The organism is Pseudomonas sp. NY11955, from assembly GCF_048068035.1.
GTDB lineage: Bacteria > Pseudomonadota > Gammaproteobacteria > Pseudomonadales > Pseudomonadaceae > Aquipseudomonas.
This window is the reverse complement of record NZ_JBLUPS010000002.1, coordinates 282217-512902: the sequence shown is the minus strand read 5'-3', so window position 1 is coordinate 512902 and position 230686 is coordinate 282217. Positions and strand designations below refer to the sequence as shown.

The following is a 230686-nucleotide window of genomic DNA, read 5'->3' as shown; positions in this document are numbered from 1 at the left end:
GCGCACGGTCCTGTAACGACTTTAACAATCGTGCTTTCTCTGAGTCGAAGAACTACAAAACCGTGATACTCGGAGCCTCATGGGAAGCTTATTCAAAACGAGGAGGGAAAGAGCAGTTCGCTAAGACCATCGCCGAACTAGCAAGCAACGGCAACCAAGTCATAGTTGCTCTAAATGTACCTATTTTCGAAGGTCTAGATCGGATGTGTACGGCGAAAGCAATTCGTATTCCTTATATGAATTGCCCCTCAACAGCCATCATTCAGGACAACGGCGACAGCGAAATCAATAATTACCTCAAAGAAATCGCCAGCCACTATGCAAACGTAACAACTTTCGATATTCGACCTCAAATCTGTAACAACGGCATCTGCTCTGCGTATAACAATGACGCACTGCTCTATTACGATCAAGGTCACATCAGCATGATGGGGTCAGAGCTCATAGGTAGAAATGTCGTAGACGCGGACAAAGTACCACAAGCCATCGCCGCGTTGACTCCGCAAACTAGGCAATTAGACAAAAACACTTCTAATTAGCCCTTATAACAGGAGCCTTCGATATATTGCGAGGGCTCTTCTGCGACTTGCTTCACTCGCATCGACTACTGCAACTATCATAGATACAAAATTCTTCATGCCATCCAAACATGTTGAGTCGCTAGGACAGCAGATTATCAGTCCACACCTTTTTGACAATATTTTTATTACTAAGTTAGTCTGACCATCTTTAACCTTAGTCGGTGACAAAACCATTGCTACATAAGTGATAATCCTACCCTAGAAAGAGGGATGTGTTCCCACAGGCTTTACTCCGCGGGATTTATTAAGCAGCTCCCCTACCCGAACAAACTTCTTGAGCCTCAATAGATCGTATCCCCCACCAACCGCTTCAAATACTGCCCATACCCATTCTTAGCCAACGGCTCAGCCAACCTCAGCAATTCCTCCGCCCCAATCCACCCCTGCCTGTAAGCCACCTCCTCCGGACAAGCCACCTTTAACCCCTGCCGCCGTTCAATCGTGGCGATATACCCACTAGCCTCCAACAACGAGTCATGCGTCCCGGTGTCCAGCCAGGCATACCCGCGCCCCATGATCTCCACCGACAACCGGTGCTGCTCCAGATACGCCCGGTTCACATCGGTAATCTCCAACTCGCCACGCGCAGACGGCCGAATGCCCTTGGCAATCTCGATCACGTCGTTGTCGTAGAAGTACAACCCGGTCACGGCATAGTTGGACTTGGGTTTGGCCGGCTTCTCTTCCAGGCTGATCGCATTCCCCTGCCCGTCGAACTCGACCACCCCATAACGTTCAGGGTCCTGCACGTGGTAGGCGAACACGCTGGCACTGCCCCGGCGGTCCATTGCGCTGCGCAGCAGTTGCTGGAAGTCGTGGCCGTAATAGATGTTGTCGCCCAACACCAATGCGGTGGGGTCGTTGCCGATGAAGTCTTCGCCAATCAGGAACGCCTGGGCCAAGCCGTCCGGGGATGGCTGCACGGCGTAGGTGATATTGATGCCCCAACGGTGGCCGTTGCCCAGCAGTTGCTCGAAGCGCGGAGTGTCTTGGGGGGTGGAGATGATCAGGATGTCGTGAATGCCCGCCAGCATCAATGTGGTCAGCGGGTAGTAAATCATCGGCTTGTCGTACACCGGCAGCAGTTGCTTGGAAATGGCCAGCGTCGCGGGGTGCAAGCGGGTACCCGACCCACCTGCCAGGATGATGCCTTTGCGCTTCATAGTGGTCCTTTCTCGTGGATTTCCGTCAGCATGCGAGCCACACCCAGGCGCCAGTCTGGCAGGGTCAGGGCAAAGGCCTTCTGCAGTTTATGGGTGTCTAGACGCGAGTTGGCCGGCCGCTTGGCCGGGGTCGGGTAGGCCTCAGTGGTCAAAGGCGTGACCTGTTCGGCATGGGTTTTCAGCCGCACGCCATGGGCAGCCGCTTGCGCCAGTACGTAACGGGCGTAACCGCACCAGGTGGTTTCACCACCGGCGGCCAAGTGGTACAGGCCGGCCAGGGCAGGATTGCGGCGGGTGGCGGTGATGGCGTGGGCGGTGATGTCTGCGATCAGTTCGGCGCCCGTCGGGGCGCCGTGCTGGTCGTCGATCACGCCGAGGCTGTCACGTTCCGCCGCCAGGCGCAGCATGGTTTTGGCGAAGTTGTTGCCGCGGGCGGCATATACCCAGCACGTGCGGAAAATCAGGTGCTGGCAACCAGCGGCCAGAATGGCTTGCTCGCCAGCCAGCTTGCTGGCGCCATAGGTATTCAGGGGGCCGACGGCGTCGTCTTCACGCCAAGGCTGGGTCCCCTGCCCTGGGAACACATAGTCGGTGGAGTAATGTACCAGCAGCGCGCCGCAGTTGGCGGCAGCTCGGGCCAGCACATCGACAGCTTCGGCGTTGACCTTGAAGGCCAGCTCCCGGTCGCTTTCGGCCTTGTCCACGGCAGTGTAGGCAGCGGCATTGACAATGACATCGGGTGCGAAGGCGCGTACGGTTTCGGCCAGGCCTGGCAGGTTGGCCAGGTCGCCACAATGCGCCTGGCTACGGGCGTTCAGCGCCAGCACCTGGCCCAGCGGGGCCAGGCTGCGTTGCAGTTCCCAGCCTACCTGGCCGTCCTTGCCCAGTAGCAGTACCTTCATGCAGAACGCCCTGCGTAATTTTTCTCGACCCAGTCGCGGTAGCTGCCGGACTGCACGCTTTGCACCCATTCCTGGTTGTCGAGGTACCAGGCCACGGTTTTGCGGATGCCGGTTTCGAACGTTTCGGCGGGCTTCCAGCCCAGTTCGCGCTCCAGCTTGCGGGCATCGATGGCGTAACGGCGGTCGTGGCCGGGGCGGTCGGTCACGTAGGTGATCTGTTCGGCGTAGGGCTTGCCGTCGGTGCGCGGGCGCAGTTCGTCAAGCAGCGCGCATACGCGGTTGACGATTTCCAGATTGGGCTTTTCGTTCCAGCCGCCGACGTTGTACACCTCCCCTGCTTTGCCGGCTTCCATCACCCGGCGGATGGCGCTGCAATGGTCCTTGACGAACAACCAGTCGCGAATTTGCTGGCCGTCGCCGTACACAGGCAGCGGCTTGCCTGCCAAGGCGTTGACGATCATCAGAGGGATGAGCTTTTCCGGGAAATGGTAGGGGCCGTAATTGTTGGAGCAGTTGGTGGTCAGCACCGGCAGGCCATAGGTGTGGTGATACGAACGCACCAGGTGGTCGCTGGCGGCCTTGCTGGCCGAGTACGGGCTGTTGGGCTGGTACTGGTGGGTTTCGGTGAAGGCAGGCTCGCCAGCCGCTAGCGAACCATAGACTTCGTCTGTGGACACATGCAGGAAGCGGAATGCCTGGCGCGCCGGCTCATTCAGGCCACCCCAGTAGGCACGCACGGCTTCCAGCAAGTGGAAGGTGCCTACGACGTTGGTTTCGATGAAGGCTTGCGGGCCGTGGATCGAGCGGTCTACGTGGGACTCGGCGGCAAAGTTGACGATCGCGCGTGGCTGGTGGGCTTTCAGTAATTCTGCGACGAGGCGGCTATCGCCAATGTCGCCGTGCACAAAGATATGGCGCTTGTCGCCTTGAAGGCTGCGCAGGGTCTGCAAATTGCCCGCGTAGGTGAGTTTGTCCAAGTTGACCACTGGCTCATCACTGCCGGCCAGCCAGTCCAAAACGAAGTTCGCCCCGATAAAGCCTGCACCGCCGGTTACCAGAATGGTCATGTTCGTCTGCTTCCGTTGTCAGAGTCTGCTCTTCCACTTTCCAGATTCTAGCCTGTTGGCGGTTGGTTCGAGAGCTAAGACGATGTCAACGTGACATTCAAGTTGGCGCGGCGCCGACACAGGGGCCGCATTGCGGCCCTGTGCAAGCGGGTGGATCAGGGTTCCAGACGGCGCTGCTGATAGATCCAGTCGACAATCTCGCCTTCCGGCGAATAGCCGCTCACGGTTTCGCGCAACAACTGCCGTACCCGCACAAAATCATCGGCCGCAGCTGCCGCCATCAGTTGCCGCAGGGACTCCTTGAGCGTGTCCCAGGCCAGGAAGTCTTCGTTGGCGCTCATGATCATCGGGTGGCGGGTGGCAATCACGTTGTCGCCGATCAGCAGTTCCTCATACAGCTTTTCACCTGGCCGCAGCCCGGTGAACTGGATGGCGATATCACCCATTGGGTTACGCTCGGAGCGCACACTGAAGCCAGACAGGTGAATCATCTTCTCGGCCAATTCCACAATCTTCACCGGCTCGCCCATGTCCAGCACGAACACATCGCCACCCTTGCCCATGGAGCCGGCCTGAATCACCAACTGCGCGGCCTCGGGAATGGTCATGAAGTAGCGGGTGATCTTCGGGTGGGTGACGGTCAGCGGGCCGCCCGCCTTGATCTGTTTGTGGAACAGCGGAATCACCGAGCCCGACGAGCCCAGCACGTTGCCGAAGCGCACCATGGTGAAGCGGGTCTTGTTTACCTGGGAGACATTGCCGCTGTCGCCAAACAGCACCGGCGCCACTTCGCGGCTAAGGGCTTGCAGGGTCATTTCGGCCAGGCGCTTGGTGCTGCCCATTACGTTGGTCGGGCGCACGGCCTTGTCGGTGGAAATCAGCACGAAGTTGGCAACCCCGGCCTGCAGCGCGGCCTGCGCGGTGTGCAGGGTGCCGATGACGTTGTTCATCAGGCCTTCGGTGATGTTGTGCTCCACCATCGGCACGTGCTTGTAGGCGGCGGCGTGGTAGACGGTGTCGACCCGCCAGGTGCGCATGATGTCGAGCAACTGGGGCTGGTTTCGGACCGAACCGAGGATTGGCAGCAGGCAAACCGACAGGGACTCGCGGGCAATACGCTGCTCAAGTTCGGAGAGGATGCTGTATAGGTTGAACTCGCTATGGTCGAACAGCAGCAATGTTTTGGGGGATTGGCCTAGGATTTGTCGGCACAGCTCGGAGCCGATAGAACCGCCGGCACCCGTGACCAACACTGTTTGCTCGGCAATGCAGCGCTCAAGCAAGTCGCCCTGGGCCGGCACTGGGTCACGCCCGAGCAAGTCGGCGATGTCGACCTCCTGGATGTCATCCACTTTTACCTTGCCGCTGGCCAGATCGATAAAGCTGGGCACACTGCGCACGTGCAGTGGGTAACCTTCCAGAAAGTTGAGAATTTCGCGACGTCGAGTACGCGTTTCGGAGGGCAACGCCAGCAGTATCTCCTCAGCCCCCGTTACATCAATCATTTGCTGAAGCTGATCCGGGCGGTAAACCTGCAAGCCCGCGATGACCCGGTCGGTAATACTAGGGTCGTCATCGATGAAGGCCACCGGACGCATCACTTTGTCCATACGCAGCGCAGCAACCAATTGGTTACCCGCCGCACCAGCGCCATAAACAGCCACCTTGGGCAAGCCGTCCTGTCTCTGGGCAAATGGCACATGCTGCGCCGCAGCCGCAAACCAGTCACCGAGAAAGTACTGGCGCATGGCCAAGCGCAAGCCGCCCACCATGATAAGGCTCAACCACCAGTAGTTGAAGGTAATCGAGCGCGGCACGATGTTCTGGTGGTTTGCCGACCAGTAGATGATAAATCCGAGGATCAGCGCGGAAAGGGTAACGGCCTTGATGATGGCGATGAGCGCGTCATTGCCGAAATAGCGCATCACCGCACGATACAGGCCAAAACGAATGAACAGCGGAATAGCCACAACCGGCGCACACAAGAACAGCCAAGTGTGGTCGATGATCGGGTTCGCTAAATCTTCAATACCGAGGCGGACCACAAACGCGAGCCACAGTGCCCCCCAAATCAGCACGATATCGGTAAGCACCTGCAACAGGCGCTTGTGCCGTCGAGGCAGAGCAAGCAGTTTTGTACGCACTTTTCCCATAACCCCTCTTAGAGCTTTCCACATTTCAACCGACAATCCGTTTACTCTAGTGTCATTTTTCCAAGTCGCCTGCACGGTAATGTATTGCCAGCACGATCAACGGAACATAAGCCAATATCACACCCAGTGCGCCATCAAGGCCAAGTTGAGCAACGCAGTATGCTACCGGTAGCAGCCAGCCCACATTGAGTGCAGCCACGGCAACCGTAACCGGCAGGTGCTTGCCATAAAGGCGCGAGGCGAATTGGTACGCGTGGCTTCGGTGGGCCTCGTAAACCTTGTCGCCGCGCAGCAAGCGCCTTACCAGGGTATAAGTGGCATCAACGATAAAGACGCCCAGTAGGATCAGCCAGCACCAGAACATGGCTGGCGACACCCACGCTGCCTGTAGCGAAAGCCCAGCCAACACGAAACCAATAAACCCACTTCCAGCATCGCCCATGAAAATCTTCGCGGGGGGGAAGTTCCAGTACAGGAAGCCTGCAACCGCAGCTGCCAGCAACAACGGCAACACAGCGGTACCGCCGAAGCCTCCAAGCCAGTAAAGCCACGCTGCACCCAGGCACGCGGTAATCGCTTCGATGCTGGCAATGCCGTCAATGCCATCCATGAAGTTATAGAGGTTGAGCAACCACACCACGTATACCGCAGCCAGCAGCCCTCCCAACCAGCCCATGTCCAGTGTCCAGCCGAACATGACTAGTGGCGGCAACCCACCCAACCAGCCAAGCATCCAGGCTGCAGCAACAAAGTGGCCGAGCAGACGCCAACGAGCAGCAATATGCCCGTGGTCATCCATGAAACCAATGACCGCAATCAATGCACCTGCCCCGCCAAGCGCCAACAACGTATTGATTGGCTCAGTACCTGACACCAATAGGCCGACCATAGCCAGCAGGAACGTCAGCACAATGGCGACGCCACCGCCCCTTGGCGTAGGAACCGTATGCGAGCTACGTGCATTGGGCACATCCATCACACTGCGCGCCAGCGCATAGCGCCGCAAACCTGCTGTCATTACAAGTGACAGAATCAAGATGGCCGGAAGAAACCACAAAAGCATCATGTCTTATCGTATTCCTGGTAGTGCCTTGCGGCAGCTTGAAGCGCAGTATTCACCTTTACCGGAGGGTGCCAGCCGAGCAGATCGCGCGTTTTGTTGATATCCACCTGCAACGACCCGCACAGGCGTTGAGACAAACTGCCTTTGCCCAACACTTTCGCACCTGTACTCAGCAATCCTGCCGGTACCGGCAGTAAACGCGCTGGCCTGCCCAACGCCTGCCCCATACGGCGCAATAGCTCGGTAGTGGATAGGTCCTCGCCATCACTGACCAGGAATACCTGATTGGCCGCAGCTTCATGACTCATGCAAGTGACCACCAGATCAACCAGGTTGTCCAGGGCTACCAGGCTTCGTCGATTGTGAATGGCTCCAAATGGCAGTGGTATGCCGCGATCAAGCCAGCGCATCATATTGAGGAAGTTGGCCTTTACGCCTGGCCCATATACCAGCACTGGGCGCACGATCACCACCTCAAGGCCAGATTCTCGGGCCAACGCCTGCAATGCTGTTTCAGCCTCCAGCTTTGAAATGCCATACGGATCTTGCGGCTGAGGGGTGTCGTTGGCGGTGTAAGGCTTGCCAGGCTGAGTGCCTTCTCCATTCACCTTGATCGAACTGATGAACACGAACCGTTTAACCCCGGCAGCGATGGCCTGGCGAGCAAGCGCCAGTGTCCCTTCTACGTTGACTCGCCGAAAGGCTGCCAATGGGTCGGTCTCCGTGTCGTTCATTACATGCACACGTGCCGCACTATGGATCACCACGTCACACTCGGTAAGCGCTCCGCCCCAGTCGTTTTCCTGCTCGAACGAATGAAACTGCACGCTTCGCACCAATGGCGAGGACGCAAGATTCCCCTGCCTTACAGCAGCAATCACGGTCGTCCCATCGGACACGAGTCTGCGCAAAATTGCACTCCCGACGAAGCCGCTGGCTCCGGTGAGAAAAACCTTGTGGCTCATCGTCCTGACCTTCTCATGGTGGCATTGCTCATAAGGCGTTCCAGTCGCGCCAGCAGCGAAGGCCGGGCAAACTCCCGTTCGTAGTACTGCCGCCCTGCTTCACCCATCTGCTGGCGTTGCGCGGCAGGCAGCTCAGCCAACTGCCGAGTAATACTGGCCAACTCGCCGCCATTACCCGACTCGCAGGCGAACCCTGCCCCGGACGCCTCGATCACGCGCGCGGCCTCACCGTTGATCATACCGAGGATCGGGCGGCCGGATGCCAGATATGCCTGAACCTTGCCTGGGATAGTCTTCTCAAAGACGTCATTGGTACGCAGTGACACCAGCAAGGCATCAGCCTGCGCAAACAGCGGCGGCATTTCTTCCAGTGGATGGCGCCCAAGCAGCAATACGTTGTCCAGCGCTCGGCTACGTACCTGCTCCTCGAGCCAGCCGCTCATACGGCCATCTCCGACAATTACCCAGCGCACCGAAACCTTGCCACGCAAAGCCTGAGCAGCATCGAGGATTGCCGGAAAATCCTGCGCCTCCCCCAGGTTACCGGCAAACACCACGGTGAACGTCGCGGCATCGGGCTTAACCAGCTTCGAAGGCTCCAACGTGGTCACCGAAAAGTCATCCTCGGCCCAGCTTGGGAAATACACCAGGCGTTCTGCTTCGATAGGCTTAGTGCAATAACGACGCACGTTTTCGAAGAAACCGTGAGACTGCAGCAGCAAGTAATCGGTGCGGTTGTAGATCCAAGACACCGCCAAACCCACCAAACCCAGTAGCTTGGGGCTATGGATGACATTCACAGCGCGCAGTGTCTCCGGCCACAAATCAAGCACCCAGATGAACAACGGTGCGCGCTTAAGTCGACGAAGCAGCACAGCAGGGATCGCGGCAAGAATCGGCGATACTGCATAAACGAATATCGCATCAAATTGCTTGCCTCTGAGCTTCAGCGGCCCCAGTAAAGAAGCCGTCAGTACGAAGGAGAGGTAGTTGAATACCAACTGGATACTGCGCTTGCCGCGGGGTACCAGAGGCACCCTCACGACTTCAGCCCCTTCGTAGTTACCGAACTGCTCGGGGTTATCCTTGTAGCGTTGGTAAACCTTACCTTCGGGATAATTTGGCCAAGCTGTCAACACCGTGACTTCGTGTCCCTTTTCCGTGAAGTCACGGACCATGTCATTGATCCGCATGTTCTCCGGCCAGAAATATTGACTGACCACCAAAACTTTCAGCTTCTTCCCGGATATTTCTTCCACAGATTCAGTACCGTTTCCAAACCGTACGGTTTACGTAGTCGGTGTAGCTATGCACGATGCGAACTACCTTGTCAGAAACATTCGGCATGCTGTAGTCGGCTACCAGGCGCAGGCTGCGCTGCTCGCCGCGCAGTTGGCTTTCGAGAATGCTCAACCCCTGCAGGACGCGCTCAGCATCTAGGCCAACCATCATCGCAGCCGCTTCTTCCATACCTTCCGGCCGCTCGTGGGCCTCGCGGATATTCAATGCCGGGAAGTTGAGGATCGATGCCTCCTCGTTGATGGTACCGCTGTCAGACAGGACCGCCTTGGAGGTGAGCTGTAGCTTGTTGTAGTCCTTGAAACCCAGGGGCTTCAGCAAGCGTACGTTCGTGTGGAACGTTACCCCCATGGCGTCGACGCGCTTCTGGGTACGAGGGTGGGTAGAAACAATGACTGGCAGGTCGAATTGTTCGGCAACTGTGTTCAGCGTGTCGACCAACTTCAGGAAATTTTTGTCCGAGTCGATGTTTTCTTCTCGATGCGCGCTGACCACAAAGAACTTGCCCGCTTCAAGCCCAAGCCGCTCAAGCACATCGGACGCCTCGATACCATCGCGATAATGGTTGAGCACTTCGAACATGGGGCTGCCGGTCTTGATCACGCGGTCGGCTGGCAGACCTTCGCGCAACAGGTAGTCACGAGCAATTGTACTGTAGGTAAGGTTGATATCGGCTGTATGGTCAACGATACGGCGGTTGATTTCTTCGGGCACACGCATGTCGAAGCAGCGGTTGCCGGCCTCCATGTGGAAGGTAGGTATCTTGCGGCGCTTGGCCGAGATCACAGCCATGCAGCTGTTGGTGTCGCCCAATACCAGTAAGGCCTCTGGATTCACTTCGGCCAATACACGGTCCACTGCAATGATCACATTACCGATGGTTTCGGCGCCCGAAGCGCCCGCAGCGTTGAGGAAGTGATCGGGCTTGCGGATACCCAGGTCCTGGAAAAAAATTTCGTTCAGTTCGTAGTCGTAGTTCTGCCCGGTGTGCACCAGGACGTGCTCACAGTGTTCATCAAGTGCACTCAAGACCCTGGACAAGCGAATGATTTCTGGACGTGTTCCAACAACAGTGACGATTTTCAGCTTTTTCATACAAACCTCATTCCTGGGCCAGGCGTTTTATGGGCAGACCGGCAGCGCATAAGTGTCCGGGTGTTCACGGTCGAAAATTTCATTGGCCCAGAGCATTACGATCATCTCGTCATCACCGATATTGGTGATGTCATGGGTCCAGCCTGGCACCGTCTCGACGATCGTTGGCGAGTCGCCGCTGGTCTGCAGCTCATAAAACTCGCCTGTCACGACCTGACGGAAGCGGAAGTTGGCCTTGCCTTTGATGACCAGGAACTTCTCGGTTTTCGAGTGATGGTAATGACCACCACGGGTAATACCAGGGTGCGCCGTAAAGTAGGAAAACTGACCGGCTTCGGGAGTTTTCAGCATTTCCACGAAAACGCCGCGTGGGTCGCCGTACTTAGGCACCTCATAGGTGAATGCAGCGGGTGGCAGGTAGCTCAGATACGTGGAGTACAAGGCCCTGACCAGGCCCACGCCAACGTTCTCGGTAACCAACGAAGCGCGGCTGTCACGGAAGCGGCGTATCTGTTTGGCCAGCTCACCTACGGTGGTGCTGTAAACCGGCTCGACTTCTACCAGGCCACTGCTTGGTGCCTTCCCATCCATGATGGCGAGGAACTGGCTGACCACATCGTCCACATAGACCAGGTTCAATGCCGCAGATTCGTCATGAATCTGGATGGGTAGGTCGTGGGCAATGTTATTGCAGAAGGTCGCAACGGCCGAGTTGTAATTTGGCCGCGCCCATTTTCCGAATACGTTGGGCAGGCGGAAGATGTAGACCGGGTTGGCATTCTGCTGGTTCAACGCCAACAAAGCCCGCTCAGCCGCAAGCTTGCTCAGCCCATACGGGTTGTCCCGTTGCGCCTGGATGGAAGATGAGTACACAACCGGTATCTTGCGGCCGGAAGCCTTGATTGCATCACACAGCTGCTGGGTAAGTTCGCTGTTGCCGCTGTCGAACTCCGCAGGGTCCTGGGGGCGATTCACGCCCGCCAGGTGGAAGATGCAATCCGCTTCGGCGGCTTTGAGCTTCAATGCACCAAGGTCATCGCCGCGCACAAACAGAGCCACCTCGATGTCCTTGCGCTCTTTCAGATGAACCAGCAGGTTGCGCGCTATGAAGCCATTGCCGCCGGTAACCAAAACCTTCATCACTCACTCCTCCGGTGTAGCGTGTTCGCCACGCTGGATGGCCTGGATGAATTCGAGTTTCAGCAGCAGTGCCTGCATGCCTGTAACATCCAGGCGCTCGGTGTTGTGCGAGTTGTAATCTTCGGTCCGGGAGATCTTCTCTTCACCTTGCTCGACATACTTGCTGTAGTTCAGGTCGCGCAGGTCTGGTGGTACTCGGAAGTAGTTGCCCATGTCATCGGCACAGGCCATCTCCTCACGGCTGAGCAGGGCCTCGTAGAGCTTTTCGCCGTGACGGGTACCAATCACCTGCACCGGGTGCTCTGGCTTGCCTAGCAGCGAAGTCAATGCGGTGGCCAAGGTTGCGACCGTCGCAGCAGGTGCTTTCTGTACGAATAGATCGCCGTTGTTGCCGTGCTCGAAGGCATACAGCACCAGGTCGACGGCATCTGCCAACGTCATCATGAACCGGGTCATGTTCGGGTCGGTGATCGACAAGGCCTTGCCTGCGCGAATCTGTTCGATGAACAGCGGAATCACCGAGCCGCGCGACGCCATGACGTTGCCGTAGCGCGTGCCGCAAATGACTGTCTTGGTCTGGTCCAGGTTGCGCGACTTGGCCACCATGACCTTTTCCATCATGGCTTTGGAAATGCCCATGGCGTTGATCGGGTAGACGGCTTTGTCGGTACTGAGGCAGACAACGCGCTGCACCTGACTCTGAATTGCCGCTTCCAGAACGTTCTCGGTGCCGATGACGTTGGTTTTGACGGCCTCCATTGGGTGGAACTCACAGGAGGGTACCTGCTTCAACGCGGCCGCATGGAAGATGTAGTCGACACCTCGCATGGCGTTCAGCACGCTCTGGTAGTCCCGCACATCACCGATGTAGAACTTCAGCTTGGCGCTGTCGTAGCGCTTGCGCATGTCGTCCTGTTTCTTCTCATCGCGGCTAAAAATGCGGACTTCAGCAATATCGCTATCGAGAAACCGTTTGAGCACAGCGTTGCCAAACGAACCGGTGCCGCCAGTGATGAGAAGCTTCTTACCTTTGAACATATGATCTGACCCTTGCGACGCGCGTTGGAAGTTAGCGGGCTCGTAAAGCGGAATAAATGATGTCGTCTTTCTGCTGGGCATTGGGGTAGCTGATCAGCACTGCTCGGTAGGTGCCCTTGAAAACGAAGAAACTACCTGCCGCCACACCAACCACGCCGCAAGCTTTGACCACGCTGGCCATGTCTTCGAGTGAGCCACCGCCACCCAGAATGGTGATCGGGATATGCACCGCAGCCCGTAGCTTGCTGGCCAGGTCCAGGTCATAGCCCTTCATTTTCCCGTCGTTTTCGATCGAATTGAGCACGATCTCGCCTGCACCGAGCTTTTCCAGCTCCTGTGCCACTTCCAAGACATTGCGCTTGGTATTGCGCGTGCCGTTGTGCGTCCATACTTCCTGATGCTTGCTCAGCAAGCGCGACTTGTGGTCCAGCACCACCACCACGCTCTGGCTGCCGATTTCCTCGGCAATCTGGGTCACCAACCGAGGGTTATCGAGCACGGCTGAACTAATGGCCACCTTCTCGACACCCAGCTGGATAATTTTTTTTGCTTGCTCCGCCGTGCGGATTCCGCCGCCATAGCACAGTGGCATGCGGCACTCGGCCGCCAGCTTGGCGATCTGGGTATAGTTGGGCTCGACACCATGAGCAGTGGCATCGATATCAATCACGATCAGCTCATCGGCTTCCTTTTCGTTGAAGATCTTCACCGCATTGATGGGATCTCCGACGTACTTCGGATCCTTGAATTTGACCGTCTTCACCAACCCACCGTCTTGGATGAGCAGGCATGGAATGATCCGGGGTCTAAGCATTTGTCAGTTTCCGCTCACAGTTCCGCGAAGTTTTTCAGCAGGCCGACGCCAAAGTGGTGGCTCTTCTCAGGGTGGAACTGAACGCCGTAAACGTTCCCCGCCTGAACAGCGCAGCTGAACTCAAGCCCGTAGGAAGACATCGCCGCACGGTGCTGCTCCTGTTCGCAGTCAAAGAAGAACGAGTGCAGGAAATAGAACCGCGCCTCTTCTTCGAAACCTTTGAACAAGGGGTTGTCGTTGAGGGCTGCCACGTCATTCCAGCCCATGTGAGGCAACGGTAGGTCTGTAAGGTTCGGGACGGATTTGAACGACCGAACGCATCCAGGCACCCAACCCAGGCCTGCCAGGCGCCCTTCTTCACTGCTGTTGGCAAGAATCTGCATGCCCACACAAATGCCAAGCACGGGAACCTTGTGCCGCAGGACCAGCTCTTCGAGTGCGGGGCGCATACCCGACGCATCGAGCCGTTCGATCGCATGGTCGAAAGCCCCCACGCCGGGGAGGATCAGCTTGGTTGCACCGTCCAGCTGCGCGGCGGTCTGCGCGACCGATACCGGAATGTGCAAGCGTCTATAGACGTTAACGAAGGCCTGTATGTTGCCCAAGCCGTAATCAATGATGGTAATCATCTGAACAGCCTTCTTTCCAATCCGATTGCACTGAGCACTCGCGCCCCGATGCCGATCAAGAAACGTTTGTTTTTGTAGTCACGAAAGGTCTTGTTCTGACCTTCGAAAATGCCTTGAAGCTCAGGCACAGTCAAGTCCAGCTTGTGGGCGACGTATTCGAACTCGGATTTGAGGAAGTTTTCGTCCATCTCTGGCTTGGCAATGCGCTCAAGCGCCGCCTCGCGCGTCAGCTGGCCGGTCATGATCAGGCTGGAGAAATGCGCGCGGCGCTTCTCGTAGCCAAATTTGCGCGGCATCCAGTAGTCTTCGTAAAAACGCGTAAAGCGCGACTCATGATGCTTGTGTTTGAACCGCTTCCAACCGAACAAGCGCTCTAGGGTATCCTCTGCATCGGCCTTGATATAGGGTACAAGATTGAGAGGCTTTACAATCTGCATACCCAGAATACGCTGGTAATAAACCTTGTAGGTTAGGATATCAACCAACGGGAAGGTTTTCAGCGCACGCTTACCAAATTGGCTGTGGATATCGTTGAACAGCGTTTTGTCGATACCTGGATAACCGCCCCACTCCTCGGGCTCACGGCAGCACTCGGTCGAATAGTTTCCGCCCGTCAATACATACTTGATCTTGTGCTTGCGTGCGAACTTGTAGAGCCCCGAAAAGAAGGCAGCATCTTGCGGTAGGTCCTGGTCTGAAATCTGCGCACGCAGGAAAGCCACCTGCAGATCCTTCATTTCTTCCCAGTTGATTACATCGGTGTATAGGTCCAGGCCAAGCCCGTCGACCAAGCGCTCAATGTTACCGACAGCTTGGTCAGTATTCCAGCCTGCGTCTACGTGGAACAGTAACGGCCTAAGGCCCATGACATTCTTTGCTATGTAGGCAGCGTATGAGCTATCCAGGCCGCCACTCAAACCGATAATGCAGTCGAAGTCCTTACCTTTACCGTGCTGTTTGATTTTTTCTGCCAGCGCCATTAATTCAGACTCGCCTTGCGCTCCAGTGTGCCAATTCGGCTTGATCTCACTGTCGAAGTTGGCGCAGTACTCGCAAACGCCATGCTGGTCAAAGCGAATGTTCGGATCGCTGGTATCCATGATGCAACGCGTACAAATTCTGTAGTTTTTCATATTAGCTTCCAGCAATTAGGTCAACAGACGCTTTGCCATACGGCGATAGTCCAAAAGACTCGAAGCAATTTCGTAAGACCGCCTCGAGTAAGTATCCAAAATTCCAGGGTCTGCCTCAATCTTTGCGAAGGCGCGGAGCAATTCGTTTTCATCGCGAACGGCCCATCCATTCCCCTGCACAAACGGAACATGGCTGCGCACGTCGGCAACGATAACAGGTCGACGGGCGCAGAGGCTCATCTGCATTGTCGCTGACTGGCTGCCTGGCTGGACATACACATCAGCCGCACACAGCAAGCCATATAGCTCATCGGCAGATTTCCAGCCCAGGAAAGTGATGCGCGGATCCTTGGCAATCAGCGCACGCGCCTCTTCAGCAATAGCGTCATGCAACTGCCCAACAATCAAGAAGCGGAGATCTTCAGACTTTAACTGCGAAAACGCCCGAAGACTTTGCACCAGCTTCTTTTTCGCATCAAACTTTCCAGACTGAATAAACACTGTTTGGCCGCGATCAAGCCTCAGCAGCGCGCGTGTTTCAGAGCGAATTTTTGTATAGCTTGAATCATCGGCGATCTTTCCACCCAGCGGAAAAAACTCCATTGCCGCGTCATCGATACCGTATCGTTCGCGACAAAAATCGAGCGTTTCCTGAGAAATGCAAAGCACCTTGTCTATAGCGGGTAGCGCCGCCCTGATGATTGGGCGATAGTAAAGATTGTGCAGCAGTTTTGACAACATGCTCACTGCACTATTATTTGCATCCTCATGACTGTCGACATATAACTTAACTTCCGGGTGCTTTCGCTTGTACCGTGCGGCGGTGCGCAACTCCCAGCCACACAGCCCATGAAACATGATCACATCCGGCGCAAACGTCTCAAGAATGCGCTCTAGGCCGTGATGAATTCTTAGCTTCTTTTTCAAAAAAAACGGGGCGAATCCACTGTAGGCTAGCCGTATAACCCGAGCACCATCCGTGCCCATATAATCACCTGGCGCGGTATAACCAAGGGTCAAATTATCCAAATAAGTTTCCGTCGACGCAACCACCAAGACATCGTGACCGGTATCTACGTGCTCGCGCACCAGTTCATTTTCCTGATACCGATAACCATCAATATAAAAACACGACACACACAGATGAATAACTTTCATAGCAAATTCTGACTTTTCAAAAATGCTTCTGGATCGGTAAAATGGGCAGCAGCCACACTCAATTGCTCTTCAGATAATTCCCACCAACGACTTTTCAGAAGCCCCTCGATTATGGACTCATTAAATCTGTAACGTATCAAGCGCGCCGGATTACCGCCATAGATAGCATAGGGGGGGACGTCTTTGGTGACCACGCTGCCCATGCCTATCACAGCACCTGTTCCGATCGTGACCCCGCCCTTGATCAAAACGCCCTCCCCGATCCAGACATCATGTCCTATTGTGGTAGTGGGTTCCCAACGGTAGTCATGTCGGGAAAATTTCTTCTTGATACTCTCTTTATGCGCCAGAAACACAGGGCTGGTCGAGACGTACTCGATAGGGTGTCGAGCGCCCCCAACCACAACATTATTGGCAACTGAACAAAACGACCCAATGGTTGTTTTTATGAACGTGCAATCATACCCGCAGAAGCTATGCTCGCCAAAACGTGTGGAAAACAAGGTGCTGCCAGACTCTACCTTCGAACTACGCGGGACATGCGAGTCGATCAGCGCAGATCCCCGTGACTTTTTAAGCACTCGCGAAATGACATATCCAATCAAAGTCGATGCCCCCATAGTTTTATTCTGAACTTGTCAAACCATAGCATGGCAATCCACAACCCACCGCCGAAAGAGGCCAACATGGTAAAAAAAGGACCATTGGTGGTTACAAACGCGAGCGGAAAAAGCGCCGTTAGTAGCAGCACCTTATTCCACCCTTGGGACACCCAATCCAGTGCAATCAGCCAGGCTGTGTAAACCAAAAAGATGACCAACACTCCTGGGCCGCCGGCAGCGGCGACGCCATCAGTCGCCACAAAACTGGCATTCGACTGACTCTGCACGCCAAGCACTCGTTCAGCCAGAATTTTACCAAGAAGCGGCCACTTTTCATCAGTTGCAAACGCTGCTGGGACATCAGCTAATCGCCCGATACCCGAGACGTGAGCCCAGTAAGTAAAACCTTGCGCAGAGAACAGGTCATAATACTGGGTAACAAATAACCCAGGGTAAGCGATTAAACGCGTATAAAAATAGAAGCCCAACTCTCTAAAAACACCAACCTGATCGTAGAGTGCTGCAATCAGGAACACCATCATCCCACCGCCCGCAAAGAGATAGGCTGGGTTATTAGGGTTATCACCACGCCTTTTGAAAATTAACGCCATCAAAAACATCGCAAAAGGCATCAAGAATACTGTTCGCTCGGCGGTGATCATGAACACAAAAATAAAACCGGCAAAACCGAGCAGAGCAATCAGGACACGCCTCGACACCAAACCAGCAGCAAAAAGTATCGGCGAGAAAAAGTAAGCCAAGTAAACCTGGCAGTAGCCTATGAACAAAGAGGTTGCCGCACCCTTTTCCCGTTGCGCGTAGATATCATCCACGCCCGAGAATGAAAGAATGTCACGATATGTCAGAAACAAGACCAGGAAGCACGTTAGCGAGCCCAGCACACAAGTAAGCAACAATGGCCTTGAAAACGACCTGGAAGCATCACTCAGCAGAGGAACACAGCGAACAGCCAAGCAACAACCTACAAGACCGATACAGAAACAAAAGAACACCCAGAAGTACCGTTCGATGGAGTCTTCATGGTTAAGCATTCCCGTGACGATCGCTGGAAGGTAGACGCAAAACACTAAGGCATAGATAAATAGAGAGGACGGCCTTACCAGGTACAACGGCATGACAAAAACAGGAACCACCGCCAATATGATAATAAGCAGCATATTGCTCAGGCTAAAGTGAGGCGAATTGAATCCCCAAAAAGCCTGCACTAGGGAGAGGTATTTATCATGACCATAAACAAGAGCGAACACATAAAAAACCACCGCCACCAAAAGTTTTATGCGCGCCACATTTACCAGTACCAGAGTGCTTGGCAACACTGAGGTGCCCTGCTCCGTATAGCGACCCGAAATTTCATTGTCCATTATGACCTATCTCTCTCGGTTAGCCAGCCCATCGCGATTTCACTCAATACAATTTACTTGCCAATCATGCCAAGGACCCACGCAGGGTCAATCACCCATCAAACCCCTTCCATGGCCGCAGCCCCCTTCTTGACCGCGTGCCCGATCAAGAAATGAGCGAATAAAATATCTAGAAGATAGACAGCTGACACCTGCACGACATAAAAGATCAAGAACGTATTGAAATCGAGACCGAGATGAGTGGCGAGTGCCAGTAGCACGCCTGTTGCCGCCAGCCTGAACACATGTAAAGCAGGCAAATACCAGTTGTAACGAAGCACCACTGAGACACGATCCAGGGGCGTGCTGACGAAAGCACTGAGCGCGGCCACCATCAGAACTTGCGCATACAGCCCCGCATCATGCCATTGGCCTCCCAAGACAAGCGGATAAAGCCATGGGGACAAAATTCCGGCGCACAAATAGATTGGAACTCCGAATAGCACTAGCTTTCTTATAGTCATGCTCCAGAGCCCCTTAAGGACAAACGGTTCCTCCGCGTGCGACGCCGCACGCTGGTAGAAAACCTGGCCAATGGCAGCGCCAACTAACCCAGAAGGCAAGAAGATAGTCGCCATAACCATCGAAAACTGGCCAAGTATTTCCGTACCGTACATGGCTGATATGTAGAAAATAGGTGCCGCACTGCTGACGGTGACCAGGATGTGCGACATCACCAGGGCGTTGGCACCGCTGGCATGCTTTTTAAGAGGGCTCACAGCATCAGGCGCGTGCGCGCGTGAACCAAAGATAAGATTTTTAGAGTAAGGCAAAAGGGCGCCAATCTTACCCAACGCACTAAACAACGTGGTAAAAATCAGGCCGCTGGCGGTGACCGCCGCCAACAACGCACCTGAAGCAACATAGGCTGATTTGCCAAACACCTCCGACAATGCAGAAATCTTGTAGGCGCCTGAGCGCTGGGCATTGTGCTGAAAGGCCAACGCCAGGGACACTAGAAATGCGCTAAGCGGTGCAATGACCAGCACATGAGCGCCTTGCTCAACCGACAATAAATGCGCAATCTCCGCCGAGAATGCGTACAGTGCAACGCTCAGCACAATACCCGATGCAACGCCAAGCTTTATTATTCCGGAGAACAGCCAACGTGCTTGCTGGTCGTCTTTAAGCATCTGGAAAAAATACTCATATCGCCAGGTCATGATTCCCGCAAAGAACATTACAAGCTGCAGGAAAATATTCTGCACTGCAAATTCCTGAGGCGCATACAGCCTCGACAACAGTGGAATACCCATCACCCCGACAACCTGGGCAATCGTATTTCCTGAAGCTTGCAAAAAAATGTCTCGCCAATACGACGAGACATGTTTCAAAACTTTCATTTACGCGTACCGCACGCGGTAATCAGAGCACCTGCTACCATGCTGATCTCGGCTTCACTCAAATACGGGTGCATCGGCAAGCTCAAGACTTTAGTCGCCAGCGCGTCCCCGACCGGGAGATAAGCGTCAGAAGCGACTGCGGTTTGCTTGTTAAGAGGGATTGGGTAGTGAACCACACTTGGCACACCGCTCGCTCTCAACAAAGCCTGGACTTTCTCCCGGTCCTCGACTTGGACAGTAAATTGAGCAAAAACCGAGGCATTACCTTCTGCGATGTGAGGGATTTTGATTGAATCCTGCCCACTCAACAGTTCAGAGTAACGCTTCGCCACCTGCTGCCGAAGCACAATTTCACTATCAAAAATATCGAGCTTAGCCAGAAGTACTGCGGCCTGCAGAGTATCGAGCCGGCTGTTGACGCCTACTCTTACGTGGTGATAACGCTTTTCCTGGCCGTGCCGAGCAATTTGGCGAATAGCCAGAGCAAGTGCTGGGTCATTAGTGAAGATCGCGCCACCATCACCATAACCGCCGAGTGGCTTGCTTGGGAAAAAACTGGTGCATGCTACTGTTGTCAACCCACAAGAGCGTTGCCCCTTATAAGTAGCCCCGAAGCTCTGCGCAGCATCCTCAATAACCGGTATGTTATATTTTTTTGCAACCTGGTTGATCGCATCAAAATCAGCACACTGTCCATACAGCGATACGGGCACTATCGCTTTCGTACGCGGGGTAATGGCAGCTTCCAGTTTCGCAACATCCAGGTTGCATGTGCGCTCATCAACATCTACGTACACTGGCTTGGCGCCGAGTAATGCAACAGTTTCAGCCGTCGCAATATAGGTGAAACCAGGCGTGATCACCTCATCACCAGGCCCGATACCAAGCGCCATTTGAACAATTTGCAAGGCGTCAGTACCGTTGGCACAGGTGATACAGTGAGCTACCCCAACATAAGCTGCCAGACGCTCTTCCAGCTCGGCTACTTCAGGGCCCAGGATGTACTGGCCGTGACTCAATACGCGCTGGATACCAGCATCGATAGACGCCTTGATGCGGGCTTGCTGCTGTTTCAGGTCAATGAACTCAATCATGATCAAACATCCAGTTTTTCAAGGGAATTGGCGCGCACTACATACGTTGCCCCTGTGTGTGAGCAAATGGCCCGGCCATCTGCGCCCACATCCAGCTGCTCGCCAAACTCACTCATCCAGCCGATCTGTTTGGCCGGCACGCCGACCATCAGCGCATAGGCTGGTACATCCTTGTTGACTACGGCACCTGCACCTACAAAAGCAAATTCACCGATGGTGACCCCGCAAACAATCGTGCAGTTCGCCCCCAGCGTCGCGCCCTTTTTCACAAGCGTGTCGCGATACTGGTCCTTGCGCTCAATGAGCGAACGTGGGTTGTAGACGTTGGTGAAAACCATGCTCGGCCCGCAGAAAACCCCGTCTTCCAGCGTGACGTTATCGTACACCGATACGTTATTTTGAATTTTGCACTGATCACCAATGACGACCTTGTTGCCAACGAAAACGTTCTGACCTAGGGAAACGCCCTGGCCAATCCGAGCGCCGCCGCACACATGGACAAAATGCCAGACGCGGGAATCCTTGCCGATCTGGGCACCTTCATCGACGATTGCACTGGGATGCTGATAATGACTCATTGTTTGAGACTCACGCTGGATTGAGTTGGTTCGAACAGCTGGTTTAGCTGCCCACCGGCAAAATGACCGTAGCGACGCGCCCCGATCTCGTTGAGGTGGTGGTTATCTTGATAGATAAGTTCACCACCCTCGTAGGGTGCGTCCGCGAAAAAGCTTGAATCGGAAAAATCCAAATAATGCACGCCTGCAATCCCCGCTGTGAGCTCCGCGACCTGCTTGTTAGCGACTCTCCAGTCACTGTTGAGCGACAGGGTAGCTGACGACCCGAGCTCTCTGAAGCGCCGCACCCTCTGCACATCTGATTGGAACATCGGCACCTGCCCCCGAAACCACAACCTGCTTATGAGCCGCAGCGGCATCATTCAGGAATGCCTGCAGGGCCTTGACGAATGGAGGGCTCGGCATCTGGTATTGCCACATGCCTGCAATGACCACTTTATCCACTTTCAGCATTGCCTGTTTCACTGCGACGATTTGTGAGCGGCAGGGTTGCTGGGCATAATCAGAAAGGCACTCAACGTCACATGCAGGGATGGGCGCGCAACTGCTAGCAAGTCAACTCAGCGAGCGACACCGAGCACGAATGGATGCGCCTCGTTGTCCTTGGCCTGCACCATAGGGGCGCTCCGAATAACATTGACGGTCTCAACGCAGTGGCGCGCGTCTTCGATGCCGTAACCCCGCCCTGCGAGGATTTCTTCATAACTGGTGGTGTGAAGGTCGGTAAAGCCTTCGGAAAACTCCATTTCTTCACCATCTACCGTGATTGACCGATAAGTTGGCTTTTTACCTTTGACCGACTCGGGGAGATCATCCGAATCGACGGAAAGGAACCACCGCACTCGCGCTTTTTCGTACTCAAGGTAGCCGGCAGCCTTATGTTCCGACGAGTAGTGAACGACGTTGCGCTGCAGCTTTCCGAAGATGAAGTGCAGCATGTCGTAGAAATGCACACCGATGTTGGTGGCTACACCAAAGGACTTGCGAGGGTCACCTTTCCAGCTCTTCAGGTACCACTTGCCGCGCGAAGTGATGTAGGTGAGGTCGACTTCGTACTTGTGGTCACGGTGCTCGGCCGCCACTTTGTCCTTAAGGTTGATGATTGCCTGGTGATGGCGCAACTGCAGGATGTTGTACAGCCGCTTGCCGGTTTCCTGCTCGATGAGCGAAAGCTGATCAAGCATCTCTGGGGTGGGAACCAATGGCTTTTCGCAGATGACGTCACAACCCAGGCGCAGGCCTGCTGCGATGTGCGGATAGTGCAAGTAGTTTGGAGAGCAAATGGAAACGTAATCCAGCGCAGTGGCCGCTTCGCGCTTCAGAGTATGGGCATGCTCGAGAAAAAATTCGAACTCGGTGAAAAACTCACTCTGAGGCGAGATGCTGTCGATGATCCCGACCGAGTCATTGATGTCGTAGGCGGAAACCAGGCGGTTGCCGGTGTCCTTGATGGCGCGCATGTGTCGGGGGGCAATGTAACCGGCTGCGCCGATCAGAGCGAAATTCTTCATGGTGCTTCCTTCGAAAACAGTGAATCCGCCCGGTAACTACCCGGGCGGAGCGTCAGGTCTATACAAGGGCTCAAGCCTTGATGATATGGGCCGCCGGAGTGCGGTACTTGCCACGGCTATCGACGATCAACTTCGCCTGTGCTTCGATCAATGCGTAGTCGAATCTGTCGTGATCCGTGGCGAGCACCACAGCATCAAAGCTGGCGAGGTTGTCTGCGGTCAGCGGCTCGCTACTGAGATCGAAATGGTGCTCGCGCATCCGAGGGAAGACAGGCACATGGGGGTCGCTGTAGGCCACGACACCACCCTTCGCCTGGATCAACTCCATGATCTCCACCGAAGGCGATTCACGCATATCGTCCACGTTTTTCTTGTACGCAATGCCCAGCACAAGAACCCGACTGCCTTTCAAGGCCTTACCAGCATTGTTCAACCCATCCATCAGCTTGTTCAGGACATACTCTGGCATGGCCTGATTGACTTCCCCCGACAGCTCGATGAAGCGGGTATTGACGCCATATTCACGGGCTTTCCAGGTCAGGTAGAACGGATCGATCGGAATACAATGCCCCCCAAGGCCAGGACCCGGATAATAGGCAGTGAAACCGAACGGCTTGGTCGCCGCGGCATCCACCACTTCGAAGATGTCGATCCCCATCCGATCGGCGACAATTTTCATTTCGTTGACCAGACCGATATTCACCGCGCGGTGTATGTTTTCCAGCAGTTTGGTCATCTCGGCTGCCTTGGTCGAACTGACCGGAACGACGTGGTCGATTGCCTGATCGTAGAGGGCTATACCGACATCCAGGCAGCTTGGTGTATGGCCACCAATGACTTTGGGGATTGTCCGCGTCTCAAAACTCACATTCCCCGGGTCTTCACGCTCCGGCGAATAGACCAGGAAGATATTTTCGCCAACCTTCAAGCCGCCTTCCTGTAACCGAGGCAGTAGCTCCTCTTCGGTAGTACCGGGGTAGGTAGTACTTTCCAGCGAGACGACCTGGCCGGCACGCAGGTATGGCTTGATCGCATCCGTCGTGTTGATGACGAAGCTCATGTCCGGTTCGCGGTATTTGTTAAGCGGTGTAGGTACACAAAGAATCAGAGCATCACACTCGGTCGCGCGACTGAAGTCTATAGTTGCTTCAAACCCGGTCTGGCGAGCGCTGGCAATTTTTTCGGCGGGGATATGCTCGATATAGCTTTGACCCGCATTGAGCCGATCAACTTTGGCTTGGTCAATGTCGATGCCCAAAACCCTGAAGCCAATAGCGTTGTAACGAAGCATCAGGGGTAGGCCGACATAACCGAGCCCGACAATACCGACCAATGCCGATTTGCCCCTGAACCTCTCAACCGCCTGATTCTTGATTTCCGTCATAATCGCGCAACTCACCCTTTTATATTACCCGTCTGCGCGCACGGCAGGACACGGGGTGGTAAAAATGTCCATATCACCCAATGACTGGATAAACTCCAGCCCGGTACAGTACGACTTCTGGCGCCCGACACACCTGTTCCATCGCAGGCAACAACGCCAACCGGACGCTTGCAAAACGTCCGAGAGCTCATGACCCACCACAGTACACTGTACTGGTAATCAGAGCCACTGGCCCCTGCGTACGCTCGGCAATATCGGACGCAGGGGCAAAAACCGATACCAAGCTTGCTAACTAACGCGCCGACACTCCACGCCTGCTCCACAAATCCCTGACAACTGCTGTCAAGAATCCAGCCCCAAGCCCCAAAACCAAGCTAAGCAACACTATGAGGGACTTTTTCGGTTTGACCGGCTGATCGGGCAACTCGACCGCACCGTCCTGCTCGAACACCTGAACTGCCGAGGGGTCAAGCTTGAGTTCACGATAGAAATTTACATTCTCTTGCTTTGACCGCAACCCAGGAATGAACGGCTCATCGGATGCACGGGCCTCAAGCGTAGCGATTTCAGCCTCAAGCGCTTTACTACCACGCATGTAGGTCAAAGACCCACCCATCGCTGCCGAAACCTGGACTGACAGCGACTCCGTAATTAGCGGAGGCTTCTCAAGCCCAATAGATTTGGCAACAGCCAATGCCTCTTTCAACTGAGTGATACGGTCCTCTCGCTCCTTGCGCGCGCTTCCTTTAGCCCCGTTGATCTGATTTTGCAGGTTATCTGCCTTCATCAACATGTCGCTGTGACTACTTTGCAGCACCTCTTGCTTGGCGTTTTCTGCAGCAAGCTCGTTAAAGGCCACCACCCATTTCGCTGCCTGCTGAGGATCGGATAACGCAGCAGTAACTGCATAGCGAGTGGATGCCACCTTGCCTGCAGGGGCTACCGTAAGCACTTTGTTAAAGTCACTATACAAACCATCGCGCGAACCACGGCGGCGCTCTTCGCTCACACTTGGCAAATACACATCGCGGAAGAACTTGCTACGCACAGCTTCCGACTGCAAAGCCCGCAGGTGGGTGTCATATACCTCTTTCACAGTAATAGGAGCCAGACCAGTGTCCCCCCCACGACCGAAATTCAGCTGCGCAATGTCGTTTTGTGTCGGCGGTTCGACAAATAATTTCGCCTCATAGACCGGCGCAGTCAGCAAAGCGTATGCAACACCCACCGCCACGATGGGGGCAGCTACTAGCCCAACCCATATCTTTTGGCGCCAAATACCTTGGATCAAGTCAAAAAGTTCAATTTCATCGTCACGCTGAAAGCGTTGAGGTTCACTAAGCATTTATTCTGATTATCCTGAGATCCGACCAGCATCATGAAGCCTTGACCACCACACGCGCCATACCCATTACCTGAAGCACTGCTCCACGCTGCCTATCTGTACACGATTGCTACTGCTCAGGCAAATGTGGCAGGTTCGAAAAACGCAGGCGAAATTGGATCGACAATGATGCCAGATGTTCCTCAGTTTGATCTCATACCTCATCTGAGGCGCTGAGCGGTCAATAAGGTATCAGCACTGTAGGGCCTTTTCCCTGTCGCGCAAACGCTTGCTCAAGCGCTTTTTTCAGAATTTTTTTCGTTTTTGCTTCCCCGTGGACAATCAGTACCTTAGCAGGCACGGTCGCGGTGGCAAAGGCAATGAGCCCCTCCTGATCTGCATGTGCCGAGTAACCTTCTAGACGCATTACTTTGGCTTGGACGCCATACATTTGCCCATCCAGGTCAACCTGCACAAACCCTTCCGCCCCTTCGCAAGCCTGTATCACTGCCCCCGGCGTACCCTTGGCCTGATACCCCACAAACATCACCTCATGCCGCGGATCCCCCAGCATGGCCTTGAGGTAATTGACGATGCGTCCACCCGAACACATGCCGTTGCCGGCGATCACGATCGCAGGGCGCCCTGTGCTTTTGAGGTAGTTGACCACCTGCTGGTGTCGGGCATGGGTATCCACGCAGATCAACTGACTGAAACCGAGCGGATTTCGGCCTTCGGCAAGCCGGGCCCTGGCCTCGGCATTCCAGTAATCGTGCAGCTCCCGATACACGCCAGTGATGCGCTGGGCCAGAGGTGAGTCGAGAATGATCGGCAGCTGCGACCAATCGAGCGGATCGCCCTCGGGCCTGGAACCAGCGGTACCCAGCAAAGCCTTGCGATGAAGTATGTCTTCCAGCTCGTAAAGCAACTCCTGGGTGCGCCCCAAGCTAAATGCCGGGATGAGAATAGTGCCTTTGTCAGCCAATGCGCGATCGATTGCCTCCTCCAGCCTTTGCCTGCGGTCGCCAGCATGCGAATGCAGGCGGTCGCCATAGGTACTTTCCAGTACGAGCACATCAGCACGCTCTGGTGGCTGCACCGGACGCAGCAAGGGATTGCCACACACCCCCAGGTCGCCTGAGAATACATAACGGCTGTTGGATTGCCCATGCTGCATGTCGCACTCGACATAAGCCGAGCCCAACAGATGGCCTGCGCGCTGCAAGCGAATGCGGCAGCCAAGGCCAGGGCGCTCAACCAATGTGTGCCACTGCTCGAACGGCAGGGGCACGATCAGGTCTCGGATGAATTCGAGGTACCGGGCCACCTGAGCGGGCTCGCTGCTGATGCTCAGCTTGTAGGCATCCTCCAACACCAGCGGTAGCAGCCGCGCGGATGGCTCGCTGCATAGGATGGGGCCACGATAGCCGGCGGCAAGCAGCGCCGGGATACGGCCAACATGATCGAGATGAACGTGAGTGATGACCAGGGCCTGGATACCCTGGATGTCGAAGCCAAGCGCTGCGCTTTCCGCCCCCGGCGCAGCTTCGCTGCCCTGCTCCAGGCCGCAGTCGATCAGCAGGCTGGTTGACGGATCGAGGTGCAACTGGTGGCAAGACCCGGTGACACCACGGGTACCACCGTGATGGGAAAGGCTGGGATATTCCATGCTTCGCACACTCACCTGGACCGAAAATGAAGTGTGCTATTACTCCATGACGGCCGACGCATGCATAGGTGGAATTTTCCTAAGAGGGTGCAGGAAATTTCCTTAGTTGCCGCTCAGTGCCGCCTGTCGGGCAGAAGCCCTGATCTTGCGTTTGCTGCGCTGCACACCGTAAGCCCCCAGCAACGGCCCGACTGCCAGGCCAATGACCAGGGCCGCCAGCACCAGCACAGCAACCGGCATGGCTGGAGCTGCCCAACCGAACAGGACCAACGACACGGTCTGCTGGTTCTCCAGCACGAAGAACAGCACCACAGCCGCCAACAGCAGCACGAATACCGCCGCCAGGGCGCGCTTGAGGTTACGCATCAGATTGCTCCTTGATTGATCAGGCTTCAGCCTCGTCTTCTTCATTGACCCGATCACGCAGCTCTTTACCGGGCTTGAAGTGCGGCACGAATTTACCTTCGAGGCTGACCGACTGGCCGGTCTTTGGGTTACGACCAACACGCGGGGCGCGATAGTGCAGCGAGAAGCTGCCAAAACCGCGAATCTCGATGCGATCGCCAGTGGCCAGGCATTGTGACATCTGCTCAAGCATGGTCTTGATGGCCAGCTCCACGTCCTTGGACGAGAGCAGCCCCTGATGGGTGACAATACGTTCGATCAGCTCCGACTTCGTCATATTTTTCCCTTCGTTATCAAGCAGCTAGATCATTGCTTAACCAGTTTGTAGCACGACGGGAAGGATTTGAACAGGGTGGTTCTTGACTTAATAAAAAAATTCAAGATTGAAGTTTTACAAGAATGGTCTAGGCGGCGGGGGCATGTAGGTGTCCGGCAGTTGATTTGCAGTGGCGCGGAGATCGAGCGCCGCCCGCGCGGCGCATCGCGAGCTGCGCTCGCTCCTACGTTTGTTTCGGGCCAATTTTTCCTGATGGATTTGCGCGCGGACGCCTTGGCGCGTGGCGCGATATCGCGTCGTTTAGGCAAGGCGGTCGCGCGCGCCTGTCACAATCGATACTGGCCCGAAACAAACGTAGGAGCGAGCGCAGCTCGCGATGCGCCGCGCGGGCGGCGCTCGATCTGCGCAACAACGCAAATCCCCCGTCATCCATTTACACGCTGAAACCCTTATTAGCGCCAGCCCCATCCACCGTGACTACGCTGCCTTGGCACACACATACTCAAGGATGAACGCAATGCCCCTCCACGGCCATAGACTCCGCCATGCCCGATGCTCGGTGCCAGGCAGGCTTTACATGCTGACAACTGTAACCCACCTGCGTCAGCCCCTGTTCCACAACCTTCACCATGCCCGCTTGACAATCCACAACCTACGCCACGCAGATCAGCAGCAGCACTGCCGCTCGCTCGCCTGGGTACTGATGCCAGACCATTTGCACTGGTTGATCGAACTGAAAGACGCGACGCTTAGTAAACTGATGCAACGCTTCAAGTGCCAATCCAGCAATGCATTGCGCCAAGCCGGGGTGAAGATGTTGCCGATATGGCAGGCTGGATATTACGACCGCGCATTGCGCCGAGACGAAGATATTCTCAAGGCAGCAAGGTATATCGTGGCAAACCCGATCAGGGCGGGGTTAGTTAGCAGAGTTGGTGATTACCCGCATTGGGATGCGGTGTGGCTTTGAGGATATGGCGGTAGAGTGTCTGCGCCTGGGAGATCGAGCGCCGCCCGCGCGGCGCATCGCGAGCTGCGCTCGCTCCTACGTTTGTTTCGGGCCAATTTTTCCTGGGGGATTTGCGCGCGGACGCCTTGGCGCATGGCGCGATATCGCGCCGTACAAACAAGGCGGTCGCGCGCGCCTGTCACAGGCGTTACTGGCCAAAACCAAACGTAGGAGCGAGCGCAGCTCGCGATGCGCCGCGCGGGCGGCGCTCGATCTATCGAACACCACAAACCTCACGACGAACACGACTAAACCCACCCCAAAATCCATGCAAAAAAAAGGGCGACCCGAGGGTCGCCCTTTTTACCGATCAAACAGAACTCAGTTCTGCTTGGCCATTGCTTCGCGCAGCAGCGCAGCCATGGTGGTGTCGGCAGCCGCTTCCGGAGCGTTTTTCAGGCTCTGGATGGCTTCGCGCTCTTCAGCGTCGTCTTTCGATTTGATCGACAGGCTGATAACGCGGGACTTGCGGTCAACGCTGATGATCTTGGCTTCGATCTCTTCGCCTTCCTTCAGAACGTTACGCGCGTCTTCAACGCGGTCACGGCTGATTTCGGAAGCTTTCAGAGTGGCTTCGATGTCGTCGGCCAGGGTGACGATGGCGCCTTTGGCGTCAACTTCTTTCACGATGCCCTTGACGATAGCGCCCTTGTCATTGACAGCAACGAAGTTGGAGAACGGATCGTCTTCCAGCTGCTTGATGCCCAGGGAGATGCGCTCGCGCTCTGGGTCGACCGACAGGATGACGGTTTCCAGCTCGTCGCCCTTCTTGAAACGACGTACGGCTTCTTCGCCGGTTTCGTTCCAGGAGATGTCGGACAGGTGAACCAGGCCGTCGATGCCGCCGTCCAGGCCGATGAAGATACCGAAGTCGGTGATCGACTTGATGGTACCGGTGATCTTGTCACCCTTGTTGAACTGGCCGGAGAAGTCTTCCCATGGGTTGGACTTGCACTGCTTGATGCCCAGGGAGATACGACGACGCTCTTCGTCGATGTCCAGAACCATGACTTCCACTTCGTCGCCAACCTGAACGACTTTCGACGGGTGGATGTTCTTGTTGGTCCAGTCCATTTCGGAAACGTGTACCAGACCTTCAACGCCTTCTTCCAGCTCAGCGAAGCAGCCGTAGTCGGTCAGGTTGGTAACGCGAGCTTGTACGCGAGTACCTTCTGGGTAGCGGGCAGTGATAGCTACCCACGGATCTTCGCCCATCTGCTTCAGACCCAGCGAAACGCGGTTGCGCTCACGGTCGAACTTCAGAACGCGTACGTCGACTTCGTCGCCAACGTTAACGATTTCCGATGGGTGCTTGATGCGCTTCCAAGCCATGTCGGTGATGTGCAGCAGGCCGTCGATACCGCCCAGGTCCACGAATGCGCCGTAGTCGGTGAGGTTCTTGACGATACCTTTGACTTGCTGGCCTTCCTGCAGGGTTTCCAGCAGGGCTTCGCGCTCGGCGCTGTTCTCGGCTTCCAGCACGCTGCGACGGGAAACGACAACGTTGTTGCGCTTCTGGTCCAGCTTGATGACCTTGAATTCCAGCTCTTTGCCTTCCAGGTGGGTGGTGTCGCGCACTGGGCGGACATCAACCAGGGAGCCCGGCAGGAACGCACGGATGCCGTTAACGTCGACAGTGAAGCCGCCCTTAACCTTACCGTTGATAACGCCCTTGACCACTTCTTCGGCGGCGAAAGCTGCTTCCAGAACAATCCAGCACTCGGCGCGCTTGGCTTTTTCACGGGACAGTTTGGTTTCGCCAAAGCCGTCTTCGACCGCGTCCAGCGCAACGTGCACTTCGTCACCGACCTTGATGGTCAGCTCGCCAGCTTCGTTGTAGAACTGCTCGAGCGGGATGACGCCCTCGGACTTCAGGCCAGCGTGTACGGTAACCCAGTCGCCGTCGATGTCGACAACGATACCGGTGATGATCGCACCCGGCTGAAGATTGAGGGTTTTCAGGCTTTCTTCAAAGAGTTCTGCAAAGCTTTCGCTCATTTTAATTCCTGTAGATTCGGGCGAAACAGACGCCCATAACCACATTCCAGACAATGTGGGTTCGTTTTAAGTAAAGGAAAGCCGACAGGACGTTGACTGGTGCCCCCGCCTGCTTTCCTGGTTATCAGGCAAGGTCGCGCTGGGCGATCTCACTTCTGATACGTTGCAACACCTGCTCGATGGACAACTCGGTAGAGTCCAACTGAATGGCATCGGCCGCTGGCTTCAGCGGGGCCACTGCACGTTGGGTGTCGCGCTCATCACGCGCACGAATCTCATCCAGCAGACTCGACAGACTAACATCTTCGCCCTTGCCCTTCAACTGCAGGTAGCGGCGACGCGCCCGCTCCTCCGCGCTGGCGGTGAGGAAGACCTTCAACGGCGCATCCGGGAACACCACGGTACCCATGTCCCGGCCGTCGGCGATCAGCCCTGGCACTTCGCGGAACTCACGCTGGCGCACCAGCAGCGCATCACGCACGGCCGGCAGCGAAGCCACCATCGACGCGCCGGCGCCGACGGTTTCGGTACGGATGACGTTGCTGACGTCCTCACCCTCGAGGATGATCTGTTGCAGCTTACCGGGCTCGGCGGCGATGAACTGCACATCCAGATGGGCGGCAAGTTTGGTCAGCAGCTCTTCGTTGGTCAGGTCGACGCCGTGGTTGCTGGCATTGAATGCCAGCAACCGGTACAGCGCGCCGGAGTCCAGCAGCTTCCAGCCCAGCTCGCGGGCCAGCAGGCCGGCGACTGTGCCCTTGCCCGAGCCACTCGGCCCGTCGATGGTGATGACCGGTGCCAGCGAATTCACGACTTGCCCTCTTCCGCCACGCGGATGCCCACTTCGGCGCACAGCGCCAGGAAGTTGGGGAACGAGGTGGCGACGTTGGCGCAGTCGTGGATGCGGATCGGCGCACTGGCGCGCAGCGACGCCACGCTGAAGGCCATGGCGATGCGGTGGTCACCATGCCCATGCACTTCGCCGCCGCCCAGCTGGCCGCCGTCGATGATGATGCCGTCAGGGGTCGGCTCGCACTTGATGCCCAGCGTGATCAGGCCGTCGGCCATCACCTGGATGCGGTCGGACTCCTTCACCCGCAGCTCTTCGGCGCCGCGCAGCACGGTACGCCCTTCGGCGCAAGCTGCCGCCACGAACAGTACCGGGAATTCGTCGATGGCCAGCGGCACCAGCTCTTCAGGGATGTCGATACCCTTGAGCTTGGCACCCCGCACGCGCAGGTCGGCCACTGGCTCGCCGCCGACTTCGCGCTGGTTTTCCAGGGTGATGTCGCCGCCCATCAAGCGCAGGATGTCGATCACGCCGGTACGGGTCGGGTTGATGCCTACGTGCTCCAGCACCAGCTCGGAACCCTCGGCGATCGAGGCTGCCACCAGGAAGAACGCGGCCGAGGAGATGTCGGCTGGCACTTCGATGCGGGTAGCGGTCAGCTTGCCGCCGGACTGCAGCGAAGCGACCGGGCCATTGCTTTCGACCGAGTAGCCAAAACCACGCAGCATGCGCTCGGTGTGGTCACGGGTAGGCGCAGGCTCGGTAACGGTGGTCTTGCCTTCGGCGTACAGGCCGGCCAGCAGCAGGCAGGATTTGACCTGGGCGCTGGCCATCGGCAGCGTGTAGGTCAACCCCTTGAGCTTGTGGCCACCGCGAATGGTCAGCGGTGGGCGGCCTTCCGGGCCGGTTTCGACCACCGCACCCATTTCGCGCAGCGGGTTGGCCACACGGTTCATCGGGCGCTTGGACAGCGAAGCGTCGCCGGTCATGGTCACGTCGAACGGCTGACCGGCCAACAGGCCCGACAGCAGTCGCATCGAGGTACCGGAGTTGCCCACGTACAGCGGACCTGGTGGCGGTTTGAGGCCATGCAGGCCGACGCCATGAATGGTCACACGACCATGGTTGGGGCCTTCGATGACCACACCCAAGTCACGGAATGCCTGCAGGGTCGCCAGCGCGTCTTCACCTTCGAGGAAGCCTTCGACCTCGGTAGTGCCTTCGGCCAGCGAGCCGAGCATGATCGAGCGGTGAGAAATCGACTTGTCGCCCGGTACGCGAATCCGCCCGTTCAGGCGGCCACCCGGTTGGGCCAGGAAAATCAGATCGTTGGCGTTCATAGCGTCCACATAGGCCCGGCGGGCCAGGATTTTACTGAAATGCTCGCGGGCTACCCGTGCGCGGGTGAATACACCCAGCAGCTGGTGCCCGTCCCCTTCAGCGATCGCGTCGCGCAAGGCGTCGAGATCGCTGCGATATGTATCAAGCGTGCGCAGGACAGCGTCGCGGTTGGCGAGAAAGATGTCGTGCCACATGGTCGGGTCGCTGCCGGCGATTCTTGTGAAATCGCGGAAGCCTCCCGCAGCGTACCGGAAGATCTCGAGGTTTTCATTGCGCTTGGCCAGCGAATCGACCAAGCCAAAGGCCAGCAGGTGCGGCAAGTGGCTGGTGGCGGCCAGCACTTCGTCATGGCGCTCGACCGACATGTGCTCCACATCGGCATCCAGCGCACGCCACAGGCGGTCGACCAGGGCCAGCGCGGCGGGGTCGGTTTCGGCCAATGGGGTGAGGATGACCTTGTGCCGGCGGAACAGGGTGGCGTTGGAAGCCTCTACCCCGCTTTGCTCGGAGCCGGCAATAGGGTGGCCGGGTACGAAGCGCGGCAGGCGCTGACCAAAGACGGCCCGCGCCTCACGAACGACATTGCCCTTGGCACTGCCGACGTCGGTGATGATGGCATCACCCAGGTCGAGTTGAGCCAAACGCGCCAGGACTTTCTCCATGGCCAGGATCGGTACGGCCAACTGAATGACGTCGGCGCCCACGCAGGCAGCCGCGAGGTCTTCTTCGCAGCGGTCGACCACACCCAGCGCCACTGCCTGCTTGCGCGAGGGGGCATCCAGGTCGACACCGACCACTTCGCGGCACAGGCCGCTTTCACGCAGCCCCTTGGCGAACGAGCCACCGATCAGACCGAGGCCGACCACGACCAGGCGGTTGATGATGGGTGCGGGTTTGGTTTTTGCTGCATTTACCACTGGTGCGAACCCTGTTCAGAAATCTAGACAGCCTGTGAGACCGCAGGGGCCGTTAGGCGGCCCCGGCATCCTTCACTCAAAGCACCGCCTTCGGATAGGAACCCAGCACCTTCAGCGCCACAGCCTCCTGGCTGATCTGCTCGAGCACCGCCTTGATCAGCGGGTCGCGGTGGTGGCCGACGAAGTCGATGAAGAACACGTAGGTCCACTTGCCGCTGCGCGACGGGCGGGTCTCGATGCGGGTCAGGTCGATACCGTTCTGATGGAACGGCACCAGCAGCTCGTGCAAGGCACCTGGCTTGTTGCTCATCGAAACGATGATCGAGGTCTTGTCGTCGCCGGTCGGCGGTACTTCCTGGTTACCGATCATCAGGAAGCGCGTGGAGTTGTCCGGACGGTCTTCGATCTTCTCGGCCAGGCGGGTCAGGCCGTACAGGTTGGCCGCCATGTCGCCGGCGATCGCCGCCGAGTTCCACTCGCCCTTGACCCGCTTGGCGGCCTCGGCATTGCTCGACACCGCCACGCGCTCCACGTTCGGGTAGTGCGCGTCCAGCCACTTGCGGCACTGGGCCAGCGACTGGGCGTGGGAGTAGATGCGGGTGATGCTGTCGGTCTTGGTGTTCTCGCCCACCAGCAGGTGGTGGTGAATACGCAGCTCGACTTCGCCGCAAATCACCATGTCGTGCTCGAGGAAGCTGTCCAGGGTATGGCTGACTGCGCCTTCGGTGGAGTTTTCCACCGGCACCACGCCGAAGTTGACGGCGCCCGCCGCCACTTCACGGAACACTTCGTCGATGGCCGCCATCGGCCGGCTGATCACCGCGTGGCCGAAGTGCTTCATGGCCGCAGCCTGGGTGAAGGTACCTTCTGGGCCGAGGTAGGCGATTTTCAGCGGTTCTTCCAGGGCCAGGCACGACGACATGATTTCGCGGAACAGTCGCGCCATTTCTTCGTTGCCCAGCGGGCCCTTGTTGCGTTCCATCACGCGCTTGAGCACTGCAGCCTCACGCTCGGGACGGTAGAACACCGGCTTCTCGCCTTCTTTCAACGAGGCGGTCTTGACCCGGGCCACTTCCTCGGCGCAACGGGCACGGTCGCTGATCAGCTCGAGGATTTTCTCGTCGAGGCTGTCGATGCGAACCCGCAGCGCCTTGAGCTCCTGTTCGGACATTAGCCGTGCTCCTTCTCGAATTCAGCCATGTAGCCCACCAGCGCCTCTACCGCCTCCAGGCCCAGGGCGTTGTAGATGGAGGCGCGCATGCCGCCAACCGAACGGTGGCCTTTGAGGTTGAGCAGGCCACGGGCGTCGGCACCGGCGAGGAACGCCTTGTCCAGGCGCTCATCAGCCAGACGGAACGGCACGTTCATCCACGAACGGGCATTGACGCTGATCGGGTTGGTGTAGAAATCGCTGCTGTCGATGAAGCCGTACAGGCGCTCTTTCTTGGCGCGGTTGCGCTGCTCCATGGCGTCGACGCCACCCTGCTCTTTCAGCCACTCGAAGACCAGGCCCGAGAGGTACCAGGAATAGGTGGCCGGGGTGTTGTACATCGAGCCGTTGTCGGCCGAAACCTTGTAGTCGAGCATGGTCGGGCAGCTGCTGCGGGCGCGGCCCAGCAGGTCTTCACGAACGATCACCACCACCAGGCCGCTTGGGCCGATGTTCTTCTGCGCGCCGGCGTAGATCAAGCCGAACTGCGACACATCGATCGGGCGCGAGAGGATGTCGGACGACATGTCGACGACCAGCGGCACGTCACCGATCTCCGGCACCCAGTCGAACTGCAGGCCACCGATGGTCTCGTTGGACGCATAGTGCACGTAGGCCGCGTTCTTGGTCAGGTTCCATTCGTTCTGGCCCGGAATGGCCAGGTAATCGTAGGGCTTGGCGCTGGCGGCAACATTGATGTTGCCGAAGCGGCGCGCTTCCTCAATGGCCTTTTTTGACCAGATACCGGTCTCGATATAGTCAGCAGTGCCGGTTTCCGGCAGCAGGTTCAGTGGGATTTCAGCGAACTGCTGGCTGGCGCCACCCTGCAGGAACAACACCTTGTAGTTGGAGGGGACGGACAGCAGGTCACGCAGGTCCTGCTCGGCCTTTTCGGCGATGGCCACGTAATCGTCGCTGCGATGGCTCATTTCCATCACCGACAAGCCCTTGCCACGCCAGTCCAGCATCTCGGCCTGGGCGCGCTGCAGGACAGCGTCAGGAAGCGCGGCAGGGCCTGCGCAGAAGTTAAAGGCTCGTTTGCTCACATCCACTCTCGCTCTGCCAAATAGAACAAATTCGTTGTCGCGTGCTGCGCACTGCTCTTTGCAGGCGCAGCCTTGTGCTGCGAATGGGCCGCCACGCAGCCCCAGTATTCCATGCGTTGACACTGAAACCCTGGGGCCGCTTCGCGCCCCATTCGCAGCACAAGGCTGCTCCTACAAGGGCCAGGCATTGCCCGGCCTAATCAGTCAAACGGGGCGACCTTGGTCGCCCCGCTCGGGTTTACGCTTGCTTACTCTTGCGGGGCCTCTTCGGCGCCAGCAGCTTCATCATTGTCTGGCGCTTCGGCCTCGACACCCTCCTCGTCCGCCTCGATCACTTCATCGAGTTCGTCCTCGGACGGCTCCTGGATACGCTCCAGGCCCACCAGTGTCTCGTCAGCCGCCAGCTTGATCAGCGTAACACCCTGGGTGTTGCGGCTGAGGCTGGACACCTCGCCAACCCGTGTACGCACCAGCGTGCCCTGGTCGGAAATCAGCATGATTTCCTCGCCTTCCTGCACCTGGATGGCACCGATCAGCAGGCCGTTGCGCCCTTTGGTGCCCATGGCGATCACACCCTGGCCACCACGGCCGCGACGCGGGAACTTGGACAGCGGGGTGCGCTTGCCGAAGCCACGCTCGGAGGCGGTGAGGATCTGCGAGCCGGACTCCGGGATCAGCATCGAAATGATCCGCTGACCTTTGCCCAGCTTCATGCCGCGCACACCACGGGCGTTACGGCCCATTTCACGCACGACGCTCTCGGCGAAGCGGATGACCTTGCCGGCGTCGGAGAACATCATCACTTCCTTGGCGCCGTCGGTGATGGCCGCTGCAATCAGGGTGTCGCCTTCCTTCAGCTTCAGGGCGATCAGGCCATTGGAGCGCGGACGAGCGAACTGCACCAGCGGGGTCTTCTTGACGGTACCGGAAGCGGTGGCCATGAAGATGTACGCGCCGGTCGGCTCCGCCACCCACTCCGGGGTGTCGCCATCTTCTTCGTCGACTTCCTCGGCCTCTACCAGCTCACCCTCGAGCACGGTGTCATCGGCCTCTTCCAGCTCTTCGTCGAGGTCGGCGTTCTGCTGCAGCGCTTCGAGGTCGATCTGCAGCATGGCGGTGATGCGCTCACCCTCCTCCAGCGGCAGCAGGTTGACCAGCGGGCGACCACGGGCAGCACGGGACGCTTCGGGGATTTCGTAGGTCTTCTTCCAGTACACCTTGCCCTTGCTGGAGAACAGCAACAGGGTGGCGTGGCTGTTGGCGACCAGCAGGTGCTCGATGTAGTCCTCGTCCTTCACGCCGGTCGCCGACTTGCCTTTGCCGCCGCGGCGCTGGGCCTGGTAAGCGGACAATGGCTGGGTCTTGGCATAACCACCGTGGGAGATGGTGACCACGCGCTCTTCTTCCGGGATCATGTCGCCGTAGTTGAGGTCGTGGCTGGCATTGAGGATTTCGGTACGGCGGGCATCGCCGTACTCGGCACGGATGGCTTCCAGCTCTTCGCGGATCACTTCCATCAGGCGCTCGGCGCTGCTGAGGATGCGGATCAGTTCGCCGATCTGTTCGAGGATTTCCTGGTACTCGGCCAGCAGCTTCTCGTGCTCCAGGCCGGTCAGGCGGTGCAGGCGCAGGTCGAGGATGGCCTGAGCCTGTTCCGGCGACAGGAAGTACTTGCCGTCATGCAGGCCGTACTGCTCCGGCAGGTCCTCAGGGCCGCAGGAATCGGCGCCAGCGCGCTCGACCATGACCTGCACGGCACTGGATTCCCACGGCGTGGAAACCAGGGCTTCCTTGGCTTCGGACGGAGTCGGCGAGGCCTTGATCAGGGCAATGACCGGGTCGATGTTGGACAGCGCGACCGCCTGGCCTTCGAGGATGTGGCCACGCTCACGGGCCTTGCGCAGCTCGAATACGGTACGGCGAGTCACCACTTCACGGCGGTGACGGACGAACGCTTCGAGCAGGTCCTTGAGGTTGAGCAGGCGCGGACGGCCGTCGACCAGGGCCACCACGTTGATGCCGAACACGCTCTGCAGCTGGGTTTGCTGATAGAGGTTGTTGAGCACCACCTCCGGCACCTCGCCGCGACGCAGCTCGATGACGATGCGCATGCCGTCCTTGTCGGACTCGTCGCGCAGCTCGGTGATGCCTTCGATCTTCTTCTCTTTGACCAGCTCGGCGATCTTTTCGATCAGGCGCGCCTTGTTCAGCTGGTACGGCAGCTCGGTAATGACGATCTGCTGGCGGCCGCCGACCTTGTCGATGTCTTCGATTTCGGAGCGGGCACGCATGTAGATACGGCCACGGCCGGTGCGATAGGCCTCGATGATGCCCTGGCGACCGTTGATGATGCCGGCAGTCGGGAAGTCCGGGCCAGGGATGTGCTGCATCAGCTCATCGATGGTGACTTCCGGGTTGTCGATGAGCGCCAGGCAGCCATCGATGACCTCGCCGAGGTTGTGCGGCGGAATATTGGTCGCCATGCCCACGGCGATACCGCTGGAACCGTTGACCAGCAGGTTTGGGATACGCGTCGGCATGACCGCCGGAATCTGCTCGGTGCCGTCGTAGTTGGGCACCCAGTCGACGGTTTCTTTGTGCAAGTCGGCCAGCAGCTCGTGAGCCAGCTTGGTCATGCGCACTTCGGTGTATCGCATGGCCGCGGCGTTGTCGCCGTCCACCGAACCGAAGTTACCCTGACCGTCGACCAGCAGGTAGCGCAGCGAGAACGGCTGGGCCATACGCACGATGGTGTCGTAGACCGCGATATCGCCGTGCGGGTGGTACTTACCGATCACGTCACCGACCACACGGGCGGATTTCTTGTACGGCTTGTTCCAGTCGTTGCCCAGTTCGCTCATCGCATAGAGAACGCGACGATGCACGGGCTTCAAGCCGTCACGCGCATCGGGCAGCGCTCGCCCGACAATCACGCTCATCGCGTAGTCGAGGTAAGACTGTCTCAGTTCGTCTTCGATATTGACCGGGAGGATTTCTTTGGCCAGTTCGCCCATGAGAAGCCTGATTCCTTTTTCTGGTGAAACTTCGCAGCTCCATCAAGGGCCGAACGAAGCTCGCCGCCGCAGCGCATAAGGGTGCGACGACTTACGACAAATCAATGAGTTGTGCCATGGATTTGCGCAATGAAGGCCGCCGTGATGGGCGGTCTTGGAAACTGCCGGATGTTATCACAAAGGCGGGGGCGGTGGGGAGATGTGGCGGGCAGCCTAACGCGGGCTTGAATCGAGATTTTTTACCTGTGCCGGCCTCTCGGGGGGCTTGCCCGCGAAGAGACCGGCACAGGCCACACGCAGATCAGTGCAGGCGCTTGCGGCAGATCAATTGGGCCAGCTTGGCAGTATCCGGCCGCTCGACGATGCCGCGCTCGGTCACGATCACATCGATCAGGTCAGCCGGAGTCACGTCGAATACCGGGTTGAACACCTCGACCTCCGGCACCGCCTGGGCACCGCCAAAGTCCAACCATTCGTCAGCGTCACGCTCCTCCAGCGGAATATCTTCGCCCGTGGCCAGGTTCAGGTCGATGCTGGTGCTCGGCGCCACCACCATGAAGCGCACACCATGGTGCATGGCGCTGACCGCCAACTGGTAGGTGCCGATCTTGCTGGCCACGTCGCCATTGGCGGCGATGCAGTCGGCCCCCACCACTACCCAGGTGATGCCCTTGCTCTTCATCAGGTGAGCCAGCGCCGAATCGGCGCACAAGGTCACCGGGATGCCTTCGTTGGCCAGCTCCCAGGCCGTCAGGCGCGAGCCTTGCAGCCAGGGACGGGTCTCGCCGGCATACACCCGCTCGACCATGCCCTCCAGGTAGCCGGCGCGGATAACCCCCAGCGCGGTGCCAAAGCCGCCGCTGGCCAAGGCGCCGGCGTTGCCATAAGTAAGCAAGGTCTGGGCATTGCCCTGGTGGCGACGAATCAGCTCGATACCTTGCTGGGCCATGGTCAGGTTGGCTTCACGGTCACTTTCGTGGATAGCCATGGCTTCGGCCTCCAGCGCGGCCAGCACATCCTCGTCCGGGCGTAGGCGCTGCAGGCGCTCGCGCATGCGGTTCAGCGCCCAGAACAGGTTGGCAGCGGTGGGGCGCGCTTCGGCCAGGGTGAGAAAGTCTTCTTCCAGGTCCATTTCCCAATCGCCGCCTTCGGCCAACCGCTCTTCAAGGGCCAGCACCAGGCCGTACGCCGCGGCAATGCCGATGGCCGAGGCGCCGCGCACCGCCATGTCGCGGATCGCCGCAGCCACCTGCGCAACATTGTCGCAGGCCAGCCAGCGCTCTTGCGACGGCAGCAGACGCTGGTCGAGCAGGTGCAAGGCGCCGCCCTGCCAGCGGATCGCGGTCACCTTCTCCGCCGCCAAAAGTCGCTCGCGCATCGCCTCTCCCCGTCGTTCGGATATCAAAAGCCGGCGATTATAGCGACCCTCGGGGCTAAGCGCTCGGGTATACTCCGGCGCAATTTTGCGAAGTTTCAGAGGACTGTTCAATGAGCAACGTCGACCGCGCCGAAATCGCCAAGTTCGAAGCGCTGGCCCACCGCTGGTGGGACCGCGAAAGCGAGTTCAAGCCGCTGCACGAAATCAACCCGCTGCGCGTCAACTGGATCGACGAGCGCGCCAGCCTGGCCGGCAAGAAAGTGCTGGACGTAGGCTGCGGCGGCGGCATCCTCAGCGAAGCCATGGCCCTGCGCGGCGCCACGGTGACCGGCATCGACATGGGCGAGGCACCGCTGGCAGTGGCCCAGCTGCATCAGCTGGAGTCGGGTGTGCAGGTGGAATACCGGCAGATCACCGCCGAAGCCCTGGCCGAAGAAATGCCTGAACAGTTCGACGTGGTCACCTGCCTGGAAATGCTCGAGCACGTGCCCGACCCGTCATCGGTGATCCGCGCTTGCTACCGCATGGTCAAGCCTGGCGGCCAGGTGTTCTTCTCCACCATCAACCGCAACCCCAAGGCCTACCTGCTGGCCATCGTCGGCGCCGAGTACATCCTGAAAATGCTGCCGCGCGGCACCCACGACTTCAAGAAGTTCATCCGCCCGTCCGAACTGGGCGCCTGGAGCCGCGATGCCGGCCTGCAGGTTAAGGACATCATCGGCCTCACCTACAACCCGCTGACCAAGCACTACAAGCTCAACAGCGACGTAGACGTCAACTACATGATCCAGACCCTGCGCGAGGAATAAGCATGCGTTTGCGAGCAGTACTCTTCGACATGGACGGCACCTTGCTCGACACGGCGCCGGACTTCATCGCCATTTGCCAGGCCATGCTCGCCGAGCGTGGCCTGCCGGCCGTTGACGACGAGCTGATCCGTGGCGTGATCTCGGGCGGCGCCCGCGCCATGGTTGCCACTACGTTCGCCATGGACCCGGAAGCCGAAGGCTTCGAGGCCTTGCGCCTGGAGTTCCTCGAGCGCTACCAGCGCGACTGCGCGGTGCACAGCCGGCTGTTCGACGGCATGGCCGAGCTGCTGGCCGACATCGAGAAAGGCAACCTGCTGTGGGGCGTTGTCACCAACAAACCCGTGCGTTTCGCCGAGCCGATCATGCAGCAACTGGGCCTGGCCGAGCGTTCGGCACTGCTGATCTGCCCGGACCACGTGAAAAACAGCAAACCCGACCCCGAGCCGCTGATCCTGGCCTGCAAGACCTTGAACCTGGACCCGGCCAGCGTGCTGTTCGTCGGCGACGACCTGCGCGACATCGAGTCTGGCCGCGACGCCGGTACCCGTACGGCGGCCGTGCGCTACGGCTATATTCATCCAGAGGACAACCCCAACAACTGGGGCGCCGACGTGGTGGTGGACCACCCGCTGGAACTGCGCAAAGTGATCGACAGCGCGCTGTGCGGCTGCTGAGTTACAACGGCTGACACCAGCCCCTGTGGGAGCGGGCGCGCCCGCGAACACCGGCGAAGCCGGTGCCATCCCCCGCAGTGCCTGCTTCGCAAGCATGCCCGCTCCCACAGGGGGCTGTGTCGCGCCATGAATAGGGAATACGCAATGTTCGACTACACCGCCCGCCCCGACCTGCTGCAAGGCCGGGTCATCCTGGTTACCGGTGCCGGCCGCGGCATTGGTGCCGCTGCAGCCAAGGCCTACGCCGCGCTGGGCGCCACCGTGCTGCTGCTGGGCAAGACCGAAGCCAACCTGAACGAGGTCTACGACCAGATCGAAGCCGCCGGGCACCCGCAGCCGGTGGTCATCCCGTTCAACCTGGAAACTGCCCTGCCCCACCAGTACGACGAGCTGGCGGTCATGATCGAAGACCAGTTCGGCCGCCTTGACGGCCTGCTCAACAACGCCTCGATCATCGGCCCGCGCACGCCGCTGGAGCAGTTGTCGGGTGACAACTTCATGCGTGTGATGCACATCAACGTCGATGCCACCTTCATGCTCACCAGCACCCTGCTGCCGCTGCTCAAGTTGTCGGAAGACGCCTCGGTGGTGTTCACCAGCAGCAGCGTCGGGCGCAAGGGCCGGGCTTACTGGGGCGCCTATGGCGTGTCGAAGTTCGCCACCGAAGGCTTGATGCAGACCCTGGCCGATGAGCTGGAAGGCGTGGCGCCGGTGCGTTCCAACAGCATCAACCCGGGCGCCACGCGCACGGCGATGCGGGCCCAGGCGTACCCCAGCGAAAACCCGCAGAACAACCCGCTGCCGGAAGAGATCATGCCGGTGTATCTGTACCTGATGGGGCCGGACAGCAAAGACGTGAATGGGCAGGCGCTCAACGCCCAGTAAGGCTTGAGATTGCCGGGGCTGCTTAGCAGCCCCTTCGCGGCACAAGGCCGCGCCTACAGGGGTAGCATTCCCGTCGGGCCGTGCATTGCCCTGTAGGAGCGGCCTTGTGCCGCGAAGAGGCCAGCACAGGCGATAGATCAGCCCGCGGCCAACGCCGGCCGCATGCGCCCCTGCTGGCGCCCTTCCAGCTGCATGCACCGTTCCAGGAACAGGTACATGCAGTCATAGCTCTTGCATATCGCCCTGCGCAGCTCGTTGCGCAACCCCAAGGTAGGGTTCTCGCCGGCCAGGGTACAAATGATCTCCAGCGCCTCCCACGGGTGCGCATCGTCATACTGGGCGTGCATCTTCAGCCACTTCATCGCCCGCTTGCGCTGGTCCTCCGGGAAGCCTTGTGCATAGGTATCGGTCGAGCACACCACCGCCGACCATTCGCCGGTCGCACCTTCGATGGCATAGTTGGTCGCCGCCATGGAAATGGCCAGGTTCTCGGTGGCACACACCCGCCAGCACCAGTCGTTCAGGCCGTTGAGCTCGGGCGGCACTTCCTGTGCCTGCAACTCATGCAGGTGCACACCGTGCGCCTGGCACCAGTTCACCCAGTAGTCGGCATGGTTCAGCTCGACGCGGATGTTGCGCATCAGCCAGCGCCGCGCCATGTCCTCGCCTTGGTGCCGGCCGTAGCGGGTCTTGGTCAGGTTATGCGCCATGTACAGCGAAAACTGCTCCACCACCGGCCAACCACCGATCAAGTACTGACGAATGGTCGATTGCTTCAGCTGGCCGTCGCGCAGGCGCGCATAGAACTCATGCTCCACTACCCGACGCTTGCTCTCGCGGCAGTCTTCAATCAGTTGCTGTGCCCATTGGGGGTAACTGGCGGGGTCCATCAAAGGCCCGATACGTACGAATGCATCGATCACTTTCAGCTCCTTGATCCTTGTGATTTTTAGCTAGCGAAACGTGCCAGGCGCCCGCTGCAACAGAGGCCGAGCGGCGATCCGTTGGCGCTGCAGACTGTCACAGGTGAACACCTGGGGGCGTTCGATCAGGTAGCCCTGGGCGTAATCCACGCCAATTTCCTGCAAGGCCTGCTCGATCAAGGGTGTTTCGACGAACTCGGCAATGGTGCGCTTACCCATCACATGGCCGATGTGGTTGATGACCTCGACCATGGCCCGGTTGACCGGGTCGTCGAGCATGTCCTTGACGAAACTGCCGTCGATCTTCAGGTAATCCACAGGCAAATGCTTGAGATAAGCGAACGAAGACATGCCAGCGCAGAAATCATCGAGCGAGAAGCGGCAACCCAGCCCCTTCAACTCGTTGATGAAACGGATGGCGCTGCCCAAGTTGGCAATGGCGCTGGTTTCGGTAATTTCGAAGCAGATCATCCGCGGCGGGATGGCGTATTCGACGAACAACCGCTGCAAGTATTCGAGGAACTTGTCGTCGCCAATGCTCGAACCAGACAGGTTGATGGCGCAGATCGACAAGGGCCCTGCGCGCCCTTCGTCCAGGCACTGGCGTATGACCAGGAACACGTTGCGCACCACCCAGCGGTCCAGCGCGGTCATCAGGCCGTAGCGCTCGGCCGCCGGGATGAAGCTGCTGGGCAGGATGGTGCGGCCGCTTTCGTCGTGCAAGCGCAGCAGAATCTCGATATGGCCCGGGCCTTCGAAGGTTTTCAGCGGGGCGATTTCCTGGGCGTACAGGCAGAAGCGGTTTTCTTCCAGGGCCACATGCAAGCGTTGGATCCAGGCCATTTCGCCAAAGCGCATCGACAGCTCGCTGTCGTCGGCGTGGTACACCTGCACACGGTTGCGCCCCTTCTCCTTGGCCATGTAGCAAGCCATGTCAGCGGCGCGCAGCGACGCTTCCAGGGTGCCGGGGGCCTGGGCCATGTGCACCAGCCCGACGCTGACCGTGGTGACGAACGGCCGCCCCTTCCACACAAAGTGCAGGCTCTGCACCATCTGACGCAACTGCTCGGCAATACGCTCGGCCTGATCGGGCGGGCAGTTTTCCAGCAACACGCCAAACTCGTCGCCGCCCAGCCGCGCCAAGGTATCCCCTTCGCGCAGGCCGGATTGCAGCACGGCGCAGATGTGCCGCAGCAACTCATCGCCAGCGGCGTGCCCGCAGGTGTCGTTGACCAGCTTGAACTGGTCGAGGTCGAGGAACATCAGCGAGTGCCGCCCGGCCTGACGCGCCAGGCCGTTGAGCGCCTGCTCCAGGCGGTATTCGAACTCGCGGCGGTTGGCCAGCCCGGTCAGGGCGTCGTGGGTGGCTTGCCAGGACAGGTTGGCAATGTACTGACGCTCCTGGGTCATGTCATGCAGCACCAGGACGATGCCGCTGACCTGGCCGTCGCTGACGATAGGCGAACCGACCAGGTTGATCGACACGGTGCTGCCGTCCAGGCGCTGGATCAGCCTGGCGTGCTCGGCGCCGCCCTTGAGGCTGCCGCTGAGCACCTGTTCGACCAGGCTGCGGCCATCGTCCTCGGCCTGCTCATCGACCAGGCTGAACATGGCCGACAGTGGCAGGCCCAGCGCCTGGCCGGCTTGCCAATGGGTCAGTTGCTCGGCGGCCGGGTTCATGTAGCCGATACTGCCCTCCACATCGGTGGTGATCACCGCATCGCCGATGGCCTGCAACGTGATCTGGGCCCGCTCTTTTTCCTCCTGCAGGGCGCTGGCGAAGGCCTGGCGTTGAGCCAGAAGCTTGCTGGAACGGCGCCAGGCAATGGTAATCAGAACCATCGCAGTCAGCAGGTTGGTAATCAGCAACACCCGCAACAACATGCGCGAGCCTTCGCCCAAGGCATCACTGAACGCTTTGGCCGCGGGCGTGACCCCCTCGTTGATGGTGACGATGCGGGCCTTCCAGTCACTGACCGTACCGGCATCCACCGGGCCACTGGCAAAATGCTGGCGCATCTCGCCGGCCAGGACATCCAGCTTGGCCAGATAGTCGTCGCCGATGTCCCAGTAGTCGATGGCTGTCTGCATATAGCTGACGTGACGGAAGTTGCGGTAGAACCAGATGATCCGCTCGACATCGTCAGGGTGGTTGCCCCCTTGCAGCACCGCCTGGCGCGCGGCTTCCAGGTCAGGGTTGGAGCGGTCGAGCACCTCACGCAACTGATGGTCGCCCTGAGGCACGGTAATGGCCTGACGGTAGCGGTGGTAGGTGCTGTCGTCGCGGGTTTCGGCGTACAGGTTGAGGTAGTAGATGGCGTCTTTCTGCGCCTTGGACCACAGGCTTTCGCCCGCGACATAGGCGCGCACCGCCGAGAGCGTATAAAGGCTAAGGCTGCCCAACGCCACCTGGAGGACCACAACGGCGATGAAGGGCCAGGTAATACCGAGCAACTTTGGCGCTTCTAGAGTGCGATGTCCCTTCATGGAGTCCCTGTCACAGAGCAGATAAGGCGCAAATCAACCCAGACAAGCTCAGCGTAGGCCATTTGCCATCGTTGTGAAGGGGATTTTTATGACAGGGAATCGGGGGATTTGCACGTGGGGCAACCTAAAGCGGCTGAAACTCAGCTTTGCTGCAGGTGCCCATAAAGCTTGGCGTACAACCCACCTTCAGCGATCAGCTGCTGGTGGTCGCCATCCTCGGCCACGTGCCCGCCATCGAACACCAGCACCCGGTCAGCCTGCTTCACCGCCGAAAGCCGGTGGGCGATGATCAGCGTGGTACGGCCGCTGAGGAAGCGCGCCAGGGCCTGATGCAAATTGTACTCGGTGGCAGCATCCAGGGCCGATGTGGCTTCGTCGAGGATCACCACCTTGGGCTCGGCCAGCACCATGCGGGCAATGGCCAGGCGCTGGCGCTGGCCGCCGGACAAGCGCACGCCAGAACGCCCCACCACGCTGTCCAGGCCCTGCGGCAAGGCGGCGATGGTGGCATCCAGCTGAGCAATGCGCAGCGCCTGCCAGCAGGCATCGTCGCTGCAGTCACGCCCCATGGTCAGGTTGGCGCGCACGCTGTCGTTGAACAGCGACGGGTGCTGCAACACCACCGCGACGTTTTCGCGCAGGGTTTCCAGGCCGATTTCCTGCAGGCTGGCACCGCCAAAGCGAATGGTTCCGGCCTGGGCGCTGTAAAGCCCCAACAGCAGTTGCACCAGGGTACTCTTGCCGCCGCCACTGGCACCGACAATCGCCACTTTCTCGCCGGCGGCAATCGACAGGTCGAGATGCTCCAGCACCGGCTCGTCGGCATAGGCAAAGCGCAGGTCGCGCACCTCGATGCCCACCGTCTGGCGGCCGGCGAACGGGTCGCTGGCGGCGGGGTACTGCGGCTCGTCGTCGCGCGCCAGCAGCTCGTTGAGGCGGCTCAGCGCACCGCCGGCGGCGTAGTAGGCGTATTGCAGGTTGAGCAGCTGCTCCACCGGGCCGATCATGAACCACAGGTAGCTGAACACCGCCAGCATCTGGCCGATCGACAGGTCGGAGAACAGCACGGTCAGCATCGCCGCGGCGCGGAAGATGTCGATACCGAACTGGAACAGCAGACCACTGGCACGGCCACTGGCATCGCTTTTCCATTGCGAGTCCACGGCGTAATCGCGCACTTCACGGGCACGCAGGCCCAAGCGGCCAAGGAAGTAACCCTGGCGGTTGCCGGCGCGGATTTCCTGAATGGCATCGAGGGTTTCCGCCAGCGCCTGGGTAAAGCGCGCCGTGCTGTCGTTTTCGAGCTTTTTCAGGTGCTTGACGCGCTTGCCCAGCTGCACGGTGAAGTAGATCACCAGCGGGTTGAACAGCAAGATCAGCAAGGCCAGCTGCCAGTGCATCCAGATCAGGATGGCTGCCGTACCGGTCAGGGTCAGCATGGCCACCAGGAAACGGCTGAGGGTTTCGCCAACGAACTTGTCGAGGGTGTCCAGGTCGGTGACCAGGTGGGTGGTTACCGTGCCGCTGCCCAGGCTTTCATATTCCTTCAACGAAATACGCTTGAGCCGCTCGATCAGGCGGATGCGCAGGCGATAGACGATATCCTTGGCCAACCCGGCGAACAGCTTGGCCTGGATCACGTTGAACGCCAGCGCAGCCAGGCGCAGGCACAGGGTCAGCGCCAGCATCAGGCCGATATAGCCGGCGGCCACCTGCCAACTGGACGGCAGCAGGTGGTTCATCCACTTCAGTGCGGCGTCGCCATGGCCAAGCAGCACTTCGTCCACCAGCAGCGGCAGCAGCAGCGGAATGGGCACGCTGCAGCACGCCGCCAGCACCGCAATGAGGTTGGCGGACCAGAGGTTTTTCTTGTGATGCAGGGCCAGGCGGCGGATTTCCGCCCAGCTCAGTCGATCGGCCGCAGTGTATGGCTTGCCCGGTACCGGGTCGGGTGACCCAGGCACATCAAGCACAAGCAGCCTGCTGCAGCCAGCGGCCGAGCAAGGGTTGCAGGCGCTCCAGCGGCTGGTAGCCGTTGGTCAGCAAAGCCAGTTGGCCATTGCGCTCGGCCAGCAGGGTCGGGAAACCGGCGATCCCCAGGTCCTGGGCCCAGGTGAAGTCGGCCGCAGTGGCAGCGCGGGTGTCGGCACGGGCGAAGGTTTCGGCAAATACAGCGCGGTCGAAGCCGCACTGCGAGGCCAGTTCGACCAGCTGCGGCGCGGTGGTCACATCCATACCCTGCTCGTAGAACGCGCGCTGAATCAGCGCCAGCAGCGGCCAGACGCGCTCGCCATCCAGCTCACGGGCCGTGACCAGGGCACGACAGGCCGGCTCGGTGTCGTAGACGAAGCCGTCGGGCATGGCCCCCTCGAAGCGGAACGGCTGGCCGGTCGCATCAGCCACCGCCTGCCAGTGTTCGAGGATGTACTTGCGGGTGGAGCTGTCCAGGGCGCTGCCTCCGGTACGCAAACCACCCGGCACCAGGCGGGTGGCAACGCCTGCCTCGCGCGCCTGGGTGATCAGGGCCGCGGCCACTGGCGCGAACCCCCAGCACCAGGAGCACATCGGGTCCATCACATAAATCAGGCGTGCAGACATGCATCAAGCCTCGGCTTTGTAGTTGTAACCGATCGGGTGCGGCAGGTTGCGGGCCTTGGCCAGCTCGATCTGCTTCTGCCGGTCGATGGCACTGCGCCGGGTCTTCTCGCTCAGGGTGTCCCAGCAATGCGGGCAGCTGACACCTGGCGAATAGTGCTCGGACGCGCGCTCCTGTGCATTGATCGGGTGGCGGCAAGCGTGGCACTGGTCGTACTCGCCTTCGCTCAGGTCATGGCGCACCGTGACGCGGTTGTCGAAGACGAAGCAGTCGCCGTCCCACAGGCTCTCTTCCTGAGGCACTTCCTCGAAGTATTTCAGGATGCCGCCCTTAAGATGATAGACCGCATCAAAGCCTTCACCGAGCATGTAGCTGGAGGCTTTTTCGCAGCGGATGCCGCCGGTGCAGAACATGGCCACCTTCTTGTGCTTGCTCGGGTCGAAGTTGGCCTTGATGTACTCTGGGAACTCGCGGAAGGTCTCGGTCTTCGGGTCGATGGCGCCCTTGAAGGTACCAATGGCCACTTCGTAGTCGTTGCGGGTGTCGATCAGCAGCACTTCCGGGTCGCTGATCAGGGCATTCCAGTCCTTGGGCTCGACATAGGTGCCCACTGCCTGGTTGGGGTCCACGCCCGGCACGCCGAGGGTGACGATCTCTTTCTTCAGCTTGACCTTGGTGCGGTAGAACGGCTGTTCGTCGCAGTACGACTCTTTATGGTCGACATCGACCAGACGCGGGTCGTTGCGCAGCCAGGCCAGCAGACCATCGATGCCTTCGCGGGTGGCCGACACGGTGCCGTTGATGCCCTCGTGGGCCAGCAGCAGGGTGCCTTTGACATTGTTGTCGAGCATGGTTTGCAGCAGCGGCTCGCGCAGCTCGACGTAGTCTTCCAGGGTGACGAACTTGTACAGCGCCGCGACGACGATGGCTTGGGACATGAAGCAGATTCTCCAGGTGGTTGCCCTCGTAAGGGGCGGACCGGATTGACAAATAAAAACGCGCCGACAAGCGGCGCGTTGCGAATTCTACCAGAACGACAAAAAGGTTTCAGTGCCCGCCGCCCGCGCACACCGGCGAGGCCGGCGCAACACCGACCTTGGCCCACTCTTCGGCGGTGTAGGTGTGGATAGCCAGGGCGTGGATCTCGCCCATCAGCTCACCCATGGTGGCGTACACCTTCTGGTGGCGCTTGACGCTGTTCAACCCGGCAAACTGCTCGCTGACGATCACTGCTTTGTAGTGGGTCTCCTGACCACGACTGTGCATGTGGCTTTCGTTGAGCACTTGCAGGTGTTGCGGCGCCAGCGTGGCCAGCTGCTGTTCGATACGCTGTTGCATGGTCATTGCGGCGTACTCACTTCTTCGCTGGGGCGGCGGCCTTGCCTGCGTTCGGGTCCAGTTCCTTGGTCATGTCTTCCAGCAGCTTGTTGACCACCGGTACCGCGGGTTCCAGGCTCTGCTGGGTCAGCTGCGCCGACTGCTGGGTGACCTTGGGCATTTCACGCAGCACTTTCTTGCCCAGCGGCGACTCGTAGAACTTGACCAGGTCCTTCAGCTCCTGCTCGGTGAAGGTCTGGGTGTACAGATCGACCATCTTCGGCTTCAGCTTGTTCCAGCCGATGGCGTTGTCCAGCGCGGCGTTGGCCTTGGCCTGGTAGCTTTCCAGCACGGGCTGTTTGGCGGCCGGGGCCTTGGTCTGAGCGAACCGCTGAGCAAACATCTGCTGCACTTGCATGTACACCGGGGTGCCCAGCTTGTCGGCGTTGGCCAGGGTCAGGAACTTCTCGGCAGCAGCATTGTGGCTGGCGGTGGCAGCAAGTACCTGGCCGCTGGCGCAAACCAGGGCAACGGCGGCACAAAGGACACGGAGACGGGTCATTGCATTTCCTTCAAAGAGACGGAGGCGGGTACCTCAGAGTAGAGCATTCTGCGCCGTGGTGGCGATGTGCTCAAGTGGCACGACGAGCGACGGAACCGCTCTGTCGAATCAGGGCCTAAACTGCGATTTCGAACAACACAGGAGTGCGTACAGAATGAGCCGTATCGAGACAGACAGCCTGGGCCCGGTCGAAGTTCCGGTGGACGCCTACTGGGGTGCGCAGACCCAGCGTTCGCTGATCAACTTCGCCATTGGCAAGGAACGCATGCCCCTCGCGGTGCTGCACGCCCTGGCACTGATCAAGAAGGCCGCGGCGCGCGTCAACGACCGCAATGGCGACCTGCCGGCCGACATCGCCCGGCTGATCGAACAGGCCGCCGATGAAGTGCTCGATGGCCAGCACGACGACCAGTTCCCGCTCGTCGTCTGGCAGACCGGCAGCGGCACCCAGAGCAACATGAACGTCAACGAGGTGATTGCCGGGCGCGCCAACGAACTGGCCGGCAAAGGCCGTGGTGGCAAGGCGCCAGTGCACCCCAACGACCACGTCAACCGGTCGCAGAGCTCCAACGACTGCTTCCCCACCGCCATGCACATTGCTGCCGCCCAGGCCGTGCATGAAAAACTGTTGCCGGCGATCACCGAACTGTCGTCGGGCCTGGCCGAATTGTCGGCGCGCCACCACAAGCTGGTGAAAACCGGCCGCACGCACATGATGGACGCCACGCCGATCACCTTCGGCCAGGAAGTGTCGGCCTTCGTCGCTCAACTCGATTACGCCCAGCGCGCCATCCGTGCCACCCTGCCAGCCGTGTGCGAACTGGCCCAGGGCGGCACCGCCGTGGGTACCGGCCTCAACGCCCCGCATGGCTTTGCCGAAGCCATCGCCGCCGAGCTGGCGGCAGAGTCCGGCTTGCCGTTCGTCACCGCGCCGAACAAATTTGCCGCCCTCGCCGGCCACGAACCGCTGACCAGCCTGGCGGGCGCCCTGAAGACCCTGGCCGTGGCCCTGATGAAAATCGCCAACGACCTGCGCCTGCTCGGGTCCGGCCCACGCGCGGGCATTGCCGAAGTGCGCCTGCCGGCCAACGAGCCGGGCAGCTCGATCATGCCGGGCAAGGTCAACCCGACCCAGTGCGAGGCGCTGTCGATGCTGGCCTGCCAGGTGCTGGGCAACGACGCGGCCATCGGCTTTGCCGCCAGCCAGGGGCATTTGCAACTGAACGTGTTCAAGCCGGTGATCATCCATAACCTGCTGCAGTCCATCGAGTTGCTGGCCGATGGTTGCCGCAACTTCCAACAGCACTGCGTGGCGGGTATCGAGCCGGATGCCGAGCAGATGGCCGCGCACCTGGAGCGCGGGTTGATGCTGGTAACCGCACTGAACCCACATATTGGCTATGACAAGGCGGCGGAAATTGCCAAGAAGGCTTACAGCGAGGGCAAGACCTTGAGGGAGGCTGCGCTGGAGTTGAAGTACCTGACCAATGAACAGTTCGACCAGTGGGTGAGGCCGGAGAACATGCTGGCGCCGGGTGCCAAAGGCTGAAAAATCTGTTGCCTGTACCGGCCTCTTCGCGGGGCTAGCCCGCTCCCACAGGATGGCCACAGGGCTGAATGTTGTGAAATCCCTGTGGGAGCGGGCTTGCCCCGCGAAGAAGCCGCTCCCACAGGATGACCACAGGGCTGAATGTTGTGAAATCCCTGTGGGAGCGGGCTAGCTCCGCGAAGAGGCCGCTCCCACAGGATGACCACAGGGCTGAATGTTGTGAAATCCCTGTGGGAGCGGGCTTGCCCCGCGAAGAGGCCGGCACAGGCTATTGATGAAACTGAGCCAACCGCGCCCGCCTAGCCCGCCACCCTGCCACCAGCGATGGCCCCAGCGCCACCACCGCCGAGCCGAGCACCACGGTTACCGCCCCCACATAGCCCAGGGCATTGATGTCCTCGGCATGCACGTAGTCAGGCCACAGCACCGCCGCCAGTGCCACCGCGACAAAGGTCACCAACGGGGTCAGCGCCAGCGTGGCACTCACCCGCGACGCCTCCCAGTGCGCCAGCGCTTCAGCAAATGCGCCATAGGCCACCAGGGTATTCAGGCAACAGGCCAGTAACAACCAACCTTGGACCGGGGTCAGTTGCAGTGCCTCCAGCGGGTGTACCCACGGGGTAAGCAGTGCGGCGCAGCACAGGTAGATCACCATCATCACCTGCTGCGAATGCCACACGGTCAGCAGTTGCTTCTGGCTCAGGGCGTAGAACACCCAGATGCTGGTGGCCAGCAGAATGGTCAGCACACCAGTGGTATAGGTGCCCAACGAGGTCAGCAGTTCGCCCAGCCGCTGGTTGAAAAACAGCCCGAAACCCACCAGTAAAATCAGCAGGCCCAGCCCCTGCCCCAGGCTGAAGCGCTCGCGGAACACGAACACACTGGCCACCAGCAACAGCACCGGGCCGATCTGTACCACCAGTTGCGCGGTGCCAGGGCTAAGCAGGTTAAGGCCGATCAGGTACAGCACGTAGTTGCCCATCAGGCCAAGCACGGCGACCAGCACCAGGCCCTTGCCCTTGGGCGCCAGTTTGCGCACGGACGGCAACCGCCGCTTAGCCGCCAGCCAGGCAAACAGCAGGCCGCCGGAGACCAGCAGGCGGTACCAGGTGACGGTGATCGGGTCGACCACTTGCAACACCTGTTTGAGCTTGATCGGTAAAATGCCCCAGAGCAACGCCGTCAGAAGTGCCAGGAACAGCCCATAGCCCCAGCGGCCGGAAGTGGTGTGCATAAAATCCTCGATCAAGCCCGTGGTGGGGGTGATTGGATTCTACGGGCTTGAAGGACTGCGACCCAGAAGAATGCCGAGAAAAGAATTCATCAGGTCATTCTTCTGCGGCATGGCTTGGCAAATGTGTTGTCAGTTCTGGCCTCTTCGCGGGCACGCCCGCTCCCACAGAAGTACCACAGGATTGAAGCTTGTGGAGTGCCTGTGGGAGCGGGTGCCCGCGAAGAGGCCAGAACAGGCAGCCAGGGGCTTTGGCTATTTCTTGTCCTTGGCAAACGCCGCTTCCAGTGCCTGGTTGATGGTGCGCAATACCTTCACCCGCGCCCAGCGCTTGTCATTGGCCTCCACCAGCGTCCACGGTGCAATCTCGCTGCTGGTGCGGTCGACCATGTCGCCTACCGCCTGGGTGTACTCGCCCCACTTGTCGCGGTTGCGCCAGTCATCTTCGGTGATCTTGTAGCGCTTGAACGGGATCTGCTCGCGCTCTTCGAAGCGTTCCAGCTGGGTCTGCTGGTCAATCGCCAGCCAGAACTTGACCACCACCACGCCGGCATTGACCAACTGCTCTTCAAAGTCGTTGATCTCGCTGTAGGCGCGCATCCAGTCGGCCGGGCTGCAGAAGCCCTCTACCCGCTCCACCAGCACCCGGCCATACCAGGAGCGGTCGAAGATGGTGAACTTGCCACGCGCCGGAATATGCCGCCAGAACCGCCACAGATAAGGCTGCGCACGCTCTTCTTCGGTGGGTGCGGCAATCGGCACGATGCGGTACTGGCGCGGGTCCAGCGCCGCCGCCACGCGGCGGATGGCACCGCCCTTGCCGGCGGCGTCGTTGCCTTCGAACACCGCCACCAGCGCGTGCCGGCGCATGTGCTTGTCACGCAGCAAGCCGGCCAGCCGGGCCTGTTCGGTAACCAACTGTTCCTGGTAGTCGGCTTTGTCCAGGCGCAAGGTCATGTCCAGGGCGCCTAGCAAACTGCGCTGATCGATGCTGCGGCCCAGCGGGGCCACGTTGCCCTGGTGCTTGCCCTTGGGGTTGTTGGCCAGCGCAGCTTGCAGGCTTTCCAGCAGGATGCGCCCCACCGCGAGGCCGCGGTAATTCGGGTCTACCCCTTCAATGATATGCCACGGTGCATAATCGCGGCTGGTGCGGCGCAGCACGCGCTCGCCGAAGCGCACGAAACGGTCATAGGTTTCGGACTGCTGCCAGTCCAGCGGGCTGATCTTCCAGCTGTGCAGCGGGTCGTCCTTGAGCGACTTCAGCCGCGCCTTCATCTGCTTCTTGGACAAGTGGAACCAGAACTTGATGATCAGCGCACCTTCATCGCAGAGCATCTGTTCCAGGCGCTCGGCGCCCATGATGGCTTGGTCGAGCACGGCATCCTTGAATACCCCGTGCACCCGCCCCTGCAGCATCTGGCTGTACCAGTTGCCGAAGAACACGCCCATCCGCCCCTTCGGTGGCAAGGCCCGCCAGTAACGCCAGGCGGGAGGGCGGGCCAGCTCCTCGTCGGTTTGCTGGTCGAAGGTGAGCACATCGATCATGCGCGGGTCCATCCACTCGTTGAGCAGTTTTACCGTCTCACCCTTGCCAGCGCCTTCGATGCCGTTGATCAGCACGATCACCGGGAAGCGCACCTGCTGCTTGAGTTCGTACTGGGCTTCGAGCAGGGCCTCGCGTAAAGCGGGTACCTCGGCGTCGTAAGCCTCCTTGTCGATGCTGTGGCCGATTTCGGCAGATTCGAACATGCACTGGCTCCTTCAATGGATAAGCAAGACTAGCGGATTTAGGTAGCGCCGGTACAACAGCGGAAAATCATCAGATGGCATAAAATCCCGCTATCCGCTGCAACCGAGCCAACCATGTCCACCCTCCTCCAGCACGCCCAGATCGACTGGGACGACCAGGGCCGCCCCCACTCGCGGCAATACGACGACGTCTATTTCGCGGTCAACGAAGGCATCGAAGAAACCAAGCACGTGTTCCTCGGCCAGACCCGCCTGGCCGAGCGCTTTGCCGACCTCGCGCCACATGCCTGCATGGTGATCGGCGAAACCGGTTTTGGCACCGGCATGAATTTTTTCTGCGCCTGGCAACTGTTCGACGAACAGGCTCACAGCGACGCGCGCCTGCACTTCGTCAGCGTCGAAAAGTACCCCCTTGGCCACGCCGACATGGCCCGCGCAGTAAGCCTGTGGCCCGAACTTGCCGCCTATACCGAGCCCCTGCTGGAGCAGTACGTGGCGGTGCACCCGGGTTTTCAGCAGTTCACTTTCGCCAATGGCCGAGTCACCCTCACCCTGTTGATCGGCGATGTGCTCGAACAACTGCCGCAGCTGGATGGGCAAATCGATGTGTGGTTCCTCGATGGCTTCGCCCCTGCCAAGAACCCCGACATGTGGACCCCGGCGCTGTTTGCGCAACTGGCGCGGCTATCGCACCCGGGCACGGTGCTGGGCACCTTCACCACCACAGGCTGGGTGCGCCGCAGCCTGGTCGAAGCCGGCTTCGCCATGAAGAAAGTCCCAGGCATCGGCAAGAAGTGGGAGGTCATGAGCGGCGCCTACGTCGGCCCCCTGCCCGACCCAGGCGCGCCTTGGTACGCACGCCCGGCCGTTACACAAGGGCCACGCGAAGCGCTGGTGATCGGTGCCGGGCTCGCTGGCAGCACAACCGCTGCCAGCCTGGCCCGGCGCGGCTGGCGAGTCACCGTACTGGAGCGCCATGAAGCGCCGGCCCAGGAAGCTTCGGGCAACCCGCAAGGGGTGCTGTACCTCAAGCTGTCTGCCCATGGCACCGCGCTGTCGCAGATGATCCTCGGCGGGTTCGGCTACACGCGGCGCCAGCTGCAGCGCTTGCAGCGTGGGCAGGATTGGGATGCCTGCGGGGTGCTGCAGCTGGCATTCGACAGCAAGGAGGCCGAACGCCAGGGCAAGCTGGCAGCCGCCTTCGACCATGATTTGCTGCACTCACTGGCGCGTGCCGAAGCTGAAGCCATCGCCGGGGTGGCCTTGCCGGCTGGCGGGCTGTACTACCCCGAAGGTGGCTGGGTGCACCCGCCGGCGCTGTGCCAGCAGCAGTTGCAGCACCCGGGTATTCACCTGGTGACGCACCAGGAAGTGCTTGAACTGCGCAAGCGGGATGACCAGTGGCAAGCCTGGGCTGGCGACCGACTGCTGGCCAGCGCACCGGTGATGATCCTGGCCGGGGCCGCCGAAGTGCGGCGTTTCGAGCCTTGCGCGCAGTTGCCGCTCAAGCGTATTCGTGGGCAGATCACCCGCTTGCCGGCCACTGCCGGCAGCCGGGCACTGCGCACCGTGGTGTGCGCGGAAGGCTACGTGGCACCGCCGCGCGCGGGTGAACATACCTTGGGCGCGAGTTTTGATTTTCATAATGAAGACCTCACGCCGACGGTGGCCGAGCACCAGGGCAACCTGGCATTGCTGGATGAGATATCCGTCGATTTGGCGCAGCGGCTTGGCGTGGCTGAACTGGACGCTGAGCAATTGCAGGGGCGCGCAGCGTTCCGTTGTACAAGCCCGGATTACCTGCCGATTGTCGGGCCTGTGGCGGACGAGCAGGCGTTTGCCGAGGCCTATGCAGTGCTGAGCCGGGATGCGCGGCAAGTGCCGGATGTGGCCTGCCCTTGGCTGGATGGGTTGTACGTGAACAGCGGGCACGGGTCGCGCGGGTTGATCACGGCGCCGTTGAGTGGCGAACTGGTGGCGGCCTGGGTGTGTGGGGAACCGCTGCCGTTGCCACGGGCGGTGGCGCAGGCTTGTCACCCGAACCGGTTTGCGTTGCGCCGGTTGATTCGGGGGAAGTGATGGCTTCGGGGGGCATGGCGAGGGATTTTTTGCGCCTGTGAGATCGAGCGCCGCCCGCGCGGCGCATCGCGAGCGAAGCTCGCTCCTACATCTGTTTCGGGCCAATTATGCCTGTGGGATTTGCGCGCGAACGCCTTGGCGCATGGCGTGATATCGCGTCGTACAAACAAGGCGGTCGCGCGCGCCTGTCACAGGCGTTACTGGCCAAAAACAAACGTAGGAGCGAGCTTCGCTCGCGATGCGCCGCGCGGGCGGCGCTCGATCTGCGCAACACCACAACCCCCAAGGCATGCACCTCCTCCCCAACCACATATAACAAATTGTTCTAAAACTCTTAAAAAGCACACCGGTCAGTTCCTGAAGGTGCCCTAATCCGGGGCATCACCTCCCCAACGGAAAAACCGGTAAGGACTTATGTGCGGATTAGCAGGAGAGTTGCGTTTCACCCCCATCGACCAAGCCCCTCGCCCAGCCGACCTGGCTGCGGTAGAGCGCATCACCCATCACCTGGCCCCGCGTGGCCCGGATGCCTGGGGCTTCCATAGCCAGGGCCCGATTGCCCTCGGCCACCGCCGCCTGAAGATCATGGACCTGTCCGACGGCTCGGCGCAGCCGATGGTCGACAACACCCTGGGCCTGTCGCTGGCCTTCAACGGCGCCATCTACAACTTCCCCGAACTGCGCCAGGAACTGCAAGACCTGGGCTACACCTTCTACTCCGATGGCGACACCGAGGTGCTGCTCAAGGGCTACCACGCCTGGGGCGCGGCCCTGCTGCCCAAGCTCAACGGCATGTTCGCCCTGGCCATCTGGGAGCGCGACAACCAGCGCCTGTTCCTGGCCCGCGACCGCCTTGGCGTCAAGCCCCTGTACCTGTCGCGCAACGGCGAGCGCCTGCGCTTTGCCTCGACCCTGCCAGCACTGCTCAAGGGCGGCGACATCGATCCGATGCTCGACCCTGTGGCGCTCAACCACTACCTGAACTTCCACGCCGTGGTGCCAGCACCGCGCACCCTGCTGGCCAACGTGCAAAAGCTGGAGCCCGGCACCTGGATGCGCATTGACCGGCACGGCGAAGTAGAGCGCCAGACCTGGTGGCAGTTGCACTACGGCGCCAACCTGGACGAGCGCGATCTCGACCTGGAGGGCTGGACCACCCGCGTGCTCGACGCCACCCGCGATGCCGTGGCCATTCGCCAACGTGCCGCGGTCGACGTCGGCGTGCTGCTGTCCGGCGGTGTCGACTCCAGCCTGCTGGTGGGCCTGTTGCGCGAAGTGGGTGTTGACGACTTGTCGACCTTCTCCATCGGCTTCGAGGATGCCGGCGGCGAGCGCGGCGACGAGTTCCAGTATTCCGACCTGATCGCCAAGCACTACGGCACACGCCACCATCAGTTGCGCATTGCCGAGCACGAAATCATCGACCAGTTGCCAGCGGCCTTCCGCGCCATGAGCGAACCGATGGTCAGCCACGACTGCATTGCGTTCTACCTGCTGTCGCGGGAGGTGGCCAAGCACTGCAAAGGCGTGCAGAGCGGCCAGGGTGCCGACGAGCTGTTCGCGGGCTATCACTGGTACCCGCAGGTGGACGGCGCCGACGATGCCTTTACCGCCTACCGCGACGCGTTCTTCGACCGCAGCCATGCCGAGTACCGCGATACCGTGCAGGCCCCCTGGCTGCTGGAAACCGACGCCGCCGGCGACTTCGTGCGCGAGCATTTCGCCCGCCCTGGGGCATCGGATGCGGTGGACAAGGCCCTGCGCCTGGACAGCACGGTGATGCTCGTCGACGACCCGGTCAAGCGAGTGGACAACATGACCATGGCCTGGGGCCTCGAGGCGCGTACGCCGTTCCTCGACTACCGCCTGGTGGAACTGTCGGCACGCATCCCGGCGCGCTTCAAGCTGCCCGACGGTGGCAAGCAAGTGCTCAAGCAGGCCGCACGGCGGGTGATTCCGCATGAGGTGATCGACCGCAAGAAGGGCTACTTCCCGGTGCCGGGCCTGAAGCACCTGGAAGGCGCCACCCTGGGTTGGGTGCGCGAGCTGCTGACCGACCCCAGCCAGGACCGTGGGCTGTTCAACCCAGCCATGCTCGACCGCCTGCTGAGCAACCCCCACGGCCAGCTGACGCCGCTACGCGGCTCCAAGCTGTGGCAGCTGGCGGCGCTGAACCTGTGGCTGAGCGAACAAGGAATCTGACCGATGAAAGCCCATGAAATCGCTTACGGTCAGCGCCTGCTGCGCGGCCAGGCGCCGTCCTACGAGCGCCTGCAAGCGCGCCTGGCCGGCGACGGCAGCCAGCCCCACGACCAGCCGCGTGCCGTGCACTGCGGTTGGGGTCGGCTGCTGATCGGCCACACCTACCCCGACCCGATTGCCCTGGCCGAGGACTTGCTCGACGAACGCCCCGGCGAACGTGACATTGCCCTGTACGTGGCCGCGCCGCAGCAGTTGCTGGCCCAGGCCCCGCAGCAACTGTTCCTCGACCCCTCCGACACGCTGCGCCTCTGGTTCACCGACTACCGGCCCGCGCAGCGGGTATTCCGCGGCTTTCGCGTGCGACGGGCGCAGAACCCCGCCGACTGGCAAGCGATCAACACCCTGTACCAGGCGCGCGGCATGCTGCCGGTCGACGCCGAGCTGCTGACCCCTCGGCACCTCGGTGGCCCGGTGTACTGGCTGGCCGAGGACGAAGACAGCGGCGCAGTCATCGGCAGCGTCATGGGCCTGAACCATGCCAAGGCCTTCGATGACCCTGAACATGGCAGCAGCCTGTGGTGCCTGGCGGTGGACCCGCACTGCACACGCCCCGGCGTGGGCGAAGTGCTGGTGCGCCACCTGATCGAACACTTCATGAGCCGCGGCCTGGCCTACCTCGACCTGTCGGTGCTGCACGACAACCGCCAGGCCAAGCGCTTGTACCAGAAGTTGGGCTTTCGCAACCTGCCCACCTTCGCGGTCAAGCGCAAGAATGGCATCAACGAGCAGCTGTTCCTCGGACCCGGGCCACAAGCCGACCTCAACCCCTATGCCCGTATCATCGTCGACGAAGCGTTGCGCCGAGGCATCGAAGTGCAAGTGGATGACGCCGCTGGCGGCCTGTTCACCCTGAGCCTGGGTGGGCGGCGCATTCGCTGCCGTGAATCGCTCAGCGACCTGACCAGTGCCGTGACCATGACCCTGTGCCAGGACAAGCGCCTGACCCGACACGCCCTGCACAACGCCGGGCTGAAGGTGCCGGCGCAGCAGTTGGCGGGTAATGCCGACGACAACCTGGCGTTTCTCGACGAACACGGCGCGGTGGTGGTCAAACCCGTCGATGGCGAGCAAGGCCAGGGTGTGGCGGTGAACCTGACCTGCATCGACGACATCACTTTTGCCGTGGCCCACGCCCGCCAGTTCGACAACCGCGTACTGCTGGAGAGCTTCCATGCCGGGCTGGACCTGCGCATCGTGGTCATAGGCTACGAAGTGGTGGCCGCCGCCATTCGTCACCCGGCGCAGGTGCTGGGCGATGGCAAGCACAGTGTGCGCCAGTTGATCGAAGCCCAGAGCCGTCGACGCCAGGCCGCCACCGGTGGCGAAAGCCGTATTCCACTGGACGACGAAACCGAGCGTACCTTGCGCGCGGCGGGCGTTGCCTATGACCACGTGCTGCCGGCCGGCCAGCGCCTGGCCGTACGCCGCACCGCCAACCTGCACACCGGCGGCACCCTGGAGGACGTCACCGAACGCCTGCACCCGGTATTGGCCGACGCTGCCGTGCGCGCTGCACGGGCGCTGGAAATTCCGGTGGTGGGGCTGGACTTCATGGTGCGAGATGCCGGGCAGCCAGAATACGTGATCATCGAAGCCAACGAGCGTGCCGGCTTGGCCAACCATGAGCCGCAACCCACCGCCGAACGTTTTATCGACTTGCTGTTTCCGCATAGCCGGCCTTTGGCGTAACCGCTGATGGCCTCTTCGCGGGCACGCCCGCTCCCACAGGTCCACCACCGTTGCTGAGACTTGTGGGGGCCTGTGAGAGCCTGTGGGAGCGGGCGTGCCCGCGAAGAAGTCAACACAATTTCCAAGGAGTACTCATGTCCGAACGACTCCCCGAACCCGATCTCGACTACCTCAAGCGCGTGCTCCTGGAGATGCTCGCCATCCCCAGCCCCACCGGTTTCACCGACACCATCGTGCGCTACGTGGCCGAACGCCTGGACGAATTGGGCATCCCCTTCGAGCTGACCCGTCGTGGCACCATTCGCGCCACACTCAAGGGCCGGCAAACTTCGCCCGACCGCGCCGTGTCTGCTCACCTCGATACCATCGGCGCCAGTGTGCGCCAGCTGCAGGACAACGGCCGCCTGGCCCTGGCACCAGTGGGTTGCTGGTCCAGCCGCTTCGCCGAAGGCAGTCGTGTCAGTGTGTTCACCGATACCGGCGTGTACCGCGGCAGCGTACTGCCGCTGATGGCCAGCGGGCATGCCTTCAACACCGCCATTGACCAGATGCCGATCAGCTGGGATCACGTAGAGGTGCGCCTGGACGCCTATTGCGCCACCCGTGCCGACTGCGAGGCGTTGGGCGTGAGCATTGGTGACTTCGTGGCCTTCGACCCATTGCCCGAATTCACCGAAAGCGGTCACATCAGTGCGCGCCACCTGGACGACAAGGCTGGCGTAGCCGCGCTGCTGGCGGCATTGAAGGCCGTGGTGGAAAGCGGCCGCCAACCGTTGATCGACTGCCATCCGCTGTTCACCATCACCGAGGAGACTGGCTCGGGTGCAGCCGGCGCCCTGCCCTGGGACGTCAGCGAGTTCGTCGGTATCGACATCGCGCCAGTGGCGCCCGGGCAGGCGTCCAGCGAGCATGCCGTCAGCGTGGCCATGCAGGACTCGTCAGGGCCTTACGACTACCACCTGTCCCGGCACCTGCTGAAACTGGCCGGCGACCACGACCTGTCAGTGCGGCGCGACCTGTTCCGCTATTACTTCAGCGATGCCCATTCGGCAGTGACGGCGGGGCATGATATTCGTACTGCGCTGGTGGCCTTTGGTTGCGATGCCACCCATGGTTACGAACGCACCCATATCGACAGCCTGGCGGCACTTAGCCGGTTGTTGTCGGCTTACCTGCTGAGCCCACCGGTGTTCGCCAGCGATTCGCAGCCGGCCAATGCGTCGCTCGAGCGCTTCAGCCATCAGCTGGAGCATGATGCACAGATGGAGAGCGACACGCGGGTGCCGGCGGTTGATAGCTTGGTCGGCAACAAGGGTTGAAGCCGTTGGGGGCTGCAAAGCGGCCCCCGATTAGCCCAGCTTTCGCGTAGCATGCCCCTATCTACTGCCCAGGCATCACCTACCATGCTGATCCCCTACGACCAACTGCAAGCCGAAACACTGACCCGCCTGATCGAGGACTTCGTCACTCGCGACGGTACCGATAACGGTGATGACACCCCGCTGGAAACCCGCGTGCTGCGGGTACGCCAGGCATTGGCCAAAGGCCAGGCGTTCATCCTGTTCGACCTGGAAAGCCAGCAATGCCAGTTGCTGGCCAAGCATGATGTACCCAGGGAGTTGCTCGACTAGCAGGCCTGGCCTCTTCGCGGGCTTGTGGGAGCGGGCAAGCCCGCGAAGAGGCCCGCACGGGCATCCTCAGGCCTTGCTCTGCTTGATGTCCTTGATGCGTTTGTACACCTCGGCCCGATGCACCGGCACTTTGCGTGGAGCATCCACGCCAAACCGCACCACCCCCTCCCGCGTCTCTACCACCTTGATGCGGATATCATCGCCAATCACGATGATCTCCCCCACTTCGCGTCCTATTACCAACATGTTCCGGTCCTCCACAGAAAGGGAAAACCGGAGCCTGCCTTGTGGGCATTCTCCTACTCAATAGCTCCGCAGCAAATCAGAAGGATCCTACTTTGCAGGGTAAAATCTCCTACAGATAATTCATCGCGCATGGGACTTGGCACGCATTTTCACCGCCATTTCCGCCATCTCGTCATACAGCTTTTCAGGGGCCTGGCGCTTCAGATGCCACGCCTGACGCCCAGCTTCGTGGGGCAAGATCAGAAACTCCCCTGCGGCGACCTGCTGATGGATGTATTCGGCAATGTCCGCCGCGCTGATCGGCGAGCCTTCCAGCAGTTTGCCAACCTGTGCCTTCATCGCCGGGTTGGGCCCGCGGAACGAGTCCAACAGGTTGGTCTGGAAGAACGATGGGCACACTACATGCACGGCCACCTCAAGCTGACGCAGCTCCACCAGCAGGCTCTCGGAGAGCGCCAGCACGCCGGCCTTGGCCACGTTGTAGTTGCTCATGCCTGGGCCCTGCATCAGTGCGGCCATCGAGGCGACGTTGATGATGCGCCCCTTGCTGCGCTCCAGCAGCGGCAGGAACGCCTTGCAGCCCTTGACCACGCCCATCAGGTTGACCGCGATCTGCCAGTCCCAGTCCTCCAGCGACAGCTCGGCGAAGAACCCGCCCGAGGCGACGCCGGCGTTGTTGACGATTACGTCGATGCCACCGAACTGCTCGGTGCAGGCTTGGGCCAGGGCGGTGAGCTGGCTGTAGTCGCGTACATCGCAGCGCTGAACAAACCCATCGCCGCCGGCTTGGCGGACCTGCTCCAGGGTTTCGCGCAGGCCGCTTTCGTTGACATCGGCCAGCGCCAGGCGCCAGCCCTCGCGCGCCCAGCGCAGGGCGATCTCGCGACCGAGGCCGGACCCGGCGCCAGTGATCATGATGCGGTTTTGCATGGTGGCTGGCCTTGTTTGGTGTGGTTGTGCCACGAGTCTAATCAAGGCCGAGTGGGCAGGCAGGGTTCATCAGGGTAGTGAATGGGTGGGCATGATGCAGGGGAAGCCTTGCGCTGCGAAGAAGCCGCCACTGGCAATACACCGATGGAATCTTTCACAAGCGGCAACAGTCCGAACTTACAAGAGGCCAGCAGTCCAAGGCCCTTGACCTTCAACCACGCAAGGATTCTGTCATGACCACGATTCTGATCATCATCCTGATCCTCCTGCTGATTGGTGGCTTACCGGTCTTCCCGCACTCGCGCAGCTGGGGCTACGGCCCGTCCGGCATCGTCGGCGTGGTGCTGGTGATCCTGCTGGTGCTGTTGTTGCTCGGCATGATATGACGGCGCGCCCGTGGCAGCCGTGCTGTCCAGTTGCCGCTCCAGGCTCATCATCGCTTCGACCAAGGCCTGTACGGACCGTTGCACGGCCTGCAGGTCCTGGGGCTGGGCCTGGCAGCAGCGCTCCACGTCTTCGCACAAGGCTACCAGCCCATCGGCGTGCAGGATGCGCGCCGCGCCTTTGACCCGGTGCGCAAGGCCGGCCACTGCCACAGACGATAGGCCCTCCTGCCTGAGTTTCTGCAGGTCTTCATGGTTACTGGCACGCAGGTCTGCCAGCAGCGCCTTGAATGCAACCTGATCCTTGCCAGCCAGCTGCCAGAGCTGTTGCAAGTCCAACGGTGCCGGGGGCTGGCAAGTAGCGTCGGTGCAAGCCTTGATTGCAGCCAGCGCCTGAACCAGGCTATCCAGGTTCAAAGGTTTGAACAGGCAATCATCCATGCCTGCGTCCAGGCAGGCCTGACGTTCGCTTTGTTGGGCGTTGGCGGTCAACGCGATCAGCCGGCAAGGCGGACGCCCACTGCGGCGCTCGTGCTCGCGAATGGCCCGAGCCAACTCGTGACCGTTCAGGCGCGGCATGTTGCAGTCACTGATCACTACATCGAAATGCGCTCCCAACCACAGCCGCAGGGCTTGCGAGCCATCCTCGGCGACGCTTGCCTGGTGGCCTAGAAACTTCAGCTGCTGAGCCAGCAACAGCCGGTTGGCGGGATAATCATCGACCACCAACACACGCAGGCACACCGGTTTGCCTGCGATCGGCGCAGGCGCCGCAGCCATCAACGGAGCCTCGCTCGTCAGCAGCGGCAGTTGCAGCAGAATGGCCACCGTAGTGCCCTTCCCCAAGGTGCTGCTCAGGCGTAACTGCCCACCCATCATTTCGCACAGGCTACGACTTATGCTCAGGCCCAGGCCTGCGCTGCTACGGGGTGATTGCTGCTGGTTACTGGCCTGGCGAAACGGTTGTCCCAGGCTGGCCAGCTCCTTGGCCGCAATGCCCACACCGGTATCACGCACTTGCAGCCAGACTTCCAGACGATCGCCGCGCGGCACGCCGCTCAGGCTGACCACAACCTGTCCCTGGCGGGTGAACTTAATGGCATTGCTCAGCAGGTTCGCCAACACTTGCTTGAAGCGCAACGGGTCGAGCATGACCTCGCTTGCCACGGCCCCCTGGGTCTTGAGCAGCAGTGCCAGGCCCTTGCCACGCGCTTGCTGTTCGAACAGCTGGATGACCTGCTCGACGGGCTCACGCAGGCACACTCGCCGGGGCGTCAGCTGCAGGTGGCCAGCCTCGATCCGGCTGATGTCGAGGATATCGCCGATCAGTTCGTGCAGCCCTCGCGCAGCCTTGGTCGCCACTTCGATTGCGCAGCGGTCGAGCACACCCTGGGTGGAGTTGCGCTGGACCAGTTCGAGCATGCCCATCAACGCACTCAGGGGCGTGCGAATCTCGTGGCTCATGGTGGTGAGAAAGCAGGTCTTGGCCTGGCTGGCTGCTTCCGCGTCCAACTTGGCGCGCTCCAGCGCCACCTGCAGGCGACGCAGGTAACGAATCCACAGCAGCGACAGCAGCAGCAACGCGGATGCGGCAAGGAAACCGAGCAGTACCTTGCTGCGGTAGCGTGCCCAGACGCCATCGGCCACGATCATCGGCTGGCGCCAGCGGCGCACCAATGCATCGGTCTCGCGCGGTGACAGGCTGAGCAGCGCTTGGTCAACGATGCCCAACAGTTCACTGCCACCGGCAGCGCCAGCCAGGGCAACGTGCGCCGGCGGCACGGCCAGGCTGGCCTGGACTTGCAGGCGCCCGGGGTACCACTGGGCGATCAGTGCGCGGGCTTCATCGAGCCCCAGCATGGCGCCGTCGACCTGGCCACGCGCCAGGGCATGCAAGGCATCCAGCGGGCCTTGCGTGAAGTGCTGACGTAGCTTGGGGTAACGCCGCCGCAACAGCTCGGCCATGGAACTGCCAGAAACCAGTGCAATGGTGTGCTCGGCAAGCCGCTCGAAGTCGGTTTCGACCGCAGCTCCGCTGCGGGTTACCAGCACCCACGGCGTGCTCAGGTAAGCCCGGCTGAACGATAGTTGCTGCTCCAGCGCCGAACTGTGCGCCAACCCGGCGATCAGCTGGGCCTTGCCCTGCATCAACTGCCCGATCATCTGCTGCTGGCCGTTGATCGCCTGCACCTCGAAGTTCAGCCCGGTGCGCTGCGACACCGCCTGCAGGATGTCCAGGCTCAGCCCGCGCAGTTCACCCTTGCTGTCGCGGTAGCTCTGCGGCAGCGACTGATTGTCCACCAGCACCCGCACCGTGGGGTTGTCCTGCAACCAGCGCAACTGGGCCGGGTTCAGTTGCAAGGGTTGGGGCGCATGCGTAGCGCTGGCGAGTGGGTCCCAACGCTCGCGGATACGCCCGCGCTGCGCTTCATCAATGTTGCCCAAGGCCTGCCGGACCAAGGCCGGCAAGGGCGTACCGTTATCGAACATGGCAAAGCCGATGCCCTGACGGGGCATTGCCGCATGGCCAGCCTCCACCACCCCGGCAAAAGGGTTACGCCCCAGCACGTGGCGAGCGACCATGGCACTACCCAGATAAAGATCGGCCTGGCCCAGTGGCAACGCCGCCATGGCACTGAACGGGCTTGGGTGCAACTGCACCTGCGCCATCGGGTAGTACTGGCGCACCTGCGCCAAGGGCCGATAGCCTTCTACCATCACCAGGCGAAACGGCTCGTCGCGATCCACTTGCGGGTGCTGCTCGGCAGCCATGAACAATGGCCAGTCATCGGCATAGGGCGGAGATAACAACAGGCCGGCCGCTTGCGCCTGCTGCTCGGTCACCGAGCCGAGCAGGTCGATCCCGCCCTCGCGCAAGGCAGTGCTCGCGTCCTCGAACGAGGCGAACACCTGCACGGTCATGTCCAGGTTCAGCTGTGCGGCCACCAAGCTCGCATAGTCTGCGCTGATTCCCTCGTAGGTGCGGCCAGTACCGAGCATGTCGAGGGGCGGCTGGTCGTTCGCCAGCACACCCAGGCGCAGCACCCGCTGACGCCACAGCCAGCGCAGCTCGGCGCCATCGGGCTCGATTCGCAAGCCGTCCTGTACAGCCCGGCCATGCAGCGTCGGCACTGCCGCGCCAGCTAGCGGAAACAGGCAGAACAATAACAACAAGCATAGGATTCGCACGACCAGAACAAATCAGAGCAAGTGATTGCGACGAGCGAAATCCGCCATGTCGATCAGCGATCTGAGCCGCAACTTTTGCAGCAAGCGCCCCTTGTAGGTGCTGATGGTCTTGCTGCTCAGCAGCATCATCTCAGCGATGTCCTTGTTGCTCAGGCCACGGGCCAGATGCAGCATCACGGTCAGCTCACGGTGGCTGAGGCTGGCGGTAAGTTGTGCCTCGGTGGAGGCCAGTTCGTGGCTATGCACCGAACTCAGAAGCACCTCGGGGAAATACATGAACCCCGACCGGATAGCACGAACCGCCTTGTTCAGTTCGCCCAGGTCGTTGGTCTTGGAAACGAAGCCCGCCGCACCGGCCTGTAGGCAGCGCAGCGAATAGGCCTCAGCCGTGTGCGAGGTCAACACCAGGGTCTTGACCCGCTGCTCCATGCGGTTGACCCTTTCAATCACCTCCATGCCATTGAGACCTGGCATGCTCAGGTCGAGAATGATCAGGTCCGGCAACTGATCGCGCACCAGGCGCATCGCCTCGGCGCCATTGTCGGCCTGGCCGACCACCGTGATTCGCTCCTGACGCAACAACTGGCACACCGTGGCGCGGATGAACGGATGGTCATCGACGATTAGTACTTTATACATGGCCTTCCTCACTTGCCTGACCGGCGGTATTAGCCCCGCTGGCGATTGCCGTTATCAGCGTATTTACCTGGATGATCATCCCTCCAACACCATGAGCCGCTGCTCGGCACCTTCGTGCAGCTCGAACTGATGCACCTTGGCAGCCTGGCCTTCGAACTGCCGGGTACGACCTGGCAGCAGATGGTGCTTGGTGGCCGGCTCGCACCCCTGGTCACGGGCCTGGCATTGGCGGAAATGGTCGAGCACGACGGTGGCATTGCCTTCGTTGCGCACGGTCAAGGCACCGGCCTGGCGGTGCACTGGCGTCTGGTAGCGGGGCTGGTTGGGCCGAACGAAAAGCAACGTGCCATAGCCGGCCAGCAGGTTGACACCGGCCTTGAGGTTGTCGCGGTACTCTTCGGCCTGCGCCTCACTCACGGCAAAGCCATCACCCAGCTCTGGCAGCACCGGGATGAAGCGCAGGCGGTAGTAGCGCTCGGCGTCCCGCGTGCCCCGATACAGCAGGCGCACGGCCTGCATGCCTCGCGCGGGCACGATCAGCCGCGCCGGGCTGACCACCAGGCCACGCTGCTGCAAATCCAGGCCGTCCAGGTCGACTTCTCGGTGCGTGCCATTACTGTCGTAGACCAGCTCGACCACGCTGACCTTGACGAAGGCCGTGGCGTCACCGCCGTTGCGCACGCGCTTGAGCAACGTACTCTTGCCTGCCTCCAGGTAGTCATACAGCCCGCCCACGTTCAGCTCAGGTGCCGCATGCAGCAGCCCGGGCAGCAGCAACACGGCGAGGCCGACCGATCGGTACAGGTTCATCGTTACATCCTCCATGCCATGAAATAGCGACGGCCACTGACCATCACCGCGATAATCCACAAAATGCGAAGTGAAAAATGCAGGAAACGCCCCTGCTGCAATTGGGAAATTTCCTAAAGACAAATTGCAGCTAAAGCTGGGCATCGAAGACCACTGTCACCTCGCCCTCATAACGGCTGCCGGGGTAGTTGAACATCGCCTTCACGTGTGGCTCACCCACTTCGAAATGCAGTTGGCTCGACTGGTTGAAGACCGGGGCCACCGATTCGAAGGCCAGGGCGTTGCCGCGCCCGTTCGGCAGGAGCACTTTCTGTACCGGCCCTCCGCCATGCTGTATGCCCCCCGGCAGGCTCAACGCGACGGTGACAGGCACCTGATGCCCAGCATCGTTACGCATGCCGCAACCGCTGCCGTCGTAGTAGCGGCACAGTTTGTAGACCTTGAAGGGGCCGGTGGACCACAGGCGAAACGGCAGGTCATGGTCCAGCCGTTCCGGCGCGGCCCTGCCACCCTGCCAGGCCCGCCACCCCCCCGGCGGCTCGAGCACCGCACGCTCCGAGCCAGCCGGGAAGTCGAAAACGAAGGTGTGTTGCACATCGAGCCTGAAATTCAGGTTGAAGATGGCGCCGTTCAGGTCGCTGACACCATTGCCGAAGTCGAAGTCGCCACCCGGCCCTATCGAATAGGCAACACTGCCGGTGTAGATGCCCGGCTTCATGCGAGAGGGCGCGGGCATGTCGAGCTTGTAGGCGACACCCATGTCTTTGACTTCGCTGACGATCACCTGGCCGGCATCACCGACTTCAGGGTCCGAATAACAGCCAGTGGGAGCCTGTGGCGCGTTCAAGGCCCACAGGTACCACACAGGAGGGGGTTGCGTGGGGACCCCATAGGTTCGCCTGTAATTGCAACCACCGCCAATGGACTGGGTGTAGGCCGGGTTGTTGCGGTAATGGGTTCCGCCCACCACATTCTGGCTAACCGCCGTCATCTCGAAGCGCAACGAATGATGGTCACCCGTTTCGGCATGGAACACATCCACCTGGCGCGCTGCCGGTAACTGGACGTAAAAGCGGTTACGCACATCCGGGTCTGCCGTAACCGTGGTCTTGGTGTAGCTGATCGGGATCTGTAGCGCTTTCGTGCTGGTGCACTCTGCGGGCCAGCGCTGGCAGAACGATGCCAAGGGCGTGGTGTTTTCAAAGTGCCCCGATGCCTGGCCGCGATACTGCGCGCTGACCGTGGCCTCTAGCGCACAGGCCTGTTGCCCCCATGACACCAGGCCCATGCACAGACACGCCAGTGTGGATAGCCAACCCCGTTTCGACATGCTGCTCAACTCCGCTCCCCTCCCAATCCAGACACGGCCTGAGCCAGGTCACCCGGCTTGCACGACAGGTCGCCTGCCAGCAGCACGTCCCCTTCGCGCTCCAGCGTGGCCAGGTCCAACTGCAACAGGCACAACGGCGTCCCGCCCTGATGCACCTCGAGGCTGGGTGTGGACTCACTCATTTCCACGGCGAACAAACCGCCACTCTCGGACACACTGCGGCTGGCGTGGTTGACCACTTGCGCACCACTCAGGGGCTGCCCCTGGCCATCGAGCAGGCGCCCCAGCACCGTGACCGTGCGCACCACCCGCAGCTTGCGGTAAGCCACCGCACCGCGGTTCAGGTGGTAGTCCAGGCTGGTCGGCTGGATCACCGCCGCCGCTTCGTTGTCGCCTTCGAGGTCGAACTGCACATAACCTGACTTGTAGGCCTGGACCGGGACCACATTGCGCCCAGGACGCAGGTTGGCGCCGAGGCCGTGCTGGTCGTTGGCGCGCAGCGTCAGGCCGTCGATATCGCTCTCGACATCGACGATCAGCCCGGCGTCGTGGGGCAGGTACTGGCCGGTAACTGCCACCTTGCCCTCACCCACGGCAACGATGCTCTGCAGGTTCAGGCCCGCGCTGACATCACCGTTATAAGAGGAACTCATGGCATAGGCATCGCCGTACAACGCCTGCCCCTGGAACTGCGCGTTGCCGCCTAAGCCGACGCCGTAACGGTCCGCCGTGGCGGTAGCACCCAGGCTGTGCAGCGCGCCCATGTCCACATCGCGCATGTACGACAGCGAGGCATTCTGGTCGCGCCCACCCTCGTGCGATGTGCGGCTGCCGATGCTGGCGGCAATCCGCTCGCCCGGGCCGCCCAGGCTCATGCTCAACGCCAGGTTGACACCCCGGCTGCGTTCATCACCGCTGCTTCGCGTGCCAGGCCGGTCGAACACACTTAACCGCCAGTTGGCATCCGAGCCGAGAAACTTGCCGTAATACGACCAGCCCAGGTCGATGCCCAAGCCTTCGGCAGCCCCGGTACTGTGAGCCACGCGCACCGTTGCCGTACTGCGGTTATCCAGCCGGTGAGTGAGCATCGCAGAGGTCTGGGTTTGCTCTGCGTATTGCACATCCTGGCTGTGGGTCGGCCGGCTGAGGCTCTCCAACCAGGTACGGCTGTGGCTCAGCACCAGCGAGCCGAGGTCGTGGTTATGGATCAGTTGCAGGTCGTAGCCGTCCCCTTGGCCTTCGCTACGGTAGATATTGCCGTAGAGCTTGAGCCGGTCGAACGGATCCCAATCGAGGGAAGTGCCATACTGCATCGCCTCATTCACTTGCTGCACGGACGCCCCAGGATTGCCCGGGGGTGCAGCAGGTAGTTGGCCAGCACTCCGGCGCTGAGGCTGTCGTCGCCCTCATCGTCCCAATTGCTCAGCAGACGCTCCTGCTGCCCCAGGTACAGGTTGTAGCGCCAGCGGCTGTCGGCATTGCGCCAGCTGTTGGGTTTGTAGACGAACTCCTCGGTGCGGGCGGTTTCCTGCCCGTCCTCGATCAGGCGCACCTCGACCTGGTAGATGCCGCCGGGCAGCACCCGGGTGTCCAGCGCCTGCAAGCCAGGCTGCACCGGCTGGCTGTTGATCAGCACGCCATTGCGATAGATCTCCACCACGCCTGGCCGATTGGGCGTGACATGGATCGGTGTGGAACTGGCCTGACCAGTGTCGATCAGCAAGCTGTCGCTGCTGCCCAGCATCACGCCCAGAGCGGTGTCTGACTGCCGCCCAAGCAACCGAGGTTGGCGGGTGAGCCCCTGGGTACCGGGGATGAAGTAGCCCAGGCGAAAGAAATGTCGCTCATGCAGCCGTTCGGCATAAAGCTGGCTGATACGGTGCCGGGTTTGCTCGTCAGCGACGCTGCCGCGGTCAACCTGGGCATCGGCCAGGGTACTCCAGTCATTCCAGCTGCCCTGCCCTTGCAGCGAGTAGAGCCCGCTGGTATCGCCGCCATCACTGACCAGGTTGAGCTGATTACGCAACAGCACCCCTCCGCCCTGTTCGGGCAGGGTATGGAAGCGCGGCACCTCACCCCCGCGCTCGGCGGCATCGGTGAGCAGCGACAATTGAGAGTTCACCAGGCTGTAGTGGATGGCCTTCAGGCCATCCGGGCAGTCGCCCTGGCAGTTGCCCAGCGGGCGGCCGGTGGCCAGGCGCTCCTGCCACCGCCGGCGCAAGTTATCGGGTTCACGGCTGTCGCCATGGTCGGTAAATTCCAGCAGTTGCACGCGCTCGTCGCGGCTTAGCACCACCGTGGCATCGCCCAGGTTGCGCCCATCCAGGTCTACCCGCACGGCCAATGGCACGTCAAAAAAATGCGCCTCGAACTCGTGCGGCAAACCTTGCGCCTGGCTGACCACACCCATACCGGTGCCTACCGTTTTGGCACCTGCCGGCAGCGTGGCCAGGCAAGCTGCGAACGATGCGCTTGTTAAAATTTTGGAGGAAGCCATAACCCTGCCCAAAGACAAATACCCACTCCAACCCCCGGCATGCACCAGGAGCGGAGGGGCTGAACGACAAATGGAGGGGATGCGTGGGGGTCAGGGTGCAGCGGTTTCGAACATCATGCTGACCAGGCCTTGATAGTTGCCGGGCAGGTAGCCGCCCGCAGGTGCCTGCGCGGCAACTTCGAAGTCGACAATCGCACCCGGTGCGGCCTGGGCTTCGGTAAGGATCTCGGCGGCGCTGGTAGTCAGGATGGTGTCGCCGATCTTGACGTCCAGGTTGATGGCGTCCAGGCCACTGCTGACTACCGCAGGCGACAGCAGGTGCGCAGTGATCGGGCCGATGGTGCTCTTGGCTTGCAGTTGCTTGCGAACTGGAGTCAGGCTGCCCTGAAACGAGTTCCAAGCCATGTCCTGCGGGTCGTTCATCCAGTTTCCGCCCACGGGTTCGACGTAGAACGAGGCTGTTGGCACGGTCGCGGTGATCAACACCTGTTTCTCGATCGGGTCCGCGGCCATGGCCGGGCCCGCGACGAGGGCTGCGAAGGGAAGTGCCAGAAGCAATGCTTTCACGAGTATATCTCCTTGAAACTTGTGAGTAACGCGTTCGATTAATCGTCAATCGGTCGAATACTATCGACGGGGGGCGATTATTCGGATTTGCTCACAGGAGAACTACAGGACACTTCCGAGCGACGTGTTGAAATTTCTGAAGATGGCAAAAATGCCGAAGCGCAATTGACAACGCCCCGACTGGCGGGGCGTTGTTTTCAAGCGAGGACCGTTGGCTTAGTGGGACACCGCCCCACTGGCACCCAGGCCCGTCTGCGAACGCACGAACTGCGGGTAGAACAGCGCACGTTCGTCGTCAGCCGCCTTGGACTTGTCGGTGACCGAGAAGAACCAGATGCTGACGAAGGCAATGGCCATCGAGAACAGCGCCGGGTACTCGTAGGGGTAGATCGGCTTCTCGTGGCCGAGGATCTGCACCCAAATGGTCGGGCCGAGGATCATCAGCGTCACCGCACTCACCAGGCCCAACCAACCGCCGATCATGGCGCCACGGGTGGTCAGCTTCTTCCAGTACATCGAAAGCAGCAGTACCGGGAAGTTGCAGCTGGCGGCGATGGAGAAGGCCAGGCCGACCATGAAGGCAATGTTCTGCTTCTCGAACAGGATGCCCAGGCCGATCGCCAGCACGCCCAGGGCGACGGTGGTGATCTTCGACACACGGATCTCGTCCTTGTCGTTGGCCTTGCCCTTGCGCCATACGCTGGCGTACAGGTCGTGGGACACCGCCGAGGCACCGGCCAGGGTCAGGCCAGCCACCACCGCCAGGATGGTGGCGAAGGCCACCGCCGAGATGAAGCCGAGGAACACACTGCCACCCACGGCATTGGCCAGGTGCACCGCTGCCATGTTGTTGCCACCCAGCAGGGCGCCGGCGGCGTCCTTGAAGTCCGGGTTGGTGCTGACCAGCAGGATCGCGCCAAAGCCGATGATGAAGGTGAGGATGTAGAAGTAGCCGATGAAGCCGGTTGCGTACAACACGCTCTTGCGCGCTTCCTTGGCGTCACTGACGGTGAAGAAGCGCATCAGGATGTGCGGCAGGCCAGCGGTACCGAACATCAGTGCCAGGCCCAGCGAGAATGCCGAAATCGGGTCCTTGACCAGGCCGCCAGGGCTCATGATCGCCTCGCCCTTGGCGTGCACCTTGATGGCTTCGGAGAACAGCGTGTTGAAGTCGAAGCCCACGTGCTTCATTACCATCAGCGCCATGAAGCTGGCACCGGACAGCAGCAGCACGGCCTTGATGATCTGTACCCAGGTGGTGGCCAGCATGCCGCCGAACAGCACGTACAGGCACATCAGGATACCCACCAGGATCACCGCCACGTGGTAGTCCAGGCCGAACAGCAGCTCGATCAGCTTGCCGGCACCGACCATCTGCGCGATCAGGTAGAACGCCACCACCACCAGCGAGCCGGAGGCCGACAGGGTGCGGATTTCCTTTTGCCCAAGGCGATACGAGGCCACGTCGGCGAAGGTGTACTTGCCCAGGTTGCGCAGGCGCTCGGCAATCAGGAACAGGATGATCGGCCAGCCGACCAGGAAGCCGATCGAGTAGATCAGGCCGTCGTAGCCAGAGGTGAACACCAGCGCGGAAATACCCAGGAACGAGGCGGCCGACATGTAGTCGCCAGCAATCGCCAGGCCGTTCTGGAAGCCCGTGATCTTGCCACCGGCAGCGTAGTAGTCCGACGCCGACTTGTTGCGTTTGGAAGCCCAGTAGGTAATCCCGAGGGTAAAGGCGACGAAAGCCACGAACATGGCGATGGCGGAAACGTTAAGCGGTTGTTTGTGCACCTCGCCGGTCAGGGCATCGGCGGCCCACACCGCGGGTGCGAAGGCTCCGCAGGCCAGTATGGCCAGTGCTTTGGCGTGGCGAATCATTGTTGCGCCTCCTTCAGGATGGCCTTGTTCAGCTCATCGAATTCGCCGTTGGCGCGGCGTACGTAGATGGCGGTCAGGACGAATGCCGAAACGATCAGGCCGACGCCCAGGGGAATGCCCCAGGTAATCGATGACTCAGGGCTGAGCTTGGCGCCCAACACTTGAGGACCATAGGCAATCAGGAGGATGAAAGCGCAGTACAGGCCGAGCATGATCGCCGAGAGAATCCAGGCGAACCGTTCGCGTTTGCTGACCAGCTCCTTGAAGCGGGGGCTGTTTTGTATCGAGAGGTAAATGCTGTCGTTCATTGTTTTTGTCCTAGCAGCACAGATAGGGGATGGAACCCACGCCCTTACTTTATGCGGCTGTCGAACGCCAACCAGACGACCTTAGTCTTAGATGCAACGGTGTTTTACCGATTGCGTAACAAAGTGACGGCACTTTCGCGGGCATGCCCGCTCCCACAGGGCATCACAATGCTCGAAGGCGGTGATATACCTGTGGGAGCGGGCAAGCCCGCGAAGCAGCGAAACTGGCCCGTGAAGGTGGTTACTTACCCGTCCACTCCTTCACCCGATCCGGGTGCTTGGCCACCCAGTCCTTGGCCGCTGCTTCAGGCTTGGCGCCTTCCTGGATCGCCAGCATCACCTCGCCGATCTCATCCTTGGACTGCCAGTTGAACTTCTTCAGGAACTCCGCCACTTCCGGTGCCTTGGTCGCCAGTTCCTTGCTGCCGATGCTGTTCACGGTTTCCGCCGCGCCATACACGCCTTTCGGGTCTTCGAGGAACTTCAGTTTCCACTTGGCGAACATCCAGTGCGGGACCCAACCGGTCACCGCAATCGACTGTTGCTTGGCATAGGCTCGGCCCAGCTCTGCCGTCATCGCCGCGCCCGAACTGGCCTGCAACTTGTAGCCGGTCAGGTCGTAGTCCTTGATCGCCTGGTCGGTTTTCAGCATCACCCCAGAGCCTGCGTCGATGCCGACAATTTTCTGTTTGAAGCTGCTATCTGTCTTGAGGTCGGCGATGCTTACCGCCTTGACGTACTCGGGGACGATCAGGCCGATCTTGGCGTCCTTGAAGTTCGGGCCGTAGTCGACCACGTTGTCCTTGTTCTTGGTCCAGTACTCGCCGTGGGTCACCGGCAGCCAGGCCGACAGCATGGCATCGAGCTTGCCGGTTGCCACGCCCTGCCACATGATCCCCGTGGCCACTGCCTGCAACTTCACGTCGTAGCCGAGTTTCTGCTTGATCACTTCGGCGGCCACGTTGGTGGTCGCCACGCTGTCGGCCCAACCATCCACGTAGCCAATGCTTACTTCTTTAGCCATTGCCTGTGCAGCGCTCATGGCCATTACCAGGGCGGTGCCCACACCCAGGAAACGTCGCATTTTTTTCAAAGTTGCCATCAAAGCATCCCCTCGTCAGGTCTTGGAGATTGCATCATCTTCCTGCACCACAGCTCGACCTGATCCAGCTGCGACCTGTACCCGCCCCATATGCGACAGCACTATGCCATTAGCGCCATTGGCCTACGCCGGCCTGCGCGATCCTTGCATGCCAAAGCGTTGGCGCCGGGCTACTATCTACCCTTTTGTGCCCGACGATGGACCGCCCGATGCCCAGTTCCACCCGCCTGCTGTTGCCGTTGTACCTGCTTGCCTGCCTGGTGGCCCTGCTTGGGCTTGGGGGCCTCTGGTACGGGCTGGGCAAGCCGGTTCACCTGGCCGATGCGGCCAGCCCGACGCACAAGCTGCAGTGCGCTTCGTACACCCCGTTCGACAAGGACCAGTCACCCTACGACCAACCGCTGCGCCTGCGCCCGGCGCGGATGGACGCCGACCTGGCGTTACTGGCCGAGCGATTCCAGTGCATCCGTACCTATTCCATGAGCGGTCTTGAGGCAATCCCGGCGCTGGCACGCAAACATGGCCTCAAGGTGATGCTGGGCGCCTGGGTGAACGCCCACCCGGCCGACACCGAGAAGGAAATCAACCTGCTGATCGCCGCCGCCAATGCCAACCCCGACGTGGTCAGCGCGGTGATCGTCGGCAACGAGACACTGCTGCGCAAAGAAGTAACCGGTGCGCACCTGGCCAAGCTGATCGCCCGGGTGAAAAGCCAGGTCAAGGTGCCGGTGACCTACGCCGATGTCTGGGAGTTCTGGCTGCAGCACCCGCAGATAGCCCCGGCAGTGGACTTCCTGACCATCCACCTGCTGCCCTACTGGGAAGACGACCCGCGCGGCATCGACGATGCCTTGGCCCACGTTGCCGACGTGCGCCAGGTGTTCGGCACACGCTTCGCGCCCAAGGACATCCTGATCGGCGAAACCGGCTGGCCCAGCGAAGGCCGCCAACGCGAAACCGCGGAGCCCAGCCGGGTCAATGAGGCGCGCTTCATCCGTGGCTTCGTGGCCATGGCCGAGAGCAACGGCTGGCACTACAACCTGATCGAAGCGTTCGACCAGCCGTGGAAGCGCGCCAACGAGGGTGCGGTGGGTGGCTACTGGGGGCTGTACGACGCCGACCGGCAGGACAAAGGCGTGCTCGAAGGGCCGGTCAGCAACTTGCATTACTGGCCGCAGTGGTTGCTGGCCAGTGCCCTGCTGATGGTGATCATGCTGGTGTTGGCCGGCCCCCCCGCGACACCGATGGCGGCCTTGCTGTTGCCCTTGCTGGCCGCGTTTGGCGCCGGGTGCCTGGGGCTGTGGGGCGAGCTGATGCGCACCCATGCGCGCTTTGCTGGAGAATGGCTGTGGGCGGTTGCGCTGACCGGTCTGAATCTGCTGGTGCTGGCCCATGCGCTTCTGGCCCTGACGCAGCGGGTGGGCTGGCGCGAGCGGTTGTTCGCCTGGCTGCAGGCACGGGCCGGCTGGTTGCTGCTGGCCGCAGGCTTTGCCGCGGCGGTGAGCATGCTGGCGATGGTGTTCGACCCACGCTACCGCAGCTTCCCCAGCGCGGCGCTGGCGTTGCCGGCGCTGGTGTATGTGCTGTGGCCGGTGCGGGCACGGCGGGCGGAAGTGGCCTTGCTGGCGTTCATCGTCGGCGCCGGGGTGGCGCCGCAGTTGTTCATCGAAGGCCTGGAGAATCAGCAGGCCTGGATGTGGGCGGTGGTGAGCGTACTGATGACAGCGGCCTTGTGGCGGAGCTTGCGGCTGCGCCCGGCTTAACTGCTGTGGTGGAGCGGAAACCGAGCGCCGCCCGCGCGGCGCATCGCGAGCGAAGCTCGCTCCTACATTTGTTTCGGGCCAATTATTCCTGTGAAGGTCGCGCGCGACCCCTTTGCGCTTGGCGCGATATCGCGTCGTACAAACAAGGCGGTCGCGCGCGCCTGCCACAGGCGATACTGGCCCGAAACAAATGTAGGAGCGAGCTTCGCTCGCGATGCGCCGCGCGGGCGGCGCTCGGTTTCTGCCTCACTACAAAAATCAAATCAGGCCCATGTCAACCTCGCCAACGTCATCTGACCAAGCGTAACGCTGCGAGCACCAGCGCAAACACTGCAATGCTGGCGGTATAGAGCACCAGCGCTGGCACTGCGAACATCAATGCCAGCACCGCCAGCCACCAACCGGCACGACCGGAAACCACCTGTGCCAGCAGCGCCAGGCCCAACCCACTCCAGGCCATCACCTGATGGTGAATGCCCAGCCCCAGCAGCGAGCGCACTTCGCACTGCCAATACGCCGCAGGCGCCGTGCACAGCCCTACCCACTGGCCATCCTCCATCAGCCCGTAGCGCACGCCATAACTGGCCGCGAGCCACAGCCCCAGAAACAGCACCAGCAGCGCCGTCGGCAGCGAACGAGACATCCTGTTCTCCAATAGCGGTAATCGAAAGCATCCATGATCGCTTATGCCCGGTTGTAAGGCAAAATCACACCTCTGCAGCTATGTTGCAGATAACAAGCACACCAAAGGCCACCGCAGCTGGCAACTTTGCCAGGCCGGATGTGGTCCTAGCCTGCACACTGCTCGACCTTGCGTTCTTTTGGGGGATTACATGCTTCGATCTTTGCGCCTCGCTGCCCTGCTCGGCAGCCTGCTCATGGCGATGGCCGCTTCAGCGCGGGATATCGACGCTGCCAGCTATGGCTACCCCTTGACCAACCCGTTCGAGGCGACCATCGCCACCACGCCGCCGGACCAGCGGCCTACCCTGCCCAGCGACGATGAAATCAACCAGTCGGACTACAGCCTGAACCTGCGCCCGGAGCGCGAATTCACCCTGCCCGACAACTTCTGGGCCGTGAAAAAGCTCAAGTACCGCCTGGCTCGCCAGGACCGTGAAGCACCGCTGATCTTCATCATCGCAGGCACCGGTGCGCCGTATAGCAGCAGCATCAATGAATACCTGAAAAAACTGTTCTACCAGGCCGGTTTCCATGTGGTGCAACTGTCGTCGCCCACCAGCTACGACTTCATGAGCGCCGCCTCGCGCTTTGCCACCCCCGGCGTCAGCCAGGAAGACGCCGAAGACATGTACCGGGTCATGCAGGCCGTGCGCGCCCAGCACCCGCGCCTGCCCGTCAGCGAGTTCTACCTCACCGGTTACAGCCTGGGTGCGCTCGACGCCGCCTTCGTCAGCCACCTGGACGAAACCCGCCGCAGCTTCAACTTCAAGCGCGTGCTGCTGCTGAACCCACCGGTCAACCTCTACACCTCGATCAACAACCTGGACAAGCTGGTGCAAACCCAGGTCAAGGGCATCGACCGCAGTACCACGTTCTATGAGCTGATGCTGCAAAAGCTCACCCGCTATTTCCAGGAAAAGGGCTACATCGACCTGAACGACGCCCTGCTCTACGACTTCCAGCAGTCGCGCCAGCACCTGTCCAACGAACAGATGGCCATGCTGATCGGCACGTCGTTTCGCTTCTCGGCAGCCGACATTGCCTTTACTTCCGACCTGATCAACCGGCGCGGCCTGATCATTCCACCAAAGTTCCCGATCACCGAGGGCAGCAGCCTTACGCCGTTCTTCAAGCGTGCCCTGCAATGCGACTTCGACTGCTACATGACCGAGCAAGTGATCCCGATGTGGCGTGCCCGCACCGACGGCAACAGCATCCTGCAGCTGGTCAACCAGGTGAGCTTGTATGCCCTGGAAGACTACCTGCGCAGCAGCGACAAGATCGCCGTGATGCACAACGCCGACGACGTCATCCTCGGCCCCGGCGACATCGGCTTCCTGCGCAAGGTATTCGGTGACCGGCTGACCCTTTACCCCCATGGCGGCCATTGCGGCAACCTTAATTACCGCGTCAACAGTGACGCCATGCTGGAGTTCTTCCGTGGTTAACAAACTCCTCTTCGCCACTGCCCTGCTTGCCGCCGGCCACACCCTGGCCGCCGAAACCGCCCCCCGGGCCAGCGTGGTCGAGGCCGACCCGCAAGTGACTGCCGCACCACTGGCGCCCGAAGCCGACGGCTTCATCGACCCGCTGCGCGAGCTTAAATTCAACCCCGGGCTGGACCAGCGCGAGTTCGAGCGCTCTACCCTGGAAGCATTGAACGTGTACGACCCGCTGGAGTCGGTCAACCGGCGCATCTATCACTTCAACTACCGGCTGGACCAATGGGTGCTGCTGCCGCTGGTCAGTGGCTACCAGTACGTCACCCCGCGCTTCGTGCGTACCGGGGTGAGCAACTTCTTCAACAACCTCGGCGATGTGCCGAACCTGTTCAACAGCGTGTTGCAGCTCAAGGCCAAGCGCTCGGCAGAGATCACTGCACGGCTGATGTTCAACACCATCATCGGTATGGGTGGGTTGTGGGACCCGGCAACCAGCATGGGCCTGCCGCGCCAGAGCGAAGACTTTGGCCAGACCCTGGGCTTCTACGGCGTACCCGACGGGCCTTACCTGATGCTGCCGGTGCTGGGGCCATCGAACCTGCGCGACACCACCGGGCTGGTGGTGGACTATGCCGGTGAACAGGCGATCAACTACCTGAACGTGGCCGAAGCCAGCACCGACCACCCGGAGATTTTCGCCCTGCAGGTGGTTGACAAGCGCTACACCACCAAATTCCGCTATGGCCAACTGAACTCGCCGTTCGAGTACGAGAAGGTGCGGTATGTGTATACCCAAGCGCGCAAGTTGCAGATAGCCGAGTAGCCAGGTCTGGCCTCTTCGCAGCACAAGGCTGCTCCTACAACGCCACGCAGTCCCCTGTAGGAGCAGCCTTGTGCTGCGAAGAGGCCCGAACAGACAGCATCAAATCCCCAGGAATTGACACAGCTCGCGCTTCTTCGCCAGCGCGTCCCGCCGCCCCAGTTCAATCAGCTCACTGCAATAGCTGGCCTCGAACAGCAGATAGCTCAACACCCCCGCACCGCTGGTGCGGGTCGCCCCCGGCCCGCGCAGGAACAAGCGCAGCGCCGCCGGCAACTCGCGCCGGTGCCGGGCGGCAATTTCATCCAGCGGCTGGCTGGGCGCCACCACCAGCACGTCGATCGGTGCCAGGCCCAGGCGCCGCGCATCCAGATGCGCCGGCAACAGCCGGCTCAGGTGGTTGAGGCGCTGCAACAGTTCGATATCGTCTTCCAGGCTGTCAATGAAGGTACTGTTGAGCATATGCCCGCCGATCTGCGCCAAGCTCGGCTGCTGCCCGCTGAACACCCGCTGGGTCGGCAAGGGTGGCGCTGGCCGTTGCGGGTTGCCGCTGACCCCAACCACCAGCACCCGGCTGGCGCCCAGGTGCAAGGCCGGGCTGATCGGTGCCGACTGGCGCACCGCACCGTCGCCGTAATACTCGTCGCCCAGTTGCACTGGGGCGAACAGCAGCGGGATCGCCGCGCTGGCCAGCAGGTGGTCGATGGTCAGCGGCGTGGGCACGCCGATGCGGCGGTGGCGCAGCCAGGCCTCGATGGTGCCGCGGCCTTGGTAGAAGGTTACCGCCTGGCCGGACTCGTAGCCGAAGGCGGTCACCGCCACGGCGCGCAGTTGCTCGGCGGCCAGGGAGTGGCCGATGCCATCCAGGTTCAGGTGCGCTTGCAGCAAGCTGCGCAATGGACTGCTGTCGAGCAAAGCCACCGGCGCCTGGCCGCCCAGGCCGAGCAGGCTGTGGCCGACGAAACGGCTGGCCTGACGCACCACCCCGGGCCAGTCGCTGCGGATCACCAGGTGGCTGCGAAAGTTCTGCCAGAAGGTAGTGAGCCGTTGCACCGCGTCGTTGAACTGGGTGGCACCGCTGGCCAGGGTGACGGCGTTGATGGCCCCGGCAGAGGTGCCGACGATGACCGGGAAGGGGTTGTGCGCGCCAATGGGCAACAGCTCGGCGATGCCGGCCAGCACACCGACCTGATAGGCGGCGCGAGCGCCGCCGCCAGAGAGGATAAGACCGGTTACCGGGGGTGGCGCCATTTAGTCCTTCCTGGATCAGTTGTTTTCAGGCCCGGCCTCTTCGCGGGCCTGTGGGAGCGGGCAAGCCCGCGAAGAAGCCAACACAGGTATAGAACGGCTCAGCGCTTCTTCTTGTCATACAGCCGTGGCGCCCCTTCGGGCCGCGACTTGAACCGTCGGTGCGCCCACAAATACTGCTCGGGGCACTCGCGCAACACACTCTCGACCCACTGGTTGATGCGCAGGCAGTCGGCCTCTTCGCTCTCCCCTGGGAAATCCGCCAGCGGCGGGTGGATTACCAGACGATAGCCGCTGCCATCCTCCAGGCGTTTCTGGGTGAACGGAATCACCTGCGCCTTGCCCAACCGGGCGAACTTGGTGGTGGCAGTGACCGTCGCCGCCGGGATACCGAACAGCGGCACGAACAGGCTCTGCTTGGCGCCATAGTCCTGGTCCGGTGCGTACCAGATCGCCCGCCCCGAACGCAGCAGCTTGAGCATGCCGCGCACGTCCTCGCGCTCCACCGCCAGCGAGTCGAGGTTGTGGCGCTCGCGGCCGCTGCGCTGGATGAAGTCGAACAGCGCATTGCCGTGTTCGCGGTACATGCCGTCGATGGTGTGCTGCTGGCCGAGCAACGCGGCGCCGATTTCCAGGGTGGTGAAATGCACCGCCATGAGGATCGCGCCCTGCCCCGCCTGCTGGGCGGCCTGCAGGTGCTCCAGGCCCTCTACATGGGCCAGGCGCGCCAGCCTGGCCTTGGGCCACCACCAGCTCATGGCCATTTCGAAGAAGGCGATACCGGTGGAAGCGAAGTTGGCCTTGAGCAAACGCTGCCGTTCGTCGACCGACAGCTCCGGGAAGCACAGTTCCAGGTTGCGCGCGGCGATACGCCGACGCTCGCCGGCAAAGCGGTACATCACGGCTCCCAGCGCGGCGCCGATTTTCAACAGCACCCGGTACGGCAACTGGACCACCAGCCACAGCAGGCCCAGGCCCAGCCACAGGCCCCAGAACTTGGGGTGAAGGTAATAGGGACGAAAACGCGGGCGTTCCATTGAAGCATCCGGAAAGACAAAGGCCGCGCATTCTACAACGGATCAGTGCATGTTGCGGGCAACCGGTGTTCTCGTTATAAGTCAGGGCACTTTTTTCGCAACAAGCCGTCTATGCAGACCATGAGCCCAAACCACACACCCGACACCGCCTCCGTGTTCCAGCTCAAGGGCAGCATGCTCGCCATTACAGTGCTGGAACTGGCGCGCAATGACCTTGAAGCCCTCGACCGCCAGTTGGCGGCCAAAGTCGCCCAGGCACCGAACTTTTTCAGCAACACGCCGCTGGTGCTGGCGCTGGACAAGCTGCCGGCCGACGAAGGGGCAATCGACCTGCCCGGCTTGATGCGGATCTGCCGCCACCACGGCCTGCGTACCCTGGCCATCCGCGCCAACCGGATCGAGGACATCGCCGCCGCCATCGCCATCGACCTGCCGGTGCTGCCGCCGTCAGGTGCCCGCGAACGGCCGCTGGAGCCCGAGCCCGAGGTCGTCAAAAAACCCGAGCCGGCCCCGGCGCCAGTACCGGCCGCCGAACCCGAGGTGCGCCCGACCCGCATCATCACTGCGCCTGTGCGCGGCGGCCAGCAGATCTACGCCCAGGGCGGCGATCTGATTGTCACCGCCTCAGTCAGCCCGGGTGCGGAACTTCTGGCCGATGGCAACATCCATGTGTACGGCGCCATGCGCGGCCGTGCCCTGGCCGGCATCAAAGGCAATACCAAGGCCCGTATCTTCTGCCAGCAGATGACCGCCGAAATGGTCTCCATCGCCGGCCAGTACAAGGTCTGCGAAGACCTGCGCCGCGACCCCCTGTGGGGTACCGGCGTGCAAGTCAGCCTGTCTGGTGACGTGTTGAACATCACCCGTCTTTAACGGATACTTGCCAGCATTTTTAGAGCAACTTTTTTACCGTTGCCGTTATTTAAGCTATTTCAGTTATTTGCAGGGACGCGTGTCCCGACTATTTTAGGGGTGAAACACCTTGGCCAAGATTCTCGTGGTTACTTCCGGCAAGGGGGGTGTGGGCAAGACCACCACCAGCGCCGCCATTGGTACCGGCCTCGCACTGCGCGGCCACAAGACCGTCATCGTCGACTTCGACGTGGGCCTGCGTAACCTCGACCTGATCATGGGCTGCGAACGCCGCGTGGTGTACGACTTCGTCAACGTCGTCAACGGCGAAGCCAATCTGCAACAGGCCCTGATCAAGGACAAGCGCCTCGAGAACCTGTACGTGCTGGCGGCCAGCCAGACCCGTGACAAGGATGCGCTGACCCAGGAAGGCGTGGAAAAGGTATTGATGGAGCTGAAGGAAACCTTCGACTACGTCATCTGCGACTCGCCGGCCGGCATCGAAAAAGGCGCACACCTGGCCATGTACTTCGCCGACGAAGCCATCGTGGTGACCAACCCCGAAGTTTCCTCGGTACGTGACTCCGACCGCATGCTGGGCATTCTGTCGAGCAAGTCGCGCCGCTCCGAGAACGGCGAGGAGCCGATCAAGGAACACCTGCTGATCACCCGCTACCACCCAGAGCGCGTGGAAAAGGGCGAAATGCTGAGCATCGCCGACGTCGAAGAAATCCTGGCGATCAAGCTCAAGGGTGTGATCCCCGAGTCCCAGGCAGTGCTCAAAGCCTCCAACCAAGGTATCCCGGTCATCCTCGACGACCAGAGCGATGCCGGCCAGGCCTATAGCGATACCGTCGACCGTCTGCTGGGCAAAGAAAAGCCCCTGCGGTTCATCGAAGTGCCGAAGCAAGGATTCTTCGCGCGACTGTTTGGAGGCAAGTAGACCATGAACCTTTTTGACTTCTTTCGTGGCAGACAGAAACAGACCAGCGCGTCGGTAGCGAAAGAGCGTCTACAGATCATCGTGGCGCACGAGCGCGGCCAACGCAGCGAGCCGGACTACCTGCCAGCACTGCAGAAAGAACTGCTGGAAGTGATCCGCAAGTATGTGAACATCGGCAACGATGACGTGCATATCGAGCTGGAAAACCAGGGCAGCTGCTCGATTCTGGAGCTGAACATCACCCTGCCGGATCGCTGATCTGGCTGAAAGCTGGGGCTGCCTTGCAGCCCATTCGCGGCACAAGGCCGCTCCTACAGGGGGAATGCGATCCCTTGTAGGAGCGGCCTTGTGCCGCGAATGGGCCGCAAAGCGGCCCCGCTGTTTTCCCCGATATAACCGAGACCAAGCAATGCCGTTGTCCAACATCCAGATCCTCCACGAAGACGCCGCCATCCTGGTGATCAACAAGCCGACCCTGCTGCTGTCGGTGCCTGGCCGCGCCGAGGACAACAAGGACTGCCTGATCACCCGCCTGCAGGAAAACGGCTACCCCGACGCACTGATCGTGCACCGTCTGGACTGGGAAACCTCCGGCATCATCCTGCTGGCCCGCGATGCCGACAGCCACCGCGAGCTGTCGCGCCAGTTCCACGACCGCGAAACCGAAAAAGCCTACACCGCCCTGTGCTGGGGCCAGCCCGCGCTCGACAGCGGCAGCATCGACCTGCCGCTGCGCTACGATCCGCCGACCAAGCCACGGCATGTGGTGGACCACGAGCAGGGCAAGCATGCCCTGACCTTCTGGCGCATCGTCGAGCGCTGCGGCGACTACTGCCGGGTCGAGCTGACGCCGATTACCGGGCGTTCGCATCAACTACGCGTGCATATGCTGTCGATCGGGCACCCGCTGCTGGGTGATCGGCTGTATGCCAACCCCGAAGCCCTAGCGGCCCATGAGCGGTTGTGCCTGCATGCCTCGATGCTGAGCTTTACCCACCCGGTTTCGGGGAAGCGGTTGAAGTTCGAGTGCCCTGCACCTTTCTGATTTCTGCGTGGCTGCACCGGCCTCTTCGCGGGCTCGCCCGCGAAGAGGCAGACACAATTTGTCGACTTAATAGGCTAAACTCGCGCCACTGCTGTCTGGAGTGAGCTATGCGCGACGCACTGAATTCTGGCCTTATCGACTTCCTCAAGGCCTCCCCCACGCCCTTCCACGCCACCGCCAGCCTGGCCCAGCGCCTGGAGGCTGCCGGCTATCAGCGCCTGGACGAGCGCGACAGCTGGGCCACGGTGCCTGGCGGCCGTTATTACGTCACCCGTAACGACTCTTCGATCATCGCCATCAAATTGGGCAAACAGGCCCCACTGCTAAATGGCATCCGTATGGTCGGCGCTCACACCGACAGCCCGTGCCTGCGCGTCAAACCGCAACCCGAGCTGCAGCGCCAGGGCTTCCTGCAACTGGGCGTGGAAGTGTATGGCGGTGCACTGCTGGCACCCTGGTTCGACCGCGACTTGTCGCTGGCCGGCCGCGTTACCTATCGCCGTGACGGCAAGGTCGAAAGCCAGCTGGTCGATTTCAAGCTGCCGATCGCGATCATCCCCAACCTGGCGATCCACCTGAACCGTACCGCCAATGAAGGCTGGGCGATCAACCCACAGCACGAGCTGCCGCCGATCCTGGCCCAGGTCGCCGGTGACGAACGCATCGACTTCCGCGCCCTGCTCACCGAGCAACTGGCCCGCGAGCACGAGCTGATCGCCGATGTGGTGCTGGACTACGAGCTGAGCTTCTACGACACCCAGGACGCTGCATTGATCGGCCTGCACGGCGACTTCATCGCTGGCGCCCGCCTGGACAACCTGCTGTCGTGCTACGCCGGCCTGCAGGCCCTGCTGGCCGCCGACAGCGACGAGACCTGTGTGCTGGTGTGCAATGACCACGAAGAAGTCGGCAGTTGCTCGGCCTGCGGTGCCGACGGCCCGATGCTGGAGCAGACCCTGCAGCGCTTGCTGCCCGATGGTGACGCCTACGTGCGCACCATCCAGCGCTCGCTGATGGTATCGGCCGACAATGCTCACGGCGTGCACCCCAACTACGCCGACAAGCATGACGGCAACCACGGGCCCAAGCTGAACGCCGGGCCGGTGATCAAGGTGAACAACAACCAGCGCTACGCCACCAACAGCGAGACCGCCGGCTTCTTCCGCCATCTGTGCATGGCCGAAGAAGTACCGGTGCAGAGCTTCGTGGTGCGCAGCGACATGGGGTGTGGCTCGACCATCGGCCCCATCACCGCCAGCCACCTGGGCGTACGCACGGTGGATATCGGTTTGCCGACCTTTGCCATGCACTCGATTCGCGAACTGTGCGGTAGCCACGACCTGGCGCACCTGGTGAAAGTGCTGACCGCCTTCTACCGAAGCCGCGAGTTGCCCTGATTACCTCAACGCAACCTCGCTCTTTGTAGGAGCAGCCTTGTGCTGCGAAGAGGCCAGTACCGCCCATGCAGCTCTACTGGGTGCAACGACCTCTTCGCAGCACAAGGCTGCTCCTACAGATGGCACCGCAGCCTGGCCCACTGCTCAAGGTCAATCCCGCCTCGCTTGACAAGCGCTATGCTTGTTACATGGCTCCACTGCAAAAGGATTGCTGTCCATGTCCCCATTCCTGTCCCTGTTCGTGCCGGTGTTCCTGTTCCTGTTGCTGCTGACCATCGGCTTCAGCATGCGCGAGCGCAATATCGGTGTGCTGATGATGTGGATCGGCACCTTGGGTATTTTCGGCCTCACCTGCTGGAAGATCCTCGAGAAACTGCCGACATAAACCTCTACACTCGGTCAATCGTTTGACCTGAGGTAGATTTGCCAGTGCCTGCCCTCCTGCGTTACCTGTTCCTGCTGCTGTTGCTGTTCATCACCCCGGTACAGGCGGCGGGCCTGCCCAGCCTGCTGGGCGGCAGTGCGCCCGCGCAACCGGAGGCCACCGAACCGCTGGGCAAATCGTTGGACGAGGTGATCAAGAACCTCGAAAACGACCAGCAGCGGGCGAAGCTGCTGGCCGACCTGAAAAAGCTGCGCGACGCCACCAAACAATCACAGCCCAGCGTCGAGCAGGGCGTGCTCGGCCTGATCGGCGGCGCCCTGCATGACTTTGAAAAGCAGTTCAGTGGTGATGCCAGCCCGTTCCATCGCTGGGCCGCGGAAATCGAACAAGCCCAGGCCGAGCTGAGCGAGCTGATGGTGCCGGTGCATCAGTGGCCGGCGATTCTGTTCGGTTTCGCTGCGGTGATCGCGGTGTGGAGCGTGCTGGCCTACGCCTTCAACTGGGTCGGCCACCGGGTCCGCCTGCGCTTTGGCCTGAGTGAAGAACTGCCACAGCACCCGCGCACCTGGGACCTGGTGCGTTTTGCCCTGCGCAAGCTCGGCCCATGGCTGGTGGCGCTGGTGTTCACTGTGTACCTGAGCTTCGTGCTGCCGCCATCGCTGGGCAAATCCCTGGCCATGGTGCTGGCCTACGCGCTGGTGGTCGGGACCTGCTTCTCGGCCATCTGCGTCATCGCCTTCTCGCTGCTGGACGGCCCACACCGCCACCGCGCCCTGCACATCCTGCGGCACCAGGCGTTCCGCCCGCTGTGGCTGATCGGTAGCTTCGCCGCATTTGGCGAGGCGATGAGCGACCCACGCATGCTAGTGGCCCTCGGTACCCACCTGGCCCACGCCCTGGCAACCCTGGCCAACGTGATCGCGGCGCTGTGCACCGGGCTGTTCATCCTGCGCTTTCGCCGCCCGATTGCCCACCTGATCCGCAACCAGCCCCTGTCGCGGCGCCTGACCCGACGCACCCTCAGCGACACCATCGAGATCCTTGGCAGCTTCTGGTTCATCCCGGCGCTGATCCTGGTGGCCATTTCGCTGTTCGCCACGTTCGTCTCCGCCGGCGATACCAGCACCGCCCTGCGCCAGTCGCTGATGTGCACCGTGCTGGTGGTGGTGTGCATGGTGCTCAACGGCCTGGTGCGCCGCCACGCCGCCAACCCCAAGCGGGCCAACAAGCGCCAGGCGGTGTACACCGAGCGCCTGCGCAACTTCGGCTACCTGCTGGTGCACCTGTTCATCTGGCTGGTGTTCATCGAACTGGGCCTGCGCGTGTGGGGCGTGTCGATGATCAGCTTCGCCGAAGGCGACGGCCACGATATCAGCCTGCGCCTGCTGGGCCTGGCCGGCACGCTGATCGTCGCCTGGCTGGTGTGGATCTTGGCCGACACCGCCGTACACCATGCCCTGGTGCGCTCGCGCCGGGGGCTGGCCAACGCCCGCGCGCAAACCATGATGCCGCTGATCCGCAACGTGATGTTCGTGATCATTTTCATCATTGCGGTGATCGTCGCCCTGGCCAACATGGGCATGAACGTCACCCCGCTGCTGGCCGGTGCCGGTGTGATTGGCCTGGCCATCGGCTTTGGCGCGCAGTCGCTGGTGGCCGACCTGATCACCGGGCTGTTCATCATTATCGAAGACTCGCTGGCCATCGACGACTACGTGGATGTCGGCGGGCATCTGGGTACGGTGGAAGGGTTGACCATTCGTACCGTGCGCCTGCGCGACATCGATGGCATCGTGCATACCATCCCGTTCAGCGAGATCAAGAGCATCAAGAACTACTCGCGGGAGTTCGGCTATGCGATCTTCCGCGTAGCGATCCCGCACAGCATGAACATCGACCAGGCGATCACCTTGATTCGCGAAGTGGGGCAGAAGCTGCGCAATGATCCGCTGATGCGCCGCAACATCTGGTCGCCGCTGGAGCTGCAGGGCGTTGAAAGCTTCGAGTCGGGGTCGGCGATCTTGCGGGCACGCTTCAAGACCGCGCCGATCAAGCAATGGGAAGTGTCGCGGGCATTCAACCTGGCGCTCAAGCGGCAACTGGATGAGGCGGGGTTGGACCTGGCGACGCCGCGGCTGTCGGTGCAGGTGGTGACGGCCGGTGGCGGCGGGGCAACAGAGGCGAATTCCTCCAGTTAGGGCCTCTTCGCGGGCTCGCCCGCTCCCACAGGGTCATCACAGGTGCTGTACCTGTGGGAGCGGGCGAGCCCGCGAAGAAGCCAACACCTTATCCGGCCTGGGCGCGGATGCGGATGGCATCATGCCGCCAGTACTCCAGGTCACAGTCGATCAGGTGCCCATGCTGGTCGCTGTTGACCCGAGTGATGTGCAACCCCGGGCTACCCACGGATACCTTCAACGCCCCCGCAGCCGCCACCGGTAACGCCGTCGGCAAAATTTCAAAGCACACCTGCCCATACTCGATGCCATACACCCGCCCATAAATCTCGGTCAGCGACTGCGCCAGCTCCTGTTCGAGAATACCCGGAAAATAACGGGGGTTCAGGTAGTGCTCGGCATACAGCACCGCCCGCCCGTCAATCCGTCGCAAGCGGCAGATACGTACCACGCTGGACAACGCTGGCAACTGCAAACGCGCACAGATGGCCGCCGAAGCCGGCTGCAACCGTGACGACAGCAGTTCGGTACTGGCCACCCGTCCCTGGTCGCGCACCATGGCATGGAAGTGGCTGCGCTCGATCAGGTCGTAGGTCAACCGCTCGGGCGCGACGAACCAGCCGCGGCGCTCCTCGCGGTAGATCAAGCCCTGGGCTTCCAGTTGCGCCAGTGCCTCGCGCAGGGTGATGCGCGTGGTGTCGAACACTTCGCTCAGCTTGCGCTCGGCCGGCAGCTTGCCCCCCGGCGCCAGCAGGCCGTGCTCGATCTGCTCCCGCAGGGCATGGCAGATGGCTGTTACCGCACGCGGTGGCATCGGCTGCATCAAAGGTTACCTATCTGGACTAGTCCAGCCCCAGAACAGGGCACTTGGAGAATAGTGCAAGCCTAGGCAGGGCTGATGAACATCCTGTGACAAGGCCGCGCCCGGAACACTGCCAGAATCGGGCCAGCCCAACAAAACCGGGGGTTCGTCATGGTCTACGCTGTAGTGTCAGGCGCCCTCGGCCACCTGCACGGGCCCTTCCCTACATCAAACTGTCACGCAAGCGGCCTACCTTGGCTCAAGGTTTGCTGACCTAGACCAAAGGTTCCAGGCAACGGCTTCACTCATAACAACGATCGGTAAAAGGCACCCACCCAAGGAGCTACGGATGAAAAAGTTGTTCATGGCGTCACTGCTCGGTTCGGCCATCGCGTTCTGCACCTCGGCCATGGCCGCGGACCTCAAGGCCCTTGAGGATGCCGCCCGCAAGGAAGGCACTGTCAACAGTGTGGGCATGCCCGATGCCTGGGCCAACTGGAAAGGCACCTGGGAAGACCTGGCCAGCAAGTACGGCCTCAAGCACAGCGACACCGACATGAGCTCGGCCCAGGAAATCGCCAAGTTCGAAGCCGAGAAGGACAATGCCAGCGCCGACATCGGCGACGTGGGCGCCGCCTTCGGCCCGATCGCGGTGAGCAAGGGCGTCAGCCAGCCGTACAAGCCAAGCACCTGGGACCAGGTGCCGGAGTGGGCCAAGGACAAGGATGGCCACTGGGCACTGGCCTATACCGGCACCATCGCCTTCATCATCAACAAAGACCTGGTCAAGGAAGGTGAACGCCCGACTTCCTGGCATGACCTGGAAAAAGGCAAGTACAAGGTCGCCATCGGCGACGTCGGCACCGCCGCCCAGGCCGCCAACGGCGTGCTGGCCGCGGCCATTGCCTACAAGGGCGACGAGAGCAACGTGGCGCCGGGCCTGCAGCTGTTCACCAAGCTGGCCCAACAGAAGCGCCTGTCGCTGGCCAACCCGACTATCCAGACCTTGGAAAAGGGCGAAGTGGAAGTTGGCGTGGTGTGGGACTTCAACGGCCTGAGCTACCGTGAACAGATCGACCCCAAACGTTTTGAAGTGCTGATCCCATCGGATGGTTCGGTGATTTCCGGCTACACCACGGTCATCAACAAGTACGCCAAGCACCCCAATGCGGCCAAGCTGACCCGTGAATACATTTTCAGTGACGCCGGGCAGATCAACCTGGCCAAAGGGCATGCGCGGCCGATCCGTGCCGAGCACCTGAAGCTGCCAGCGGATGTGCAGGCCAAGCTGCTGCCTAACGAGCAGTACGGTGCTGCCCAGCCGATCAAGAATGCCGAGGCCTGGGAAGCCACCTCGAAGAAACTGCCGCAGATGTGGCAGGAGCAAGTGATCATCGAGATGGAGTAAAGGGCTAGCTCTGCTAGCCCCTGATCCGGCCCTTTCGCGGGCACGCCCGCTCCCACAAAACCTGTGGGAGCGGGCGTGCCCGCGAAGAAGCCAACGCGGTTCAAGACTGGAGCAATCATGCAACACAACGTCATCCTGGTCCTGCTAGACGGCCTCAACTATCAGGTCGCCCACCACGCCATGGGCCACCTGCACGCCTATGTCGAGGCCGACCGCGCCGCCCTATACCGCATGGAATGCGAGCTGCCGTCGCTGTCGCGGCCGCTGTACGAATGCATCCTCACCGGCGTGCCGCCGATCGACAGCGGCATCGTGCACAACAACATCAACCGCCTGTCCAACCAACGCAGTGTGTTCCACTACGCCCGCGAGGCCAACCTGGGCACTGCGGCGGCGGCCTATCACTGGATGAGCGAGCTGTACAACCGCTCGCCCTTCGATCCCCAGCGCGACCGCCACACCCATGCGCCCAAACTGCCGATCCAGCATGGGCTGTTCTACTGGGACGACCGTTACCCCGATTCGCACCTGCTGGCCGATGGCGAGTACCTGCGCCGCCGTCACGCCCCCAACTTCCTGCTGGTGCACCCGATGAGCGTTGACGACATCGGCCATCGCCACGGCCTGGACAGCAGCCAATACCGCAACGCCGCGCGCAGCGTCGACATCCTGCTGGCCGACTACCTGCCAGCCTGGCTCGAAGAGGGCTACCAGGTATTGGTGACCGCCGACCATGGCATGAACAACGACCGCTCGCACAACGGCCTGCTGGCCGAGGAGCGCGAAGTCCCGCTGTTCGTGTTCGGTGACGCTTTCAGCCTGGACCCGGCGGCCAAACCGCTGCAGACCGAGCTGTGCGGCACCATCTGCGAGCTGCTGGGTGCCGCGCACGACAAAACGGTTTGCCGGGAGCTGCTCAAGTGAATGGCGGCGCCCGTGGCCGCTACCTGGCCCTGCTCTGCCTGCTGCCGTTCGCCGTGTTCTTCGTCATCTTCCAGGTCGCCCCGCTGGCCTGGGTGGCGATCAACAGCCTGCAATCGGACGCTGGCTGGGGCATCGACAACTTCAGCAAGGTATTCGCCTCGAAGTTCTACCTGCAGGCCTTGCAACGCAGCCTGGAAATCAGCTTCTGGTCGAGCCTGTTCGGCATCATCATCGCCACCCTCGGCGCGTATTCGCTACGCCAGGTGGACTCGAAACTGCGCGACTTCGTCAGCGCCTTCGCCAACATGACCAGCAACTTCGCCGGGGTGCCGCTGGCCTTCGCCTTCATCATCCTGCTCGGTTTCAACGGTGCGCTGACCCTGCTGCTGAAGCAGGTCGGCCTGCTGGAAGACTTCAGCATCTATTCCAAAAGCGGGCTGATCCTGGTGTACACCTACTTCCAGATCCCGCTGGGCGTACTGCTGCTGTACCCCGCCTTCGACGCCTTGCGTGAAGACTGGCGCGAGTCGGCTGCGCTGCTGGGCGCCAACCACTGGCAGTATTGGCGGCTCATCGGCCTGCCGGTGCTGACCCCGGCGCTGCTGGGCACCTTCGTCATCCTGCTGGCCAACGCCCTCGGTGCCTACGCCACCGTGTACGCACTCACCACCGGCAACTTCAACGTACTGCCGATCCGCATCGCTGGCCTGGTCGCCGGCGACATCAGCCTCGACCCGAACCTGGCCAGCGCCCTGGCGATGGTGCTGGTGGGGCTGATGACGCTGGTCACGGTGGTGCATCAATGGCTGCTGAAAAGGAGCTACCATGCGCGCTGACACCCGTTCTGGCGGTTGGTACCACCGCGGCGTGGTCTACCTGCTGTTCTTGATCCTGCTGCTGCCACTGGCCGGCACCCTGCTCTATTCGCTGGCCACCAGCTGGTCGGCCAGCCTGCTGCCTAGCGGCCTGACCCTGAAGTGGTATGCGGCGCTGTGGAGCGAGCCGCGCTTCCTGGCGGCCTTCGGCCAGTCGCTGCTGGTGTGCGTGGGTGCACTGCTGCTGTCGGTGGTGCTGATCTTGCCGCTGCTGTTCGTGGTGCATTACCACTTTCCGCGTCTCGACGCGCTGATGAACATCCTCATCCTGCTGCCCTTCGCGGTACCGCCAGTGGTGTCGTCGGTGGGGCTGCTGCAGCTGTATGGCAGCGGGCCGATGGCCATGGTCGGCACACCGTGGATCCTGATCGGCTGCTACTTCACCATCGCCCTGCCCTTCATGTACCGGGCCATCACCAACAACCTGCAAGCCATCAACCTGCGCGACCTGATGGACGCCGCCCAACTGCTCGGTGCCAGCACTTGGCAGGCAGCGCTGCTGGTGGTGCTGCCAAACCTGCGCAAGGGCCTGATGGTGGCGTTGCTGCTGTCGTTCTCGTTCCTGTTCGGCGAGTTCGTGTTCGCCAACCTGCTGGTGGGCACCCGCTACGAGACCCTGCAGGTGTACCTGAACAACATGCGCAACAGCAGCGGCCACTTCAACAGCGCACTGGTGATCTCCTACTTCGCCTTCGTGCTGATACTGACCTGGGTCGCCAACCGCCTGAACAAGGACAAGACCTGACATGAGCTTCGTCAGCGTACAGAAACTGCAGAAAAGCTACGCCGGCAGCCCGGTGTTCGAGAACATCGACTGCCACATCGAACGCGGCGAGTTCGTCACCCTGCTCGGCCCGTCCGGCTGCGGCAAGTCCACCCTGCTGCGCTGCATCGCCGGGCTGACCCCGGTGGACAGCGGGCAGATCCTTGTCGACGGCCACGACATCGTGCCGCTAAGCCCGCAAAAGCGTGGCATCGGCATGGTGTTCCAGAGCTACGCGCTGTTCCCCAACATGACCGTGGAGCAGAACGTTGCCTTTGGCCTGCGTATGCAGAAGGTCAAGGCCGACGAAAGCCAGCTGCGGGTTCGCGAGGCCCTGGAGCTGGTGGAACTGGGCAAGTTCGCCGGGCGCTACCCGCACCAGTTGTCTGGCGGCCAGTGCCAGCGTGTGGCCCTGGCCCGTTCGCTGGTCACTCGACCGCGCTTGCTGCTGCTAGACGAGCCGCTGTCGGCGCTGGATGCGCGAATCCGCAAGCACCTGCGCGAACAGATTCGCGCCATCCAGCGCGAGCTGGGGCTGACCACCATCTTCGTCACCCACGACCAGGAGGAGGCCCTGACCCTGTCCGACCGCATCTTCCTGATGAACCAGGGGCGCATCGTCCAGAGTGGCGATGCCGAAACCCTCTATACAGCGCCGGTGGACCTGTTTGCCGCCGGCTTCATCGGCAACTACAACCTGCTCGACGCCGACAGCGCCAGCCGCCTGCTGCAACGCCCGGTAGCCAACCGTCTGGCGATCCGCCCGGAGTCCATCACCTTGGGCGTGCACGGCGAGCTGGATGCCGAGGTGCGCAGCCACAGCTTGCTGGGCAACGTGATTCGCTACCGGGTGCGGGTGCGCGAGGTGGAGCTGGTGGTCGATGTACTCAACCGCTCGCCGGCCGACCTGCACGCAGACGGAAAACGAGTAAGCTTGTCGATCGACCCCACGGCGCTGCGGGAAGTGGCCTAAGGAGATTCAACACAATGGCATTGGCAATTTTCGATCTGGACGAAACCCTGATCCACGGCGACTGCGCGTCGCTGTGGAGCGAGCAGATGGCCCGGTTGGGCTGGGTCGACGGCAAGGATTTCCTGCGCCGCGACCATGAACTGATGGAAGCCTACGGCAAAGGCCACCTGCAGATGGAGGACTACATGGCCTTCAGCCTGGAGCCGATTGCCGGGCGCACCCTGGAGGAAGTCGAGCACCTGGTGGAGCCGTGGGTCGAAGACGTGATCGAACCGATCATCTACGGCGACGCCTGCCGCTGCATTGCCGAACACCGCAAGCGTGGCGATCGCATTCTGATCATTTCCGCTTCGGGGACGCACCTGGTAGGGCCGATTGCCGCGCGGCTGGGGGTGGACGAGTACCTGGCGATCGAGCTGGAGGCGGTGAACGGGGTGTATACCGGCAGGACCCATGGGGTGCTGACGTACCGTGAGGGCAAGATCACCCGGTTGCTGGAGTGGTTGGACCAGGAGCAAGAGAATTTGGAAGGGGCGAGTTTCTATTCCGATTCGCGCAATGACCTGCCGTTGCTGCTGAAGGTGGACCATCCGCATGTGGTGAACCCCGATGCGGTGCTGCGCGAGCATGCCCAGACCAATGGCTGGCCGATTCTGAGCTGGAGCTGAAGATTTGTGTGGGCCTCTTCGCGGGCACGCCCGCTCCCACAGGCCCCACAGCTCTTGAATGTGTGGTGATTCCTGTGGGAGCGGGCGTGCCCGCGAAAGGGCCTGGCCTGCTTACACCAGGCTAGGGTCGATCACCATCACCAGCTTGCCCGACACCTGGTTGGTCTCAAGCTCGGCATACGCCGCCTGGGCGAACGCCACGGGGTAGGTATCGACCAGCTGCGGCGACAAGCGCCCTTCGGCAAACAGCGGCCACACCTGCTGATGCAACTCGCGCAGCAGTTCCGCCTTGAAGCCGTCATCACGGTTGCGCAGGGTGGACCCGGTAATCTCCAGGCGCTTGCCCAGCACCTGGGCCAGATCCAGCTCAAACTTGCGCCCGCCCATCAGGCCGATGATCACCCAACGCCCATCACGGGCCAGCAGCTTGAGGTTGAGCTCACCATAGGTAGCACCCACCGGGTCGAGAATCACGTCGAACGGGCCGAAACCTTCCAGCTCATCCAGGTTCTCGTTACGCACCACACCACCGGCTGCCCCCAGCGCTTGGCAATAAGCCAGGCGGTCCTGCGAACCGACGCTGACCCATACCGGGCTACCAAAGGCCTTGCACAGCTGGATAGCCGCCGAACCAACGCCACTGGCGCCCGCGTGCACCAACACCTTTTCGCCCGCTTTCACAGCACCGAGCTGGAAGATGTTCAGCCAGGCGGTGGCATACACCTCCGGCAATGCGGCTGCTTCATGCAGGCTAAGGCCCTCGGGCACCGGCAGCACGTGGCGGGCATCGACCACCACTTCCTCGGCCATGGCGCCGCTGGCCAGCAACGCACAAACGCGGTCGCCCACACGCCAATCGGCACCAGCGCCCACCTCTTCAACCACCCCGGCACACTCCAGGCCCATGTATGGGCTGGCACCGGGCGGTGGCGGATACAAACCTTTCATCTGCAGCAGATCGGCGCGATTCAGCCCCGCTGCGGCCACGCGAATGCGCACTTGGCCCGCGTCACAGGCCGGGCGTTCGGCCTCGACCCACTCCACATGTCCGTCAACGCCTTGCAATGCCTTCACAGTGCCTCCATAGTTGAATCATGACTGGGCCTGGGGAACGCACACCCCAGGCTTTTTGCAGTATTTGCCCGGTTCCATGGAACCGGCAACGGAAAAGACGGCCTACTATGCGTGATCAATTGCCTCCACGTCGAATCAGCATGAAGCATTTCCTTCCAAGCACCGCCCTCGCTGTCATGATCGGCCTGGGCAGCCTCACGCTCGGCGGCAATGCGGCGGCCGCCAACAAGTGGGACAGCCTGCAACCGGACCGTGACGAGATCGTCGCCAGCCTCAACGTGGTGGAATTGCTCAAGCGCCATCACTACAGCAAGCCACCGCTGGACGATGCCCGCTCGGTCATCATCTACGACAGCTACATCAAATTGCTGGACCCGGCGCGCAGCTACTTCACCGCGGCCGACATCGCCGAGTTCGACAAGTGGAAAACGCAGTTCGACGATTTCCTCAAGAGCGGTAACCTGGACCCGGGCTTCACCATCTACAAACGCTACCTCGACCGCGTCAAGCAACGCCTGGACTTCGCCCTGGCCGAGCTGAACAAAGGCGTGGACAAGATCGACTTCACCACCCAGGAAACCTTACTGATCGACCGCAAGGACGCGCCGTGGATGAAGGACCAGGCCGAGCTCGACGACCTGTGGCGCAAACGCGTGAAGGACGAGGTGCTGCGCCAGAAGATCGCCGGCAAGGAACCCAAGCAGATCCAGGAAACCCTGACCAAGCGCTACAAAAACCAGCTGGCGCGCCTGGATCAGACCCGTGCCGAAGATATCTTCCAGGCCTACATCAACACCTTCGCCCAGTCCTACGACCCGCATACCAACTACCTGTCGCCGGACAACGCCGAAAACTTCGACATCAACATGAGCCTGTCGCTCGAAGGCATCGGCGCGGTGCTGCAAAGCGACAACGACCAGGTCAAGATCGTGCGCCTGGTACCGGCAGGCCCGGCCGCCAAGACCAAGCAGGTAGCCCCGGCCGACAAGATCATCGGCGTGGCCCAGGGCAACAAGGAAATGGTCGACGTGGTCGGCTGGCGCCTGGACGAAGTGGTCAAGCTGATCCGCGGCCCGAAAGGCTCGGTGGTGCGCCTGGAAATCATCCCGGCCAGCAACGCGCCTAGCGACCAGACCAGCAAGATCGTGTCGATCACCCGCGAAGCGGTGAAGCTTGAAGAGCAGGCAGCGAAAAAATCGGTGCTCAAGCTCAAGCAGGACGGGCGCGACTACAAACTGGGCATCATCGAGATCCCGGCCTTCTACCTCGACTTCAAGGCTTACCGTGCCGGTGACCCGGAGTACAAGAGCACCACGCGTGACGTGAAGAAGCTGCTCACCGAACTGCAGAAAGAAAAAGTCGACGGCGTGGTCATCGACCTGCGCAACAACGGCGGCGGTTCGCTACAAGAAGCCACCGAGCTGACCAGCCTGTTCATCGAGAAAGGTCCGACCGTGCTGGTGCGCAACAGCGACGGCCGCGTCGACGTGCTGGAAGACGAAAACCCGGGTGCCTTCTACAAAGGCCCGCTGGCACTGCTGGTGAACCGCCTGTCGGCCTCGGCCTCGGAGATTTTCGCGGGTGCCATGCAGGACTACCACCGCGCGCTGATCATCGGTGGCCAAACCTTCGGCAAAGGCACCGTGCAGACCATTCAGCCGCTCAACCATGGCGAGCTCAAGCTGACCCTGGCCAAGTTCTACCGGGTTTCCGGGCAGAGCACCCAGCACCAGGGCGTGCTGCCGGACATCGACTACCCATCGATCATCGATACCAAGGAAATCGGCGAGAGCGCCCTGCCCGAGGCCATGCCATGGGACACCATCCGCCCGGTGGTCAAGCCTGCGGCCGACCCGTTCAAGCCGTTCCTGGCCCAGCTCAAGGCACAGCATGAGGCGCGCAGCGACAAGGATGCCGAGTTCACCTACATCCGCGACCGCCTGGCCCTGACGCAGAAGCTGATGAACGAGAAAACCGTCAGCCTCAACGAACAACAACGCCGTGCGCGCCACGATGAGATCGAGGCCAAGCAACTGGCGCTGGAGAACATTCGCCGCAAGGCCAAGGGTGAAGAACCGCTGAAAGAGCTGAAGAAAGAGGACGAAGACGCGCTGCCGACCGAAGATGAAAACACCAAGCCGGAAGACGACGCCTACCTGTCGGAAACCGGTCGCATCCTGATCGACTACCTCAGTGCCAGCACCAAGGTAGCCAAGAAGTAAGGCACCGCAGCAATGATGGCAGATTAATACGACCTGTCATCAAACAGTCATCGCGCTGTCGTGAAATACGGGGGCCGGGCATGTAGATGCCCGGCCCTTTCATTTTCAGGATTACCTCATGACCGTTGCCGAACAGCTCAGTGCCTTGAGCGCCATCCTGGCTCAACGCAGTATTCACAGTCTGTTCCAACCGATCATGTGCCTGAGTGAGCAACGGGTGTTCGGCCATGAAGCGCTGAGCCGCGGCCCGTCCAACAGCCCGCTGCACGCGCCGCTGAACCTGTTTACCATTGCCCGCCAGGCCGGTCGCCTGACCGAGCTGGAAGCCGCCTGCAGGGAAAGCGCCTGCCGACGCTTCAGTGAACAGCAACTGCAGGGCAAACTGTTTCTCAACATCTCGCCCGAATCGCTGCTGGAGCCACACTACCCCTCTGGCCTGACCCTGAAGCTGCTCGAACAGGTCGGGCTGCCGCCCAGCCGGGTGGTGATCGAGTTAACCGAGCACACCCCCACCGACGACTTCCAGCTGCTGTCCAATGCCCTGCACCATTACCGTGCCATGGGCTTCTCGATTGCCATCGACGATTTGGGCGCGGGGTATTCCAGCCTGCGCCTGTGGTCGGAGCTGCGGCCCGAATACGTGAAGATCGACCGGCATTTCATCGACGGTATCCACCGCGACCCGCTCAAGCGCGAGTTCGTTGGTTCGATTTTGCAGATTGCGCGGGCGTCGAAGGCGCAGGTGATTGCCGAAGGTATCGAGCTGGCGCAAGAACTGGCGGTGCTGAGGGAGATGGGTGTGGACCTGGTACAGGGCTACCTGCTGGGAAGGCCACAGGAACAGGGGGTTTGCGAGGTACCGCCGCTGATGAGCATACCGCCGGCCGAGCAACCAACAGTGCGGTTGAATGTCACGATCGGGCAGTTGCTGGAGCTGTTTGGCCGGCACCAGCACCTGGAGGCATTGCAGGTGGTGGATGCCGATGGCAGGGGTTGTGGGTTGATCCACAGGGATGCACTGCCTGCCCCAGCACTGCACGGATCTTGACCCTTGCGCCGCGTCCTGTAGGAGCAGCCTTGTGCTGCGAAGAGGCCATTACAGCCACAGTTACCCATTGCTCTTGCCGGCCCTTTCGCAGCACAAGGCTGCTCCTACAAGCTGGCGCTGTGCAGTTCGATCAAGCTGTTTCGGGATAGCTGTACTCGAACACCCGAACCACCTCGGATGCATGCCAGGACGCTGCCTCCATGCCATCGACCGGCCCGGTGAACCGCCCCAACCGCTCGACACACTCGAAGAAACCCGTGCGCGGCAACCGGCTGGCGCCCTGGCTGATCACCAACGAACTGCGCAGTGGCTGCTCGGCACGGGCATCCAGCACCGCCAGGTACTCCAGCGCGGCGGTCAGTGTCTGCATGGCCGGGCTGGGCAGTTGCAAGCGCTCGATCAGCGCTCGGTACGTCAGCAAGTGACGTTGACGACGGGCCAGGTCTAGCTCGCCCAGCAGGTTATCCCAGTGCTGACGGCTGATCCTGACCTGGCTCATGATGGCTCGCTCCAGCCAGCCACCCCCAAATGCCAGGCCAGGGCACGACGGATGGCAGCATCCGGCTGGCGCTCGCCCGATTCGATCATGGCCAGGTACGCCGGGCTCACCCCGACATTGCGCGCCAACTGCTCAGGGGCAATGCCCTTGCCTTGGCGAATCCGGGCTACTTCGCTGAAGGCCGGCAATGGTGCACTGGCAGCGACGCCCTGTGCTTCATGGGCAACCACCTCGGCGGGTGCCTGCCCTGCAGCCTTGAGCAACGCCTGGTATTGCTCCCAGGGAACGACGGCATACTCGGGCTGACCGTCCCGGCTGATGACCTGAATACCCATTACAAACCCCTTTAAAAAGGATTACAGCATGTAATCCGTAGGCATAACCCTTATGCCAATTATATTACCAACTCCGGGGTCTGTGCAGTCGAGGTGCAGTGGAGGTTCAGGCCGCCCTCATGGCGTGTTGCGTTCCAGCTGCAGCGCTTGCGGGTTGGCCGGCAGGCGCTCGACCACACGCAGTCGCTCGGGCTTCTGGCTATCGCGCCAGGCCTTGAAACGCGCCAGCTCGTCGGCCACGGTTTTCAGTACCCAACCCAGCACCGCGATGTCATCGAGCAACCCCACCCCCAGCAGCCAGTCGGGGATGGCATCGATGGGGCTGACGAAGTACAGCAGGCCAGCCACGATGGTGACCAGTGCCCCTGGGCTGATGGCGCGGTACTCGCCACGCCACCAGGCCAGGCACAACGCCTGCAGCAGTTTTACATCTTCACGCAGTTGGCCGAGGCGCGGGCCTTTGCGCGCCACCGCGAACAGCAATGCCGGCAACCGACCGCGACTGAGCAGGCGCTCGGCCAAGGGCAGGAAGCGGGCGAAATTCCAGGGTGCGCTCATGGAGCCTCCGAGAAGAAAAGGTTATCCACATTTATTGTGGATAACCTTGTGAACAGGGCGAGTTTTCTGACCTCCGATGCCTGCCAGGCAAGGGTCCCGGTCAGATCGGGCGTTTTTTACACAGCCGTTTCACACCGCGTCTACTGACGTCGCAAACGATTTGCGGCAAAAACGCCCTGCTTCTTTACGCTGCACTTCCTCGGACAGTATCAGCTGTTACAGGTTCGTCCAACCGTACAAACGAAAACGCCCCGTCAATGCGGGGCGTTTTCGACAACCAGCCAATGTTACTTGGCAGGTGCTTCTGCGGGGGCTTCGGCTTCTGGCTCGCCACCTTGCAGCTGGGCCGGGTCCTTGATGGCGATCAGTTCCAGGTCGAACACCAGTACCGAGTTGGCCGGGATCAGCGGGCTTGGGCTTTGTGCGCCGTAGGCCAGTTCAGCCGGGATGAACAGCTTGTACTTCTCGCCGACATGCATCAGTTGCAGGCCTTCGACCCAGCCTGGGATCACGCCGCTGACCGGCAGGTCGATCGGGCTGCCACGCTCTACCGAGCTGTCGAATACCTTGCCGTCGATCAGCTTGCCTTCGTAGTGGACAGTGACCACGTCAGTCGGCTTGGGCTGCGGGCCGTCGGCCTTCTTCACCACTTCGTACTGCAGGCCCGAGGCCGTGGTGACCACGCCTGGCTTCTTGGCGTTTTCTTCGAGGAACTTCTTGCCGGCGGAGGCGGCTTCTTCGCTGGCCTTGGCCAGGCGCTCCTCGGCGCGCTTTTGCAATGCGGTGAAGGCTTCTACCAGCTCTTCGTCCTTGATGCGCTGTTCTTTCTTGCTGACAGCGTCCTCGATGCCGAGGGCGACTGCTTTCGAATCAAGGTCTTCCATGCCTTCCTGAGCCAGGCTCTTGCCCATGTTCAGGCCGATACCGTAGGAGGCTTTTTGCGCCGGAGTCTTCAGCTCGGGGCTGCTGGCCTGTTGATCACAGCCAGCCAGTACCAGGCCTACCAGGGCAACCGCAGCCGCCAAACGATGCTGTTTCATGCTATTTCCTTGTTCATGCGCCATGAGGGCAATCAGGGTAAAGCCGCGAGCTTAGCAGGCGGCCATGACCAATGGCTACCGGCATAGGAGCGGGTTTTAGTAAGGAAGTTCAGTAGTTAAACGCTTATTCATGCAAGTGTTTGCAGCCACTGGCCAGTATTGACCCGTTGTACCATTTTTGCCCGGTAACGCCTGGGATTTATTTCGCTGGATTCTGAAAAGCCCGTGTTCAGGGATACTTGCCCTCACGGTACTCCCCTGCCACCTCGCGCAGCACCTCGCACACCCACTGCCCCGGCAGGCTCTGCGGCAGGGCGGCATTGCGGCAGATACCCACCGAACCGCCTGGCTCGCGCACGCCCAGGTCGAGCTCGACCAGCTCGCCACGGCGCAGGTCCAGCAGCACCGCGTCGCGTGGCGCCACCCACAATCCATCACTGCCCAGCAGGTAGCGCCGGCTCAGGGCCAGCGACAAGGTTTCAAGGCGCTGCGCCGGCATCTGGATGCCGCATTGCACGAACAGGCTGTCGGCATGCTGGCGGATGGTGGTGCCCGCGGGTGGCAACACCAACGGGTAGCGCCCCACCAGGGCTCGCTCCACCGGCGTGCTGGCCAGCAGCGGGTGGCCGGGGCGTACCACCAGGCTCATCGACTCGCTGTACAGGTGCTCGAACGACAGGCCCTGGATCTGCGGGCTGTCGGTCATGCGCCCGACCACCAGCTCCAGTTCGCCCAGGTGCAATTGGCCGAGCAGCTGCGCACTGACCCCGGTGACCACACTGATCACCAGCGCCTCATGGCGCTGGTGCAGGCGGCACAGCACCTCGGGCATGAGCAGGCCCTCGACCGTGGACAGCACGCCAATACGCACCTGTGACGGCAAGCGCGCTTCGCTACGCAAGCTACTGACGCCATCGCGCAGGGCCTGCACGCTGGGCCCGGCATAACGCATGAAGCGCGTCCCGGCGGGGGTCAGCTCGACACCTTGGCGGCTGCGCGCGAACAGGCGCGTTTCCAGCAGGTCTTCGAGTTCCTTGAGGGTTTTGGAGATGGCCGGCTGGCTGATCGCAAGCACGTCGGCAGCCCTGGCCAGGCTGCCCTGCCGGGCAATCTCCAGGAAGCACAGCAGGTGGCGGTACTTGATGCGGGTGTCGAGGTTCATGCGGCAAGCTTAACGCATTGGCCGCGTTGTAACTGTCTTGGGATTTGTGCTGGGGCGCAGATCGAGCGCCGCCCGCGCGGCGCATCGCGAGCGAAGCTCGCTCCTACATCTGTTTCGGGCCAATTACGCCTGCGAGATTTGCGCGCGAACGCCTTGGCGCATGACTGGATATCGCGTCGAGCAAACAAGGCGGTCGCGCGCGCCTGTCACGGGCGATACTGGCCCGAAACAAATGTAGGAGCGAGCTTCGCTCGCGATGCGCCGCGCGGGCGGCGCTCGATCTCCCAAACGATGCAAATACGACGGCGTACGGCTTCCGGCCCCCCATAATTCTTCAGGCGACGGCCAATTCCACCACCTCACCGTTCAAGCGCACCGGCCACACCCGCAGTCGCTGCCCGGCATCCTCCAGGCATTCACCGCTCTGCAGACTGAAATGCTGCTTGTACAACGGCGCCGCGACCACCAGCTCGCCCTGCACACTGCCCACCAGCCCACGGCCGATGATGTTGGCGCCCGAGCGCGGGTCGCGGTTGCCCACTGCGTACAGCGGCTGCGCCTGCCCTGGCAGGTAGAACAGCGCCACCTGAACCCCGTCGAGCCACACCACCACCCCCGAGTCGGCCACCAGGTCTTGCGCCTGGCACACCGCCTGCCAGTTCTCTTGGGTTTTCACAGCAGCTTTCATTAGACAGCCTCCTCGGCAGTGGGGATCAGGTGCAGCGGCGCAGCAGGCCGACGTTGTTCGCGTTCGCGCACGAAGTGCACGTCCGGGTCGGCACGCCGGTCGTTGACGAAGGTGCGGAAGCGCTTGAGCTTCTCCGGGTCGTTGAGGGCGTTGGCCCATTCGCATTCGTACTGGTCGACCACATGCTGCATCTGCGCTTCCAGCTCGCAGGCCAGCCCCAGGCTGTCTTCGATGATCACCTGCTTCAGGTAATCCAGCCCACCTTCCAGGTTCTCGCGCCATACCGAGGTGCGCTGCAGCTTGTCGGCGGTGCGGATGTAGAACATCAGCACGCGGTCGATCAGGCGGACCAGGGTTTCATCATCAAGGTCGGTGGCAAACAGTTCGGCATGCCGTGGGCGCATGCCGCCGTTGCCGCACACGTACAGGTTCCAGCCCTTGTCGGTGGCGATCACGCCAATGTCCTTGCTCTGCGCCTCGGCGCATTCGCGGGTGCAGCCAGATACGGCGAACTTGAGCTTGTGAGGGCTGCGCAGGCCCTTGTAGCGGTCTTCCAGACGCAATGCCATGCCGACGCTGTCCTGCACGCCGTAACGGCACCAAGTACTGCCCACGCACGACTTCACCGTGCGGGTCGACTTGCCATAGGCGTGGCCGGTTTCGAAGCCGGCTTCGATCAGCTCGCCCCAAATCAGCGGAAGCTCATGCAGCTGGGCACCGAACAGGTCGATGCGCTGGCCGCCGGTGATCTTGGTGTACAAATCGTACTTCTTGGCCACCTGGCCGATGACGATGAGCTTGTCGGGGGTAATTTCACCACCCGGAATGCGCGGCACCACCGAGTAGGTGCCATTTTTTTGCATGTTGGCCATGAAGGTGTCGTTGGTGTCCTGCAGCGGCACCAGCGCCGGGTCCATGATCGGCTGGTTCCAGCACGAGGCCAGAATGTTGCCCACCGCCGGCTTGCAGATATCGCAACCAACGTGGCCTTTGCCGTGGCGTTCGAGCAATTCGCCGAAGGTGCGGATACCCTCAACCCGCACCAGCCCGTAAAGCTCCTGCCGGGTGTAGGCGAAGTGCTCGCACAGGCTCTTGTCCACCGCCACGCCGCGGGCGCTCAGCTCATGCTCGAACACCTGCTTGAGCAAGGCCGCGCAACCGCCGCAACCGCTGGCCGCCTTGGTGCAGCCCTTGACCGCCGCAAGGTCGCTGCAACCGCTGTCGATGGCCGCGCATACCGCGCCCTTGCTGACGTTGTGGCAGGAGCAGATGGTCGCGCTGTCGGGCAATGCGTCAGCACCCAAGGCGGGTGCGCCACCGCCTTGCGGCACTATCAGCGCCGCCGGGTCGGCCGGCAGGGCAATGCCGTTCTGGGCATACTGCAACAGGGTGTCGTAATAGCTGTTGTCGCCCACCAGCACCGCGCCGAGCACATGCTTGCCGCTGGCATCCACCACCAACCGCCGGTAGGCGCTGTTGGCCTCGTCGATGAAGCGGTAGCTGCGCGAGCCAGGGGTGGCGCCATGGGCATCGCCGATCGAGCCGACATCCACACCCAGCAACTTGAGCTTGGTCGACATGTCGGCGCCAGTGAACTCTACCGCCGCCTCCCCCATCAGCAACGCCGCCAGGTTGCGCGCCATGCTATAGCCAGGGGCGACCAGGCCGAACACGCTGCCGTTCCATGCAGCGCACTCGCCGATGGCAAAGATGCGCGAGTCGCTGCTGCGGCAGTGGTTGTCGATCACCACGCCGCCGCGTGCTGCGATCTCCAGGCCGCAGGCTCTGCCCAAGGCATCCTGTGGGCGGATACCGGCGGAGAACACGATCAGGTCGGCTTCCAGGTGCTCGCCGCCGTCGAAGTTCATGCGATAGCGGTAGCTTTCACCGTCGCTGATCGACTGAGTGGCACGTGACAGGTGCACACCCACACCCAGCGCTTCGATCTGCGCCTTGAGCGCGACGCCGCCCTCGCCGTCCAGCTGTACCGGCATCAAGCGTGGGGCGAATTCCACCACGTGGGCTTCCAGCCCCAGCGACTTGAGGGCGTTGGCCGCTTCCAGACCGAGCAGGCCACCGCCAACTACCACGCCGCGACGGGCACCGGCTGCGGCAGCGCGAATGCCATCAAGGTCGTCCAGGGTACGGTACACCAGCCGCGCATTGCCGCTGGAGCCTTCGATCGGAGGTACGAAGGGGTAGGACCCAGTGGCCAGCACCAGTTGGTCGTAGCCGTATCGGCCCTCGGCGGTGACCACCTCGCACCGTTCGCGGTCGATCTCCAGCACAGCCTCACCCAGGTGCAGGTGCACGCCGTTGGCGTTGTAGAAATCCTGTTCGCACAGGGCCAGGGTTTCGGCACAACTGCCACCGAAATATTCGGACAGGTGCACGCGGTCGTAGGCGCGTTGGCGTTCTTCGCCGAACACCCGTACCTCGAAGCGCTGCTGGGCGCCATGGCTGACCAGTTGTTCGACGCAATGGTGGCCGACCATGCCGTTGCCGACGATGACCAGTCGCTCTCGTTGCCCGCTGCTCACTGCTGCCTTCATAAGCCGATCCTCGATCAAAAAAAAAGCGCCTGGAGCCGAAGCTCCAGGCGCCTTTGCCTGTATTCATCACGGTAGGGGCCCGGGTTGATCGCCGTTGATCAGCGGGGCTTGTTGTATTGGAGATAAAGCAGGGACTGTGCCAATTGCTTTACCTTTGCCGGCCTCTTCGCAGCACAAGGCTGCTCCTACAGGTATCGCGCTCACCTGTAGGAGCAGCCTTGTGCTGCGAAGAGGCCGGCACAGGCGATCAAAACGCACAAGCGGGGTGCACAGCAGCCCATCCCGGTGCACTCAGTAGACATCGCGCCGATACCGCTTGGCCTTGTTCAGTGCGTCGACATAGGCATCCGCATCCACCTTCCCATGCACGGCAATGACTTCACGTAACGCTGCATCCACATCCTTGGCCATGCGCTGGGCATCACCGCACACATAGAAGTAAGCACCCGCCTCCAGCCACTGCCACAACTGCGCCCCCTGTTCGAGCATGCGCTGCTGCACATAAATCTTCTCTACCTGGTCGCGCGAGAATGCCGTGTCCAGCCGCAGGTGCCCCGCTGCCTGCCAGGCCTGCAGTTGTTCCCGGTAATAGAAGTCGGTTGCCGCGTACTGCTCGCCAAAGAACAGCCAGTTGCCGCCTTTCGCCCCCCGCGCCTCTCGTTCTTCGAGGAAGGCGCGAAACGGCGCAATACCCGTACCAGGGCCAACCATGATTACCGGCACGTTGTCGTCCTCGGGCAGGCGAAAGTGCTTCGACGCCTGCGGAAAAATAGCCACTTTGAGCGCCTGCGCACGGTCGGCTAGAAAGCTTGAACACACACCTTTACGTTCGCCATAACGCACCGTGGAAACAGTCAGGTGCACCTGCTGCGGGTGCGCCAGCGGACTGGAGCTGATCGAGTAGAGCCGCGGTTGCAACGGCTTGAGCAGCTCCAGCCAGCTGCCCAATGGCAACTGCTGGGGGAAGGCGTGCAGTACATCGACCAACTGCCGCCCCCACAACCAGTCCTGCAGCTCGGCCTTGCACTCGGGTTGCAGCAGGCGCCGCAGTTCGGGCGCATTGCCAGCAAATGCCTGCAGTTGCGGCCCAGTGACCTTGGCAATTTCCAAATGCGCTTGCAGGGCTTCGGCCAGCGGCATGGCGGGCTGGCCTTTCAGCTCGACCATGGCCTGGCCATCGAGCTGCATCAGCGTCAGCAGCTCTTCCACCAGGGCCGGGCAGTTGCGCGACCACACGCCCAGGGCATCACCGGCGGCGTAGGTGAAGCCGCTACCGCTCAGGTCGAAGACCAGCTGGCGGGTTTCCTTGCTGGCACCAGGGCCATTGAGCAGGCGGTTTTCCAGCAAGGTGGCAGCCCAGGGATGCTGCTTGCTGTAGGCCGCCACAGGTGCAGGCTCACTGGCCGGTAGTGGTGCCGGGTTACTGCCCAGCGTGGCAAGCAACGCGTCGAGCCAGCCAGCGAAGGCTTCATCAAAATCCGGCTCGCAGTCCACCCGTTGCAGCAGGCGCCGCGCACCTAGCTCGGCCAGACGCTGGTCGAGCTTGCGGCCAAAACCGCAGAACTGGTCGTAACTGGAATCGCCCAGGGCCAACACGGCATAGGGCAGCTCGGCGCACTGGGCGCCCTCCTCGCCCTGCAACGCCTGCCAGAACGCCGACGCGCTATCGGGTGCATCGCCATCGCCAAAGGTGCTGGCAATCAACACCACACTGGCAGCGCCCTGCAACTGGCTTGGGCTGACTGCCTCCAGGCAGCTGAGTTGCACGTTCAAACCGGCACCGCGCAAACGCTCGGCACAGCGTTCGGCCAGCAGCTCGCCGTTACCCGTCTGCGAGGCCCACAGCACCTGGTGCCGTGGCGCTGCCAGGGCCGCAATGGGCGTGGGCGCAGGCTGGGCGAACAGCCCGGCCAGCAAGCCATCGACGAATAGCCGGCGGTTGACAGCCAGCGGCGCACTGGCCGGCAGACAGGGCACGCCCTCGGTGGGAGCTTGGCCCAAGCCCAGCAAGAAACCTTGCAGGTAGTGGCGCTCTTCCTCGGCCAGCACCGGGGCCGGCAGGGTGTCCAGGCCAAGCAGTCGGGACAGGGTGGCAGTCGGCATACGGATAGGCTCCGGCGTGGCAGTGTTCAGATCGAGGGCGTCGATGCGCTCGCCGGCGACCCGCTCCAGGGCCACGGCGCAGTGTTTGAAGGCAGGCTGCAGCGACAGCGGGTCAACCGCATCGCAGGTCACGGCATTGATTGCCAACTGTTCGCCAATCAGGTCGTTCCAGTGAAACGGTGCAAAGCAGTTGCCCGGCATGACACGGTCACTGATGCGCGCCGGCAGCACGGCTTGACCACGTCGCGAGCGAATGGCCACTTGGTCCTTTTCAGCCACGCCCAGCCGGGCAGCATCTTCGGGATGGATCTCGACAAAGGGACCGGGCTCCAGCTTGTTCAGCGCCGGTACCTTGCCGGTCTTGGTCAGGGTGTGCCATTGATGCTGCACACGGCCGGTATTGAGCACCATGGGGTAGTCGTCATCCGGCAACTCCGGTGCCGGCAGCCAGGGCCGGGCAAAGAAGCGTGCCTTGCCGCTGGCGGTCGGGAAGACCAGTGCCGGCCGCCCTCCCTGGGCATCCAGCAGTAGCGCCTGGCTGCTGCCGTCGTTGAGGTAACGCAAGGGGCTGCGATCGTTGCTGCGGCCTGGGGCGCTGGGCCATTGATGCGGTTGCTGGCGCAGCGCTGGGTAACCGATGCCGCGCAAATCGTAGCCGGTTGCGGGGTTATGAAAGCGGCGGATTTCCTCGTATACCGCTTCGGCATCGGGGTATTCGAAGGCGTCGGCGTAGCCCATGGCACAGGCCACGCGGGCAATGATCTGCCAGTCGGGCAGGCTTTGCCCCGGCGGTTCGACGGCGCGCGCCATCAGCGTCAAGTTGCGCTCGCTGTTGATCATCACCCCCTCGCCTTCGGCCCATAGCGCGGCCGGCAGCAGGATGTCGGCGTAGCGGTTGGTTTCGGTGTCGAGGAAGGCGTCCTGGGTAATCACCAGTTCGGCCTGGCGCAGGCCGTCGATCACTTGCTGGCGGTTGGCGACACTGGCCACCGGGTTGCTGCAAATGACCCAGCAGGCTTTCACTTCACCGGTCTTCATCTGCTCGAACAGCGCCACAGTGCCCTCACCGCCTTCAGTGCGCAGGCTGCCCGGCGCCAGTTGCCACTGCTGCTCGACAAAGGCGCGGTCGGTTGCCACCAACGCTGAGCGCTGGCCTGGCAGGCCGGGCCCCATGTAGCCCATCTCGCGTCCGCCCATGGCATTGGGCTGGCCGGTCAGCGAGAACGGGCCGCTACCGGGGCGGCAGATGGCGCCTGTGGCAAGGTGCAGGTTGCAGATGGCGTTGCTGTGCCAGGTGCCATGGACGCTCTGGTTCAGGCCCATGGTCCAGCAGCTCATCCAGTTGCTGGCGCTGCCAATCCAGTCGGCGGCCTTGATGATATCGGCCACGGCCAGCCCGGTGATGGCGGCTACGCGCTCGGGGGTGTAGTCGTCGAGCAAGGGCGGCAGTTCGTCCCAGCCTTCGGTGTGGCGGGCGATGAAGTCGGGGTTGGTGTGGCCGTTGCGCTGCAGCAAATGCAACAGGCCGTTGAGCAAGGCCATGTCGCTGCCGGGGCGTACCTGCAGGAACAGGTCAGCTTTGTCGGCGGTGGCGCTGCGCCGTGGGTCGACCACGATCAGCCTGGCCCCGGCCTTGACCCGGTCCAGCAGGCGCAGGAACAGGATGGGGTGGCAGTCAGCCATGTTGGCGCCGATGACCAGGAATACATCGGCATGCTCGAAGTCCTGGTAGCTGCCAGGTGGGCCGTCGGCACCAAGCGACAGCTTGTAGCCACTGCCGGCACTGGCCATGCACAAGCGCGAGTTGGACTCGATGTGGCGGGTACGGATAAAGCCCTTGGCCAGCTTGTTGGCAAGGTACTGGGCTTCCAGCGACATCTGCCCGGACACGTACAGCGCGACGGCGTCCGGGCCGTGCTGGTCGATGATGCCGCGCAGGCGCATGGCGGTGTCGGTGATGGCCTGGTCCATGCTGGTACGCACCGGCGGCTGGCTGCGTTGCTGGCGCACATAGGCATCGGCCATGCGCCCGGCTGCGCTCAACGGCAGGTGTGCGGTGAGGCCTTTGGTGCACAGGCGACCGAAGTTGCTGGGGTGCTGCTTGTCGCCGCTGATCTTGCCGACCTTGCCATCGGCAACGCTCATGACGATGCCGCAGCCCACGCCACAGTAGGGGCAGACGCTGCGTACTTCGCTGTTGGCCATGGGCGGGCTCCTGTGGGAAACGCAAAAGGCGCCGGCTGCCCTGGCTTGCTGGAGCAAGCGGGGCAACACGGCGCCTTTGTCGTGAGGTTTTGTGGGCTGTCGACGTTGATAGCCCGGGATGCAGGTGAATCAGCAATTAATGGGCCAGCTGCACTGGTCCTATCGCCGGCAAGCCAGCGCCCACAGGTACAGCGCAACCCTTCCGGTCGGCGCCTTGCCTGTAGGAGCAGCCTTGTGCTGCGAAGAGGCCATTACAGCCAAAGAGGGTCTCCAGCCATACCGACCTCTTCGCAGCACAAGGCTGCTCCTACAGATTCCGCGCATGCCTTAGAGGCGACGCACCATACGGTGGCAACCCCGCCGCTACAGGCGCTATGCTGGGGCACATTCCAGCATGAGCAACTGCCCTCCCCCTATGTCTCAGGTGATCCTCAAGACCCCCGCCCAACTCGACCTGATGCGCCGCGCCGGCCAGCTGCTGGCCCAGGTGTTCGCCGACCTCGACAGCTTTATCCGCCCTGGTGTCACCACCATGCAGATCAACGACCGCGCCGAGGCGTTCATCGTAGATACGCTGAAAGCGCGGCCAGCGAGCAAAGGCCAGTACGGCTTCCCCTACTCGCTCAATACCTCGGTGGACCACGTGGTGTGCCACGGCATACCCAAGGTCGATGAAGTGCTCAAGGAAGGCTCGATCATCAACGTCGACATCACCCTGGAACAGGGTGGCTACATTGCCGATTCGTCGAAGATGTACGGCATCGGAACCATCAGCGATGAAGCTCGGCGGCTGGTCGACACCACCTACGACGCACTGTGGAAAGGCATCGAGCAGGTGCGCCCTGGGGCAACGCTGGGCGATATCGGCCATGCCGTGCAGGCCCATGCCGAGGCTGCAGGGTATAGCGTGGTGCGCGAGTACTGCGGGCACGGCATTGGCCAGCAGATGCATGAAGGGCCCGAGGTGCTGCACATCGGCCAGCGCGGCATGGGCATGAAGCTCAAGCCGGGCATGGTGTTTACCATCGAGCCGATGATCAACCAGGGTGGGCGTGGCACGCGCGAACTGAAGGATGGCTGGACGGTGATTACCCGCGACCACAGCCTGTCGGCACAGTGGGAACATACCGTAGCGGTGACCGAAGAGGGCTTTGAAGTGCTGACGTTGCGCGAAGAAGAGCGCCGACACTGAAACAGCAGGCACAAAAAAAGCGACCCTAAGGTCGCTTTCTTTGTTACTTCCGGGTGTTCAGTGGGCCCTGGAAGTGGAATATGGCGCAGCGGACGGGACTCGAACCCGCGACCCCCGGCGTGACAGGCCGGTATTCTAACCGACTGAACTACCGCTGCGCTATACATCGAGTGGTGGGTGATGACGGGATCGAACCGCCGACCCTCTGCTTGTAAGGCAGATGCTCTCCCGGCTGAGCTAATCACCCATGTCTCTCGGTGTGGCGCGCATTCTACGGGCGACTTTGCGCTCTGGCAAGCACTTATCGAAGTTTTTTCAAAATTAGATCAAACAGCAAAATGCAGGCACAAAAAAAGCGACCCTAAGGTCGCTTTCTCTGTTACTTCCGGGTGTTCAGTGGGCCCTGGAAGTGGAATATGGCGCAGCGGACGGGACTCGAACCCGCGACCCCCGGCGTGACAGGCCGGTATTCTAACCGACTGAACTACCGCTGCGCTATACATCGAGTGGTGGGTGATGACGGGATCGAACCGCCGACCCTCTGCTTGTAAGGCAGATGCTCTCCCGGCTGAGCTAATCACCCTTCGTCTCGGTGTGGCGCGCATTCTACGGACGGCCCTGCACCCTGGCAAGCACTTTTTTAACTTTTCTCAAAAAAAAACTTAGCCCTTTCAAAGACCTAGCGTTGCCGGGCATTTCTTTTGCGCATTGATCACTGCTGGCCCTGTGACAGGGCTGGCCTCAGATCTGCGCACGGAGAATAATGCCCGCCTTATGCATTAAGGAGAGATTGCCCCTCATGTGGTTCAAGAACCTGCTGACCTACCGCCTGACCCAGGAAGTTCCGTTCGAGCCTGAAGCGCTGGAAGCCGCCCTGGCCAGCAAGCCGGCCCGCCCTTGCGCCAGCCAGGAGCTGACCACCTATGGTTTCGTCGCGCCGTTCGGCAAAGGCGAAGACGCTCCCCTGGTGCATGTCAGCGGCGAGTACCTGCTGATTGCCGCACGCAAGGAAGAACGCATCCTGCCGAGCAGCGTGGTCAACGACGCGGTCAAGGAAAAGGTCGAAGAGATCGAGACCGAGCAAATGCGCAAGGTCTATAAAAAGGAACGCGACCAGATCAAGGACGAAATCATCCAGGCCTTCCTGCCGCGCGCGTTCATCCGCCGCTCGATGATCTTCGCCGCCATCGCCCCACGCCTGGGCGTTATCCTGGTCAACTCAGCCAGCGCCAAGCGTGCCGAAGACCTGTTGTCGACCCTGCGTGAAGTCATGGGCTCGCTGCCCGTACGCCCGGCCACGGTGAAGATTGCGCCAACCGCCACCATGACCGACTGGGTCAAGTCGCAGCAAGCCGCCGAAGGCTTCTACGTGCTGGACGAATGCGAGCTGCGTGACACCGCCGAAGACGGCGGTATCGTGCGCTGCAAGCGCCAGGACCTGACCGGTGAGGAAATCCAGCTGCACCTGAGCACTGGCAAGGTAGTGACCCAGCTGGCCCTGGCCTGGCAGGACAAGCTGTCGTTCATTCTCGACGACAAGATGGTCATCAAGCGCCTGAAGTTCGAAGAGCTGCTGCAGGAGCAGGCCGAGCAGGACGGTGGCGACGAGGCTGCGCAGCAATTCGACGCCAGCTTCCAGCTGATGATGATGACCTTTGCCGAGTTCCTGCCGGTGCTGTTCGAAGCGCTGGGTGGGGAAGAGATTCCGCAAGGGGTCTGATGTGTTTTGAAATGCCGGTGCTGGCCTGAAAGTGATGTTTCGCCAGTACCGGCCTCTTCGCGGGCAAGCCCGCTCCCACAGGATCTCCACAGAATCTGAAAACTGTGAAATACCTGTGGGAGCAACTGTCTTGTGCTGCTTGTGCCGGCCTCTTCGCGGGCTTGCCCGCGAAGAGGCCAGTAAAACCGACAGAGCTATAAATAGAAAAGGAATTGCCCCCATGCGTGCCCTCGCCGCCTTAAGCCGCTTCGTCGGCAATACCTTCGCCCTGTGGGTGCTGGTGTTCGCCGTGCTGGCCTTCCTGCAACCGCAATGGTTCATCGCCCTCAAGGTGGCCATCGTGCCGCTGCTGGGGCTGGTGATGTTCGGCATGGGCCTTACCCTCAAGCTCGACGACTTCGCCGCCCTCGCCCGCCAGCCCTGGCGGGTGATGCTGGGGGTGGTCGCGCACTTCGTGATCATGCCGGGCATGGCCTGGCTGCTGTGCCAGCTGTTCCACCTGCCGCCGGAAATTGCCGTGGGCGTGATCCTGGTTGGCTGCTGCCCAAGCGGCACGGCATCGAACGTGATGGTCTGGCTGTCGCGTGGCGACCTGGCGCTGGCCGTGGCAATCGCTGCGGTCACCACCCTGCTGGCGCCGCTGCTGACCCCGGCGCTGATCTGGTTCCTGGCCTCGGCCTGGTTGCCGGTGTCCTTCATGGACATGTTCTGGTCGATCCTGCAGTTGGTGATGTTGCCGATCGTGCTCGGCGTAGTGGCCCAGCGCTTGCTCGGTGCCCGCGTGCAGACGGCGGTTCAGGTACTACCACTGGTGTCGGTGGTGAGCATCGTGATGATCGTGTGCGCAGTGGTGGCGGCCAGCCAGGCGAAAATCGCCGAGTCGGGGCTGCTGATCATGGCGGTGGTGATGCTGCACAACAGCTTCGGCTATCTGCTGGGGTACCTCACCGGCAAACTGTGCAAGCTGCCGCTGGCCCAGCGCAAGTCGCTGGCGCTGGAGGTGGGCATGCAGAACTCGGGGTTGGGGGCAGCACTGGCGGCAGCGCACTTCTCGCCCTTGGCGGCGGTGCCGAGTGCCTTGTTCAGTGTTTGGCACAATATTTCCGGGGCGCTGTTGTCGACCTGGTTCCGGCGCATGGATGAGCCTGCGGTGGAGGCCGAAGCAGTGGAACCGGCCCGCACAGGCTTGCCCTGAAACCTTCAGGTGTGCACCATAGTGCTCACTGTGAGGACGACCTCACGACGCACCGCGTGACCATTCCGGGGACGGCCCCATCCTTCAAACGATGGAGACACTCTCATGTCCTGGATCATCCTGTTCTTCGCCGGCCTGTTCGAGGTCGGCTGGGCCGTCGGCCTGAAATACACCGACGGCTTCAGCAAGCCGATTCCCACCGTACTCACCGTCGGCGCCATGGTCATCAGCCTGGGCCTGCTGGGCCTGGCCATGAAAGAGCTGCCGCTGGGCACCGCCTACGCCATCTGGACTGGCGTCGGTGCCGTGGGCACGGTGATCGCCGGCATTATCCTGTTCGGTGAGTCGATGGCGCTGGTGCGCCTGGTCAGCGTGGCGCTGATCATTACCGGCCTGGTCGGCCTGAAAGTCAGCGCCAGCTAACCCCTCCTAACGCTGGTTGCCGCGCAAGCGGCTGACCTGCTCACGCAATGCCTCTGGCTGCGCTGCCTCCACCGGGATGGCGGCGCCGGCCACGATGGTCACCCGCGACCATAGGCGCTTGAACCAACCCTTGGCCGGGTCGCGGCTGAAGAAGCTGCCCCACAGCCCCTGCAAGGCCAGCGGAATCACCGGCACCGGCGTTTCTTCGAGAATGCGGTTGACGCCGCCTTTGAACACATCGATCTCACCATCACCGGTCAGCTTGCCTTCCGGGAAGATGCACACCAGCTCACCCTCGGCCAGGTACTCGGCAATCCGCGCGAAGGCGCGCTCATAGGTAGCCTGGTCTTCGTTGCGCCCGGCAATCGGAATGGCGCCAGCGGTGCGGAACACGAAGTTGAGCACCGGCAGGTTGTAGATCTTGTAGTACATGACAAAGCGAATCGGCCGGCGGATTGCCCCGCCCAGCAGCAGCGCATCGACGAACGAAACGTGGTTGCACACCAACAGTGCCGCGCCTTCATCGGGAATGCGCTCAAGGTCGCGGTGCTGCACGCGGTACATCGAATGGCTGAGCAGCCAGATCAGGAAGCGCATGGTGAACTCGGGCACGATCCTGAAGATGTAGGCGTTGACGGCGATGTTGAGCAAGGACACCACCAGGAACAACTGCGGGATGCTCAGCTCGGCCAGGCCAAGCAGGACGATGGTGAGCAGCGCCGACACCACCATGAACAGGGCATTGAGGATGTTGTTGGCCGCGATCACCCGGGCGCGTTGGTCTTCGGCCGTACGCGCCTGGATCAGCGCATACAGCGGCACGATATAGAAGCCGCCGAACACGCCCAGGCCGACGATCGACAGCAGGATCCACCAGGCCTGGCTCATGCCCAACAGCGCCAGCCAGTCGTGCGGCGCCGCCGCAGCCGGTACATCCCCGGAGTGCCACCACCACAGCAGGCCGAACAGGGTCAGGCCGAACGAGCCGAACGGCACCAGGCCGATCTCCACCTTGCGCCCGCTAAGGCGTTCGCACAGCAACGAACCCAGGGCGATGCCCACCGAGAACAGCGTCAGTACCAGGGTCACCACGGTGCCATCACCGTGCAGCCAGTCCTTGGCGTAGGCCGGGATCTGCGTAAGGTAGATGGCGCCGACGAACCAGAACCACGAGTTACCGACGATCGAGCGCGACACCGCCGGCGGCTGGCCCAGGCCCATGCGCAGAATCGCCCACGACTGCTTGAAGATGTTCCAGTCCAGTGGCATGTGCGGCGATGCGGCGGCGGCGCGGGGGATCCAGCGGCTGGCCAGGTAGCCGAGCACCGCCGTGCCGACCACGCCACCGGCCACCACCGAGGCGTAACTGTCGGCCGACATCATCACCCCGGCGCCGATGGTGCCGGCGAGGATGGCGAGGAAGGTGCCGGTTTCCACCAGGCCATTGCCGCCCACCAACTCCTCTTCACGCAGGGCTTGCGGCAAGATCGAGTACTTCACCGGGCCAAACAGCGCCGAGTGGGTGCCCATGCCAAACAGCGCCACCAGCATCAGCGCCAGGTGGTTGGTGATGAAGCCCAGCGCACCGACCGCCATGATCGCGATCTCGGCCAGTTTGATCGCACGGATCAACGCGTCCTTGGCGAACTTTTCGCCAAACTGCCCGCCCAGCGCCGAGAACAGGAAGAACGGCAAGATGAACAGCAAGGCGCACAAGTTGACCCAGATCGATCGGTCACCGTCGCCCAGGCTGAGCTTGAACAGGATCGCCAGAATCAGCGACTGCTTGAACAGGTTGTCGTTGAAGGCACCCAGCGACTGGGTGATGAAAAACGGCAGGAAGCGCCGCTTGCCGAGCAAGGTGAATTGCGAGGAGTGACTCATCGTCCATGGTCCTGAGGGCTTTTCAATTGGAGGCGCGCCGGGCGCGTCAGGCCACAAATCTGCATGGGAAATGCGTTGCCTGGCAAGCCGACTTTTCAGAACAGATGCTGCCTCACTCGAAACCGAACAATGCCCGCGCGGTATCCAGCAACAAGGCCCGGCGCAACTGCGTCGAACAGCCCAGGGCCTCGAACTGTTCGACAGCGGTACCGAAACTCACGGCCGATTCATGCTGGGTATGCGGCCAGTCACTGCCCCACATCAACCGCTCGGCGCCGTAGTGCGCCTCCAGGGCGCATAGCGCCTGACGGGCGAATGCAAGGTTTTCCTCGGGCGAGCCTTCCAGCCGGTAGATACCAGACACCTTCACCCAAACCTTGCCCCGCCCGCCCAGGGTCAGCAGTTCGGCGAACCCCGGTTGACCAAGGCCACGGCGGGCATCGGGCCGGCCAAAATGGTCGATCACCACGTCCAGCCCATAGGGTTCGAGCGCCCGCACCAACGCGGGTATGTCGGCCACTTGCCGATGCAACTCCAGGTGCCAGCCCTGCTCGCCAATGCGCTCCAACAGCGGCCGCCATTCGGCGCCGGTCAGGTCAGGCAAGCCCTGCCCCATGAGGTTCAAGCGCACACCCCTCACCCCCAACCGGGCCATTTCGTCCAGCGTCCCCCGCTCGACATCGCGCTCCAGCATCACCACCCCGCGCAGTTGCCCCGGCGCGGTCTGCAAGGCGCTGAGCAGGTATTGGTTGTCGGTACCGAGGAAGCTGGGCTGAACCAGCACGCCATGGCTGAAACCATGGGCCAGCAACTGGCCCAGGTAGTCGCCCAGCGGTGCATCGTAGCTGGGCGCATAACGCCGCACGCTGGCCAGGTTCAACCCACGGCTGAATACGTGGGCGTGGCTGTCGATGGCAGTCAGGTGTAAAGCAGGAGCGTCGGGCATGGTTCTCATACAAACAAGGTCAGGTTACTTGGCGGCAGCAACGGTCATTTCCGGCGCGGGTGCGGATTCAAGGTTACGGCCACGGGTTTCCGGCAGGCACAGGGCAGCGATCACCGCCACGCCATAGGCGATGCCAGCATCGATGCCGATGGCACTGCCCAGCGACATCGACTCACTCATGTGCCCGACCAGGAACGGGAACACCGCCGACAGCACGCGACCGAAGTTGTAGCAAAAGCCCACCCCGGCACCACGCACATCGGCCGGGTACAGTTCATTGAAGAACGCGCCCAGGCTGGCCGGGATGCCGGCAGCGAAGAAGCCCAGCGGGAAGCCGAGGAACAGCATCTGGGTATTGGTCAGCGGGAAGAACACGTAGGCTTGCACGGTCAGCACGCAGCACAGGGCGAACAGCAGGATGTTCTTGCGCCTGCCGATGCGGTCGATCAGCAGGCCACTGACCACGCAACCGCACCAGAAGGCCAGGATGATCACCGCCAGGTAACCACCGGAGTTCAGCACCGAAAGATGACGTTCGGTTTTCAGGAAGGTCGGCAACCAGGTCATCACCGCGTGATAGCCACCGTGGGCCCCCAGGCCGAGCAAACCACCGAGCAGGGTCACGCGCAGCAGTTCCGGGCGGAAGATGCCAGCCATCGACTGCAGGAAGCTGGTGGGGATGGCGTTTTCTTTCTGCAGGCGCTGGAAGCTGTCCGGCTCAGGCACATTGCGGCGTACCCAGATGATCAGCAGCGACGGCAGCAGGCCGACGAAGAACATCACCCGCCAGGCGAACTCCTGCGGCACCAGCGAGTAGATCAACGTGAACAGCGCCACCGCCAGGCCCCAACCCACGGCCCAGGCGCTCTGCACCGTGCCCATGACTTTGCCGCGATACTTCGGGTTGATGGTTTCGGCCATCAGTACCGCGCCGGCCGCCCATTCGCCACCGATGCCGAAGCCTTGCATGGCCTTGACGAACAGCAGCGGGTAGAAGCCGGTGACGAACGCCGAAAGGAAGGTAAAGAAGGAGAACCAGAGAATCATCCATTGCAGGGTCCGCACGCGGCCATAGCGGTCGGACAGCGTGCCACCCAGCCAGCCACCGATCGCCGAGGTCACCAGGGTCAGGCCACTGATCAGGCCTGCGTCGCCCTTGGTCAGGGAAAACGCGGCGATCAGCGCGGGGATGGCCAAGCCGAACATCTGCACTTCCAGTGCGTCGAGCGACCAGCCGCCGAAGCAGGCCCAGAACGTCTTGCGTTCCCGTGAGGTGATCTGGCGATACCAACTGAACATGATTGTTATCCTTCTAGTGTGTGTTACGGGCAGGCGAAGCCACTGCGCCGTGGCAAAACGGCGCAGACGGGTAACAGGGGTGAAGCGGCCGGCTTAGCGGATGTCGATGCGGTAGCGGAAGTGCTGCGCATGGCCGCGCGAGCGGCGCCATTCCAGCGGCTTGCCGGCGTAGTCACGGGCCAGGCGCTCGATCACCACCACCGGGCTGTCGGCGGGCAGTTGCAGCAGGCGGCCATGCACCGCGTCGACCGCTTCGGCGGTCAAGGTCTCTTCGGCGTAGGCGACTACCTGGCCGCACAGTTCTTCGTAGATCGGGTAAAGCAGCGGGCCCTTGCTGTTCAGTTCCACATCCAGCAGCGGCTGGAAGGTCTGGCGCGGCAACCAGATTTCCTCAGCCAGCACGGGCTGGGCGCCGAGCAGACGGGTACGAACGATGCGGATCACTTCGGTTTCGAGCGCCAGGCCCAGAGCCTCGGCCACCGCCGACGGCGCTGCCAGCGGCTCGATGGACAGGATGCGGCTTTCCGGCACCACGCGCTCGCCATTGGCGGCCTCGAAGCGGAAGAAGCGGAACAGCGAAGACTGGAACTGTGGGCGGCGGATAAAAGTGCCGCGGCCCTGCTGGCGTTCCAGCACGCCTTCGGCCACCAGCACGTCTACAGCCTTGCGCACGGTGCCGACCGACATGTCGAACTCGGTAGCCAGGGCGGCTTCGGTCGGGATCGCTTCGCCCGGGCGCCAGCGATTGTTGGCGATCTGCTCGACCATGTGGTCGCGCAGTTGTTGGTAGCGGGGCAGTCGAGCATCACCGGTCAATGGGTGCATGGGTCTCGCTCTCGTCTTGTTATATAAACATATATATGAATTTTTCGTGAGTATTCCCCGTGCCTTAAGGGTTGTCAATCCTCCGCCTGTCGCCCGTGCAGTTTGGACCTGTTCGCGGGCACGCCCGCTCCCACAGGATCACCGGCGCAGTACCTGTGAGAGCGGGCATGCCCGCGAATGGCCTGCGCAGCGGGCCACGGTTGGCATATGCTTGAGCCCGGCACCCAGAACAACAAGGACGTGGCAATGCTCGCCGCCATCAAACGCTACCCGCATACCGTTCGCCTGCTGCTCACCACCACCTTCACTCTCACCGTCGCCCGTGCCCTCACCCTGCCCTACCTGGTGGTGTACCTGGCCGACAACTTCCAGCTACCGATCAGCCAGATCGGCCTGCTGATCGGCGGCGCGCTGATCATCGCCTCGCTGCTGAGCCTGTATGGCGGCCATCTGGTCGACACCTTGCGCAACCACACGCTGGTCAGCGCCAGCACCCTGCTGTTCGCCCTGGCGTTCGTCGGCGCGGTCGCCAGCCGTTCGGCGCTGCTGTTCTTCCTGTGCCTGGTGCTGATCAACCTGGCCCTGGCGGTGGTCGACATCGCCGCCAAGGCGGGCTTCTGTGCGTTACTGCCCGTGGAGGAACGGGCCGAGGTGTTCGCCATCAAGTACACCCTCAGCAACGTCGGCTACGCCGCCGGCCCGCTGCTGGGCGTGGCCATGCTGGAGCTGAACGACCATATGCCCTTCATCGCCTCTGCCGTACTTGGCCTGGCCATGTGCCTGGCTTATTGGCGCCTTGGCGACCGCAGTCTGCAAGCCAGCGCACCGGACAAGCCAGCGGCCGGCTTTGGCCAGGTGGCGCTAGGGCTGGCGCGTGATCGTCGGCTGGTGTGTTTCACCCTGGGCGGGGTGCTGAGCGCGGTGGTGTTCGGCCAGTTCACCGCCTACCTGTCCCAGTACCTGGTGGTAACCAGCAGCCCGGTCGAAGCGGCGCGCCTGGTTGGCTACCTGGTAACCACCAACGCGGTGACGGTGATAGCCCTGCAGTACCTGATTGGTCGCCGTATCAGCCGCCAACGCCTGATGCCCTGGCTGCTGGCCGGCATGGCCCTGTTCATTGCAGGCCTGCTGGGCTTTGCGCTGGCGGGCTCGGTGCTGGCCTGGTGCCTGGCGATGCTGGTGTTCACCTTGGGCGAGATTATCGTGATTCCGGCCGAGTACATGTTCATCGACCTGATCGCACCGGAGCACTTGCGCGGGGTGTATTACGGCGCGCAGAACCTGTCCAACCTGGGGGCGGCGCTAGGGCCGGTGATGGTGGGGTTCGCCCTGGTGCACCTGTGGCCGGGGGCGATCTTCTACCTGCTGGTGTTGTCGGTGATACTGGCAGGAGTGTTCTATGGGTTGGGCACCCGAAAAAATTGATGTTTTGTTTCAGGTCAATCGCGAGCAAGCTCGCGCCTACAACCATCGTCTGCGCTGACGAAGCGGCACCTGCGTGCCAGACTGGTTGATCGGGACCGCGTTATATTTTTTGCTTCGGAGTTTTCATGTCGTTGTCCAGCGGGCTGATCGCCGTGGTCGCCCTGGCCTATATGGCCGTCATGTTCGCCATCGCCTTCTATGGCGACCGCCGCAGCACGCCGTTGCCGCCGAAGCTGCGTGCCTGGGTGTACAGCCTGTCGCTGGCCGTGTACTGCACCAGCTGGACCTTCTTCGGCGCGGTCGGCCAGGCCGCCGAACAACTCTGGGCCTTCCTGCCGATCTACCTGGGCCCGGTGCTGCTGCTGATCTTCGCGCCTTGGGTGCTGCAGAAGATGGTGCTGATCAGCAAACAGCAGAACATTACCTCGATCGCCGACTTCATCGCCGCGCGCTATGGCAAGTCGCAGACCCTGGCGGTGGTGGTGGCGCTGATCTGCCTGATCGGCGTGCTGCCGTACATCGCCTTGCAGCTCAAGGGCATCGTGCTGGGCGTGAACCTGCTGATCGGCGCCAACGCCGACGCCACCGGCACCCGCGTGCAGGACACCGCGCTGGTGGTGTCACTGGTGCTGGCGCTGTTCGCCATCGTCTTCGGTACCCGCAGCCTGGATGTGACTGAACACCACCGCGGCATGGTCCTGGCCATTGCCTTCGAGTCGCTGATCAAGCTGCTGGCGTTTCTCGCCGTGGGCATCTTCATCGTGTTCAACCTGTACGACGGTTTCGACGACCTGTTCAGCCAGGCCCGCCAGTCGATCCACTTGCAGGATTATTGGCAAGAGACCATCAATTGGCCGTCCATGGTGGTGCAAACCGCCGTGGCGATGATGGCGATCATCTGCCTGCCTCGGCAGTTCCACGTGACCGTGGTTGAGAACATCGAACCTCAGGACATGCGCCTGGCGCGCTGGGTGTTCCCGATGTACCTGGCACTGGCCGCGCTGTTCGTGGTGCCGATTGCCCTGGCCGGGCAGATGCTGCTGCCAGGCACGGTGATCTCAGACTCGTTCGTCATCAGCCTGCCGTTGGCCGAGGCGCACCCAAGCCTGGCCCTGCTGGCATTCATCGGCGGCGCCTCGGCGGCCACCGGCATGGTCATCGTCGAGGCCGTAGCGTTGTCGACCATGGTTTCCAACGACATGCTGCTGCCCTGGCTGCTACGCCGCAACAACGCCGAGCGGCCGTTCGAGGCGTTCCGCCACTGGATGCTGTCGGTACGCCGGGTGACCATCGTGGTGATCCTGCTGTTGGCCTATGTCAGCTATCGCCTGCTGGGCTCTACCGCCAGCCTGGCGACCATCGGCCAGATCGCCTTTGCCGCCGTGACCCAGCTCACCCCGGCCATGCTCGGCGCGCTGTACTGGAAGCAGGCCAACCGCCGTGGGGTATTCGCCGGCCTGGCCGCGGGCATTTTCCTGTGGTTCTACACCTTGGTGCTGCCAATTGCCGCGCACAGCCTGGGCTGGTCGCTGCAGCTATTCCCCGGGCTGGCGTGGCTGCACGGCAACCCGCTGAACCTGCCGATCAGCCCGCTGACCCAAGGCGTGGTGCTGTCACTGGCGGGTAACTTCACCCTGTTCGCCTGGGTTTCGGTGCTGTCGCGCACACGGGTTTCCGAACACTGGCAGGCCGGCCGCTTCATCGGCCAGCAAACCAGCGCGCGACCGAGCAGCAAGCCGCTGCTGGCGGTGCAGATCGATGACCTGCTGACCTTGGCCTCGCGCTTTGTCGGTGAAGAGCGCGCACGGCAAAGCTTCATCCGTTTCGCCTACCGCCAGGGCAAAGGCTTCAACCCCAACCAGAACGCCGACGGCGACTGGATCGAGCACACCGAACGGCTGCTGGCCGGGGTGCTCGGCACCTCGTCGACCCGCGCCGTAGTCAAGGCCGCCATCGAAGGCCGCGACATGCAACTGGAAGACGTGGTACGCATCGCCGACGAAGCCAGCGAGGTGCTGCAGTTCAACCGCGCCTTGCTGCAAGGTGCCATCGAGAACATCAACCAGGGCATCAGCGTGGTCGACCAGAACCTGCATCTGGTGGCGTGGAACCGTCGCTACCTGGAGCTGTTCAACTACCCTGACGGGCTGATCAGCGTGGGCCGGCCGATTGCCGACATCATCCGCTACAACGCCGAGCGCGGGCTTTGCGGCCCGGGCGAGGCCCAGGTGCATGTGGCGCGGCGCCTGCACTGGATGCGTCAGGGGCGCGCGCATTCCTCCGAGCGACTGTTCCCCAATGGCCGGGTGATCGAGCTGATCGGCAACCCAATGCCGGGTGGCGGCTTTGTCATGAGTTTCACCGACATCACCCCGTTCCGCGAGGCCGAGCAGGCCCTGCGCGATTCCAACGAGGGCCTTGAGCAACGCGTAGCTGAGCGTACCCACGAGTTGTCACAACTAAACCAGGCACTGTCCGAAGCCAAAAGCCAGGCAGAAGCGGTGAGCAAGTCCAAGACCCGCTTCCTGGCGGCGGTCAGCCATGACCTGATGCAGCCACTGAACGCCGCCAGGCTGTTCTCCGCCGCCTTGTCGCAGCAGGCCGAGGGCATGAACGAGGAAGCCCAGCAACTGGTGCAGCACATGGACAGCTCGCTGCGCTCTGCCGAAGAGCTGATCAGCGACCTGCTGGACATCTCGCGCCTGGAGAACGGCAAGATCACCCCGGACGCCAAGCCGTTCGCCCTCAATGAACTGTTCGACACCCTGGGCGCCGAGTTCAAGTTGCTGGCGGCCGAAAAGGGCCTGGAATTCCGCCTGCGCGGCAGCCGCCTGCGGGTGGACAGCGACATGAAACTGCTGCGCCGGGTGCTGCAGAACTTCCTCACCAATGCGCTGCGCTACGGCAAGAGCCCGATCCTGCTGGGTGCGCGCCGACAGGGCGAGCGCCTATGGCTGGAGGTCTGGGACCGTGGCCCGGGCATTGCCGACGACAAGCTGCAGGTGATCTTCCAGGAGTTCAAGCGCCTGGACAGCCACCAGACCCGCGCCGAGAAGGGCCTGGGCCTGGGCCTGGCGATCGCCGACGGCCTGTGCCGGGTGCTGGGGCACCCGCTGGAAGTGCGCTCATGGCCGGGCAAGGGCACGGTGTTCCGGGTCAGCGTGCCGATTGCTCGCCAGGCCGCGCCGGCACCCAGCACCCCGGTGGAACAACAGGGCGGTCAGCCACTGGCCGGGCTGCAAGTGCTGTGCGTGGACAACGAAGACAGCATCCTGATCGGTATGAACAGCCTGCTCAGCCGCTGGGGCTGCCAGGTATGGACCGCGCGCAACCAGGGCGAATGCGAAGCCCTGCTGGACAAGGGCATGCGTCCGCACCTGGCGCTGGTGGACTACCACCTGGACGACGGCGAGACCGGCACCGGGCTGATGGGCTGGCTACGGGCACGCCTGGGTGAACCGGTGCCGGGTGTGGTGATCAGCGCCGACGGCAGCAAGGAAACCATCGCCCTGGTGCATGCATCAGGCCTGGACTACCTGGCCAAGCCGGTAAAGCCGGCAGCCCTGCGCGCCATGCTCAATCGCCATCTGAGCCTGGTTCAGTAACCGCTTCGTCAGGCAGCGCCTCGTCGGACAGCGCCCGCTCCAGCAGGTCTGCCGGCAGGCTCTTGCTGGCACGGGCGCCCAACAGTTTCAGCTGTTCGCTGCGGCTGACCAGGTTGCCACGCCCTTCGCACAGTTTGTTACGAGCAGCGGCATACGCCTTGTCCACCTGTTGCAGGCGGCTGCCCAGTTCGTCCAGGTCCTGGATGAACAGCACGAACTTGTCGTACAACCAGCCGGCGCGCTCGGCGATCTCGCGAGCGTTCTGGCCCTGGCGCTCCTGCTTCCACAGGCTGTCGATCACGCGCAGGGTGGCGAGCAGCGTGGTGGGGCTGACGATCACGATCTGTCGGTCGAAGGCTTCCTGGAACAAGTTCGGTTCGGCCTGCAGGGCTGCCGAGAAGGCTGCCTCGATGGGCACGAACAGCAGCACGAAATCCAGGCTGTGCAGGCCTTCGAGGCGGTTGTAGTCCTTGCTCGACAGGCCCTTGACGTGGCTGCGCAGCGACTGCACGTGCTGCTTGAGCGCAGCCTCGTCATTGCCGGCAACGAACTGCTGGTACGCGGTGAGGCTGACCTTGGCGTCCACCACCACTTGCTTGTCGCCGGGCAGCATGATCAGCACATCGGGCTGGAAGCGCTCGCCATCGGCGCTCTTCAGGCTGACCTGGGTCTGGTATTCGCGGCCTTTTTCCAGGCCGGCATGCTCCAACACCCGCTCAAGAATCAGCTCGCCCCAGTTACCCTGGGTTTTCTGGCCCTTCAGGGCTTGAGTGAGGTTGGTGGCTTCGTCGGAGAGGCGCAAGTTGAGCTGTTGCAGTCGTTCCAGCTCCTTGCCCAGTGAGAAGCGCTCGCGGGCTTCTTGTTGGTAACTTTCCTCCACGCGTTTTTCGAAGGACTGGATACGCTCCTTGAGCGGGTCGAGCAACTGGCCGAGGTGCTGCTGGCTGGTCTGGGCGAAGCGCTGCTCGCGCTCGTCGAAAATTTTGGTGGCCATGTCGGCGAACTGGGCGCGCAGCGTGTCACGGGCCTCCTGCAGGTCTTCCAGACGCTGCTGGTGGCTTTCCTGCTGCTCACGCAGTTCAGCCTCAAGGCGGGCGGTTTGCGCTTCCAGCCGGCGCAGTTCGGCTTCACGGTTGGCACGTTCGAGGTGCCAGGCGTGTGCTGCGTCACGGGCGTTGTCGCGGTCTATCTGCAGCAGCTCAAGCTCGCGGCCCTGGGCGGCCAGCTGGGTCTGTTTGACGGTGTTGGCTTCGCTGAGGTCGCTGACTTCGTCGCGGCTGGCGTCCAGTTGCGCCTGCAAGCCGGCCTGAGCCAGCTGGGCGGCGTTGAGGCGTTCTTCGAGCAAGGCCTGCTCAGCTTGCCGCGCGCCTTGGCGGCGCTGCACCTGCATGAGCCACCCCAGGCAGGGTATAGCGCCTGCTACCAAGCCCAGCAGAATGCTGGCCAGATCCACTGTCATGCTTACCCCGATCTTTGTTGCGAATTGAGTGCAGCTTATCAGTGTGGGGGTTGTCGCCGCATTTTCTTCGCCTGGGAGATCGAGCGCCGCCCGCGCGGCGCATCGCGAGCGAAGCTCGCTCCTACATTTGTTTCGGGCCAATTATTCCTGTGAAGGTCGCGCGCGCCCCCCTTTGCGCATGGCGCGATATCGCGTCGTACAAACAAGGCGGTCGCGCGCGCCTGCCACAGGCGATACTGGCCCGAAACAAATGTAGGAGCGAGCTTCGCTCGCGATGCGCCGCGCGGGCGGCGCTCGGTCTCACAGGCGCCGAACATTACTAGCCGAACACCTCTGCCCCCTCAGCCAGAAAACCACTGCCGCAACAGCCGTCGTGCCTCCTGCGACCCCTGCCCCGCCGCGAGCTCCAACCAATAGCGCGCCTGCTCAGGCTCGCTGTGCTGGCACAGCCGCGCATACTCCAGCTGCGCCCGCCGATCCCCGGCGCGGGCCGCTTGACGCAGCAGTTCATGACCAATGCGCCGGTCGCGGGCGTTGCCACAATCGCGGCACAGCATCTGCCCCAGGCGGCTTTGCGCCACGACCACACCCTGGCGCGCCGGCTGCTTCAACAGGCGTCCGGCCAGGTGCTTGACCTGAGGCTTGTCGCCCAGGCGCGGGCTGTCGAGCAGCCACAAGGCCACTTTCAGGGAAAAGCGTTTGGCGGGAGGCGCAGGTGTCGATGCAGCGGGGCTGGCGAAGTGTTTACCGCGGAACTTCATGAGCAACAGGTTTGGCAACTCGAAAGGCGCGCCACTCTACTCTTTTTTTTTCACCCTGACCTGTCGATTTCTGGAGGATTGAAAAAAATTTTCAATGATCTTTTCTTGACGTTTTCAGGTGGATGACCAACCGGTCGTTCGGGGCCTGTCGATTGTCGGACAGTTCACGTCGTTGCTGGCACGCCCGTGCTAGAGCAAGCGCTCGGGACAATCCACAGTTCCTGTGGATAACTCGGTGGACAACCCCCTCACATACCCCGCAAACCCGCATGAATTGGGGGCTTCGGTCAAACTGACGATTTTTTCACCAGCTAAAAATAGTGTTTTTTTTCATTGACTTAACCACGCAGTCAAGGCATTGGCGAGGCCATTGGAGGGTGTTGCCAGGCTGTTACAAGCGTTGCCCCGAATGTGAACAAGTGCACCACAAACCTCCATTTGCGTGCACGAAAAGGGCACATCGGCCCGCATAGGGGCCATTTGCCCCCTCTTCCCAGCAGCGCGAATTCGCGCCATACTGCGCGGCTCACCTCAACAAATGTAGTGCTTGCCAAACGTCTGCACTTGCGGTAAGGTGCGCCCCGTTAGTACCAAGCTGAAAGTCAATTCTGGCCGCTAGCGTCCTTGCAGACCCACTCCTCCCAAGGGTGAGCCTGCTGAAACCAGGACCGGCCCATTCGATGATTCTCTCGCCAGCCCTGCGCTGTTCAAGCCCGAATCACATGACAGATTGATCAGGATCCCACCCCGACGGCCTAGAACCTTGGCCCCGGCGTGCTGCCTGCCTTCCGAAGTACCTACCAGTCAGCCCAAGCGCCCACATTTGATTGCGCCCCCTCTGGCTGCCCTGTTCCAGTCAGGTTCGTTCGTCCCTTAATAAAGGCGTCACTGGAACGTTTCTATCATGCACGGATCATAACCCCCGTGTTTAAAGCAGGAACCTCCAACAATATGCAAACTCATCATCAGATTCAGGCTGCCATTGGCACCCTTTCCCAGGCCTTCTCGCCGTTGAAGTGCCTTATCGTTGCCCCACGCAAGGGCAGCTTCAGCTTTACCCTGGTAGACGAACACGGCGTCGCCTGCCACACCGAGCGCCTGTACCCCGAACAGTACAGCCGCAATGAACCGCTGCAGGCGGTGATCGCCCGGACTCGCCAGTCGCTCACCGCGTGAGCGGCGAATACCGCGGCATTCAAGCGCTGAATCATCCAATCGCAAGCCTGCCTGAACGCTCTTGGCGTAATTGCCTTAGGGCATATAGCGCGGAGCGTCAGGCAGCAATCGATTTAAAAACAGCTCTTTACACCACGATTATCACACTACACTTCAACTCGAGCGGTGCTTGCCGCTTCCGGCGGGCCTGATCATTCACCAGCTGCCAAGCTCCAGCGCCCGTCCGGCCCTTAACTGCTCGAGGGCATCATGGGTATCGCGGCGAATGAATTGTGTCAGTATGTGATCCGACCCACCCTGGTCTACCTGAACCGTCACTGCGCCAGCGCCGAGGCCTTGCTGCTGGGCATCGCCGCCAGCCAGTCGGCACTCGGGTCAGCCTTGCACGACCGACGTGGGCACGGCCTGTACCGTATCGGCGAACACCGTCACCAGGCACTCTGGGACGACTATCTGGCCCGTGACCCCGACCTCGCCAGCCTGGTGCGCGGCCTGGCCAGCCAGCACGCCTTCCTGGGTGGTCCGCACCTGGAACTCACCGTCAACCTGCGCTACTCCACTGCCATTGCCTGGATGCTCATCGAAGAGCAGGCCACGCCACTGCCTGCCGCTGACGATTTATTGGCGCTGGCGCGGATCTGGCGACAAATTTTCAACCCCCAAGGTCGCCTGCGCGACTTCACCCATGCCTGGCATGCCTGCATTGAACAGAAATTGCCACAGGCATCTTGAGACGCGTCTTACAACCAAACCGGAAAAAATGGAATTTTGGTCGGATTGTCCTACAAAACCGCTCTAACTCCTGCGATTGAGGCTATAGCGCGGCGCGTAAATTGTTGGTAGCTTTTCGCCCCGGAGATCCCAAGGAGTTTTCTAATAATGAAAAAAGTAGTGCTCAAAACCTCCCTCGGCGTAGCCGTTGCTCTTGCTTCCAGCCAACTGCTCGCCAGCGGCTTCGCGCTCAACGAACAGAGCATCAGCAGCATGGGGACAGGTTTCGCGGGACGTTCTTCTTCTGCCGATGATGCCAGCACCGTGTTTGGCAACCCGGCCGGCATGTCCCGCCTCAAACGCGAACAGTTCACCGTGGGCGGCGCCGCCGTCATCGCCAAGTCCGATATCTCGGGCCGTGGCAGCAACCTCGGGGGGGAAACCGATGGTGACATGGTGCCTTTCGTTGGCGTACCCATGGGTTACTACGTCAAGCCGATCGATGACCACTGGAGCGTCGGTTTCGGTGTCTACGTACCGTTCGGCCTGGTAACCGACTATGGCAGCGATGATGCCGCGCGTTACTGGGGCAAAAAGAGCCACGTACAGGTTGTAACGTTCCAGCCGACTGTCAGCTATGCCTTCAACGACAAGGTCTCGATCGGTTTCGGCCCAACCATCAACCGTATCGAAGGGGAACTGGGCTCGAGCCTGATCAACCCATTCACCCCGGGCCGCAACGACGGCGAAGTGAAGATCAAGGGTGACGATACTGCCGTTGGCTACAACGTCGGCATCCTGGTACAAGCCACCGACCGTACCCGCGTCGGCCTGACCTACCACTCGATGGTCGACTACAAGCTCGAGGGCAAGACCCGCGTCAGCACCCCGCTGATCGGGCCATTCAATGGCAACAAGTTCGACGCCAGCCTGAAGATCAAGACGCCGGAATCCGTTGACCTCTCTGTTACCCATGAACTGGACGACCAGTGGACCCTGTACGCAGGCAGCACCTGGACGCGCTGGAGCCGCCTGAAAGACATCACCGTGCAGAACGATGTCCCGGCGCCACTGGCGGGTTCGGCGTTCCAAACCATCACCGAGGAACAGAACTGGCATGACACCTGGGCTCACGCCATTGGTGCATCGTACAAGGTCAACAAGGAGTGGGTGCTGCGCACCGGCTTCACCGTCGACCAGTCGCCAACCAACAACCACGACCGCTCGCCACGTATCCCGACTGGCGACCGCAAGGTGTTTAGCCTGGGTGCCGGCTGGAGCCCGAACGACGACATGACCATCGACGTCGCCTACTCCTATCTGTGGGAAGAGGACACCAAGGTCAACCTGGCCAGCGCGACCAAGGGTAGCTACCAGGCCAAGTACGAGAACAGCGCTCACGGTATCGGTGCCTCCCTCACCTACCGTTTCTGATTCGTATGCGTTACATGAAACCGCCCTCGTGGCGGTTTTTTCATGCCTGCACTTGCCAGCTGTCACCCAGGCATTCGCGCAGGTAGTCCATGAACACACGCACTTTGGTGGTCATGGCAAAGCGGTCAGCCAGGCACAGGTAGATATCCATGGGTTCGGTCTGGGCGTAGGCCTGGCCGCTTTCGCTGCATTCGAACAATGGCACCAGCGCGCCGGAGGCAAGATGAGGCCTGACAATGAATTCGGCCAGGCGGGTGATGCCACCGTCATGCAGGGCCATCTGAGTCAGGGCATCGATATCGTCGCTGATCAATACGCTGCCGAACTCCGCCTCGAAACGCAGCCCGTCGCGCATGAAACCCCAGCGGAGAAACCGCCCATCCACCGGGTAGCGAAACACCAGGCAGCGGTGGCCGCGTAAGGCCTCGGGCGTGGCGGGTACGCCGGCGCTTTGCAGGTAACCAGGTGAGGCACAGCAAATGAATGGGATGCGGGCGATGTGCCGGGCCAGCAACTGGTCTTCCAGTTGCGGTGCGATGCGCAGGCTCACGTCGACGTCTTCTCGGGCATGGTTGACCCGGCGATCAGTCGTTATCAACTCTATCGAAAGCAGGGGGTAGCGGGCACTGAAGGCGGGTATAAGCGGCGCCAGCACGTGTCGGCCGAAGGCGGAGGTCGAGGCAATGCACAGGCGCCCCTGGGGCTCGCTGTCTGGGGTGGTAATCGCCTGTTCGGCCAGGGCCAGGTCACGCTCGATGTGCTTTACACGGTCGTAATACTGGCTGCCAGCGGGCGTCAGGGCCATGCTGCGTGTGGTACGGCTGAGCAGGCGCACTTGAAGATGGCCTTCCAGGCGGGCGAGATTCTGGCTGACGGCTGCCGGGCTAATACCGAGGTTGCGGGCGCCGGCGGCGATGCTACCGGCCTCGACCACCTTGATGAAGCTACGGATGGCGTTGAGCAGGTCCATGATGGGGCTCTTGGATTCGTAAGAGTTTCTTTATAAAGAACTCAATACGATGGGTCTACAGTTGAGGGCCGCTGCGTTGCTAACCTTCGGTTCCACTCATCTTTCAGGAGTTCGCATGAGCAACCTGTCCCAGTCGCGCAGTCGACGCAAATTGCACCCGATGGCCACGCCTTATGTTTTCGCTTTCTATATGTCGGCAATCATGGCGTTGTTGATGTGCTTCGTGATCACGGCGGCCAATGCCGGGGTTACCGCGGAGTACTTGAGCAATGTGCTCAAGGCCTATCAGTTGGCGATGCCGGTGGCGTTTGTGTGTGTGTTGGTGGTCAGGCCGGTGGTGGTGCGGTTGGTGGCGATTACGGTGCATGCAAAGTGAAGTAATCCGCAGCGCAGCCAAGTCTGTAGCTCCGACTCAGGCTCTTGCTCTTGCTCTTGCTCTTGCTCTTGCTCTTGCTCTTGCTCTTGCTCTTGCTCTTGATCTTGATCTTGATCTTGATCTTGATCTTGATCTTGATCTTGATCTTGATCTTCGCGACTTCAGGAGGCCGAACGCAGGCCTTGCGGAGGGAGGTGACGGGCATGGATGCCCGTCAAGCGCTGGGCCCCAGGATGGGGCCTGCAGCGCGGTCCTCCCGGGAGCAAGGCCGGAGTGAGGGAACCCCGGAGCGCAGCGCAGGGGCCGGATGATGGGAGCGCAGCGTTTTTTGGTTACTTTTTGTCGCGTTTGACAAAAAGTGACTCGCCGTAAGGGCGAAAAGGTGAGTCAGCGTCGCCATCGCAAATGGACTGTTCGCTGAGTCAAAACAGACAATTTTGCTTCTTGCTTCTTGCTTCTTGCTTCTTGCTTCTTACTTCTTGGATGTGGGCCTTCACACCGAATAAACATTCATTCGCGCAGGTGGCGCTGAGTCACCTTTCCGCCCTTACGGCGGGTCACTTTTTGTCAAACGCGACAAAAAGTAACCAAAAAACGCTGCGCTCCTATCATCCGGCCCCTACGCTGCGCTCCGGGGTTCCCTCGCTACGGTCTTGCTCCCGGGAGTACGCGCTGCAGGCCCCATCCATGGGGCCTCAGCGCTTGACGGGCATCCATGCCCGTCACCTCCCTCCGCAAGCCCTTCGCTCGGCCTCCTGAAGTCGCAATCGGTGTCGCCTGAACTATCGCGCGCTTAGAAGCAAAAGCCGAAGCCAGAGCAAGAGCAAGAGCAAGAGCAAGAGCAAGAGCAAGAGCAAGAGCAGCCAGATTACTGCTGTGAGGCGATAGCCTTTTCGATAGCTGCACGGAATGCAGGATCATCCGGTTTGGTCAGGCTGGAGAAGTTACCGATCACCTTGCCCTTACGATCGACAACATATTTGTAGAAATTCCACTTCGGCGCACTGCTCTGGCTAGCCAACTCCGCAAACAGCGGTATCGCATCCTTGCCCCGGACCGGCTGCACCTTGGTCATGGTAAAGGTAACACCGTAGTTGGCATAGCAGACCTTGGCAGTCTTTTCGCTATCGGCGTCTTCCTGTTTGAAGTCATTGGAAGGCACGCCCAGCATTTCCAGCCCCTGATCGTGATATTCCTTGTACGTCGCCTCAAGCCCCTCGAACTGCGGGGCAAATCCGCAATAGCTGGCGGTGTTGACCACGACCAGCGGCTTGCCGGCAAACCGCTCGCACAAATCGACCTGCCCCTTGCCCCGCAACTCCGGCAGGCTACCCTGCAACAACGCCGGGCAATCGGCAGCCCAGCTCGATGCGCTGGCAAGCAGGGCCAGCACCGGCACCGTCAACCAATGTGCACGCATGACTCGTTTCTCCCGCATGGCAATCCTTGAGCTTGCAGGGTAGCGCCTAACAAACACTCATGCCCAGTTGCATCAGCGCCATCCCACCCTGATGCCAGCCCCACCACGCCAGTGCCAGCAGCAACAGCGCAGCAATTGCCAGCAGCCCCCGAGCCAAGTGGCGGTTCATGCGGCCTGGGCCTGCAGACGGGCGACCGGGCGCTCGCGAACCGGCCAGTTGAGGGCGGCAGCCAGCAGACTGAGCAGGATGGAAATCTGCCAGACCAGGTCGTAGCTGCCGGTGCGGTCGTACACTACCCCACCCAACCAACCACCCAAAAACGCACCCAGCTGGTGGAACAAGAACACGATACCGCCAAGCATGGACAGGTTACGCACCCCGAACACCGTGGCCACGGTGCCATTGGTCAGCGGCACGGTGGACAGCCACAGCAGGCCCATGGCGATGCCGAACAGGTAAGCACTGAACTCACTTACCGGCGCCCACAGGAACAGCACGATCACCACCGCACGCAGCAAATACAGCCCGGTCAGCAGGCGCGGCTTGGACATGCGCCCGCCCAGCCAGCCAGCGGTGAAGGTACCAACGATATTGAACAAGCCAACCAACGCCAGCACCGTGGTACCGGTGGTCGCCGCCAGGTGCTGGTCAACCAGGTAGGCCGGTAGGTGCACGCCAATGAATACCACCTGGAAACCACAGACGAAAAAGCCCAACGCCAACAACCAGAACCCGGAATGCGAGCACGCCTCGCGCAGCGCTTGGCCCAGCGTTTGCTCGGCACCGTGGCTCGGCAACGGGCGATCGCGCAACAGGCCGACGAAGGGCACGATGAACGCGACCATCAGCCCAAGCACCAGCAATGCCGCCGACCAACCCAGCCACTGGATCAGGCCCAGGGTACCCGGCAGCATGGCGAACTGGCCAAACGACCCCGCGGCGCTGGCGATGCCCATGGCCATGCTGCGCTTTTCGGCAGGCACAGCACGGCCAACCACACCGAGAATGACCGAGAACGAGGTGCCGGACAGGCCGATACCGATCAGCAAGCCGGCACTGAGCGATAACGACCAGGCCGAGTCGGCCATGCCCATCAGGATCAAGCCGACGGCATAGAGAATGCCGCCAATGATCACCACCCGCGCCGCGCCAAGCCGGTCGGCCAGGGCACCCGCGAACGGTTGCGCCAGGCCCCAGATCAGGTTCTGCAAGGCAATGGCGAAGGCAAACACCTCACGCCCCCAGCCGAAATCAGCACTCATCGGTGCCAGGAACAGGCCAAAGCCGTGCCGTACACCCAGGGACAGCGCAAGGATCAAAGCCGCCCCCACCAATACCCACCCGCTTGTTCGCCACACCGAAGTCATTGTCGTTATCTCCAGCACATCGCAAGGTTTTGCGGGTATATACCCGCTTATAGTCGTATCAATTCAGGCCAGTTGGCCCAGCAGCCGCACCAATTCGTCGCGCTGCCCTACCCCCAGCCGTTCTACCAGTTCGGCCTGGGCCTGTTCCCAGGCTGGATGGGCAACGTGCAGCAGTTGCTTACCCATTTCGGTCAACAGCACTACGCGGTTGCGCTGGTCGTCACCATCAGCCAGGGCCACCAGCCCTTCTGCCTCCAACACGCGCACGTTGCGGCCCAAAGTACTGCGTTCCAAACCCATGGCCTCGGCCAGCGTGGTAATGCTGGGGCGGTCGAGCCGCTGCAAGTGTCGCAGCAGAGAAAACTGGGCGACATTGACCCCGAAGCCGGCAAGCGCCTCGTCGTAATGTCGGCTCACCCCACGGGCGGCACGACGCAGATGGGTACAGATACATTCACTGGTCAGCATGGATACGTGTATATACCCGCATCGTAGGTGTTGCAAGAAATTTCATTTCTGCGGAGTGCCTGCGCAGGCTTCAGAGGCCCAAGGCCAACCCCAGCACAACCGCCAGTTCGAGTAACTCAAGCATCGCGCCGGCAGTATCCCCAGTGGCCCCACCCAGGCGTCGGCACATCAGATGCCGCAACCAGGCAAACACCGCCACCGCCAGCACCACTATCCATCCGCCCAAGAACAGGCACAAGAGCGTACAAAACAGCAACACCCACCTGGCCGCGCGCCGGGGCAGATGTTCGGCCAGCGCCTGGCCCAACCCGCCGGGCCGCACATAAGGCGTGCCGAGGAACAGCCCCAACATTGCAGCTCGCCCGATCAACGGCGCCAGCAGCAACTGCACCCCGACACCCCGCTCGACCAGCACCCACAAGGCGCAGAATTTCAACAGCAGCACCAGCACCAGGGTGACCACGGCAATCGGCCCGCTCCGCGGGTCTTTCATGATCCGCAAGGTGCGCTCACGGTCGCCGAAACCACCCAACCAGGCGTCGGCACTGTCCGCCAGGCCATCCAGGTGCAAGGCACCGCTGAGCAACACCCACAACGTCAGCAGCAAGGCCGTATGCAGCGGCGCCGGCGTACTTTGCAGCAGATGGCTGGCCAACCATAGAAGCAAGCCGAACAGCAGCCCGACCAGCGGGTAGTACAGCAGTGAACGCCCCACTTCACGCGGTGCCGGCATGCCCGGCAGGCTTACCGGCAAGCAGCTGAGAAACTGTAATGCGATCCAGAATGGCAACATCTCAACGCGCCTCGACCCACTGCCGGTCGTCACTTGGTACCAGCCGGACCAACGCGCCATGTCCAACTTCGACCTGCAGCAACTGCTCCCTCGGCAAACCACGGGCACGGGCCAGCAACAAGCGCATTACCCCGCCATGGGTGACCAGCAGCACGCGTTTGCCGGCATGCTGAAGGTGCAAGCGTTCGACCGCCGCCAGTACCCGTTCGGCAAAGGACTCGACCGGTTCGCCATTGGGCGGCGTGAAGGCGTAAGGGTCCGCCCAGAAGCGCCCAAGCGCGTCCGCCTGGTCCTGCATGATCTGCGCGGCGCTACGGCCTTCCCAATCACCGAAATGCAGCTCCTGCAGGGCGGGTTCACGCTGCACCGGCAAATTCAGTTGCGCGCCCAGTTCATCGGCAAAGCGCCCACAGCGCTGCAGTGGCGAGCTGACCAGTACCTGCCACGGGCCGGCCTTGGCCACGGCACTGCGCATCTGCGCCCAGCCCTTGTCGGTCAGGGCATCGTCAAGGCTGCCACGCAGGCCGCCCAGTTCCGTTTCACCATGGCGCAGCAAGTCGAGGATCATGCCGGGCGGTCCGCTACCGCAGCCTCGGCAAAGGTCGCCATCTGCCCATGCAGCGCACAGGCCAAGCGCAGCAGCGGCACCGCCAAGGCAGCACCACTGCCCTCGCCCAGGCGCAAGCCCAGGGCCAGCAACGGCTCGGCTTGTAGCGCAGCGAGCAAGGCCTTGTGCCCAGGCTCGGCGCCTTGGTGAGCGAACAGCAACCAGGCCCGGCACTGCGGATTCAGGCGCACCGCCACCAGCGCGGCGACACTGCAGATGAAGCCATCCACCAGCACCGCAACGCCCGCCTGCGCGCAGCCGATATAGGCACCGGCCAACGCCGCGATCTCGAAACCGCCGACACAGCCCAGTGCCTGCAACGGGTCTTCAGCACGCAGGCCGTGCAGGCGTAGCGCCCGCTCGATGACCTCGGCCTTGTGCCGCACACCGGCGCTATCCAAGCCGGTGCCCGGGCCGCTCAGCTCTGCCGCCGGGCAGCCCAGCAGGACACTGGCTAAGGCAGCGGCGGCCGTGGTGTTGCCAATGCCCATCTCACCACCGATGAACAGCTGTGCGCCCTGTTCGGCGGCGCGCAAAGCGCTGTCACGGCCGGCCTGCAAGGCAGCGTGCAGTTGGCTCTCGGTCATCGCGGCTTGGCGGGCAAAGTTGGCGGTGCCGGCGCCCAGGCGCAGATGGCGCACGCCAGGCAGCGCCAACTGCGTGTCGATGGTGCCCAGGTCGACCACTTCCAGGCTGGCCTGCAGTTGCCGCGCCAGCACACTGATCGCCGCACCACCCCCGACGAAGTTGCGCAGCATCTGCCCGGTCACCGCCTGCGGGTAGGCCGAGATGCCTTCCTCGACCACCCCGTGGTCGCCGGCAAAAATGCTGATGGCAGCCTGATCCAGCAGCGGCCGTTCACGCCCTTGCAGGCCCGCCAACTGGATGGCCAGGTTCTCCAGTTGGCCGAGTGAGCCGGCCGGTTTGGTCAACTGCTGCTGACGGGCGCGGGCCTGGTCCATGGCGGCGTTGTCGAGGGGATGGCAGGCGTCACGCCACCAGGCTTGAGTCATAGTGCAGGTCCTTTGAGCGTTAGGGGCAGGCCGGCCACGGTCAGCACGACGCGCTGACAGCGCTCGGCCACAGCCTGGTGCAACCAGCCGGCCAGGTCGACATAGCGCCGGGTCAACTCACCCATGGGTACGACGCCCAGGCCGGTTTCGTTACTGACCAGAATAAGGGTGCCAGGCAATTCTTCCAGGCAGGCCAGCAGGGCATCACGTTCCTCGGCCAGGCGCTGGTCGTCTTCCAGCATCAGCAGGTTGGTCAACCACAGGGTCAGGCAATCCACCAGCAGACAGCGCCCAGCGGCGGCTTCGGCGCGCAGTACCGCGGCCAAGGCCAGGGGCTCTTCGATCAGCCCCCAGTCATCGGGGCGACGCTGGCGATGCAGCAACACGCGTTCGTTCATTTCACCATCCAGCGGCTGGCTGGTGGCGATGTAGGTCACCGGCAAGCCGCTGGCGCTGGCCAACTGCTCGGCCAGACGGCTTTTGCCAGAGCGAGCGCCGCCGAGGATCAGGTTGCGCATGTCAGGCCACCCCGCAGAGTTGGCGCAGCAGCACCGTGTCCAGGTGCTGTTCCACCAGGTCGGCCAAGCGTTCGATGTCACGTTCGCGCAACGCTTCGTAGTCGATCGCCTGCACATCCTCCAGCCCAGCCCAGCGCAGCAGCGCGGCACATGACTGGCTGCCTTCGAACAAACCGTGCAGGTAGGTGGCGAGGATCTGGCCATCGGCACTGACAGCGCCATCACAGCGGCCATCGGCCAGGTGCACGGCGGGTTGCTCCAGGGCTGGGCCTGAGGTGACTCCGGCATGGATTTCATAACCGGCGACCGCTGCCGCTTCAAGGTTCAGCGTGCCAGCAACGTTGCGCAGTTGCTTGTCGGCTTCGAGTACCGTGGCATAGTCGAGCAGGCCGAGCCCCGGGCTTGAGCCAGCGGCCCCCTCCAGCCCCAGCGGGTCATGCACTTCGCGCCCGAGCATCTGCAACCCGCCACAGATACCGATCAGCTTGCCGCCATAACGCAGATGCCGCTCGATGGCCTTGTCCCATCCACGCTCGCGCAGCTGTGCCAGGTCGCCACGCACACTCTTGGAGCCCGGCAAAATGATCAGGTCGGCAGCCGGGATCGGCTGGCCTGGGCCGATGAACTGCAGGTCTACCTGCGGGTGCAGGCGCAGCGGGTCGAAGTCGGTGTGGTTGCTGATGCGCGGCAACACCGGCACGATCACCTTGAGTACACGCTCGTGCTTGGCGCCTTGGCGCACGTCGATACCGTCTTCGGCTTCCAGGTGCAAGTCGGTGACGTAGGGCAGTACGCCCAGTACCGGTTTGCCGGTGCGTTGCTCCAGCCAGTCCAACCCCGGTTGCAGCAGGGCGATATCGCCACGGAAGCGGTTGATCACAAAACCTTTGACCCGCGCCTGTTCACTGGGCGACAGCAATTCCAGCGTGCCCACCAGGTGGGCGAACACACCGCCACGGTTGATGTCGGCAACCAGGATCACCGGGCAGTCCACCGCTTCGGCGAAGCCCATGTTGGCGATATCGCCAGCACGCAGGTTGATCTCTGCCGGCGAGCCCGCCCCCTCGACCATGACTACCGGGTAGCTGGCACTCAGGCGCTGGTGCGATGCCAGCACCGCCTGCATGGCGATGACCTTGTAGTCGTGGTAAGCCACTGCGTTCATGCTGGTGACCGCACGGCCGTGGATGATCACCTGGGCACCGGTGTCGCTGTTGGGTTTGAGCAGCACCGGGTTCATGTCGGTGTGCGGTTGCAGGCGGCAGGCCTGGGCCTGCACTGCCTGGGCGCGGCCGATTTCACCACCATCGGCGGTCACCGCGCTGTTCAAGGCCATGTTCTGCGGCTTGAATGGCACCACGCCGACGCCCTGGCGCAGCAGCCAGCGGCACAGCGCGGTCACCAGCGTGCTCTTGCCGGCATCGGAGGTGGTGCCTTGCACCATGAGGGTGGTCATGCCGTTTCCTTTTGATAAGCCGCCAGGGCTTGGGCCAGGCGCTGTTCGTCCGCCGCGCAGCCGGGTAGCCCCAGGCGCACGGCCGCTGGCTGTTCGAACAGCCGCACCAGAATGCCGCGGCGGGCGAGAAAGTCGTGCAAATGTGCCGCATGTTCGCTGCGCACGTACTGGAACAGGTCGCAGCCACCGCTGGGCTCCAGGCCGACGCTGCGCAATGCGGCGGCAAGCCGTTGGCCGGCGGCGGCACAGCGCTCGGTTTGCTCGCGCTGGGCGGATTGGTCAGCCAGGCAAGCCTGGGCCAGCACCCGGGTCGGCCCGTTGACGGTCCACGGGCCGAGCAGTTCGGCCAGACGCAACAGCAGGCTGTGCTCAGCCATGACGAAGCCCAGACGCACGCCGGCCAGGCCGAAGAACTTGCCGAACGAGCGCAGCACGATCAGGCCTGGGCGTTCGGCGCAATCCACCACGCTGCCTGCCGGGGTGTTGTCCATGAATGCTTCGTCGACCAGCAACCAACCACCGCGTGCAGCCAGGCGAGCATGCCAAGCCAGCAAGCGCTCGCGCGATACCCGGTGGCCGGTCGGGTTGTTAGGGTTGACCAGCACCAGCACGTCAAGGCTGTCGAGCGTCGCCTCGACTTGCGCTTCATTCAATTCCAGCAGTGTGTGCCCTGCCCGCTGCCAGGCATACGGGTGCTCGGCATAGCACGGCGACAGCACCCCGACCCGGCCTGCCGCACGCAGCAGCGGCAAGGCCTGGATTGCCGCCTGCGAGCCGGCTACCGGCAGCAGCTGATGGGCGCCGTAATATGCGCGCGCGGCTTCTTCCAAGCCGTCCTCGGTCTCCGGCAGGCGGGCCCAGGCGTCGACGGGAATCGGCGGAATCGGGAATGACCAAGGCGCAATGCCACTGGACAGGTCGAGCCACTGCTCGCGGGCGATACCGTATTGCCGCATCGCGCGTAGCAGGCGGCCTCCGTGTTCAAGCATTGACATAGGCCCCCAGGCAGATCACCAGCAACCACAACCACACACCGCGCTGCACCAAGCTCCAGGCGCGCTCGATGGCATCGGCATCGGCTACAGGCCCTTCGCCCAGACGCGCTCGCTCATGCAGCTCACCGTGGTACACCGCCGGCCCCCCCAGCTCCACGCCTAGCGCACCGGCTCCGGCAGCCATCACCGGCCCGGCGTTGGGGCTGTCCCACAGCGGGCCCTGCTTGCGCCAGCAGGCCAGGGCCAGGCGGGTCTTGCCCAACAGCGCGTAGGTCAGCGCCACCAGCCTCGCGGGGATATAGTTGAGCACATCGTCGATGCGCGCCGCGCACCAGCCGAAACGCTCGAAACGCTCGTTGCGGTAGCCCCACATGGCATCCAGCGTGTTGCTCAGGCGGTACAACACCACGCCCGGCGCACCCGCCACCACGAACCAGAACAGCGCAGCGAACACCGCGTCGCTGCCGTTTTCCAGCACCGACTCGGTGGCCGCTCGGGCCACTGCTGGCTCGTCCAGTTCGCGGGTTTCGCGGCTGACCAGGTAGCCGACCCGGCGCCTGGCTTCCTCCAGGTCGCCCTGGCGCAAGGCATTGGCCACCGGTAGCACATGTTCCCCCAGGCTGCGCAGGCCCACGGCGCAGTACAGCGCCAACACGTCCACCAGCCAGCCGATATACGGCAGCCAGGACAGCACCAGGGCCACCAAGGTCAGCGGCACCACGGCCAAGAACCAGGCGCTCACGCCGTGGCTGCGCCAGCCGCGCCCGCCGGCATTCAGGCGGCGCTCGAGGTTACTGGCCATGTTGCCGAAGGCCACCAATGGGTGGCGCCGCTGCGGTTCGCCCAACAAGGCGTCCAGGGCTACCCCAGCCACGGTCAGCAAGGCCACGCTCATTGGCGCTCTCCCCATTGGTTTTCGTAAAGCATTTCACTCAAGGGCCGCTCTACGGCCCAGTTTTCCTGCACCAGCATCGGCACCGGATAGAACTCGGTGACCGGCCCCAGGCACAACACCGCGACCGGCTTGGCCCCAACCGGCATGCCCAGCAACGCCGCCAGCGCCAGCGGGTCGAACAGCGACACCCAGCCCATCCCCAGCCCTTCGCCACGCGCAGCCAGCCACAGGTTCTGGATGGCACAGGCCAGCGAGGCCAGGTCCATTTCCGGTAGGGTACGGCGGCCGAAGATATGCGGCTCGCGGTTGTCCATCAACGCCGCCACCAGCAGTTCGGCACAGTCGTTGATGCCTTCCACCTTCAGCTTCATGAAGGCATCGGATCGCTCGCCCAAGGCCTCGGCGGTGCGCACGCGCTCGGCCTCGACCAACGCCTGGATGCGGGTGCGCAGGCCTGGTTGGGTAATACGGATGAAACGCCACGGCTGCATCAGCCCGACACTAGGCGCCTGGTGCGCGGCGGCAAGCAAGCGGCCAAGCAGCTCTGGCGCCACCTGGCCACCGGCGAAATGGCGCATGTCGCGGCGCTCGCCGATGGCCCGGTAGATCGCGGCGCGTTCGGCGTCGCTGTAAGCGTGTTCGCTCATGGTCGCAACAGCGCCGCCGCCGCATCCGGGTGGGAGGGGAAGTAGAAGTGCACGTAAGAGGCTGTCAGCCGCCCCAGGCGATACACCGCTTCGTTGCCTCGCCCGCCGTTGGGGCTCAGCCCACGTGCGATCGGCGCCAGCGTGGTGCTGGTCAGCGAGTGGTGGTAGGTATGCCCTCGCAGGGTACCTTCCGGCAGCTCCACCGCCTGTAGCGCCAGGGCCGCCAGGCGCTTCTGCATGCTTGCCTCACCTGGCAGCAAGCCCAGCAGCTCGGCCCGTTCGCCAGCCACGTCAGTCAGGGCGTCGAGCAGGTACAGCATGCCGCCGCACTCGGCCAGCAACGGCTTGCCCTGCGCGTGATGGGCGCGGATCGCTTCGCACATCGGTGCGTTGGCGGCCAGCGCGTGGTGATGCAGCTCGGGATAGCCGCCAGGCAGGTACAGGCTGTCTACCACCGGCAGTTCACGGTCGTGCAGTGGCGAAAAGAACACCAGCTCCGCGCCGAGGTTGCGCAACAGGTCGAGGTTGGCGCCATAAATGAACGCGAACGCCTCGTCCCGCGCGACCCCAATACGCACACCGGCCAGCGAGGCCGCGCAGGCTTGCGGTTCGGGCTCGGCAAAGGCCACGGGTGGCGGTAACGCTGCGTCGCAACTGGCGCCCAGCGCCTCGGCGGCAGCGTCCAGGCGGGCATCCAGATCATTCAGCTCGCTGGCCTGCACCAGGCCCAGGTGGCGGCTAGGCAGCTCGATACCGCGCTCGCGGGACAAGCCGCCATACCAGCGCAGGCCTTCGGTCAGGCTGCCTTCCAGCAATTGCGCATGGCGCAGGCTGCCCACCCGGTTGGCCAGCACACCGGCGAACGGCAGGTCGGCCTGGTAACGCGCCAGGCCCAGGGCCAGGGCGCCAAACGTCTGGGCCATGGCCGTGCCGTCGATCACCGCCAGCACCGGCACGCCGAAGTGGCGGGCCAGGTCGGCGCTGGACGGGGTGCCGTCGAACAGCCCCATCACCCCTTCGATCAGAATCAGGTCGGCCTCGTCGGCGGCCTCCCACAGCAGGCGTCGGCTTTCTTCGGCACCGATCATCCACAGGTCCAGCTGGTACACCGGCGCGCCGCTGGCCCGTTCGAGAATCATCGGGTCCAGAAAGTCGGGCCCGCACTTGAACACCCGCACCTTACGCCCGAGGTTGCGGTGCAGGCGTGCCAAGGCAGCGGTGACGGTAGTCTTGCCTTGGCCAGAGGCCGGTGCCGCGATCAACACGGCGGGGCAATGGCGCGATCGACTCACAGTTCGACGCCCTTCTGTGCGCGGATACCGGCCTGGAAAGCGTGCTTGAGCATGCCCATCTCGGTCACGGTGTCGGCCAGCTCGATCATTTCATCCTTGGCCGCACGGCCGGTGACGATCACATGCTGCATCGGCGGACGGGCCTGGATGTCGGACAGCACCTGGTCCAGGTCGAGATAGCCGTGCTTGAGTGCGATGTTGAGCTCATCCAGCACCACGAACTGCACACTGGGGTCTTGCAGCAACTGGCGCGACACCGCCCAGGCGGCTTCAGCTGCGGCGATGTCACGCTGGCGGTCCTGGGTTTCCCAGGTAAAGCCCTCGCCCATCACGTGATAGCGCACCTGCTCGGGGAAGCGGCGGAAGAACAGTTCTTCGCCGGTACTGTTGCGGCCCTTGATGAACTGCACCACACCGCACTGCATGCCATGGCCCAAGGCGCGCGCGAGCATGCCGAAGGCCGAGCTGCTCTTGCCCTTGCCGTTGCCGGTCAGCACCAGCAGCAGGCCGCATTCGTTGGGGGAATTGGCGATGCGCTCGTCGATGACCGCCTTCTTGCGCTGCATGCGCGCCAGGTGGCGTTCGTCGCGTTCGGTGGATTCGCTCATAGGGTTCTCCGCTGGCTGGCACCACGGCAACGCGCGGCGGCAGGTAATAGGCAGGCAAACGGAGAACGCGCAGGGGCCACGGCAGGACGCCATGGTGCACCGCGCATCACCCTCCGTGATGCCGTTGGCAGTATCAGGCCGGTCTCCGGGCTTGTGAGTGGGCCTTGGGCCCTGGCCTGCGCGCCTTCCCGGATGCTTGCATCCAGTGGCCCTGCGCGGCCGCGACTCACTTACCGTTGCGGGGGCAGCGCCGGAATCGCGCCATGCTGGCGCCCACCGGCTTCCCAGTTTCACCCTGCTCAGTCGAGGCTGGCAGGGCACCTGAAACACGCGCGAAGGTTAGAGGGTTGTCCCCGGAGCGTCAATCGAAGCGACCATCGAGCCGTGGGGCTATCAGTCGGGGAAGAAGCGCTGCACTATCGAAGGCGTCCTGAATAACGCCCGATAGGTCTCCATGTCGAATGCAAGCCCTGTACGCAGATCGTAAACGGGGCGCCCCGTCGCAGGCTTGAAAACCTGCTTGAGCGTTACTTTCATGAAGCGATAATAATCGCCATAGACCTGTTCCAGCCCCTCTACCCGGAAGTAGTGGCCCGGCAGCATCAATGTTTCAGCCTCCTTCCAATACAGGGAAAACGCGCTGATCGGGGTAGCGTCGCGGTACTGACCGGCCGGCAACTCGAATATCACCGAACTGTCATCGAACAAGCCAGGTACAGCACCTGGCGCGCCGGCGAAGGGCAGGCTGGCGAATTCAGAAGCCATGTAGGGGTTCTCGGTAAACGAGGTCAGGTCGGTATTGACCAGCACGTCCCCAATACTCAACTGGCCATGGCGATAAGACTCCCCACCAGTCCCTCGAGAGCGGTTGCCGCCCCGGTAGAGCGTGACCTGGTTGCTCTTGGGCAACCGACCGAGGCTGTCGGCTAGGTCGGTGATGTAGGCGTCCTCATCTTCACCCTCAGCTTCATATTCGTATCGCCCGTGGCGGAACACATCGTTCACCTTCGACTCGTTGCTGGTGTACCACTCGATCAACGAGTTGAAGTACTCCCGCCGATAGCGATAGGAATAATAGAGCCTGCCATCGGCATTTACGCAGTCCAACCCCCTGGCATCGTGGCTCGGCTCCCGGCCCGCTTGAAGCTCAGCCACAGGCCAACGGTCCAGCAAGCGCTTCTGGCGCTCCAAAGCCCGTTCTGACAACGCTGTACTTTTCGCATCATCAACGGATGTGTAAACGTCCCAGAACGGCGAGCGCACGCTCGACGCGCCCTCTGCGGGCAACGGCGATCCCCCTTGCAACCGGGGCGGAACCAACAAATCCCATTCCCCCGCTTCGTTCAGGCGCACCGGCTTGAGCGGGACGAAGGCGTAAGGGTTGTCTGTGGGTACCACCAGCCACACGCCCAAGTCATGGCTGTAGCGCACCCTGTGCTCATGGCCTTTCAGATCGATCCAGCAACTGCCGTCATCGCTCATGCGAATGCCACGCATACGCCCGTCAGTACCGACCTCTCCAAGCTGTATCGCGTTGAGCTCCTGGCCTTCCACAGGAAGCTCAGCGTCGGTCGACACCTGCCAGTGCTCCAGGGCAACCCCCGTTTCATGGGGAGCAGCCTGGGCAGTCATGGTCTCTACTGTCGATTGCGCGCTTAGATCGATCAGGTAGAGGCTCGCGAACACGCTTTGCAACATGGCCGAACGCAACGCACGTTTGCGTGTATGTTCATCTGTCGCATGCCACGCTTCATCCAGGTCAAGCGCCACTTTGCCAATGCTCGCCCCCAGCAGCATCAGCGTCATCGGCCAGCCAAAAGGCACAAAGCTGCCAAAGATGCCCAGGAACGCCGAGAGATAACCACTCAGCATGACCCTGCGCAAACGGGCGTTATCGCGCATCATTTCAGCGACGTGCCGCATTTCAGCTTTGGCCTGGTCAGCCATGTAAGTGAACAGGTCAACCCGCAGCGGGCGCTCGAACAGCTTCAAGGCAATCAATGCCGCTTCGTCTGAACGGCTATTGGCGATACCACGCAAGTGCACCCTGATCAGGTTCCGCCCAGCGGTATCGTAGGGGTTGCTGTGCGCGCCGGCGATAAATGCCGTCAGTGCATCCTCAGACCTCAATTTGGCCGCCAACCAGCGTGCCATGGCCAATTCGGACTCGAATGCCGTCAACGCCTCCTCGGCCCAAGGCAGGTACGCAACCACGCGACCGTTCGGTGCCCGTAGCCCGAACATACTGCCTCTGTCCCCCGCACCAAACACATAACGGCTGACCGTCAACGGCTGGCCAGTACTGTCCTTTTGCAGTTTGCTGAGCGTGGGCCGCTCGTCATCTGCCAGATTGTCGACCGCCAAAGCGCGTAGAAGCCTGCGATCAGATACCGAAACCCGGCCGGCAAGTCGCGCCCCCGCGGTTGCGCCAAGCAGATTCACTTTGGCAAGGACACGAATTTCGCTTGCGTAAACAGACCAAAATCGCTCGACCTGCGCACGATAGAGCGTCGCAAAGTCCAACGCCCACAAGTCCTTCTGCACATCGCTGCCCAGCATGGGAATTTCATTACGCTCATCGAAGAAGGCGGCATGCGGGCCTTGCCGGTAGAACCCCCCTAACTGGTCGAGCTCATCTGTCGCATCTTGAAAATGGGCATCGAAACGTTCGACCACCAGTTCGCTCAATACCAGCGATTTCTGCGGCGGACCACTGTGCTGCCAACCGGTAAAACTGCGGCTACTGGTACTTGCGGTATTGAATTGGTGCCACCAGACAAAACGCGGGTCCATCTCTTTGCCGATGTGCTTGCGCACGATCTGCGCAGCATGTTGGCTGGCCAGCACATAGGGATCGGGGTAATCGCGCAGTATTTTATCGACCAACGCCACCAGCGGACGCGCTGCATCCGCCAATTCAAGGTCTTGGCGCATTTTTGCTTGGTTGCCGTTCATGGTCCTCTCCAAACCGGATATAGAGAGGCAACATGCTCATACAGGCTCGGCATCGACCTGAGGTAGATGTATACCGGCTTATGAGGACGCGGGCCGGCCGCCAACCGAGCGGGTAGCAGCCTTGCCTTGGCGTCTGCTTAGGGGTTCTGCGCCAGGTGCCCTTGCGGAATGACCCGCTTGGCCTGCAAATAAGCCTTGGCCCAGTAGCTGTTGGACAGGTAGTCCAGGCGCACGGTGCCACCTGTGGAAGGTGCGTGTACGAAACGCCCCTCGCCGACATAAATGCCCGCATGGCTGACTTGCGAACCACCACTGGTGGCGAAGAACACCAGGTCACCGGACTGCAACGCGTTGGCGTCCACTGTCGGTGCGCGCATGACGATCATTTCTCGCGTCGAACGCGGCAGGCTGATGCCGGCAGCATCACGGTACACATATTTGATCAGGCCACTGCAATCGAAGCCGGAGTCCGGCGTATTGCCGCCCCACCGATATGGCGTCCCGACCAGACCGATGGCGCGAATCAACACATCATCGGCTATCGGCGAAGCATCGGGCTGACTGTAGGTGACCTGCGGCACTACCACAGGGGCCGGCGCAGGCGCACGGCTGGAACAGGCAGCCAGTAATGCCGCCAGGGAGAGAAATGCGAAGCGCGCCATCTTTACCATGGCCAGAACATCCTGTCTGAGACCGAACGGCCGCAGCCGAAAAGAGTTGAGAATTTAGATTAGACGCTTTCTGTAAATGCGCACGGCGGCGAGCTTTTTTCAAAGCATCGCCGCCGCAGTAGGGTACATCATTTTGATATCAGTTGCGCGCGATGTTGGTCGGCGCCATGGCCAAGGCACGCTTGGCTTCAATGAAGGTCTTGCTCCAGTAGCGGTCACCGAGGCTGTCGATACGCACACCACCGCTGCGGCGGCTGCTGGAGTGGATGAACTGGTTGTCACCCAGGTAGATGCCAGCATGGCTTACGCGGCCACGGCCATTGGTGCTGAAGAACAGCAGGTCACCTGGCTTGAGCTTGTTGCGGGCTACTTTCGGGGCATCCACGTTGATCATTTCACGCGTGGAGCGCGGCAGGGTCATGCCCGCCTCTTCGCGGAACAGGTAACCGATGAAGCCACTGCAGTCGAAGCCGGATTTTTCCGAGGTACCACCGAAGCGGTAGCGGGTGCCGATCAGCGACATGCCGCGCTCCAGAATGCTGTCAGCCAGAACTGGCAGCTGGTAAGGCTTGCTGCTGGAGAAGGACGCCAGGTCATCTTCAGTGGCCAGCTCTTCCGGTTCGCCGAATACCGACGAGGACGAAGCCTTGGCCTTGATTGCCGATTGTGCGGCGATAGGGGTGTGATCCTGGAGCTCTGAATGAGAAGCGGGGCCTTGGGCCGCGCAGCCAAAAAGCAGGGTCACGAGTGCGAGTGGCACGAGGGGTGCGAAGCGCTTCAGCATGGGCACGACCGTGTCTGTAATCCTTTAGAAGGGTGAAACTATGCCCTCTATCATGGCCATTTGCAAATTTTATCGAAAAAGATGTGACTTTTTTGTTTTACCGCTCTGGCCCAGCGTTTTCAGGGGGTTACCAACCGAGAGTTTCCTTGAGGAACGGGATGGTGAGCTTGCGTTGTGCCTGCAGCGAGGCCTGGTCGAGGCGTTCGAGCAGGTCGAACAGCGCGCTCATGCTCCGAGCGCCACGGGTGAGGATGAAATGGCCGACTTCGTCGGTGAGGTGCAAGCCACGGCGCGAAGCACGCAGTTGCAAGGCGCGCAGCTTGTCTTCGTCGGACAGGCCACGCATCTGGAACACCAAGGCCAGGGTCAGCCGCGACTTCAGGTCCGGCAGCTTGATCGGCAGTTCGCGCGGTGATGCCGAAGCCGCCAGCAGCAAACGCCGGCCGCTGTCGCGCAGGCGGTTGAACAGGTGGAACATAGCCTCTTCCCAGTCGGCCTTGCCAGCGATGACGTGCAGGTCGTCGATGCACACCAGTTCGTACTGGGCCAGGTAGTCGAGCAGCTCTACGCCGCGATCGAGCAGTTGCGCCAGCGGCAAGTAGACAGCGGGTTCGCCACGTTGCTGGAAGCGATGGGTGGCGGCCTGCAGCAGGTGGGAACGGCCAACACCCTGCTTGCCCCACAGGTAGATAAGGCTCTCGGTCCAGCCGGCGTCGGCTTCGCATAGCCGCTCGACGTAACCCAATGCCGCAGCATTGGCGCCCGGATAGTAGTTGATGAAGGTGGCGTCATCGCGCAGGCGCACACCCAGGGGCAACTGGATCGGTGGTTTCATGCTCGCGGGCGGTCGACAGGACCGCAGGGGGCCTTTGGTGAACAATGTGCAAAGTCTATACCCGCAACGCGGGGCGCACAATCTCGACTGCGGATAGCACAAGCAAAATCAATAAGTTGCGTTGTAATCACCCGCGCACACCTTCAGTGTAGGAGCAGTCTTGCGCTGCGAAGGGGCCAGTAAAGCCCGTCAATTTGCATCGCATTCAATGGCCTCTTCGCAGCACAAGGCTGCTCCCACCAGGGTCACCACCACAAGCGGGCTACAAATCCGGGTCGATATCCCCGGCGTACATGTCCGACTCTTTGTACAGGTCATGCATATGCCGCAGCAGCACCATGATCACTGCCGCCACCGGAAGCGCCAGCAGCACCCCGGTAAAGCCGAACAACTCACCACCGGCGAGGATGGCAAAAATCACCGCTACCGGGTGCAGGCCGATGCGATCGCCCACCAGCAGCGGAGTCAGCACCATACCCTCCAGCGCCTGCCCGACCATAAACACCGCAACGATGCCCAACATCGGATACAAGTCACCGCCGAACTGGAACAGGCCAGCCACCAACGCAGCACCGATGCCAATGATGAAGCCCATGTAGGGCACGATGGCCGCAAGGCCCGCGAGCATGCCAATGAGCAGGCCCAGTTCGAGCCCCACCAGCATGAGCCCGGCCGAATAGATGATACCCAGGGCCAGCATCACCATCAGTTGCCCGCGCACGAATGCCCCCAGCACTTCATGGCATTCGCCTGCCAGGCCCATCACTTGCGGCTCACGCTGGCGCGGTAGCAGGCCACGCAGCTTACCCATCATCAGGTCCCAATCGCGCAGCAGATAGAAGCCCACCACCGGGATCAGCACCATGTTGGCCAGCCAGGCCATCAACGCCAGGCTGGAAGCGGTGGCATGGGACAGCAACATGCCGACGATATCGGTGGTTTGGCCCATGTGCGCGCCAATGGCCGCCTTGATCTTGTCGAACTTCCAGAAACCATCGGCCAGGCCCAGACGGCCCTGCACCCACGGCAGCGCTACCTGCTCAAGCCAGTCGAGCATCTGCGGCGCCAATTCGTACAAGCGCACCAGCTGCTTGGCCAGCATCGGCACGAGCACCAGCAGCAAAGCCAGCAGCACCAGCGTGAACAGGCCGAATACCACGACGACTCCCCAGGTACGCGACAACCCCAGCCGCTCGAGGCGATCGACCAGCGGGTCGGCCAGGTAGGCCAGCAGAATGCCGACCAGGAACGGGGTAAGAATATTGTGCAGGCTATAAAGCAGCACAGCGATAAGCAGGGCAGCACCCAGCCAGATCCAACGACGCATGTCGGTCACGAAGTGCTCCTCTTACCAGCGAAAACGCAGGCCGTCGAACGGCTTGGGGGCTGGCTGCACTGGCGCGGGCTGCCCAGCGGCGGCATCCACTGCCGGTGACGGCGTGGCAATTACCGCAGGCGCCTGCTCTGCCGGCACTTCCTGCAGCTTGGCCAAGCCAAGCTGGGCGCGCAGTTGCTCACGATTGCCAGTCACCCCGTAGGTCAGGGTAGTGCCTTCGGCCATTTGCAAGCGCGGGCCATAAGGTTCCAGCACACGGGCCAGCTCGGCGTAGCGCTGCAGGTTCATGCCCTGCACTTGCAGTTGCAATTGGCTGCTGGCGCCTGGCCGGGTGACGTAGCGCGGTGCCAGGCGACTGCTTACCGCCAGCATCACGGCATCGGCCAAGGCTGCCTGGTCGGCGCCCTCGGCATTGCCCTGCTCACGCTGATCGCCCAGCCACAGCTGCCATTTGCCCTGCCACTTGCCGTCGGCCTCCTGGGCATGCACCGCCAGCAAGGCATCGGCACCATAGCGCTCGGAGGCTTCACGCAGCGGCGCCGGGTCGCTGCCTTCGAGCTGCTTGGCATTGGCAACCAATTGCTCCTGCAGGTCGGCCAGCGGCAAGCGCAGCGGCAGGCCGCGGTGCTGGGCGGCGCGGCGCAGCGGTTGGGCACTGGCTTGGCCATCCCCCACCAGGTTGCTGCCCTCGACACTGTCGTTCAGCCACCACCCCAGGATCGAGGGCCGGTTGCTGCCCCACAGGGCCAGGCCAGCCTTGCGCAACGCCCGCTCGGTACTGCCAGGGTCGAACTCGACCACCACCGACTCGGGCGGGCCGGCTTCGCTGCCGACCTGGTTGATGATTTGCTGAGGATCTTTGCGCAGCTCGGCCAACGCCGGGCTTTGCGCTGCCTTGGGGTCGCCGGTCAGACGCAGCACCAGCGTGTCGAGAGCTGCGGCAGTGGCCGCGGTCCGGGCTTCGGCGCCCTGCCCGGTGACCGGTTCGCGCACCTGATAAAGGCCGGAGACATTTTCAGCCAGGGCAGTGGCCGAGATCAGGGCCAGGCAACCGGCTGCCAGAATATTGAACAAACGCATGGAGGATTCCTGTCCAGTTACCGCAATGCCTATACCTTATACACGGGGGCGCAAGGTAACCAGTCGCGTGGGGGTGAAAGATTGGTTGCGGGGTGTTGTCGGAAGGTGCGTCGGGTCTGACAGGTGTTCGCCGCAACAGGTTCAGCGCCTGTGAAATCGAGCGCCGCCCGCGCGGCGCTTCGCAGCACAAGGCTGCTCCTACATTTGTTTCGGGCCAATAACGCCTGAAGCAATGGCGCACGGCCCCTGGGTGTCCTCACTAATTACCTATTTTCATGCCCTGCCCGTCGGCCTGAGGATGGCCGCTGCCCGGCAACCCTGATAAAATCGCGCGCCTTCACAGACCACTGACGTTTCAGGCAGCCGCCGCTTACCCGCCGGCCTTGGCCGTCATGGTCGTTTTTAAGAATCCCTCCCTCCTAAAGGCCTGGATCAATGAGCAAGCAACCCTCCCTGAGCTACAAGGACGCCGGTGTAGACATCGACGCCGGCGAAGCACTGGTCGAACGCATCAAGGGCGTGGCAAAACGCACCGCACGCCCTGAAGTCATGGGTGGCCTGGGCGGCTTCGGCGCCCTCTGCGAGATCCCGGCCGGCTACAAGCAGCCGGTGCTGGTCTCCGGCACCGACGGCGTCGGCACCAAGCTGCGCCTGGCATTGAACCTGAACAAGCACGACAGCATCGGCCAGGACCTGGTCGCCATGTGCGTCAACGACCTGGTGGTGTGCGGCGCCGAGCCGCTGTTCTTCCTGGACTACTACGCCACTGGCAAGCTGAACGTAGACGTGGCCGCCACCGTGGTCACCGGCATCGGCGCCGGTTGCGAACTGGCCGGCTGCTCGCTGGTCGGTGGTGAAACCGCCGAAATGCCTGGCATGTACGAAGGCGAAGACTATGACCTGGCCGGCTTCTGCGTCGGCGTGGTGGAAAAGGCCGACATCATCGACGGTTCCAAGGTTGCCACCGGCGACGCGCTGATCGCCCTGCCGTCTTCGGGCCCGCACTCCAACGGCTACTCGCTGATCCGCAAGATTCTCGAAGTGTCGGCTACCGACATCGAGAACACCCAGTTGGACGGCAAGCCACTGACCGACCTGCTGATGGCGCCGACCCGCATCTACGTCAAGCCGCTGCTGCAGTTGATCAAGAACACTGGCGCAGTCAAGGCCATGGCCCACATCACCGGTGGCGGCCTGCTGGACAACATCCCGCGCGTGCTGCCGAAAAACGCCCAGGCCGTGGTGGACGTGGCCAGCTGGCAGCGCCCGGCGGTATTCGACTTCCTGCAGGAAAAAGGCAACGTCGACGAGCATGAAATGCACCGCGTACTGAACTGCGGCGTGGGCATGGTCATCTGCGTAGCGCAGGACCAGGTCGAAGCCGCCCTGAACGAACTGCGCGCCGCCGGTGAGCAGCCATGGGTGATCGGCCACATCGCCGAAGCCGCCGAAGGCGCCGCCCAGGTCGAGCTGCAAAACCTCAAGGCACACTGATGCCGAGCAAGACCTGCAATGTAGTGGTACTGCTGTCGGGCTCCGGCAGCAACCTGCAAGCCCTGCTCGACAGTTGCCAAGGCCAGGACAGCCCGGTGCGTATCCGCGCGGTGGTTTCCAACCGCGCCGATGCCTACGGCCTGCAACGTGCCACGGCGGCCGGTGTCGACAGCGCCGTGCTTGACCACACCCAGTTCGACGGCCGTGAAGCCTTCGATGCCGCGCTGATGGCGTGCATCGACGGCTTTGCCCCGGACCTGGTGGTGCTGGCCGGTTTCATGCGCATCCTCAGTGGCGACTTCGTGCGCCACTATCAGGGCCGCCTGCTCAATATCCACCCGTCGCTGCTGCCCAAGTACAAAGGCCTGCATACCCACCGTCGGGCGCTGGAAGCAGGCGACGCCGAGCATGGCTGCAGCGTACACTTCGTGACTGAGGAACTCGATGGCGGCCCACTGGTCGTACAGGCTGTGGTACCGGTGGCGTCTGACGACACCGTCGAAAGCCTGGCCCAACGGGTACACCGTCAGGAACACCTGATCTACCCGCTGGCGGTGCGCTGGTTCGCTGAAGGGCGCTTGCGTCTTGGCGAACAGGGTGCATTACTGGACGGCCAGCCACTGGCGGCCAGCGGTCACTTGATTCGATCCTAGGAGAATTTATGCGTCGCGCCCTGCTCTTGGCTCTCGCCGTGCTCGCCCTGCCCCTTCAGGCAGCTGATCTGAAGCCGTTCTCGGCCAGCTACACCGCCGACTGGAAGCAACTGCCCATGAGCGGCACCGCCGAGCGCAGCCTGGTCAAAAATGCCAACGGTACCTGGGACCTTAACTTCAAGGCTTCCATGATGATCGCCAGCCTGACCGAGCAAAGCACCCTGCGCCTGGAAAACGACACCCTGCTGCCGCAGAAGTATCACTTCGAGCGCGGCGGCCTGGGCAAGGCGAAGAAGGTCGACCTGAGCTTTGACTGGAACGCCAAGAAAGTCACCGGCAGCGACCGTGGCGATGCCGTCAGCCTGCCGCTGAACCGCGGCGTGCTGGACAAGTCGTCCTACCAGCTGGCCCTGCAGCATGATGTGGCCGCCGGCAAGAAGAGCATGACCTACCAAGTGGTTGACGGTGACGAAATCGACACCTACGACTTCCGCGTACTGGGCACCGAAAAGGTCACCACCAAGACCGGCCAGGTGGATGCGGTGAAGGTCGAGCGCGTGCGCGACCCAAGCCAGAGCAAGCGCATTACCGAACTGTGGTTTGCCAAGAACTGGGACTACCTGCTGGTGCAACTGCGCCAGGTAGAAACTGATGGCAAGGAGTACGTGATCGTGCTGCAGGATGGCACGGTCGATGGCAAGCCGGTGAAAGGTAACTGAGCCTGCGTTGCCTGCAGCACCTGAAGCCCCGCCCAGTGCGGGGCTTTTTAATGCCTGCACCGGCCTCTTCGCAGCACAAGGCTGCTCCTACAGGTATCGTGCCTTCTGTGTAGGAGCAGCCTTGTGCTGCGAAGAGGCCGGTACAGGCAACACACCTCCTAGCTCCATGAAACTTGTTTCATCCCCGTTTTATTTACTTAGCCTGCTAACAAACTCTATAAAGAGGGTGTGCGACACACTGTCGCAGCCATCTGAAGAAGTGGAGTTTACCGATGACTGTCCAAGTAACCGAACGCGACGAATCGAAAATGTCCCACGAAGGCCTGGCCGCTGGCGTGCGGATTTGGGATGTGCACCAACAAGGCCAACTGGTGGGCATGTTCCACAACGAGCATGAAGCACATCAGTACCGCATGGAACTGGAAGACCTGGAAAACCAGCGCACCACGCAATGACCCTGTCTTCAAATGAAAAACCCCGCCAAGGCGGGGTTTTTCGGGTTTACCACATCAGATCATCAGGGATCTTGTAGGCCGCATACGGGTCGTCTTCGTCCGCTTCCTCGACATGGGTGTTCAGCAGCAGGATGCGGCTTGGGTCGCGCTCCTGGATCTTCACTGCCGCCTCACGGGGAATGACCTCGTAACCACCGGCATGGGCGACCACGGCAAGCGCGCCATTGCTCAGCTTGGTCCGCATCAGGGCGTTGACTGCGATGCGCTTGACCTTCTTGTCGTCGACGAAGTTGTAGTAATCCTCGGTATTGAGCTTAGGCAGGCGGGTGGCTTCGATCAGTTGCTTGATCTGCGCGGCACGGGCTTTCTGCTCGGCCTTTTCCTGCTGCTGGCGGTTCAGCTCCTGGTCGCGCTTGACCTTTTCGGCCATGGCTTCCTTGGCCATGCGCTGCTGGCTGTCGTCGACTTCGACCTGGCCTTTGTGCTCCATGCGCTTCTGTTTCTTTTCAGCTTTGTTGGTCTGCGAGACCTGTTTCTGGTTGACCAGACCGGCTTTGAGCAATTGGTCGCGAAGGGAAAGGCTCATGAATGTTCACTCACTTATGCAACAGCTCAGCCGCAGCTGGGCAGGTTCTTTTCCTGACGTTTGGCTTCCCCCCAAAGGGCGTCCAGTTCGTCAAGGTTACAATCTTCAATGGGGCGCCCACTGTCGCGCAATGCCTGTTCGATAAAACGGAAACGTCGCTCGAACTTGCGATTGGCGCGGCGCAGGGCGTGCTCAGGGTCGTGTTTGAGGTGACGAGCCAGGTTGACCGCGGCGAACAGCAGGTCGCCCACTTCATCTTCGAGGGCATCGGCATCACCGTCGGCCATGGCTTGCAGCACTTCATCCAGTTCTTCGCGGACCTTGTCCAGCACCGGCAATGCCGCCGGCCAGTCGAAACCGACCGTGGCCGCGCGTTTCTGCAGTTTGGCTGCCCGCGACAGTGCCGGCAAGGCTGCCGGTACATCGTCGAGCAACGACAGTTGTTCGGGCTGGCTTTTTTCCGCGCGCTCTTCGGCTTTGATTTCTTCCCAGCGCGACTTGACCTGGGCCTCGCTCAGGCTAGGGGTATCCACCGGCGCATACAGCTCGCCAGTGGGGAACACATGCGGGTGGCGGCGGATGAGCTTGCGGGTGATGCTGTCGACTACGCCGTCGAACTCGAAACGCCCCTCCTCCCTGGCCAGCTGGCTGTAGTAGACCACCTGGAACAGCAAATCGCCCAGCTCGCCTTGCAGGTGCTCGAAATCGCCGCGCTCGATGGTGTCGGCGACTTCATAGGCCTCTTCGATGGTGTGCGGGACGATGCTCGCGTAGTTCTGCTTCAGGTCCCATGGGCAGCCGTACTGCGGGTCGCGCAGGCGGGCCATGAGGTGCAGCAGGTCTTCGAGGGTGTAGGTCATGTAGGCAGGTCCTTCGGCGGTGGCTTCATCGCGGGCAAGCCCGCTCCTACAGGAAATGTGTAGGAGCGGGTTTACCCGCGAAGCAGGCGATGCCGTCTCAAGGGGTACGATTACGCCGCGTCTCGATGATGTTCGGCAACTGCGAGATCCGCCCCAACAGGCGCCCCAGTGCATCCAGCCCTGGAATCTCGATGGTCAACGACATCAGCGCGGTGTTGTCTTCCTTGTTCGAGCGGGTGTTCACCGCCAGTACGTTGATCTTCTCGTTCAACAGCACCTGCGACACGTCGCGCAGCAGGCCTGGGCGGTCGTAGGCACGGATGACGATGTCGACCGGGTAGGTCTGCACCGGGATCGGCCCCCAGCTCACCTGGATCATGCGTTCCGGCTCTTTGCCCGCCAGTTGCAGCACCGAAGCGCAGTCCTGGCGGTGAATGCTCACGCCACGGCCTTGGGTGATGTAGCCGACGATGGCATCGCCCGGCAGCGGCTGGCAGCAGCCGGCCATCTGCGTCAGCAAGTTGCCGACACCCTGGATCTGGATGTCGCCTCGCTTGCCGGTACGCGGCCCGGTAGGCTTGCGCGGCACCAGCTCGATTTGCTCGATACGCTCGGGCTCCAGCAACTGCTGGGCGGCGTTGACCAGATGAGCCAGGCGCAGGTCACCAGCACCGAGCGAGGCGAACATGTCCTCGGCGGTCTTGACGTTGGTCTTCTCGGCCAGCCGCTCGAAGTCCACCTGCGGCAGCCCCAAGCGGCTGAGTTCACGCTCGAGTAAGGTCTTGCCGGCAGCAACGTTCTGGTCGCGCGCCTGCAGCTTGAACCAGTGGACGATCTTCGCCCGCGCCCGCGAGGTGGTGACGTAGCCCAGGTTGGAGTTCAACCAGTCACGGCTGGGGTTGCCGTGCTTGCTGGTAATGATTTCGACCTGCTCACCGGTCTGCAGGCTGTAGTTCAGCGGCACGATACGGCCGTTGATCTTCGCGCCACGGCAGTTGTGGCCGATTTCGGTGTGCACGCGGTAGGCGAAGTCCAGCGGTGTGGCGCCCTTGGGCAAGTCGATGGCGTGGCCGTCGGGGGTGAACACATAGACCCGGTCAGGCTCGATATCGACCCGCAGTTGCTCGGCCAGGCCACCGATGTCGCCCAGCTCCTCGTGCCACTCCAGCACCTGACGCAGCCAGGAGATCTTTTCTTCGTAGTGGTTGGAGCTGGGCTTGACGTCGGTGCCCTTGTAGCGCCAGTGGGCGCACACCCCAAGCTCGGCTTCTTCGTGCATGCCGTGGGTACGGATCTGCACCTCCAGCACCTTGCCCTCGGGGCCGATTACCGCAGTGTGCAGCGAGCGGTAGCCGTTCTCCTTGGGGTTGGCGATGTAGTCGTCGAACTCCTTGGGAATGTGCCGCCACAAGGTGTGCACGATACCCAGTGCGGTGTAGCAGTCGCGGATTTCCGGCACCAGCACCCGCACCGCACGCACGTCGTAGATCTGGCTGAACTCCAGGCCTTTGCGCTGCATCTTGCGCCAGATCGAATAGATATGTTTCGCCCGGCCGCTGATGTCGGCGTTCACGCCCGTGGCCAGCAGCTCGTTCTGCAACTGGTTCATCACGTCGCTGATGAAGCGCTCGCGGTCCAGCCGGCGCTCGTGCAACAGCTTGGCGATTTGCTTGTACTGGTCGGGTTCGAGGTAGCGGAAGGACAGGTCTTCCAGCTCCCACTTGATGTGGCCGATACCCAGGCGGTGCGCGAGCGGCGCATAGATGTCGAACACCTCACGCGCGACACGCAGGCGTTTCTCATCGTCAGCGGCCTTTACCGCACGGATTGCGCACGTGCGTTCGGCCAGCTTGATCAGTGCCACGCGCACGTCGTCGACCATGGCCACGAGCATCTTGCGCAGGTTCTCGACCTGCGCCTGCGAGCCCAGCACCAGCGATTGTCGCGGGCTGAGGCTGGCACTGATGGCGGCCATGCGCAGTACGCCGTCGATCAGCTTGGACACTACCGGGCCAAAACGCTGGCTGACTTCGGCCAAGGTCACCTTGCCCTCGCGCACCGAGCGGTAGATGACCGCTGCCACCAGAGAATCCTGGTCGAGCTTGAGGTCAGCGAGAATTTCGGCGATTTCCAGGCCTGCCTGGAAGCTCGACGTACCGTCCGCCCAGGAATGCTTGGCCGGGTTGCCCTTTTTCTCCACCTCATGAGCAAACTCGCAGGCTTCTTTCAGCGCTGCGCGATCCAATGCCGAATCGACGCTTACCACATGGTCCAACCATGCTTCGAGATTGATACTGCCGTCGGTGTTGACCGGCTGGTGCACTCTCACCTGTACCATCTTTGTTTTACCTTTCCATACAGCACACCACGCGGGTGAGCTGGCGATCACCGTGCGGCCGCCAATCCATGGCAGCCGCACCAACGGGCCAGTCAGCTAGCCCGCTTCGAATAACGCCATGGCCTCGACATGCGCCGTCTGAGGAAACATGTCGAGAATCCCGGCCCTTTTTAACCGGTACCCTTGTCCGACCAGCACCTGGGCGTCTCGCGCCAGCGTGGCCGGGTTGCACGATACATAGACCAGCCTTCTGGCCTTGAGGCGGGCGATGCCTTGCACCACCTCGAAAGCACCGTCGCGCGGTGGATCCAAGAGTACCGCAGAAAAGCCCTCGGCGGCCCATCCGGTGCCTGCCAAAGGCTGCGATAAATCGGCCTGAAAAAACCGTGCGTTATGCACATTGTTGTTCCGGGCATTGGCCGCGGCCCGATCGACCATGGCCTGCACCCCTTCCACGGCCACCACTTCTCGCGCCTGGCGGGCCAGCGGCAGGGCGAAGTTGCCCAGGCCGCAGAACAAGTCCAGCACACGCTCGTCCGCCTGCGGTGCGAGCCAGGCCAAGGCCTGCTCGATCATTGCCGTGTTGACCTGGGCGTTCACCTGCACGAAGTCACCTGGGCGCCAGGCCAGTTCCAGCTGCCAGGGCGCCAGGGCAAAGCCCAGTTGCGCGGCCGGGTCCACTGGCGCCGGCTCACCTTCGCCTTGCAGCCAGAGTTGGGCATTGGCCTGCTCGCAGAACGCCTGCAGCTTGGCCATGTCCTCAGCCGGCAACGGCGCGACGTGGCGTACCAAGACCGCCTCGGCGGTGCCACTGAACAGCTCCACATGGCCCAGTGCCTGCGGTTTGCTCAATGAACGCAGCACCGTCGGCAAGTGGCGCAGAATCGACTGCAAAGGCTGTACCAGCACTGCGCAATCGTCGATGGCGATGATGTCCTGGCTGGCTTCGGCACGGAAGCCTACTTCCAGCTGACGCGCCTTGACGTCCCAGCGCACGGCCACGCGAGCTCGGCGCCGGTAGCCGAATTCCGCACCGCTCAGGGGAGCGGCCCATTCCTCGGGCTGCACACCGGCCACCCGCTGCAGTTGCTCGGCCAGGGTGCGTTGTTTGAGCGCCAACTGCGCTGCGTGCGGCAGGTGCTGCAGGTTGCAGCCACCGCAACGGTCGTAATAACGGCACGGCGCCTCACGGCGCTCGGGGCTGGCCTGCAGCAACCGCTCCAGGCGGGCCTCGACCACTTTGCCACGGGCATTGAGCACACGCGCCTCCACCGCCTCACCGGCCAGAGCGCCACTGACGAACCATGTACGCCCGTCGAGGAAGGCGATGCCCCGGCCGTCACCGGCCAGGCGCTCGATATCCAGACGCTGCTTCTTGCCCACGGGGACCTGGGGGCTGCGGTTGCCGCCGGCCGGCTGGAAGCGCAGGCCGCTGTTGGTTTTTTTCTTGGACATTTAGCTGGGGTCGAACAGGCCGGTGGACAGGTAACGGTCGCCGCGGTCGCAGATGATCGCAACCATCACGGCATTTTCCACCTCGCGGGACAGACGCAGCATGGCGGCGACCGCACCACCGGAGGACACGCCGCAGAAAATGCCCTCTTCACGGGCAAGGCGACGGGTGGTGTCTTCGGCTTCCTGCTGCGACATGTCGACCACACGATCGACGCGGGTGGCGTCGAAGATCTTTGGCAGGTATTCCTCGGGCCAGCGGCGGATACCCGGGATGGCCGAGCCTTCCATCGGCTGCAAGCCGATGATCTGCACCGCCGGGTTTTGCTCCTTGAGGTATTGCGAGCAGCCCATGATGGTACCGGTGGTGCCCATGGAGCTGACGAAATGGGTAATGCTGCCCTGGGTCTGCTGCCAGATCTCCGGGCCGGTGCTGTTGTAGTGGGCAATCGGGTTGTCGCCGTTGGCGAACTGGTCGAGCACCAGGCCACGGCCTTCGGCCTGCAGCTTTTCAGCCAGGTCACGGGCGCCTTCCATGCCCTCTTCCTTGGTCACCAGGATCAGCTCGGCACCGTAGGCCGTCATGGCCGCTTTGCGCTCGGCGGTGGAGTTGTCGGGCATGATCAGGATCATCTTGTAGCCCTTGATCGCCGCCGCCATGGCCAGGGCGATGCCGGTGTTGCCCGAGGTGGCTTCGATCAGGGTGTCGCCGGGCTTGATCTGCCCACGCAGTTCGGCGCGGGTGATCATCGACAGTGCCGGGCGGTCCTTCACCGAGCCGGCGGGATTGTTACCTTCGAGCTTGAGCAGGAGGGTATTGCTGGTTTCGCCAGCGATACGCTGCAGGCGAACCAGTGGCGTATTGCCGACGCAATCGGCGATGGTTGGGTACTGCAAGGTCATGGCGTATTTCACAATCCGGACGGCAGGGGCGCCTATCATACCGGCAAACCCCTCGCGGCCATATCACGCAATCTGTGATGCATATAGCTACAAGCTATATCACTGATCTGGGCCGGCCTTTTCGCGGGCGCGCCCGCGAAGGGGCCGGCACATGCAATGGCAAGCGCATCCACAGCCGCAGCCCATGCTTGCCATTCTGTGCCCACAAAGTTCCACCCTGGCGCTGGATGGCACTGCGGGCGATGCTCAGCCCCAGGCCGAAACCGCCATCCCCTGGCCGCGAACCGTCCAGCCGCGAGAACGGCGCAAAAATCCGCTCCAGGTCTTCTTCGGCCACCCCGCCGCCTTCATCTTCCAGCCACAACCACCAGTAGCTACCCTCACGCTGCCCACCCAACCGCACCACGCCCTCGGCCGGCGAATGCCGGATGGCATTGCGCAACATGTTCTCCAGCGCCTGGGCCAAGTGATTGAGATTGCCCTGCACCCAGCAGCCGGCCGGCACTTCGCAGCGCAACCGGGTGGGCGACCAGCCGCTTTCGTAGCAGGCATTCTCGGCCAGCAGCTCCCAGAGCGCGTGGACTTCGATCGGCTCCAGGTTCATCGGCGCACGTTCGGCGTCCTGCCAGGCCAGCTGCAGGGTGTCTTCGACCAACTGCTGCATGCAGTCCACTTCACGGGTCAGGCGATCGCGCAGGCGCTGCAGATCGGTTTCACCGTCGCAGGCCACCCGCAGCCGGCTCAACGGCGTGCGCATTTCGTGGGACAGGTCGCGCAGCAACTGCTGCTGCATGGCCACCGTCCCCTGCAGCCGCTCGGCCATCTGGTCGAAGGCCCGGGCCAGTTCGCCCAGTTCGTCATGCCGGGCGATGGTGCGCGAGTCCAGGCGTGCCGACAGCTGATCGGCGCGCCAGGCATTGGCCTGCTCGCGCAGCTGGTTCAGCGGCACGATCAACATGCGGTACAGGCCCACGCACAGCAGCAAGGTGAACAGGCCAGGAATGATGCCGTTGGTGACGATGCGCCACAGCAAGCGGTGCTGGTCCGGATTGAACCGCTGCGGCAGCTCGATCACCAGCATGCCCAGCGCCGGCGCCCCCGGGAAAGGTATGCGCAGCCAAGGCTGGTCGACGCTGCGCCGGCTCATTGGCCAGTCGACACCGCGCAGGCGGGTCAGCCGCTGCATGATCTGCGGGTCGAGGGTGGCGCTGTCGAGCGGTCGCAGGTTGATGTCGAGCACACCCACCCAGCCCCGCTCGCGCTGATGCATCGCCGCCACCCACTGGTCCAGCCCTGCCCGCCCGCCGCTGCGCCAGGCCTGCTCAGCCTCGGCGGCATAGCCCCGCAAGGTCTGCCGCGCCGGCTCCGAGAGGAAGGCGTTCTGGGTTTCCATGTGCCGGCCCCAGGTATAACTGAGGCCGATCATCAGCAGGCAGAAGCCCACCAGCAGAATGGCCAGTTTCCAGAACAACGAATGGCGATCGAGCATGCCTCACTCCGCCTCGCTGGCGCTGAGCACGTAACCCTTGCCCCACACGGTGCGGATCTGTCGTTCGTGATAATCGATACCCTTGAGCTTGCGACGGATCTGGCTGACGTGCATGTCCAAGCTGCGGTCATGCCGCGAGTAACCGCGCTGCAACACCTGCTGGTATAGAAACGGTTTGCTCAAGACCTCCTCCAGGTTGCGGTTGAGGATGTCCAACAACCGAAACTCGCTAGGGGTCATGCCTGCCAGGCGGCCATCCAGGCGCACATCGCATAGCCCCTCATCGAACTCCAGCTCACCGCAGCCGGCCTGCTCCAGTGGGGCTAGATAGCGCCGTTCAAGGGCCACGCGGCGCAGGATCGCCTCGATGCGCACCTGCAACTCGGCCATGCTGAACGGTTTGGGCAGGTAATCGTCCGCTCCACGCTGAAAGCCGCTGATACGGTCGGCCTCGGCCCCCAGCGCGGACATCAGGATCACCGGCGTGGCGCTGCGCTTGCGCAACTGCGCCAGCGCGTCCAAGCCGTTAAGCCCCGGCAGCAGGATGTCCATGAGCACCACATCGAAGGCCTGACGCCCCGCCGTTTCCAGGCCCTCCAGACCATTGCGGCACCAGGTTACCTGGAAGCCGCCGCGTTGCAGCTCTTCGTGCAGATAAGCACCAAGGACCGGATCGTCCTCGATGGCGAGGATATTGGAGTTGTGAATAGATACAGGATTCATTGGCAACTGCCATGCATTCTCAATTGCGCAATTATTGAGCATCCACCGCCTGCCAGGCAACCGCCCTGCGACCAATGCCCCGGCAATGGCGCAAAACAGATACTAAGGAGGTGCAATAGCGTTGCAGGCGGAGTAACTTCCCCGTTTGGCCGTCATCGCTTGACGGCGTCCAGGCACCTGACAGGAGGCACGTGTGCTCGATCGCTTGGGAATTCGCAGCCGGGTCCTGCTACTGGCCCTGCTGCCGGCTGGCCTGATGGCCCTGGTGCTGGGCAGTTACTTTACCTGGTTGCAACAGAGCGACCTGCGCACCCAGTTGCTGCAACGCGGCAAGATGATCGCCGAGCAACTGGCGCCCTTGGCCGCGCCGGCCATGGCCCGCCTGGCACCTGCGCAATTGGAGCGCATTGCCGCGCAAACCCTGGAGCAGACCGATGTGCGCGCCGTCGCGTTCCTGGCCCCGGACCGCACACGCCTGGCCCACGCAGGCCCGAGCATGCTCAACCTGCCCCCCAGCGGCGGTACCGGCACGCAACTGCTGCAGCGCAGCGGCAATGACGCCACCCGCTACCTGATGCCGGTGTTCGGCCACCACCGCGACCTGGCCACCGACGCCGTGCCGGCCGAAGCCGAGCGCTTGCTGGGCTGGGTGGAGATCGAGCTGTCCCACGACGGCACGCTGCTGCGCGGCTACCGCAACCTGTTCACCAGCCTGTTGCTGATCCTCGCCTGCCTGGCACTCAGCGGCCTGCTGGCGCTGCGCATGAGCCGCACCATCAACGACCCCATCGAACGCATCAAGCACGCGGTCAACCAGCTTAAGGACGGCCACCTCGAAGAACGCCTGCCGACCATGGGCAGCCACGAGCTGGACGAGCTGGCGCGCGGCATCAACCGCATGGCCGAAACCCTGCAGAACGCCCACGAAGAGCTGCAGCACAGCATCGACCAAGCCACCGAGGACGTGCGCCAGAACCTGGAAACCATCGAAATCCAGAACATCGAGCTGGACATGGCGCGCAAGGAGGCCCTTGAAGCCAGCCGCATCAAGTCGGAGTTCCTGGCCAACATGAGCCACGAAATCCGCACCCCGCTCAACGGCATCCTCGGCTTCACCCACTTGCTGCAAAAAAGCGAGATGACACCGCGTCAGTTGGACTACCTGAGCACCATCGAGAAGTCCGCCGACAACCTGCTGGGGATCATCAACGAGATCCTCGACTTCTCCAAGATCGAGGCCGGCAAGCTGGTACTCGACAGCATCCCCTTCAACCTGCGTGACCTGATCCAGGACACCCTGACCATCCTCGCCCCGGCCGCACACGCCAAACAGCTGGAATTGCTCAGCCTGATCTACCGCGACACGCCCTCTTCGCTGATCGGCGACCCGTTGCGGCTCAAGCAGATCCTCACCAACCTGGTCAGCAACGCCATCAAGTTCACCCGTGAAGGGACTATCGTCGTGCGCGCCATGCTCGAAGACGAGCACGAAGACCACGCGCAGCTGCGCATCAGCGTGCAAGACACCGGCATCGGCCTGTCGCCGCAGGATGTGCGCACGCTGTTCCAGGCCTTCAGCCAGGCCGACAACTCACTGGCCCGCCAGCCGGGAGGCACCGGCCTGGGGCTGGTGATTTCCAAGCGCCTGATCGAGCAGATGGGCGGCGAAATCGGTGTCGACAGCACCCCGGGCGAAGGTTCGCAGTTCTGGATCAGTCTCAATTTGCCCAAGGCCCACGACGATGTCGAGGAGCTGCCGCTGCAGCCATTGCTGGGCCGCCGCGCAGCCATAGTCGATGGCCACGAACTGGCGCGTCAGGCGCTGGAGCACCAACTGCAAGACTGCGGCCTCAGCGTGAGTTTGTTCGCCTCCTACGACCAGTTGCTGCAAGGGGTGCAGGCCGCCAGCCAAGCCGGCCTGCCGTTCGAGTTCGCCGTGCTCGGGGCCAACCTGGGCAACCTGTCACCCGAGCAACTGGGCAATTACCACCAGCAGCTCGAACGCTACCATTGCCAATGCGTGGTGCTGTGCCCAACCACCGAGCAGGCGCTGTACCACCCCTACCTGCCCAACGGCCATGGCCAGTTGCTGTCAAAACCCACCTGTACCCGCAAGCTGCGGCGCCTGTTGCTGGAGCTGGTACAACCGCGTCGCCCGCAGGCCGAGGTGAACAACATCAACGGCCAGCGCCAGCCGAAAATACTCTGCGTCGACGACAATGCCGCCAACCTGCTGCTGGTACAGACCCTGCTCGAGGACTTGGGTGCCGAGGTGCTGGCCGTGGACAATGGTTATGCGGCGGTACAGGCCGTGCAGGACGAGCCGTTCGACCTGGTGCTGATGGACGTGCAGATGCCTGGCATGGATGGCCGCGCCTGCACCGAACAGATCCGCCTGTGGGAAAACACCCAAAGCGCCAACCCGCTGCCGATCGTTGCCCTCACCGCCCACGCCATGGCCAATGAAAAACGCGCGTTGTTGCACGGTGGCATGGATGACTACCTGACCAAGCCGATCAGCGAACGGCAACTGGCCCAGGTGGTGATGAAGTGGACTGGCCTGAGCTTGGGTGCACCGCGGCTGGCGCACGCCGAGCTACTGGCCAACAGCGATGAACTGAAAGTGCTCGACCTGGAAGAAGGCCTGCGCCTGGCCGCTGGCAAGGCAGACCTGGCGGCCGACATGCTGAGCATGCTGCTGGCCTCGCTGGATAACGACCGCGAAGCCATACGCGCTGCCCGCGAGGCCGATGACCGCGATGGGCTGATCGAGCAGGTACACCGCCTGAACGGCGCTTCGCGCTATTGCGGTGTGCCGCAGTTGCGGGCAGCGTGCCAGCGCAGCGAAACCTTGTTGAAGCAGGACAATCCGCTGGCGCAGCAGGCCTTGGATGAACTGGACAGCGCGATCAACCGCCTGGCTGCGCAGGCGCGGCTGAGTGCCTGACTTGATGAATACGGCGCCTGTGAGATCGAGCGCCGCCCGCGCGGCGCATCGCGAGCGAAGCTCGCTCCTACATCTGTTTCGGGCCAATTACGCCTGTGGGATTTGCGCGCGAACGCCTTGGCGCATGGCTCGATATCGCGTCGAGCAAACAAGGCGGTCGCGCGCGCCTGTCACGGGCGATACTGGCCCGAAACAAATGTAGGAGCGAGCTTCGCTCGCGATGCGCCGCGCGGGCGGCGCTCGATCTCACAGGCAGCGACCACCCCAAGACATGCACCACAAAGGAAGCCCCACCATGCGCGCCCTGTTGTTCAGCAGCCAGCACTACGACCAGGAAAGCTTCACCGAGGCCGCCAACGGCACCCCACTGGAGCTGCATTTCCAACCCGCCCGCCTGACCCTCGACACCGCCGCACTGGCCGATGGCTTCGAGGTGGTCTGCGCCTTCATCAATGACGAACTCGACGCCCTCGTGCTGCAGCGCCTGGCCGCTGGTGGCACGCGGCTGATCGCCTTGCGCTCGGCTGGCTACAACCACATCGACCTGGCCGCCGCCCAGCGCATGGGCATGGCCGTGGTGCGCGTGCCGGCCTACTCGCCACACGCCGTGGCCGAGCACGCCGTGGCGCTGATCCTGGCCCTCAACCGGCGCCTGCACCGGGCCTACAACCGTACCCGCGAAGGTGACTTCACCCTGCACGGGCTGACCGGCTTCGACCTTCACGGCAAAACCGTCGGCGTGGTCGGCACCGGCCAGATCGGCGCTGCCTTCGCCCGCATCATGGCCGGTTTCGGCTGCCAACTGCTGGCCTACGACCCCTACCCCAACCCAGAGCTGCTGGCCCTTGGCGCGCGCTACCTGGCGCTGCCGGAGTTGCTGCGCGAAGCCCGTATCATCAGCCTGCATTGCCCGCTGACCGAGCACACCCGCCACCTGATCAACGCGCAGAGCCTGGCCCAGTTGCAGCCCGGGGCCATGCTGATCAACACCGGCCGTGGCGCGCTGGTCGATACCCCAGCGCTGATCGACGCGCTGAAAAGCGGCCAGCTTGGCTACCTGGGCCTGGACGTCTATGAAGAAGAAGCCCAGCTGTTCTTCGAAGACCGTTCCGACCTGCCGCTGCAAGACGATGTGCTGGCCCGCCTGCTGACCTTCCCCAACGTGATCATCACCGCCCACCAAGCCTTCCTCACGCGCGAGGCGCTAGCTGCCATTGCCCAGACCACGCTGGACAACATCAACCGCTGGGCGGCAGGCAAACCACAGAATCTGGTGATGGGTTAGTGCTAGGATACGCGGCATTTCTGGAGGACCCATGGTCGAGCACGATTTCCGCTACACCCTTTTCAACCCGCAACACACCCTGATCGAATGCCGCGCTTTGCTGCCGGGCCGCTACCAGGTCACAGGCAACGGCGGCTCGATGCACAAAGGCGACACCCTGCTGGTCACCCTCAAGGGCAGCAAGGACTTGTCCATGCGCCTGACCGTGGAGAGCGTGCGCCACCTGATCAACCCACGCGGCCAGTGGGTTGCCGTGGCCAGCGGCCCGGTGTTCAACGAGCTGGAAATCCTCACCTGGCAGGTGGAGTGCGACAGCTGCGACGCCGTGCTGGAATTCGAATTTGCCGTGGATGCCAAGCTGGGCAAGAAAGCCCGCCAGCCCGCCGCTAGCGCACGCATTGCCGAGCTGGGTTGGGCCAGCCGTGGCGAAAAACACCTGTGCCCACGTTGCCAGGAGAGCGCCGAGTGAAGAATCTGCTGACCGGCGCGCTGATTGCCACCGGCCTGCTCGGCTGCGCCGCAGAACCGTCCAAGCTGCAGCAGGAACGCAGCTATGTGCTGGAGTGGATTGGCGAACGACCACTGATGGACTACAGCCACCTGACCCTGACCCTGGCCAGCGACGGCCGTGCCTATGGCAATGGCGGCTGCAACCACTGGTTTGCGCCGTACACCCTGGACGGTGAACACCTGAGCTTCGGCAAGGTCGGCAAGACCCGCAAGCTGTGTGCGCCGGCGCTGATGGAGCAGGAGAAACGCTTCTTGCAGGCGCTGGAGACCGTGCAGCGTTGGGACGTGTCGCCGGTGGAGCAGATGCGCTTCTGGCCGGCCGAGGGCAAGCCGCTGCGGTTCTGGCCTGAGGAAGGCTGATCATCATTGGGGCCGCATAGCGGCCCTTCGCGGGCACGCCCGCTCCCACAGGTCGCATAGCGGCCCCAACGCATCAGGCGCCTTTCAAGGCCTTGATCTTGGCCTGTAGCCCCTCCAGGGTCTGCTCGCCCAGCAACTGCTCACGCACCTTGCCCTTGTCATCGATGATGTAGGTCACCGGTAGCGCCTCGCTGCGCGGCAGGTCATAACGCTCGGCCGGGTCCTGGGCCAGCACGGTGAAACCGATGCCCAGGGTTTCGGCAGCTTGCTTCAGGTCCTGGCCCTGCAGGCCATCGAAGTTCACCCCCACCACCTTGATACCGTCAGCCGCCCACTGCTTGGCCGCTGCGTTCAGTTCCGGGATTTCGGTACGGCACGGCCCGCACCATTCAGCCCAGTAGTTGAGCACCAGCCAGTGCCCGTCGATCTGTTCCGCCTTAACCGTATTACCGTGTTGGTCCACGCCATAATCGGCACCGCAACCACCGAGCAACAGGCTCGCGGTGATGGCCAGTACTGCTGCCAGACGCCTTGCCATGGGTCAATCCTTCTCGAGTTTTCAAGCAAATTGGTCAGTCGCTGCGGTTAGAATAGCCGCCACAACCAGCTGGATGCGACCCGACATGACTGACCTCACGCTCTATCATAACCCGCGCTGCTCGAAATCCCGCGGCGCGCTGGAACTCCTCGAAGCCCGCGGCCTGGCGCCGACCATCGTGCGCTACCTGGAAACCCCGCCCGACGCGGCCACTCTCAAGGCCTTGCTCGGCAAACTGGGTATCGCCCCGCGCCAATTGCTGCGTACCGGCGAGGACGAATACAAAGCGCTGAACCTGGCCGACCCGTCACTGACCGACGCGCAACTGATCGAAGCCATGGCCCAACACCCTAAACTGATCGAGCGGCCGATCCTGATTGCCGGCGACAAGGCCGTGGTCGGTCGCCCGCCAGAAAAAGTGCTGGAGATCCTGCCGTGAGTGCGCCCTACATCCTGGTGCTGTACTACAGCCGCCATGGCTCGACCAGCGAAATGGCCCGGCACATCGCTCGCGGTATCGAGCTGGCCGGCATGGAGGCACGCTTGCGCACGGTGCCGGCAATTTCCACCGAGTGCGAAGCAGTGGCCCCGGATATCCCGGCCAGTGGTGCGCTGTACGCCACCCTCGACGACCTGCGCCATTGCGCCGGCCTGGTCCTGGGCAGCCCGACCCGCTTCGGCAACATGGCGGCGCCCCTCAAGTACTTCCTGGATGGCACCAGCAGCCTGTGGCTGGGGGGTGAACTGGTCGGCAAGCCGGCGGGTGTGTTCACCTCCACCGCCAGCCTGCACGGCGGCCAGGAAACCACCCTGCTGTCGATGATGCTGCCGTTGATGCACCACGGCATGCTGGTGATGGGCCTGCCCTACAGCGAGTCGGCATTGCTGGAAACCCGTGGCGGCGGCACCCCTTACGGCGCCAGCCACCACGCCGGTGCCGATGGCAAACGCGAACTCGACCAACACGAGATTGCCCTGTGCCGCGCCCTGGGCCAACGCCTGGCGACCACGGCCAAGGCCCTGGAGGCCGCGCGTGGCTAAAAAGCCCAAGGTATTGCCGCCGCTGGAGTGGCTGGCACCTCGCCTGCGTCTGACGCGGGCGTTGAGCCTGGCGTTCTTCTTCGGCCTTATCGCCTTGCTGGTGGTGAACAACCTGTGGTTCGCCAACTTGCACGGGGCACGGGTCGGGGTGATTCTGGCGATCGAGCTGGTGCCGCTGCTGCTGCTGTTGCCGGGCATGCTGACAGGCAGCGCCCGGGCACATGCCTGGACCTGCTTCGTGGTGAACATCTATTTCATCAAGGGCGTGCTGGCGGCGTTCGACCCGGCACGGGCGGCGTTCGGCTGGGTTGAAGTACTGGTGAGCCTGGGGTTGTTCATTGCCGGGCTGCTGTATGTACGCTGGAAGTTCCAGCATGAGCGGCGCATGGCGGGCGAAGGCAGTTAGACGCTTCGCGGGCTTGCCCGCTCCCACAGAAGGGATCTTGAGGCCTGTGCTGTCACTGTGGGAGCTTGCATGCCCGCGAAGAAGCCAGCACAAATTTCAATGGTTGACGGTATGCGCCAGCATCACCGACAACTGGCACAGTGGCCGTCCGCTCTCTGCATGCCACTGGTTGAACGCCTGCTGCACCAAGGCCAGGTCACGCTGGCTGGTCGGTTGCTTGTCGATCACCTTCTGCGCGATCAACGCCGCCGCCATGTCATCGGTAGGGATGAAGGTGTCCTTGCCGACCATGCGCAGGAAGCGTGGCGCCGACAACCCGCCCAGCTGGTTGCCATGCTTGGCCAGGTACTTCCACAAGCCAACGATGTCGGTCACCGGCCAGTCGGCGATGAATGCTGCAAAACTACCCTTCTCCTTGGCCACGTCGAGGATCATCTGCGCATTGCGCGGCACGCTCTTGAGCTTGCCCAGGTGGCGGATGATGCGCTCGTCGTGCATCAGCCGCTCCAAATGCTCGGCGCCCATCAGCACCACCTTTTCCGGGTCGAAGCCGAAGAACACCTGCTCGAACGCCGGCCATTTGGCATCCACCAGGCTGTGCTTGAGCCCGGCGCGAAACACGCGCAGGGCCAGGGTCGACAGGTAGCAGTCATCACTGATGTCGCGCAGTTGTGCCGGTGTGCGCGGCTGCGGCAAAAAGGCCTCCAGGGCCTGGGCCGAGCCAAAGCGGTTCAAGCAGTACTCATGCAGCCACTGGTAATCGCGCATGGGTTCAGATGTTCACCACGTCGAGGAAACGCGGGGTAGCGTTTTCGTCGATCTTCAGGCTGGTGAAATCGAACAGGTTGCGGTCGGCCAGCTGCGACGGCGCCACGTTCTGCAGGGCACGGAAGATGCTCTCGGTACGGCCCGGGTGCTTGCGCTCCCACTCCACCAACATGTCCTTGACCACCTGGCGCTGCAGGTTTTCCTGCGAGCCGCACAGGTTGCACGGGATGATCGGGAATTCCTTCATGTCCGAGTAGGCCTGGATGTCCTTTTCGCTGCAGTAGGCCAATGGGCGAATCACCACGTTGCGGCCATCGTCGGCGCGCAGCTTCGGTGGCATGCCCTTGAGCGCGCCGTTGAAGAACATGTTGAGGAAGAAGGTTTCGACGATGTCGTCGCGGTGATGGCCCAGAGCCATCTTGGTCGCGCCGATTTCATCGGCGAAGGTGTACAGGGTGCCACGGCGCAGGCGCGAGCACAGCGAGCAGGTGGTCTTGCCCTCGGGCACCAGTTCCTTGACCACCGAGTAGGTGTCTTTCTCGACGATGTGGTACTCGACGCCCAGTTCCTTGAGGTAGGCCGGCAGCACATGTTCTGGGAAGCCCGGCTGCTTCTGGTCCATGTTCACCGCGACGATCTCGAACTTGATCGGTGCCACCTTCTGCAGGTGCAACAGAACATCGAGCATGGTGTAGCTGTCCTTGCCGCCGGACAGGCAGACCATGACCTTGTCGCCATCCTCGATCATGTTGTAGTCGGTGATGGCTTCGCCGGCGAGACGACGCAGGCGTTTTTGCAGTTTGTTCTGGTTGACCGAGAGGGTGCCCATAGCGCTTGAATCCGCGAGGTGTGACAAAAGGCGGCTATTTTACGCACAAACGCAGCGTCGCTGTAGGCATTCCGATAAAGACTTCAATGTAATCAACAGCCGGCGTTACAGCGCAATTTGCTCTAAAAAGCACGGTTTGTGCCGGTAACGGCTTCCTATACTGCGACATAAGGCCACATTACCGCTTGCATCGGTGTTCGGGCCTCGGGCCGCTTACGCTCCATCTGGGGGGCGTTTGGCAACATTGAGAGGAGTGATCGGCATGATTCATCACGTTGTGGGGCTGTTTACCCATCCCGATCAGGAATGGCGGGAGATTCGTGGCGAAGAAGAATCCATCAGCCACATGTACCTGACACACACCCTGATCTTGGCGGCGATCCCTGCCGTTTCCGCATTCATCGGCACTACCCAGGTCGGCTGGGTGATCGGCGACCGGCCGGCAGTGATGCTAACCATGGAAAGCGCCATCTGGATGAGCATCATGTCGTACCTGGCCATGCTCGCCGGGGTGGCGGTAATGGGCGCGTTCATCCACTGGATGGCCCGCACCTACGATGCCAACCCATCCATGGCGCAATGCATCGCCTTTGCCACCTACACCGCCACCCCCCTGTTCATCGGCGGCCTGGCGGCGCTGTACCCGCACCTGTGGCTGGGCATGCTGATCGGCACGGCCGCTATCTGCTACACGGTGTATTTACTGTATGTCGGCTTGCCGACGTTCATGAACATACCGTCCGACGAAGGCTTCCTGTTCTCCAGCTCCGTGCTGGCGGTAGGCCTTGTGGTACTGGTGGCGATCATGGCCGCCACGGTGATTATCTGGGGACTGGGCGTGGGGCCCGTCTACACCAACTAGAACAGACTGAACCAACACTGGGGCATCAACCAGGGGCCGCCGCAAGGCGGCCTCTGGCTGAGCGCTGACCGGTGGCTCGGCAGGCCGCCCGCGCTTGCGGCATAATGCCCGGTCAGGAGAACCGCCCCGCCATGCCCGAGCTGCTCAAACAACGCGTCGAAACCTGTTACCAGCAAGCCGAAAGCTTTTTCAAACGCCCCTTCCCGCGCCCGGAAGTCAGCTTCAAGCTGCGCGGGCAAAAAGCCGGTGTCGCCCACCTGCACGAGAACCTGCTGCGCTTCAACCTGCAGCTCTACCGCGAAAACCAGGAAGACTTCCTGCGCCAGACCGTGGCCCACGAAGTGGCGCACCTGGTGGCTCATCAACTGTTCGGCGACCGCATCCAGGCCCATGGCGAAGAGTGGCAGCTGATCATGCGCGGGGTGTACGAACTGCCGCCCAACCGTTGCCACAACTATGAAGTGCAACGGCGCGTGGTGACTCGCTACATCTACCGTTGCCCATGCCCGCAGGGCGATTTCCCGTTTACCGCGCAGCGGCACAAGCTGGTGCGCCAGGGGCGGCGGTACCTGTGCAAGCGCTGTAGGGAGATTCTGGTGTTCAGCGGCGAGACCCGCGTCGAATAGATTTCGTGTTACCTGTGCCGGCCTCTTCGCGGGCTTGCCCGCTCCCACAGAGCCCGAAGTCAGTGGCAACCCTGTGGGAGCGGGCGAGCCCGCGAAAGGGCCAGTACAGACCATACAAGAGCTACAGGCATAAGAAAGGCGACCCGGGGGTCGCCTTTTTTCATACCAGCCTGCGTCTTACTTCTCGACGAAGGCACGCTCGATCAGGTAGTCACCCGGCTCGCGCATCCGTGGGGAGATCTTCAGGCCGAAGCTGTCCAGCACTTCGCTGGTCTCGTCGAGCATGCTTGGGCTGCCGCAGATCATCGCACGGTCGTCCTGCGGGTTGATCGGTGGCAGGCCGATGTCGCTGAACAGCTTGCCGCTGCGCATCAGATCGGTCAGGCGGCCCTGGTTCTCGAACGGCTCGCGGGTCACGGTCGGGTAGTAGATCAGCTTGTCGCGAACCGACTCACCGAAGAACTCGTTCTGCGGCAGGTGCTCGGTGATGAACTCGCGGTAGGCCACTTCGTTCACGTAGCGCACGCCGTGCACCAGAATCACTTTTTCGAAACGCTCGTAGGTTTCCGGGTCCTGGATGACGCTCATGAACGGCGCCAGGCCAGTGCCGGTGCTCAGCAGGTACAGGTGCTTACCCGGGTTCAGGTCGTCGAGCACCAGGGTACCGGTTGGCTTCTTGCTGATGATGATCTCATCGCCTTCCTTCAGGTGCTGCAGCTGCGAGGTCAGCGGGCCGTCCGGCACCTTGATGCTGAAGAACTCCAGGTGCTCTTCCCAGTTCGGCGAAGCGATGGAATAGGCACGCATGAGCGGGCGGCCGCTTTCCTGCTGCAGGCCGATCATCACGAACTGACCGTTCTCGAAGCGCAGCCCCGGGTCGCGGGTGCACTTGAAGCTGAACAGGGTGTCGTTCCAGTGGTGCACACTGAGGACACGTTCGTGGTTCATGTTGCTCATCGATGGGGCTCCTGAAGAAAAACGCAGCGCGCAAGACGCGCAGTTGCGCGATAGTTTAGGGGCAGCGACAATATCTGTTAACTGGATTATCAAGATATGTGTTATCGGTTATATCGATATGCGATTCACACTTCGTCAACTGCAAGTCTTCGTCGCCGTCGCCCAGCACCAAAGCGTCTCTCGGGCCGCCAGCCTGCTGGCGTTGTCGCAATCGGCCGCCAGTACCTCCATCACCGAACTGGAGCGGCAATCGAGCTGCCAACTGTTCGACCGCGCCGGTAAACGCCTGGCCCTCAATGCGCTGGGCCATCAACTGTTGCCACAAGCGGTGGCCCTGCTCGACCAGGCCAAGGAAATCGAAGACCTGCTCAACGGCAAGTCCGGCTTCGGCTCGCTGGCGGTCGGCGCCACGCTGACCATCGGCAATTACCTGGCCACCCTGCTGATCGGCAGCTTCATGCAGACCCACCCGGAAAGCCAGGTAAAGCTGCATGTACAGAACACTGCGCATATCGTGCAACAAGTGGCGCACTACGAAATTGATCTGGGTCTAATCGAAGGCGACTGCAACCACCCCGACCTGGAGGTGCAGCCCTGGGTCGAGGACGAACTGGTGGTGTTCTGCGCGCCGCAGCATCGCCTGGCCACGTTGGGCCGTGCCGATATCGAAAGCCTTTCGCAAGAGGCGTGGATCTTGCGTGAACAAGGCTCGGGCACGCGCCTGACCTTCGACCAGGCCATGCGCCATCACCGCGCCAACCTCAATATCCGCCTGGAGCTGGAGCACACCGAAGCGATCAAGCGCGCGGTGGAGTCGGGCCTGGGCATCGGTTGCATTTCACGCCTGGCCCTGCGCGACGCCTTCCGCCGCGGCAGCCTGGTACCGGTGGAAACCCCGGAGCTGGACCTGATGCGCCAGTTCTACTTCATCTGGCACAAGCAGAAGTACCAGACCTCGGCCATGCGTGAGTTTCTCGAGCTATGCCGCAACTTCACCGCGGGCTTTACCCGCAGTGACGAAATCGTGTTGCCGCCAATCGCTTAAAGCAGGATCACGCCCCATACCAGCGCCACCATGGTCAGCGCCACCAGCTGTGCGGCGCTGCCCATGTCCTTGGCGTTTTTTGACAGTGGATGGCGCTCCAGCGAAATGCGGTCGATGGCCGCCTCCACTGCCGAGTTGAACAGCTCGACGATCAGCCCCAGCAGGCACACCGCGATCATGATTGCCCGCTCGGCACGGCTGACCGGTAGCCAGAAGGCGGTTGGAATCAGCAGCACGTTGAGCAGCACCAGCTGGCGGAAGGCGGCCTCGCCCTTGAAGGCGGCGCGCAGGCCGTCCAGCGAATAGCCGGCGGCGTTGAAGATGCGTTTGAGGCCGGTCTGGCCCTTGAATGGCGATGTCATGTGAGTCACTTCACAACGGAAAGGCCAGCAGACTAGACCGGCATGGGTCAAAAAAGCGTGAAGCCACGCGCAGTCAGTTGCTGGCAACCGATTCAAGTTGTTGCAGCAGCAGCGCGGCCTGGGTCCGGGTACGCACGCCCAGTTTGCGGAAGATTGCGGTCACGTGGGCCTTGATGGTCGCTTCCGACACGCTCAGCTCATAAGCGATCTGCTTGTTCAGCAGGCCTTCGCAGACCATGGTCAGCACCCGGAACTGCTGCGGCGTCAGGCTGGCCAGGCCTTCGCTGGCAGCCTTGGCCTCGGCCGAGACATCGACCTTCTCGAATGCCTGCGGCGGCCACCAGACCTCGCCGTCGAGCACCTTGCGCACCGCATCCTGAATCACTTCCAGGGTGCTGGACTTGGGAATGAAACCACTGGCGCCAAACTCGCGAGACTTGACCACCACAGCGGCTTCTTCCTGCGCCGAAACCATTACCACGGGGATCTGCGGGTATTGCCCGCGCAGCAGCACCAGCCCGGAAAAACCGTAGGCACCCGGCATGTTCAAGTCCAGCAGCACCAGGTCCCAGTCGGCTTTTTCGCTCAGGCGGGTTTCCAGCTCGGCAATGCTCGCAACTTCGACCAGGCGCACATCCGGGCCCAGGCCGAGGGTAACGGCCTGGCGCAGGGCGCCACGGAACAGTGGGTGGTCATCGGCAATCAGGATTTCGTAAGTGGCCATCGATCTAAGGATCCTGTTCTGTGCCAGGCGTTCGGGGGTAAGGGAAGCGCCCGGCGGGGAATCGGCGCCAAGGATGCCGAGCACGGTCGAGGGTGGTCAAGCCAATCGCCCTGCCGTCTCGCCCACCCTGGCTGCCAGCTCCGTCATTATGAACCAAAGCAGGGGTTGTGCCCCTTGGACTATAGGAAGGTATGCAAACGTTGGTGGGTGTCGTCCTGTTCGTCCAGCGGCAGGCGCCGCTTGCCGCTCAGGTAATGCAGGCTGAACACATCCAGGTAGGCATCCAACGCCTGGGAGGCCTGGCTGTCGCCGGCCAGGTCCAGGCACATGGCTGCGACCTCTGCCGTGCAGAAGTGATCGTCGCGCTTGGAGCGACGCAGGCGGTAGCGCGACATCTGTTCGGCCTGCAGGCTCAACACCGGGAAGCGGTCCAGGTACGGGCTCTTGCGGAACATTTTGCGCGCCTCGGTCCAGGTAGCGTCCAACAGGATGAACAGCGGGCGCTTGCCCGGCTCGCGCACCACCTTGCTGACCACCCGCTCCTGGGCAACGAACTCGCCCGGGAAAACGATATAGGGCTGCCAGCGCGGGTCGTCGAGCAAAGCCAGCAGGCGCTCGTCAACCGCGGTGCGCAGCCAGCCGAAGGCCGAGGTGTCTTCGATCAGGTCGGCAATCAGCCAGCCGGTGTTGGTCGGCTTCAGCGGCTCGGTGTCGTGCATCAAGAGGCACACACCGGCCTCAGCCTGCACCCTGGGCTTCCAGGCACACAGGCAATGGGTGGCGATGACCCGGCAATCCGGGCAACGCTCGGCACGCGAGCCACGGGCGATGAAAGGCTTGTTGCTGCGGGCCAGGCGTTCGGCGCGCAGGCGCGCTACCGCGTGGCTCATGCCGGCAGGCCTCTGGACAGGTTGGAAATGGGCACAAGGATGACTCGGAGAAAACAAGGACGCCAGTCTACCAGAACAGGGGGCAATTGCTGTGCAGGCGGCAAGGTGGTCCTTATAATCGAGGTTTTACCGCGCCCGGTACTCACCACCGCGCAATTTCACGGAACACCGTCGACCCGCGCATGTCAAAGCGCCAGTCATCGAACCAGGAGAGATTCATGCTGCGCCTTATCGCCCCCGCCCTGAGCCTGTTGCTCGCCCTGCCTCTGGCAGCACAGGCGGCTTCCAAGCAGGATTACGACCTGAACAAGATGCTGCAGAAGGTTGCCAAAGAGAGCAGCGTCGGCACGCCGCGTGCGATCAATGAAGACATCCTCGACCAGGGTTATACCGTTGAAGGCAAGGCGCTGGTCAACCACCTGAGCGTGCGCCAGAGCCATGCCGAGCGCATGCAGGCCAACCCTGAGCAGGTGCGTAGCCAACTGGGCGACAGCGTGTGCCGCAACAACGGCTTCCGCAACCTGATGTCCAAGGGCGCAGTGATGGTCTACCGTTTCACGGTCTACAAGACCAACCAGCCGATCATGGACCAGGCTTTCGACAACGCCAGTTGCATGGCCGGCAACAAGAAGAAGTAAGCTCAGCGTTCAGGCTACGCCTTCTCGTCCTCATGGGCGCGCCAGTGCCCTTCAGCAGCATCGGCGCGCATCTCGGCCAACAGCGCCTGCAAGTAGCGCGACTGGCACTCCAGCCCCGACAATCTGCGGCGGCACTCCGCTTCCAGACTCAGGTGATGCACCTGTGCCGCGTTCTCCAATTGCTGGTAGAGCTGCCGGTCCACTTCGATGGTCAAGCGATGCATACCGCCACCTCCTGCATCGACACGTTTCGCTTTACCAGTTAACCAAACCTGTATCGCCGGTGGCCGCATGCCGACGGGCGGCGGTTGCAGACACCCCGGCACGATTGGTCGCGAGGGTCTAGATTGAGGTCAGAGGTATTGGTGCATAAGGAGACGTTGCATGCCTTACCAATCGAACGAACTGCTGTTCAGCCACTTCCGAGATAACAACATCGACCTGCAACACATCGACGCACAACTGCAGCTGGTCGCCCCCGACAGCCCCAACCTGCCGCTTTACCGCGACATGATGCTGACCATCCTGCGCATGGCCCACGACGACAGCGACCGCTGGAGCGCCAAGATCACCCTGCAGGCCCTGCGCGAGCTGGACCACTCGTTCCGCACCCTGCAGCGCTACAAGGGCCGGCGCAAGGTGACCGTGTTCGGCTCGGCACGCACCCCGCTGGAACACCCAATGTACGCCCTGGCTCGCGAGCTGGGTGCCACCCTGGCGCGCTCCGACCTGATGGTCATTACCGGCGCCGGCGGCGGCATCATGGCCGCCGCTCACGAGGGTGCAGGCAGTGCCCATAGCCTGGGGTTCAATATCACCCTGCCCTTCGAGCAACACGCCAACCCCACGGTGGATGGCACCGACAAACTGCTGCCGTTCCATTTCTTCTTCATCCGCAAGCTGTTCTTCGTCAAGGAGGCCGACGCCTTGGTGTTGTGCCCAGGAGGCTTCGGCACCCTTGATGAAGCGCTGGAGGTGCTGACCCTGATCCAGACGGGCAAAAGCCCGCTGGTGCCAGTGGTACTGCTGGACTCGCCAGGCGGTAGTTTCTGGCGCGACTGCCTGGACTTCATCAGCCGCCAGCTGGAAGAAAACCGCTACATCCTGCCCAGCGACCTGAAGCTGGTACGCCTGGTGCACAGTGCCGACGAGGCGGTGGAAGAAATCAACCAGTTCTACAGCAACTACCATTCCAGCCGCTGGCTCAAGAGCCAGTTCGTGATCCGCATGCACCACCCGCTTAGCGAGGCAGCCCTGTATGACATTCAGGAAGGCTTTGCCGACTTGCGCCTGAGTGGCAAGTATCACCAGCAAGCTGATAGCAGTGCCGAACATGAAGTAGGCAATTTCAACCACCTGACCCGGCTGTCATTCGCCTTCAATGGCCGCGACCAAGGCCGGCTGCGTGAGCTGGTGGATTTCATCAACCTGTCGGAAAACTGGGCAAAACCGCAACCCATGCATACCACGCAGCGGGCCAGGGAGGCGCTGAAGGTGAATTGATGCCCATTTGTAACGGCTTGCGCGGTACCTGTAGGAGCAGCCTTGTGCTGCGAAGAGGCCATTACTGCCACAGGTAGCCTTTTGTCATGCCGGCCTCTTCGCAGCACAAGGCTGCTCCTACAGGGAACCGAGGCGGCCTGGGTAATCAAGCAAGACAATGTCCTTGCAAGAGACCGCGCACTATTGCTGTTTTGGATGGTCAGTAATCGTCGAGATCACGCCCACTGAGCAAGCGGCCGATCATGTCCATGGGGAACCCACGGTAGGCCAGAAACCGGGTCTGCTGGGCACGGCTGCGCGGGTCTTGCGGGCGCTGCCCGGCAAACTTGCGTTGCCACACCTCTTGCATACGCTCCCCCCAATCCACCCCGCTCTCGCGCAATGCCTGGTCTATATCAGCACGCGCCAGCCCACGCTGGCCCAACTCCTCACGAATACGCGCAGGGCCATAGCCAGAACCGGATCGGTAGCGGATGAAACTTTCAAGGTAGCGGGCTTCACTCAGCAGCCCTTCTTCGGCGAGCCGATCGAGCTCAGGCTCGATCAACTCGTCCGAAGCGCCGCGCTGACGCAACTTGCGTGTCAGCTCGACGCGACCGTGCTCACGTCGCGCGAGCAGGTCCATGGCTGTCCGCCGGATGGCGACGGGGGTGTCGAGTACGGCGGACATGTTTAGCTATCTACCGCGCCAATCAATAACCAGCGTCAGCGTCGGCCATGTCATCGGCATCGGCTTCTGCAGCAGCAGCTTTACCGGCTTCAGCAACAGCACCCGCTTTCAGCAGCTTGTCACGAATCTGCTTCTCGATCTCGGCACCAATAGCCGGGTTCTCGGCCAGGTACTTGGCAGCGTTGGCTTTGCCTTGGCCGATCTTGTTGCCCTGGTAGGCGTACCAGGCACCGGACTTCTCGACCAGGCCCTGGGATACACCCAGGTCAATGATCTCGCCGTTACGGTAGATACCCTTGCCGTAAAGAATCTGGAACTCGGCCTGACGGAACGGAGGCGATACCTTGTTCTTGACGATTTTGACGCGGGTTTCGCTACCAACCACCTCGTCGCCTTCCTTGACCGCGCCGGTACGACGGATGTCCAGGCGCACAGAGGCGTAGAACTTCAGCGCGTTACCACCGGTGGTGGTTTCCGGGCTACCGAACATCACGCCGATCTTCATACGGATCTGGTTGATGAAGATGACCAGGCAGTTGGCGTTCTTGATGTTACCGGTGATCTTGCGCAGCGCCTGGGACATCAAGCGAGCCTGCAGGCCCACATGCATGTCGCCCATCTCGCCTTCGATCTCTGCCTTGGGCACCAGCGCGGCCACGGAGTCGACGATGATCACGTCAACGGCGTTGGAACGCACCAGCATGTCGGTGATTTCCAGGGCCTGTTCGCCAGTGTCCGGCTGCGAGACCAGCAGGTCGTCGACGTTGACGCCGAGCTTGCCAGCGTACTCAGGGTCCAGGGCGTGTTCGGCGTCGACGAAGGCGCAGGTGGCACCGTTCTTCTGAGCTTCGGCGATGACCGACAGGGTCAGTGTGGTCTTACCCGACGATTCCGGGCCGTAGATCTCGACGATACGGCCTTTGGGCAGGCCGCCGATGCCCAGGGCGATATCCAGGCCCAGCGAGCCGGTGGAGATGGCTGGAATGCCTTGGCGCTCCTGGTCACCCATGCGCATGACCGCGCCTTTACCGAATTGGCGTTCGATCTGACCCAGGGCCGCAGCCAAGGCGCGCTTCTTGTTGTCGTCCATTGAAATCCTCACGTGTTCGACTTGGCCCTGACGGCCGGAATACCTGTATAAGTAGCCAGTATTATTCCACAGGCAGGCGCCCGCGCAAACCCCTGTCGTCGATTTACTCGGCACCAAGCTGTAACAAGCCGTCTAACGCGGCGATCACCGTCTGTCGGCGCACCGCTTCGCGGTCACCGTCGAACTGGCGGCGCTCGCTGAATACCCGGTTGCCGTCGCCCCAGGCCAACCACACGGTACCTACCGGCTTGGCTGGCGAACCGCCGTCGGGCCCGGCCACCCCGCTCACCGCCACGGCAAAGCGCGCCCCGCTGGCAGCCTGGGCCCCGCGGACCATGGCTTCGACCACTTCCTGGCTGACCGCGCCCACCTGGCCGAACAAAGTCTCGGGCACACCCAAAAGGCGGGTTTTCTGGGCGTTGGAATAGGTCACGTAACCGACCTCGAACCAGGCCGAGCTGCCAGGGATGCGGGTTATGGCTTCGGCAATGCCACCGCCGGTGCAGGATTCGGCGGTGGTCGCCTGCGCATTGAAACGGCGCAGGTGCTCACCCAGGCGGGCAGCAAGCGTGGTGATCGGGTCCATGTCTGGGCTCCTTGAAAGGCGGCCCTCTACCCTATCACCCGCGTCGAGCTGTGGCTCAGGAAACCTTCAGGCTGTCCCGGGCAATTTCGCTGAACGCACGCTCGTCACGCCGACCGAGGCGCGGCAGCCCTTCAGGCCACTCCTCGCTCCAGTCGAAGCCGCCCAGCTTGCGCATGTCATCGATTGCCGAGCGCCACCAGATCACCTTGCACGCGCGCTGGTAGTCGTCGCTGCCCATCACACTGCCGTACAGCAGCTTGCGGCCGATGCCACGCAGCTCCCTCGGCACCCGCTTGAGGCTCCACTTCACCGACAACCGCGCCAGCCACGAAGGTACCGGGCGATGTGCCGGCACCTTGAGGGCCAGGCTTGGCATCTGTGGATGGAAGGCTTCACCGTGCCGGGCGAAGAAAATTTCCAGGATGGCGTGCACGTACTGCTTCATCGCGAAGTAGTGGCTGATCACGCCACGCGCTTCATTGACCTGCGCCCCGTGCAATTCAAAGGAAAAGGCGATCTGTTCGATGGTGTGCAGGTCACCGGTATAGGGTGTCCAGGCATCGATGCGCGGAATGGCGCGCTCGGCAATGCCGACATTGCAGCGGGTGAACCCCATGACACCGCTATTGCACAGCCGCAAATCATCGGCCGGTGCATGGCCGGCCTCGGCCAACCCGGCGCTGAAACGTAGGTAGTCGCTGCTGCGCGAAGCCTCGGCCCAGCTCGTCTCCACTTCGTCGACCAGAAACTGCCCGGCATCGACCTGGCTGAACAGCTTCAGCGGCGATTGCAGGAACACCGTATCGGTATCGATGAACACGGTCTTGTCCGCCCACTGCCCGGCCAGGGCAATGGCACAGGCCTTGCGCCGGTGGGTGTAGCCGCCGTTACCGGTCCAGGCCTGCAGCGTCTGCTGGTCCAGGGTGATCACTTCCACCGGCCAACCGACAAAGGCCTGCGGCTGGTCGGTAAGAATGCGGATCACCGGCAGCTCTGCCGGCTTGCAGCGCGCCAGGGCGGTGAGGATGCTGAGCTTGGCCTCCAGCTGATAGATCCGGCGTTCGCCATAAAGGAGGTAGATCAGCTGTTGCTTTACATGGGGGACAGGGCTGGACACATTCATCGTGCAGGTCACGGCTGGCGGCGTTCATCGAGGGCTGCGCATTCTAGAGGGTAACGTGGCGCAGCTCCACCATTGCCTGCCATGTTGCGCCTGCATGCGCCAAAGCCTGCGCCTGCATCTCGCTGAAAAAGCCTGTACCATTGCCGGTTTACCCTCGCCAACCAGATCACCCGCTGTAAGGCCCTGAATGTCAGATCTTTCCGCACACACCCCGATGATGCAGCAGTACTGGAAGCTGAAGAACCAGCACCCGGACCAGCTGATGTTCTACCGCATGGGCGACTTCTACGAAATCTTCTACGAAGATGCGAAAAAAGCCGCGAAACTGCTGGATATCACCCTGACCGCCCGCGGTCAGTCGGCCGGCCAGTCCATTCCCATGTGCGGGATTCCGTTCCATTCGCTGGAAGGCTACCTGGCCAAGCTGGTGAAGCTCGGTGAATCGGTGGTGATCTGCGAGCAGATTGGCGACCCGGCCACCAGCAAGGGCCCGGTGGAGCGCCAGGTGGTGCGGATCATCACCCCAGGCACGGTCAGTGACGAGGCCTTGCTCGACGAGCGCCGCGACAACCTGATTGCCGCGTTGCTCGGCGACGAGCGCCTGTTCGGCCTGGCCGTGCTGGACATCACCAGCGGCAACTTCAGCGTGCAGGAGATCAAGGGCTGGGAAAACCTGCTGGCCGAACTCGAACGCCTGAACCCGGTCGAGCTGTTGATCCCCGACGACTGGCCGCGCGACCTGCCGGCGGAAAAACGCCCTGGCGCCCGTCGCCGCGCACCGTGGGACTTCGACCGCGACTCGGCGCGCAAGGCCCTGTGCCAGCAGTTCGCGACCAAGGACCTCAAGGGCTTCGGCTGCGACAAGCTGACCCTGGCCATCGGCGCCGCCGGCTGCCTGCTGACCTACGCCAAGGAAACCCAGCGCACCGCCCTGCCCCACCTGCGCAGCCTGCGCCACGAGCGCCTGGACGACACGGTCATCCTCGATGGCGCCAGCCGGCGCAACCTGGAACTGGACATCAACCTGGCCGGCGGGCGCGACAACACCCTGCAGTCGGTGATCGATCGCTGCCAGACCGCCATGGCCAGCCGCCTGCTGAGCCGCTGGCTGAACCGCCCGCTGCGCGACCTGAAGGTACTGCAAGCCCGCCAGGACTCAATCCGCTGCCTGCTCGACAGCTACCGCTTCGAGAAGCTGCAGCCGCAGCTGAAGGAAATTGGCGATATCGAGCGGATCCTCGCCCGTATCGGCCTGCGCAATGCCCGTCCTCGCGACCTGGCACGCCTGCGCGACGCCCTGGGCGCGTTGCCCGAGCTGCAGAACGCCATGACCGAGCTGGAGGCGCCGCACCTGGCGCGCTTGGCGGCCATTACCGGCACCTACCCGGAGCTGGCCAGCCTGCTGGAGCGGGCGATCATCGACAACCCGCCGGCGGTGATCCGCGACGGCGGCGTGCTCAAGGCCGGCTATGACAATGAGCTGGACGATCTGCTGGCGATCAGCGAGAACGCCGGCCAGTTCCTGATCGACCTGGAAGCCCGTGAAAAGGCCCGCACCGGCCTTGCCAACCTCAAGGTCGGCTACAACCGCGTGCACGGCTACTTCATCGAGCTGCCGACCAAGCAGGCCGAGCAGGCCCCGGGCGACTACATCCGCCGCCAGACCCTCAAAGGTGCCGAGCGCTTCATCACCCCGGAGCTGAAGGCGTTCGAGGACAAGGCACTGTCGGCCAAGAGCCGCGCCCTGGCCCGCGAAAAAATGCTGTACGACGCCCTGCTGGAAACCTTGATCAGCCACCTGGCGCCGCTGCAGGACAGCGCCGCCGCCTTGGCCGAGCTGGATGTGCTCAGCAACCTGGCCGAACGCGCACTGAACCTCGACCTGAACTGCCCGCGCTTCGTCGACGAGCCGTGCCTGCGCATCGAGCAAGGCCGCCACCCCGTGGTGGAGCAGGTCCTGACCACGCCGTTCGTGGCCAACGACCTGAGCCTGGACAACAGCACGCGCATGCTGATCATCACCGGCCCGAACATGGGCGGTAAGTCTACCTACATGCGCCAGACCGCCCTGATCGTACTGCTGGCACACATTGGCAGCTTCGTACCGGCGGCCAGTTGCGAGCTGTCCCTGGTCGACCGCATCTTCACCCGCATCGGCTCCAGCGACGACCTGGCCGGTGGGCGCTCGACCTTCATGGTCGAGATGAGCGAAACCGCCAACATCCTGCACAACGCCACCGACCGCAGCCTGGTACTGATGGATGAAGTCGGCCGAGGCACCAGCACCTTCGACGGCCTGTCGCTGGCCTGGGCCGCCGCCGAGCGCCTGGCCCAGCTGCGTGCCTACACGCTGTTCGCCACGCACTACTTCGAACTCACCGTGCTGCCGGAAAGCGAGCCGCTGGTGGCGAACGTGCACCTGAACGCCACCGAGCACAACGAACGCATCGTGTTCCTGCACCACGTGCTGCCCGGCCCGGCCAGCCAGAGCTACGGCCTGGCCGTGGCGCAACTGGCCGGCGTGCCGACAGTGGTCATCCAGCGAGCCCGCGAACACCTGGGGCGCCTGGAAACCACCAGCCTGCCGCACGAGCAGGCGCCGGCGGCAAAAGCCAAGGATGCACCGCAGGTACCGCACCAGAGCGACCTGTTCGCCAGCCTGCCACACCCGGCCATCGAGAAGCTGGGCAAGCTGCAACTGGACGACATGACACCGCGTCAAGCTATCGAAATGCTATATCAACTAAAGAACCTGTTATAACGGCGCCCACTACAAGCTGATAGAATCCGCCGCGGTTTGCTGGTGCTGCAGGTTATTAGCCTGGCCTGCAGCCACATACCCGTAAACCGCGCGGCCCTGAGAGGAAGGGCCGCCGCCGTCGCCTGAGGAGAAAACTAGAAATGACCTTCGTCGTCACCGACAACTGCATCAAATGCAAATACACCGACTGCGTGGAAGTCTGTCCGGTGGACTGCTTCTACGAAGGCCCGAACTTCCTGGTCATCCACCCGGACGAGTGCATCGACTGCGCCCTGTGCGAACCGGAGTGCCCAGCGCAAGCCATCTTCTCGGAAGACGAAATCCCTGCTGGGATGGAAAACTTCATCGAGCTGAACGCCGAGCTGGCGGAAATCTGGCCGAACATCACCGAGCGTAAGGATGCCCTGCCAGACGCCGAAGAGTGGGATGGCAAGACTGGCAAGATTGCCGACCTGGAGCGCTGATAGCGCCCAGACGCGAAAAAGGCCCCTCGGGGCCTTTTTTGTTTTTCTGCAGGCAAAAAAAAGGGGCGGTTTGACCCGCCCACATTTTTTTCCGTAGTCCCTGCTTGTCCCAAACATCATCCTGATGAAATCGCTTCTTGCGATGTCCCTGGCCTCCTCCCTGGAAGCCTGTGCATGTCCGTGTGCACAGTTCGAATACTAGCGGGTTGCGCCGCACGGGCAAGCGCGAAACCTCACAAGGTGTTTCGGGGGACATATTTCCTCACAGCTGAATAATCCAGTAATTTCAATGAGTTAGAAAAATACAGGGGCTGGAAACGACAATGATTTACTGAGACTTGCATAGATAGCTTACACAACAAGTAAGAAAAGGCTTACATGCAATGTTACTGGGGTGGCGCAATACACATTAGGTATCTGGTCTGCCTGGTAAATTGTAGGGCTGCTGTGCAGCCCATTCGCAGCACAAGGCTGCTCCTACAGGCCTCCGCGCGCCGTTTACTTCGCCGCACACAAAAACGCCCCGAGGTCATCGGGGCGTTTAGTGTTACGAGTCTTCGCTACTGGAATAACGACTCGCTGGAGAGGCCGTTCTTCTCAAGGATCTCGCGCAAACGCTTGAGCCCTTCTACCTGAATCTGCCGCACCCGTTCCCGGGTCAGGCCAATCTCCAGGCCAACATCTTCCAGGGTGCTGCTTTCATGCCCACGCAGGCCGAAGCGACGCACCACCACCTCACGCTGCTTGTCGGTCAGCTCACCCAACCACTGGTCGATGCTCTGCGACAGGTCGTCATCCTGCAGCAGTTCGCACGGGTCAGTCGGGCGGTCGTCAGTCAGGGTATCGAGCAGGGTCTTGTCCGAGTCCGGGCCCAGTGACACATCCACCGAAGACACCCGTTCGTTGAGGCCGAGCATGCGCTTGACCTCGGCGACCGGTTTCTCCAGCAAGGTGGCGATTTCTTCTGGCGAGGGTTCGTGGTCGAGTTTCTGGGTCAGCTCGCGGGCGGCGCGTAGGTAGACGTTCAGTTCCTTGACCACGTGGATCGGCAAGCGAATGGTGCGGGTCTGGTTCATGATCGCCCGTTCGATGGTCTGGCGAATCCACCAGGTCGCATAGGTCGAGAAACGGAAACCACGCTCCGGGTCGAACTTCTCGACCGCACGAATCAGCCCCAGGTTGCCTTCCTCGATCAGGTCGAGCAACGACAGGCCACGGTTCACGTAACGACGGGCAATTTTTACAACCAGGCGCAGGTTGCTTTCGATCATGCGCTTGCGGCCGGCAGGGTCGCCCTTTTGCGACAGGCGCGCAAAGTGCACTTCTTCTTCCGGTGAAAGCAGCGGCGAGAAACCAATCTCGTTGAGATACAACTGGGTGGCATCGAGCGCCCGGCTGTAATCGATGTACTTGTGTTGCTTGAGCGAAGAGCCCGATTTGGCCCTCGTCCGAACCGAAGATACAGCAGGTTCGTCTGACACCACATCCGTTTCCAAAACGATGCCCGTCTCCATCAGGAGGACGTCATCGTCGATGTCAAACTCCGGCACTTCTTTACTGAGAGCCATTGTTATAGTCCTTTGCTGAGTTCGAACTCAGACTCGAGCGGCACCTTTATCCCTGGCAGCGCTTGAGCCTGTCCCCTCTACATCGCAGGAACAGGCCGGGTACAACGGTCAACGACGTGGCAGGAACTGGAGCGGATCGACGGGTTTGCCCTGGCGGCGAATCTCGAAATGCAGCTTCACCCGATCTGTGCCCGTAGACCCCATTTCAGCAATCGACTGCCCTGCCTTGACCTGCTGCCCCTCCCGAACCAACAGCCTGCGGTTATGGCCGTAGGCACTGACGTAGGTATCGCTGTGTTTGATGATGATCAGCTCGCCGTAGCCCCTCAAACCACTCCCGGCGTAAACCACCGCACCATCAGACGCAGCAAAAACAGGCTGTCCCAAATCACCGGCGATATCAATGCCTTTATTCAAACTACCGTTTGAAGCGAATTTTCCAATCAGCACGCCATTGGCAGGCCAGGTCCAGCCGCCTACCGCGCGCTCCGCAGCCGGCACGGTGGCAACCACTGGCGCGCTGGTGGAGGGGGCCGGGGGGGCCGGTTTGCTGGTGCTGGTTGGCGCCGGCGCAGGGCTGCCCACAGGCCGCCGCGTGACCGTGGTGCGGCTCGACGAGGACGGGTTGGACACCACAGTGGTACTGCTGCTTGAACCGCTGCTGAAACGAATCGCTTGGCCCGGGCGGATGGTATAAGGCGCCGGGATACCGTTGCGGGCGGCCAGCTCCTTGTAGTCCCAGCCATAACGGAAGGCGATGGAGAACAGGGTGTCGCCAGGCTTGACGATGTACTGCCCGGAGGTCACCGCCGGGCGCTTGGGCACGGTGTTGTTGCGGTCGACCACCCGCGCGCTATTGCTGCTGGTGCTTGAGCAACCCACCAGAAGCGTGCCCATGGCCAATGCAATCACCAGAAGCTTGAAACCCGACCCGTCCTTGCGCTGCCGAATGACTGTGTGACCCACCCGCGCTCCCCTCATGGTGCCAAAAACGATATGAAGACAAGAAATGCAATATTGTTGCAATTATAACCAAGCCGGCCGCTATTGGCAGGCTAGAGCAAAAAGCTGTTGCAAAGCCCCGGCGTGCGCTAGCGCTCCGCCCCGCCAGATAGACAGGGTGAAGCGGCAAGAATTCGCTGCTGGCACAAAAATACCGCGCGGCGCTTGTTAGCACAGCCCATGCAAACTGGGCTCAGGCCAGCGGACCATTGAGCAGTGGCACGAAACGCACCGCCCCCAGCACACGCCGGGAGAACCCATGTTCTTCGCGCACGATCAGCATCAACTGCTGCGCTTCGCCGGCCGGCCCCACCGGAATCACCATGCGGCCTCCAGGTGCCAGTTGGTCGAGCAGTGCCTGTGGCACTTCCGGCGCCACCGCAGTGACGATGATGCCGTTGTACGGTGCCAATGCCGGCCATCCCTCGCAACCGTCGCCCCAGCGGAACACGACGTTGCGCAGGTTCAGCTCCACCAGGCGCTCCTTGGCCCGGTCCTGCAAGACCTTGATGCGCTCCACCGAGAATACCCGCTCGACCAGCTGGGCCAGGATTGCCGTCTGGTAACCCGAGCCGGTACCGATCTCCAGTACCTTGTCCAGCGGCCCGGCCTCCAGCAGCAGCTCGCTCATGTGGGCAACCATGAACGGTTGCGAGATGGTCTGGTTGTGGCCGATTGGCAGCGCGGTGTCCTCATAGGCGCGATGTGCCAGCGCCTCGTCGACAAACAGGTGGCGCGGGGTACGACGGATCACGTCGAGCACCTTGGTGTTCGAAACGCCCTCCTCGCACAGGCGCTGGATCAACCGCTCCCGGGTACGCTGGGAGGTCATGCCGATGCCACGCCGCAGCATATCGTCCTCGCGCATCAGAGCAGGCCCTCCAGCCAACCGTCGAGCTGCTCGAAGGCATCATTGAAGGTGCGGTCGAGTTGCAACGGCGTGATCGATACATAGCCTTGCATCACCGCGTGGAAGTCGGTGCCCGGGCCACCGTCCTCGGCATCACCGGCCACGGCGATCCAGTAGCCTTCCTTGCCGCGCGGGTTGACCACCTTGGTCGGCGCCGCCGCCCGCGCCCGGTGACCGAGACGGGTGAGCTGGATGCCACGGATGTGCTCCAGCGGCAAGTTGGGGATATTGACGTTGAGGACGGTGCGGGGCGGCAGCGCCAGGCGCGACTGCGCTTCGACCAGGCGACGGGCGATATGGGCCGCGGTCGGCAGGTTGTCCGGCTGGCGCGACAACAACGAGAACGCCAGCGAGGTACCGCCGAGGAAGCGCCCTTCCAGCGCCGCGGCGACCGTACCTGAATACAGCACGTCGTCGCCCAGGTTGGCACCGAGGTTGATCCCCGACACGACCATGTCCGGCGTCTGTGGCAACAGCCCATTGAGCCCCAGGTGCACGCAGTCGGTCGGCGTGCCGTTGAGGCTGATGAAGCCATTGGCCAGGGTCTGCGGGTGCAGCGGCCGGTCCAGCGTCAGCGAACTGCTGGCACCGCTCTTGTCTTGATCCGGGGCGATCACCGCGCACTCGGCGTAATCCGCCAGCGCAGCGTGCAGCGCGGCGATGCCGGGTGCGGTAACACCGTCGTCGTTCGAAATCAGAATACGCATGGGCTGTCCGTCTGCCCTGCCGACACCAGATCCACGACTTCACGCACCACCACGGTGGCGAAGCATCCGGCCGGCAGGACGAATTCCAGTTGCAGGATATCAGGCTCGGGATAATGCCACGTCAGGCCGCCAATAGGGAGTCGCAGAATTCGCCGTTCGTGATCCATGCCCGCCTGGGCCAACCACTGGCAAAGTGCCGGCTGGCGTGCGCCGACGGCGTTTTCCAACAGGGCCGTGGCTGCGCCAGCGGGCGAAGCGCCCTCGCCCCACATCGGGCCGGTCGGGTGCAGGTCGAGGATCGCCAGGCGCGGGTCGGCGCATTCCGCCTCACCCGCACGAAAGAAGCTACGGCTGTCGGTGAACGCCAGCAGGTCGCCCACCTGGGCCTGGGCCCAACTGCCATCGGCGACACGCGCCGCCAGCAGCTGATTGAACAGGTAGCTGCGCCCGGCCGAAAGCAGCCGCGAACGCACGTTGCGCTGTTCGGGCAAAGCCTTGCGCGCAGCCCAATCGAGGGCGTCGTGGACGTTGCCACCGTCGTGGCCGAAGCGCTGGGTGCCGAAATAGTTGGGCACACCGTTCTGCTTCAGCTGTTCCAGGCGCGCATCCAGTGCCTGGTGATCGGCTGCCAGGGCAGTCAGGCGCAGGGTGAAACCGTTGGCCGAATGCGCGCCGCGCTGCAGCTTGCGTTGATGGCGTACCTGCTTGAGCACACGCAGGGTAGCATCCTCGGCACGCGACAGGTCCGGGTCGGCCTTGCCCGGCAGGTGCAAGCTGAACCACTGGCGGGTCAGTGCCTGGCGATCCTTCAGGCCGGCATAGCTGATGCTGCGCACCGGCACGCCAGCGGCACGGGCCAAGCGGCGAGCGGCTTCTTCGGTGTTCAGGTCACGCTTTTCGACCCACAGCCACAGGTGCTCGCCCTGGCCCGACAGCGGGATATCCAGCACTTCGTCGACCTGGAAGTCTTCGGCCACCGCCTTGAGTACAGCGGTGCCCAGCGGTTCGCCCGATGCGCGCGGGCCCAGCAGTTCCAATTCGGTCATGCTGGCAGCAACAGGGCGACCGAATGCACGGCAATCCCTTCCTCGCGGCCGGTGAAACCCAGCTTCTCGGTGGTAGTGGCCTTGACGTTGACCTGGTCAAGTTCGACCTGCAGGTCTTCGGCGATCAGCTGGCGCATGGTCTCGATGTGCGGGGCCATTTTCGGCGCCTGGGCGACGATGGTGGCGTCGACATTGCCGACTTTCCAGCCTTTGGCCTTGACGATGCCGACCACGTGGCGCAGCAGCACACGGCTGTCGGCCCCCTTGAACTGCGGGTCGGTATCGGGGAAATGCTTGCCGATGTCGCCCAGCGCCGCAGCGCCCAGCAAGGCATCGCTCAGGGCATGCAGCAGCACGTCGCCGTCGGAGTGGGCCAGCAGGCCGTATTTGTGGGGGATACGCACCCCGCCCAGGGTAATGAAATCACCGTCGCAGAAACGGTGCACATCGTAGCCGTGGCCAATACGCATAAAAAAAGCCCTGAATGAGTCAGGGCGTGATTCTACCTGCTTTTGCAGCATTGGGGCTGGAGGTGATCGACTTGGGATTTTCAGCGCCCGGGAGATCGAGCGCCGCCCGCGCGGCGCATCGCGAGCTGCGCTCGCTCCTACGTTTGTTTTTGGCCAGTAACGCCTGTGACAGGCGCGCGCGACCGCCTTGTTTGTACGACGCGATATCGCGCCATGCGCCAAGGCGTTCGCGCGCAAATCCCACTGGCGTAATTGGCCAAAAACAAACGTAGGAGCGAGCGCAGCTCGCGATGCGCCGCGCGGGCGGCGCTCGATCTCACAGGCACCAAAAATGCTATGCCTTACACCCGCCCCAGTGCCACCGCATGATGGCGCAGGTGCTCCTCGATGAAGCTGGCGATGAAGTAGTAGCTATGGTCATAACCCGGCTGCAGGCGCAGGGTCAGTTCATGCCCCCCTTTACGCGCCGCCTGCTCCAGCGCTTCAGGCTTGAGCTGTTTCTCGAGGAAGTCGTCACGGTCGCCCTGGTCCACCAGCAGCGGCGGGCACTCGCCGGCAGGGGTTTCGGCCAGCAGCACGCTGGCATCCCACTCGCGCCAGCGCGCACGATCTTCACCCAGGTAGCGGCTGAAGGCTTTCTCGCCCCACGGGCAATCCATCGGGTTGTTGATCGGCGAGAACGCCGACACCGAGCGATAACGCCCCGGGTTGCGCAAGGCGCATACCAGCGCGCCATGCCCGCCCATGGAGTGGCCACTGATACTGCGCTCGCCCGACGCCGGGAAGTGCGCTTCGATCAGCGCTGGCAACTCCTCCACCACATAGTCATGCATGCGGTAATGCTGGGCCCACGGCTGCTGGGTGGCGTTGAGGTAGAAGCCGGCCCCCAGGCCGAAGTCCCAGGCGCCGTCAGGGTCGCCCGGCACCTGCTCGCCACGCGGGCTGGTGTCGGGGGCCACGATGATCAGCCCAAGCTCGGCGGCCAGGCGCTGGGCACCGGCCTTCTGCATGAAGTTCTCATCGGTGCAGGTGAGGCCGCTGAGCCAGTACAGCACGGGCAGTTTTTCACCCTGCTCGGCCTGCGGCGGCAGGTACACGGCAAACACCATGTCGCAACCCAGCACCTTGGAGTGATGCCGGTAACGCTTGTGCCAGCCGTCAAAGCTCTTCTGGCAGGAGATGTTATCCAGGCTCATGGCGCACCTCAGAAGTGGATCACGCTGCGGATGCTCTTGCCTTCATGCATCAGGTCGAAGGCCTTGTTGATGTCTTCCAGGCCCATGGTGTGGGTGATGAAGGTATCCAGCGGGATCTCGCCCTTCTCCGACATTTCCACATAGCTCGGCAGTTCGCTGCGGCCACGCACGCCGCCGAACGCCGAACCACGCCATACCCGACCAGTCACCAGCTGGAACGGACGGGTGGCGATTTCCTGGCCGGCGCCGGCGACACCGATGATCACCGACTCACCCCAGCCCTTGTGGCAGCACTCCAGGGCGGCGCGCATCAGTTGCACGTTGCCGATGCACTCGAAGGAGAAGTCGACGCCACCGTCTGTGAGGTCGACGATCACTTCCTGGATCGGGCGGTCGTAGTCTTTCGGGTTGACGCAGTCGGTAGCACCCAGTTGGCGGGCGATTTCGAACTTGGCCGGGTTGATGTCGATGGCGATGATGCGCGAGGCCTTGGCCTTGACCGCGCCGATCACTGCCGACAGGCCGATGCCACCGAGGCCGAAGATGGCCACGGTATCACCTGGCTTGACTTTGGCGGTGTTGAGTACCGCGCCGATACCGGTGGTGACGCCACAACCCAGCAGGCAGACCTTTTCCAGTGGTGCTTCTTTCTGGATCTTGGCCACGGAGATTTCCGGCAGCACGGTGTACTCGGAGAAGGTCGAGGTACCCATGTAGTGGAACAGCTGCTGGCCCTTGTACGAGAAGCGCGTGGTGCCATCCGGCATCAGGCCCTTGCCCTGGGTGGCGCGGATGGCCTGGCACAGGTTGGTCTTGCCCGAGAGGCAGAACTTGCACTTGCCGCATTCCGGGGTATACAGCGGGATCACGTGGTCACCCACGGCAACCGAGGTCACGCCCTCGCCTACCGCTTCGACGATCGCACCGCCTTCGTGGCCCAGGATCGACGGGAAGATGCCCTCCGGGTCAGCACCGGACAGGGTATAGGCGTCGGTGTGGCAGACACCGCTGGCGACCACGCGCAGCAGCACTTCACCGGCCTTGGGCATGGCCACGTCGACTTCGACGATTTCCAGGGGTTTCTTGGCCTCGAAGGCTACGGCAGCACGGGACTTGATCATCAAAGGTCTCCAGACAGAGGGTCGATTCAGTCTCACAGTGTAATTCAGCGCCTTTTGATGAATAATCCGGGCAAAGACAAAACATTATTGCCACACAGGGATAATCCATGAGCAGCCGCTGGGAAGGCATCGACGAATTCGTCGCCGTGGCCGAATCAGGCCAATTCACGGCGGCCGCCGAACGCCTGGGCGTGTCGTCCTCGCACATCAGCCGCCAGATCGCCCGGCTGGAGGAGCGCCTGCAGACGCGCCTGCTGTACCGCAGTACACGCCGGGTGACGCTGAGCGAGGCCGGGCAGACCTTCCTGCAGCACTGCCAGCGCCTGCAGGATGGCCGCGAGGAAGCCCTGCGCGCCATGGGCGACCTGGCCAGCGAACCCAAGGGGTTGCTGCGCATGACCTGCGCGGTTGCCTATGGCGAACGCTTCATCGTGCCGCTGGTGACACGCTTCATGGCCCTGTACCCGCAGTTGCGGGTGGATGTGGAGTTGAGCAACCACACCCTCGACCTGCTGCACGAGGGCATGGACCTGGCTATCCGTCTGGGCCGGCTGGCTGACTCACGGCTGGTAGCCACCCGCCTGGCGCCGCGGCGCATGTACCTGTGCGCCTCGCCAGCCTACCTGGAACGTTACGGTCGGCCTCACAGCCTGTCGGAGTTGGCGCGGCACAATTGCTTGATAGGCAGTTCGGACTTGTGGGCGCTGCAGCAGGATGGCCGTGAGATCAGCCAGCGGGTGCAGGGTAACTGGCGCTGCAACAGCGGCCAGGCAGTGCTGGATGCGGCGCTGCAAGGGTTGGGTTTGTGCCAGCTGCCGGATTATTACGTGCTGGAGCACCTGAATAGCGGGGCCCTGGTGTCGTTGCTGGAGGCGCACCAGCCGCCGAATACGGCGGTATGGGCGCTGTACCCGCAGCAGCGGCACCTGTCGCCGAAGGTGCGGCGGTTGGTGGATTACCTGAAGGAGGGGTTGGCGGGGTTGCCGGAGTATCGTCTCGGCTGAAGGCGTGCGCTGCATGTACTGGCCTCTTCGCGGGCATGCCCGCTCCCACGGGGGTTGCTTACCCATTCAGGCTTGCGCTTAACCTGTGGGAGCGGGCATGCCCGCGAAGGGGTCGCCACTGGTCCAAAGCCTCAGCGGCGCCCAGCCCAGCGCTGGCGCAACCACTCCAGGTCTTCGGGCCGGGTCACCTTGATGTTGTCGCTGCGCCCTTCGACCAGCCGCGGCGCCTGACCGGACCACTCGATAGCCGAAGCCTCGTCGGTCACCACCACATCCGATACCAGGCACTCGGCCAGCGCTCGGTGCAGGGCGCCCAGGCGGAACATCTGCGGCGTGTAAGCCTGCCAGATAGTGCTGCGGTCCACCGTCGCGCTCACCCGGCCATTGCCATCGGCACGCTTGAGGGTGTCGCGCGCCGGCACCGCCAGCAGGCCACCCACCGGGTCGTCCGCCAGCTCCGCCAACAACTTGTCCAGGTCGCTGCGCGCCAGGTTCGGTCGCGCGGCATCGTGCACCAGCACCCAATCGCCGTCCGATGCCCCCTGGGCATGCAGCATCAACAAGGCGTTGAGCACCGAGTCCGCTCGCTCACGCCCGCCTGCGGCGCGCTGGATGCGAGGGTCGCTGGCGCAGCGCAGGCCAGGCCAGTACGGGTCGTCTTCGGCAATGCTGACCACCACCCCTTTAAGCGTCGGGTGGCCCAGAAAACAGTCGAGGCTGTGCTCGAGAAGGGTCTGCCCAGCCAGCTCCAGGTATTGCTTGGGGCGGTCGGCAGCCATGCGGGCACCAACGCCCGCCGCAGGAATCACGGCCCAGAAGGCCGGCAAGTTATCGATCATTTCTGTGGCAACTGGAAGAGGGTTTCGCCCTCTTTGACCATCCCCAATTCATGGCGAGCCCGTTCTTCAACGGTCTCCATGCCTTTTTTCAGCTCCAGCACTTCGGCATCGAGCACGCGGTTGCGCTCAAGCAGGCGCTCGTTTTCGGCATGCTGGTCGGCAATCTGCTGCTTCAGCTCGGTCACTTGCGCCAAGCTGCCGTTACCCACCCACAGGCGGTACTGCAGGCCACCCAGCAGCAGGAGCAGAACGAGGAACACCCAATAGGGACTGCGCATCACGTTATCCAGATTAAAAAGGCTGCCGCATTTTTTACGGGGCCTCGAATAGCACAAAGCCTGGCCGAGGCCAGGCTTCGTTGACAGAAACCCGTTGGAACGTAGTTAAGTTCAGTACGAACGTTCCTACAGCTCCGGCTGCTGTCTTTTTACCATCTCTTGCTTAGCCGCGAAACTCGGCACGACCACGGTAAACCGCTTTGGCGCCCAGTTGCTCTTCGATGCGCAGCAGTTGGTTGTACTTGGATACGCGGTCGGAACGGCACAGCGAACCGGTCTTGATCTGACCCGCGGCAGTACCCACAGCCAGGTCGGCAATGGTCGAGTCTTCGGTTTCACCGGAACGGTGCGAGATCACCGCGGTGTAGCCGGCAGCCTTGGCCATCTGGATGGCTTCCAGGGTTTCGGTCAGCGAGCCGATCTGGTTGAACTTGATCAGGATCGAGTTACCGATGCCCTTCTCGATGCCTTCCTTGAGGATCTTGGTGTTGGTCACGAACAGGTCGTCGCCAACCAGCTGAACTTTCTCGCCGATCTTGTCGGTGAGGATTTTCCAGCCAGCCCAGTCAGACTCGTCCAGGCCGTCTTCGATCGAGATGATCGGGAAGCGCTCGGTCAGGCCTTTCAGGTAGTCGGCGAAGCCTTCGGCGTCGAACGACTTGCCTTCGCCGGACAGGTTGTACTTGCCGTCTTCGTAGAATTCGGAAGCCGCGCAGTCCAGGGCCAGGGTCACGTCGGTGCCCAGCTTGTAGCCGGCTTTTTCAACGGCTTCAGCGATGGCGCCCAGGGCGTCTTCGTTGGATGCCAGGTTAGGGGCGAAGCCACCCTCATCACCTACGGCAGTGTTCAGGCCACGGGCCTTGAGCACGGCTTTGAGGTGGTGGAAGATTTCAGTGCCCATGCGCAGGCCGTCGGAGAAGGTCTTGGCGCCAACTGGCTGAACCATGAACTCCTGAATGTCGACGTTGTTATCGGCGTGCTCGCCACCGTTGATGATGTTCATCATCGGCACTGGCATCGAGTACTGGCCCGGCGTGCCGTTCAGGTTGGCGATGTGCGCGTACAGCGGCAGGTCCTGGTCCTGGGCGGCAGCTTTGGCGGCAGCCAGGGAAACAGCCAGGATGGCGTTGGCGCCCAGCTTGGCCTTGTTCTCGGTACCGTCCAGTTCGATCATGGCGCGGTCCAGGGCCTTCTGATCGGAAGGGTCCTTGCCCAGCAGCAGGTCACGGATCGGGCCGTTGATGTTGGCGACGGCCTTCAGCACGCCCTTGCCCAGGTAACGGCTCTTGTCGCCATCACGCAGCTCCAGCGCTTCGCGCGAGCCGGTGGAAGCACCGGACGGCGCGCAAGCGCTGCCGATGATGCCGTTGTCGAGCAGTACATCGGCTTCCACGGTGGGGTTGCCACGCGAATCGAGAACTTCACGACCTTTGATGTCGACGATTTTTGCCATTGTTGTAAGCACTCCAGAATTTGACGAAAACAACTTAGCTTAGGAAATTCTTGCCGTTCACCGGGCGGACTTGCTTTGGGCAGGCCAGGTGAAGGGAGCCCCTGACCGACTGGTCAGGGGTGGATCGGGCGGTACTTTACCCGAGAAATGAGCTTTACGCGGTTTCTACCGTCGGAAAACTTTTCACCAGGTCGTCCAATTGCTTGAGCTGGGCCAGGAACGGCTCCAGTTTGTCCAGGCGCAGGGCGCATGGGCCATCGCACTTGGCGTTGTCCGGGTCGGGGTGGGCTTCGAGGAACAGCCCGGCCAGGCCCTGGCTCATGCCGGCCTTGGCCAGGTCGGTGACCTGGGCACGGCGGCCGCCCGCGGAGTCGCTGCGGCCACCCGGCATCTGCAGGGCATGGGTCACATCGAAGAACACCGGGTACTCGAACTGCTTCATGATGCCGAAGCCGAGCATGTCCACTACCAGGTTGTTGTAGCCGAAGCTCGAACCACGCTCGCAGAGGATCAACTGGTCATTACCCGCTTCTTCGCACTTGGTCAGGATGTGTTTCATTTCCTGGGGGGCGAGGAACTGGGCTTTCTTGATGTTGATCACCGCGCCGGTCTTGGCCATGGCCACCACCAGGTCGGTCTGCCGCGACAGGAAAGCCGGCAGCTGGATGATGTCGCACACCTTGGCGACGGGCTCGGCCTGGTAAGGCTCGTGCACGTCGGTGATCACCGGCACGTTGAAGGTGCGCTTGATCTCTTCGAAGATCTTCAGCCCCTCTTCCATGCCCGGGCCACGGTAGGACGTTACCGACGAACGGTTGGCCTTGTCGAAGCTGGCCTTGAACACATACGGGATACCGAGCTTTTCGGTAACCCGCACGTACTCCTCGCAGACCTTCATGGCCAGGTCACGGGATTCCAGGACGTTCATGCCGCCGAACAGGACGAACGGCTTGTCGTTGGCGATCTCGATGTTACCGACGCGAATGATCTTCTGGGTCATTGATCAGGCCTTGTTCTTCTGAGCCAGGGCTGCCTTGACGAAACCGCTGAACAGCGGGTGGCCGTCACGCGGGGTCGAAGTGAACTCCGGGTGGAACTGGCAAGCGACGAACCATGGGTGGTCCTTGGACTCGACCACTTCCACCAGCGCGCCGTCTTCGGAGCGGCCGGAAACCACCAGGCCTGCATCGACCAGCTGCGGCAGCAGGTTGTTGTTCACTTCGTAGCGGTGACGGTGACGCTCGGTGATCACGTCCTTGCCGTAGCAGTCGTGCACCTTGGAACCGGCAGCCAGCTGGCAGTCCTGTGCGCCCAGGCGCATGGTACCGCCCAGGTCGGAAGCCTCGTCGCGGGTCTCGACGGCACCGGTGGCATCGGCCCACTCGGTGATCAGGCCGACCACTGGGTGGCCGCTGTTACGGTCGAACTCGGTGGAGTTGGCGTCTTTCCAGCCCATCACGTTACGGGCGAATTCGATCACGGCCACCTGCATGCCCAGGCAGATACCCAGGTACGGCACCTTGTTCTCACGGGCGTACTGCACCGCGGTGATCTTGCCTTCCACGCCGCGCAGGCCGAAACCGCCCGGCACCAGGATGGCATCGGCGCCTTCGAGCAGGCTGGTGCCCTGGTTCTCGATGTCTTCCGAGTCGATGTAGCGCAGGTTGACCTTGGTGCGGTTGGTGATGCCGGCGTGGCTCATCGCTTCGATCAGCGACTTGTACGCATCCAGCAGTTCCATGTACTTGCCGACCATGGCGATGGTCACTTCGTGCTCAGGGTTGAGCTTGGCATCGACCACCTTGTCCCATTCGGACAGGTCGGCGCCGTTGCACTGCAGGCCGAAGCGCTCGACGACGAAATCGTCCAGGCCCTGTGCGTGCAGTACGCCCGGGATCTTGTAGATGGTGTCGACGTCTTCCAGCGAAATCACCGCACGCTCTTCAACGTTGGTGAACAGCGCGATCTTGCGGCGCGACGAGGCATCGACCGGGTGGTCGGAGCGGCAGATCAGCACGTCAGGCTGCAGGCCGATGGAGCGCAGCTCCTTGACCGAGTGCTGGGTCGGCTTGGTCTTGGTTTCGCCAGCGGTGGCGATGTACGGGACCAGGGTCAGGTGCATCAGCATGGCGCGCTTGGAGCCCACTTCGACGCGCAGCTGGCGAATGGCCTCGAGGAACGGCTGCGACTCGATGTCACCCACAGTACCGCCAATTTCCACCAGGGCCACGTCGGCATCGCCGGCACCCTTGATGATGCGACGCTTGATTTCGTCGGTGATGTGCGGGATGACCTGGATGGTTGCGCCCAGGTAATCACCACGGCGTTCTTTACGCAGCACGTGCTCGTAGATACGGCCGGTGGTGAAGTTGTTGTTCTGGGTCATGGTGGTGCGGATGAACCGCTCGTAGTGGCCCAGGTCGAGGTCGGTCTCGGCGCCATCGTGGGTGACGAACACCTCACCGTGCTGGAACGGGCTCATGGTGCCCGGATCGACGTTGATGTACGGATCCAGCTTGAGCATGGTGACCTTCAGGCCCCGCGCTTCCAGGATGGCCGCCAGGGAAGCCGAGGCAATGCCTTTCCCCAATGAAGAAACAACACCGCCCGTGACGAATATGTAGCGCGTCATGAAAAACCCTAGAAGTCTGCGTTAAGGCGGCCAGCGCCGCCGGAGAAAGCGAAGGAAGGCCGAAGCCCCCGATCACCTGCGTCAATCACAGTGCATCTCGAAAAACTGCCGCGTCTGTACAGACCAGGGGTATCCCCGGCATGGAGCTCGCTCGTCATTTCCAGAATCAGCCCAGCAAAAAACTGCTTGGTAATCGGCAACCCCTGTGTTTTCGCGGAACCCACAGAAGTTGTATCAAGAAGGGAGGGTAGTCTACCGGAATGTACCCTTCAGCTCAAACCTTGCGCGTTCGTCGGTAACTGCCAATGCAGCTGGCAATCCGCCTGCCCCGGTCCGGGCAGGTTGGCCACCGCCAACAGGCGTTCGCCCTGATACAGCAGCGGCAGGCGCGAGCGCAGAAAATGCGGCACTTGCTGTTCATTGAGCAGGCGCTTGAGGTCACGCCGGCCACGGCCGGGGATCTCCAGTATTTCGCCGCCTTGGCGGTAAGCAACGCGCAACCCATCCAACCTGGCTGCGCCAACAAGACGCACACTGCCATTGCCCGGCAGCAGCAAGGGTTGGCCAGGATCAACCCAGGCCAGCTGACCGGCGGGCGGCTGCAGCCAATCGCCACTCAACCACCAGATGCGTCCATGACTACGGAGCAACCGCCCATCGGCTAGCGGCCAGACCGGCTGGGCATCGGCGCCGGCATCGCGCAGGTCTGCCCAGCCAGCCCAATGCCGGGTGTCGGGCAAACGGGTGCGCTGGCTCAGCCAATACTGCAAGGCATTGCGTTGACGGGCCGGCGAAAGCGTCACCAGGGCGGCCAGGTCAAGCGATGGCAGCGCCGACCAAGCGGTGGGTGCCCCTTGCTCCGCGCGCGCCAGGTCGGCCTGGGCCAGTTCATCCAGCAGGCCCAGGGCCTCGCCCAGGTGGTCTGCAGCGCGGGCGAGGTTCTGGCCGGCCTGTGGCCAACGTTGCTGCAGGCGTGGGAAGACTTCGCCGCGCAGGTAGTTGCGGGCGAAATGGGTGTCGGTGTTTGACGGGTCCTCGATCCAGGTCAGGCGTTGGGCATTAGCGTAGTCCTGCACCTGTTGCCGGGCACAACCCAGCAACGGCCTGACCAGGCTGCCCTGCCCTAGCACCCGTTGCCTCGGCATTGCCGCAAGGCCACGCAGGCCGGCGCCACGCAGCAGGCGAAACAGCAGGGTTTCGGCCTGGTCATCGCGGTGCTGGCCGGTGAACAGGATGTCGCCCGGACCAAGCACTTGCTCGAAGGCGCCATAGCGGGCGTCGCGCGCGGCCTGTTCGAGGCTGGCGCCGGGGCTTACCTGGACGTGGATAACCTGAAGTTCGATGCCGAGGCTGTCGCAGACGACTTGGCAATGGGCGGGCCAGGCGTCCGCGGCGGACTGCAGGCCGTGATGGACATGAATGGCGCGCAGTGGGGGCGACGCGTGGTTGCGGGCGTAATCGGCCAGCAGGTGCAGGAGGACGGTGGAATCGAGGCCGCCGGAATAGGCGATGTACCAGGTGGGGGCATGGAGCCAGGGGTTGAGGTTGATCATCTAGCCCTCGCTCGATTCAACAAAGCATTCGCGGGCACGCCCGCTCCCACAGGTAATGCGCTGCCCTCGGGGCTAGCGCCATATTTGTGGGAGCGGGCGTGCCCGCGAACACCGGCAAAGCCGGTGCCAGTCATCTCGCTATCAGAGGCCGTAGCTCATCAGGCGCTCGTAACGACGGGCCAGCAGCGCGTCGTTGTCGAACTTGCCAAGCATGTCCAGCTGCTGCACCAGGTCGGCACGGATGCTTTCCGACATCTTCACCGGGTCGCGGTGGGCGCCGCCCAGCGGTTCCTGGATGACCTTGTCGACAATGTTCAGGCTCTTCAGGCGCTCGGCGGTGATGCCCATGGCCTCGGCCGCATCGGCGGCCTTGTCGGCCGTCTTCCACAGGATCGAAGCACAGCCTTCCGGCGAGATCACCGAATACGTGGAGTACTGCAGCATGTTCAGCTGGTCGCACACGCCAATGGCCAGTGCACCGCCGGAACCACCCTCACCGATCACGGTGGCGATGATCGGGGTTTTCAGGCGCGCCATCACTCGCAGGTTCCAAGCGATGGCTTCGCTCTGGTTGCGCTCTTCGGCGTCGATGCCCGGGTAGGCGCCAGGGGTGTCGATGAAGGTCAGGATCGGCATCTTGAAGCGTTCGGCCATTTCCATCAGGCGGCAAGCCTTGCGGTAGCCTTCCGGGCGCGGCATGCCGAAGTTGCGACGCACCTTCTCGCGCACTTCGCGGCCCTTCTGGTGACCGATGACCATTACCGCCTTGCCGTCCAGGCGTGCGGTACCACCCACGATGGCGGCGTCGTCGGCGAAGTGGCGGTCACCGTGCAGCTCTTCGAACTCGGTGAAGATGTGTTCCAGGTAGTCCAGGGTGTAAGGACGACGTGGGTGGCGAGCCAGACGGGCGATCTGCCAGCTGGTCAGGTTGCCGAAGATGCTTTCGGTCAGGGTGTTGCTCTTGTCTTGCAGACGGGCAATTTCATCGCTGATGTTCAGCGAGTTGTCGTTGCCTACCAGGCGCAGGCCTTCGATCTTGGCTTGCAGGTCGGCAATCGGCTGTTCGAAATCGAGAAAATTCGGGTTCATAGTCATCCGTCTTGGGTCTACGGCCAGGCGGCCGGCCGGTTGATCCGTTTGGCGCCATACCTTAAGGGATCAGGCGCATTCAGGTCGAGATTAAATTTTTGTCGGTTCAACGATATTGCAGGAAGACGTTCTCACGCCCGAACTGGTCACGCAGCGCCTGAATCAGCCCGTCGGCGGGGTCGATCGCCCACTGCTCACCGAACTGCAGCATGGCCTTGGCGTCGCTGCCGGTGTACTCCAGGGTGATCGGGCAAGCACCGCGATGGCGGGTGATCAGCTCACCCAGCCACTTCAGCCGGTCACCCTTCAGTGCATCGTGCGCCACTTTCAGGCGCAGGCTCTCGGCCAGCTTGGTGCGCGCGTCTTCCATGGTCATGACCTGTTTCACTCGCAGGCGCAGGCCGCCGGAGAAGTCGTCGTTGCTGACCTCGCCTTCGACCACCACCATGGCATCGGCCTGCAGCAAGGACTGTGCCGCCATGTAGGCATCGGCAAACAGCGAAGCCTCGATCCGCCCGGAACGGTCATCCAGGGTTACGAAGCCCATCTTGTCGCCCTTCTTGTTCTTCATCACCCGCAGAGCAATGATCATGCCGGCGATGGTCTGGGTTTCCCGCGAGGGCTTGAGATCGATGATGCGCTGGCGGGCGAAGCGGCGGATTTCGGTCTCGTATTCGTCGATCGGGTGGCCGGTCAGGTACAGGCCAAGGGTGTCCTTCTCGCCCTTCAGGCGCTCCTTCAAGGTCAGTTCGCGCACCTTGCGGTGGTTGGCATAAACATCGACATCCGCCTCATCGAACATGCCGCCGAACAGGTCGACGTGGCCACTGTCAGCGGTATGCGCCGCCTGCTCGGCGGCCTTGATCGCTTCGCCCAGCGCCGAGAGCAACGTCGCCCGATTGAGGTCGATGTTGGCATGGTAGGCCTTGATCTCGTCATGGAAGTGCGGGCCCAGCCGGTCCAGCGCACCGCTGCGCACCAGCGCATCGAGGGTACGCTTGTTGACCCGCTTGAGGTCGATGCGTTCACAGAAATCGAACAGGTCCTTGAACGGCCCGCCCTGGGCGCGGGCTTCGACGATCGCCTCGACCGGGCCTTCGCCGACGCCCTTGATCGCGCCCAAGCCGTAAACGATACGGCCGTCGTTGTTGACGGTGAACTTGAAGTCCGAGAAGTTCACGTCCGGTGCGTCCAGGCGCAACTTCATGTTGCGAACTTCTTCTACCAGCACCACCACCTTGTCGGTGTTGTGCATATCCGCCGACAGTACCGCGGCCATGAACGGCGCCGGGTAGTGGGTTTTCAGCCAGGCGGTCTGGTACGACACCAGGCCATAGGCGGCGGAGTGAGATTTGTTGAAGCCGTAACCGGCGAATTTCTCCACCAGGTCGAAAATGTTACCGGCAAGGTCCGCATCGATATTGTTGGCCACGCAACCTTCGATGAACCCCCCGCGCTGCTTGGCCATTTCCTCGGGCTTTTTCTTACCCATCGCCCGGCGCAGCATGTCGGCGCCGCCCAGGGTATAGCCCGCCATCACCTGGGCAATCTGCATCACCTGTTCCTGGTACAGGATGATGCCGTAGGTCGGTGCCAGTACCGGCTTGAGGCCTTCGTACTGGTAGTCGGAATGCGGGTAGGCCAGCTCGGCGCGGCCGTGCTTGCGGTTGATGAAGTCGTCTACCATGCCCGATTGCAGCGGGCCGGGGCGGAACAGTGCCACCAGTGCGATGAGGTCTTCCAGGCAGTCGGGCTTGAGCTTCTTGATCAGCTCCTTCATGCCCCGCGATTCAAGCTGGAACACCGCCGTGGTTTCGGCCTTCTGCAACAGCTCGTAGGTCTTGCGGTCGTCCAGCGGGATGAAGTCGATGTTGAGGTCGGGCAGGTTGTTCTTGGCCTGCTCGCGGTTGATGATCTCCATCGCCCACTTGATGATGGTCAGCGTACGCAGGCCGAGGAAGTCGAACTTCACCAGGCCCGCGGCCTCCACGTCGTCCTTGTCGAACTGGGTTACCAGGCCGCCGCCCTCTTCGTCACAGGCGATCGGCGAAAAATCGGTGAGCTTGGTCGGCGCGATAACCACACCACCGGCGTGCTTGCCGGTACCTCGGGTTACGCCCTCCAGCTTCAGGGCCATGTCCCAGATTTCGCGGGCGTCTTCGTCGCCCTTGAGGAAGTCGCGCAGGATTTCTTCCTGCTCGTAGGCTTTCTCCAGGGTCATGCCCACTTCGAATGGGATCATCTTCGACAGGCGATCGGCCAGGCCGTAGGACTTGCCCTGCACCCGCGCCACGTCACGCACCACCGCCTTGGCGGCCATGGTACCGAAGGTGATGATCTGGCTCACCGCGTTGCGGCCGTAGGCTTCGGCCACATAGTCGATGACCCGGTCTCGGCCATCCATGCAGAAGTCGACGTCGAAGTCGGGCATGGAAATACGTTCAGGGTTGAGGAAACGCTCGAACAGCAGGTCGTAGGCCAGCGGGTCGAGGTCGGTGATCTTCAGCACGTAGGCCACCAGCGAGCCGGCACCCGAACCCCGGCCCGGGCCAACCGGGACGTCGTTGTTCTTGGCCCACTTGATGAAGTCCATAACGATCAGGAAGTAACCGGGGAAGCCCATCTGGATGATGATGTCCAGCTCGAACTTCAGGCGGTCCAGGTAAACCTGACGTTTTTCTTCGTAATTGGGCGTGGTCTCCTTCGGCCACAGCACCGCCAGGCGCTCTTCCAGGCCTTCGTGGGACACATGCCGCAGGTAATCGTCGATGCCCATGCCATTGGGCGTAGGGAAGTCCGGCAGGAAGTATTTGCCCAGCTGTACCTGGATGTTGCAGCGCTTGGCGATTTCGACGGTGTTGGCGATGGCGTCGGGCAGGTCGCTGAACAGCTCGGCCATTTCCTCGGCCGACTTCAGGTACTGCTGGTCGCTGTAACCACGCGGGCGGCGCGGATCGTCGAGGGTCCAGCCCTCGCCGATGCACACGCGGGTTTCATGGGCGTCGAAGTCGGTCTGCTTGATGAAACGCACGTCGTTGGTGGCCACCAGTGGCGCGCCAAGCTTGTCGGCCAAGGCTACCGCAGCGTGGACATATTCTTCGTCGCGGGCGCGGTTGGTACGCTGCAGTTCAACGTAGAAGCGCTCGGGGAACATGCCCATCCAGTCTTGCAGCAGGGCCTGGGCTTCATCGTCCCGACCGGCCAACAAGGCCATGCCGATATCGCCTTCCTTGCCCGCCGACAGGGCAATCAGGCCCTCGCTGGCAGGGGCGATCCATTCACGCTGGAGGATGACCAGGCCGTTGCGCTGGCCATCGGTCCAACCCCGCGAGATCAGCTCGGTGAGGTTGCGATAGCCCTTGGGGTCCATGGCCAGGAAGCAGATACGCGACAGCGGGGCTTCCGGGTCGGCACCGGCCAGCCACAGGTCGGCACCGCAGATCGGCTTGATGCCGGCGCCCATGGCCGTCTTGTAGAACTTCACCAGCGAGCACATGTTGCTCTGGTCGGTGATCGCCACCGCCGGCATGCTCATCCCGGCCAGCGCCTTGGCCAGCGGTTTGATCCGCACCAGGCCGTCGACCAGCGAGAATTCGGAGTGGACGCGCAGGTGAACGAAGGGAACCGACATGGAAGATCCTGTAGCAGAGCTTAACGACAAGGGCGGGATTGTAGCTTAAATGAGCAGGGATTTTGGGGCGGCTTGCACCATCTCTGTAGGAGCAGCCTTGTGCTGCGAAGAGGCCAGTATGAGAGACACAAATGCATGTGCTGTGCCGGCTTCTTCGCAGCACAAGGCTGCTCCTACAAGAGCGAAAGGGCCGCGAAGCGGCCCTGGCAGGTCAGATCAGGGAATCGGTGATGCCTTCACGTGCTTCCCAGGCCGCCCGCACCGGGGCAAAGGAGCGCCGATGAATGGGCGTAGGCCCCAGTCGCGCGAGCGCCTCGAGGTGCACCGGGGTCGGGTAACCCTTATGCCCGCCAATGCCATAGCCTGGGTAGATCAGCTCGAACGCGCTCATCTCACGGTCACGGGTTACCTTGGCCAGGATCGATGCCGCCGCAATGGCAGGCACCTGGCTATCGCCCTTCACCACCGGCGACGCCGGCACGGCCAGCTTCGGGCAGCGGTTGCCATCGATCAGGGCCAGCTTGGGTGTAATGTGCAAGCCCTCCACCGCGCGCTGCATGGCCAGCATGGTGGCCTGCAGTATGTTCAGGCGGTCGATTTCCTCGACCTCGGCGCGGGCGATGCAGAAGCTCAAGGCCTTTTCGCAGATCTCGTCGAACAGCGCCTCACGCTTGGCTTCAGTGAGTTTCTTCGAATCGTTCAGGCCAAGGATCGGCCGCGCAGGATCGAGGATCACCGCCGCCGTTACCACCGCGCCGCACAGCGGGCCACGGCCCACTTCATCAACGCCGGCAACCAGGTCTTCGACCAGGTTGAAATCCAGTCCAATTTGCATGTCAGCGGTCCTTGAGCAGCGCCAGTACCGCCTCGGCCGCCTGGTTGGAGGCGTCACGGCGCAGGGTGCGGTGAATTTCGTCGAATCGCTCGGTCTGCTGGCTACCATCGCGCACCAGCGGCGCAAGGGTATTAGCCAACGCTTCGCTGGTGGCGTCGTCTTGCAACAGCTCAGGCACCAGTTCGCGCTGGGCCAGCAGGTTGGGCAACGACACGTAAGGGCTTTTCACCAGTCGCTTGAGAATCCAGTAGGTCAACGGTGCCAGGCGGTACGCCACCACCATCGGCCGCTTGTACAGGAGCGCTTCGAGGGTGGCCGTGCCTGATGCGATCAGCACCGCGTCACAGGCCGCCAGGGCCTGGTGCGACTGGCCATCGAGCAAGGTCAGCGGCAGTTGGCGACCTTCAAGCATCTGTTCGACCTGGGCACGCCGCGCAGCGTTGGCGCACGGCAGCACGAAGCGCACGCCCGGCACCTGCTGGCACAGGCGCTCGGCGGCATCGAGGAACAACGCGCCCAAGCGCCCTACTTCGCCACCGCGGCTGCCCGGCATCAGCGCCACTAGCGGCCCGTCGCCCAGACCCAGCGCGGTGCGGGCGGCTGGGCGGTCAGCTTCAAGCGGGATGGTGTCGGCCAACGGGTGGCCGACAAAGCGCACCGGTACACCTTGCTCTTCGTAGAACCGCGCCTCGAACGGCAACAGCGTCAGCATCAGGTCGCAACCTTCGCGAATCTTCAGCACGCGCTTCTGCCGCCAGGCCCATACCGACGGGCTGACGTAGTGCACGGTCTTGATCCCGGCCTGGCGCAGTTTCAGTTCGATGTTGAGGGTAAAGTCAGGGGCGTCGATACCGATGAACACGTCGGGCTTTTCGTCGATCAGGGTCTGGATCAGCAGCTTGCGGCGCTTGAGCAGCTCGCGCAGGCGCCCCAGTACTTCGACCAGGCCCATGACGGCCAGGCGCTCCATGGGGAAGTACGATTGCAGGCCTTCGGCCTCCATCAAGGGGCCGCCAACACCGATAAAACGTACGTCGGGGTGGCGTGCCTTGAGGGCACGCATCAGGCCTGAACCCAGAATATCGCCGCTGGCCTCACCTGCGACCAGCGCTACGCAAAGCTGAGCCATATCAGCGCGTGATGCCGCGGGCGGAGTTCACGATCGACTGGCGGAACAGCTCGACCTCAGGGTGTTGCGCAGCTGGCTCGGCCAGCTCTTTGAGCGCGTCTTCGACGGTCAGGCCCTGGCGGTAGACAATCTTGTAGCAACGACGCAGCACGTGGATCACCTCGTCGCTGAAACCACGGCGGCGCATGCCCTCGAAGTTCATGCTGCGGGCCTCGGCCGGGCTGCCGAACACGGTGACGAAGGCCGGGACATCCTTGCCAATCGCCGTGCCCATGCCGGAAAACGCGTGGGCGCCGATATGGCAGTACTGGTGAACCAGGGTGTAGCCGGAGAGGATCGCCCAGTCCCCCACATGCACATGGCCGGCCAGCGCCGTGTTGTTGACCAGGATGCAGTGGTTGCCGATGACGCTGTCGTGGCCGATGTGGGCATAGGCCATGATCAGGTTGTGGTCGCCCACGGTGGTTTCCGCGCGGTCCTGAACAGTGCCACGGTGGATGGTCACCCCTTCGCGAATCACATTGTGATCGCCGATCACCAGGCGCGTCGGTTCACCCTTGTACTTGAGGTCCGGGGTGTCTTCACCGATCGAGGAAAACTGAAAGATACGGTTGTGCTTGCCGATGCGGGTCGGCCCCTTGAGCACAACATGCGGGCCGATAACGGTGCCCTCCCCGATTTCTACATCAGGGCCAACGATCGACCAAGGGCCGACCTCGACGCCATCGGCCAGCTTGGCCGACGGATCGATAATGGCCCGAGGATCAATCGAATTCATAGGGAGCGTTCCGCACAGGTGATTTCTGCCGAGCAAACCGGTTTGCCATCGACCAGGGCGCGGCATTCGAACTTCCAGATCATGCTTTTGCGGCTGAGGAACTTGGCCTCCAGCACCAACTGGTCACCCGGCAGTACCGGCTGACGGAAACGCAACTTGTCGGAACCGACGAAGTAGTACAGGGTGCCATCGGCCGGCTTGGCATCGAGCATCTTGAAACCAAGGATGCCGGCCGCCTGGGCCATGGCTTCGATGATCAGGACGCCCGGCATGATCGGGTGCGCCGGGAAGTGGCCATTGAAAAACGGCTCGTTGATGCTGACATTCTTGTAGGCACGAATGCTCTGGGCCTCGAAGTCCAGATCCGTCACGCGGTCCACCAGCAGGAACGGGTAACGGTGAGGCAGGTATTCGCGAATCTCGTTGATGTCCATCATTTCGGGGGGGAAGCCTGTAATAAGAATAGGGAGCGCAGGTGCTGACCACACGCTCCTTTTGCAATCCAAAGAGGAGCCAGCTAGCGACTGTTCACTCTTGCTCAGGGAATGGTATCAGCCTTCTGATGTCGGCAGGCCACCTGAGGTCACGGTATCGACGCGTTTTTCCAGTTGCTGAAGACGCTTGGCCATGTCATCGAGCTGGCGGATACGCGCAGCGCTCTTGCGCCAGTCAGCCAGAGGCTGCATGGCTGTGCCGGATGAATAGGAACCGGGTTCGGTGATCGAACGGGTTACCATGGTCATCCCGGAAACGAATACGTTATCGCAAATATCAATGTGCCCTACCAGGCCTACGCCGCCGGCCAGCATGCAATGCTTGCCGATGCGTGTACTGCCGGAGATGCCTACGCAAGCGGCCATGGCCGTGTGGTCGCCGATCTGCACGTTGTGGGCGATCTGGATCTGGTTGTCGAGCTTGACCCCGTCCCCGATCCGCGTATCGGACAGTGCACCACGGTCGACGGCAGTATTGACGCCGATTTCCACGTCATCACCAATGGTGACGCCGCCAATCTGGGCGATCTTGCGCCAGATGCCCTTCTCGTTGGCAAAGCCGAAGCCTTCGCCGCCGATCACGGCACCCGACTGGATGACCACACGCTTACCAATGGTGACGTCGTGGTACAACGTCACCCGCGGCGCCAGCCAGCCGCCCTCACCGACAACGCAACGCGCACCGATGAAGCAATGTGCGCCGATGCTGACATCAGCCTCGATACGCGCACCACTTTCAATAACCGCGAACGGCCCGATGCTGGCGCTGACGTCTACCTGCGCGTCCTCAGCCACCACGGCGCTGGGATGAATTCCCGCCACAGCCTTGGGTTTAGGGTCGAACAGGTGGGAAATACGCGCATACGCCTGGTACGGGTCGGCCACGATCAGGGCATTACCAGCGAAACTTTCGGCATCCGCGGCCTTGAGCAATACCGCACCTGCCTGGCAGTTATCCAGGTACTTGCGGTACTGCGGGTTGGCGAGGAAGCTCAATTGACCGGGGCCAGCCTCCTGCAAGGTGGCAAGCCCGGTAATCTGCAGCGCCTCGGGCCCCTTGAGGGTGGCACCGAGGGCCTCGGCCAGCTGGCCTAGCGTCATGGTCACACTCATATCAACGGGCTTGGTTCATGCGCTCGATGACCTGGCGGGTGATGTCGTACTGAGGTTTGACATCGATGACCGCGCCACGCTCGAGGACCAGGTCGTAGCCGCCCTTCTTGATCACTTCCTCGACAGCGCCATCCAGCTTCGGCTTCAGCTGCTTGAGCATGTCGCGGTCGGCAACGGCCTTGGCTTCGTTCAGCTCCTTGGACTGGAACTGGAAGTCGCGGGCCTTTTGCTTGAATTCGAGCTCCAGGCGCTCACGCTCCTGCTGCTGCATCTTGTCGCCGCCTTTGATCAGACGGTCCTGGATACCCTTGGCGCTGCTTTCCAGGCTTTTCAGCTTGGTCAGTTGCGGACCGAACTTCTTCTCGGCATCGACCGCGTACTTCTTGGCGGCATCCGACTCGAGCAGGGCCATCTGATAGTTCAGCACGGCTACCTTCATTTCGGCGAAAGCCGGGGTGGCGACCAGCGCCGCGGCCACTACGGCCAGTTGAGCCAATTTACGCACGATGCACTCCTGGATAAACCGTTGTCGTTAAGCAGGGGCCGACCTTAGAAGGTCTGGCCCAGAGAGAATTGGAACACCTGGGTGTCAGCATCGTCCGGTTTCTTGACCGGCATTGCCAGGCTGAAGCTCAGCGGGCCCAGTGCGGTAATCCAGGTCACGCCCAGGCCGACCGAACTGGCCATGCCCGAGAAACCGACCTTCTCGCAATCAGGCTTGCTGCCGCAATTGGTGTCGAACACGTTACCCACGTCCCAGAACACGGAGGTGCGCAGCGAACGCTGGTCCTTGACGAACGGCAGCGGGAACAGCAGCTCGACACCACCTTGCACCAGCACGTTACCACCGAACGGCAACGGATCCTGGTCCGGGTCGGCGATGGTGCCAGGTCTGCCACCTGGGTTACCTTCACCACGACTCGGGGTGCTGCGCGGGCCCAGGCTGCTGTCCTTGAAGCCACGGACAGAGTTGAAGCCACCTGCGAAGTAGTTCTCGTAGAACGGCAAGCCCGAAGTGCTGCCATAACCATCACCATAGCCCAGCTCGGTGTGCAGGCGCAGGGTGTAGTCGTTGCTGATCGGCTTGAACAGCTGGCCACGGTAGTCGAGTTTGAAGAATGACAGGTCGCTGCCCGGAATGGTGGATTCCAGGGTCAGGCTTTGCGAGTGACCACGGGTGGCCAGCACGCCTTTGTTCAAGGTCGATTCGGACCAGCCGATCGAAGCCTTGAAGTTCAGGAAGTTGTCGCCTTCCTGGTCGAGGAAGTCGAAGATCTCGTCAACGGTGTACTTGCCGGTCTTGATCTTGTCCTGCTGCACGCTCAGGCCGTAGGTCAGGCGCGAGGTTTCGCTGATCGGGTAGCCCAGGCTCACACCGGCACCGTAGCTGTCCACCGCATAGCTGGCCACGTCGACGTCGAGGTCGTCGTAGTCGGTGCTGCGGTAGAAGGCGTTGTAACCCAGGCTGACGCCGTCGGCAGTGAAGTAGGGGTCCACGAAGCCGAAGTTGTAGCGGGTCTGGTATTCCGAACGGGTCAGGCCGACGGATACCTTGTTACCGGTACCGAGGAAGTTGCTCTGGCTGATCGAGCCACCCAGGATCAGGCCGGCGCTCTGGGCGAAACCGACGCTGGCGGTGATCGAGCCGGAGGCCTGCTCTTCGACGCTGTAGTTGACGTCGACCTGGTCGTCGGTGCCCGGCACCGGCGGGGTCTCGACGTTGACTTCCTTGAAGAAGCCCAGGCGCTCCAGGCGGGTCTTGGACTGGTCGATCAGGTAGGTCGAAGCCCAGCCACCTTCCATCTGGCGCATTTCGCGGCGCAGCACTTCGTCTTCGGTCTTGGTGTTGCCGCGGTAGTTGATGCGGTTGACGTAGGCACGCTTGCCCGGGTCGACCACGAACATGATGTCGACCGTGTGGTCCTGGTCGTTCGGCTGTGGCACGCCGTTGACGTTGGCGAAGGTATAGCCTTCGTTACCCAGACGACGGGTGATCAGCTCGGAGGTGGTGGTCATCACCTTGCGCGAGAAGACCTGGCCTGGCTGCACCAGCAGCAGCGACTTGACCTGGTCTTCCGGCACCTTGAGGTCACCGGACAGCTTCACGTCGCGAACGGTGTACTTCTCGCCTTCATTGATGTTGACGGTGATGTAGACGTGCTTCTTGTCCGGCGTGATGGACACCTGGGTGGAGGCGATGTCCATGTTGATGTAGCCACGGTCCAGGTAGTAGGAACGCAGGCGCTCCAGATCACCGGACAGTTTTTCGCGGGCGTACTTGTCGTCGTTCTTGAAGAACGACAGCCAGTTGGTGGTCTTCAGCTCGAACAGCTGCCCCAGGGTTTCATCGTCGAACACGTTGTTGCCGACGATGTTGATGTGCTGGATGGCGGCGACGGTGCCTTCGTTGATCTTGATCTTCAGCGCCACACGGTTACGCGGCTGCGGCACCACTTCGGCGTCGACTTCGGCCGAGTAGCGGCCCTGGGCCACGTACTGGCGCTGCAGCTCGTTACGCACGCCTTCGAGGGTGGCACGCTGGAAGATCTCGCCTTCGGCCAGGCCCGACTGCTTCAGGCCCTTCATCAGGTCTTCGGTGCTGATCGCCTTGTTGCCTTCGATCTCGATGCTCGACACCGACGGGCGCTCGACCACGTTGATGATCAGCACATTGCCATCGCGGTTCAGCTGGATGTCCTGGAAGAACCCGGTCTTGAACAGGGAACGGGTCGAGTCCACCAGGCGACGGTCATCGGCCTGGTCGCCGACGTTCAGTGGCAAGGCACCGAACACACTGCCGGCGGAAACCCGCTGCAGGCCGTTGACGCGAATATCGGAGATGGTGAAGGACTCGGCGTGAACTTCAGCGATCATCAGTGCGGACATGACCGCAGTTAGCAGCAGACGTTTCATGAAGTCCTTTTATTCCAACTGGCAATAAACAACCCGCCGCCACAAAACGGCGGGTTCGCAATTGAGCGAAGCTTTATAGTCGACCCAGATCGTTGATCAGGGCGAGCAACATCACCCCTATGACCAAACTGATACCGATCTGGACCCCCCAACCTTGCACCCGATCCGACAGCGGACGACCGCGCGCCCACTCGACCAGGTAAAACAGCAAATGCCCCCCATCCAGTACTGGAATGGGCAGCAGGTTAAGAACCCCCAGGCTTATGCTCAGGTAGGCCAGGAAATTCAGGAAATCCCCCACGCCGGACTGGGCTGAAGCGCCCGCCACTTTAGCAATGGTTATCGGTCCACTCAAGTTTTTTACCGAGAGCTCCCCGAACAGCATTTTCTTCAGCGATTCAAGGGTCAGGACGCTCATGTTCCAGGTGCGCGACAAGCCTTCGCCTACCGCATCCAGCGGGCCGTAGCTGACTTCGCGGAGCATGTTGGCAGGCCATTCGCCACCTTTTACCCCGGCACCCAGATAGCCACCGACCGCTTTGCCCTCGCCTTTGCGGGCCAAGGTCACCGCAACGTCCAGGGCCGCGCCATCACGCTCCACGCGCACCACTACTTTGGCATCTGGGCGCGCGCGCACGGTATCGACAACCTGTTGCCATTCGGTCACGTTCACGCCGTCGACGGCCAGCAGCTTGTCGCCGGTTTTCAGGCCCGCAGCTGCAGCCGGCCCCTTCGGATCGATTTCGGCCAGCACAGGTGCGATCGCCGGGCGCCATGGGTGCAGGCCAAGCGACTGAATCGGGTCCGGCTCGTCGGCGCCCTTGAGCCAACTGTCCAGCTTGACCTGCAGCTGACGCTCGGCGCTGGCACCCTCGTCGAGCACGCCAACCTGCAACGTACCGCTCTCACCCAGGCGACGAACCAATTGCAGGTTGACCGCCGACCAACCGTTGGTCGCCTTGCCGTCGATAGAAACGATTTCCTGACCTGCGGTCAAACCCGCCGATGCTGCCAGGCTGCCAGTATCGACCGCGCCGATCACCGGGCGGACCTGCTGGGTACCCAGCATCGCCAGCACCCAGAAAAACAGGATGGCCAGCAGGAAGTTGGCGATCGGGCCTGCCGCGACAATCGCGATACGCTGGCGTACCGACTTGCGGTTGAACGACTGCCCGGCCAGTGCCGGCGGCACATCGCCTTCGCGCTCGTCGAGCATCTTGACGTAGCCACCCAGCGGGATTGCCGCCACCACGAACTCGGTGCCGTGGCGGTCATGCCAACGCAGCAGCGGCGTGCCGAAGCCTACCGAAAAACGCAGCACCTTGACGCCACAGCGGCGCGCCACCCAGAAGTGGCCGAATTCGTGGAAAGTGACCAGCACACCCAAGGCCACAAGGGTGCCGATAATCATGTAGAGCGCTGTCATGTCCATCTCCGAATGATGTTCAGCGGGCCGGCGTATCGCCCTGCCCCCTCATGAACCGTGGCGAGCCTGTATCAGCGACCGTGGCGCCTCAGCCACTCACGGGAAAGCTCCCGGGCACGCTGATCAGCGGCAAACACCGCGTCCAGCGACGGCAGCGGCACGACGGGCTCCTGATCGAGCACCTGTTCGATCATACCCGCGATCTCCGGGAAGCGGATACGCCGCTCAAGAAATGCCTCGACCGCCACTTCGTTGGCCGCATTGAGCACCGCAGGCGCGCTATTGCCGGCCTCGGCAGCCTGCCGCGCCAGGCGCAGACAAGGGAAGCGTTGTTCGTCGGGCGCCTGAAAATCCAGACGGGCGATGGCGAACAGGTCCAACGGCGCGACCCCGGAATCGATCCGTTCTGGCCAGGCCAACGCGTTGGCGATCGGCGTGCGCATGTCCGGGTTGCCCAACTGCGCCAGCACCGAACCGTCCACGTAGTCGACCAAGGAGTGGATTACGCTTTGCGGGTGCACCACCACCTCGACCTTGGCCGGCGCGGCATCGAACAACCAGCAGGCTTCGATCAGCTCGAGCCCCTTGTTCATCATGCTGGCCGAGTCCACGGAAATCTTGCGCCCCATGGACCAGTTCGGGTGCGCGCAGGCTTGCTCCGGGGTCACCTCCAGCAGCGCCTCGACCGGTGTCTCGCGGAACGGGCCACCGGAAGCGGTCAGCAGGATCCGGCGCACACCGACGGCACTCAAGCCACGGGCATAGTCGCCAGGCATGCACTGGAAGATCGCGTTGTGCTCGCTGTCGATCGGCAGCAGCACGGCACCATGGCGCCGCACCGCCTCCATGAACAGCGCGCCCGACATCACCAGCGCTTCCTTGTTGGCCAGCAATACCTTCTTGCCGGCCTCGACAGCCGCCAGCGTGGGGCGCAGGCCGGCAGCACCGACAATGGCCGCCATCACAGCATCCACTTCCGCCGCCGACGCCACCTGGCAAAGCCCGGCCTCACCTTCCAGCACCTCGGTAGCGCAACCAGCCGCGGCCAGGCTTGCGCGCAGCCTCACGGCCGCCTCGGCGCTCGGTACCACGGCGAACGCCGGGCGATGGCGCACACACAGCGCCAACAGTTCGTCGATGCGCGAATAGCCACTGAGGGCGAACGCCTGATAGCGATCAGGGTGCCGCGCAATCACATCCAACGTGCTCAGGCCGATGGAGCCGGTGGCCCCGAGCACGGTAATACGCTGCGGGCGATTCACATCACACCCCATTCGGCAGCCCAGAGCAGCACTGCGAAAATCGGGATTGCCGCAGTCAGGCTGTCAATGCGATCGAGTACGCCACCATGACCGGGCAGCAAGTTGCTGCTGTCCTTGATACCGGAGCGGCGCTTGAACATGCTCTCGGTCAGGTCACCGACCACCGAGGACATCACCAGCAACGCGGCGCCCAACAGGCCCAGCAGGATCTGACCAAAGCCCCAGTCGCGGCTAATGCCGACCCCAAGGGTAATCAACAGGCTGACCGCCAGGCCACCATACACACCCTCCCAGCTCTTGCCTGGGCTGACCTGCGGGGCCAGTTTGCGCTTGCCGAAGGCCCGACCAGAGAAGTAAGCGCCAATGTCGGCGGCCCACACCAGCACCATGACCGACAGGATCAGCCAGTTACCCAGCGGCCAGTGCTTGAGCAGCACCAGCCCCTGCCAGGCCGGCAGCAGCACCAGCAGGCCAATCAGCAGCCGACAGGCAGCACTGGCCCACAGCTCGCTGCTGCGCGGATAAGTCAGCACCAGCCAAGTGGCCAGCCCCCACCAGATCACCGCAGCGCCCAGCACCCAGGGCGCCAGTTCCGGAAGGATGTACAGCAGCATCAGCGCCCCGGCGACCACCGCGGCATAGGCAATGCGCAGCGGCTGGGCCATCAGCCCAGCCAGGCGCGCCCACTCCCAGGCACCGAGGGTCACCACGAAGCCGATGAACAGGGCGAAATCCCCACCGTTGAGCAGGAAGAAACCACCCAGCGCGATCGGCAACAGGATCAGCGCGGTAATGATGCGTTGTTTAAGCATTAAGCACGAGCTCCAGCCTCGACCTGCTCGCTGGTCTTACCGAAGCGGCGCTGGCGCGAAGCGAAATCGGCCAGGGCATTGCGCATGGCCTCGTGTTTGAAGTCCGGCCAGTACAGGTCGGAGAAGTACAATTCGGCATAGGCCAGCTGCCACAGCAGGAAGTTGCTGATGCGGTGCTCGCCACCGGTACGGATGCACAGGTCTGGCAGCGGCAGCTCGCCGGTTGCCAGGCAAGTCTGCAGCAGACCCGGGGTAATGTCTTCCGGGCGCAGGTGCCCGGCTTGCACTTCCCGCGCCAGCCGCTGGGCGGCCTGGGCGATGTCCCACTGGCCACCGTAGTTGGCTGCGATCTGCAGGATGAAGCGGTTGTTGCCGGCAGTCACTGCCTCGGCCTCGCGCATGGCAGCCTGCAGTTCAGGGTGGAAACGCGAACGGTCACCGATGATGCGCAGGCTGATGTTGTTCTCGTTGAGGCGCTTGGCCTCACGGCGCAGCGCCGAGAAGAACAACTCCATCAACGCACCCACCTCTTCGGCGGGGCGCTGCCAGTTTTCGCTGGAGAAGGCGAACAGGGTCAGTACCTCGACCCCGGACTTGGCGCAGACTTCGATGACCGCGCGAACGGCGTCGACACCCGCCTTGTGCCCGGCAACGCCGGGCAGCAGGCGCTTTTTCGCCCAGCGGTTGTTGCCATCCATGATGATCGCGACATGACGCGGCACCGAGGACGGCGCCGCTGGCTTGGTCTTTTCCATTAAAAAACCCCGGCCTTAAACGGCCATCAGGTCCTTTTCCTTGGCTTTGAAGGCAGCATCGACTTCGGCAACGAACTTGTCGGTCAGCTTCTGGATCTCGTCAGCGGCGCGACGTTCTTCGTCTTCGCTGATTTCCTTGTCCTTGGTCAGCTTCTTCAGGTCGGCCAGGGCGTCGCGGCGCACGTTACGCACGGCTACCTTGGCATCTTCGGCAACGCCGCTGGCCTGCTTGGTGTAGCCCTTGCGGGTTTCCTCGGTCAGGGCTGGCATCGGCACACGAATGGTGGTGCCGGCGCTGGACGGGTTCAGGCCCAGGTCAGAGGTGAGGATGGCCTTTTCGATGGCAGCGCTGAGGTTCTTGTCGTGAGCGACGATCTTCAGGGTGCGGGCATCTTCGACGGTGATCGCGGCGACCTGGTTCAGCGGCATTTCGCTGCCCCAGGCAGTGACCTTGACGGTGTCCAGGATGCTTGGGTGCGCGCGACCAGTGCGGATTGCCGCCAGGTTGCGGCCCAGGGCCTCGAGGGACTTGGTCATGCGCTCCTGCGCGTCTTTCTTGATGTCGTTGATCATGCTTGGCCTTCCTCGATCAGAGTACCTTCAGCGCCACCTACCACGATGTTCAGCAGGGCGCCAGGCTTGTTCATGTTGAATACCCGCAATGGCATCTTGTGGTCACGGCACAGGCAGATTGCGGTCAGGTCCATCACACCCAGCTTGCGATCCAGGACCTCATCGTAGGTCAGGTGATCGAACTTCTCGGCGTGCGGGTCCTTGAATGGATCGGCAGTGTACACACCATCGACCTTGGTCGCTTTCAGCACCACATCGGCATCGATTTCGATGGCGCGCAGGCAGGCCGCGGAGTCGGTGGTGAAGAACGGGTTGCCGGTACCGGCGGAGAAAATTACCACATCCCCGGAGTTGAGGTGGCGAATAGCTTTGCGACGATCGTAATGATCGGTGACACCGACCATGGAAATGGCCGACATGACCAGGGCCGGGATGTTCGAGCGCTCCAGCGCATCGCGCATGGCCAGGCCGTTCATCACGGTAGCCAGCATACCCATGTGGTCGCCGGTGACACGGTCCATGCCGGCGGCGCTGAGCGCGGCACCACGGAACAGGTTGCCACCACCGATCACCAGGCCGACCTGGACACCGATCCCTACCAACTGGCCAACTTCAAGGGCCATGCGATCCAGCACTTTCGGGTCGATCCCGAAGTCTTCCGAGCCCATCAGGGCCTCGCCGCTAAGTTTGAGCAAAATGCGTTTATAGCGAGGTTGGCGACCACTCACCTGCTGAGCCATTGCGAGTCTCTCCTGCGGCGTACTTTTAGAAAATTCGTGCGGGCTGTTTGCAGCCTGCTAACTGTAGCGTGGCACTGCTTGGGTGCCAGCGGCGGCGGATTTTATAAACCCTTCGCCGTTTTGACAAAGAGGCTGCGCGCGTGAGCGGGCAGCCTCTTTGGGGCGACAGACGGGGCTGTCTTACTGCTTGGCAGCAGCTACCTGAGCGGCAACTTCAGCAGCGAAGTCGTCGACTGGCTTCTCGATGCCTTCGCCTACTTTGAAGTAGGTGAAGGAAACGATTTCAGCACCGGCTTTCTTGGCCAGCTCGCCAACCTTGACTTCCGGGTTCATGACGAAAGCTTGCTCTTTCAGCGACGCTTCGGCTTTGAACTTGGTGATACGACCGTTGATCATGTTCTCAACGATGTTTTCCGGCTTGCCGGCGATCTTGTCAGCGTTCAGCTGCAGGAACACGCCCTTCTCGCGCTCGATGGCCTCGGCGGAGATTTCCGACGAATCCAGGAACTCAGGGTTCGAAGCTGCAACGTGCATGGCGATGTTCTTCGCCAGCTCTACGTCACCGCCTTTCAGAACGACGACAGCGCCGATCTTGTTGCCGTGCAGGTAAGCACCGACAACGTCACCTTCAACGCGCACCAGGCGACGGATGTTGACGTTCTCGCCGCACTTGGCAACCAGGGCTTCACGAGCAGCTTCACGCGAGGCGATCAGCGGAGCGGCATCGGTCAGTTTCTGGGCGAAGGCTTCTTCGAGGCTTTCGGCAACGAAGTTCTTGAAGTCGTCTTGCAGGGCCAGGAAGTCGGTCTGCGAGTTCACTTCCAGCAGGACGGCGGATTTACCGTCGGTCTTGACGGCGATAGCGCCTTCAGCAGCGACGTTGCCAGCCTTTTTGGCGGCCTTGATGGCGCCCGAGGCACGCATGTCGTCAATGGCTTTCTCGATGTCGCCGCCGGCCTTTTCCAGGGCCTTTTTGCAATCCATCATGCCTTCGCCGGTACGCTCGCGCAGTTCTTTTACCAGCGCTGCAGTAATTGCTGCCATTTCAAAATCCTCTTGGAAAGTTTTTCAACCATTCCACCCGTTGATCACGGGCGTTCAATTCTGCAAATCCGCTGTTTTCATTTCAGCAGGCCCATGATGCGGGGCCGATGCTGACAGCAGGATTTCAAGGTGGCAAAAAGGGGGCAGAGCCCCCTTTTTGCGTGCCAAGTAGACGCTAGCGCCTATTACTCAGCAGCAGGTGCAGCCGCTTCTTCAGCGTAAACTTCGGTGCCGCCGGCAACGTTGTTACGGCCGCGGATGACTGCGTCAGCCATCGAAGTCATGTACAGCTCGATAGCGCGGATGGCGTCATCGTTACCTGGGATGATGTAGTCAACACCTTCCGGGCTGCTGTTGGTATCGACAACGCCGATAACCGGGATGCCCAGCTTGTTGGCTTCGGTGATCGCGATGCGCTCGTGATCAACGTCGATAACGAACAGAGCGTCTGGCAGACCACCCATGTCCTTGATACCGCCCAGGCTGCGATCCAGTTTTTCCAGATCACGGGAGCGCATCAGAGCTTCTTTCTTGGTCAGCTTGGCGAAAGTGCCGTCTTCGGCCTGGGTTTCCAGGTCGCGCAGACGCTTGATCGAAGCGCGGATGGTCTTGTAGTTGGTCAGCATGCCGCCCAACCAACGGTGGTCAACGTACGGCGAACCGCAACGAGCAGCTTGCTCGGCGACGATCTTGCCGGCGGAACGCTTGGTGCCGACGAACAGGATCTTGTTCTTGCCCTGGGCCAGGCGCTCTACGAACGACAGAGCGTCGTTGAACATTGGCAGGGTTTTTTCCAGGTTGACGATGTGGATCTTGTTACGCGCGCCGAAAATGTACTTGCCCATTTTCGGGTTCCAGTAACGGGTCTGGTGGCCGAAGTGCACACCGGCCTTCAGCATATCGCGCATGTTGACTTGGGACATGATAGTTCCTTGATAAGTCGGGTTGGGCCTCCACGTATCCCAATGACCAACCCGCGAATTCTGCAACTCGGGGCACCCAGGTCATCGTGTCGACACGTGTGTGGGTTAAGTGCTGACGGGGTCGTCCCCGAAAGCGGCGCATTTTATACCACAGACCGCGCGCGAACGGAACCCGAATACTGTTGCGTCCGTCAGCGGCTTTTGCAGCACCAGGGCTTTCGCGCCAGAATGCCAGCTGTAGACAGCAGCATGGCCGCCTTTATCCCGACCGATCGGCGCCCTGCTCTGCTAGAATCCGGCCTTTCCCGTTTGTTCGCGCCGTGCACGGCGCCGTAGAGAGCCTGTAATGACCGTCACCATCAAGACCGCAGAAGACATCGAGAAGATGCGCATCGCTGGCCGCCTGGCCGCCGAAGTGCTGGAAATGATCGAGGAACACGTCAAGCCCGGCGTCACCACCGAAGAACTCGACCGCCTCTGCCACGACTACATCGTCAATGTCCAGCAGGCCATCCCGGCACCGCTCAACTACAAGGGCTACCCGAAGTCGATCTGCACCTCGATCAACCATGTGGTCTGCCACGGCATCCCCAACGACAAGCCGCTGAAGGACGGCGACACGCTGAACATCGACGTCACCGTGATCAAGGACGGCTACCACGGCGACACCAGCCGCATGTTCCACGTCGGTAGCGTACCGGTCTGGGCCGAGCGCCTGTCCAAGGTCACCCAGGAATGCATGTACAAGGCTATCGAACTGGTCAAGCCGGGCTGCCGCCTGGGCGATATCGGTGAAGTGATCCAGAAGCACGCGGAAAAGAACGGTTTCTCGGTAGTGCGCGAATTCTGCGGCCACGGCATCGGCAAGGTGTTCCACGAAGAGCCGCAGATCCTCCACTACGGCCGCGCCGGCACCGGCATGGAACTGAAAGAAGGCATGACCTTCACCATCGAGCCGATGATCAACCAGGGCAAGGCCGACACCAAGGTACTGGGCGACGGCTGGACCGCCATTACCAAGGACCGCAAGCTCTCGGCACAGTGGGAACACACCCTGGTGGTGACCGCGACTGGCTACGAGATCTTCACCCTGCGCAAGGACGACACCATCCCGCGCACTTCGGCCTGACCTCCCCCCGGACAGGCCACCCCCACGACAGGAACGTGACGCGATGCCCCAGGTGGACCCCGAGCTGTTCGACCGCGGCCAGTTCCAGGCGGAACTGGCCCTCAAGGCGAGCCCCATCGCCGCCTTCAAGAAAGCCATCCGCCTGGCCGGCGAGGTGCTCGACAAGCGTTTTCGCGCAGGTAGCGAAATTCGCCCGCTGATCGAGGCCCGCGCCTGGTTGGTCGACAATATCCTGCAACAAGCCTGGAACCAGTTCGACTGGGGCGACCAGAGCGGCATCGCCCTGGTCGCGGTAGGCGGCTACGGGCGTGGCGAGCTACACCCGCATTCGGACATCGACCTGCTGATTCTGCTGGGCGCTGCCGAGCACGAGCAGTACCGCGATGCCATCGAGCGTTTTCTCACCTTACTGTGGGACATCGGCCTGGAAGTGGGCCAGAGCGTGCGCACCGTCGACGAGTGCGCCGAGCAGGCCCGCGCCGACCTGACGGTCATCACCAACCTGATGGAAAGCCGCACCATCGCAGGCCCCGAGGCCCTGCGCCAGCGCATGCTGGAGGTGACCAGCACCGCGCACATGTGGCCGAGCAAGGAGTTCTTCCTGGCCAAGCGCGCCGAGCTCAAGGCCCGCCACCACAAGTACAACGACACCGAATACAACCTCGAACCCAACGTCAAGGGCTCGCCAGGTGGCCTGCGCGATATCCAGACAGTGCTGTGGGTGGCCCGTCGCCAGTACGGCACCCTGAACCTGCACGCATTGGCTGGCGAAGGCTTTTTGCTGGAAAGCGAGAACGAGCTGCTGGCATCGTCCCAGGACTTCCTGTGGAAAGTGCGCTACGCCCTGCACATGCTGGCCGGGCGCGCCGAAGACCGCTTGCTGTTCGACCATCAGCGCAGCCTCGCCACGCTGCTGGGCTACAGCGACGACAACCCCAAGCGGGCGATCGAACAGTTCATGCAGCAGTATTACCGGGTGGTGATGAGCATCAGCCAGCTGTGCGACCTGATCATCCAGCACTTCGAAGAGGTTATCCTCGCCGACGAGGAAAGTGGCAGCACCCAACCACTGAATGCGCGCTTCCGCCTACATGATGGCTATATAGAAGCCACCAACCCGAACGTGTTCAAGCGCACGCCGTTCGCCATGCTGGAAATCTTCGTGCTGATGGCGCAACACCCCGAAATCAAGGGCGTGCGTGCCGATACCGTGCGCCTGCTGCGCGAACACCGGCACCTGATCGACGACACCTTCCGCACGGATATCCGCAACACCAGCTTGTTCATCGAACTGTTCAAGTGCGAAATCGGCATTCACCGCAACCTGCGGCGGATGAACCGCTACGGCATTCTTGGCCGCTACCTGCCGGAGTTTGGCCTGATCGTCGGGCAGATGCAGCATGACCTGTTCCACATCTATACGGTCGATGCGCACACCCTCAACCTCATCAAGCACCTGCGCAAACTGCAATACACGCCGGTGTCCGAAAAATTCCCGCTGGCCAGCAAGCTCATGGGCCGCCTGCCCAAGCCCGAACTGATCTACCTGGCGGGCCTGTACCACGACATCGGCAAGGGCCGCCAGGGCGACCACTCGGAAATCGGCGCGGTGGACGCGCAGAAATTCTGCGAGCGCCACCAGTTGCCGGCCTGGGACAGCCGCCTGATCGTCTGGCTGGTGCAAAACCACCTGGTGATGTCGACCACCGCCCAGCGCAAGGACTTGTCCGACCCGCAGGTGATCAACGACTTTGCCCTGCACGTGGGCGACGAGACACGCCTGGACTACCTGTACGTGTTGACCGTGGCCGATATCAACGCCACCAACCCCAGCCTGTGGAACTCGTGGCGAGCCAGCCTGCTGCGCCAGCTGTACACCGAGACCAAGCGGGCCCTGCGCCGCGGCCTGGAAAACCCGCTGGACCGCGAAGAGCAGATCCGCCAGACCCAGTCGTCAGCGCTGGATATCCTCGTGCGCGAAGGCACCGACCCGGACGACGTCGAACAGCTCTGGTCGCAACTGGGCGATGACTACTTCCTCAAGCACACCGCCGCCGACGTGGCCTGGCACACCGATGCAATTCTCCAGCAACCCGCCGATGGCGGCCCGCTGGTACTGATCAAGGAAACCACCCAGCGCGAGTTCGAGGGCGGCACGCAGATCTTCATCTACGCCCCCGACCAGCACGATTTCTTCGCCGTGACGGTGGCAGCCATGTCGCAGCTGAACCTGAACATCCACGATGCACGCATCATCACGTCGAGCAGCCAGTTCACCCTCGACACCTACATCGTGCTGGACAACGACGGCGGCTCGATCGGCGACAACCCGCAGCGGGTCAAGCAGATTCGTGACGGCCTCACCGAAGCGCTGCGCAACCCCGAGGACTACCCGACCATCATTCAGCGCCGGGTGCCACGTCAGCTCAAGCACTTCGACTTCCCGCCGCAAGTGACCATCCTCAACGATGCCCAGCGGCCGGTGACCATCCTCGAAATCACCGCGCCCGACCGCCCAGGCCTGCTGGCCCGGCTGGGGCGGATCTTCCTGGAGTTCGACCTGTCGCTGCAGAACGCCAAGATCGCCACCCTCGGCGAGCGGGTGGAGGACGTGTTCTTCATCACCGATGCCGACAACCAGCCGCTGTCCGACCCGCAACTGTGCAGCCGCCTGCAGGAAGCCATCGTGCAGCAACTGCAGGCCGGCCAAGGTAGCGACACCAGCCCGACCCGCGTGACCTTTTAACGATTAGACGATTGACGAGACCTTGCGCCGATGAACCATGCCTTGACCCAGCTTCAGCCCTACCCGTTCGAAAAGCTCCGCGCCCTGCTGGGCAGCGTGAAGCCTGCGGCGGACAAACGCGCCATCGCCCTGTCGATCGGTGAGCCGAAGCACGAATCGCCGGCGTTCGTCGCCCAGGCCATGGCCGACAACCTCGACAAGCTGGCGGTTTACCCCAGCACCCTTGGCCTGCCGGCCCTGCGCCAGGCCATCGGTCAGTGGTGCGAGCGGCGCTTTGGCGTGCCCGCCGGCTGGCTGGACGCCGAGCGCCACATCCTGCCGGTCAACGGCACCCGTGAGGCGCTGTTCGCCTTCACCCAGGCCGTGGTCAACCGCGCCGATGATGGCCTGGTAATCAGCCCCAACCCGTTCTACCAGATCTACGAAGGCGCAGCGCTGCTGGCCGGTGCTACCCCGCACTACCTGCCTTGCCTGGAAAGCAACGGCTTCAACCCCGACTTCGACGCTGTTCCGGCCGAGGTATGGAAGCGTTGCCAGATCCTGTTCCTGTGCTCGCCGGGCAACCCCACTGGCGCACTGGTGCCGATGGATACCTTGAAAAAACTGATTGCCCTGGCCGACGAGCACGACTTCGTGATTGCCGCCGACGAGTGCTACAGCGAGCTGTACTTCGACGAGGACGCGCCACCACCGGGCCTGCTGACCGCCTGCGCGGAACTCGGCCGCAGTGACTTCAAGCGCTGCGTGGTATTCCACAGCCTGTCCAAGCGTTCCAACCTGCCTGGGCTGCGCTCGGGCTTCGTCGCCGGCGATGCCGAGATCATCAAGCCATTCCTGCTGTACCGCACCTACCACGGCTGTGCCATGCCGGTGCAAACCCAGCTGGCCAGCGTCGCTGCCTGGCAGGATGAGGCGCATGTGCGCGAGAACCGCGACCAGTACCGCGCCAAGTACGATGCGGTGCTGGACATCCTGCAACCGGTCCTCGACGTCCAACGCCCAGATGGCAGTTTCTACCTGTGGGCCAAGGTGCCGGGCAACGACGATGCCGCCTTCACCCGTGACCTGTTCGAAGCCGAACACGTGACCGTGGTGCCGGGCTCGTACCTGTCCCGCGAAGTCGACGGCGTGAACCCAGGCGCAGGCCGCGTGCGCATGGCGCTGGTTGCGCCACTGGCCGAGTGCATCGAGGCCGCCGAACGTATTCGGGCGTTCCTGGGCCGCTGATCCATGCAGGCTGGCAGGGCCGTTCGAGGTAATCGAATTGCCCTACCGGCCAGGATGAAAACGCCAATATTTCCCCCACCGGCCGGGCCTTACAGTGATGCCTCCTCCACCACCAACGAGGCAACACCCATGACCCAGATCAGCAGCGCTATGTGCCAGGATGCCAAAAGCTGGCTCCTCGAGATGGACGACAACGGCGACGGTAAGGTTTCGCTCGAAGAATTCAGGAAGCGCTTCGAGGACTACCACAGCAGCGAGCAGCTGGAGACCCTCCTGGCCTTGATGGATGTGAACGGCAACGGGTTCATCGAGGTAGGCGAAACCCTGCTGCGCCTCGACCGCTCCCCTGCCTGCGAGTAAGCCAGGCAATGCCTGCGCTCACCAAAGCGCGCAGGCAACCGCAACGTGTTCGCCGCCCTACCTGACTTGCCCCAGGTTCGCTTCACTCATGTCCAGCTCACCCAAGACCTGACGCACGACTTCATCTCCGACCAGGTGCTGGCGGTGCAGGTTGTACAGTTCCAGCCGCTGAGCCCTCAATGCACGCAAGCGCAAACGCCGCTCCAGCAAGTCCATCTGCTCGGCCATCGCCTTGGCTTCGGCACTGTCGTTGTAGCTGTCCAGCTCATCCCGGTACTCGGCCATCAGCCGCGCTTTCAACTCGGTCGCCAGGGTCGCCTGCGCGGCGTCCTGCGGGGCATTGCTGTCGATCACTTCCTCTGCCTCCAGGGCATGGATCGCCGCTTCGGCCGTGCGCCGCCAGGCTTCCTGCACTTCCTGGTGCAAGCGCTCGTCAGGGCTTTTGGTCACCCCACGCAGCAACAGCGGTAGCGCGATACAGGCACTGATCAACGACAAAAGGATCACCCCGGCGGCAATGAAGATCAGCAAGTCACGTTCCGGGAAGGCCTTGCCCGCCCCCATCAGCAACGGCACCGACATCACGCCGGCCAGGGTCACCGCCCCGCGCACCCCGCCCAGGGTCAGCAGCCAGCAGGAACGCGCCGTGGGCATCAGCACCAGCGCCGGTTTGCCGCGCCAGCGGCGTACCACTCCGATCGACCGCCAGATGCTCTGCACCCAGATGAACCGCAGCAGGATCAACGCGACAAAGATCGCCACCACATCCAGGCAACGGTAAGCCAGGGTCGGCCAGACGGTAGGCTCATGGCTGACCACGGCCTTGATGATGTCCGGCAACTGCAGGCCCAGCAGCAGGAAGATCAGGCCATTGAAGGCGAACTCCAGCAGCGACCAGACACTGCGGTTGAGCAGCCGGGTGCTGGTCTGCCGTGGCAGCAGGTCGAGCCAGCTCTGCATCATGCCCGCCGCCACGGCCGAAAGGATGCCCGACACGCCAAGACGCTCAGCCAGCACATAGGCAGCGAATGGCAACAGCAGCATGAACACCACATGAGTGGCCGGGTCGTCCCAGCCGCGAGCGATCATCCAGGCGCGCAAACGACCGACCAGCCAGCTCAAGCCCACCCCCACCGCGAGGCCGCCAAGCGCAACCAGGACGAAACTGAAGCTTGCATCGGTCAGCGAGAACACCCCGGTGATCGCCGCTGCCAAGGCGAACTTGAAGGTCACCAGGCCCGACGCGTCGTTCATCAGGGCCTCGCCCTGCAGCATGTGCATCAGCGGCGTAGGCAGCCGGTCCTGGGCGATGGCCGAAACAGCCACGGCGTCGGTCGGCGAGAGTACCGCCGCCAAGGCGAAGGCCACCGCCAGTGGGATGCTCGGTAGCAGCCAGTGAATGAAGTAGCCGGCCCCGACCACGGTGAACAGCACCAACCCGACGGCCAGCGCCACCACGGGCCCGCGAATGCGCCACAGCTCCCGTTTGGGGATACGCCAGCCGTCGGCAAACAGAAGCGGTGGCAAGAACAGGAACAGGAACAATTCGGGGTCCAGCGCCACATGCAGGCCCAGTGTCGGCAACGCCAACAAGGCCCCGG

Annotated in this window: 206 protein-coding genes, 4 tRNA genes, 2 pseudogenes and 1 riboswitch (2 of these 213 running past the window's edge); of the genes and pseudogenes, 63 read left to right on the top strand and 149 right to left on the bottom strand. The window is 62.1% G+C overall.

Annotation, left to right across the window (positions count from 1 at the left end):
• Positions 1 to 539, top strand: partial view of an acyltransferase family protein gene (locus ACNFBR_RS05420; RefSeq protein WP_416733974.1) — the final stretch only. Its footprint begins 1432 nt before the window's first position; 539 of the gene's 1971 nt are visible here — the last part of the coding sequence; its start codon lies beyond the left edge, outside the window; the stop codon is at positions 537 to 539.
• Positions 540 to 862: 323 nt separating this feature from the next.
• On the opposite strand, the gene rfbA is transcribed toward ACNFBR_RS05420, so the two are convergent.
• From rfbA to ihfB, 26 genes are all read right to left on the bottom strand, one after another.
• Complete coding sequence (gene rfbA, locus ACNFBR_RS05415) at positions 863 to 1744, bottom strand: glucose-1-phosphate thymidylyltransferase RfbA (RefSeq protein WP_416733973.1); 882 nt, start codon at positions 1742 to 1744, stop codon at positions 863 to 865.
• Positions 1741 to 2646 carry a dTDP-4-dehydrorhamnose reductase gene (rfbD, locus tag ACNFBR_RS05410; protein ID WP_416733972.1) on the bottom strand — a complete coding sequence of 302 codons (906 nt, stop codon included), beginning with the start codon at positions 2644 to 2646 and terminating at the stop codon, positions 1741 to 1743. Before rfbD ends, rfbA begins: the two co-directional genes overlap by 4 nt.
• Positions 2643 to 3713, bottom strand: a complete 1071-nt coding sequence (rfbB, locus tag ACNFBR_RS05405) for a dTDP-glucose 4,6-dehydratase (RefSeq protein ID WP_416733971.1) — start codon at positions 3711 to 3713, stop codon at positions 2643 to 2645. The genes rfbD and rfbB overlap by 4 nt, the downstream gene beginning before the upstream one ends.
• A gap of 155 nt (positions 3714 to 3868) precedes the next feature.
• Positions 3869 to 5866: a polysaccharide biosynthesis protein gene (locus ACNFBR_RS05400; protein WP_416733970.1), complete on the bottom strand. Its 1998-nt coding sequence runs from the start codon at positions 5864 to 5866 to the stop codon at positions 3869 to 3871.
• Positions 5867 to 5918: 52 nt separating this feature from the next.
• Positions 5919 to 6932 (bottom strand): MraY family glycosyltransferase, encoded by a 1014-nt coding sequence (locus ACNFBR_RS05395; protein WP_416733969.1) that lies wholly within the window; start codon positions 6930 to 6932, stop codon positions 5919 to 5921.
• Entirely contained in the window at positions 6929 to 7894 is a 966-nt protein-coding gene (locus ACNFBR_RS05390) for a UDP-glucose 4-epimerase family protein (RefSeq protein WP_416733968.1), read from the bottom strand. The genes ACNFBR_RS05395 and ACNFBR_RS05390 overlap by 4 nt, the downstream gene beginning before the upstream one ends.
• Positions 7891 to 9087 (bottom strand): glycosyltransferase family 4 protein, encoded by a 1197-nt coding sequence (locus tag ACNFBR_RS05385; RefSeq protein WP_416734030.1) that lies wholly within the window; start codon positions 9085 to 9087, stop codon positions 7891 to 7893. Before ACNFBR_RS05385 ends, ACNFBR_RS05390 begins: the two co-directional genes overlap by 4 nt.
• Before the next feature lie 70 nt (positions 9088 to 9157).
• The gene (wecB, locus tag ACNFBR_RS05380) at positions 9158 to 10288 is read right to left on the bottom strand and encodes a non-hydrolyzing UDP-N-acetylglucosamine 2-epimerase (RefSeq protein ID WP_416733967.1); all 1131 of its coding nucleotides are present in this window, start codon (positions 10286 to 10288) and stop codon (positions 9158 to 9160) included.
• Between the two features lie 27 nt (positions 10289 to 10315).
• Positions 10316 to 11428 carry a UDP-2-acetamido-2,6-beta-L-arabino-hexul-4-ose reductase gene (wbjC, locus tag ACNFBR_RS05375; RefSeq protein WP_416733966.1) on the bottom strand — a complete coding sequence of 371 codons (1113 nt, stop codon included), beginning with the start codon at positions 11426 to 11428 and terminating at the stop codon, positions 10316 to 10318.
• A gap of 3 nt (positions 11429 to 11431) precedes the next feature.
• Positions 11432 to 12466, bottom strand: coding sequence for a polysaccharide biosynthesis protein (locus ACNFBR_RS05370; protein WP_416733965.1), 1035 nt, complete (start codon positions 12464 to 12466; stop codon positions 11432 to 11434).
• A 31-nt stretch (positions 12467 to 12497) separates the two neighbouring features.
• Positions 12498 to 13280 carry an AglZ/HisF2 family acetamidino modification protein gene (locus tag ACNFBR_RS05365; protein ID WP_416733964.1) on the bottom strand — a complete coding sequence of 261 codons (783 nt, stop codon included), beginning with the start codon at positions 13278 to 13280 and terminating at the stop codon, positions 12498 to 12500.
• A 14-nt stretch (positions 13281 to 13294) separates the two neighbouring features.
• Positions 13295 to 13909, bottom strand: coding sequence for an imidazole glycerol phosphate synthase subunit HisH (gene hisH / locus ACNFBR_RS05360; RefSeq protein ID WP_416733963.1), 615 nt, complete (start codon positions 13907 to 13909; stop codon positions 13295 to 13297).
• Positions 13906 to 15042, bottom strand: a complete 1137-nt coding sequence (locus ACNFBR_RS05355) for an N-acetyl sugar amidotransferase (protein WP_416733962.1) — start codon at positions 15040 to 15042, stop codon at positions 13906 to 13908. The genes hisH and ACNFBR_RS05355 overlap by 4 nt, the downstream gene beginning before the upstream one ends.
• A gap of 15 nt (positions 15043 to 15057) precedes the next feature.
• On the bottom strand, positions 15058 to 16200 hold the full coding sequence (locus tag ACNFBR_RS05350) for a glycosyltransferase family 4 protein (protein WP_416733961.1): 1143 nt from the start codon (positions 16198 to 16200) through the stop codon (positions 15058 to 15060).
• Entirely contained in the window at positions 16197 to 16820 is a 624-nt protein-coding gene (locus ACNFBR_RS05345; protein WP_416733960.1) for a CatB-related O-acetyltransferase, read from the bottom strand. The genes ACNFBR_RS05350 and ACNFBR_RS05345 overlap by 4 nt, the downstream gene beginning before the upstream one ends.
• On the bottom strand, positions 16802 to 18184 hold the full coding sequence (locus ACNFBR_RS05340; RefSeq protein ID WP_416733959.1) for a hypothetical protein: 1383 nt from the start codon (positions 18182 to 18184) through the stop codon (positions 16802 to 16804). Before ACNFBR_RS05340 ends, ACNFBR_RS05345 begins: the two co-directional genes overlap by 19 nt.
• A 98-nt stretch (positions 18185 to 18282) precedes the next feature.
• Complete coding sequence (locus tag ACNFBR_RS05335; protein ID WP_416733958.1) at positions 18283 to 19566, bottom strand: oligosaccharide flippase family protein; 1284 nt, start codon at positions 19564 to 19566, stop codon at positions 18283 to 18285.
• The gene (locus tag ACNFBR_RS05330) at positions 19563 to 20660 is read right to left on the bottom strand and encodes a DegT/DnrJ/EryC1/StrS family aminotransferase (RefSeq protein WP_416733957.1); all 1098 of its coding nucleotides are present in this window, start codon (positions 20658 to 20660) and stop codon (positions 19563 to 19565) included. The genes ACNFBR_RS05335 and ACNFBR_RS05330 overlap by 4 nt, the downstream gene beginning before the upstream one ends.
• Positions 20661 to 20662: 2 nt before the next feature.
• On the bottom strand, positions 20663 to 21238 hold the full coding sequence (gene wbpD, locus ACNFBR_RS05325) for a UDP-2-acetamido-3-amino-2,3-dideoxy-D-glucuronate N-acetyltransferase (RefSeq protein WP_416733956.1): 576 nt from the start codon (positions 21236 to 21238) through the stop codon (positions 20663 to 20665).
• On the bottom strand, positions 21235 to 21600 hold the full coding sequence (locus tag ACNFBR_RS05320) for an SGNH hydrolase domain-containing protein (RefSeq protein WP_416733955.1): 366 nt from the start codon (positions 21598 to 21600) through the stop codon (positions 21235 to 21237). Before ACNFBR_RS05320 ends, wbpD begins: the two co-directional genes overlap by 4 nt.
• 198 nt (positions 21601 to 21798) lie before the next feature.
• A complete protein-coding gene (wbpB, locus tag ACNFBR_RS05315) occupies positions 21799 to 22749 on the bottom strand; it encodes a UDP-N-acetyl-2-amino-2-deoxy-D-glucuronate oxidase (RefSeq protein ID WP_416733954.1) in 951 nt (316 codons plus the stop codon).
• Between the two features lie 70 nt (positions 22750 to 22819).
• A complete protein-coding gene (gene wbpA, locus ACNFBR_RS05310; protein WP_416733953.1) occupies positions 22820 to 24133 on the bottom strand; it encodes a UDP-N-acetyl-D-glucosamine 6-dehydrogenase in 1314 nt (437 codons plus the stop codon).
• A gap of 292 nt (positions 24134 to 24425) precedes the next feature.
• Entirely contained in the window at positions 24426 to 25478 is a 1053-nt protein-coding gene (locus tag ACNFBR_RS05305) for a Wzz/FepE/Etk N-terminal domain-containing protein (protein ID WP_416733952.1), read from the bottom strand.
• Between the two features lie 220 nt (positions 25479 to 25698).
• Positions 25699 to 27126 carry an MBL fold metallo-hydrolase RNA specificity domain-containing protein gene (locus ACNFBR_RS05300; RefSeq protein ID WP_416733951.1) on the bottom strand — a complete coding sequence of 476 codons (1428 nt, stop codon included), beginning with the start codon at positions 27124 to 27126 and terminating at the stop codon, positions 25699 to 25701.
• A 102-nt stretch (positions 27127 to 27228) separates the two neighbouring features.
• The gene (locus tag ACNFBR_RS05295; RefSeq protein ID WP_016715026.1) at positions 27229 to 27492 is read right to left on the bottom strand and encodes a lipopolysaccharide assembly protein LapA domain-containing protein; all 264 of its coding nucleotides are present in this window, start codon (positions 27490 to 27492) and stop codon (positions 27229 to 27231) included.
• A 19-nt stretch (positions 27493 to 27511) separates the two neighbouring features.
• Complete coding sequence (ihfB, locus tag ACNFBR_RS05290) at positions 27512 to 27808, bottom strand: integration host factor subunit beta (RefSeq protein ID WP_003252675.1); 297 nt, start codon at positions 27806 to 27808, stop codon at positions 27512 to 27514.
• Positions 27809 to 28325: 517 nt separating this feature from the next.
• On the opposite strand from ihfB, the gene ACNFBR_RS05285 reads away from it, so the two are divergent.
• The gene (locus ACNFBR_RS05285; protein WP_416733950.1) at positions 28326 to 28778 is read left to right on the top strand and encodes an REP-associated tyrosine transposase; all 453 of its coding nucleotides are present in this window, start codon (positions 28326 to 28328) and stop codon (positions 28776 to 28778) included.
• Between the two features lie 360 nt (positions 28779 to 29138).
• Here ACNFBR_RS05285 and rpsA read toward each other — a convergent pair whose 3' ends face one another.
• The 7 genes from rpsA to mtnA all read right to left on the bottom strand — a co-directional run bounded on the left by rpsA (position 29139) and on the right by mtnA (position 40511).
• A complete protein-coding gene (gene rpsA, locus ACNFBR_RS05280; RefSeq protein WP_003252673.1) occupies positions 29139 to 30815 on the bottom strand; it encodes a 30S ribosomal protein S1 in 1677 nt (558 codons plus the stop codon).
• A gap of 124 nt (positions 30816 to 30939) precedes the next feature.
• Positions 30940 to 31626, bottom strand: coding sequence for a (d)CMP kinase (gene cmk, locus ACNFBR_RS05275; protein ID WP_416733949.1), 687 nt, complete (start codon positions 31624 to 31626; stop codon positions 30940 to 30942).
• A complete protein-coding gene (locus ACNFBR_RS05270; protein ID WP_416734029.1) occupies positions 31623 to 33830 on the bottom strand; it encodes a bifunctional prephenate dehydrogenase/3-phosphoshikimate 1-carboxyvinyltransferase in 2208 nt (735 codons plus the stop codon). Before ACNFBR_RS05270 ends, cmk begins: the two co-directional genes overlap by 4 nt.
• 109 nt (positions 33831 to 33939) lie before the next feature.
• Positions 33940 to 35034 (bottom strand): prephenate dehydratase, encoded by a 1095-nt coding sequence (gene pheA, locus ACNFBR_RS05265; RefSeq protein WP_016715021.1) that lies wholly within the window; start codon positions 35032 to 35034, stop codon positions 33940 to 33942.
• Positions 35034 to 36119 carry a 3-phosphoserine/phosphohydroxythreonine transaminase gene (gene serC, locus ACNFBR_RS05260; RefSeq protein WP_416733948.1) on the bottom strand — a complete coding sequence of 362 codons (1086 nt, stop codon included), beginning with the start codon at positions 36117 to 36119 and terminating at the stop codon, positions 35034 to 35036. The genes pheA and serC overlap by 1 nt, the downstream gene beginning before the upstream one ends.
• A gap of 248 nt (positions 36120 to 36367) precedes the next feature.
• Complete coding sequence (gene gyrA, locus ACNFBR_RS05255) at positions 36368 to 39133, bottom strand: DNA gyrase subunit A (protein WP_416733947.1); 2766 nt, start codon at positions 39131 to 39133, stop codon at positions 36368 to 36370.
• A gap of 301 nt (positions 39134 to 39434) precedes the next feature.
• Complete coding sequence (gene mtnA, locus ACNFBR_RS05250) at positions 39435 to 40511, bottom strand: S-methyl-5-thioribose-1-phosphate isomerase (RefSeq protein WP_416733946.1); 1077 nt, start codon at positions 40509 to 40511, stop codon at positions 39435 to 39437.
• Between the two features lie 110 nt (positions 40512 to 40621).
• On the opposite strand from mtnA, the gene ubiG reads away from it, so the two are divergent.
• The 3 genes from ubiG (at position 40622) to ACNFBR_RS05235 (ending at position 42879) form a co-directional block, all read left to right on the top strand.
• Complete coding sequence (gene ubiG, locus ACNFBR_RS05245) at positions 40622 to 41320, top strand: bifunctional 2-polyprenyl-6-hydroxyphenol methylase/3-demethylubiquinol 3-O-methyltransferase UbiG (protein ID WP_012271034.1); 699 nt, start codon at positions 40622 to 40624, stop codon at positions 41318 to 41320.
• Positions 41321 to 41322: 2 nt separating this feature from the next.
• Positions 41323 to 41994 (top strand): N-acetylmuramic acid 6-phosphate phosphatase MupP, encoded by a 672-nt coding sequence (mupP, locus tag ACNFBR_RS05240; protein WP_416733945.1) that lies wholly within the window; start codon positions 41323 to 41325, stop codon positions 41992 to 41994.
• Positions 41995 to 42138: 144 nt separating this feature from the next.
• Complete coding sequence (locus ACNFBR_RS05235) at positions 42139 to 42879, top strand: YciK family oxidoreductase (RefSeq protein ID WP_416733944.1); 741 nt, start codon at positions 42139 to 42141, stop codon at positions 42877 to 42879.
• 137 nt (positions 42880 to 43016) lie between these two features.
• Here ACNFBR_RS05235 and ACNFBR_RS05230 read toward each other — a convergent pair whose 3' ends face one another.
• From ACNFBR_RS05230 to ACNFBR_RS05200, 7 genes are all read right to left on the bottom strand, one after another.
• Positions 43017 to 43802 carry a TenA family transcriptional regulator gene (locus ACNFBR_RS05230; protein WP_416733943.1) on the bottom strand — a complete coding sequence of 262 codons (786 nt, stop codon included), beginning with the start codon at positions 43800 to 43802 and terminating at the stop codon, positions 43017 to 43019.
• Positions 43803 to 43832: 30 nt separating this feature from the next.
• On the bottom strand, positions 43833 to 46289 hold the full coding sequence (locus tag ACNFBR_RS05225; protein WP_416733942.1) for an EAL domain-containing protein: 2457 nt from the start codon (positions 46287 to 46289) through the stop codon (positions 43833 to 43835).
• A 140-nt stretch (positions 46290 to 46429) separates the two neighbouring features.
• On the bottom strand, positions 46430 to 48262 hold the full coding sequence (locus tag ACNFBR_RS05220; protein ID WP_416733941.1) for an ABC transporter ATP-binding protein: 1833 nt from the start codon (positions 48260 to 48262) through the stop codon (positions 46430 to 46432).
• Positions 48255 to 48887, bottom strand: coding sequence for a DsbA family protein (locus ACNFBR_RS05215; protein WP_416733940.1), 633 nt, complete (start codon positions 48885 to 48887; stop codon positions 48255 to 48257). Before ACNFBR_RS05215 ends, ACNFBR_RS05220 begins: the two co-directional genes overlap by 8 nt.
• Positions 48888 to 48890: 3 nt before the next feature.
• The gene (locus tag ACNFBR_RS05210; RefSeq protein ID WP_416733939.1) at positions 48891 to 49823 is read right to left on the bottom strand and encodes a rhodanese-related sulfurtransferase; all 933 of its coding nucleotides are present in this window, start codon (positions 49821 to 49823) and stop codon (positions 48891 to 48893) included.
• Between the two features lie 109 nt (positions 49824 to 49932).
• Positions 49933 to 50229, bottom strand: coding sequence for a BolA family protein (locus tag ACNFBR_RS05205; protein WP_012271026.1), 297 nt, complete (start codon positions 50227 to 50229; stop codon positions 49933 to 49935).
• 10 nt (positions 50230 to 50239) lie between these two features.
• Positions 50240 to 50764 (bottom strand): DUF2059 domain-containing protein, encoded by a 525-nt coding sequence (locus tag ACNFBR_RS05200; protein WP_003252642.1) that lies wholly within the window; start codon positions 50762 to 50764, stop codon positions 50240 to 50242.
• A gap of 154 nt (positions 50765 to 50918) precedes the next feature.
• Between ACNFBR_RS05200 and ACNFBR_RS05195 the strand changes: the two genes are divergently transcribed.
• The gene (locus tag ACNFBR_RS05195; RefSeq protein WP_416733938.1) at positions 50919 to 52313 is read left to right on the top strand and encodes a class II fumarate hydratase; all 1395 of its coding nucleotides are present in this window, start codon (positions 50919 to 50921) and stop codon (positions 52311 to 52313) included.
• Positions 52314 to 52581: 268 nt separating this feature from the next.
• On the opposite strand, the gene ACNFBR_RS05190 is transcribed toward ACNFBR_RS05195, so the two are convergent.
• Positions 52582 to 53547 carry a DMT family transporter gene (locus ACNFBR_RS05190; RefSeq protein WP_416733937.1) on the bottom strand — a complete coding sequence of 322 codons (966 nt, stop codon included), beginning with the start codon at positions 53545 to 53547 and terminating at the stop codon, positions 52582 to 52584.
• A gap of 252 nt (positions 53548 to 53799) precedes the next feature.
• A complete protein-coding gene (pap, locus tag ACNFBR_RS05185; RefSeq protein ID WP_416733936.1) occupies positions 53800 to 55293 on the bottom strand; it encodes a polyphosphate:AMP phosphotransferase in 1494 nt (497 codons plus the stop codon).
• A 114-nt stretch (positions 55294 to 55407) separates the two neighbouring features.
• On the opposite strand from pap, the gene mnmC reads away from it, so the two are divergent.
• From mnmC to ACNFBR_RS05160, 5 genes are all read left to right on the top strand, one after another.
• On the top strand, positions 55408 to 57372 hold the full coding sequence (gene mnmC, locus ACNFBR_RS05180; RefSeq protein WP_416733935.1) for a bifunctional tRNA (5-methylaminomethyl-2-thiouridine)(34)-methyltransferase MnmD/FAD-dependent 5-carboxymethylaminomethyl-2-thiouridine(34) oxidoreductase MnmC: 1965 nt from the start codon (positions 55408 to 55410) through the stop codon (positions 57370 to 57372).
• 414 nt (positions 57373 to 57786) lie between these two features.
• Entirely contained in the window at positions 57787 to 59574 is a 1788-nt protein-coding gene (locus ACNFBR_RS05175; RefSeq protein ID WP_416733934.1) for an N-acetylglutaminylglutamine amidotransferase, read from the top strand.
• A gap of 3 nt (positions 59575 to 59577) precedes the next feature.
• Complete coding sequence (gene ngg, locus ACNFBR_RS05170) at positions 59578 to 61323, top strand: N-acetylglutaminylglutamine synthetase (RefSeq protein WP_416733933.1); 1746 nt, start codon at positions 59578 to 59580, stop codon at positions 61321 to 61323.
• A 134-nt stretch (positions 61324 to 61457) separates the two neighbouring features.
• The gene (locus ACNFBR_RS05165) at positions 61458 to 62642 is read left to right on the top strand and encodes an osmoprotectant NAGGN system M42 family peptidase (RefSeq protein WP_416733932.1); all 1185 of its coding nucleotides are present in this window, start codon (positions 61458 to 61460) and stop codon (positions 62640 to 62642) included.
• 84 nt (positions 62643 to 62726) lie between these two features.
• Positions 62727 to 62954: a YheU family protein gene (locus tag ACNFBR_RS05160; RefSeq protein WP_003252629.1), complete on the top strand. Its 228-nt coding sequence runs from the start codon at positions 62727 to 62729 to the stop codon at positions 62952 to 62954.
• A gap of 66 nt (positions 62955 to 63020) precedes the next feature.
• Here ACNFBR_RS05160 and ACNFBR_RS05155 read toward each other — a convergent pair whose 3' ends face one another.
• Both ACNFBR_RS05155 and ACNFBR_RS05150 read right to left on the bottom strand, forming a co-directional pair.
• On the bottom strand, positions 63021 to 63200 hold the full coding sequence (locus ACNFBR_RS05155) for a carbon storage regulator (RefSeq protein ID WP_416733931.1): 180 nt from the start codon (positions 63198 to 63200) through the stop codon (positions 63021 to 63023).
• Between the two features lie 120 nt (positions 63201 to 63320).
• On the bottom strand, positions 63321 to 64130 hold the full coding sequence (locus ACNFBR_RS05150; RefSeq protein ID WP_416733930.1) for an SDR family oxidoreductase: 810 nt from the start codon (positions 64128 to 64130) through the stop codon (positions 63321 to 63323).
• Positions 64131 to 64363: 233 nt separating this feature from the next.
• Here ACNFBR_RS05150 and ACNFBR_RS05145 point away from each other — a divergent pair, with 233 nt between their 5' ends.
• Positions 64364 to 64516 carry a DUF3309 family protein gene (locus ACNFBR_RS05145; protein ID WP_012271016.1) on the top strand — a complete coding sequence of 51 codons (153 nt, stop codon included), beginning with the start codon at positions 64364 to 64366 and terminating at the stop codon, positions 64514 to 64516.
• A 114-nt stretch (positions 64517 to 64630) separates the two neighbouring features.
• Here the strand turns inward: ACNFBR_RS05145 and ACNFBR_RS05140 are convergent.
• The 9 genes and pseudogenes from ACNFBR_RS05140 to ACNFBR_RS05100 form a co-directional block, all read right to left on the bottom strand.
• A pseudogene (locus ACNFBR_RS05140) lies at positions 64631 to 67513 on the bottom strand (ATP-binding protein); the annotation flags it as partial.
• 201 nt (positions 67514 to 67714) lie between these two features.
• Entirely contained in the window at positions 67715 to 68341 is a 627-nt protein-coding gene (locus ACNFBR_RS05135) for a response regulator (RefSeq protein WP_416733929.1), read from the bottom strand.
• A 75-nt stretch (positions 68342 to 68416) separates the two neighbouring features.
• Positions 68417 to 69151, bottom strand: a complete 735-nt coding sequence (locus ACNFBR_RS05130; RefSeq protein WP_416733928.1) for a molecular chaperone — start codon at positions 69149 to 69151, stop codon at positions 68417 to 68419.
• Positions 69152 to 69281: 130 nt separating this feature from the next.
• Positions 69282 to 70481 (bottom strand): hypothetical protein, encoded by a 1200-nt coding sequence (locus ACNFBR_RS05125; protein WP_416733927.1) that lies wholly within the window; start codon positions 70479 to 70481, stop codon positions 69282 to 69284.
• Positions 70482 to 70486: 5 nt separating this feature from the next.
• Positions 70487 to 72978 (bottom strand): annotated as a pseudogene (locus ACNFBR_RS05120) (TcfC E-set like domain-containing protein).
• Between the two features lie 90 nt (positions 72979 to 73068).
• Positions 73069 to 73545, bottom strand: a complete 477-nt coding sequence (locus ACNFBR_RS05115) for a CS1 type fimbrial major subunit (RefSeq protein ID WP_416733926.1) — start codon at positions 73543 to 73545, stop codon at positions 73069 to 73071.
• A 216-nt stretch (positions 73546 to 73761) separates the two neighbouring features.
• Entirely contained in the window at positions 73762 to 75426 is a 1665-nt protein-coding gene (locus ACNFBR_RS05110; RefSeq protein ID WP_416733925.1) for a cation acetate symporter, read from the bottom strand.
• The gene (locus ACNFBR_RS05105) at positions 75423 to 75734 is read right to left on the bottom strand and encodes a DUF485 domain-containing protein (protein ID WP_110745575.1); all 312 of its coding nucleotides are present in this window, start codon (positions 75732 to 75734) and stop codon (positions 75423 to 75425) included. The genes ACNFBR_RS05110 and ACNFBR_RS05105 overlap by 4 nt, the downstream gene beginning before the upstream one ends.
• A gap of 241 nt (positions 75735 to 75975) precedes the next feature.
• Positions 75976 to 76836 carry a glycine betaine ABC transporter substrate-binding protein gene (locus ACNFBR_RS05100; protein WP_012271013.1) on the bottom strand — a complete coding sequence of 287 codons (861 nt, stop codon included), beginning with the start codon at positions 76834 to 76836 and terminating at the stop codon, positions 75976 to 75978.
• Between the two features lie 197 nt (positions 76837 to 77033).
• Here ACNFBR_RS05100 and ACNFBR_RS05095 point away from each other — a divergent pair, with 197 nt between their 5' ends.
• Complete coding sequence (locus ACNFBR_RS05095; RefSeq protein WP_416733924.1) at positions 77034 to 78599, top strand: beta (1-6) glucans synthase; 1566 nt, start codon at positions 77034 to 77036, stop codon at positions 78597 to 78599.
• A gap of 289 nt (positions 78600 to 78888) precedes the next feature.
• On the opposite strand, the gene ACNFBR_RS05090 is transcribed toward ACNFBR_RS05095, so the two are convergent.
• Positions 78889 to 79242 (bottom strand): hypothetical protein, encoded by a 354-nt coding sequence (locus tag ACNFBR_RS05090; RefSeq protein WP_416733923.1) that lies wholly within the window; start codon positions 79240 to 79242, stop codon positions 78889 to 78891.
• Positions 79243 to 79432: 190 nt separating this feature from the next.
• Between ACNFBR_RS05090 and ACNFBR_RS05085 the strand changes: the two genes are divergently transcribed.
• The gene (locus tag ACNFBR_RS05085) at positions 79433 to 80731 is read left to right on the top strand and encodes a serine/threonine protein kinase (RefSeq protein ID WP_416733922.1); all 1299 of its coding nucleotides are present in this window, start codon (positions 79433 to 79435) and stop codon (positions 80729 to 80731) included.
• Complete coding sequence (locus tag ACNFBR_RS05080; RefSeq protein WP_416733921.1) at positions 80724 to 81548, top strand: VacJ family lipoprotein; 825 nt, start codon at positions 80724 to 80726, stop codon at positions 81546 to 81548. Before ACNFBR_RS05085 ends, ACNFBR_RS05080 begins: the two co-directional genes overlap by 8 nt.
• A gap of 99 nt (positions 81549 to 81647) precedes the next feature.
• Here the strand turns inward: ACNFBR_RS05080 and ACNFBR_RS05075 are convergent, their stop codons facing one another.
• Together ACNFBR_RS05075 and ACNFBR_RS05070 are read right to left on the bottom strand one after the other, a co-directional pair.
• Positions 81648 to 82796, bottom strand: coding sequence for a patatin-like phospholipase family protein (locus ACNFBR_RS05075; RefSeq protein WP_416733920.1), 1149 nt, complete (start codon positions 82794 to 82796; stop codon positions 81648 to 81650).
• A gap of 98 nt (positions 82797 to 82894) precedes the next feature.
• On the bottom strand, positions 82895 to 83830 hold the full coding sequence (locus tag ACNFBR_RS05070; RefSeq protein ID WP_416733919.1) for a lipid A biosynthesis lauroyl acyltransferase: 936 nt from the start codon (positions 83828 to 83830) through the stop codon (positions 82895 to 82897).
• A gap of 111 nt (positions 83831 to 83941) precedes the next feature.
• On the opposite strand from ACNFBR_RS05070, the gene minC reads away from it, so the two are divergent.
• The 7 genes from minC to ACNFBR_RS05035 all read left to right on the top strand — a co-directional run bounded on the left by minC (position 83942) and on the right by ACNFBR_RS05035 (position 90650).
• The gene (minC, locus tag ACNFBR_RS05065; RefSeq protein WP_416733918.1) at positions 83942 to 84703 is read left to right on the top strand and encodes a septum site-determining protein MinC; all 762 of its coding nucleotides are present in this window, start codon (positions 83942 to 83944) and stop codon (positions 84701 to 84703) included.
• A 109-nt stretch (positions 84704 to 84812) separates the two neighbouring features.
• The gene (gene minD / locus ACNFBR_RS05060) at positions 84813 to 85625 is read left to right on the top strand and encodes a septum site-determining protein MinD (RefSeq protein ID WP_012271005.1); all 813 of its coding nucleotides are present in this window, start codon (positions 84813 to 84815) and stop codon (positions 85623 to 85625) included.
• 3 nt (positions 85626 to 85628) lie between these two features.
• A complete protein-coding gene (gene minE, locus ACNFBR_RS05055; RefSeq protein WP_003252572.1) occupies positions 85629 to 85883 on the top strand; it encodes a cell division topological specificity factor MinE in 255 nt (84 codons plus the stop codon).
• A 151-nt stretch (positions 85884 to 86034) separates the two neighbouring features.
• Positions 86035 to 86670, top strand: a complete 636-nt coding sequence (locus ACNFBR_RS05050) for an RluA family pseudouridine synthase (protein WP_416733917.1) — start codon at positions 86035 to 86037, stop codon at positions 86668 to 86670.
• A 107-nt stretch (positions 86671 to 86777) separates the two neighbouring features.
• A complete protein-coding gene (locus ACNFBR_RS05045; protein ID WP_416733916.1) occupies positions 86778 to 88067 on the top strand; it encodes a M18 family aminopeptidase in 1290 nt (429 codons plus the stop codon).
• A gap of 217 nt (positions 88068 to 88284) precedes the next feature.
• On the top strand, positions 88285 to 88452 hold the full coding sequence (locus ACNFBR_RS05040; RefSeq protein WP_012271002.1) for a hypothetical protein: 168 nt from the start codon (positions 88285 to 88287) through the stop codon (positions 88450 to 88452).
• 44 nt (positions 88453 to 88496) lie between these two features.
• On the top strand, positions 88497 to 90650 hold the full coding sequence (locus ACNFBR_RS05035) for a mechanosensitive ion channel family protein (RefSeq protein ID WP_416733915.1): 2154 nt from the start codon (positions 88497 to 88499) through the stop codon (positions 90648 to 90650).
• A gap of 88 nt (positions 90651 to 90738) precedes the next feature.
• On the opposite strand, the gene ACNFBR_RS05030 is transcribed toward ACNFBR_RS05035, so the two are convergent.
• Positions 90739 to 91452 carry a UTRA domain-containing protein gene (locus ACNFBR_RS05030; protein ID WP_416733914.1) on the bottom strand — a complete coding sequence of 238 codons (714 nt, stop codon included), beginning with the start codon at positions 91450 to 91452 and terminating at the stop codon, positions 90739 to 90741.
• Positions 91453 to 91780: 328 nt separating this feature from the next.
• On the opposite strand from ACNFBR_RS05030, the gene ACNFBR_RS05025 reads away from it, so the two are divergent.
• The 6 genes from ACNFBR_RS05025 (at position 91781) to ACNFBR_RS05000 (ending at position 97042) form a co-directional block, all read left to right on the top strand.
• Positions 91781 to 92839 carry an ABC transporter substrate-binding protein gene (locus ACNFBR_RS05025; protein ID WP_416733913.1) on the top strand — a complete coding sequence of 353 codons (1059 nt, stop codon included), beginning with the start codon at positions 91781 to 91783 and terminating at the stop codon, positions 92837 to 92839.
• 117 nt (positions 92840 to 92956) lie between these two features.
• Entirely contained in the window at positions 92957 to 93763 is an 807-nt protein-coding gene (locus ACNFBR_RS05020) for an alkaline phosphatase family protein (protein ID WP_416733912.1), read from the top strand.
• Entirely contained in the window at positions 93760 to 94599 is an 840-nt protein-coding gene (locus ACNFBR_RS05015) for an ABC transporter permease (protein WP_416733911.1), read from the top strand. The genes ACNFBR_RS05020 and ACNFBR_RS05015 overlap by 4 nt, the downstream gene beginning before the upstream one ends.
• Positions 94589 to 95383, top strand: coding sequence for an ABC transporter permease (locus tag ACNFBR_RS05010; protein WP_416733910.1), 795 nt, complete (start codon positions 94589 to 94591; stop codon positions 95381 to 95383). The genes ACNFBR_RS05015 and ACNFBR_RS05010 overlap by 11 nt, the downstream gene beginning before the upstream one ends.
• A 1-nt stretch (position 95384) precedes the next feature.
• A complete protein-coding gene (locus ACNFBR_RS05005; protein WP_416733909.1) occupies positions 95385 to 96374 on the top strand; it encodes an ABC transporter ATP-binding protein in 990 nt (329 codons plus the stop codon).
• 14 nt (positions 96375 to 96388) lie between these two features.
• The gene (locus ACNFBR_RS05000; protein WP_416733908.1) at positions 96389 to 97042 is read left to right on the top strand and encodes an HAD family hydrolase; all 654 of its coding nucleotides are present in this window, start codon (positions 96389 to 96391) and stop codon (positions 97040 to 97042) included.
• A gap of 111 nt (positions 97043 to 97153) precedes the next feature.
• Here the strand turns inward: ACNFBR_RS05000 and ACNFBR_RS04995 are convergent, their stop codons facing one another.
• Positions 97154 to 98116 (bottom strand): NAD(P)H-quinone oxidoreductase, encoded by a 963-nt coding sequence (locus ACNFBR_RS04995; protein ID WP_416733907.1) that lies wholly within the window; start codon positions 98114 to 98116, stop codon positions 97154 to 97156.
• 140 nt (positions 98117 to 98256) lie between these two features.
• On the opposite strand from ACNFBR_RS04995, the gene ACNFBR_RS04990 reads away from it, so the two are divergent.
• Together ACNFBR_RS04990 and ACNFBR_RS04985 are read left to right on the top strand one after the other, a co-directional pair.
• A complete protein-coding gene (locus tag ACNFBR_RS04990) occupies positions 98257 to 100338 on the top strand; it encodes a carboxy terminal-processing peptidase (RefSeq protein WP_416733906.1) in 2082 nt (693 codons plus the stop codon).
• A gap of 118 nt (positions 100339 to 100456) precedes the next feature.
• On the top strand, positions 100457 to 101386 hold the full coding sequence (locus tag ACNFBR_RS04985; RefSeq protein WP_416733905.1) for an EAL domain-containing protein: 930 nt from the start codon (positions 100457 to 100459) through the stop codon (positions 101384 to 101386).
• 130 nt (positions 101387 to 101516) lie between these two features.
• Here the strand turns inward: ACNFBR_RS04985 and ACNFBR_RS04980 are convergent, their stop codons facing one another.
• The 8 genes from ACNFBR_RS04980 to ACNFBR_RS04945 all read right to left on the bottom strand — a co-directional run bounded on the left by ACNFBR_RS04980 (position 101517) and on the right by ACNFBR_RS04945 (position 112528).
• Positions 101517 to 101885 (bottom strand): hypothetical protein, encoded by a 369-nt coding sequence (locus tag ACNFBR_RS04980; RefSeq protein WP_003252539.1) that lies wholly within the window; start codon positions 101883 to 101885, stop codon positions 101517 to 101519.
• Positions 101882 to 102220: a helix-turn-helix domain-containing protein gene (locus ACNFBR_RS04975; RefSeq protein ID WP_416733904.1), complete on the bottom strand. Its 339-nt coding sequence runs from the start codon at positions 102218 to 102220 to the stop codon at positions 101882 to 101884. Before ACNFBR_RS04975 ends, ACNFBR_RS04980 begins: the two co-directional genes overlap by 4 nt.
• 117 nt (positions 102221 to 102337) lie before the next feature.
• Complete coding sequence (locus tag ACNFBR_RS04970; RefSeq protein WP_416733903.1) at positions 102338 to 102778, bottom strand: YkvA family protein; 441 nt, start codon at positions 102776 to 102778, stop codon at positions 102338 to 102340.
• Positions 102779 to 103065: 287 nt separating this feature from the next.
• Positions 103066 to 103818: an FKBP-type peptidyl-prolyl cis-trans isomerase gene (locus ACNFBR_RS04965; protein ID WP_416733902.1), complete on the bottom strand. Its 753-nt coding sequence runs from the start codon at positions 103816 to 103818 to the stop codon at positions 103066 to 103068.
• 229 nt (positions 103819 to 104047) lie between these two features.
• Entirely contained in the window at positions 104048 to 104980 is a 933-nt protein-coding gene (gene pcaQ / locus ACNFBR_RS04960) for a pca operon transcription factor PcaQ (protein ID WP_416733901.1), read from the bottom strand.
• Between the two features lie 334 nt (positions 104981 to 105314).
• The gene (nirD, locus tag ACNFBR_RS04955) at positions 105315 to 105668 is read right to left on the bottom strand and encodes a nitrite reductase small subunit NirD (RefSeq protein ID WP_416733900.1); all 354 of its coding nucleotides are present in this window, start codon (positions 105666 to 105668) and stop codon (positions 105315 to 105317) included.
• A complete protein-coding gene (nirB, locus tag ACNFBR_RS04950; RefSeq protein WP_416733899.1) occupies positions 105668 to 108220 on the bottom strand; it encodes a nitrite reductase large subunit NirB in 2553 nt (850 codons plus the stop codon). Before nirB ends, nirD begins: the two co-directional genes overlap by 1 nt.
• A 291-nt stretch (positions 108221 to 108511) precedes the next feature.
• Positions 108512 to 112528 (bottom strand): molybdopterin-dependent oxidoreductase, encoded by a 4017-nt coding sequence (locus ACNFBR_RS04945; protein ID WP_416733898.1) that lies wholly within the window; start codon positions 112526 to 112528, stop codon positions 108512 to 108514.
• 394 nt (positions 112529 to 112922) lie between these two features.
• On the opposite strand from ACNFBR_RS04945, the gene map (ACNFBR_RS04940) reads away from it, so the two are divergent.
• Positions 112923 to 113720, top strand: coding sequence for a type I methionyl aminopeptidase (gene map, locus ACNFBR_RS04940; RefSeq protein ID WP_416733897.1), 798 nt, complete (start codon positions 112923 to 112925; stop codon positions 113718 to 113720).
• A gap of 81 nt (positions 113721 to 113801) precedes the next feature.
• On the opposite strand, the gene ACNFBR_RS04935 is transcribed toward map (ACNFBR_RS04940), so the two are convergent.
• The 4 genes from ACNFBR_RS04935 to ACNFBR_RS04920 form a co-directional block, all read right to left on the bottom strand.
• Positions 113802 to 113878 (bottom strand) — tRNA-Asp (locus ACNFBR_RS04935).
• A gap of 13 nt (positions 113879 to 113891) precedes the next feature.
• Positions 113892 to 113967: transfer RNA gene (locus ACNFBR_RS04930), tRNA-Val, on the bottom strand.
• 170 nt (positions 113968 to 114137) lie between these two features.
• A tRNA-Asp gene (locus ACNFBR_RS04925) sits at positions 114138 to 114214 on the bottom strand.
• Between the two features lie 13 nt (positions 114215 to 114227).
• Positions 114228 to 114303, bottom strand: a tRNA-Val gene (locus tag ACNFBR_RS04920).
• Positions 114304 to 114519: 216 nt separating this feature from the next.
• Between ACNFBR_RS04920 and rdgC the strand changes: the two genes are divergently transcribed.
• The 3 genes from rdgC (at position 114520) to sugE (ending at position 117058) form a co-directional block, all read left to right on the top strand.
• Positions 114520 to 115440, top strand: a complete 921-nt coding sequence (gene rdgC, locus ACNFBR_RS04915) for a recombination-associated protein RdgC (protein WP_416733896.1) — start codon at positions 114520 to 114522, stop codon at positions 115438 to 115440.
• 220 nt (positions 115441 to 115660) lie between these two features.
• Positions 115661 to 116635, top strand: coding sequence for a bile acid:sodium symporter family protein (locus ACNFBR_RS04910; RefSeq protein ID WP_416733895.1), 975 nt, complete (start codon positions 115661 to 115663; stop codon positions 116633 to 116635).
• 105 nt (positions 116636 to 116740) lie between these two features.
• Positions 116741 to 117058 (top strand): quaternary ammonium compound efflux SMR transporter SugE, encoded by a 318-nt coding sequence (gene sugE, locus ACNFBR_RS04905; protein ID WP_416733894.1) that lies wholly within the window; start codon positions 116741 to 116743, stop codon positions 117056 to 117058.
• A 6-nt stretch (positions 117059 to 117064) separates the two neighbouring features.
• Here sugE and ACNFBR_RS04900 read toward each other — a convergent pair whose 3' ends face one another.
• The 4 genes from ACNFBR_RS04900 to ACNFBR_RS04885 form a co-directional block, all read right to left on the bottom strand.
• The gene (locus tag ACNFBR_RS04900; protein ID WP_416733893.1) at positions 117065 to 118942 is read right to left on the bottom strand and encodes a 1-acyl-sn-glycerol-3-phosphate acyltransferase; all 1878 of its coding nucleotides are present in this window, start codon (positions 118940 to 118942) and stop codon (positions 117065 to 117067) included.
• Positions 118943 to 119054: 112 nt separating this feature from the next.
• On the bottom strand, positions 119055 to 119888 hold the full coding sequence (locus ACNFBR_RS04895; RefSeq protein ID WP_416733892.1) for an amidohydrolase family protein: 834 nt from the start codon (positions 119886 to 119888) through the stop codon (positions 119055 to 119057).
• A gap of 24 nt (positions 119889 to 119912) precedes the next feature.
• Complete coding sequence (locus ACNFBR_RS04890; RefSeq protein WP_416733891.1) at positions 119913 to 121187, bottom strand: MFS transporter; 1275 nt, start codon at positions 121185 to 121187, stop codon at positions 119913 to 119915.
• Positions 121188 to 121280: 93 nt separating this feature from the next.
• A complete protein-coding gene (locus ACNFBR_RS04885) occupies positions 121281 to 122012 on the bottom strand; it encodes a GntR family transcriptional regulator (protein WP_416733890.1) in 732 nt (243 codons plus the stop codon).
• A 246-nt stretch (positions 122013 to 122258) separates the two neighbouring features.
• Here ACNFBR_RS04885 and ACNFBR_RS04880 point away from each other — a divergent pair, with 246 nt between their 5' ends.
• Together ACNFBR_RS04880 and ACNFBR_RS04875 are read left to right on the top strand one after the other, a co-directional pair.
• Complete coding sequence (locus ACNFBR_RS04880; protein ID WP_416734028.1) at positions 122259 to 123437, top strand: MFS transporter; 1179 nt, start codon at positions 122259 to 122261, stop codon at positions 123435 to 123437.
• A 125-nt stretch (positions 123438 to 123562) separates the two neighbouring features.
• Positions 123563 to 127042: a NahK/ErcS family hybrid sensor histidine kinase/response regulator gene (locus tag ACNFBR_RS04875; RefSeq protein ID WP_416733889.1), complete on the top strand. Its 3480-nt coding sequence runs from the start codon at positions 123563 to 123565 to the stop codon at positions 127040 to 127042.
• On the opposite strand, the gene rmuC is transcribed toward ACNFBR_RS04875, so the two are convergent.
• Complete coding sequence (gene rmuC / locus ACNFBR_RS04870) at positions 127014 to 128387, bottom strand: DNA recombination protein RmuC (protein WP_416734027.1); 1374 nt, start codon at positions 128385 to 128387, stop codon at positions 127014 to 127016. The genes ACNFBR_RS04875 and rmuC overlap by 29 nt on opposite strands.
• A 455-nt stretch (positions 128388 to 128842) precedes the next feature.
• Positions 128843 to 129262, bottom strand: a complete 420-nt coding sequence (locus tag ACNFBR_RS04865) for a tetratricopeptide repeat protein (RefSeq protein WP_416733888.1) — start codon at positions 129260 to 129262, stop codon at positions 128843 to 128845.
• A 951-nt stretch (positions 129263 to 130213) separates the two neighbouring features.
• Here ACNFBR_RS04865 and ACNFBR_RS04860 point away from each other — a divergent pair.
• The 3 genes from ACNFBR_RS04860 to ACNFBR_RS04850 all read left to right on the top strand — a co-directional run bounded on the left by ACNFBR_RS04860 (position 130214) and on the right by ACNFBR_RS04850 (position 132583).
• On the top strand, positions 130214 to 130438 hold the full coding sequence (locus ACNFBR_RS04860; protein ID WP_009686213.1) for a hypothetical protein: 225 nt from the start codon (positions 130214 to 130216) through the stop codon (positions 130436 to 130438).
• Positions 130439 to 130687: 249 nt separating this feature from the next.
• Positions 130688 to 131170, top strand: a complete 483-nt coding sequence (locus ACNFBR_RS04855) for a hypothetical protein (protein WP_416733887.1) — start codon at positions 130688 to 130690, stop codon at positions 131168 to 131170.
• A gap of 147 nt (positions 131171 to 131317) precedes the next feature.
• Positions 131318 to 132583: an OmpP1/FadL family transporter gene (locus ACNFBR_RS04850; protein ID WP_416733886.1), complete on the top strand. Its 1266-nt coding sequence runs from the start codon at positions 131318 to 131320 to the stop codon at positions 132581 to 132583.
• Between the two features lie 40 nt (positions 132584 to 132623).
• Here the strand turns inward: ACNFBR_RS04850 and ACNFBR_RS04845 are convergent, their stop codons facing one another.
• Positions 132624 to 133553 (bottom strand): LysR family transcriptional regulator, encoded by a 930-nt coding sequence (locus ACNFBR_RS04845; protein ID WP_416733885.1) that lies wholly within the window; start codon positions 133551 to 133553, stop codon positions 132624 to 132626.
• A gap of 115 nt (positions 133554 to 133668) precedes the next feature.
• On the opposite strand from ACNFBR_RS04845, the gene ACNFBR_RS04840 reads away from it, so the two are divergent.
• Complete coding sequence (locus ACNFBR_RS04840) at positions 133669 to 133929, top strand: DUF2798 domain-containing protein (protein ID WP_416733884.1); 261 nt, start codon at positions 133669 to 133671, stop codon at positions 133927 to 133929.
• On the opposite strand, the gene ACNFBR_RS04835 is transcribed toward ACNFBR_RS04840, so the two are convergent.
• From ACNFBR_RS04835 to ACNFBR_RS04735, 21 genes are all read right to left on the bottom strand, one after another.
• A complete protein-coding gene (locus tag ACNFBR_RS04835) occupies positions 133910 to 134134 on the bottom strand; it encodes a hypothetical protein (RefSeq protein ID WP_416733883.1) in 225 nt (74 codons plus the stop codon). The genes ACNFBR_RS04840 and ACNFBR_RS04835 overlap by 20 nt on opposite strands.
• Before the next feature lie 663 nt (positions 134135 to 134797).
• Complete coding sequence (locus tag ACNFBR_RS04830; protein WP_416733882.1) at positions 134798 to 135349, bottom strand: glutathione peroxidase; 552 nt, start codon at positions 135347 to 135349, stop codon at positions 134798 to 134800.
• Positions 135350 to 135395: 46 nt separating this feature from the next.
• Positions 135396 to 135518, bottom strand: coding sequence for a hypothetical protein (locus ACNFBR_RS04825; protein ID WP_416733881.1), 123 nt, complete (start codon positions 135516 to 135518; stop codon positions 135396 to 135398).
• Positions 135515 to 136717 (bottom strand): MFS transporter, encoded by a 1203-nt coding sequence (locus ACNFBR_RS04820; protein WP_269806995.1) that lies wholly within the window; start codon positions 136715 to 136717, stop codon positions 135515 to 135517. Before ACNFBR_RS04820 ends, ACNFBR_RS04825 begins: the two co-directional genes overlap by 4 nt.
• A gap of 63 nt (positions 136718 to 136780) precedes the next feature.
• Positions 136781 to 137185 (bottom strand): MarR family winged helix-turn-helix transcriptional regulator, encoded by a 405-nt coding sequence (locus ACNFBR_RS04815; RefSeq protein ID WP_416733880.1) that lies wholly within the window; start codon positions 137183 to 137185, stop codon positions 136781 to 136783.
• Between the two features lie 70 nt (positions 137186 to 137255).
• The gene (locus tag ACNFBR_RS04810) at positions 137256 to 137978 is read right to left on the bottom strand and encodes an adenosylcobinamide-GDP ribazoletransferase (RefSeq protein WP_416733879.1); all 723 of its coding nucleotides are present in this window, start codon (positions 137976 to 137978) and stop codon (positions 137256 to 137258) included.
• A 1-nt stretch (position 137979) separates the two neighbouring features.
• Positions 137980 to 138546: an alpha-ribazole phosphatase family protein gene (gene cobC, locus ACNFBR_RS04805; protein ID WP_416733878.1), complete on the bottom strand. Its 567-nt coding sequence runs from the start codon at positions 138544 to 138546 to the stop codon at positions 137980 to 137982.
• Positions 138543 to 139598: a nicotinate-nucleotide--dimethylbenzimidazole phosphoribosyltransferase gene (cobT, locus tag ACNFBR_RS04800; RefSeq protein ID WP_416733877.1), complete on the bottom strand. Its 1056-nt coding sequence runs from the start codon at positions 139596 to 139598 to the stop codon at positions 138543 to 138545. The genes cobC and cobT overlap by 4 nt, the downstream gene beginning before the upstream one ends.
• Positions 139595 to 140116, bottom strand: coding sequence for a bifunctional adenosylcobinamide kinase/adenosylcobinamide-phosphate guanylyltransferase (cobU, locus tag ACNFBR_RS04795; RefSeq protein ID WP_416733876.1), 522 nt, complete (start codon positions 140114 to 140116; stop codon positions 139595 to 139597). Before cobU ends, cobT begins: the two co-directional genes overlap by 4 nt.
• 1 nt (position 140117) lies before the next feature.
• Positions 140118 to 141572, bottom strand: a complete 1455-nt coding sequence (locus ACNFBR_RS04790) for a cobyric acid synthase (RefSeq protein ID WP_416733875.1) — start codon at positions 141570 to 141572, stop codon at positions 140118 to 140120.
• Entirely contained in the window at positions 141569 to 142561 is a 993-nt protein-coding gene (gene cobD / locus ACNFBR_RS04785; RefSeq protein WP_416733874.1) for a threonine-phosphate decarboxylase CobD, read from the bottom strand. The genes ACNFBR_RS04790 and cobD overlap by 4 nt, the downstream gene beginning before the upstream one ends.
• Positions 142554 to 143462 (bottom strand): adenosylcobinamide-phosphate synthase CbiB, encoded by a 909-nt coding sequence (gene cbiB, locus ACNFBR_RS04780; protein ID WP_416733873.1) that lies wholly within the window; start codon positions 143460 to 143462, stop codon positions 142554 to 142556. Before cbiB ends, cobD begins: the two co-directional genes overlap by 8 nt.
• The gene (gene bluB, locus ACNFBR_RS04775) at positions 143459 to 144109 is read right to left on the bottom strand and encodes a 5,6-dimethylbenzimidazole synthase (RefSeq protein ID WP_416733872.1); all 651 of its coding nucleotides are present in this window, start codon (positions 144107 to 144109) and stop codon (positions 143459 to 143461) included. The genes cbiB and bluB overlap by 4 nt, the downstream gene beginning before the upstream one ends.
• Entirely contained in the window at positions 144106 to 145401 is a 1296-nt protein-coding gene (locus ACNFBR_RS04770) for a cobyrinate a,c-diamide synthase (RefSeq protein ID WP_416733871.1), read from the bottom strand. Before ACNFBR_RS04770 ends, bluB begins: the two co-directional genes overlap by 4 nt.
• Entirely contained in the window at positions 145398 to 146009 is a 612-nt protein-coding gene (cobO, locus tag ACNFBR_RS04765; RefSeq protein WP_012270953.1) for a cob(I)yrinic acid a,c-diamide adenosyltransferase, read from the bottom strand. Before cobO ends, ACNFBR_RS04770 begins: the two co-directional genes overlap by 4 nt.
• Before the next feature lie 118 nt (positions 146010 to 146127).
• A riboswitch (cobalamin riboswitch) is annotated at positions 146128 to 146349 on the bottom strand.
• Positions 146350 to 146402: 53 nt separating this feature from the next.
• Positions 146403 to 148964, bottom strand: coding sequence for a dermonecrotic toxin domain-containing protein (locus tag ACNFBR_RS04760; protein ID WP_416733870.1), 2562 nt, complete (start codon positions 148962 to 148964; stop codon positions 146403 to 146405).
• Between the two features lie 137 nt (positions 148965 to 149101).
• Positions 149102 to 149635 carry a C40 family peptidase gene (locus tag ACNFBR_RS04755; RefSeq protein WP_416733869.1) on the bottom strand — a complete coding sequence of 178 codons (534 nt, stop codon included), beginning with the start codon at positions 149633 to 149635 and terminating at the stop codon, positions 149102 to 149104.
• A gap of 139 nt (positions 149636 to 149774) precedes the next feature.
• Positions 149775 to 150419, bottom strand: a complete 645-nt coding sequence (locus ACNFBR_RS04750; RefSeq protein ID WP_416733868.1) for a C40 family peptidase — start codon at positions 150417 to 150419, stop codon at positions 149775 to 149777.
• 127 nt (positions 150420 to 150546) lie between these two features.
• Positions 150547 to 151254 carry a DnaA regulatory inactivator Hda gene (gene hda, locus ACNFBR_RS04745; RefSeq protein ID WP_003252443.1) on the bottom strand — a complete coding sequence of 236 codons (708 nt, stop codon included), beginning with the start codon at positions 151252 to 151254 and terminating at the stop codon, positions 150547 to 150549.
• Positions 151255 to 151516: 262 nt separating this feature from the next.
• Positions 151517 to 152590 (bottom strand): AI-2E family transporter, encoded by a 1074-nt coding sequence (locus ACNFBR_RS04740; protein WP_416733867.1) that lies wholly within the window; start codon positions 152588 to 152590, stop codon positions 151517 to 151519.
• A gap of 12 nt (positions 152591 to 152602) precedes the next feature.
• Positions 152603 to 153670 (bottom strand): DUF2066 domain-containing protein, encoded by a 1068-nt coding sequence (locus tag ACNFBR_RS04735; RefSeq protein WP_416733866.1) that lies wholly within the window; start codon positions 153668 to 153670, stop codon positions 152603 to 152605.
• Between the two features lie 435 nt (positions 153671 to 154105).
• Here ACNFBR_RS04735 and purM point away from each other — a divergent pair, with 435 nt between their 5' ends.
• The 4 genes from purM to ACNFBR_RS04715 all read left to right on the top strand — a co-directional run bounded on the left by purM (position 154106) and on the right by ACNFBR_RS04715 (position 156991).
• The gene (purM, locus tag ACNFBR_RS04730; protein ID WP_233690024.1) at positions 154106 to 155164 is read left to right on the top strand and encodes a phosphoribosylformylglycinamidine cyclo-ligase; all 1059 of its coding nucleotides are present in this window, start codon (positions 154106 to 154108) and stop codon (positions 155162 to 155164) included.
• On the top strand, positions 155164 to 155817 hold the full coding sequence (gene purN, locus ACNFBR_RS04725; RefSeq protein ID WP_416733865.1) for a phosphoribosylglycinamide formyltransferase: 654 nt from the start codon (positions 155164 to 155166) through the stop codon (positions 155815 to 155817). The genes purM and purN overlap by 1 nt, the downstream gene beginning before the upstream one ends.
• Before the next feature lie 8 nt (positions 155818 to 155825).
• Positions 155826 to 156536, top strand: coding sequence for a DUF3108 domain-containing protein (locus tag ACNFBR_RS04720; protein ID WP_416733864.1), 711 nt, complete (start codon positions 155826 to 155828; stop codon positions 156534 to 156536).
• 272 nt (positions 156537 to 156808) lie between these two features.
• Positions 156809 to 156991, top strand: coding sequence for a hypothetical protein (locus tag ACNFBR_RS04715; protein ID WP_416733863.1), 183 nt, complete (start codon positions 156809 to 156811; stop codon positions 156989 to 156991).
• 46 nt (positions 156992 to 157037) lie between these two features.
• On the opposite strand, the gene ACNFBR_RS04710 is transcribed toward ACNFBR_RS04715, so the two are convergent.
• The 7 genes from ACNFBR_RS04710 to ACNFBR_RS04680 form a co-directional block, all read right to left on the bottom strand.
• A complete protein-coding gene (locus ACNFBR_RS04710) occupies positions 157038 to 157577 on the bottom strand; it encodes a DUF2058 domain-containing protein (protein WP_416733862.1) in 540 nt (179 codons plus the stop codon).
• 26 nt (positions 157578 to 157603) lie between these two features.
• Positions 157604 to 158437 carry a nucleoside triphosphate pyrophosphohydrolase gene (mazG, locus tag ACNFBR_RS04705; RefSeq protein ID WP_416733861.1) on the bottom strand — a complete coding sequence of 278 codons (834 nt, stop codon included), beginning with the start codon at positions 158435 to 158437 and terminating at the stop codon, positions 157604 to 157606.
• 97 nt (positions 158438 to 158534) lie between these two features.
• Positions 158535 to 160775, bottom strand: coding sequence for a GTP diphosphokinase (relA, locus tag ACNFBR_RS04700; RefSeq protein ID WP_012270940.1), 2241 nt, complete (start codon positions 160773 to 160775; stop codon positions 158535 to 158537).
• Positions 160776 to 160871: 96 nt separating this feature from the next.
• The gene (gene rlmD, locus ACNFBR_RS04695; RefSeq protein ID WP_416733860.1) at positions 160872 to 162230 is read right to left on the bottom strand and encodes a 23S rRNA (uracil(1939)-C(5))-methyltransferase RlmD; all 1359 of its coding nucleotides are present in this window, start codon (positions 162228 to 162230) and stop codon (positions 160872 to 160874) included.
• Positions 162231 to 163130, bottom strand: a complete 900-nt coding sequence (gene cysM, locus ACNFBR_RS04690) for a cysteine synthase CysM (protein ID WP_024717686.1) — start codon at positions 163128 to 163130, stop codon at positions 162231 to 162233.
• A gap of 94 nt (positions 163131 to 163224) precedes the next feature.
• On the bottom strand, positions 163225 to 164619 hold the full coding sequence (locus ACNFBR_RS04685; RefSeq protein WP_416733859.1) for a histidine kinase sensor domain-containing protein: 1395 nt from the start codon (positions 164617 to 164619) through the stop codon (positions 163225 to 163227).
• Positions 164620 to 164622: 3 nt separating this feature from the next.
• Positions 164623 to 165342 (bottom strand): response regulator transcription factor, encoded by a 720-nt coding sequence (locus ACNFBR_RS04680; RefSeq protein WP_416733858.1) that lies wholly within the window; start codon positions 165340 to 165342, stop codon positions 164623 to 164625.
• Between the two features lie 193 nt (positions 165343 to 165535).
• Between ACNFBR_RS04680 and ACNFBR_RS04675 the strand changes: the two genes are divergently transcribed.
• From ACNFBR_RS04675 to ACNFBR_RS04660, 4 genes are all read left to right on the top strand, one after another.
• Entirely contained in the window at positions 165536 to 168289 is a 2754-nt protein-coding gene (locus tag ACNFBR_RS04675) for a response regulator (RefSeq protein ID WP_416733857.1), read from the top strand.
• Positions 168290 to 168584: 295 nt separating this feature from the next.
• Complete coding sequence (locus ACNFBR_RS04670) at positions 168585 to 169574, top strand: 2-hydroxyacid dehydrogenase (protein ID WP_416733856.1); 990 nt, start codon at positions 168585 to 168587, stop codon at positions 169572 to 169574.
• Positions 169575 to 169605: 31 nt separating this feature from the next.
• A complete protein-coding gene (locus ACNFBR_RS04665) occupies positions 169606 to 170043 on the top strand; it encodes a hypothetical protein (protein ID WP_416733855.1) in 438 nt (145 codons plus the stop codon).
• Positions 170040 to 170444 (top strand): META domain-containing protein, encoded by a 405-nt coding sequence (locus ACNFBR_RS04660; RefSeq protein ID WP_416733854.1) that lies wholly within the window; start codon positions 170040 to 170042, stop codon positions 170442 to 170444. Before ACNFBR_RS04665 ends, ACNFBR_RS04660 begins: the two co-directional genes overlap by 4 nt.
• Before the next feature lie 73 nt (positions 170445 to 170517).
• Here ACNFBR_RS04660 and ACNFBR_RS04655 read toward each other — a convergent pair whose 3' ends face one another.
• Positions 170518 to 170982: a TlpA disulfide reductase family protein gene (locus ACNFBR_RS04655; RefSeq protein ID WP_016715449.1), complete on the bottom strand. Its 465-nt coding sequence runs from the start codon at positions 170980 to 170982 to the stop codon at positions 170518 to 170520.
• Positions 170983 to 171067: 85 nt separating this feature from the next.
• Here ACNFBR_RS04655 and arsC point away from each other — a divergent pair, with 85 nt between their 5' ends.
• From arsC to ACNFBR_RS04640, 3 genes are read left to right on the top strand one after another with little or no spacing between them, the layout of a single operon-like run.
• Positions 171068 to 171421, top strand: coding sequence for an arsenate reductase (glutaredoxin) (gene arsC / locus ACNFBR_RS04650; protein WP_416733853.1), 354 nt, complete (start codon positions 171068 to 171070; stop codon positions 171419 to 171421).
• The gene (wrbA, locus tag ACNFBR_RS04645; protein WP_016501124.1) at positions 171418 to 172023 is read left to right on the top strand and encodes an NAD(P)H:quinone oxidoreductase; all 606 of its coding nucleotides are present in this window, start codon (positions 171418 to 171420) and stop codon (positions 172021 to 172023) included. Before arsC ends, wrbA begins: the two co-directional genes overlap by 4 nt.
• The gene (locus tag ACNFBR_RS04640; protein ID WP_416733852.1) at positions 172016 to 172429 is read left to right on the top strand and encodes a DUF2069 domain-containing protein; all 414 of its coding nucleotides are present in this window, start codon (positions 172016 to 172018) and stop codon (positions 172427 to 172429) included. The genes wrbA and ACNFBR_RS04640 overlap by 8 nt, the downstream gene beginning before the upstream one ends.
• Positions 172430 to 172525: 96 nt before the next feature.
• Here the strand turns inward: ACNFBR_RS04640 and ACNFBR_RS04635 are convergent, their stop codons facing one another.
• Both ACNFBR_RS04635 and ttcA read right to left on the bottom strand, forming a co-directional pair.
• On the bottom strand, positions 172526 to 173197 hold the full coding sequence (locus ACNFBR_RS04635; RefSeq protein WP_416733851.1) for a DNA-3-methyladenine glycosylase I: 672 nt from the start codon (positions 173195 to 173197) through the stop codon (positions 172526 to 172528).
• A 4-nt stretch (positions 173198 to 173201) separates the two neighbouring features.
• Positions 173202 to 174026, bottom strand: a complete 825-nt coding sequence (gene ttcA / locus ACNFBR_RS04630) for a tRNA 2-thiocytidine(32) synthetase TtcA (protein WP_016715445.1) — start codon at positions 174024 to 174026, stop codon at positions 173202 to 173204.
• Positions 174027 to 174288: 262 nt separating this feature from the next.
• On the opposite strand from ttcA, the gene ACNFBR_RS04625 reads away from it, so the two are divergent.
• On the top strand, positions 174289 to 174888 hold the full coding sequence (locus tag ACNFBR_RS04625) for a Yip1 family protein (RefSeq protein ID WP_134691826.1): 600 nt from the start codon (positions 174289 to 174291) through the stop codon (positions 174886 to 174888).
• 131 nt (positions 174889 to 175019) lie between these two features.
• Positions 175020 to 175514 (top strand): SprT family zinc-dependent metalloprotease, encoded by a 495-nt coding sequence (locus ACNFBR_RS04620; RefSeq protein ID WP_416733850.1) that lies wholly within the window; start codon positions 175020 to 175022, stop codon positions 175512 to 175514.
• 177 nt (positions 175515 to 175691) lie between these two features.
• On the opposite strand, the gene fpr is transcribed toward ACNFBR_RS04620, so the two are convergent.
• Positions 175692 to 176471 (bottom strand): ferredoxin-NADP reductase, encoded by a 780-nt coding sequence (gene fpr, locus ACNFBR_RS04615; RefSeq protein WP_004375483.1) that lies wholly within the window; start codon positions 176469 to 176471, stop codon positions 175692 to 175694.
• 118 nt (positions 176472 to 176589) lie between these two features.
• Between fpr and finR the strand changes: the two genes are divergently transcribed.
• Entirely contained in the window at positions 176590 to 177516 is a 927-nt protein-coding gene (gene finR, locus ACNFBR_RS04610) for a LysR family transcriptional regulator FinR (RefSeq protein WP_416733849.1), read from the top strand.
• Here finR and ACNFBR_RS04605 read toward each other — a convergent pair.
• The 3 genes from ACNFBR_RS04605 to ACNFBR_RS04595 form a co-directional block, all read right to left on the bottom strand.
• A complete protein-coding gene (locus tag ACNFBR_RS04605; protein ID WP_346643203.1) occupies positions 177513 to 177878 on the bottom strand; it encodes a diacylglycerol kinase in 366 nt (121 codons plus the stop codon). The genes finR and ACNFBR_RS04605 overlap by 4 nt on opposite strands.
• A gap of 73 nt (positions 177879 to 177951) precedes the next feature.
• Positions 177952 to 178602, bottom strand: coding sequence for a response regulator transcription factor ErdR (gene erdR / locus ACNFBR_RS04600; RefSeq protein WP_003252375.1), 651 nt, complete (start codon positions 178600 to 178602; stop codon positions 177952 to 177954).
• 179 nt (positions 178603 to 178781) lie between these two features.
• Positions 178782 to 179492 (bottom strand): tRNA-uridine aminocarboxypropyltransferase, encoded by a 711-nt coding sequence (locus ACNFBR_RS04595; protein ID WP_416733848.1) that lies wholly within the window; start codon positions 179490 to 179492, stop codon positions 178782 to 178784.
• A 218-nt stretch (positions 179493 to 179710) separates the two neighbouring features.
• Here ACNFBR_RS04595 and ACNFBR_RS04590 point away from each other — a divergent pair, with 218 nt between their 5' ends.
• Positions 179711 to 180130 carry a quorum-sensing-regulated virulence factor family protein gene (locus ACNFBR_RS04590; protein WP_416733847.1) on the top strand — a complete coding sequence of 140 codons (420 nt, stop codon included), beginning with the start codon at positions 179711 to 179713 and terminating at the stop codon, positions 180128 to 180130.
• Positions 180131 to 180144: 14 nt separating this feature from the next.
• On the opposite strand, the gene ACNFBR_RS04585 is transcribed toward ACNFBR_RS04590, so the two are convergent.
• Positions 180145 to 180354: a hypothetical protein gene (locus ACNFBR_RS04585; protein ID WP_416733846.1), complete on the bottom strand. Its 210-nt coding sequence runs from the start codon at positions 180352 to 180354 to the stop codon at positions 180145 to 180147.
• Between the two features lie 160 nt (positions 180355 to 180514).
• Between ACNFBR_RS04585 and ACNFBR_RS04580 the strand changes: the two genes are divergently transcribed.
• Entirely contained in the window at positions 180515 to 181633 is a 1119-nt protein-coding gene (locus tag ACNFBR_RS04580) for an LOG family protein (protein WP_416733845.1), read from the top strand.
• Between the two features lie 199 nt (positions 181634 to 181832).
• On the opposite strand, the gene recX is transcribed toward ACNFBR_RS04580, so the two are convergent.
• The 4 genes from recX to ACNFBR_RS04560 form a co-directional block, all read right to left on the bottom strand.
• Positions 181833 to 182303: a recombination regulator RecX gene (gene recX / locus ACNFBR_RS04575; RefSeq protein WP_416733844.1), complete on the bottom strand. Its 471-nt coding sequence runs from the start codon at positions 182301 to 182303 to the stop codon at positions 181833 to 181835.
• A gap of 22 nt (positions 182304 to 182325) precedes the next feature.
• On the bottom strand, positions 182326 to 183393 hold the full coding sequence (recA, locus tag ACNFBR_RS04570; RefSeq protein ID WP_110746074.1) for a recombinase RecA: 1068 nt from the start codon (positions 183391 to 183393) through the stop codon (positions 182326 to 182328).
• A gap of 103 nt (positions 183394 to 183496) precedes the next feature.
• Positions 183497 to 183979, bottom strand: a complete 483-nt coding sequence (locus ACNFBR_RS04565; RefSeq protein ID WP_416733843.1) for a CinA family protein — start codon at positions 183977 to 183979, stop codon at positions 183497 to 183499.
• Positions 183980 to 184034: 55 nt separating this feature from the next.
• The gene (locus ACNFBR_RS04560; RefSeq protein ID WP_416733842.1) at positions 184035 to 185102 is read right to left on the bottom strand and encodes a hypothetical protein; all 1068 of its coding nucleotides are present in this window, start codon (positions 185100 to 185102) and stop codon (positions 184035 to 184037) included.
• 187 nt (positions 185103 to 185289) lie between these two features.
• On the opposite strand from ACNFBR_RS04560, the gene mutS reads away from it, so the two are divergent.
• The gene (gene mutS, locus ACNFBR_RS04555) at positions 185290 to 187863 is read left to right on the top strand and encodes a DNA mismatch repair protein MutS (protein ID WP_416733841.1); all 2574 of its coding nucleotides are present in this window, start codon (positions 185290 to 185292) and stop codon (positions 187861 to 187863) included.
• 140 nt (positions 187864 to 188003) lie between these two features.
• Entirely contained in the window at positions 188004 to 188327 is a 324-nt protein-coding gene (gene fdxA / locus ACNFBR_RS04550) for a ferredoxin FdxA (protein ID WP_051097441.1), read from the top strand.
• Between the two features lie 560 nt (positions 188328 to 188887).
• Here fdxA and rpoS read toward each other — a convergent pair.
• From rpoS to ACNFBR_RS04510, 8 genes are all read right to left on the bottom strand, one after another.
• On the bottom strand, positions 188888 to 189895 hold the full coding sequence (gene rpoS, locus ACNFBR_RS04545; RefSeq protein ID WP_003252351.1) for an RNA polymerase sigma factor RpoS: 1008 nt from the start codon (positions 189893 to 189895) through the stop codon (positions 188888 to 188890).
• Positions 189896 to 190003: 108 nt separating this feature from the next.
• Complete coding sequence (locus ACNFBR_RS04540; RefSeq protein ID WP_416734026.1) at positions 190004 to 190861, bottom strand: peptidoglycan DD-metalloendopeptidase family protein; 858 nt, start codon at positions 190859 to 190861, stop codon at positions 190004 to 190006.
• A 229-nt stretch (positions 190862 to 191090) separates the two neighbouring features.
• Complete coding sequence (locus tag ACNFBR_RS04535) at positions 191091 to 191729, bottom strand: protein-L-isoaspartate(D-aspartate) O-methyltransferase (RefSeq protein ID WP_003252348.1); 639 nt, start codon at positions 191727 to 191729, stop codon at positions 191091 to 191093.
• Positions 191730 to 191764: 35 nt separating this feature from the next.
• On the bottom strand, positions 191765 to 192514 hold the full coding sequence (surE, locus tag ACNFBR_RS04530; RefSeq protein WP_416733840.1) for a 5'/3'-nucleotidase SurE: 750 nt from the start codon (positions 192512 to 192514) through the stop codon (positions 191765 to 191767).
• Positions 192502 to 193560 carry a tRNA pseudouridine(13) synthase TruD gene (gene truD / locus ACNFBR_RS04525; RefSeq protein ID WP_416733839.1) on the bottom strand — a complete coding sequence of 353 codons (1059 nt, stop codon included), beginning with the start codon at positions 193558 to 193560 and terminating at the stop codon, positions 192502 to 192504. Before truD ends, surE begins: the two co-directional genes overlap by 13 nt.
• Complete coding sequence (ispF, locus tag ACNFBR_RS04520) at positions 193557 to 194030, bottom strand: 2-C-methyl-D-erythritol 2,4-cyclodiphosphate synthase (protein WP_016501146.1); 474 nt, start codon at positions 194028 to 194030, stop codon at positions 193557 to 193559. Before ispF ends, truD begins: the two co-directional genes overlap by 4 nt.
• A 341-nt stretch (positions 194031 to 194371) precedes the next feature.
• Positions 194372 to 195226, bottom strand: a complete 855-nt coding sequence (gene fghA / locus ACNFBR_RS04515; RefSeq protein ID WP_416733838.1) for an S-formylglutathione hydrolase — start codon at positions 195224 to 195226, stop codon at positions 194372 to 194374.
• Between the two features lie 8 nt (positions 195227 to 195234).
• Positions 195235 to 196347, bottom strand: coding sequence for an S-(hydroxymethyl)glutathione dehydrogenase/class III alcohol dehydrogenase (locus tag ACNFBR_RS04510; protein ID WP_012270857.1), 1113 nt, complete (start codon positions 196345 to 196347; stop codon positions 195235 to 195237).
• A gap of 107 nt (positions 196348 to 196454) precedes the next feature.
• Between ACNFBR_RS04510 and ACNFBR_RS04505 the strand changes: the two genes are divergently transcribed.
• The gene (locus ACNFBR_RS04505) at positions 196455 to 197351 is read left to right on the top strand and encodes a LysR substrate-binding domain-containing protein (protein ID WP_416733837.1); all 897 of its coding nucleotides are present in this window, start codon (positions 196455 to 196457) and stop codon (positions 197349 to 197351) included.
• 131 nt (positions 197352 to 197482) lie between these two features.
• On the opposite strand, the gene ispD is transcribed toward ACNFBR_RS04505, so the two are convergent.
• The 23 genes from ispD to rpsB all read right to left on the bottom strand — a co-directional run bounded on the left by ispD (position 197483) and on the right by rpsB (position 223623).
• Positions 197483 to 198190, bottom strand: coding sequence for a 2-C-methyl-D-erythritol 4-phosphate cytidylyltransferase (gene ispD / locus ACNFBR_RS04500; RefSeq protein ID WP_416733836.1), 708 nt, complete (start codon positions 198188 to 198190; stop codon positions 197483 to 197485).
• Positions 198187 to 198468 carry a cell division protein FtsB gene (gene ftsB, locus ACNFBR_RS04495; RefSeq protein ID WP_012270854.1) on the bottom strand — a complete coding sequence of 94 codons (282 nt, stop codon included), beginning with the start codon at positions 198466 to 198468 and terminating at the stop codon, positions 198187 to 198189. The genes ispD and ftsB overlap by 4 nt, the downstream gene beginning before the upstream one ends.
• A 163-nt stretch (positions 198469 to 198631) precedes the next feature.
• The gene (gene eno / locus ACNFBR_RS04490) at positions 198632 to 199921 is read right to left on the bottom strand and encodes a phosphopyruvate hydratase (protein WP_003252333.1); all 1290 of its coding nucleotides are present in this window, start codon (positions 199919 to 199921) and stop codon (positions 198632 to 198634) included.
• Between the two features lie 154 nt (positions 199922 to 200075).
• A complete protein-coding gene (kdsA, locus tag ACNFBR_RS04485) occupies positions 200076 to 200921 on the bottom strand; it encodes a 3-deoxy-8-phosphooctulonate synthase (RefSeq protein ID WP_416733835.1) in 846 nt (281 codons plus the stop codon).
• Between the two features lie 3 nt (positions 200922 to 200924).
• Positions 200925 to 202553: a CTP synthase gene (locus tag ACNFBR_RS04480; RefSeq protein ID WP_012270851.1), complete on the bottom strand. Its 1629-nt coding sequence runs from the start codon at positions 202551 to 202553 to the stop codon at positions 200925 to 200927.
• A 269-nt stretch (positions 202554 to 202822) separates the two neighbouring features.
• Complete coding sequence (gene tilS / locus ACNFBR_RS04475) at positions 202823 to 204106, bottom strand: tRNA lysidine(34) synthetase TilS (RefSeq protein ID WP_416733834.1); 1284 nt, start codon at positions 204104 to 204106, stop codon at positions 202823 to 202825.
• Between the two features lie 141 nt (positions 204107 to 204247).
• Complete coding sequence (locus tag ACNFBR_RS04470) at positions 204248 to 205195, bottom strand: acetyl-CoA carboxylase carboxyltransferase subunit alpha (protein WP_416733833.1); 948 nt, start codon at positions 205193 to 205195, stop codon at positions 204248 to 204250.
• A gap of 106 nt (positions 205196 to 205301) precedes the next feature.
• A complete protein-coding gene (gene dnaE / locus ACNFBR_RS04465; RefSeq protein ID WP_416733832.1) occupies positions 205302 to 208826 on the bottom strand; it encodes a DNA polymerase III subunit alpha in 3525 nt (1174 codons plus the stop codon).
• 211 nt (positions 208827 to 209037) lie between these two features.
• Positions 209038 to 209661: a ribonuclease HII gene (gene rnhB, locus ACNFBR_RS04460; RefSeq protein ID WP_416733831.1), complete on the bottom strand. Its 624-nt coding sequence runs from the start codon at positions 209659 to 209661 to the stop codon at positions 209038 to 209040.
• Between the two features lies 1 nt (position 209662).
• Positions 209663 to 210790, bottom strand: a complete 1128-nt coding sequence (gene lpxB, locus ACNFBR_RS04455; protein ID WP_416733830.1) for a lipid-A-disaccharide synthase — start codon at positions 210788 to 210790, stop codon at positions 209663 to 209665.
• Between the two features lies 1 nt (position 210791).
• Positions 210792 to 211568 carry an acyl-ACP--UDP-N-acetylglucosamine O-acyltransferase gene (lpxA, locus tag ACNFBR_RS04450; protein WP_416733829.1) on the bottom strand — a complete coding sequence of 259 codons (777 nt, stop codon included), beginning with the start codon at positions 211566 to 211568 and terminating at the stop codon, positions 210792 to 210794.
• Positions 211565 to 212005, bottom strand: a complete 441-nt coding sequence (gene fabZ / locus ACNFBR_RS04445; RefSeq protein ID WP_003252314.1) for a 3-hydroxyacyl-ACP dehydratase FabZ — start codon at positions 212003 to 212005, stop codon at positions 211565 to 211567. Before fabZ ends, lpxA begins: the two co-directional genes overlap by 4 nt.
• A 114-nt stretch (positions 212006 to 212119) precedes the next feature.
• Entirely contained in the window at positions 212120 to 213175 is a 1056-nt protein-coding gene (gene lpxD / locus ACNFBR_RS04440; RefSeq protein WP_416733828.1) for a UDP-3-O-(3-hydroxymyristoyl)glucosamine N-acyltransferase, read from the bottom strand.
• Between the two features lies 1 nt (position 213176).
• On the bottom strand, positions 213177 to 213680 hold the full coding sequence (locus ACNFBR_RS04435; protein ID WP_003252311.1) for an OmpH family outer membrane protein: 504 nt from the start codon (positions 213678 to 213680) through the stop codon (positions 213177 to 213179).
• Positions 213681 to 213724: 44 nt separating this feature from the next.
• Positions 213725 to 216088 (bottom strand): outer membrane protein assembly factor BamA, encoded by a 2364-nt coding sequence (gene bamA / locus ACNFBR_RS04430; protein ID WP_416733827.1) that lies wholly within the window; start codon positions 216086 to 216088, stop codon positions 213725 to 213727.
• Between the two features lie 73 nt (positions 216089 to 216161).
• Positions 216162 to 217514, bottom strand: a complete 1353-nt coding sequence (rseP, locus tag ACNFBR_RS04425) for an RIP metalloprotease RseP (protein WP_416733826.1) — start codon at positions 217512 to 217514, stop codon at positions 216162 to 216164.
• Positions 217515 to 217585: 71 nt separating this feature from the next.
• Entirely contained in the window at positions 217586 to 218776 is a 1191-nt protein-coding gene (gene ispC, locus ACNFBR_RS04420; RefSeq protein ID WP_416733825.1) for a 1-deoxy-D-xylulose-5-phosphate reductoisomerase, read from the bottom strand.
• The gene (locus ACNFBR_RS04415) at positions 218773 to 219588 is read right to left on the bottom strand and encodes a phosphatidate cytidylyltransferase (RefSeq protein WP_416733824.1); all 816 of its coding nucleotides are present in this window, start codon (positions 219586 to 219588) and stop codon (positions 218773 to 218775) included. The genes ispC and ACNFBR_RS04415 overlap by 4 nt, the downstream gene beginning before the upstream one ends.
• Positions 219588 to 220343 (bottom strand): polyprenyl diphosphate synthase, encoded by a 756-nt coding sequence (gene uppS, locus ACNFBR_RS04410; protein ID WP_416733823.1) that lies wholly within the window; start codon positions 220341 to 220343, stop codon positions 219588 to 219590. Before uppS ends, ACNFBR_RS04415 begins: the two co-directional genes overlap by 1 nt.
• Before the next feature lie 15 nt (positions 220344 to 220358).
• A complete protein-coding gene (gene frr / locus ACNFBR_RS04405; protein ID WP_012270837.1) occupies positions 220359 to 220916 on the bottom strand; it encodes a ribosome recycling factor in 558 nt (185 codons plus the stop codon).
• Complete coding sequence (pyrH, locus tag ACNFBR_RS04400; RefSeq protein ID WP_003252294.1) at positions 220913 to 221656, bottom strand: UMP kinase; 744 nt, start codon at positions 221654 to 221656, stop codon at positions 220913 to 220915. Before pyrH ends, frr begins: the two co-directional genes overlap by 4 nt.
• A 180-nt stretch (positions 221657 to 221836) precedes the next feature.
• The gene (gene tsf / locus ACNFBR_RS04395) at positions 221837 to 222700 is read right to left on the bottom strand and encodes a translation elongation factor Ts (protein WP_012270835.1); all 864 of its coding nucleotides are present in this window, start codon (positions 222698 to 222700) and stop codon (positions 221837 to 221839) included.
• A gap of 185 nt (positions 222701 to 222885) precedes the next feature.
• Complete coding sequence (gene rpsB, locus ACNFBR_RS04390; protein ID WP_003252287.1) at positions 222886 to 223623, bottom strand: 30S ribosomal protein S2; 738 nt, start codon at positions 223621 to 223623, stop codon at positions 222886 to 222888.
• 346 nt (positions 223624 to 223969) lie between these two features.
• On the opposite strand from rpsB, the gene map (ACNFBR_RS04385) reads away from it, so the two are divergent.
• The 4 genes from map (ACNFBR_RS04385) to ACNFBR_RS04370 all read left to right on the top strand — a co-directional run bounded on the left by map (ACNFBR_RS04385) (position 223970) and on the right by ACNFBR_RS04370 (position 229085).
• A complete protein-coding gene (gene map, locus ACNFBR_RS04385; protein WP_416733822.1) occupies positions 223970 to 224752 on the top strand; it encodes a type I methionyl aminopeptidase in 783 nt (260 codons plus the stop codon).
• A gap of 43 nt (positions 224753 to 224795) precedes the next feature.
• Positions 224796 to 227498 (top strand): [protein-PII] uridylyltransferase, encoded by a 2703-nt coding sequence (locus ACNFBR_RS04380; RefSeq protein ID WP_416733821.1) that lies wholly within the window; start codon positions 224796 to 224798, stop codon positions 227496 to 227498.
• Positions 227499 to 227528: 30 nt separating this feature from the next.
• Complete coding sequence (dapC, locus tag ACNFBR_RS04375; RefSeq protein WP_416733820.1) at positions 227529 to 228725, top strand: succinyldiaminopimelate transaminase; 1197 nt, start codon at positions 227529 to 227531, stop codon at positions 228723 to 228725.
• 129 nt (positions 228726 to 228854) lie between these two features.
• Positions 228855 to 229085, top strand: a complete 231-nt coding sequence (locus ACNFBR_RS04370) for a hypothetical protein (protein WP_416733819.1) — start codon at positions 228855 to 228857, stop codon at positions 229083 to 229085.
• A 57-nt stretch (positions 229086 to 229142) separates the two neighbouring features.
• On the opposite strand, the gene ACNFBR_RS04365 is transcribed toward ACNFBR_RS04370, so the two are convergent.
• Positions 229143 to 230686: the 3' portion of a Na+/H+ antiporter gene (locus ACNFBR_RS04365; RefSeq protein WP_416733818.1), read on the bottom strand. Its footprint extends 103 nt past the window's final position; the window shows 1544 of its 1647 coding nt (coding positions 104-1647); its start codon lies off the right edge, out of view; the stop codon is at positions 229143 to 229145.

Coding starts and splice junctions, on each gene's coding strand:
- rfbA (WP_416733973.1), bottom strand. CDS start 1,744: ATGAAGCGCAAAGGCATCATCCTGGCAGGTGGGTCGGGTACCCGCTTG.
- rfbD (WP_416733972.1), bottom strand. CDS start 2,646: ATGAAGGTACTGCTACTGGGCAAGGACGGCCAGGTAGGCTGGGAACTG.
- rfbB (WP_416733971.1), bottom strand. CDS start 3,713: ATGACCATTCTGGTAACCGGCGGTGCAGGCTTTATCGGGGCGAACTTC.
- ACNFBR_RS05400 (WP_416733970.1), bottom strand. CDS start 5,866: ATGGGAAAAGTGCGTACAAAACTGCTTGCTCTGCCTCGACGGCACAAG.
- ACNFBR_RS05395 (WP_416733969.1), bottom strand. CDS start 6,932: ATGATGCTTTTGTGGTTTCTTCCGGCCATCTTGATTCTGTCACTTGTA.
- ACNFBR_RS05390 (WP_416733968.1), bottom strand. CDS start 7,894: ATGAGCCACAAGGTTTTTCTCACCGGAGCCAGCGGCTTCGTCGGGAGT.
- ACNFBR_RS05385 (WP_416734030.1), bottom strand. CDS start 9,087: ATGCGGATCAATGACATGGTCCGTGACTTCACGGAAAAGGGACACGAA.
- wecB (WP_416733967.1), bottom strand. CDS start 10,288: ATGAAAAAGCTGAAAATCGTCACTGTTGTTGGAACACGTCCAGAAATC.
- wbjC (WP_416733966.1), bottom strand. CDS start 11,428: ATGAAGGTTTTGGTTACCGGCGGCAATGGCTTCATAGCGCGCAACCTG.
- ACNFBR_RS05370 (WP_416733965.1), bottom strand. CDS start 12,466: ATGTTCAAAGGTAAGAAGCTTCTCATCACTGGCGGCACCGGTTCGTTT.
- ACNFBR_RS05365 (WP_416733964.1), bottom strand. CDS start 13,280: ATGCTTAGACCCCGGATCATTCCATGCCTGCTCATCCAAGACGGTGGG.
- hisH (WP_416733963.1), bottom strand. CDS start 13,909: ATGATTACCATCATTGATTACGGCTTGGGCAACATACAGGCCTTCGTT.
- ACNFBR_RS05355 (WP_416733962.1), bottom strand. CDS start 15,042: ATGAAAAACTACAGAATTTGTACGCGTTGCATCATGGATACCAGCGAT.
- ACNFBR_RS05350 (WP_416733961.1), bottom strand. CDS start 16,200: ATGAAAGTTATTCATCTGTGTGTGTCGTGTTTTTATATTGATGGTTAT.
- ACNFBR_RS05345 (WP_416733960.1), bottom strand. CDS start 16,820: ATGGGGGCATCGACTTTGATTGGATATGTCATTTCGCGAGTGCTTAAA.
- ACNFBR_RS05340 (WP_416733959.1), bottom strand. CDS start 18,184: ATGGACAATGAAATTTCGGGTCGCTATACGGAGCAGGGCACCTCAGTG.
- ACNFBR_RS05335 (WP_416733958.1), bottom strand. CDS start 19,566: ATGAAAGTTTTGAAACATGTCTCGTCGTATTGGCGAGACATTTTTTTG.
- ACNFBR_RS05330 (WP_416733957.1), bottom strand. CDS start 20,660: ATGATTGAGTTCATTGACCTGAAACAGCAGCAAGCCCGCATCAAGGCG.
- wbpD (WP_416733956.1), bottom strand. CDS start 21,238: ATGAGTCATTATCAGCATCCCAGTGCAATCGTCGATGAAGGTGCCCAG.
- ACNFBR_RS05320 (WP_416733955.1), bottom strand. CDS start 21,600: ATGATGCCGCTGCGGCTCATAAGCAGGTTGTGGTTTCGGGGGCAGGTG.
- wbpB (WP_416733954.1), bottom strand. CDS start 22,749: ATGAAGAATTTCGCTCTGATCGGCGCAGCCGGTTACATTGCCCCCCGA.
- wbpA (WP_416733953.1), bottom strand. CDS start 24,133: ATGACGGAAATCAAGAATCAGGCGGTTGAGAGGTTCAGGGGCAAATCG.
- ACNFBR_RS05305 (WP_416733952.1), bottom strand. CDS start 25,478: ATGCTTAGTGAACCTCAACGCTTTCAGCGTGACGATGAAATTGAACTT.
- ACNFBR_RS05300 (WP_416733951.1), bottom strand. CDS start 27,126: ATGGAATATCCCAGCCTTTCCCATCACGGTGGTACCCGTGGTGTCACC.
- ACNFBR_RS05295 (WP_016715026.1), bottom strand. CDS start 27,492: ATGCGTAACCTCAAGCGCGCCCTGGCGGCGGTATTCGTGCTGCTGTTG.
- ihfB (WP_003252675.1), bottom strand. CDS start 27,808: ATGACGAAGTCGGAGCTGATCGAACGTATTGTCACCCATCAGGGGCTG.
- ACNFBR_RS05285 (WP_416733950.1), top strand. CDS start 28,326: ATGCCCCTCCACGGCCATAGACTCCGCCATGCCCGATGCTCGGTGCCA.
- rpsA (WP_003252673.1), bottom strand. CDS start 30,815: ATGAGCGAAAGCTTTGCAGAACTCTTTGAAGAAAGCCTGAAAACCCTC.
- pheA (WP_016715021.1), bottom strand. CDS start 35,034: ATGTCCGAACAGGAGCTCAAGGCGCTGCGGGTTCGCATCGACAGCCTC.
- gyrA (WP_416733947.1), bottom strand. CDS start 39,133: ATGGGCGAACTGGCCAAAGAAATCCTCCCGGTCAATATCGAAGACGAA.
- mtnA (WP_416733946.1), bottom strand. CDS start 40,511: ATGCGCGAGCGACTTTTGGCGGCGGAGAAGGTGACCGCGATCCGCTGG.
- ubiG (WP_012271034.1), top strand. CDS start 40,622: ATGAGCAACGTCGACCGCGCCGAAATCGCCAAGTTCGAAGCGCTGGCC.
- mupP (WP_416733945.1), top strand. CDS start 41,323: ATGCGTTTGCGAGCAGTACTCTTCGACATGGACGGCACCTTGCTCGAC.
- ACNFBR_RS05235 (WP_416733944.1), top strand. CDS start 42,139: ATGTTCGACTACACCGCCCGCCCCGACCTGCTGCAAGGCCGGGTCATC.
- ACNFBR_RS05225 (WP_416733942.1), bottom strand. CDS start 46,289: ATGAAGGGACATCGCACTCTAGAAGCGCCAAAGTTGCTCGGTATTACC.
- ACNFBR_RS05215 (WP_416733940.1), bottom strand. CDS start 48,887: ATGTCTGCACGCCTGATTTATGTGATGGACCCGATGTGCTCCTGGTGC.
- ACNFBR_RS05210 (WP_416733939.1), bottom strand. CDS start 49,823: ATGTCCCAAGCCATCGTCGTCGCGGCGCTGTACAAGTTCGTCACCCTG.
- ACNFBR_RS05205 (WP_012271026.1), bottom strand. CDS start 50,229: ATGACCATGCAACAGCGTATCGAACAGCAGCTGGCCACGCTGGCGCCG.
- ACNFBR_RS05200 (WP_003252642.1), bottom strand. CDS start 50,764: ATGACCCGTCTCCGTGTCCTTTGTGCCGCCGTTGCCCTGGTTTGCGCC.
- ACNFBR_RS05195 (WP_416733938.1), top strand. CDS start 50,919: ATGAGCCGTATCGAGACAGACAGCCTGGGCCCGGTCGAAGTTCCGGTG.
- ACNFBR_RS05190 (WP_416733937.1), bottom strand. CDS start 53,547: ATGCACACCACTTCCGGCCGCTGGGGCTATGGGCTGTTCCTGGCACTT.
- pap (WP_416733936.1), bottom strand. CDS start 55,293: ATGTTCGAATCTGCCGAAATCGGCCACAGCATCGACAAGGAGGCTTAC.
- mnmC (WP_416733935.1), top strand. CDS start 55,408: ATGTCCACCCTCCTCCAGCACGCCCAGATCGACTGGGACGACCAGGGC.
- ACNFBR_RS05175 (WP_416733934.1), top strand. CDS start 57,787: ATGTGCGGATTAGCAGGAGAGTTGCGTTTCACCCCCATCGACCAAGCC.
- ngg (WP_416733933.1), top strand. CDS start 59,578: ATGAAAGCCCATGAAATCGCTTACGGTCAGCGCCTGCTGCGCGGCCAG.
- ACNFBR_RS05165 (WP_416733932.1), top strand. CDS start 61,458: ATGTCCGAACGACTCCCCGAACCCGATCTCGACTACCTCAAGCGCGTG.
- ACNFBR_RS05160 (WP_003252629.1), top strand. CDS start 62,727: ATGCTGATCCCCTACGACCAACTGCAAGCCGAAACACTGACCCGCCTG.
- ACNFBR_RS05155 (WP_416733931.1), bottom strand. CDS start 63,200: ATGTTGGTAATAGGACGCGAAGTGGGGGAGATCATCGTGATTGGCGAT.
- ACNFBR_RS05150 (WP_416733930.1), bottom strand. CDS start 64,130: ATGCAAAACCGCATCATGATCACTGGCGCCGGGTCCGGCCTCGGTCGC.
- ACNFBR_RS05145 (WP_012271016.1), top strand. CDS start 64,364: ATGACCACGATTCTGATCATCATCCTGATCCTCCTGCTGATTGGTGGC.
- ACNFBR_RS05135 (WP_416733929.1), bottom strand. CDS start 68,341: ATGTATAAAGTACTAATCGTCGATGACCATCCGTTCATCCGCGCCACG.
- ACNFBR_RS05130 (WP_416733928.1), bottom strand. CDS start 69,151: ATGAACCTGTACCGATCGGTCGGCCTCGCCGTGTTGCTGCTGCCCGGG.
- ACNFBR_RS05125 (WP_416733927.1), bottom strand. CDS start 70,481: ATGTCGAAACGGGGTTGGCTATCCACACTGGCGTGTCTGTGCATGGGC.
- ACNFBR_RS05110 (WP_416733925.1), bottom strand. CDS start 75,426: ATGATTCGCCACGCCAAAGCACTGGCCATACTGGCCTGCGGAGCCTTC.
- ACNFBR_RS05105 (WP_110745575.1), bottom strand. CDS start 75,734: ATGAACGACAGCATTTACCTCTCGATACAAAACAGCCCCCGCTTCAAG.
- ACNFBR_RS05100 (WP_012271013.1), bottom strand. CDS start 76,836: ATGGCAACTTTGAAAAAAATGCGACGTTTCCTGGGTGTGGGCACCGCC.
- ACNFBR_RS05095 (WP_416733924.1), top strand. CDS start 77,034: ATGGACCGCCCGATGCCCAGTTCCACCCGCCTGCTGTTGCCGTTGTAC.
- ACNFBR_RS05090 (WP_416733923.1), bottom strand. CDS start 79,242: ATGTCTCGTTCGCTGCCGACGGCGCTGCTGGTGCTGTTTCTGGGGCTG.
- ACNFBR_RS05085 (WP_416733922.1), top strand. CDS start 79,433: ATGCTTCGATCTTTGCGCCTCGCTGCCCTGCTCGGCAGCCTGCTCATG.
- ACNFBR_RS05075 (WP_416733920.1), bottom strand. CDS start 82,796: ATGGCGCCACCCCCGGTAACCGGTCTTATCCTCTCTGGCGGCGGCGCT.
- ACNFBR_RS05070 (WP_416733919.1), bottom strand. CDS start 83,830: ATGGAACGCCCGCGTTTTCGTCCCTATTACCTTCACCCCAAGTTCTGG.
- minC (WP_416733918.1), top strand. CDS start 83,942: ATGCAGACCATGAGCCCAAACCACACACCCGACACCGCCTCCGTGTTC.
- minE (WP_003252572.1), top strand. CDS start 85,629: ATGAACCTTTTTGACTTCTTTCGTGGCAGACAGAAACAGACCAGCGCG.
- ACNFBR_RS05050 (WP_416733917.1), top strand. CDS start 86,035: ATGCCGTTGTCCAACATCCAGATCCTCCACGAAGACGCCGCCATCCTG.
- ACNFBR_RS05045 (WP_416733916.1), top strand. CDS start 86,778: ATGCGCGACGCACTGAATTCTGGCCTTATCGACTTCCTCAAGGCCTCC.
- ACNFBR_RS05040 (WP_012271002.1), top strand. CDS start 88,285: ATGTCCCCATTCCTGTCCCTGTTCGTGCCGGTGTTCCTGTTCCTGTTG.
- ACNFBR_RS05030 (WP_416733914.1), bottom strand. CDS start 91,452: ATGCAGCCGATGCCACCGCGTGCGGTAACAGCCATCTGCCATGCCCTG.
- ACNFBR_RS05025 (WP_416733913.1), top strand. CDS start 91,781: ATGAAAAAGTTGTTCATGGCGTCACTGCTCGGTTCGGCCATCGCGTTC.
- ACNFBR_RS05020 (WP_416733912.1), top strand. CDS start 92,957: ATGCAACACAACGTCATCCTGGTCCTGCTAGACGGCCTCAACTATCAG.
- ACNFBR_RS05010 (WP_416733910.1), top strand. CDS start 94,589: ATGCGCGCTGACACCCGTTCTGGCGGTTGGTACCACCGCGGCGTGGTC.
- ACNFBR_RS05005 (WP_416733909.1), top strand. CDS start 95,385: ATGAGCTTCGTCAGCGTACAGAAACTGCAGAAAAGCTACGCCGGCAGC.
- ACNFBR_RS05000 (WP_416733908.1), top strand. CDS start 96,389: ATGGCATTGGCAATTTTCGATCTGGACGAAACCCTGATCCACGGCGAC.
- ACNFBR_RS04990 (WP_416733906.1), top strand. CDS start 98,257: ATGAAGCATTTCCTTCCAAGCACCGCCCTCGCTGTCATGATCGGCCTG.
- ACNFBR_RS04985 (WP_416733905.1), top strand. CDS start 100,457: ATGACCGTTGCCGAACAGCTCAGTGCCTTGAGCGCCATCCTGGCTCAA.
- ACNFBR_RS04980 (WP_003252539.1), bottom strand. CDS start 101,885: ATGAGCCAGGTCAGGATCAGCCGTCAGCACTGGGATAACCTGCTGGGC.
- ACNFBR_RS04975 (WP_416733904.1), bottom strand. CDS start 102,220: ATGGGTATTCAGGTCATCAGCCGGGACGGTCAGCCCGAGTATGCCGTC.
- ACNFBR_RS04970 (WP_416733903.1), bottom strand. CDS start 102,778: ATGAGCGCACCCTGGAATTTCGCCCGCTTCCTGCCCTTGGCCGAGCGC.
- ACNFBR_RS04965 (WP_416733902.1), bottom strand. CDS start 103,818: ATGAAACAGCATCGTTTGGCGGCTGCGGTTGCCCTGGTAGGCCTGGTA.
- pcaQ (WP_416733901.1), bottom strand. CDS start 104,980: ATGAACCTCGACACCCGCATCAAGTACCGCCACCTGCTGTGCTTCCTG.
- nirD (WP_416733900.1), bottom strand. CDS start 105,668: ATGAAAGCTGCTGTGAAAACCCAAGAGAACTGGCAGGCGGTGTGCCAG.
- nirB (WP_416733899.1), bottom strand. CDS start 108,220: ATGAAGGCAGCAGTGAGCAGCGGGCAACGAGAGCGACTGGTCATCGTC.
- ACNFBR_RS04945 (WP_416733898.1), bottom strand. CDS start 112,528: ATGGCCAACAGCGAAGTACGCAGCGTCTGCCCCTACTGTGGCGTGGGC.
- map (WP_416733897.1), top strand. CDS start 112,923: ATGAGCAACTGCCCTCCCCCTATGTCTCAGGTGATCCTCAAGACCCCC.
- rdgC (WP_416733896.1), top strand. CDS start 114,520: ATGTGGTTCAAGAACCTGCTGACCTACCGCCTGACCCAGGAAGTTCCG.
- ACNFBR_RS04910 (WP_416733895.1), top strand. CDS start 115,661: ATGCGTGCCCTCGCCGCCTTAAGCCGCTTCGTCGGCAATACCTTCGCC.
- sugE (WP_416733894.1), top strand. CDS start 116,741: ATGTCCTGGATCATCCTGTTCTTCGCCGGCCTGTTCGAGGTCGGCTGG.
- ACNFBR_RS04900 (WP_416733893.1), bottom strand. CDS start 118,942: ATGAGTCACTCCTCGCAATTCACCTTGCTCGGCAAGCGGCGCTTCCTG.
- ACNFBR_RS04895 (WP_416733892.1), bottom strand. CDS start 119,888: ATGCCCGACGCTCCTGCTTTACACCTGACTGCCATCGACAGCCACGCC.
- ACNFBR_RS04890 (WP_416733891.1), bottom strand. CDS start 121,187: ATGTTCAGTTGGTATCGCCAGATCACCTCACGGGAACGCAAGACGTTC.
- ACNFBR_RS04885 (WP_416733890.1), bottom strand. CDS start 122,012: ATGCACCCATTGACCGGTGATGCTCGACTGCCCCGCTACCAACAACTG.
- ACNFBR_RS04880 (WP_416734028.1), top strand. CDS start 122,259: ATGCTCGCCGCCATCAAACGCTACCCGCATACCGTTCGCCTGCTGCTC.
- ACNFBR_RS04875 (WP_416733889.1), top strand. CDS start 123,563: ATGTCGTTGTCCAGCGGGCTGATCGCCGTGGTCGCCCTGGCCTATATG.
- ACNFBR_RS04865 (WP_416733888.1), bottom strand. CDS start 129,262: ATGAAGTTCCGCGGTAAACACTTCGCCAGCCCCGCTGCATCGACACCT.
- ACNFBR_RS04860 (WP_009686213.1), top strand. CDS start 130,214: ATGCAAACTCATCATCAGATTCAGGCTGCCATTGGCACCCTTTCCCAG.
- ACNFBR_RS04855 (WP_416733887.1), top strand. CDS start 130,688: ATGGGTATCGCGGCGAATGAATTGTGTCAGTATGTGATCCGACCCACC.
- ACNFBR_RS04850 (WP_416733886.1), top strand. CDS start 131,318: ATGAAAAAAGTAGTGCTCAAAACCTCCCTCGGCGTAGCCGTTGCTCTT.
- ACNFBR_RS04845 (WP_416733885.1), bottom strand. CDS start 133,553: ATGGACCTGCTCAACGCCATCCGTAGCTTCATCAAGGTGGTCGAGGCC.
- ACNFBR_RS04840 (WP_416733884.1), top strand. CDS start 133,669: ATGAGCAACCTGTCCCAGTCGCGCAGTCGACGCAAATTGCACCCGATG.
- ACNFBR_RS04835 (WP_416733883.1), bottom strand. CDS start 134,134: ATGCCCGTCACCTCCCTCCGCAAGGCCTGCGTTCGGCCTCCTGAAGTC.
- ACNFBR_RS04830 (WP_416733882.1), bottom strand. CDS start 135,349: ATGCGTGCACATTGGTTGACGGTGCCGGTGCTGGCCCTGCTTGCCAGC.
- ACNFBR_RS04825 (WP_416733881.1), bottom strand. CDS start 135,518: ATGAACCGCCACTTGGCTCGGGGGCTGCTGGCAATTGCTGCGCTGTTG.
- ACNFBR_RS04820 (WP_269806995.1), bottom strand. CDS start 136,717: ATGACTTCGGTGTGGCGAACAAGCGGGTGGGTATTGGTGGGGGCGGCT.
- ACNFBR_RS04815 (WP_416733880.1), bottom strand. CDS start 137,185: ATGCTGACCAGTGAATGTATCTGTACCCATCTGCGTCGTGCCGCCCGT.
- ACNFBR_RS04810 (WP_416733879.1), bottom strand. CDS start 137,978: ATGTTGCCATTCTGGATCGCATTACAGTTTCTCAGCTGCTTGCCGGTA.
- cobC (WP_416733878.1), bottom strand. CDS start 138,546: ATGATCCTCGACTTGCTGCGCCATGGTGAAACGGAACTGGGCGGCCTG.
- cobT (WP_416733877.1), bottom strand. CDS start 139,598: ATGACTCAAGCCTGGTGGCGTGACGCCTGCCATCCCCTCGACAACGCC.
- cobU (WP_416733876.1), bottom strand. CDS start 140,116: ATGCGCAACCTGATCCTCGGCGGCGCTCGCTCTGGCAAAAGCCGTCTG.
- ACNFBR_RS04790 (WP_416733875.1), bottom strand. CDS start 141,572: ATGACCACCCTCATGGTGCAAGGCACCACCTCCGATGCCGGCAAGAGC.
- cobD (WP_416733874.1), bottom strand. CDS start 142,561: ATGCTTGAACACGGAGGCCGCCTGCTACGCGCGATGCGGCAATACGGT.
- cbiB (WP_416733873.1), bottom strand. CDS start 143,462: ATGAGCGTGGCCTTGCTGACCGTGGCTGGGGTAGCCCTGGACGCCTTG.
- bluB (WP_416733872.1), bottom strand. CDS start 144,109: ATGAGCGAACACGCTTACAGCGACGCCGAACGCGCCGCGATCTACCGG.
- cobO (WP_012270953.1), bottom strand. CDS start 146,009: ATGAGCGAATCCACCGAACGCGACGAACGCCACCTGGCGCGCATGCAG.
- ACNFBR_RS04760 (WP_416733870.1), bottom strand. CDS start 148,964: ATGAACGGCAACCAAGCAAAAATGCGCCAAGACCTTGAATTGGCGGAT.
- ACNFBR_RS04755 (WP_416733869.1), bottom strand. CDS start 149,635: ATGGTAAAGATGGCGCGCTTCGCATTTCTCTCCCTGGCGGCATTACTG.
- ACNFBR_RS04750 (WP_416733868.1), bottom strand. CDS start 150,419: ATGCTGAAGCGCTTCGCACCCCTCGTGCCACTCGCACTCGTGACCCTG.
- hda (WP_003252443.1), bottom strand. CDS start 151,254: ATGAAACCACCGATCCAGTTGCCCCTGGGTGTGCGCCTGCGCGATGAC.
- ACNFBR_RS04735 (WP_416733866.1), bottom strand. CDS start 153,670: ATGCGTTTGTTCAATATTCTGGCAGCCGGTTGCCTGGCCCTGATCTCG.
- purM (WP_233690024.1), top strand. CDS start 154,106: ATGAGCAAGCAACCCTCCCTGAGCTACAAGGACGCCGGTGTAGACATC.
- purN (WP_416733865.1), top strand. CDS start 155,164: ATGCCGAGCAAGACCTGCAATGTAGTGGTACTGCTGTCGGGCTCCGGC.
- ACNFBR_RS04720 (WP_416733864.1), top strand. CDS start 155,826: ATGCGTCGCGCCCTGCTCTTGGCTCTCGCCGTGCTCGCCCTGCCCCTT.
- ACNFBR_RS04715 (WP_416733863.1), top strand. CDS start 156,809: ATGACTGTCCAAGTAACCGAACGCGACGAATCGAAAATGTCCCACGAA.
- ACNFBR_RS04710 (WP_416733862.1), bottom strand. CDS start 157,577: ATGAGCCTTTCCCTTCGCGACCAATTGCTCAAAGCCGGTCTGGTCAAC.
- mazG (WP_416733861.1), bottom strand. CDS start 158,437: ATGACCTACACCCTCGAAGACCTGCTGCACCTCATGGCCCGCCTGCGC.
- relA (WP_012270940.1), bottom strand. CDS start 160,775: ATGGTACAGGTGAGAGTGCACCAGCCGGTCAACACCGACGGCAGTATC.
- rlmD (WP_416733860.1), bottom strand. CDS start 162,230: ATGTCCAAGAAAAAAACCAACAGCGGCCTGCGCTTCCAGCCGGCCGGC.
- cysM (WP_024717686.1), bottom strand. CDS start 163,130: ATGACCTTGCAGTACCCAACCATCGCCGATTGCGTCGGCAATACGCCA.
- ACNFBR_RS04685 (WP_416733859.1), bottom strand. CDS start 164,619: ATGCTCGATCGCCATTCGTTGTTCTGGAAACTGGCCATTCTGCTGGTG.
- ACNFBR_RS04680 (WP_416733858.1), bottom strand. CDS start 165,342: ATGAATCCTGTATCTATTCACAACTCCAATATCCTCGCCATCGAGGAC.
- ACNFBR_RS04670 (WP_416733856.1), top strand. CDS start 168,585: ATGCGCGCCCTGTTGTTCAGCAGCCAGCACTACGACCAGGAAAGCTTC.
- ACNFBR_RS04665 (WP_416733855.1), top strand. CDS start 169,606: ATGGTCGAGCACGATTTCCGCTACACCCTTTTCAACCCGCAACACACC.
- ACNFBR_RS04655 (WP_016715449.1), bottom strand. CDS start 170,982: ATGGCAAGGCGTCTGGCAGCAGTACTGGCCATCACCGCGAGCCTGTTG.
- arsC (WP_416733853.1), top strand. CDS start 171,068: ATGACTGACCTCACGCTCTATCATAACCCGCGCTGCTCGAAATCCCGC.
- ACNFBR_RS04635 (WP_416733851.1), bottom strand. CDS start 173,197: ATGCGCGATTACCAGTGGCTGCATGAGTACTGCTTGAACCGCTTTGGC.
- ttcA (WP_016715445.1), bottom strand. CDS start 174,026: ATGGGCACCCTCTCGGTCAACCAGAACAAACTGCAAAAACGCCTGCGT.
- ACNFBR_RS04625 (WP_134691826.1), top strand. CDS start 174,289: ATGATTCATCACGTTGTGGGGCTGTTTACCCATCCCGATCAGGAATGG.
- ACNFBR_RS04620 (WP_416733850.1), top strand. CDS start 175,020: ATGCCCGAGCTGCTCAAACAACGCGTCGAAACCTGTTACCAGCAAGCC.
- fpr (WP_004375483.1), bottom strand. CDS start 176,471: ATGAGCAACATGAACCACGAACGTGTCCTCAGTGTGCACCACTGGAAC.
- finR (WP_416733849.1), top strand. CDS start 176,590: ATGCGATTCACACTTCGTCAACTGCAAGTCTTCGTCGCCGTCGCCCAG.
- ACNFBR_RS04605 (WP_346643203.1), bottom strand. CDS start 177,878: ATGACATCGCCATTCAAGGGCCAGACCGGCCTCAAACGCATCTTCAAC.
- erdR (WP_003252375.1), bottom strand. CDS start 178,602: ATGGCCACTTACGAAATCCTGATTGCCGATGACCACCCACTGTTCCGT.
- ACNFBR_RS04595 (WP_416733848.1), bottom strand. CDS start 179,492: ATGAGCCACGCGGTAGCGCGCCTGCGCGCCGAACGCCTGGCCCGCAGC.
- ACNFBR_RS04590 (WP_416733847.1), top strand. CDS start 179,711: ATGCTGCGCCTTATCGCCCCCGCCCTGAGCCTGTTGCTCGCCCTGCCT.
- ACNFBR_RS04585 (WP_416733846.1), bottom strand. CDS start 180,354: ATGCATCGCTTGACCATCGAAGTGGACCGGCAGCTCTACCAGCAATTG.
- ACNFBR_RS04580 (WP_416733845.1), top strand. CDS start 180,515: ATGCCTTACCAATCGAACGAACTGCTGTTCAGCCACTTCCGAGATAAC.
- recX (WP_416733844.1), bottom strand. CDS start 182,303: ATGTCCGCCGTACTCGACACCCCCGTCGCCATCCGGCGGACAGCCATG.
- recA (WP_110746074.1), bottom strand. CDS start 183,393: ATGGACGACAACAAGAAGCGCGCCTTGGCTGCGGCCCTGGGTCAGATC.
- ACNFBR_RS04565 (WP_416733843.1), bottom strand. CDS start 183,979: ATGGACCCGATCACCACGCTTGCTGCCCGCCTGGGTGAGCACCTGCGC.
- ACNFBR_RS04560 (WP_416733842.1), bottom strand. CDS start 185,102: ATGAATGTGTCCAGCCCTGTCCCCCATGTAAAGCAACAGCTGATCTAC.
- mutS (WP_416733841.1), top strand. CDS start 185,290: ATGTCAGATCTTTCCGCACACACCCCGATGATGCAGCAGTACTGGAAG.
- fdxA (WP_051097441.1), top strand. CDS start 188,004: ATGACCTTCGTCGTCACCGACAACTGCATCAAATGCAAATACACCGAC.
- rpoS (WP_003252351.1), bottom strand. CDS start 189,895: ATGGCTCTCAGTAAAGAAGTGCCGGAGTTTGACATCGACGATGACGTC.
- ACNFBR_RS04535 (WP_003252348.1), bottom strand. CDS start 191,729: ATGACCTCCCAGCGTACCCGGGAGCGGTTGATCCAGCGCCTGTGCGAG.
- surE (WP_416733840.1), bottom strand. CDS start 192,514: ATGCGTATTCTGATTTCGAACGACGACGGTGTTACCGCACCCGGCATC.
- truD (WP_416733839.1), bottom strand. CDS start 193,560: ATGACCGAATTGGAACTGCTGGGCCCGCGCGCATCGGGCGAACCGCTG.
- ispF (WP_016501146.1), bottom strand. CDS start 194,030: ATGCGTATTGGCCACGGCTACGATGTGCACCGTTTCTGCGACGGTGAT.
- fghA (WP_416733838.1), bottom strand. CDS start 195,226: ATGAGCCTGGATAACATCTCCTGCCAGAAGAGCTTTGACGGCTGGCAC.
- ACNFBR_RS04510 (WP_012270857.1), bottom strand. CDS start 196,347: ATGATCAAGTCCCGTGCTGCCGTAGCCTTCGAGGCCAAGAAACCCCTG.
- ACNFBR_RS04505 (WP_416733837.1), top strand. CDS start 196,455: ATGAGCAGCCGCTGGGAAGGCATCGACGAATTCGTCGCCGTGGCCGAA.
- ispD (WP_416733836.1), bottom strand. CDS start 198,190: ATGATCGATAACTTGCCGGCCTTCTGGGCCGTGATTCCTGCGGCGGGC.
- ftsB (WP_012270854.1), bottom strand. CDS start 198,468: ATGCGCAGTCCCTATTGGGTGTTCCTCGTTCTGCTCCTGCTGCTGGGT.
- eno (WP_003252333.1), bottom strand. CDS start 199,921: ATGGCAAAAATCGTCGACATCAAAGGTCGTGAAGTTCTCGATTCGCGT.
- kdsA (WP_416733835.1), bottom strand. CDS start 200,921: ATGACCCAGAAGATCATTCGCGTCGGTAACATCGAGATCGCCAACGAC.
- ACNFBR_RS04480 (WP_012270851.1), bottom strand. CDS start 202,553: ATGACGCGCTACATATTCGTCACGGGCGGTGTTGTTTCTTCATTGGGG.
- tilS (WP_416733834.1), bottom strand. CDS start 204,106: ATGATCAACCTCAACCCCTGGCTCCATGCCCCCACCTGGTACATCGCC.
- ACNFBR_RS04470 (WP_416733833.1), bottom strand. CDS start 205,195: ATGAACCCGAATTTTCTCGATTTCGAACAGCCGATTGCCGACCTGCAA.
- dnaE (WP_416733832.1), bottom strand. CDS start 208,826: ATGTCGGTTCCCTTCGTTCACCTGCGCGTCCACTCCGAATTCTCGCTG.
- rnhB (WP_416733831.1), bottom strand. CDS start 209,661: ATGCAAATTGGACTGGATTTCAACCTGGTCGAAGACCTGGTTGCCGGC.
- lpxB (WP_416733830.1), bottom strand. CDS start 210,790: ATGGCTCAGCTTTGCGTAGCGCTGGTCGCAGGTGAGGCCAGCGGCGAT.
- lpxA (WP_416733829.1), bottom strand. CDS start 211,568: ATGAATTCGATTGATCCTCGGGCCATTATCGATCCGTCGGCCAAGCTG.
- fabZ (WP_003252314.1), bottom strand. CDS start 212,005: ATGATGGACATCAACGAGATTCGCGAATACCTGCCTCACCGTTACCCG.
- lpxD (WP_416733828.1), bottom strand. CDS start 213,175: ATGAGTGTGACCATGACGCTAGGCCAGCTGGCCGAGGCCCTCGGTGCC.
- bamA (WP_416733827.1), bottom strand. CDS start 216,088: ATGAAACGTCTGCTGCTAACTGCGGTCATGTCCGCACTGATGATCGCT.
- rseP (WP_416733826.1), bottom strand. CDS start 217,514: ATGACAGCGCTCTACATGATTATCGGCACCCTTGTGGCCTTGGGTGTG.
- ACNFBR_RS04415 (WP_416733824.1), bottom strand. CDS start 219,588: ATGCTTAAACAACGCATCATTACCGCGCTGATCCTGTTGCCGATCGCG.
- uppS (WP_416733823.1), bottom strand. CDS start 220,343: ATGGAAAAGACCAAGCCAGCGGCGCCGTCCTCGGTGCCGCGTCATGTC.
- frr (WP_012270837.1), bottom strand. CDS start 220,916: ATGATCAACGACATCAAGAAAGACGCGCAGGAGCGCATGACCAAGTCC.
- pyrH (WP_003252294.1), bottom strand. CDS start 221,656: ATGGCTCAGCAGGTGAGTGGTCGCCAACCTCGCTATAAACGCATTTTG.
- tsf (WP_012270835.1), bottom strand. CDS start 222,700: ATGGCAGCAATTACTGCAGCGCTGGTAAAAGAACTGCGCGAGCGTACC.
- rpsB (WP_003252287.1), bottom strand. CDS start 223,623: ATGTCCCAAGTCAACATGCGCGATATGCTGAAGGCCGGTGTGCACTTC.
- map (WP_416733822.1), top strand. CDS start 223,970: ATGACCGTCACCATCAAGACCGCAGAAGACATCGAGAAGATGCGCATC.
- ACNFBR_RS04380 (WP_416733821.1), top strand. CDS start 224,796: ATGCCCCAGGTGGACCCCGAGCTGTTCGACCGCGGCCAGTTCCAGGCG.
- dapC (WP_416733820.1), top strand. CDS start 227,529: ATGAACCATGCCTTGACCCAGCTTCAGCCCTACCCGTTCGAAAAGCTC.
- ACNFBR_RS04370 (WP_416733819.1), top strand. CDS start 228,855: ATGACCCAGATCAGCAGCGCTATGTGCCAGGATGCCAAAAGCTGGCTC.